The sequence below is a fragment of the Janthinobacterium sp. 64 genome, from assembly GCF_002813325.1.
GTDB lineage: Bacteria > Pseudomonadota > Gammaproteobacteria > Burkholderiales > Burkholderiaceae_D > Janthinobacterium.
On sequence record NZ_PHUG01000001.1, the window covers coordinates 2,736,917 to 2,965,472 of the forward strand.

Here is a 228,556-nt window from a genome sequence, read left to right on the forward strand (position 1 = left end):
GCCGCCCCGCGTCACTTCCGCCTTGCGGTAGCCTTCGGAACCGTTCGGCACGATGGACCAGGCATTGATGGCCTGCCCCAGCTTGCGCAGCTGCGCGTCGGGCATGTCGGCGATGCGCGCATCCGCTGCCAGGCCGTTGACGGCCAGCAAGCAGTCAGCCAGGCGCTGCGGCAGCCATTGCGCAACGATATTGCCCAGCTGCTTCTTCAGGGTACCCTTGCCTTCGATCAAGGTCTGCGCCACGTCCACTTCCGGCAGCAGGTTGATGACGATGGGCTCGCCCGGCAGCCAGTAGCTGGAAATCTGCAGAATCGCCGGACCCGACAGGCCGCGATGCGTGAACAGCAAATCCTCGCGGAAACGCGCACCCGTTGCCTTGCGGCCTTTCAGGCTACCCGTCTCCACATCCACTTCCAGCGCGATGCCGGACAATTCCGCGAACGGCGCCCAGCTGGCTGCATCGAACGTCAGCGGCACCAGGGCCGGGCGCGGCTCGACCATCATCAAGTTGAATTGCTTGGCAATGCGGTAGGCAAAATCCGTGGCGCCGATCTTCGGGATCGACAGGCCGCCCGTGGCGATGACGATGCTGGCCGTCTCGATGTCGCCGCCATCGGTCTGCAGCACGAAGCCGCCGCCATCTTGCTGGACAACATTGTCGATCTTGCACGGCATGCGCCAGTGCACGCCGCCAGCGGCGCACTCGTCCTTGAGCATGTCGATGATCTGCTCGGCCGATTCATTGCAGAATTGCTGGCCCTTGTGCTTCTCGTGGTAGCCGATCCGGTATTTTTTCACCAGCGCGAGGAAATCCTGCGGCGTGTAGCGCGACAGCGCGCTTTTGCAGAAATGCGGATTCTCCGAGAGGAAATTTTGCGGGGTGGCGTTAATATTGGTGAAATTACACCGTCCACCACCGGAGATGCGGATCTTTTCGGCCAGCTTGGCCGCGTGATCGATCAACACCACGCGCTTGCCTTGCTGGGCGGCAACCGCCGCACACATCATGCCGGCCGCGCCCGCGCCGATCACTGCCACATCAAATTGTTTTGCCATAAGAATTCCGCTCACCGCTGATTACAAAGACGCCATTGTAAACTGCGGCGACGCGGCTAGCGCGGCCGTGCTGCAATCTGCCGCGATGCCATCAGGCATTGCTCCACCTGCCCGGCGATCGACGGCGGCACGGGCACCTCGCCGCGCAACACGGCGGCAATCCAGGCTGCCGTGGTGGTTGCGTCGCGCTCGGCCGGCAAATGCGGCAACTCTTCCACCAGCAATTGCTTTTCTACCAGCACCGTGCGCTCAGCGCCATGGAACCAGTCGATCTGCTGCGCCTTGTTGGCATTGGCCACCGTCTCGCCTTCCGTGCCGCGCATCAGGAAGGCATCGCCGCGCGCGGGATCAGAGGCCGTCAGGAAATACTCACCGAGCATTTCCAGGTATTCGGGATGCGTGTACGACACCAGGCGCAGGGCCGGGCCGGCGAACGGCTGCATGATCTTCACCAGCGTATGCGTGGAATTGCGCACGCCCAGTACGCGCCGCAGCGACAGCATCCAAGATAAGCGCGGCGCCAGCGATGCTATGGGCAGGAAGGCGGCTTGCCCGCGCGCCATGGCGGCTTCGGCTTGCGCATGGTCCTTGGAAGCGGGCACGCCCAGCGCGGCCAGTACTTCGGCCGTCGTGATGCGGCCCGGGTCGCTCGTCACGCCATGCACGAGCACGGGGGCGCCCGCGCGCGCCAGCAGCAGCGCCAGCAAGGCCGTCAAGTTCGCCATTTTGCGCGCCCCGTTGTAGCTGGGAATGATGATCGGTGCGTACTCGCCGGCCAGCGCGGCCAGCGGAGCGAACGAGGCTTCGGCAGCGTCGAGGAAACCGGCGATCTCGTCCACGGACTCACCCTTGATACGCATCGATAACAAAATGCCGCCCAGCTCCAGGTCCGACACGCGGCCCTCAAGCATGGCGCGGTACAGGGCGCAGGCATCCATGCGCGTCATGCTGCGCGCGCCGTTCTTGCCGCGTCCTATTTCTTTGATGAAACGTGCAGCGGGGAATGGCTCACCGGCCACATCGGTATGGGGGATGGAAACAGTCGTCATGGCGCCAGCTTACACGGATTTCCGTCCGCATCGGGCGCCGGGCGTGGTGATTGGCGCAGATGCAACATCGCTACGCGCATGCACCCGAAAAAACCCGCGCGCGGGAAGACGGGGCCATCACAAAAACAACTGGACAATAAGCGATTTTGCCGGGCTGCCCGCCGCCAGGCCGCATTTCCGCTACACTATTGCCTCTTAAAGAACGCAATCGCGAAAGCCGAGCCAGAATCATGAATACGCCAGACATCGAAAATATCAACGTCACCTCTTTCGCGCCCATGCCGACACCGGCCGAACTGCACGCCAGACTGCCCCTGTCGGAGAGCGCCTTCGACACCGTCAGCCGCGGCCGCGAAGCGCTGCGCAACATCATCGACCGCAAGGACCAGCGCCTGTTCGTCGTCGTCGGGCCATGCTCGATCCACGACCCCGTCGCCGGCCTCGATTACGCGCGCCGCCTGAAAGCGCTGCAAGAGGAAGTCAAGGATACGATGCTGCTGGTGATGCGCGTGTATTTCGAAAAACCGCGTACCACCACGGGCTGGAAAGGCTACATCAACGACCCGTACATGGACGATTCGTTCAAGGTCAACGAAGGCATGGAAAAGGCGCGCCAGTTCCTGCTCGACGTGTGCGAACTTGGCCTGCCCACGGCCACCGAAGCGCTGGACCCGATCTCGCCGCAATACCTGGGCGACCTGATCGCCTGGACGGCCATCGGCGCGCGCACGACGGAATCGCAGACGCACCGCGAAATGTCGTCCGGCCTGTCGACGCCCGTCGGCTTCAAGAACGGCACCGATGGCGACATCAGCATCGCCGTGAACGCGATTTTGTCGTCGGCGCACCCGCACTCCTTCCTCGGCATTAACGCCGAAGGCAATGTCGCCATCGTGCGCACGCGCGGCAACGCGTACGGCCACGTGGTGCTGCGCGGCGGCGACGGCCGTCCGAACTACGATTCGGTCTCGATCGCCATCGCCGAACAGGCGCTGGCCAAGGCCAAGCTGCCGGCCAACCTGGTGGTCGACTGCTCGCACGCGAACAGCTACAAAAAGCCGGAACTGCAGCCGCTGGTGATGGGCGACGTGGTCAACCAGATCCGCCAGGGCAACCGCTCGCTGGTGGGCGTGATGATCGAATCGAACATCGTCGGCGGCAACCAGAAGATCCCGCAAGACCTGTCGCAACTGACCTACGGCTGCTCCGTCACCGACGGCTGCATCGACTGGGACACGACGGCCACCATGCTGCGCGATGCGCATGCGCACCTGCTGAACCGCCCGAAGTAAAAAGCTGGGGTCAGACCCCCTCTTGCGTTGGCGCTGAATCTGGCGTTAGCGGCATTGAGGGTCTGACCCCAAACACCTATGCCATCTGCACATGCGGCAGCACGGCGAACGATCCCGCCAGCGCCTGTTCCGCCTTGCTGGCCGGGATATTGAGTTCATTGACGTCCAGGTAGATGCGCCCGTCCAGGATGCGCACGGCGTACAGACGCGCCATGCCCTGCACGGGCGCCACCAGGCGGCCCGAATCGAGCTCGATGATCCAGCTGTTCTTCGGCCCCATCAGGTTTTTCTGCATCAGCACCCCGTGCGCCAGCGGGCCGCCCAGGCAAGGCACTGTATCGAGCAGCGCGTACACCGTGTCGTCCACCGCGCGAAACAGCGCCACGCCCGGCAAGTCCTGCCACGCCAGTCCCCGCTGCACCATGCGCGCGCCCGCCTGCGGCATGTCCTTCAGGCGGCAAATCATTTTCCATTGTTCCGGCATTGCTAGCTCCCTGAGAAAGGCACATGCCTCTCTAAGCAAGAGCGGTGCCAGTGCCGCACAGGCGCAAAGCAGCAAGAATCCCGGGCAAAACCGGCCCGCGCCGCACTGCGCAAGTGCACACTGCCGCCGAAATGGTGCGCCGGCCGCACGGTGGACTGCCCGGCTTTCCTTTACAATGGCGGATTACTCCTCCCTATTTAGCACCTTCATGATTGTTCTTGGCGTCGAATCCTCCTGTGACGAAACCGGCCTGGCCTTGTACGACACGCAGCGCGGCCTGCTGTCGCACGCCCTCTATTCGCAAGTGGCCATGCACGAGCAATATGGCGGCGTCGTGCCGGAACTGGCGTCGCGCGACCATATCCGCCGCGCCATCCCGCTGCTCGATGAAACGCTGGCGAAGGCCGGCATCACCCTGCCCGAGATCGATGCCATCGCCTACACGCAAGGCCCGGGCTTGGCCGGCGCGCTGCTGGTGGGGTCCTCCGTTGCCTGCAGCCTTGGCCTGGCCATCAACAAGCCGGTGCTGGGCATCCACCACCTGGAAGGCCATCTGCTGTCGCCGTTACTGGCGTCCGAGCCGCCGGAATTCCCCTTCATCGCGCTGCTGGTGTCGGGCGGCCACACGCAGCTGATGCGCGTCGACGGCGTGGGCCAGTACACGATGCTGGGCGAAACCTTGGATGATGCGGCCGGCGAAGCGTTCGACAAGTCGGCCAAGCTGCTGGGACTCGGTTATCCGGGCGGCCCCGCCATTTCGCGCCTGGCCGAATTCGGCGACCCGCTGGCGTATAAACTGCCACGCCCGATGCTGCACTCGAAGGATTTCAACTTCAGCTTTTCCGGCCTGAAGACGGCCGTGCTGACGGTGGTGAAGAACCATGAAGAAAAAGTCATCGCGAACATCTGCGAACAGGACAAGGCGAATATCGCGCGCGGCTTCGTCGACGCCATCGTCGACGTGCTGACGGCCAAATGCGTGGCTGCCCTCAAGCACACGGGCTTGAAACGCCTGGTGATCGCCGGCGGCGTGGGCGCCAACGCGCAGCTGCGCGCTTCGCTCAATGCGGCCGCCGCCAAGAAACGTTTCAAGGTGTATTACCCGGAGCTGGAATTCTGTACCGACAACGGCGCCATGATCGCCTTTGCCGGCGCCATGCGCCTGCAAATCAATCCCGAAGCCGCCAAGCACGATTACTCGTTCAACGTGCGCCCGCGCTGGCCGCTGGACGAGATCCGCGAAGTTTAATCGTTTGGGGACAGTCCCGTCGGGCCTGTCCCCTGCCGTTTGTCGCCTTTTCTCCAGCGCCTACTTCGCCAGCAAAAAATTCCGCCCCGCAGCCACGCTACCCTCTTCCACCGTTTCATCCTTCAATGCCACGCCCGACAGCTGCCTTGTAAAGGCCTGCGACAGCAGATAATGCAGCCGGTACGCCGCCTGCGCATACGCCAGCCCCTCGGGGCGCACGTTCGAAATGCAGTTGCGGCGCTCGTCCAGCAAGCCCACTTTGGGCGCCCACGTCAGGTACAGGCCCAGGCTGTCCGGGGAACTCAAGCCCGGCCGCTCGCCGATCAGCATCAGCACAGCGCGCGCTTTCACCAACTCTCCCACCTCGTCACCGATGGCTACCCGTCCCTGCGCCACGATGTGCAGCGGCGACAGCGTCCACGCTTCCCGCGCCAGCCGCTCGCGCAAGGCGGCCAGGAACGGCGCCGCGTGGCGCTGCACGGCAAGCGCCGACAGGCCGTCGGCCGCCACCAGGGCCAGGTCGATTCCCTTGCTACCTCCGGCCAGCCGCGCGCGTGAAACGTCGTCGAGCCGGCGCCCCAGATCGGGCCGCTGCAGATAGTCGGCGCGCGTGGCGGCGGCGCTGTGCAGCGGCACGCAGTCTTGCCCTTGCGCTGCCAAGTCGCGTGCCAGGGCTTCGCCATCGAGCGCCAGATGCACGGCGTCGCGCGCCTGCGCGTGGGCCAGCTGGAACGCCAGCTGCGCGCTGGTCGGCACGCTGACGCCGCGCCGTCCCAATGCGATGCGCGCCGCCGTATGCGCGCGCAGGGCCAGCCACGGGCTTTTCTCGTCCATATGTCCTCCTAGTCGTCCAGGCGCAGCAGGGCCGCCTGGAAGGCAGGCGCCAGCGCTTCGCTCAAACGGCCCTGCGCATCGGTGATCCGCATGCGCGCCAGCCAGGCCGCAAATTCCGGCGCCGGACGCAGGCCCAGCACGCGGCGCGCATACAGGGCGTCGTGGAACGAGGTGCTCTGGTAGCCGAGCATGATGTCGTCCGCGCCAGGCACGCCCATGATGAAATTGCAGCCGGCCACGCCCAGCATGGTCAGCAAGGCATCCATGTCATCCTGGTCCGCTTCCGCGTGGTTGGTGTAGCACACGTCGCAGCCCATGGGCAGCCCCAGCAGCTTGGCGCAGAAATGGTCTTCCAGCCCCGCGCGCATGATCTGCTTGCCGTCGTACAGGTACTCGGGGCCGATGAAACCGACGACGGAATTGAGCAGCAGCGGCTGATACGCGCGCGCCACCGCATACGCGCGCGCCTCGCACGTCTGCTGGTCCATGCCGTGGTGGGCACCGGCCGACAGCGCGCTGCCCTGCCCCGTTTCGAAATACATGACGTTGTTGCCCACCGTGCCGCGCCCCTGCGACAGGGCCGCCGCCTGCCCCTCGGCCAGCAGGGACAAGTCGATGCCAAAGCTGCGGTTGGCCGCCTGCGTGCCCGCCACCGACTGGAACACCAGGTCCACGGGAGCGCCGCGGCGGATCGCCTCGATGGTATTGGTGATGTGTGTGAGCACGCACGACTGGGTGGGAATTTCATACTGCTCGATGACGGCGTCGAGCAGGTGCAGCAGCGAGACCACCTGCGCCACATTGTCGGTGGCGGGATTGATGCCGATCACGGCGTCGCCGCTGCCAAGCAGCAGGCCATCGAGTATCGAGGCGGCAATGCCCGTGGCGTCGTCCGTCGGATGGTTCGGCTGCAGCCGCGTGGATAAACGGTTTTCCAGGCCCAGGGTATTGCGGAAGGCCGTGACGACTTTACATTTTCGGGCCACCAGCACCAGGTCTTGCAGGCGCATGATTTTCGAGACGGCGGCCGCCATTTCCGGCGTGATGCCGGCGGCGACGCGCGCCAGCGTTGGCGTATCCGTCGCGTCATCGAGCAGCCAGTCGCGAAAGTCGCCCACGCACAGGTGAGAAATCGGCGCAAACGCGGCACGCTCGTGGGAGTCAAAAATCAGGCGCGTGACTTCATCGTCTTCGTACGGCACCAGCGCCTCATTGAGGAACAGCGGCAGTGGCACCTCGGCCAGCGCCAGCTGCGCCGCCACCCGCTCGCGCGCGCTGGCGGCCGCCACGCCGGCCAGCACGTCGCCCGACCGCAGCGGCGTGGCCTTGGCCAGCAGCTCTTTCAGGGTGGCGAACTGGTAAACATGGCTGTCTATCGTATGGCTGAAACGGGGCATGGTTCGGTTCCTCCGATGCCCCATTCTACGCCAGGCTACAAACTGCGCAGCGCCCCTTCCAGCTGCGGATAGCGGAAGACAAAACCGTCGGCCAGCAAACGGTGCGGGGCGACCCTTTGACCTTCCACCAGCAAGTCGGCCTGCTCGCCCAGCAAGGCGCGCATGAGGAAGGCCGGCGTGGGCATGATGCTGGGGCGGTGCAGCACGGCACCCGCCACCTGGGCAAAGCGGCGCTGCGCTATGGCTTCGGGTGCGCAGAAGTTATAGGCGCCGCTCACCGCGCCCTGTTCGCTGCGGCGCGCCACATGGGCGATGCCGCGGATCACGTCGCGCACGTGCACCCACGAAATCCACTGCTTGCCGCTGCCCAGCGGGCCGCCCGCGCCGAAGCGGATCGGCAAGAGCATCTGCGGCAGCGAACCCTGGTGGCCGAAGACGAGGCCGAAGCGCATGCAGCCCACCTGCACACCAAATTGCTCCGCCTGGCGCGCGGCCGCTTCCCATTCCTGGCACAGCTGCGACATGAAGATGGCTTGCGGCGCGCTCTCCTCCGTCAATTCCGTCGGATCGCCCTGCGGCTGCACGCCGTAGTAACCGATGGCCGATGCCGACAGCAGCACTCTTGGCTTGTGCTGCGCGCGGGTCATCCACGCCACCAGTTCCTGCGTCAGCGCCACTCTGCTGCGGCGCAAGGCGGCCTTGCGCGCGTCCGTCCATCGATGCCCGACGATGCGCGCGCCGGCCAGGTTGACCACCATGTCGATGTGCTGCGCATCCGCTAATTCGTCGAACGACTGGATGCAACGCACCTGGCCATTAAAAGTCCACGCGGCCTGTTTCGGCTGGCGCGTCAGCACCGTCACCGCATGGCCGTCGGCCAGCAAGGCGCTGACCAGCTGCTGGCCGATGAAACCCGTGGCGCCCGTCACCAGCACGGACTGCGGCGTGCTGGCAAAGCGCAGATGTTCTTCTTGCTCTGCCGTCTCCTGCACTTGGCGCCTTCCCAGCTGCCAAACGGCATACGCGTCGCGCAGGCCGGACAAGCCCACGCCCATGCCGCACAGGGCCAGGAAGACGCTGAGCCAGCCATACGGCTGCCACACGAGAGCCGTCGGCAAGCTGGCCCACTCGCTGCTGTTCAGGGCCAGCAAGGCGATGAAGGCGCCCGCGTTAATTGCCAGCACCGTGTGCGTGACACGCTCCGTGGCGGGCAAGAGGCGCGTCTGGTCTTCCACGACGAAGTCCCACAAGGTCAGCACGATTTCCACGCCAAACACGATCACCAGCACCCAGGCCCAGGCGCCATGCCACTCCCACGCGGCCAGGCCGACGAACAGCAGACTGTAGATCAGGGCACGCGTGGCATGGATCGTCAATTCCAGGCGCGCCGAGGCCTTTTGCGGCAGCGCTTCCGTGATTTCATGGTGGTAGATGGTGTCGAAGGCGCCCAGGCAGCCTTGCGCCGCCATCAGTTGCAGGGCCAGCAAATGCGTATTCATGGTGTCTCCTTGTGTAGGGCGGGCGCGGCGGATTCGCGGAATACGCCGGCCTGGGTAAACGTGGTGCCAAACAGCGCGTGGCGAATTTCGATGCGGATGTTGAACTGCTGCGGCGTCTCGTTGCGGTGGCAAAGAAAGGTTTTTCCGGGCGTGAGTACGCCGGGCAGCGGCAGGCGCCAGCCGAACAGATCCCAAAAATAGCCGTCGCTGGTGAAGTGCAGATTGCCATCCTCGACGTGCAACAGCAGCTTCATGCCCAGGCCCATGCCCACGTATTCGAGCACTTCACCCTTTGCGCTTTCGGCCATGTAGGAGGTGAAGCGGATCGGCGCGCGGCCATGCAGGCGGTAGGTGCGCTGCTTGAAGATGAAGGGGCATCCAGGGCGCGAATAGACTTCGATATCCACGGGGAAGTCGTGATCGTCGTACGGAATCAGGGCGCCATCGATGAAGGGGCGCGTGAGCCAGCCGAGGAGTTTTCCGAGGCGAGAGCTGGTGAGTTCACTGAGTTCTCCCCGGTAGTACAAAGGCTGGCCCGGCGCGGGATTTTTCTCGAAGCGGCGGCGGATGTCCGGGTGCAGGGTTTCCCAGTCGGCACCCATGACCTTTTTGAACAGTTCTCCTTCCGAGGGGCCGCTCATGATTTTGCACGCTTGCCAGGTTTGTCGTCCGGGCTGAGGAACTTGGCCACCTTGCCGCCCATCGACAGCATGCGCTGCAGAGTCGCCGGCGGCAGGTTTTTATAGTCGCTGTAGGTGCTGCTGAGCATTTCCAGGAAGGCCAGCACTTCACCCATGCGCGCCAGCGTTTCCGGCGGTATCGCCGCATCGTGTTCGCCCTCGATCGCGCATTCGCGCAGCACCGTCAGGGTGGGATCGATCTCACGCCGCTTGCGCTCTTCCATGATGACGCGGAAGATTTCCCACACATCCTGCAGGGCGACGAAATGATCGCGCCGGTCCCCCATCACGTGCGTGATGCGCGCCAGGCCCCAGCTTTGCAATTCTTTGAGGCTGTTGCTGACGTTCGACCTAGCCACGTTCAGGCTGGCCGCGATGTCTTCCGCCGTCAGCGGTTCGTTGGCCAGGAACAGCAGCGCGTGGATTTGCGCCACGGTGCGGTTGACGCCCCAGCGGGTACCCATTTCCCCCCAATGGAGAATGTACTTTTGCGTGGTCGGACTCAGTTCCATGATTTTCTCTTATTTCTGTCGTTACAGAAATGTAAGACGAAACAGAAATAGAGTCAAGCGCGACTCGTCAGGACTGTGCGGGAGGCTGCCCCATGGCGCGCAGGAAGGCTTGCTGCGAAGCGTGCAACTGGCCATAACCAAGTTCGCGGTACACAAGGCCGTGGCGCGGGGCCAGTTCAGCCAGGATGCGCGCCAGCGCCGGATAGTGGCGGTGGTTCCAGGTGGGGAACAGATGGTGCGTCAGGTGCAGGTTCAAGCCGCCCAGCCAGTAACCGAGCCAACGCAAACGGCGCGGTTTTGGCGTCCAGTCGCAGGCCGTATAAAAGGTGTGCTGATACCAGTCGTGCGGCAAGGTGCCGTCTGGCCCCGGCTGGAAAAACTCCACTTCGGCCCAGTGCGTGCCGAGGATCAGCGCCACCAGCGCGCACGAAGCGATCATCTGTCCCACGAAATACGCGCCCAGCACCACGTTCCAGGCTATGCCATGCTGCTGCAGCACCCACATGGGCAGCGCCAGCACCAGCGCCACGTGGCCCAGCTTCCAGCCGAGGAACGACAGCCAGCCGCGCCAGCCCTGCAGCCGGCTGTGCGCGGCCACGGGCGTCTTGCCGAAGCGGTCCAGCCAGTCGCCATACCAGTTCAGGTACGGCAGCGACAGGGCCGCCACCACGGGCCAGTACAGGTATTGATAGCGGTACTGGGGCGACCAGCGTTGGAACGGCGTCTGGCGCAGGAAGGGGTTCGGTTCCGTGTCGAGGTCATAGCCCTCCACGTTCGCATACGTATGGTGAAAATGCACGTGGCGGATGGTCCAGAAATCCGTGTCCACGCCCACGGGCAAGCCCACCAGGCGGATCAGGATGCGATTCAGGCGTCCCTGGCGAAAGACGGCGCTGTGGGCCGCGTCGTGCAGGGTATTCATGGCCAGCGCCATGGCCGCGACCAGGCAGGCCACATAGCTGGCGACAAACGGCCAGGTGCCGTCGGCGCTCAAGGCCAGCGCATACAGCCCCGCCGTCAGCGCGGCCAGGAACACGGCTTTCGCATGCAGGCGCGCGTCGCCGAAGCGGTGCCGTCCTTCGCTGGCGAGATAGGCGTCGGCACGCGCGCGCAGTTCGCGGCGGAAGGCGGAATCGCGCGCGGGCTGGAAGCGCAGCGGCGGCAAGGAAGGCACAGGCTGCGTCACGCGCGCGTCCCCGCTGCGGCAGGCCACCACAGGCGGCGCGCACCGTCGAGGCCATGCGCCAGCAGCGCGGCCAAAAACACCATGCCCCATGCATCGCGCGCGCCATACCAGCCCAGGTACAGGGCCGGCATGGCCAGGGCGATGGCCACCCAGGCGATGGCGCCCCAGCGGCGCGCATCGGACAAGCCGCCCAGCGCCAGCGTACCGCTAAAAATCAAGGCGAACAGGATCGCCTGCTGCGCGCCGGCCAGCACCGCTTCGTGGTTGACGTAATAAATCACCAGGCCAAACAGGATCACGCCGCCGATGCCGATGAACAGCTCGGGCACGTGGAAGGTGCCACGCGACTGCCAGTGCGGAAAGCGCGCGCGCAGCCAGGTAAATAATTTTCCGTTGCTGGCCAACAGCGGGTTGTGCGTGGGTGTCATGCCCTTCACGCCATAGCGCATTTCCACGCCATCGAGTTCCGGCTGGAAGCTGCCGAACAACCGGTCCCACAACAGCAGGGTGCCGCCGAAATTGCGGTTGATGTAGCGTTTATCGGTGCCGTGGTGCACGCGGTGGTGCGACGGCGTGATCATGAAACGATCGAGGATGCCGGACTTGTTCACCAGCGCATTGTGGTTGTAGAGCTGCACCGTGTAATGCAGCGACGAGACGACGAGGAAGATTTCCAGCGGCACGCCCAGCACGGCCAGGATGGCGATGAAGGGGAAATTCGTCAGCGAGGAATACCAGGAATTGCGCACACCCAGCGACAGGTTGAAATGCTCGCCCTGGTGGTGCACCACGTGCACGGCCCACAGCAAAGGGATTTTATGGTGCAGCCGGTGCATCCAGTAAAAGCACAGGTCCCAGGCAAAAAACGCGAAGATCCATTGCGCCGCCACGGGCCACTGGTCGACGATGTGCAGGTTCACATGGCGCAGCAGCAGGGCGAAGGCCGCCACTTCCACGCCACGGAACACCCACATCAGGATATGGCCGGAATTGAGGTTGAAAATGACGTCTTTCCACGGCACCGGCGTCTTGCGCACCCATTTGAGTATCAGCAATTCGGCCAGCACGAAGGCCAGCATGATCAGGAACGACAGGGCAAATGGATTCATCATGGTGCGGTTTTGATGGAAACGGCGCGGCGGGCAGCCAAGGATACCTGCATTTTCGCCAGCATGCCGCCAGCGATGCCGACAGCCAGGCCGGCGGCCAGGTCGATGCTCACGTGCCGGCGCAGCGCGATGATGGCATAACAGATGGCCACGCCCAGCACCACGGCCAGCGTGGAGCGCAGCAGCTGGCGTTTGTCGCACAAGGCCCACACGCACAGCAAGGTCAGGGCGCCATGCAGCGACGGCAGGCAGTTTTGCGTGGAGTCCGCCGCCTGCAACATGCGCAGCGCCTGCGTGCTCCAGGCATTCCCGTCACCCACGGGCGGATACGCGAGCGTGGTCGGATACAGCAGGAAGACCACGCCGCACGCCAGCGCGGAGAGCGCCATGGCGCGCGCCAGCCAGCGCACGCGCGCCGCATCGGCCGCCAGGTAGGCGTAGGGGATCAGGATGAAGAAGGACAGGTACAGCCAGATGGCGGCGTCCGTGTAGGGGATGGCGCGGTCGATGGCCGTTTCCGGCAGCAGCACGCCCTGCCCTTGCAGCACATCGCTGGAAAAATACACGAGGCCGACGCTGCCCCAGCCGGCCAGCAGATGCAGCAGGCGGCTGCGTACGGTCATGGAAGAAGGATTCATGCGGTGGCAAGACGCCGGATGCGGCGCCGTTTCATGGTGGGGTCAAAGGGAGGCAGTTCGCCGCTCGTCGTCCAGGCCAGGCCGTCGATGGCCACGCCCAGGCCCTGCAGCACCGTTGCCAGGTGCGCGCGCAGGGCGGCCAGGCCGACATCGTCGAGCGCCGCATGCAGCTGCAAGGCGCTGTCGCCCAACTGCGCCAAGCGGTAATCGGCGTCCGCCGGCAAGGCTTGCGCAAACGCGCGCGTCAGCACGTCGGCAAACACGGCGACGGGGGTGCCGCCACGTGCAGAGGGAAGCAGCAGCATGTCGTCGCAGCGTCCTTCGATGCCATCGATGGCGCGCGTGGCGCGGCCGCACGGGCATGGCGTGGCGCGCGCGATCAGGATGTCGTCCAGGCGGTAGCGCACGATGGGTTGCGTGATGCGCGTAAAGTCGGTAATCACGGGCACAAAACGACGCTGTTCCGCATCGAGCCATTGCGGCTCGATGTGCACGTATTCCTCGTTCAGGTGCAGCACGCCGTGCTCGCAGCTGCTGGCAAGAAAACCCTCGGTGGCCTGGTAGATTTCATGCACGGCGCCAAACGCCTGCACGATCAGCGCGCGGTCCTGCGCTTCCAGCACTTCGGCCACCGAGATGACTTTTTTCGGCGCCAGCGCCAGGCTGCCGTCGATGACGCGCAAGGCCAGTTGGCGCAGCACCTGGGCTGGCGCGACGATCACAGTTGGCTGATAGCGCGCCAGCTGCGCGCACAGCGAATCGAACGGTTCGAACAGGTCGTAAAACGCAAAGGTCAGCCACGGCGAGCGCACGGCCGTGTACAGATTGCTGTTCGCGCGCAGGAACAGCGCGACCTTTTCACCGGAAAACAAGCCGTCGGGCAGCGCCTTGGCCAGCATCACGCCCGCCCATTGGGCCTTTTCGCGGGGGCTGACGGTAAACACGGCGCGCTTCGACGAGGTGCCCGACGATAGCCCCACGGTGATCTCGCCCACGGCGGGCGTGAAGTCGCGGCTATGCTCGGCCGCCATGGCCGCCTCCATCGCCTGCGCCAAAGTCACCCCTTGCGTGTTCATGGCGTCGAAATGCTCGAGCATCAGCGCCTTGTTCATCGTCGGCCACTGCGCCAGGGGCAGCTTGCGGTACGGCGCAAAATACGTGCTGCGCACGCACAGCACCTCGATGAAACGCGCCAGTTGCCGTTGCTGGTAGACGGCCAGCTGCGCGCGGTCCGTAAAGCGCAGGCGGCGCGTGCGCCAGTACGACAGCAACAGCCAGACAATGCGCTTCACGGGCGGCCCGCCACGGCAATGTAGTCGAGAGTGTCTTCATGCGTGATGCGGATCTGCGCATTGCCCGACTGGTGCAGCTGGTGCAGCCGGTTCAAGGTGGCGTAGTACGGCGCGCGCTTGTGCTGGATGATGAAGGACAGTTCCGACGGCCCGCGCAGTTGCTGGAAGCTTTCCGGCACCCAGGCCGCGTCCGACGCCAGCAGGGTCCAGCCGCCACCCTGCAGCACGAAGGCGCCCAGATGGCCGATGGCGTGGCCCGGCAAGTCGACGATGTAGATCTCTCCCGTGCCGCTGACGTCGCGCCCGTGTGTGAATGGCAGCAGGGCCGACGGCAAGGCCGTTTCGGGCACGCTTTCCACGAAATCGAGGCGGTCGGCGATATCGTTCGGCAGCAGTTCGGGCACGAAGGCCTGGCGCACGGCGGCCACGCCGGACAATCCCCGCACGGCGTCCCAGCCCACTTGTGACGCCATCAGCCGCGCGCCGGGAAAATCGCGCAGGCCGGCGATATGGTCGGCGTGGAAGTGCGACAGCAGCAAGGTGTGGATGTCGCCGGGCGATACGCCCTGCGCGCGCAACTGGCCCTGCAGCGACTCGTTCTCGTCGAAAAAAATCGGCGTCACCCACGCATACAGGCGGTACACGCCTTTCGACGTGGCGGCGCGGAAGTGTTCGGCGTAACCGGTATCCCACAGATACAGGCCCGCGCGCGTCTCGATCAGGTAGGCGCGCGAGGGGAAGCAGCGGCTGGCCAGCCCGCTGCCTTTCAAGACCATGCAGGAAGGATGCGTGCAGTGGCCGACGCGAAACGCGGTGATGCTAGCCATTGCGCTCCTTGCCCACCTTGTGCGCCGCCGCTTCCTGGCGCATCCACTGCGCCGTCAGGGCGATGCCGTCCTGCAGGCTGACGATGGGACGGTAGCCGAGCACCTTGCGCGCCTTGGCGTTATCGAGCGTCATGTCGAAACTGAGCGCGCCGATGCTGTAGGGCGTGAGCGCCGGTTCGCGGCGCGTAAAGCGCGAGGCGAACTGCATCAGGCGCGCGACTACCGCCAGCACGCGGTAAGGCACGCTGACGATTTCGAACGGCTGCTGCAGATGGTCGCAGAACAGGGTGCGCAAAATGTCGCACAGGCGCGCCGGTTCGCCATTCGTGATGTTGAAGGCGGCGCCGGAAGCGATGGTCTTGTGCACGGTGGCCAGCCACATCGCGTGCACGACGTTGTCGACATAAGTGATGTCGATGCTGGCCGCGCCGCCGTTGGGCAGCGGCAGCTTGCCGCCGCGATGTTCCAGCACGCGCGCCAGGCGCGGGATCAGCACCTGGTCGTGCGGGCCGAAGATGGCGCGCGGGCGCAGGATCACGCACGTCATGCCGCGCTGGCGGTCGACGCACTCCTGCACCAGCTTTTCCGCCATCGCCTTGCTGCGCGCATAGGCGTTGACGAAAGCGTCGGGGCGGAAGGTTTCCGGCACCTCGTAGCGGTTGCGGTAATCGAAATAGATGGCTGGCGTGGAGATGTGCACGAAGCGCGCCACGTGCAGGCTGGCGGCCGCGCGCAGCAGCTGCGCCGTGGCCGTGACGTTGGCGGCGATGAAGTCGCACTCGGCGCCCCATGGCGAGGACAGCGCGGCGCAGTGCCAGACGGCGTCCATGCCGCGCACCAGTTCGTCGACCTGGCGCGGCGAGGCTTGCGCCAGGTCGAGCGCGACGAATTGCGCACCCATGCGCTCGAGTTCGCGGCCCACGGCGGCGTTGCGTCCCGTGGCGCGCACTTCCACGCCCTGCGCCAGCAGGATGCGCACGGCATTGCGCCCCAAGCCCCCCGTCGCTCCCGTGACCAGTATCCGCCTCATCACACCACCTTACAGGTCAAGTATCATGCCGCCGATGGTCAGGCCTGCGGCCGTGCCCATCATCAGCAAACGCTGGCCGGCCACGGCCCGCCCCGTCATCACCGCCTCATGCAGGGCGGTGGGCAGGGAGGCAGCCACCTGGTTGCCATGCGTTTCAAAGATCTTGATGATTTTAGCATCGGGGACGTCGAGGATGCGCGCCGCATGCGCGAGTCCCAGCGGACTGGCCTGGTGCGGCACGACCACGTCGACTTTTTCCAGTCCCGCGCCCGATTCCTGCATCAGTTCCGCGAGGAAATCCGGCATCACCTTGACGGCCAGGCGGAATACGGCCTTGCCATCCATGCGGAACAGGTAGTCGCCCGGTTCGCAGCCGTTGCGCGGATTGCGCTCGGTGCCGCCGCCGCGGATTTCGCAGTAGCGCCGCCCTTCCGGATACGTGCCCATCTTGTAGGCGCGGATGCCGGCGCTGCCGTCACCGCGCTCGACGATGACGGCGGCGGCGCCGTCGCCAAAGATCATCGACGCTTCCGGCTCGCTCCAGTCGACCCCGCGCGAGGCCAGGTCGGACGAGACGATGGCGATGCGCCGGTAAGCACCGCCGGCCAGCATGGACGCGGCCACGCGGAAGGCGGCCATGAAACTGAGGCAGCTGGCATTGACGTCGAAGCTTTGCGTGCCGGGCGGCAAGCTCGCATGTTCGGCCACGAAGCAGGCCGTGTTCGGCAACGCCTGCTCGGGCACGCCGTTGGCGCAGATCAGCAAGTCGATGTCGGACGGACGCAGGCTGGCGTTCTTCAGCGCGTCGAGCAGGGCGGCGGCGCCCAGCTGGCTTTGCGATTCATCGGGCGCGGCGACAAAGCGCGACAGCACGCCGCTCTTGCGCAAGGTGTAGCCGGGCGGATGGCCCAGTGTCAGGTCCAGGCTGGCGGAAGTCACACTATGCGACGGCACGGCTTTGCCCGTCGCGATCAGGCGAACTGGAATCATGTTGGCCTTAACAAAGTAAATATGGTTATGAATTAATCACGTGCCAGCGGCGGCAATGCGACACCGCAGTTCTTGCAAAAGTTGGCATCGTCATCGAGCCCTTCTTTCAGGCACGTGGGACAGGTACGCGTGGTGACCAGCTTGGAACTGCGCTGCACCGTCATTTCGGCGCTGATAATGCCGGTAGGCACTGCCAGGATGCCCCAGCCGAGCAGCATCATCAGCGAAGCGATGGTGCGCCCGATGTCGGTCTTCGGCGTGATATCGCCGAAACCCACCGTGGTCATGGTGCTGATGGCCCAGTAAATCGACGTGGGGATGCTGCTGTAACCGTTCTCCGGCCCTTCCACGACGTACATCACAGTACCCAACAGAAAGACCACCATCATGACAAAAGACAAGAAAATGAGGATCTTGCGCCGGCTGGCCAGCAAGGCCCGCCCCAGCACCGTGTATTCATGCACATACGACGTGAGCTTGAGGATACGGAACATGCGCAGCAGGCGCAAAATACGCACGTCGATCAGCACGTGCGCGCCCGGCAGCAGCAAGCCGATGTAGGTCGGCACGATGGCCAGCAAGTCGATGACGCCGAAAAAACTCTTGGCGTAGCGCACCGGATGCTGCAGGCACGCCAGGCGGGCAAAATATTCGATGGTAAATAGAATGGTGAAAAACCATTCGAGCGCCGTCAGCCAGGTGCCATAGCGCTCGGCCATGGAAGCGACACTGCTGAGCACCACCACCGTCACGCTGATCAGGATGGCGGCGATCAGCAGCAAATCAAAAGCGCGGCCCGTGCGCGTTTCCGCCTCGAAAATGACGGTGTACACCTGCTCGCGCCAGCCCCGCTCGGGCTTGCCAAATTTTTGCTGCGTTTCCTGCGCCGCCAGCTGCTGCGGCGTCAACGGTGCCGCTGCGCTCTTCGTCGCGGCTTTCATGTGGGTAGTGTGCTCATATACTATTATTGTATAGATAATTTACAAAGCACGGCGACACGCACGATTGCCTGACAACAACACTACGACAGCTTCTTCGCCAGCAGCACGGCATTGCGCCGCTCGCGCTCGGCTTGCACGATGTCCGTCGTGCGCGCTTCCGACAGGCCCACCGTGTGCAGCACGGTGGCCGTCAGCTGCAGCGCGGACTCCAGCGCCTCGGGCACGACCAGGGTGGCGCCCGCCTGTATCAGGGCCACGGCATGCGCCTCATCGCGCGCCCGCGCATACACGGGCAGCTGCGGATATTCGCGGCGGATCGATTTCACGGCATGCAGCACGGAGGCCGCATGGTCCATGGTCAGCACCACGGCGGCGGCCCGGTCCGCATTGACTTTTTGCAGCAATTCCGCGCGCGACGCATCGCCGAAATACACGGGGAAACCGCGCGGATGCAGGGTCGTCACCAGCCGCGCATCATTTTCAATCGCCACATACGCAATATCCTGCTCCGTCAGCACCTTGGCCAGCAATTGCCCCACGCGGCCGAAACCGGCGATGATGACGGTGCTGCCCTGCGGCGGCGGCGCGCCGTGCGCCAGGTCGGCCAGCTGATGGTGGTGGCGCTTTTCCCACCAGTTGCCGAACGCGCGCGCCGCCTTGGCCAGCGCCGGCGTGGCGAACAGGCTCAGGCCCACCACCAGCATGACGAACTGCGCCACCTGCGGGCCGATCAGCTTGGTACCGAGCGCATACGCGACAACGATGAAGGCGAACTCGCCGCCCTGCCCCAGCAGCACGCCCGTTTCCACGGCGCGTCCCCAGTGAAAGCCGCCAATGCGGAAAATCACACTGATGACGAGGGTTTTCACCGCAAACAGGCTCAGCACTGCCAGCGGAATCAACACGGGCGACTTGAGGATTTCGCGCACGTCGATCTGCATGCCCACGGACATGAAGAACAGGCCCATCAGCAAGCCCTTGAACGGCTCGATCGTCACTTCCACTTCGTGGCGAAATTCCGTCTCCGCCAGCAGCAAGCCGGCCAGCAAGGCACCCAGCGCCATCGACAGGCCCGCCAGATACGTCAGGCCCGCGATGCCCAGGGTGCTGAGCAGAGTTAATGCCATGAAGACGTCGGGCTGGCGTTTCTTGACGAAAAACTGAAACAGCGGGCGTATCACGCGGCGTCCCAGCAGATAAATCAGCAGGATGGCGCCGGCCGATTTCACGGCCGCAAAGCTGAGCAGATACGCCAGGTCGTCGCTGCGCCCGCTGGCGAACACGTCGATCAGGATGAACAGCGGCACCACCATCAGATCCTGGAACATCAAAATGGAAAAGCCCGCCTGGCCGGCCGGCGTCTGCAGCGAGCGCTGGTCGGTCAGCAGCTGCATCACCACGGCCGTGGACGACAGCGACAGCACCAGGCCCAGCACGATGGACGCTTCCAGCGACAGGCCAAAGTAATACGCGACGCCGCCGATCAGGCAAGCGCTGACGGCCACCTGTCCCACGCCCGCGCCGAATACCCAGCGCCGCAGCGCCCACAGCCGTTCCGTCGACAGTTCCAGGCCGATCATGAACATCAAAAACATCACGCCCAGCTCGGCCAGGCCGCTCACCTGCTCGGCACGCACGAACGAAAAATACGTCAGCCACGTGAAGTCGCCGGCCCACAGGCCGAAGCCGAACGGGCCGAACAGGGCGCCCACGGCCAGGAAGCCGAGCACCTGGTTGACTCTCAGGCGTTGCAATAGCGGGATAAAAATCCCGGCCAGGGCGAGAAACAGCAGGGTTTCCCGCAAATACGGTAAGGCGTGTTGCTCTTCCAAAATAATCCTAACTAAATATCATTCTTGCTGAATTGGTAGTGTCGCATGCTGGGCCCTGGCGAAGCAGGGCCACACGCGATATTTTTTGCCTAAAAGCAACACATCCGTTCGCTATTTCGGCGGCGCCAGCATGTCGGCACGGGGGCGGTCCCAGCCCGGCACGTAGGCGGGACACGGCCGGTTGCGGAACTGCTGCAGTTCCACGCTCGTGAAATTGGGCAGCATGCCGGGATTGAAACGCACGTCCGTCAGCTTGTCTGCATGCAACCTGGGCATGCGCGCAAAGCGGAACCAGGCGTCGACATAGCAATTGTCTTCCTGCAAGGCGCGCAAGGCGGCCAGGCTGCCCGCCGCCTGGGCCGACACGGCGATGCCGGGCGCCAGTTGCCGCCCTTGCTTGCTGGTTTCGGCCAGCCCGGCCGGGCAGGCGGCGGGCGCCAGCGACTCGGGCAGCAGGCTCAGGGTACCGCGCCGCAAGGTATACACGTCCGTCTTGCTGTCGAGCGAGACGTAGATCCAGCACAGCGGGTTGCTGGGAAACGCCGTCATCGACACGTCCCACACGCGCGTGCCGGGATCGAGCCGCTGCACGGCCGCCTCGATGCGACTGCGGCCGAGGGCCGACGCCACGCCCTGCGTGCCGATGAAGGTGGCGGCCAGCGCGAAGGCCAGCAGCAGCGGTCCGCGTCCCCGTTCGCCGGCCCGCCCCTGCAGCACGGCCAGGATCACGCCCAGCCCCAGCAGCACGGCCAGCGAGACGGGCGCCAGATAGGTTTTATAGGTGAAGAAACACAGGGCTGCCGCCAGCCCCGCCAGCAGCACGCTTTTGACGATGCCATAGCGCAAGGACATGATCACGGGCACGCCCAGCAGCACCCAGAACATGGGCTCGACAATGAAGACCATGTCGCCATACAGCCAGCGGCTGTCGAATGGATAAAACGGGTGCAAGCCATAGGAATTGAGGAAATCCATGCCCATGTGCAAGCAGAATCCCAGCAGCAGACAGGCCGCCAGGCCGATGCGGGCGGGCACGCTCTCCTTGAGCAGCCTGCGCGCGCCGGGCCACAGCAGCCACAGCAGTGCCAGCAAGAGCAGCGCCTGCGGCAAGGCCAGCAGCAAGGTGTGCGTGTGGCCACGGTGGTGCAACATGTAGCCGAACGGGCGCGGCAACAGTTTGGTCAGCACCAGGTCCAGGTCGGGCGCGTTGCTGGCAAACCAGGCCGAAAACAGAAACAGCGCACGCCGGGTGCGCTGTGCGGGTGCCTGCGGCTCGGGCGGCAGGCTGCGGTGTACCAGTTCGCCGACCCCGAGGCCGATGACCGAATGCGTAATATTATCCATCGGGCAATTTTACAGGATGCGGCCATCCCAAGAGCAAAGGCTGGGGTCGTACCCTCAGGGTACGACCCCGGATTCTGCCATTGGGTTTGTTCAATCAAGCGGTTACAGTGCCTGTAAATCTTTCCCGCGCATGCCCACCAGCAAGGCGCGGCCATCGGGCAGCACGCGAAACTCGCCATAGCGGGCCTTTTCCCAGCGCGCCGCCTCGCCTTCCTTGAAGAACCAGGCATCGCTGACCAGCACCCAGTTGCCATCCTTCGGTGTCAGTTCGAGCAGGAATTCGCCGGGCGCCAGCGCCTCTTGGGTGTACGGACGCAGCAGTTCGGCCACGCCGCGCGCATCGCGCCTGGCCACGACGAAAGGCCGGCTTGGCGCCCTGTCCACGCTGGCCAGAGTGGACAGCACGCCGAGGCCCTGGAAATTGAGGCGCATGTAGTCTCCCTGCATCAGCGAGCGGGGATCGACGGGCGCCAGTTCCACGAAGATAGGCTCACCCTTGGCGATCAGCTGCTCTTTCTGCCAGATGCCGCCATTGGCGACCAGCAGCACCAGCAGCAAGCCCCCCAGCACGCCCAGGCGCACGGCGCGATGTTCGGCCGCCACGCCCGATGGCTTGCTTTCCACCAGATGCAGCACGGCGCCGCGCGTAGCCAGCCACGACAGCGCGCACAGCACGGCGCCGGCCACGGCCAGCAGCGCCGCCTTGCTGGCCAGCGGCCAGGCCAGCTGATAATAAAAGCTGCCGATGATCCACGCCGCCGCCAGCGCGGCCGCCACGGCCACGCGCGTGCGCCCGCTCGTCACGCAATACGCGAGGATCAGCAGCACGGGACCGAGCGCCGGCATGAACCACGCCAGCACGACCAGCACCAGCGCCACGCCGATGGCGGGCAACTGGCGCAAGGCCGGCCAGCGCCATCCCGTCCAGGCAGCGGCGGCCGTGGCCAGCACGAGCGACACGCCATTCAACGCTTGCGCATACCAGGCAATACCCTGGTGCCGGGTGACTTCGCGCGCCACGTCGCCGACAACAGCGCCGCCCAGCGCACCGCCCAGCATGAAAGTCATGCCGGACCAGAAGACCAGTCCCAGCAAGATGGCCAATACCCACCCCGTCGACAGCGATTCCAGGAAGGCGGCGACGGGCGCGCCGCGGCCATCGTTGAAGGCCTGCTTCTGCAGCCAGTGCGCGCCCAGCCAGATGGCCAGGGCCAGCATCCAGGCAAAATACAGCTCCGTGGGGTCGTTCTCGAAAATCCAGTCGCGCGTGCTATCGATGATGCCCAGCCCCAGCAAGCCGCAGGCGACCAGGCCCAGCAACACGCGCAGCCAGTCGCGCGGCAAGGCGGCGGCCACCATCAGGCAGGCCAGGCACAGCAGCAGCGACGCCGTCTGCGTGGAATAGTCGCGGTACAGGGCATAGCCGAGCAAGCCGCCGCCCACCAGCAGGCAGGGCACGGCCAGCTGCTCGACGAACAGCGCCACGCCGCGCGCGCGGATCAGCAGCACAGACACCAGCAGCACGATGGCGGCCACGACATACGCGCCGGGACCGTGGCGCACGATGCTTTCCAGGCCCACGCCCAGCGCGATCATCAGGGGAATGGCAGCCAGCCAGGCGCCGAACGCCGTCATCAGCACCAGCGGCCACGGCCGGACATCCTGCACGGGACGGGTAGCGTTGGGCGGCAACAGGCCGGCGCGCGTGGCGTCGTCGATCAGGGTGGCGAGCGCATCGGCTCGCTGACTATTCATCTTGCTCATGCCGCCTCCTGGCGCGTGCGCCACAAAATGCCTTGCACGGTCAGCGCCAGCAGCACGGCAGCGACCAATCCCAGCATGATCAGCTTGCCCACATCACTACCGCCGCCACCATTGAACAGCACGTATCCCAGCCCCCACACCAGCAGGGTGTTCAGGCCCAGCGCGACGGCGCTCAGGCCGAACACGTCAAACAAGCTGCGCGTGGCCAGCAGGACGCCGGCGACGGCCAGCAAGCCCAGCCCGGCCCAGTACGGCGACTCGACTTCGCTGCCGAACAGGGCGCTGACGGCCGTGCCCGTGATGAGGATGGTGGCCAGCACCAGGCCCAGGCGCAAGGCCCAGCTGCCCGCGCCCGTCCAGCGCGCCAGCAGGGGCGAGACAAACGCGCAGGCCAGCAGCACGGCCAGCCAGCCGCTGACGAAAATGGACAAGTCGGCCGAACTGATGCGCCAGCTGTGGTGCGCATGCGCCTGCATCCACAAGGCGGCGGCCGTCGAAACAATCAGCATCCACGGCGTCCACAGCACGTCGCTGCGCGCGACAAAACACAGGGGCAAGGCCAGCACGGCCCACAGGGCGAACAGCTGCCACGGATCGGCGCCCGTCTGGTACGTCTGGCCGAAATACGCGAACAGGCCGCCGATGGCCAGCAAGGCCAGCAGTAACAAAGGGACTCTCGCCTTGGGTACGGCAAACGCGCCCACGCAGGCGGCGGCCAACATGCCTTGCAGCAGAGCAAAGCGGCCCATGCGACCGAAGTCTTCCCAGTTGGCGGCCACCCAGCAGATCAATCCCATGCCCAGCAAGGCGGCGCCCAGCACGGCCACGCCGCGCGGCAGCCAGTAGGCCAGGCGCGCCGGTTCGCGCTGGAAGCCGGCCACTTCCTGCAACTGCCGGGTTTGTTGGGCATCGAGCGCATGGGCCGAGGCGAGTTGGTACACGGCGAGGCGTAAATCCATCGTCTGCTTTCGTTGTCAGGAAATAGGGGGAGTCAGGTCAGCGCTCGACGCTCACGCCGCGCCAGAAGGCGACATGGCCGGCAATTTGCTTGGCGGCATCCTTGGGCTGGGGGTAATACCAAGCGGCGTTGGCATTGGTCTGGCCATCGACGACAAGGTCGTAATAGCTGGCCGTGCCCTTCCACGGGCAGATGCTGGTGTGGCTGCTGGGACGCAGGTACTCCTGCGTCACCGCCGCCAAAGGAAAATATATATTGTTTTCAACGACTTGCACCTGCGCATCGGTGGCTTGCGCAATGACGGCGCCATTCCAGCTGGCTGTTGGCATTTGACTATCCTCCCTCTGCGCCGAGTGTAGCGCAAAAAGTCCGCCATGGCGCGCGCCATTGGCGCCCCGCTCAGCCGCCGTTGATGATCTGGCGCAAGGCTTGCTCGAACACTTCGGGCGGCTGGCCGCCGGAAATCAGGTGGCGCTCGTTGATGATGACGGCGGGCACCGAGTTGATGCCATTCTGCTGGTAGAACTGCTCCTGCGCGCGCACCTCGTCCGCATAGGCGTTCGATGCCAGCACTTCGGCCGCTTTGACGGTGTCGAGACCCACATCGCCCGCCACTTTCAGCAGCACCTCGTGCGAAGACGGATTCTGGCCCTGCGTGAAATACGCATCGAACAACGCCATCTTGAGTGCCTTCTGACGCCCTTCGAGCCCGGCCCAGTGCAGCAGCCGGTGCGCATCGAACGTGTTGTAGATGCGGCCGCGCTTGTCCATGGCGAAGGTAAAGCCCAGCTGTTCTCCGCGCGCGCGGATCGCTTCGCGCGACTGCGCCATCTGTTCCGGGGTGGAACCGTATTTGCGGGCGATGTGTTCGCCGATATCCTCGCCTTCGGGCGGCATATTGGCGTTCAGCTCGAAAGGCTGGAAGTGGATGTCGGCCTGGACGGTGTCTTGCAGCTTGTCCAGCGCCTGCTCCAGCGATTTCAGGCCGACCACGCACCAGGGGCAGGAAACGTCGGAGACGAAATCGATACGGACGGGCACGGGTGTGACGGGGGAAGTGGAAACAGTCATGGTGGGCAGCCTTTGCGCGAGTCGGTGGCGGCCGCACCGCGCGGCGCCGCAAGCACAGCATATGCGTGCGGCGCGCGGGAAATCAAGCGCTTACTTCTTCTTGACGGGCGCCTTGGCTGCATCCTTCTTGCCGCCGATCTTGCTTTCCTTGCCAGATAGCAGGTTCGCGATGTTCTGGCTGTGGCGGTAAGCCAGCAGCACGCTCATGACGATGACGGACAGCAAGATCGGATCGACGCCGAACAGCAAGCCATAGTAAAACGGCGCGAACAGGGCCGCCACCAAGGCCGCCAGCGAGGAATAGCGAAACGCGTAGGCGATGATCAGCCAGGTCGCCAGGGTCGCCAGGCCCAGCCATGGATTGATGCCCAGCAGCACGCCGAGGGCCGTGGCCACGCCCTTGCCGCCGACGAAGCGGAAGAACACGGGCCACAGATGGCCGAGGAAGACGGCGATGGCGACCAGGGCCACGGCCGTGTCGCCCACGCCCAGCGCCGTAGCAAAATGGTCGGCCAGAAACACGGCCAGCCAGCCCTTGGCGCCATCGCCCAGCAGGGTCATGATGGCCGCGCCCTTGTTACCGCTGCGCAGCACGTTGGTGGCGCCCGGATTTTTCGAGCCATAGGTGCGCGGATCGGCAATGCCGTAGACCTTGCTCATCACCACGGCGAACGATATCGAGCCGAGCAAGTAAGCGGCCACTGTCATTGCCACGGTTGTGATTACTGGATTCATTTCTTCCCTTTATTGTGTTTATTACACCAGCATCGAGGCTGGCGCAGCAGAATATACACCATGCTCCCTGCCCCGCAACAGGCTTTGGACGATTTCCTTAATCCTGCAGCGCGCACTGCACCGGCTTGGCTTTCAATAAGTCCACGAGCACCTGCGGCGCCAGCGAGACGAGAAAACCGCGCCGCCCGCCATTGATATAGATGCGTTCGAGCGCCAGGATCGATTGCTCCACGTACACGGGCATCGCTTTTTTGGTGCCGAACGGCGAGGTGCCGCCGATCATGTAGCCGGAATGGCGCTGCGCCACGTCGGGCTTGCACGGCTCGACGGACTTGCAGCCGATGGCGCGCGCCAGGTTCTTGGTCGACACCTTGCAATCGCCATGCATGAGCACGATCAGCGGCTTGGCCGCCTCGTCCTGCATCACCAGGGTCTTGATCACCGCATGTTCGGGCACACCGAGCTCGCGCGCCGAAACGCTGGTGCCGCCGTGTTCCTCGTAGGGATACGGGTGTTCTTCGAAGGAAACGTGATGCTTGCGCAGCAGCTGCGTCGCCTGGGTTTCGGAAATATGCTCTTTTTTAGCCATGCGTGATACGCTGATCGTTCAGTGAGGAGTGCTAATTATGCAGCAAGAAATCCGCTTTGCCACATTCAATGTCTGCAACCTTGCCCCCGCCGGGGCGAAATTGTATGACAACCTGGAACCGTTGAGCCCGGCGCAATACGACGCCAAGGCGGAATGGACGGCGCGGCAGATCGACTTGCTCGACGCCGACGTGATCGCTTTCCAGGAAATTTTCTCGCAAGCGGCCCTGCGCGACGTGCTGTCGCGCACGCGCCATTACCGCGCAGCCACCGTGGCCGGCTACGATGCGATGGATGCTAGCGGGCGCATGCTGCCCACGGTGGCGCTCGTGTCGCGCCTGCCGCTGGCCGGCGCTGGTGTTGCCTGGGCGAATTTCCCCGCCGGCGTGAGCGTGTCCGCCGACGACAACGCCTGCCGCTTTGCCCGCGCCCCGCTGCACGTGCAGGTCATCTTGCCTGGCGGACAACTCACCGACGTCGTCGTCGTGCATTTGAAATCGCGCCGGCCCGATTACCGCCATGGCGACGGCTACGATGCGGCCAGCTACGCGCTGGCCAACCTGCGCTCGCTGCAGCGGCGCGGCGCGGAAGCGGTGGCCCTGCGCGTGCTGGCAAGCGAACTGGGCCACAGCAGCCGTCCGCGCATCGTGCTCGGTGACTTCAACGACATCGCCAATGCCGTCACCACGGCCATCGTCATGGGCGCGGGCGCACCGTGCGAACCCGGCATGGAAATGCGAGAACGCCTGTACGACGCCAACGCCATCGCCCTGCGCCAGGATGCGGCGCGCCACGCGGGCTACACGAATATCCACGACAGCGCCTACATGACGATCGACCACATCCTCGTGTCCGAGCATTTTCATCCCGCCTCGCCGCGCGCCATCGGCGTGCTGCAGGAAGTCACTTATCTCAACGATCATTTGCTGCTGGGCTTGCCGTACGCATCCGACCATGGCCAGGTGCTGGCGCGCATCAAGCTGCTGGGAAACATTGACTAGTTCAATAGCTAATGCAGTAACTTCGCCAGCACGCTGCCCGCAACTTGCGCGCTGGCATAGCGCCCCTGGTATTGCTGGCAGCCCTGCCCCCGCAGATAGGCCAGCTGCTGCGCCGTTTCCACGCCTTCGGCGATCACCGTCAATTGCAACTCGCGCGCCATGGCGATGATGGTGGCGGCGACCGCCGTGTCGGACTCGCCCGCCGCGTCGTCCGCCACGGCGGGCAGGAACGACGGGTCGATCTTGAGTTTATCCACCGGGTAATGGCGCAGATTGGCCAGGCGCGAATAGCCGGTGCCGAAGTCGTCGATGGCCAGCCTGGCGCCCAGCGCGCGCAGCTGCGCCAGCACGCCGGCCAGGCGCGCGCCGCCCTTCATCAGCAAGGACTCCGTCACTTCCAGTTCCAGGCTGGCGGCGGGCAAACCCGACACGGCCAGCGCTTCTTGCACGCTGAGCAATAAATTATTGTGCAGGCATTGCGCCGGCGACAGGTTCACGGCCACTCTCCAGGCCTGGCCCGCATCGTGCCAGGCGCGCGCGCGCCGGCACGCTTGCTGCAGCACCCAGTTGCCAATCGATACCATCAAGCCACACTCCTCGGCCACGGCGATGAAGCGCTCGGGCGGCAGCACGCCCAGTTGCGGATGGCGCCAGCGCAACAGCGCTTCGGCGCCGACGATTTGTCCGCTGGCAACGTCGAGCGCGGGCTGGAACTCCAGCACGAATTCATCGCGGCCCAGCGCGGCGCGCAAGCCCTGCTCCAGGCTGGCCCGCTCGACGATTTGCGCATTCATCTCGGCATTGAAAAACTGGAAATTGTTACGCCCGCTTTCCTTGGCGTGGTACATGGCGATGTCGGCGTTGTGCACGAGGGTCTCGATGCCGTCGCCATCGCTGGGAAAGATGGCCACGCCGATCGAGGTGGACACATGCAATTCGTATTCGCCCAGCTGATAGGGCTGCGTGACGGCATGCAGCAGGCTGGACGCCACGTGGGCAACCTGGTCGATGCCGCCCACCTCGGACAGGATGATGACGAACTCGTCGCCGCCATGCCGGCTGACGGTATCGACGCCGCGCACGCAGCGCACCAGGCGCCGCGCCACTTCCTTGAGCAGCAAATCGCCCACGTGGTGGCCCATGCTGTCGTTGATATGCTTGAAGTGGTCGAGGTCCAGGTACAACACGGCCAGCATATTCAGCTTGCGCCGCGCGGCCGCCAGCGCCAGCGACAGCCGGTCCAGCAGCAGCACCCGGTTCGGCAAGTCGGTCAGAAAATCGTGCTCGGCCAGATGGCGCGTGTGCTCCTCGTTTTTCTTGCGCTCGCTGATGTCGCTGAGGATGGCCAGGTAATTGCTCAATTGTCCTTGCGAGTCGCGGATGGCCGTCAGCGACAGCCAGGCCGGGTAGCGCCCGCCCGCCTTGCGCTGGCCCATGATGTCGCCTTGCCAATAGCCGTTGGCATCGACTTCATCCCACACGTGCTCGAAAAACGCGGGCGCATCCGGCTCCACGCCGTGCAGGACGAAAGGCTTGCCCAGCATGTCGTCCCGGCTATAGCCGCTGATCTCGCTGTACGCGGGATTCATGCTGACGACGCGCTGCTGCGGGTCCATCACGACGATGGCCACACTGGCGTGCTCGATGACCTGTATCGACAGGTACAGGTCCCGCTCGGCCAGTTTGCGCGAGGAGATATCGCGGATCACGGCGTAAAACAGATAGGTGTGGTCGAGCGTGACGGAAGTAAGCAGCACTTCGCCCCAGAACAGCTGGCCCGTGCACGTCTGGTAGCGCCAGTCGTAGCGGCAGTTGCCGTCGGCATGGGCTTGCGCCGCCAGCTGCGTGCCGCGCAACGACGACAATGCGCCATCGGGCTGGCGCAGCGGCGAAAAGTCGCTGAGGCGCCGCCCCAGCAGACGTTGCCGGTCTTCGCATTGAAACAGGGCAATGGCGGCCGGATTCGCCTCGGCGATATGCTCGTCGCGCAGCAGCAGGATGGCATCGGCCGATTTCTGGTACAGCTGGCGGAAATTGTCGCCCATCAGCAGCAAGGCGCCCTGCGCGGCGCCATCCTGGCCGCTGGCCGTGATATCGACATCGATGCACACCACTTGCCGCACACGTCCGGACTGGATGACGGGAAACACGGTGGAACAGATGCAGCGCGGCGCAGCCCCGTCGGCGCCATGCTTCCACAGGCGCGTGCTGCGCGCCTTGCCGCTCTCCCACACGGCCGCCACTTCGCCCGCCGCCTCCTCGGCCACGCTGGCGGCATCCGGCAGCGAAGCGGCCACCCTGGCCCATGGCTGGCCCAGCGCCAGCTCGGCCGCCACGCCGTACAGGCGCGCCGCACCCAAGCTCCAGTAGCGCACGATGCCGTCGCGGTCGATGCCACGCACGGACAGACCCGGCGCCTGTTCGACGGCGGCAACAATGATGGACAGCAAATCGAGCGCCTTGCCGGCCGGCCCCGCCTGCGGTTCGGCCGCGGCAAGCAGGCGCCCCGGCGACGGCGCGGCTCCGGCAATCCGATCAGACATCAGGTCCCCCGGTGGCGCGGCCGCGCGGCAACCGGCGGGCATATGGCCTGTCCGGTGGCGCAACCATCCCGACCATTCTTGCGCGCTTGCGAATCGGCTTCTTGAGGAGGCGCAAGCATCGTGACGTGCACGGCGGGCATGCTTGCCGTGGTCTCCGGTCGCCGTTTTTTGCATTCCAGCCCCGATTTTGTGCAATCTGTCGCACGGGTATGGCGGCCGGACTTGAATCTTCCTAAAGTGGCAACATGCGCATCGCCGTGAACGGCCGCAGCGGCAGGCGTGCTGCCTGCGGCCGCCACGGCGATGCGCTACCCGAATTCCCTCCCGGCCAGCGACAGGCCGGGTCCGCACCGAGACCTGGCGCCGAGCCCCTGCGCCGCTCCTGAAAAAAACCTATGAAAAACGAGACCCTGCCCCCCGCCTCTCCCCTTGCCGCCACGCGCCGCCGGCGCTGGCGCACCCCCGTGCTGATCCTGATCGTGCTGGGTCTGGCCGGGGGCGGATGGACCGTCATGCAATCGAAGCAGCAAGCCGCCAAGGCGGCCGAACAGCAAGCGAGCAAGAAGAAGGAACAGGAAAAAACGCCCGTGCATGAACTGGCGCAGGGCGACGTGGCGGCGATTGCCGCGCGCGCGCTGGCCATCAGCCTGCCCCTGTCCGGTTCGCTGGCGCCCGTGACCCAGGCCACCATCAAGGCCAAGGTTTCCGGCGTGATCGAGGCAACCACCTTGCAGGAAGGCCAGCAAGTGGCCAACGGGCAAATCCTCGTGCGTCTGGACGCGGCCGACCTGCGCGCCCGCCTGACGCAGCAGCAAGCCATGCTCGACGAAGCGCAGGCGCGATTGTCCATGGCGGCCAAGAATGAGGCGAACAGCCAGGCCCTGCTCAAGCAAAAATACATTTCGCAAACGGCCTACGACACGACGCAAAACTCGGTCGACCTGGCGCGCGCCAATGTGAAGTCCGCCGCCGCGATGGTCGACATCGCCCGCATCGCGCTGGCCGACACCGTGATCCGCGCGCCGATGGCAGGCATCGTCAGCAAGCGCCACCTGCAGGCCGGCGAAAAAGTCTCGCCCGACATGCCCGTCTACACCATCGTCAACCTGGCCCAGCTGACCCTGGAAGCGCCCGTGCCCAGCGCGGACATCCCCCGCATCAAGCTGGGCCAGGACGTGCATTTCAAGGTCGACGGCTTCGGCGCGCGCGACTTCGCCGGCAAGGTCACGCGCATCAACCCGACCACCGAGAGCGGCTCGCGCGCCATGCTCGTCTACATCGCCGTCGACAATGGCGATGGCGCGCTGCGCGGCGGCATGTTCGCCAAGGGCAGCATCGTCACCGAGCGCTCAAGCGTGGCGCCGCTGGTGCCCCTGACGGCCGTGCGCAATGAAAAGCAGGGCCCCGTCGTGTATGCGCTGGTGAACAACAAGGTCGTCGCCCAGCCCGTCACCCTGGGACTGCGCAACGAGGACGAAGGCTATGCGGAAGTGACGTCGGGCCTGGTGCCGGGCGCCAAAGTCATCGTCGCCAAGCTCGATGGCGTGAAACCGGGACACAGCGTGACCTTTGCCGCGCCAGCCACCTCCCCCACCGCGCCAGCCACACCGGCGGCCGTGCTGGCACGGAAGGATTAAGCCATGTGGATGACCAAAGTCAGCATACAAAACCCCGTCTTCGCCACCATGGTCATGGTGGCGCTGGTGGTGCTGGGCATCTTCTCCTACCGGGGCCTGGGCGTGGAGAGCATGCCCAGCGTGCAGTTCCCGTTCGCCGCCATTGAAGTGAATTACCCGGGCGCCTCGCCGGAAGCCGTGGAAAACGACATCACGCGTCCCATCGAAGACGCCGTCAACACCGTCAGCGGCATCAAGACCATCCGCGCCAACTCGTGGGAAGGACGCGCCGGCGTCTACCTGGAATTCGAGCTGTCGACGAATATGGACAAGGCCATGCAGGACTTGCGCGACAAGGTGGCCCTGGTGCGCCCGCGCTTCCCGAAAGAAGCCAAGGACCCGTTCATCGCGCGCGCCGAGGGCGACAACGAGCGCCCCATCGCCACCATCGTGCTGACCTCCACCGGACATGACCTGCGCTCGCTGTCGACCATGACGGAACAAGTCATCAGCAAGCGATTCCAGGGCGTGGCCGGCGTGGGACAAGTCAAGCTGCGCGGCTTGCGCGCGCGCCAGATCCTCATCAGCATGAAGCCGATCGAGCTCAATGCCCAGGGCATCGGCGTCGATGAAGTGATCCGCGCCATCCAGGCCACAAATACCAATCTGCCGGCCGGCTCGATCAGCCATGGCGCGGCCGAGCAGCTGGTGCGCGTGGAAGGCAAGATCAAGGATGCGCGCGAGTTCGGCAAGATCATCGTCGCGCGCCGCGCCATCGGTCCCGTCTACCTGGACCAGGTGGCCACCGTCGTCGACGGCGAACAGGAAGAACTGTCGATCTCGCGCATGAACGGCCAGCAGGCCGTCACCATGGAAATCACCAAGGTGCAGGACGCCAACGTGGTCGAAGTGGGCACCGGCATCCTGAAAGTGGCGGCCGACCTGCAAAAGACCCTGCCGCCCGATATCAAGCTGCGCGTGCTCGACGACGAATCGGAGCGCGTGCAAAGCCAGCTCAATAACGTCAAGCGCACCATCATCGAAGGCGCCGTGCTGACCATGGTGATCGTCTTCCTGTTCCTGCACTCGTGGCGCTCGACCATCATCACGGGATTGACCCTGCCGATCTCCGTGCTGGCCAGCTTCATCGCCATGAAGGCGTTTGGTTTTACGCTGAACTTTTTGACCCTGATGGCGCTGTCCCTGTGCATCGGCCTGTTGATCGATGACGCCATCGTGGTGCGCGAAAACATCGTGCGCCACCTGGGCATGGGCAAGAACCACTACAAGGCGGCCAACGACGGCACCAATGAAATCGGCCTGGCCGTGATGGCCACCACGTTCGCCATCGTCGCCGTGTTCGTGCCCGTCGCCTTCATGGACGGCATCATCGGCCGCTTCTTCCTGCAGTTCGGCATCACCGTGGCCGTCGCCGTGCTCGTGTCGCTGTTCGTCAGTTTTACCCTTGACCCCATGCTGTCGTCCGTCTGGCGCGACCCCGTCAAGGACCGTTTCAAGTACGTGCCGTGGCTGGGCCGCTTCATGGCCTGGATCGAGACGGGCATCGACCGCCTGCACGTCTGGTATGGCAAGGTGCTGAAAGTGGCCCTGCGCTGGCGCAAGACTACCCTGGCCACGGCCGTGGCCCTGTTCGCGGGCAGCCTGATGCTCGTGCCGATGATCGGCGGCGAGATGTTCCCCGAGACGGACCAGGGCTGGGTCAACCTGCGCTTCAAGACGCCCGTCGGCTCCAGCCTCGAATACACGGATAGCAAGGTGCGCCAGATCGAAACGGCCCTGAAGGAATTCCCCGAAATCGACAGCCTGGTGGCCAATATCGGCACGCCCGATGGACGCAACGCGGCCGAGGTGAACCTGAAGCTGACGGACATCAAGACGCACAAGCGCCGCTCGCAGCAGGAACTGGAAAAGCTGATCCGCGAACGCCTGGCGCCGATTGCCGGCATCACCCTGTCGGTCGGCAACCGCCCCATCTTCATCGCCATCCTGGGCACGGATGAAGGCAAGCTCGATGCAGTAGCGCACCGCCTGATGGACAAGATGCGCACCATCAAGGGCCTGGCCGACATGGAGTACAGCCAGGAAGGCGCCAATCCGTCGACCACGGTGAAGATCAATAACGAACTGGCCAGCGACCTGGGATTGTCGGTGCAGCAGATCGGCAATGCCCTGCGCCCGTTCGTGGCGGGCGACACGGTCAGCCACTGGTTGGCCAGCGACGGACAAAACTATGACGTCAACGTGCAGCTGCCCAAGTCGGGCCGCCAGAAAGTGGCCGACCTGGCCGACCTGTCGCTGGCGTCCAGCAAGCTTGACGCGAATGGCAAACCCGTCATGATTCCGCTGCGCCAGGTGGTCGACTTCGTGCCGTCATCGAGCCCGCAAGTGCTCAAGCGCCAGGCCTTGCAGCGCCGCGTCGCCATCTATGCGGGTGTGCAGGGCCGCCCTGCCGGCGACGTCGACGCCGACGTGCAGAAAGCCATCAAGTCCATCGACCTGCCGCCGGGCGTGCGCTTCGACGTGGCCGGCAATGCACAGCAGATGGCCGAAACCATGGGCGGCGCGATGATGGCGCTGGGGATCGCCGTGATCTTCATCTACCTGGTGCTGGCGTCGCAATTCGGCAGCTTCTTGCAGCCGATCGCCATCATGGTGTCCCTGCCGCTCTCCTTGATCGGCGTGCTGGCCGCCCTCCTCATCACGGGCAGCACCCTGAACATCTTCTCCGTGATCGGCTTCATCATGCTCATGGGTTTAGTTACCAAGAATGCGATCTTGCTGGTCGACTTCACCAACCAGCGCCAGCGCGAAGGCCTGGGTCAGTTCGAGGCGCTGATGGAAGCAGGGCAAGTGCGCTTGCGCCCCATCCTGATGACGACCCTGGCGATGGTCTTCGGCATGCTGCCGATGGCCATCGGCATGGGCGACGGCGGCGAATCGCAGGCGCCGATGGGCCGCGCCGTCATCGGCGGCGTCATCACCTCGACCCTCTTGACCCTGGTGGTGGTGCCCGTCGCCTACACCTATTTAGATAGCCTGGGCAAGCGCGCCGCGCGCTTCTTTGGCGGCGGCGAGCATGCGCACACCGATGCCGACGACGCCAAGGCACACGCCCATTGATTCACCGGTCGCCTTCACCGTCCCCGCATTGGCGGGGACGACGCGGCGGCTTCCTGAAGAGAGCTTCAGTTGACCAAAGCGGCCCCACTGGCTAGACTGTCCCCGTTATCAATGATATGGAGTGACTCGTGGGTGCTTGTTCCAGTGACAGTAGTCGATTGACCATCGGCGATCGGCCTTAGGCAAGACGCGCGCATTCCGCCCGCCTGGCCCTCGGCAAGGTGTGGTTTTACCAGCGGCAGTACTCTCTCGCCGCCACTTCCCCCTCATCGTTCCACCGTTGTCGTCTGCTGCCCCCTTTCGGGGCGAATTGTCTTCGCCTTGTGCACTCGCCTGTTCCTCCCCAGCCGGGAGAAACTGATGGTGGTATTTGACTTTGCGCTGCGCGTTGCCGCGGCATTGACCCTGGGCGCCATGATCGGCGCCGAACGCCAGCTGCGCCAGCGCATGGCGGGCCTGCGCACGAACGCGCTCGTGTCCGTCGGCGCCTCGCTGTTCGTGATGGTTTCCGTGCTCGAAGGCGATAGCGCCGGCCACATGCGCATCGCCGCGCAGGTGGTGTCGGGCATTGGATTCCTTGGCGCCGGCGTCATCATGCGCGAAGGCATGACGGTGCGCGGCCTGAACACGGCCGCCACCCTGTGGTGCTCGGCCGCCATCGGCATCCTGTGCGGCCTGGGCTTCGCGCTGGAAGCGGCCATCGGCACGGGCTTCGTGCTGATCGCCAACCTGGTGCTGCGCCACCTGGCGCAGCGCATCAACGCGCACGGCAGCGAAGCGGGCATCGAGACGGAAAGCATCTACCGCGTCACGGCCGTGTGCGAGGCGGAGCAGGAAGTCCAGGTGCGCAACCTCATGCTGCGCATGATCAGCGGCATGCCGGCGCTGATGCTGCAATCCTTGCACAGCGAGGATGCGGCGCACGCGGGGCGCATCGAAGTGCGCGCCGACCTGCTCACGCCCTTGTCCAGCCTGGGATTGCTGGAGCAGATCGTCAGCCAGGTCAGCCTGGAAGGCAGCGTCTCGGCCGTGCGCTGGGCGCTGGTCAACAACGCGGAATTTGTCGCCGAACGGGGAGTGTGATGATGAAAAAATTCTTTCACTGGTTTGCCAAGAGTGGCCCAATCGTGGCCACCTACCGCCTGACCGTCACCTGCCCCGCCGCGCAAGCGGACCACGTCGCGCGCCTGCTGCTGGCCGAATTGAAAGGCGCAGGCCTGGCGCCGTCGCAGATGCTGCGCAGCTGGGACGAAGCCAGGCAGGTGGTGCGCCTGATCGCCACGGTGCTGTGCCAGGCCGTGCAGCGCGCCGTGCTGGTGCGCTTCGTCAACCGCGCGGGCGCCTGGCCGCAGGTGCGGCAAGTGCGCTGGGAAGGCGTGGCGCCCTCAATCTGAGGCCGGCAGGCGCATGAGGAACAGGGCGCCGCCTTGCGGACGGTTCTGCGCATCGATGCTGCCGCCATACGCATGTACGATGGCTTGCGACAGGGCCAGTCCCAGGCCGAAACCGGGCGCCTCGCCAGCGCGCGCCTTGGCGCCCCGGTAAAAACGCTCGAACAGATGCGGCAAGTCTTCCACGCCGATGCCCGGTCCCGCATCCGCCACGCCCACAAACGCATGGTCGCCCTCGCGCGACACCTGCACCGTGATCACGCTGTCGGGCGGCGAAAACTTCACGGCGTTATCGAGCAGATTGGCCAGCACCAGATCCACCGGGCCGGCCGCCACCCGCGCGTGCACGGCCACACTGTCATCAACAACGATGCGGATGCCGCGCTGCGCCGCCGCCTTTTCCAGGCGCTGCGCGGCCGCCCGCACGAGGGGGTTAAGTGCTATGGTTTCCACGGCATTGCGCTCCTGGCCCACGTCCAGGCGCGTGAGCATCAAGAGTTCTTCCACCAGGGTCGTCAGGCGCTGCACTTCATCGAGGCAGGACGCCAGCGCATCGACATACTCGGGCGACTCGCGCGGGCGGCGCAGGGTGATTTCGATTTCCGTGCGCAGGCGCGACAGCGGCGAGCGCAATTCGTGCGAGGCGTCTGCCGTGAAGCGGCGCTGCGCATCGTAGCCGTGTTCGAGCCGGTCCAGCATGGCGTTCAGGGTATCGACCAGGCGGCCGATTTCATCGTGCGTGCCGGGATGGGGCAGGCGCTGGTGCAGACTGGCTTCGCCGATCGAATGCGCCTGGTCCACCACGTCGTCGATGGCGCCCAGCACGCGGCGCGTGAGCATTTCGCCGGCCAACCCCACGGCCGCCAGCAAGGCCAGCGCCATGGCGCCAAACAGCACGGTGGCCGCAGCCAGCACGTGATTGGCGTCGTCGAGCGAACCGGCCACCTGCACGGCCAGGCCCGCGCCGGACGCGGGCACGGGAATCGACACCATGCGCAGCGGCTCTTCGCCGAACTTGGGCAGCGTCTCGAAGACGGTCTCGCCGGCCGCCAGGCGCGCCAGCAAGGCCGGCGGCGCCGGCAGCTGCGCCGCCTCCAGATTGCGGCTGCGCGCCAGCACGCGGCCTTCGCCATCGATGATCTGCACCAGGCGGTCGAGCCGTGTCAACGACGGCTGCGCCAGTCCCGGCGCCACCTCGTGCACCTGCACGGGCTGGCGCGGCGCGGCAGGCAGCATGGCCATTTCCGTCTCGGCCAGTGCCAGCAGGGCCGCATCGAGCTGGCCATGCACGGCGCGCGACAGGCCCCAGTAGCCGGCCAGCGCCGTGCAGGCAACGATGGCGAGGATGACGGCCAGGTGCACCAGCAGCAGTCGCTTGCGAAAGCTAGCCACCGTCGTTGTCCGCCAGGCGGAAACCGCGTCCGCGCACCGTGTGGATCAAGGGCGGCAAGCCCGGGGCATCCACTTTTCCCCGCAGGTTGCGCACGTGGACGTCGATCAGGTTGTCGATGCCGATCAGGTCCGCCTGCCAGATCTGCTCGGCCAGGCGCGCGCGGCTGACCACTTCGCCCGCCTGGCGCAGCAGGATCAACAGAATCGCATATTCCTTGGGTGTCAGCACCAGCGGCGCGCCGGCCCGCGTGGCCTGGTGGCTGACGGGATCGAGCGTCAAATCAGCCAGCGCCAGCACCAGCGGGCGGCTGATGTCGGAGCGGCGCAGCAAGGCGCGGATGCGCGCCAGCAGTTCCTCGAATTCGAACGGCTTTGTGAGGTAATCGTCGGCGCCCGTGTTCAGGCCCGCCACCCGGTCGGCCGTGGCGTCGCGCGCCGTGAGCATCAGCACGGGCGTCTGGATGCCGCGCGCGCGCAAGTCGCGGCAGAAATCGATGCCCTGCTTGCCCGGCAACATCCAGTCGAGCACGATCGCGTCGTAGTCGACGGCGTAGCTTTCATCCTCGCCCTCTTCCGCGCTATGCGCCACGTCGACAACAAAACCTTCTTCCTGCAAGCCGCGGGCCAGCAGGCGCGCCGCCTTGCGGTCGTCTTCCACCAGGAGGATTCTCATGCCTGCCTTTCGCGTCGCACCGTGTTTTCCATGCTTTGCATTTTACCGCGCTCCACCGTGCGCGCACCGAACCTGAAGAATGATTCAGGCGTTCTTGGGCGCTTCTTCAGGAGCACATTGCTATGCTTTCCCGGCGCTGTAGTGACACTGTGACGCTGCTTGCACTCCCCTCTGACCGCCCGCCTGGGCACGGCATCCACGCATGCCCCCATCACCATCAATAACAAGGAAACACGGGATGAACACGACCACCCGCAACGCCCTGGGCGCCAGCTGCGCCCTCGCTCTCGCCTGCTCGGCCCTGGCCGGCTGCGCCAAGCCGACGCCGGCGGCCACGCCGCCCGCCCAATCGACGCACCTGGACGACGGCAGTATCGCCGTCGACAAAATGTCGCCGCTGCGCCAGCGCCTGCAGATCGCCGCCGTACAGGAACAGGAGATCGCCACGCAAACGGAGGCGCCGGGCAGCATCGAGGCGATGCCGGAAAAGCTGGTGAAAATCACGCCGCCCCTGGCAGGGCGCATCACGCGCCTGCAGCGCGCCCTGGGCGACAGCGTGAAGGCGGGCGAGCCGCTGTTCACGCTCGACTCGGCGGAACTGAGCGCCGCCTACGCGGACGACAGCAAAACGAAATCCGCCCTGCTGCAAGCGCGTCAGGAACTGCAGCGCCAGAAAACCCTGTTCGAGGCGGAGATCGCCGCGCGCAAGGAGTACGAAGCGGCCCAGGCAGCCTTTGCGCAGGCCGGCAGCGATGCCCAGGCCAGCGCCGACAAGCTGGCCCAGTACGGCGCCGGCGCGCGCGACACACGCGGCACACGCCGCGACTATGTCTTGCGTTCGCCCATCGCCGGCACCGTGATCGCCATGGAAGGCGCCCAGGGCGGCTACTGGAACGACATCAACGCGCCCGTCATGACGGTGGCAGATCTCTCCACCGTGTGGCTGTCGGCCAACGTGGCCGAAAGGGACCTGGCGCAGGTGGCCGTGGGCCAGGCGACCCGCATCAGCGTTGACGCCTGGCCCGGCAAGGCTTTCGAAGGCAAGGTCGCGTATGTGGGCGCCGTGCTCGATCCCGAGACGCGCACGGTGAAGGTGCGCGTGGCCATCGACAACCGCGCCGGCATTTTCAAGCCGGGCATGTTCGCCCACGCCGGTTTCGCCGGCGCCACGCGGCGCGGCCTGATGGTGCCCGCGGCGGCGCTGCTGCAAAGCGGCCTGGTGACGCGCGTGATGGTCGAACGCAGTCCGCTGCGTTTCGAGGCGCGCGAGGTGCAGGTGGGCGCCAGCCGGGGCGACCAGGTGGAAATCGTCTCCGGCTTGCGCGCGGGCGAACGTATCGTCGTCAAGGAAGGAGTGCTGCTCAATGGTTGATCGTTTCATCGCCACCTGCTGCCAGCGGCGCGGCATCGTCTGGCTGGTTCTGTTGTGCGTGACCCTGTACGGCGTGTATTGCTGGAAGCAGCTGCCCATCGAAGCCTATCCCGACATCGCCGACGTCACCTCGCAGATCGTCACGCAGGTGCCGGGCCTGGGCGCCGAGGAAATCGAGCAGCAGATCACGATACCGCTGGAGCGCGCCCTGCTCGGTACTCCGGGCATGCACGTGCTGCGCACGCGCAGCCTGTTCGCGCTGTCCTTGATCACCGTGGTGTTCGAAGATGGCAGCGACGGCTACTTCACGCGCGAGCGGCTGCAGGAGCGCCTGGCCAGCGTGAACCTGCCCTACGACGCCAAGCCGGGCCTCGATCCGTATACGTCGCCCACGGGCGAAATCTACCGCTACACGCTGGAATCGACAACGCGCTCCCTGCGCGAACTGTCCGAGCTGCAGTTCTGGACGGTCATCCCGCGCCTGCAGCAGGTGCGAGGCGTGGCCGATGTGAGCAATTTCGGCGGCCTGACGACGCAGTTCATGCTGGAACTCGATCCCGCAAAACTCGACAGCTACGGCTTCTCGCTGGCGCAGGTCAAGGACGCCATCAACGCCAACAACATCAGCGGCGGCGGCAGCGTGATCGACCGCGGCCAGCAATCGTACGTGGTGCGCGGCGTGGGCTTGCTCCATTCGCTGGACGACATGGGCAACGTCGTCGTCAGCAGCAAGGACGGCGTGCCCGTGCTGGTAAAAGACCTGGGCAAGCTCGCTTACGGCAACGTGGAGCGGCGCGGCATCCTCGGCAAGGATGACAACCCCGACACCATCGAAGGCATCACCCTGCTGCTGAAGGATTTCAACCCGTCCGATGCGCTGGCGGGCATTCATGCGGCCGTGGACGATCTGAATAACAATCTGCTGCCGAAAGACGTCAAGGTGGTCGCCTATCTGGACCGCAGCTCGCTGATCGATGCCACCTTGCACACGGTCAGTTATACCTTGGGCGAAGGCATGCTGCTCGTCGCCCTGGTGCTGCTGCTGTTTTTGGGCAGCCCGCGCGCGGCTGCCATCGTGGCGCTGACGATTCCGCTGGCGCTGCTGATCGCCTTCATCTTCATGCACCATTTTAAAATTCCCGCCAATTTGCTGTCCCTGGGGGCGATCGACTTCGGCATCCTCGTCGACGGCTCCGTGGTGGTGCTGGAAAACATGCTGCGCCGCCGTGAACGGGATCAGGAGCGGCCCCTCACCATCGATGACGCAATCGAGGCGACCCTGCAGGTGGCGCGCCCCATCATGTTCGGCATGGCCGTCATCATCGCCGCCTACCTGCCCCTGTTCGCCTTCCAGCGCATCGAATACAAGCTGTTCTCGCCGATGGCGTATGCGGTGGGCGCAGCGCTCGTGGGCGCGCTGGTGGTGGCGCTGGTGCTGATTCCGGGCCTGGCCTGGCTGGCCTTGCGCAAGCCGCGCCGCACTTTCCATAACCGCGCGCTGGACAAGCTGGCGGGCGCGTATGGCCGCTTCCTGGAACGCATGGTGGGCAGGAAACGCTGGGTGGCGATGGTGTGCGCAGGATCGCTCGCTGCGCTTGCCATCCTGGGTGCCAGCATCGGGCGCGACTTTTTACCGTACCTCGATGAGGGTTCCTTGTGGCTGCAAGTGCAGATGCCGCCCGGGATCACGCTGGACAAGGCGTCGGAGATGGCCAGTGAACTGCGCCGTGCCGCGCTGGAGTTCCCGGAAGTATCGACCATCGTCACGCAGACGGGGCGCAACGACGACGGCACCGATTACTGGACGCCGTCGCACATCGAGGCCAGCGTGGGACTGCATCCGTACAAAAGCTGGAAGTCCGGCATGAGCAAGCAGCAGCTGATCGCCAAAATGAGCGAGCGCTTCGCGCGCATGCCCGGTGTCACGGTGGCTTTCATGCAGCCGATGATCGACGGCGTGCAGGATAAATTGTCTGGCGCGCACAGCGACCTGACGGTGAAGATATTCGGCGACGACCTCGACGAAGTGCGCGCCATCGCCGGCAAGGTGGCCAATGTCCTGAAAACCGTCCCTGGCGCCTCCGACGTGGCCGTGGACGTGGAGCCACCGCTGCCCAACCTGAAGGTGGAACTGGACCGCGCCAAAGCGGCCCGCTACGGCATCAATGCGGCCGACGTGGCCGACCTGATTGCCACCGGCATCGGCGGCGCGCCCATCGGCCAGGTCTACGTGGGCGAGAAAAGCTACGACATCGCCGTGCGCTTCCCGCCCGCCACGCGCTCCAGCCCGGACGCCATCGCCAGCCTGATGCTCACCGCCGCCAACGGCGCCAAGGTGCCGCTGGCGCAGGTGGCCACCATCAGCACCACCTCGGGCGAGAGCGTGATCGTGCGCGAGATGGGACGGCGCCACATCATCGTGCGCCTGAACGCCCGCGGGCGTGACCTGGCCGGCTTCCTGGCCGAAGCGCGTCCGCTGGTGGCGCAAACCGTGGCAGGCGAGCACCAGCGCATCGGCGTCGAATGGGGCGGCCAGTTCGAGAACCTGCAGCGCGCGCAAAGCCGCCTGGCCATCATCTTGCCGATGACCCTGGCCGGCATGTTCCTGCTGCTGTTCGGCCAGTTCCGCAACTTGCGCCAGCCTGCGCTGGTCTTGCTGGCCGTGCCGCTAGCCATGCTCGGTGGCCTGGCCGCGCTGCACCTGCGCGGCATGACCTTGAACGTGTCGAGCGCCGTCGGCTTCATCGCCCTGTTCGGCGTGGCCGTGCTGAACGCCGTGCTGATGCTGGCGCAGATCAACCGCTTGCGCAGTGAAGAAGGCAAGAGCCTGCGCGACGCCGTGCTGGGTGGCGCGCGCGACCGCATGCGCCCCGTGCTGATGACGGCCACCGTGGCCGCCCTGGGCCTGACGCCGGCCATGCTGGCAACAGGCCTGGGCAGCGACGTGCAGCGTCCGCTGGCCACCGTGGTGGTGGGCGGCCTGGTGACGGCAACGGCACTGACCTTGCTGCTGTTGCCGGCCCTGTATTACCTGATCGAGGCGTATGTACAACAACGCCGGATCGATACCGAAGGAGAAACCCATGACACGTTTTAATCTGCTGCTGGCAGCCTGGCTGATCGCCCCCTGCGCCTTCGCCGCGCCCTTGAGCTTTGACACCTATCTATCCGCCGTGGAAACGCACAGCCTGGAGCTGCAAGCGCAGAACGAGAGCGTCGGCTCGGCCAAGGCCGGCATCGGCATCGCCGGCTTGCGCCCCGACCCCGAGTTCACGCTGGGCGCCACGCGAGAGACCGTGCACAGCGTCGAGCACCGTCCCGTCACGTGGAACCCGGCCATCAGCATGGCCATCGAGACGGGCGGCAAGCGCGCCGCGCGCATCAAGGCGGCGCACAGCAACGTCACGCTGGCCGAGGAAACGGTGGCCGGCTTCAAAAGCGAACTGTACGCCACGGCGGCGGCGGCCTACACGGAAGCGTGCCGCACGCGCGACGTCGTGACGCGCAAGGAGCACACCATGGCGGCCCTGTCGACAGTGGTGGAAGCGAACGTGGTGCGGCGCAAGGCAGGCGACGTGGGCGGCATCGAGCTGCTGCAGTCGCGCGTGGAACGCGACCAGTTCCAGGCCGAACTGACGCAGGCGCGCAGCGAGGCGGACAGCGCCATGTTGAATTTGTCGCCGCCCTTGGGGCGCCAGCTCGATGCGCTGTTTCCCGACGCGCAGCTGGCCTGCGACTTCACCGCCTTTGCGGGCGGCGACACCGGCACCCTCGTGCCGCAGGCGATGCGCGAACGCAGCGATGTGCGCATCGCCCGCGCCACCTTGGACCATCTGCGCGATGGCGCGGCGCTGGTGCGCGCCAACCGCGCCGTCGACCCGACCGTCACCGTGGGCCTGGCCGCCGCGCGCGGCTACCATGACGGCATCGATACTGGCGGCAATCCCGTCGAAGGCGCGGCCCGCTCGCGTGCGCTGTCCATCTCGCTGGCCATCCCCATCCCCCTGTCGCGGCGCGACAAGGGCGACGTGGTGCAAGCCGAGGCCGGCGTGACGCAGGCGATGCTGGCCCTGCGCCAGGCCGAGTTGAAAGCGGAAACGGACGTGCGCGCGGCGCAGCTGCATCTGCGCACGGCGCAGGAGCGGCTGACGCGCTACCGCGACGGCGTGCTGCTCGATGCGCAAAAGGTCGTTGACGGCATCGGCCTGTCCTACGTCAAAGGCAGTGCCTCGCTGCTGGAATGGCTGGCCGCGCAGCGTTCGGCCGATGAGGCGTATCAGGGCTATGTGCAGGCGCGCGCCGATGTGGCCATCGCCAGCACACAGCTGCAACTGGCGATCGGCCAGCGGCCGCGCTTATAGCGGGAGGGGGAGAAGGGAGAACGAAGAGACGCCGGCGCGGCAATGCCGCACCGGTCATCAGGGACGGGCAATTACTGCGGCTGGGCGGGTGCGTCGCCTTCGGCGGCCGGATCAGCGTCAACGTCGGCGTCGTCCGCTTCCGGCTCATCGCCGTCGCTGCCATCGGCAGCCTTGGGATTGTTTTTCGCTTCCAGCTTGCGCCTGGCTTTTTCCTCGGCTTTCTTCTTCTTTTCCAGCTCTTTTTGCCGTTTTTCGTATTGGAAATTTGTCTTGGCCATTTACTACCTCTTTAGTTTTTAGATGTTACAGATAAGCACATAAGGCACATTATGACGTAATTGGACCAAACACCAAATGTTTAGCCTCGCGGATGATGCTGCGCATGCAGCAGTTTCAGCCGTTCGCGGGCCACATGCGTGTAAATCTGCGTGGTGGAGATATCGGAGTGCCCCAGTAACAATTGCACAACACGCAAGTCCGCGCCATGGTTCAGCAAATGCGTGGCGAACGCGTGGCGCAGCGTGTGCGGCGACAGCGGCGCCGTGATGCCGGCGCTCAGCGCATGCTTCTTGATGATGACCCAGAACATTTGCCGCGTCATGGCGCCGCCGCGCCGCGTGACGAACAGCGCATCGTCCATCTGCCCGTCGAGGATGATGCCGCGCGCTTCCTTCAGGTAGCGCTCTATCCACAGCCGCGCCTGTTCGCCAAACGGCACCAGCCGCGTCTTGCTGCCCTTGCCCGTGATGCGCAGCACGCCATCGTTGAGGCTCAGCTCGACGGATTTCAAGTCCACCAGTTCCGACACGCGCAAGCCGCTCGCATACATGAGTTCGAGCATGGTGCGCTCGCGCAGGCCCAGCGGCGTGCTCACGTCGGGCGCCGCCAGCAGCGCTTCCACCTGCGCTTCGCTCAGCGTGTGCACGAAGCGCGCGGGCTGCCTGGCCGAGACCATCTTCAGGCACGGATCAGCCGCGATATGCTTGTGCCGCAAGGCCCGCTGGTAAAAACGCTTGAGCACGGACAGGCGCCGGTTCGACGACGTGGCCTTGCTCTCGTCGTGGCGGGCGGCGAAATACGCTTCGATATCGGCCGCGGATACCTCGTACAGGCCCTCGCGCCCGGGCCGCGCCACTTCCAGCCAGCGCGCAAACAGGCGCATGTCGCGCCGGTAGGCGTCGAGCGAGTTTTTCGACAGGCCGTCTTCCAGCCACAGGCTGTCGCAGAATTCATCGATCAGGGTGGCGTTATCAGGCGCCAGCAAGCTGTTCATCATAGGTAAGCTGCCACGCCTTCATGCGCCAGCAGCCAGCGCTTCACGCCCAGGTGGAATCCCGTCGCATCGTCGTGATGGGCAAAGCCGCCCAGGCCGCCTGCGGCCGTGACCCGGTGGCAGGGGATCACCACGGGAAACCAGTTGGCGCCGCAAGCCTGGCCCACGGCGCGCGGCGCCGAGCCGATCAGGCGCGCCACGTCGCCATAGGTGCGCACCTGGCCGCGCGCAATGCCGCTGATCGCCGCCCATACGCGTTGCTGGTAGGCGCTGCCCAATTCGGCCAGCGGCAGGTCGAAGACATAATCGGGGTCAAGGAAATACCGGGCCAGTTGCTGGCAGGCCCGTTCGGAGACGGCATCCTGCGCGTCTTTTTCGGCGAAGTGCGGTGGCAGGTAGACCAGTTCGCGCAACTGGCCGTCCTGCGCGCGCACGCCCATGGCGCCGAACGGCGCGGCCACGATGGCGCTGAACAGTTCACTGCCCTGTTGTTTTTTCATCTGCTGATCATTGTTCAAGTGTGGCAAATATGCAACCTGCCGGCGCGGGAAACGGCGCCACGGGAATTATGCACCGTCTTTGGGCATGCCGGCGGACGTTTCCCATGCACGAAAAAAAAGCGCACCAGCCGGTGCGCTTCAAATATTGCTTCACGTTCCCGGTCGTTTGGGTCCGCCGGTGCCGACTTGTGGCGGCAAACAGCGATGACTCAACAACTTCTGTGAAACGTGTGTCTCCTCAATATATCCCCGGTATCAATACCGTTTTTATAGACTACTCCCCCACCAACCTTGTTACCAATTCTGTCTTTCAGCCTTGCTACCGGAGCGTATAAGCAACTACGTTTTTCCCCTTAAGGCTGCCCATCATAGCGCATTTATTCGGCCGGATCGACTTTTTTTGCACCATGACGGGGACAACTGTTTTAGTTGTAAATTAAATTTGGCAGCCACAGCGAAATTTGTGGTACGTAGGTAATCAAGCCCAGGAAGGCCAGCATCGTCAGCAGCCACGGCATCACGGCCACGGTCAGCTCCGAAATGCCCATCTTGGTGATGCCGGACGCCACGTACAGGTTCAGGCCCACAGGCGGATGGCACATGCCCACTTCCATGTTGACCACGATCAGGATGCCGAAGTGCACAGGATCGATGCCCAGCTTCATGGCGACGGGGAACAGAATCGGCGCCATGATCAGCACGATCGACGACGGTTCCATGACGTTACCCGCCACCAACAGCAGCACGTTGACCACCAGCAAGAAGCTGATCACACCCAGGCCCTTGCCCGTGATCCACTCGGCCATCGCTTGCGGAATGTTTTCGCTGGTCATCAGGAACGAAAACAGCACGGCGTTGGTGATGATGTACAACAACATCGCCGACATGGCGGCCGAATCGAGCAAGACCTTGCCCACTTGCTTGATCTTCAAGTCCTTGTAGACGAAGACGGCGATGATGAAGGCGTACACGGCAGCCATGGCGGCCGCTTCCGTGGGTGTAAACGCGCCCGAATAGATGCCGCCCATGACGATGACGATCAAGAGCAAGCCCCAGGCGCTCTTCTTGAACGTGACGAAGCGCTCGCCCCAGCTGGCTTTTTTCATGCGCGGGTAGTTGTGCTTGCGCGCCAAAAACCACGTCGTCAGGCCCAGCAGCATGGCCAGCATCATGCCGGGAATCACGCCCGCCATGAACAATTTACCAACGGACGTGTTCGTGCTGACGGAATACATCACCATCACGATCGATGGCGGGATCAAAATGCCCAGCGCGCCCGAGGTGGTGATGACGCCGGCGCCGAAACCGCGCGGATAGCCCTGCTTGACCATGGCTGGCAGGATGATGGAGCCGATGGCCACCACGGTGGCGGGGCTGGAGCCGGAAACGGCCGCAAACAGCGCGCACGCCATCACGCCAGCCAGCGCCAGGCCGCCATGCCAGTGGCCGACCATGGAGCTGGCGAAGTTGATCATGCGCCGCGCCACCCCGCCATGCGTGAGGAAGTTGCCGGCCAAAATGAAGAAGGGGATGGCCATGATCTCGAACTTCTCGATGCCCGTGAAAATCTTCAGGGCTACCGATTCGATGGGCACGCTGGTCATGGTGAACAGGAACGTCAGCACCGTCAGGCCCAGCGAAATGGAAATCGGCATGCCGGTCAACATCAGCGCCAGCAGCAATACAAAAATAATCAGCGCGTTCATGCCTTGGCTCCTTTTTCTTCCGCCGTCAGTTCATCTTCCAGGCCCTCGACGTGCGAGTGGTCGTGTTTCGGCAAGGCGCCCGTCTTGATGAAATGCACCATCACCTGCAGGAAGCGGAAGCACATCAGGTAGGAACCGAGCGGCACGGCCAGGTAGACCAGCCACATCGGCACTTCCATGTCGGCCGAGGTCTGGTCCGTGTGGCCGATCGACCACACGAAGCTGGCGCCCAAGGTCCCCACGATGCCCGTAAACAGGGCGCCGGCACCAAGGCCGAAGACGATGAAACGGTCGCGCCAACGCGGGTTCATGCGGTTGATCAGCACGTCGACGCCCACGTGGATGCCCGTGCGCACGCCATACGCGGCGCCGAACTTGGCCATCCAGACGAACATGTAGATACACAGTTCCTGGGCCCAGCTGGTATTGATTTGAATCAGGAAGTCTTGCAGGCCGGGGATGGGCAAGCCTGCCAGGTAGCGGTGCACGACCGCGACGAAAATGATGAAGGTGGCCGCGCCCATCAGGGACGCGATCAGCCACTCTTCCAGGTGATCCAGAAATTTCATGGTGGACTTTCAAAGAATGCGGGTACACAGACTCCCGCGCAGGACGCGCAGGAGTCATTCGAGCCAGTGGCAGGGATGCCCTGCCTGGCGCGCCAGGCGGCGCGCTACGGCATGCTGCTTACTTCGCGCTTTCCTTGTTGATGGCCGAGATCAGGTCCTTGCCGATGCGCCCTTCCATGGCCTTCTGCACGGGCGCCAGCGCGCGGCGCCATTCGGCCTGTTCCTGCACCGTCAGCGTGTAGATCTGCGTCTTGCCCGCTTTCTTGATGGCGTCGAGGGCCTGGTCGTTGTCGCGCTGGGCGATGGCTTTTTCAAACGTGGTCGCCTCGCGCATGGCTTTTTCCAGCTGGCCGCGTATATCGGGCGGCAAGCCATCCCAGAATTTCTTGTTGACGATGACGGCATAGCCCAGGTAGCCGTGGTTCGACACGGTTACGTGCTTTTGCACTTCATGCATCTTTTGCGTGTACATATTCGATGGCGGATTTTCCGTGCCGTCGACCACGCCCGTCTGCAGCGCCTGATACACTTCCGAGAAGGCCAGCACTTGCGGATTGGCGCCCAGCGCGCGCATTTGCGCGTCGAGTACCTTGGACGACTGGATGCGCATTTTCAGGCCCTTGAAGTCGGCCGGGTTGTGCAGCGGCTTGTTGGCCGACATCACCTTGAAGCCGTTGTCCCAGTAGGCCAGGCCCGTGATACCCTTGGGTTCCAGCTTTTTCAGCAGACTCTTGCCGATTTCGCCTTCGGTGACGTTGTACAGCGCCGTCTTGGTGGGGAAAATGTAGGGCAGGTCGAACGCTTCGAATTCTTTCACGCCCAGCGGGCCGAACTTGGCCAGCGACGGCGCCAGCATCTGCACGGCGCCCAGCTGCAGCGCTTCGAGTTCTTCCTTGTCCTTGTACAGCTGGCTGTTCGGGTACAGTTCGACCTTGACCTTGCCGTTCGTGGCTTTCTCGGCCAGCTGCTTGAAGCGTTCGGCGGCCTGGCCTTTCGGCGTGTCGGTGGCCACGACGTGGCTGAACTTGATGACGATCGGGGCTTGCGCGTAAGCGTGGACGCCGGCGGTGGCGCCGATGGCCGCGCACAGCGCGACGAACATGGTTTTCATCTGCATTATTGTCTCCTGAGTGGTTTTTGAAAAACTTTATTATTTGTCTACTTGAATATTGTGCCAAAGAAACTGCCGCCGCTATTGTGGTTAACCACAATAGCCAGCTCCCGACAAGCCGCTACCCTGCCAGCCATGCCGACTCCCCCCACCCTTGCGCGCCGCTTCAAGCTATCGAGCCCGATGCGCTGGCTGCTGCCCGTCATCCTGCTGCTGCTGTTCCTCTCCATCCTGTTCTGGCTGCCGTGGCAGGCGCGCCAGATGGAAAGCAACGAACGCCAGGAGCAGCTGATCGCCGATACGCTATGGGTAGAGCAGACCATCCGCTTCCAGCTGGCGCGCAACGAGGAAAGCCTGTTCAACCTGGGCGTGGACATCGCCAGCGGCTCCCTATCGGCGGAAAAAGTGCACGAACGGCTGCAGCAGATGTTGCGCAATGGCCGCGAATTGCAGCGCGTGCTGTGGCTCGACACCAACGGCAAGGTGCTGGCCACCAGCGACAACAGCTTGCCGCACGCGCTGTCATTTGCGCCCGCCTCGCTGACGGCGGCCGACAATGCGCGCCGTCTGCACCGGGGCCAATACGCCCAGCCTTCGCAGCAGACGGGTTTTCCCGACGTGCCGCCGGGTGCCATGCTGATGGATTACCACCAGCCCCTGTTCGACGGCCAGCGCTATGTCGGCAGCCTGGTGGCCACCTACCAGATCAGCAGCCTGCTCGATGAAATGGTGCCGTGGTGGTTCGCCCAGGATAACCAGATTTCGCTGATCGACCGCGACGACAAGGTGCTGGCGCGGCGCGCCGCCGCCGGTCCCGGCCACGGCGTGTACACGCACAAGCGCGCGCTCGACGTGCCCGGCGCCAGCATCACCCTGTTTACCGACAGCGTGAAAAGCCAGCCGAAATTGCTGCCCAATCTGCTGGTCGGCTCCGTCATCGCCCTGTCGCTGGGCTTGCTGTGGAGCTTGCTGGCCCTGTGGCGGCATATTTCGCGCCGCCTGGTGGCCGAAGGCGCGCTGCGCCAGCAGATGCTGTTTCGCACGGCGATGGAAAACTCGCTGGTGACGGGCATGCGCGCGCGCGACCTGGAAGGCAGAGTCACCTACGTCAATCCCGCGTTTTGCCAGATCGTCGGCTATCCGCCCGAGGAAATCCTGGGCCGCTTGCCGCCCATGCCCTACTGGGTGCCCGAGGCGCTGGAAGAATACCAGCAGCGCTTCGTCAAGGCCCTGGCCGGCAATCCCACGCCGCAGTTCGAAACCTATTTCCAGCGCCCCGACGGCACGCGCGTGGCCGTGCTGATCTTCGAGGCGCCCTTGGTGGACAAGAACGGCCAGCAGACGGGCTGGATGGGTTCCGTGCTCGATATCTCGGACCGCAAGCGGGTCGAGGAACTGAATCGCCAGCAGCAGGAAAAGCTGCAAACGAGCTCGCGCCTGGCCACCATGGGCGAGCTGGCCTCGATGCTCGCGCACGAATTGAATCAGCCGCTGGCGGCCATTTCCAGCTACACGACGGGCGCCCTGAATTTGATCCGCCGCGCCATCGACCACGACGCCCCCGTCGATCCGGGTACCTTGAAGCCGGCGCTGGAACAGGCCAGCGCGCAGGCGCAGCGGGCCGGCCAGATCATCCGCAGCGTGCACGATTTCGTGCGCAAGAGCGAGCCGCAGCGCCAGGATATCGCCATCCGCACGCTGATCGACGGCATCCGCGCGCTGATCGACCTGCAGGCGCGCAAATACTATGTCACCATCCAGGAAGAGCTGCCGCCGGACCTGCCGCTGCTGCGCGCCGATCCCGTGATGATCGAGCAAGTGCTGCTGAACCTGACGCGCAACGCCATCGAGGCCATGCAGGACGCGGCGCCGGGACGGCGTATCATGCGCCTGCGGGCCAGCCACGACGCGCAGCAAGGCATGGTGACGGTCGACGTGATCGACCATGGCCATGGCATTCCCCAGGACGTGGCCGAGCGGCTGTTTTCGCCGTTTTTCTCGACCAAGTCCGAAGGCATGGGAATGGGCCTGAACATCTGCCGCACCGCCATCGAATTTCACGGCGGCGCGCTGACCTTCGGCGCCAACCCCGCCGGCGGTACCATCTTTACCTTCAGCGTGCCGGCCGCGCCAAGCGCGCCGCACTAACGAATAACTAATAACGCATAACGACAAGCCGGAGACCCCATGCTACACATCATCGACGACGAAGAGGTCGTACGCGACTCGCTGTCCTGGCTGGCCGCCTCGCGCAGCATCGAGGCGCGCAGCTACGCCAGCGCCCAGCAATTTCTCGATAGCCTCGATGGCAGCTTCGACGCCGCCGGCGACTGCGTGCTGCTCGACGTGCGCATGCCCGACATGAACGGCATCGCCATGTTCGACCAGCTGGTCAAGCGCGACCTGACGGCGCGCCTGCCCGTGATTTTCCTCACCGGCCACGGCGACGTGCCGATGGCCGTCGACAGTCTGAAACGGGGCGCCTTCGACTTCTTTGAAAAGCCGTTCAACGACAACGACCTGATGGACCGCGTGCAGCAAGGCCTGGCCAACTCGCGCCAGGCGGGCGAACTGGCCGCCGTGCACGCGCGCCTGGCCACCCTGTCGACGCGCGAGCGCGAAGTGCTGGACCTGATTTTGGCGGGCAAGATGAACAAGGTGGTGGCCGACAAGCTGGGCATCAGCATGCGCACCGTGGAAGTCCACCGCGCGCATATCTTCGACAAGATGCAGGTCAAGACGGCGGTGGAGCTGGCGGGGTTGTTGAAGTAAAAAGCGTCCTGTACGCTTAACGCGTCAGCATGATAGTCGAGACCTTGCTGTCGGCCACGGTGACTTCCATCGGGATCGTACCGCCTTGCTTGCTTTCGACCGAGGGGAATGTGCCGGGATAGTACGCCAACCAGCTCACGTTGGTGGTGACGTAATAGGTGCCATCGGGGACTTCCGTGAATTCGAACCGGCCTTCGCTGTCGGTCATGGCCGTACGGTCATAGTCACAGAACTTCAGACTGACGGTGCTGACTACCTGGCATTTATACAGCGACGCCGGCAACATCGCCAGCTTGCGCGCATATTCCGTCTTCGGACGCAAGGTGACCGTGTCGCCACCAGCTTCCTTGAATTCGCCGCCTTTGGTCTTCATGAAGGCCTGTCCCTTGACGCCGCCACTGCCGGTTTTACTCAAGGCATCATATTCCGCCTGCTGGAATTCCGGCATGACAACAAGCGAACGCGGCGTCGAGCATCCCATCAACAACACGGCCAGCACGCTCAAAGACAGTAATTTCAACATTTTCCCCTTGGATATTATTTCTATAGAAAAATAATTATATGCAATAGGAAAGTTAAAAACCAGACAATCATCGCATGCGCGAAGCGGGCCTCCGGCTGGCGCGGCACATCAGGCGCAGGTCGGCTTAGCGCGCAGCGCGTAAGCCGACACCACCACCATCACTCGTCGTGGTGTTCATGATGCTCGGCCGCCCCATGCTTCCAGTAACTGGCCACATGCAGATGCTGCTTCGGCACCCCGGCATCGATAAAATGCCCGCGCAAGCCCTGCACCTGCGCATGCTCGCACGCCACCCACACGTAGCCGTCGCCGTCTGACGGCAGCGTGACCTGACGCAGCGCTTCCAGCAGCAGCGGCCCCTTGCGGCCATTGCGCGCCACCCAGCACAGGTCCAGCTGCGCCGCGCACTCGAGCGCGACCCGTTCGCCGTCGTCGACGACCTCGATCACGGCAATGGCGCGCGCCGTGGCCGGCAGCTGCTCCAGGCGGCGGGCGATGGCCGGCAAGGCCGTCTGGTCGCCCACCAGCACATACCAGTCGAAGTCGAGCGGCACCAGCATGGAGCCGCGCGGTCCGCCCACGCCCAGGGTCTGGCCAGGCGCGGCTTGCGCCGCCCAGCTGGCCGCGGGGCCGTCGCCATGCAGCACGAAGTCGATGTCCAGCTCGCGCCGCGCGGCGTCGTAGCGGCGCGGCGTGTAGTTGCGGGCGATGGGGCGCGCGCCTTCCCCATACTGGATGGGATTCGGTCCATTGCCCAGCACGGGGAACACGGGGGTAGTCTGCCCCGGGGCGGGGAAGAACAGTTTCACGTGGTCGTCGTGCGCCGGCGAGACAAAGCCGTCCAGGTCGTCGCCCGCCAGCGTGATGCGGCGCATGTGCGGCGTGATCTGCTCGGTGCGCACGACGGTGAGCACGCGCAGTGTCAAGTCATGCCGCACGCGCTCGATGGCGTGCGGACGTGGTGCTGTAGTTGATGCAGTAGTCATTGCATATCCTTGTAAAGTGGGCTCAGTGGCCGTCGACGATGGCGTTCGCCGCCTGTTCCAGCACGGCGGAGACGCGCTCGGCTTCGGCGTCGCTCCAGCTGCTCTTGTTCAGCAACAGCGCATGCTTGAGCGTGTGCATGGCCTGGTGCACGCGCTCGGGCAAGGCGTTGCGCGCCTGGACGCGGGCGAACATGTCGAGGCGGGCCAGGATGCCATCCACCTGGGCGCGGTTCTCGTCCAGATACGCGCGGCCCAGGTCCGTGATCGTGTAGAGCTTCTTGCCGCTGGCGCTTTCGGACGACGTCACATGGTCCTGCTCTTCCAGCAAGGTCAGGGTCGGATACACGGCGCCCGGGCTGGGGGCGTAGGCGCCGCCGCAACGCTCTTCGATGGCCTTGATGATTTCATAGCCGTGGCGGGGGCTGATTTCGATCAGCGCCAGCACGATCAGCGGCAAGTCGCCGCGGCCGAAGACGCGCTCGGCCCGTTCGCCTCGTCCGCCGCGCCCGCCAGGACCACCGCCCATGCCGCCCATGCCGTCGCCGCGCTCGTCGAAGCCGCGCGGGCCGCGGCCGTGCATGAAGTAGTCACCGCGGTGCTCATGGCGGTGGTCGTGCTGGCCGCAATGGCCGTGATGATGGTGATGGCCATGCTGGCCGTGTTCTGTGTAATGTGAGTTTCTCATGTTTTCTCTTTAAAGATATATCGTTAGTAGGTATCGCCATTTTATAACGATATATCGATAAGTCAAGGAGAAATTTGTTATGCTCTTCTTTTCACCATCCACACGCCGATGCCATGCCTGACAAATCCGCCCTTGAGAAAATGTATGTGAAAAATGCCAGTACCCTGGCCGTGCTCAATGACGGCGGCGAACATGGAGAATTGCTGGCGCAGTTGCCGGCGGAGCGGCGGGTGCGGGAAGGTGAAAATGCCGACTGGATCCTGCTGTACGCACGCAGCCGCGCGGAACTGGAGCGGTTCCTGCCGGTGGCGCAAGCGCGCCTGGCGCCCGGCGGCGCCGTCTGGGTGGCGTACCGCAAGGGCGGCGCGAAGGCCGGCAGCGACATCCACCGCGACGATATCCGCAATTTTGCGCAAACAATAGGGCTCGACAGCGTGGCGATGGTCGCCATCGACGCCGCCTGGTCGGCGCTGCGCCTGAAGCAGGTGTAGCCGAAGTCTAGGTCACGCCGTGCAGCGCCAGCGCCCATTCGACGTGCTCGCGCACGATGGCCGACGGGTGCTCGCGGCGCGACAGCAGGGCCGCCACGATGTCGGCCTGGCCCTTCGCCTTGGCGGCCGCATTGCCCATGCCGACGGCCAGGTTGCGCAGCCAGCGTTCGTGGCCGATGCGGCGAATCGCGCTGCCTTCCATGCGACGGTTGAATTCCTCTTCCGTCCAGGCGAACAGTTCCACCATGCCGGCGCTGCCCAGGCTGTGGCGCTCGTCGAAGTCGGGCACGACGGCGCGCTGGGCGAACTTGTTCCACGGGCAGACGGTCTGGCAATCGTCGCAGCCGTACACCTTGTTGCCGATCAAAGGACGCATCTCGACGGGAATGGCGCCCTTCAATTCGATGGTCAGGTAAGAGATGCAGCGGCGCGCGTCAAGCTGGTACGGCCCCAGGATGGCTTGCGTCGGGCACACCGTGATGCACGCCGAGCACTGGCCGCAGCGCGGCGTTTCCGGCGGGTCGATGGGCAACGGCACGTCGATGAGGATCTCGCCGAGGAAAAAGAAGGAGCCGCCCTGGCGGTTGATCAGCAAGGTGTGCTTGCCGCGCCAGCCCAGGCCCCCCTTTTGCGCCAGCGCCACTTCCATCACGGGCGCCGAATCGCTGAAGACGCGGTAGCCGAAGTCGCCGATCTCGCCGCGGATAAGCTCGGCCAGCTGCTGCAGGCGCGAACGCATCACCTTGTGATAGTCGCGGCCGCGCGCATACACGGAAATGACGGCCGCCGACGGATCGGCGTCGCGCGCCGCCTCGTGCGCACGCCAGTCGGGACCCAGCGCCGGCGGCAGATAATTCATGCGTGCGCTGATGGCGCGCACCGTGCCCGGCACCAGTTCGGCCGGGCGCGCGCGCTTCATGCCGTGGCTGGCCATGTACTCCATTTCGCCGTGATACCCTGCGTCGAGCCAGGCTTGCAAGGGCGCTTCCATGTGCGACAGGTCGACGTCGGCGATGCGCACCTCGGCAAAACCCAGCTCGCGCCCCCATTCTTTGATGGTGCGCGCCAGGACGGCGAGATCGGTGATGGTGGCGGACATAGGGGACTTTACGGAAAACGGCAGGCGCGCGGGCGGTTACAATGACAGCAGCCTCCATTTTATGCGATACCGAAGATCATGACCGAACACTTCAAAGCCCACCTCCACGATGAAGCCGGCACCGCCGCGCTGGGCGCCGCGCTGGCGCGCGCGCTGGCGCCGGGCCTGGCGATCTACCTGCACGGCGACCTCGGTGCCGGCAAGACGGCCCTCACGCGCGCCCTGTTGCACGCGGCCGGCCATGCGGGCCACGTGAAAAGCCCCACCTACACCTTGTCCGAACCGTACACGGTGCAGCTCGATGGCCAGAGCGTCAACGTGATCCACTTCGACCTGTACCGCATGGGCAGCGCCGAGGAATTTCTCGACGCGGGCTTTCGCGAAGACTTCGATGGCCGCAACATCTGCATCGTCGAATGGCCGGAGAAAGCCGAACCGGTGCTGCCGCCGGCCGACCTGAATATTTATTTGAACGTTGCGGGTACAGGACGTGATGTAGAATTGCAAGCGTCTTCTGAATTGGGTCTGTCATGCCTTCACCGTCTCAAATTCGCCCCGAACCTTTGATCTCCTCGCCCATCACCCGGCGCACGGTACTCAAGGCCGGCGGCACCCTGCTGTTGTCCGTGTTCGCGCCCATGTCGGCGATGGCGGCGCAAATTCTCGCCGTGCGCGTCTGGCCGGCCGAGGACTACACGCGCGTCACCCTGGAAAACGACAGCATCCTGAAGGCGACCCACTTCATCGTCAAGGACCCGGAACGGCTGGTGGTCGACATCGAAGGACTGGAGCTCAATCCCACCTTGAAGGGCCTGGTGGCGAAGATCCAGTCGAACGACCCGTACATCAAGCAGGTGCGCGTGGGCCAGAACCGGCCCAACGTGGTGCGCCTGGTGTTCGACCTGAAAGAGGAAGTCACGCCGCAGCTGTTTACCCTGCCGCCGGCCGGCTCCTACAACCACCGTTTGATCTTCGACCTGTATCCCGTGCGCGAGCCGGACCTGATCGCGCAGATGATCGAAAAGGGCGACTGGTCGAGCGACCCGGCCAAGCCACCGATGGCCGGCACGCATACGCCGCCGCCCGCGCTGCCCCTGCCCGACAGCGGCAAGCCACCCGTGGCCGTCGCGCCGCCGGTAGCGTCCATCGTGCCGCCCGTGCCCGACCTCCGCCCGGAACAGCGCCCCGAAGCACGCCCGCTGCCGGGCCAGAAAGTGGTGCGCATGATTACCATTGCGCTCGATCCCGGCCACGGCGGCGAAGACCCGGGCGCCATGGGCAGCCGGGGCAGCCGCGAAAAAGACGTGGTGCTGGCCATCGCCAAGCGCCTCAAGACCAAGCTGGAACTGCAGCCCAACATGCGCGTCATGCTCACGCGCGACGCCGATTTCTTCGTCCCGCTGGGCATGCGCGTGGAAAAGGCACGCAAGGTGCAGGCCGACCTGTTCGTCTCGATCCACGCCGACGCGTTCATCCAGCCGACGGCGCGCGGCTCGTCCGTCTTTGTGCTGTCCGAAAAGGGCGCCACTTCGACGGCCGCGCGCTGGCTGGCCAACAAGGAAAACCAGGCCGACCTGATCGGCGGCGTGAACGTGAAAAACCACGACAAGCAGCTGGCCAGCGTGCTGCTCGACCTGTCGACGACGGCGCAGATCAATGACAGCATGAAGCTGGGCAAGGCCGTGCTGCGCGAAATCGGCGGCATCAACCGCCTGCACAAGGGTTCCGTCGAACAGGCCGGCTTCGCCGTGCTGAAAGCCCCGGACATCCCTTCCATCCTGATCGAGACGGCCTTCATTTCGAATCCGGAAGAGGAAGCCAAGCTGACCGACAATGGCTACCAGGACCAGATGGCCGACGCCATCGTCACGGGCATCAAGAATTACTTTGCGAAGAATCCGCCGCTGGCGAAAAGCCGTCTGACCTGACATGAAAGCCTAGCATGAGCGAGAGTATCTTTGGCCAGCTGCCGGCCGTGACCATCCGCGCCGCCGACGGCGCGCAAGCGACCGTCACCCTGTACGGCGGCCACCTGGTGTCATGGCGGACCAGCGATGGCCACGAACGCCTGTTCTGCAGCCGCGATTCCGCCCTCGACGGCAGCCGCGCCATCCGTGGCGGCGTGCCCGTGATCTTCCCCCAGTTCGGCGCGCGCGGCACGGGCATGCGCCACGGCTTTGCGCGCGTGGCGACGTGGCAGCTGGAATCGACGGGCGAGGCCGATGGCGCCGCATGGGCGCAATTTGTCCTGACCCAGGCTGACCTGCCGGACGCGATCGCCGCCAGCTGGCCGTGGGCCTTCGCCCTGCGCCTGCGCGTGGCGGTGCAAGGCCAGTCGCTGGAACTGCAACTGTCCGTGCACAACACGGGCGAGCAGGCGTTCCCGTTCTCGGCCGCCCTGCATACGTATTTTGCGATTGATGATCTGAGCGAGGCGCGCGTCAAAGGCTTGCAGCGCGTGCGCTATTCGGACGAAACGCCGCAGGACGCCCTGCAAACGGAAGAGGCATTGCAATTCGCGGGCAAGCTCGACCGCATCTACTACCAGCTGCCGGGCGCCTTGACCCTGCAATCTGGCAGCCACACCCTGCGCCTGGAGCAGCAGGGCTTTACGGATGCCGTCGTGTGGAACCCGGGCGCGCAAGACGCGGCCGCCCTGCCCGACCTGGCCGACGACGAATACCAGCGCTTCATCTGCATCGAGCCGGCCCTGATCCAGCCCGACCTGCTGGCTGCCGGCGCCGAATGGACCGGCCGCCAGCGCCTTGAATTTATTTAATTCGATTCTTTGATGATGCGTCCGCTGGCCGGCTGAATCGGACGCGCATTTAGCGGATACAAGCGGCTGAACAGTGCCATCTGCGCCGGCGACGCCTGCACCGGCTGCTTCATCACCAGCCACAGCACGCCTTCGCTGCACGGCGGCGAAGTCAGCGACCCCATATACGTGTAGTAATCGCGCCGCGCCGGCAGCATCTCGGCCGGATCGAGCAGGATGGTCGGCTGCATGGTCTCGAATTTTTCCAGCGGCAGGTTATTCCACACCGTCTGGATGGTCGCTTGCGGCGCACCGCGTTCCAGCAGCAGCGCCAGCACGGCCAGCCGGCCTTCCGCATCGCGGTGCACCAGGTGCACCACCATCTCAAACGCCTTGCCATTGATGCGCTCTTCGGACGGGCGGTGGAAATGGAATTGCTGCAACTCGAACATGCGGTTCTGCACCGTGATGTAATTGCCGCCGCTCACGCCCACCTGCACCGTGTGGCCATTGTCGACCACACTGAACGACGACGGGCGGTAGTCAAAGCTGATCTGTTCGAGTTCCACCTTCATGCCGTCGCGGATATCGATCGGCGACTGGCGGCTGCCATTGCCGCACTTGGCCCAGTCGACATTGATCTTGCTCCAGTTGGCAGGTCCGCTTTCCCCCTCGTACGACCAGTGCGTGCCGCGCGCCACGGGAGGTGGCGGCGGCGGCGCCGCTTTCACCACGGCGGCGCGCCTGGCGCGGGCGGCGGCGCGGGCCGCCTGGGTGGCGCGCATTTCCGCCAGGCGCGCGGCGATCCGTTCGGACAGGTCGACTTCGGCCGCTTCTTCCTTCTCGCGCGCCGTGGGCGCGACGACGACGGGCGCCTTGACCTCCTTCTTGCCCTCCTTGCCCTTCACCGATTCGGTCAGGGTTTTCATGGCGGCCGCGCGCGCCGACGCCGACATCGGCGCGGATGCACTGGCGCTCGCCGCAGCGGGGGCATCTTTGGCGCTTGCCATGGCCGCCATCGCGGCAAGGCTGCAAGCTAACAGGGCGCTCAAATGTCGCATGGAAATCCAGAAAGTAAGAATACCCTCTGGTTTACGGCTGGTAAGCAACAAAACTTGAATCAGCGGGGGAGTAAAACAGAAACGAGGCAGAGAAAAACGGGATCCGGGGCCGGCTGCGGACTGTGCCGCAGCGCGCTTGCCCCGTATCCATGCGGCCTTACGCCGACTTGCCGACCATGCGCTTGTAGAGTTTCCACATGCCGCCCAGTACCACCGGCACCACGGCGGCGCCGACACCGATCAGCACGATCAAGGTCAGGTGGTCGCGGATCCACGGAATATTGCCGAAGAAGTAGCCCGCCGTCACCAGACCGACCACCCATAACAGGGCGCCCGTCACGTTGTACATCTGGAAGCGCGCATGCGTCATGTCGGAAATGCCGGCCACGAACGGGGCGAAGGTGCGCACCACCGGCACGAAACGGGCCAGGATGATGGTCTTGCCGCCGTGCTTTTCAAAGAATTCATGCGTGCGGCGCATGGCATCCTTGTTGATCCAGCGGTAATCGTGGGTAAACACCCTTTGCCCGATGGCCTCGCCTATCCAGTAATTGAGCGTGTTGCCCGTAACGGCGGCCGTCACCAGCAAGGCAATCAGCAAGCCCAGGTGCATCTGTCCCGTCGCGCAAAACGCGCCGGCGATAAACAGCAAGGTATCCCCAGGGAAGAAGAACAGCACCACGAGGCCTGTTTCGCAAAAAATAATGGCAAACAGCACTGCATACACGAGGGTACCGTACTGCTCGATCAAGAGACCCAGCGTCTTGTCGACATGCACGATCATGTCGAGGAATTGCACAAAATCCATATATTTTTCCCTAAAGGTAGCGGCGGAATCATACACCACCGGGCCGGCGCAACGGCAGTCCCCGGCCCGATATTTCAGGATTAATTATGTGCCGCCCTTGCGCGTGTGGCAATTTAAGTGAAGGTTAAGGAAACGCCGCCTCGGCAGGCCACGATCAGTATTGCTATCTGCCATGTTTTTCCAACGAAATATTGCCATTCCGGTATACACTTTCTGACCGGTGCAATCCGCGCCGACCAGGAGAAAACATGTATCGACACCCATTGAGCGGCCTGACCATGGCCACCGTACTGGGCCTTGCACAGCTGGCTGCCCACGCGGCGCCCGTCCAGATCAAGGCGCCCGCCGAACTGCCCGCCAGGGCGACCCTGGCCGACGTGATCAAGGCTTCGCAGCCGTCCGACTGGCGCCCGCTGGACCCGGACAACACCCTGTACCTGGACATTCCCGCCGGCCGCGTGGTGATCGAACTGGCGCCCGACTTCGCACCGAAGCACGTGGCCAACATCAAGGCCCTGGTCGCCGAACAGTATTACGACGGCCTGGCCATCACGCGCGCGCAGGACAACTGGGTGGCGCAGTGGGGCGATCCGAACGAGAAACATCCCAAGCCGATCCAGCATGCGCAGCGCACCCTGCCCGGCGAATTCACGGTGCCCCTGAAAAACGTCAAGAGCTTCACGCGCCTGCCGGACCTTGACGGCTATGCGCCGCAAGTGGGCCATTCGAACGGTTTCCCGTCGGCGCGCGATCCGAAAACGGGCACGGCCTGGCTCACGCATTGCTATGCCACCGTGGGCGTGGGCCGCGACAGCGCCAGTGACAGCGGCGGCGGCACGGAGCTGTACGCCGTCATCGGCCAGTCGCCGCGCCACCTGGACCGCGACATCACGGTCGTCGGCAGGGTCGTCTCCGGCATGCCATTGCTGTCGACCCTGCCGCGCGGCACGGCGCCCATGGGCTTTTATGACAGCCCCGAGAAAAACGTGCCGATCAAGGCCGTCCGCCTGGCCGCCAGCGTACCCCCCGAGCAGCGCGCGAACCTGGAAGTGATGCGCACCGACAGCGCCGCCTACCAGGCCGTGCTGGAAGCCCAGCGCCACCGCGGCGGCCCGTGGAGCAAGGTCACGGCCGGCCACGTCGACCTGTGCAATGCGCCGATACCGGTGCGGGAGGTGGGGAAGTAGGCCAACTTTTAGCCCAAGAACAAGGGCTGGGGTCAGACCCGACGGGTCTGACCCCGGTATAATGACCGCATGAACGCTCCCATTACGCCCCACCGCCCGATCCAGGCCTTGCCTGACCAGTTGATTTCGCAAATCGCCGCTGGCGAGGTGGTCGAGCGGCCGTCGGCTGTCGTCAAGGAACTGCTGGAAAACGCGCTCGACTCGGGCGCCACGCAGATCACGGTGCGCCTGGAAGAAGGGGGCGTGAAACGCATCGCGATTACCGACAACGGGCGCGGCATCGACAAGGATCAGCTACCGCTGGCCCTGGCGCGCCACGCCACCTCGAAGATCGCCTCGCTGCACGACCTGGAAAACGTGGGCACGCTGGGTTTTCGCGGCGAGGCGCTGGCCTCGATCGCCTCGGTGGCCGCCGTCACCGTGACGTCGCGCACAGCCGATGCTGCCCATGCGTGGGAAATCGTCGGCTCGCACAATGGCAGCGTCTCGCCATCGTCGGGCGCGCACGGCACCACGGTCGACGTGCAAGACCTGTATTTCAACACGCCCGCGCGGCGCAAATTCCTCAAATCCGAGCAGACGGAATACGGCCACTGTGCCGAAGTCGTGCGCCGCATCGCCCTGGCGCGCCCCGACGTGTCGTTCTCGCTGTCGCACAACGGGCGCACCATCGACCAGTGGAATATCAGCGAACTGGCCAAGCGCAGCGCCCACATCCTGGGCAATGACTTCGCCGAAGCGCGCCTGGCGCTGGACGAATCGGCCGGCAGCCTGCGCATCCACGGCTTTGCCGGCTTGCCGACGGCATCGAAGGCGCGCGCCGATGGCCAGTTCTTTTATGTGAACGGGCGCTTCGTGCGCGACAAGCTGCTGGTGCACGCCGTGCGCATGGCCTACCAGGACGTGCTGCACGGCGACCGTTTCCCCTCGTACGTGCTGGCGCTCGACCTCGACCCGGCCCTGGTCGACGTCAACGTGCACCCGTCGAAGATCGAAGTGCGCTTCCGCGACAGCCGCTCCGTGCATCAGTTCGTTTTCCACGCGGTGCAGCGCGCGCTGGCGCAGACGTCGGCCACGGCGTTTGGCAGCGTGCCGGCGCCCCTGCCGGCCGCCTCCAGCCTGGGCGGCGATACGGCGGGCGCGGGTTTGGGGGGCCCCGGCATCTGGCGCCGCGAACAGACGCAAACGTCGTTCGGCGCGCAATTTACGAATACCTTTGCGCCAGCGGCACCCGGCGCGGCGCGTCCCTTCTTTGCCGACGCGCCAGGTGTGGGGCAAGATACGGCGGCCTACGGCGCCCTGTTCGGCGGCGCTGCCGCAACGTCCCCCATCACGCAGGTGGAACCATACATCGCCTCGCCCGAAGCGATGGCGCGCGAAGAATATCCGCTGGGCTTTGCCCTGGCCCAGCTGCACGGCATTTATATATTGGCGCAAAACACCAAGGGCCTGGTGCTGGTCGACATGCACGCCGCGCACGAGCGCATCCTTTACGAACAGCTGAAAAACGCGCTGCAGGCGCAGGTCTCGGGCCAGGACATGCAAGTGCAGTCGCTCTTGATCCCCGTGACGTTCTATGCGGATGCCATCGAAGTGTCGACGGCGAATGAAAACCAGGACACGTTAAAAGCGCTGGGTTTTGATATCGCCGCCCTGTCGCCCACGACGCTGGCCGTGCGCTCCGTGCCGACCCTGCTGAAAAACGCGGACGCGCAAACCCTGGCGCGCGACGTGCTGCGCGACGTGCGCGAATACGGCGGCTCGCGCGTCCTGATCGAGCGCCAGAACGAATTGCTGGGCACCCTCGCCTGCCACACGGCCGTGCGCGCCAACCGCATCCTGTCGGTGCAGGAAATGAACGCCCTGCTGCGCCAGATGGAGAGCACGGAACGCGCCGACCAGTGCAACCATGGCCGGCCCACGTGGGTGCAGGTCGAGATCAACGCGCTGGATAAACTGTTCCTGCGCGGCCAATAATTTCAACCCCCGGTATTTTGACGTTGGGGTTTGCATCACACAAAACACAGACCACCATGACAATCCCCCCACACCTCCCCCTGGCCGTCGCCATCATGGGCCCCACGGCCAGCGGCAAGACGGCCAGTGCGCTGGCCATCGCGCAAGCGATTCCGTCCGAGATCATTTCCGTCGATTCCGCCCTCGTCTACCGCGGCATGGATATCGGCACGGCCAAGCCGTCAAAGGAAGAACTGGCCCAGGTACCGCATCATCTGATCGACATCATCGACCCGCTCGACGCGTATTCCGTGGCGCAGTTCCGCAACGATACGCTGCGCCTGGTGAGCGAGATCACGGCGCGCGGCAAGCTGCCGCTGCTGGTCGGCGGCACCATGCTGTATTTTAAAGGCCTGGCCGATGGCCTCGACGATTTGCCCGGCGCCGACCCTGCCTTGCGCGCCCAGCTGGAAGAAGATGCGGCCGCCATCGGCTGGCCCGCCATGCATGCGCGCCTGGCGCTGCAAGACCCTGTCACGGCCGCGCGTCTGGCGCCGCAGGACGCGCAGCGCATCGGCCGCGCGCTGGAAATCATCGCCCTGTCCGGCCAGCCCATGTCGGCCCTGCTGGCGCGGCGCGAAAAGACCGTGCTGCCATTTCAATTGCAATCGTTCGCGCTGGAACCGTCGGACCGCGCCGTGCTGCACGCGCGCATCGCCACGCGCTTCGACCTGATGCTGAAAAACGACGCCCTGCTCGATGAAGTGGATGGGTTGCGCCGGCGCGGCGACCTGCACCCGGGCTTGCCCTCGATGCGCTGCGTCGGTTACCGCCAGGCCTGGGAATACCTCGATGGCCACATCGACCGCGCCGCCTTGCGCGAGACGGGCATCATCGCCACGCGCCAGCTGGCCAAGCGCCAACTCACCTGGTTGCGCTCGATGCCCGAACGCATCGTCATCGATTGCCTGGGCCCTGATCCGGCCGCAGCCATGCTGGCACAAATCCAGCCATTGCTAAAGTAAGCACCACCGATGCGCACGCAGAAAAATCCACAGATTTTTTTGCGCCGGCATTGACAAGGAAATGGGAAGACTGGATAATGCTCGGCTGTTGGGTGATATAGCTCAGTTGGTTAGAGCACAGCATTCATAATGCTGGGGTCGGTGGTTCAAGTCCACCTATCACCACCAAAGAACATCGATCAGGTTTTTTACTGGTCAAAACCAGCATCCGGTCTGACCGGTCTGTTTGGTGATATAGCTCAGTTGGTTAGAGCACAGCATTCATAATGCTGGGGTCGGTGGTTCAAGTCCACCTATCACCACCAAGAATTTGCAGTATTGATAAACCCGCCCCTGCCCCGTGCAGCGGCGGGTTTTTTCATTTCCGGCAGCACCACGCATGCGGCCTGCGCGCAACACCTGCCCCATCCGCATGCAATCGGGGATTGTGGCAAGTCGCTTCTGCCGCTTACAATGAGAATAATTCTCATTTATATTAATACCTCTCATGTCCGCCATCCAGCCCAGCCTGCAGCAGCAAGTGCACACGCTCTACAGCGAGCATCACGGCTGGCTGGTCGGCTGGCTGCGCAAGAAACTCAGTTGCCCGCATGGCGCGGCCGACGTGGCGCAAGATACCTTTTTACGCATCATCGCCTCGCGCGACGCGCTGTTCGGCATGCGCGAGCCGCGCGCCTATCTGTCGACGACGGCAAAGCGCTTGCTGCTCGACCGCGCGCGCCGGCAGATACTCGAACGCAGCTATCTGGCGGAACTGGCCCTGCTGGCCGACAGCCTGCCCGGCGCACCGTCGCCCGACGAGATCCTGATGGCCGTGCAGGCGCTCGGGCAGATCGCCACGGCGCTGGACGGATTGTCCAGCAAGGCGCGCGACGCCTTCTTGCTGCACTACCTGGAAGAGCAGTCGCAGGCCGCCGTCGCCGCGCAACTGAACGTCTCCACGCGCATGGTGCAAAAATACCTGGTGCAAGCCTTGCTGGCCTGCCGCCACGCCTGCCCGGCCATGGCGGCATGAGCGGCACGCGCGCCGATAGCGCCGCCGAACAGGCCGCCCGCTGGATCGTGCGCCTGAGTGCCGACGACCCGGCCGAGCGCGACACCGCGCGGGCCGGCTTCGCTGCCTGGAAGGCGGCCGACCCGCGGCACGCGAGCGCGGCCGCCGGCATGGAAAACCTGCTGCGCCAATTGAGCGCCGTGCGCGAACCGGCCGGCGGCGACCATCGCCCCGCGCGCGCCGCCCTGGCCGCCGTCGCGCCGAATCGCCCCCGCCAGCGTCTGCGCCAGCTGGCCGCAGCCAGCGCCGTGGCCGTACTGATGCTGACCGGTGCGCTGGCTCTCGGCGAGCGCCCCGCCTATTTGCTGGCCGACCTGCGCAGCCCCACCGGGCAATGGTCCACGCATACCCTGGCCGATGGCAGCCGCCTCACCCTGGCCGGCAACAGCGCCGTCAACGTGCATTTCAATGGGGGCGAGCGGCATGTGGAGCTGGTGCGTGGCGACATCCTCGTCGACGTGGCCAAGGATGCGCAGCGCCCCTTCTTCGTCGACAGCGGCCCGGCGGCGATCCGCGCGCTGGGCACGCGTTTTGCCGTGCGCAGGGACGATGGCGCCACCATCCTGAGCATGCTGGAATCCACAGTGCTGGCGCGGGTGCCGCAACATCCGGCCGTCGTGGTGCAGGCGGGCCAGCGCACGCGCATCACGGACGATGGCGTCGGGCCGCTGACCAGCATCGATGCGGCCAGCGTGCAGCAAGCCTGGCGCGCGCGCCAGCTGGTGGTCGACGACTTGCCGCTGGCCGAGGTGCTCGACGAACTGGCGCGCCACCGCCCAGGCCAGCTGCACTACGACCGCGCACAGATCGGGGGCATCCGCGTGGCCGCCGTGCTGCCGCTGGACGACACGGACAAGGCGCTGCAGCTACTCATCGACAATTTCCCGCAGCTGCGCATCCGCATGCTGACGCGCTATCTGGTGATGGTGGACGCTCCGGCCAAAAAGTAAATATTTTTTGCGTTCGCGGTTCCACTTTGCGCATCTCGTGCGTCAAGGCAGCTGAGATCAATCAAAAAAGGCTGTCACCATGTCCGCTCGTATCGTTACCGTTTCCTCACCGCGCGCGCTGCGCACGCGGCTGCATCCATTCGCCTTGGCCGCCCTGCTGCTGGCCGGCGCCGGCCTGCACACCCAGGCCATCGCCCAGGCCACGCCGGCGGTCGCCAGCTACGCCATCCCCGCCGGCCCGCTGGCCGGCGCGCTGAACCGCTATGCGCAGCAGGCCGGCGTGTCCATCGTCATCGACGCGGCCAGGGTGCAGGGGCTGCAAACGGCCGGCCTGCAGGGCAGCTACGCCATCGACGACGGCTTTGCCGTGCTGCTGCGCGGCAGCGGCTACGCCATCGGCAAGACGGCCACCGGCTATGTGCTGGTGGCCGCGCCTGCAGTCGCCGCGCCCACGGCGGCGGCAAGCGCCGCTTCGGCAGCCGAGCGCACCATGCCCTCGATTACCATCGTCGGCCAGGCCGAGCAAGGCGCCACCACGGAAGGCAGCGGCTCCTACACGGCGCGCAAAATCACCCTCGGCAAGGGCGAGCAGTCGATGAAGGACATGCCGCAATCGGTCAGCGTGCTGACGCGCCAGCGCCTGGACGACCAGGGCATCACGGACTTGCGCGAAGCCGTCAATAACGTCACCGGCGTGGTCGGCGTGCATGGCGTGGGGCCGGGCGTGGTCATCACGGCGCGCGGCTTCCAGATCGACCAGTGGCAGTACGATGGCGTGCCGATCGACCGCAACACCTATGCATTGGGTAACTGGGGCCAGGAAAACATGGTCATCTACGACCGCCTGGAAGTGCTGCGCGGGGCATCGAGCCTGCTCGAAGGCACGGGCAGCCCGGGCGGCTCCGTCAACCTGGTGCGCAAGCGCCCGCTGGCCACGCGCCAGGTCGTGCTCACGGGCCGCGCCGGCTCATGGGACCATTATGGCGCCCAGCTCGACGTCAGCACGCCGCTGAATGCGGACGGCAGCCTGCGCGGACGCGCCATCGTCGATGAAGACGACAGCCACTCCTTCATCGACCAGGTGTGGAGCAGGAACCGCACCATGTATGCGGCACTCGACTACGACCTCAGTCCCGCCACCACCGTGGGCCTGGCCGTGAGCAACGTCAACGGGCGAGGCCGCCCGATGTTCATCGGCCTGGCGCGCTACGCCGACGGCAGCGAGCTGGGATTGCCACGTTCGACCTTTACGGGCGCCGACTGGAACCGCAGCAAGGTGGAACAGACCACCGTCAACCTGGACCTGGAACACCACTTCAACAGCCAGTGGACCTTCAAGACGGCCGCGCTGGGCGTCGATGAACGCACCAATTCGACCCACCAGCGCATGGCCGGCACCATCAAGGCCAATGGCAGCGGTTCCATGTACGGCGACTTCTCCACCGATTTCAAGAACCAGAAGCGCGGCATCGACGCCTTTGTCCGCGGCAAATTCGATGGCCTGGGCATCGCGCAGGAAGTCGTCGTGGGCGCAAGCTATGTGAAGTTCCATTCCGACGACCGCTATGCGCGCGCCTGGACGCAAGGCGCGCAGATCTTCAACATCGACCATCACCGCCCGTGGCAGGACTTCGACACCATCGCCGCGCGCGGCGTGAGCTCCAACAGCACCTACGACATGCGCCAGAAAGGCCTGTACGGCACCTGGAACGGCCAGCTGACCAGTCATCTGAAAGCCCTGCTGGGCGGGCGTTTCAGCTGGTATGACTTCGTGTATGCCCCCCAGGGTGGCACGGCAGACACCACCCGTGTCACGGCCAAGTTCACGCCATCGGCAGCCCTGATGTATGCGCTAACGCCGCAATGGTCCACCTACGCCAGCTATGCGGGCGTGTTCCAGCCGCAGACGAACCGCAACGCGGCGGGCCAGATCCTCAAGCCGATCACGGGCGACAGCTACGAAGCGGGCGTCAAGGGCGAACTGCTGGACGGTAAAGTCAACACCTCGCTGGCCGTCTTCCGCTACGAGCACAAGGACCGCGCCGTCAACGATTACGCGGCCGGTTTCGCCTGCGACGGCTGGTACTGCTCGCGTGCCTCGGGCAAGGTGCGCAGCCAGGGCCTGGAAGCGGAAGTGGCGGGCGAAGTGGCGCGCGGCCTGCAGCTGTCGGCCGGCTATGCCTATACGACGACGACCTACCTTGATGATCCCGACAACAAGGGCGAGGTCTTCTCGACCTGGACGCCGAAGCACATGCTGCGCCTGTGGTCCGGCTATACCCTGCCAGGCGAGTGGAACAAGTTCAGCGTCGGCGCCGGCGTGAACATGCAAAGCCATACGCTGGACTTCGGCCGCTCGTTCGACGTGGCCGGTTTCTCGCTGTGGAACGCGCGCCTGGCCTGGCAAGCCACGCCGCAGCTGTCGCTGGCCGTCAACGTCAACAACCTGTTCGACAAGCGCTATGTGATCCCGTCCTATAACGACACGGGCGGCAATAACCACTTTGGCGACCCGCGCAACGTGCAACTCACCCTGAAGTACACGCCGAAGTGGTAAGTAGGTCTGTCGGCCAGGATGATGGCGTGGTGAAGGCGCCATAAAAAAAACCCGGAAGCTGGCATCGAGCTTCCGGGTTTTTTTACATAAGGGCATGGGTGCGGGCGTTTATTCCCACGCTTCCTTGCCCGCGCGTGGCTTGCCCACCATCAGCAGCGCGCCCAGGGTCAGTACGGCTGCCAGCGACAGGTAATAGCCCACGTATTGCAAGCCATGGTTGGTGGCCAGCCAGGTGGCGATGTACGGTGCCAGCGAGGCGCCCAGAATGCCCGCCAGGTTGAACGTCAGCGAAGCGCCCGTGTAGCGCACTTCGGGCGGGAACAGCTCGGACAGCATGGTGCCCAGCGGTCCGTAGGTCATGCCCATCAGGCCCAGGCCGACGGCCATGAAGAGCGTCACTTCCCACGTCACGCCGGAGCCGAACATCGGCGCGAGCACCAGGCCGAAGATGGCGATGGCGACGGAAACCCAGATCATGGTGGCGCGGCGGCCGCGGCGGTCGGCCAGCACGGCCGAAAATGGAATCGTCAGCGCAAAGAACAGCACGGCAAACAGCTGCACGACGAGGAATTCCTTGCGCGTGAAGCCCAGCTTGGTCGTGCCCCAGCTCAAGGCAAACACCGTCATCAGGTAGAACAGCACGAAGGTGGCCAGGGCGATGATGGTGCCCAGGAACAGCATGCGGCCATGCTGGCGGAACACGGTGGCGACGGGCAGTTTGACGACTTCGTTCTTCTCGATGACTTTCTGGAAGTCCGGCGTTTCCGTGATCTTCAGACGCACGTACAGGCCGACGATGACCAGCAGCGCGCTGGCCAGGAAGGGGATGCGCCAGCCATAGCTGAAGAATTGCTCATCGGTCAGGGTTTCGCTGAGCAACAGGAAGATGCCGCCCGACAGGAAGAAACCGATCGGCGCGCCCAGCTGCGGGAACATGCCGTACCAGGCGCGTTTGCCCGGTGGCGCATTTTCCGTGGCCAGCAGCACCGCGCCGCCCCATTCTCCGCCCAGACCCAGGCCCTGGCCGAAACGGCACAGCGCCAGCAGCAACGGCGCCAGGGTACCGATGGCGGCATACGTCGGCAGCAAGCCGATGATGACGGTGGAGATACCCATGGTCAGCAAGGCGGCCACGAGAGTGGCCTTGCGGCCGATGCGGTCGCCGAAGTGACCGAACACGGCCGAACCGATGGGGCGGGCGAAGAAGGCGATGGCAAACGTGGCCAGGGACTGCAGCACGGCGGCCGACGGATCGCCGGCGGGGAAAAACAGTTTCGGGAACACCAGCACGGCAGCGGTGGCGTAGATATAAAAGTCGAAGAACTCGATGGTCGTGCCGATCAGGCTGGCGAACAGCACCGTGCCGGGGGAATTTTTCTTGGGGGGGGTGCTCGGGGGCTTGCTCATTTACTGCGCTCCTTGGGGAGGGTGTCTAAAGGCCATTCTCTGGATGTTTTTTCAGGCAGCAGCACAGCACGTTGTCTAGGCGCGCGGTTCACCTATCATAGCTGTGCGCGGGCGTATTTGCTGCGAATTTGCTATTAAATTCGCAAACAAATTCCACGCCGCAACAGGCCGTTGTTAACGGCAGACATCGGTGTACCAACACGCGCTATCGCGCCGTGATCAGTGCTGATTTAGAGAAACAACGGTCGTGCGCCATCCGGTTACCCGGGGCACGGCAGGAAAGGCGTCAGGGGATGGGCGACGTGTATCAGGCCCGGCGTATCGCCAGGCATTCCGTACCAGACCCGCGCGTCGGCATCGCGGCATCGGTCATTTGTGGTGAATCCTTGCCTGCGGCCCCTCCGGGTGGAGCAGGCCGGCGATGATCGCGCCTGCATCACTGAGGATGCGGTTGATCTTGCTGTAAGCGACTTATCATACGCGTAGTGCTGCAGTGCGGCAAGAAAGTTGTGGACAACTGCCGGGGTCAGTCGCTTCGCGATCGGAGCGCATCCCATTGGGACGCACTCCCCCGGCGGGTCTGACCCCAAGTTATGCCGCAATCAGGGCAAACGCCCTGGAGATGTCCGCACTGTCAAGCGGGCGCACGAGGCGCGCCACTTCCTGGCCATCTTTCAAAAAGATCAGGGTCGGCCACAGCTTGACCCGGAAGTGGCGCCCCAGCGCGCGGCCGGGGCCGTCTTCGACGCGCAGGTGCAGCACCCCGGGGTGCTGCGCAAACGCTGCAGCCAGCGGCGCCTGGGTGGCGCGGCAATGGCCGCACCAGCCCGTGCCAAATTCCAGCAGGGCCGGCCCCGCCAGGGCGTCGATCTCGGCGCGCGTGGGTTGTGCTACAGCATACGTGTCGTGCATCATGCCAGTCTCCTTGAGAACTCAGACCACTTTCACGCGCAAAGTGCCCAGGCCATCGATGGCGCCCAGCAGCTCGTCGCCGCGCTGCACGGCCGCCACGCCGGCCGGCGTGCCCGTGTAGATCAGGTCGCCCGGCTGCAAAGTGAAATAGGTCGACAGGTCGGCGATGGTTTCGGCCACGTTCCAGATCAGCATGTCGATCGTGCTGGCCTGGCGCAACTCGCCATTCACGTGCAGGGTGATGGCGGCATGGCTGACGTCGCCTGCCAGCGCAGCCGGAGTGATGGGGCCGATGGGCGCCGAGTGCTCGAAGGCCTTGCCCGTCTCCCACGGACGGCCCAGTTTTTTTGCCGCGCCCTGCACGTCGCGTCGCGTCATGTCCAGGCCAAGCGCATACCCCCAGACATGGCTCAGCGCGTCGGCCACGCCGATATCGCTGCCGCCCTTGCCGATGGCCACCACCAGTTCCATCTCGTGCTGGAAATCCTGCGTTTGCGCCGGATACGGCAACTCGCCCGTCGTGCCAGCTGCCACGGGCAGCACGGCGTCGTGTGGCTTCATGAAGAAAAACGGCGCCTCGCGGCCCGTGTGGCCCATTTCCTTGGCGTGCTCGACATAGTTGCGGCCCACGCAATAGATACGGTGAACCGGGAACGTATCAACGCTGCCGGTAACGGGAACGCTGGGCTGGATGGCTGCGGGAATGACATACGACATGAAGACTCCTGATCGGCACGATAAAAAGGCGGTGATGAAAAAGGGGACACCGCAGTGTCCCCCATTTTACGGTAACTTTATTTCAGCAGGATCAGACCCGTTCCAGCACCAGCGCAATACCCTGGCCCACGCCGATGCACATGGTACAGAGCGCATAGCGTCCGCCCGTGCGGTGCAACTGGTTGACGGCCGTCATGGCCAGACGCGCACCCGAGGCGCCCAGCGGATGACCGAGGGCAATCGCGCCGCCATTCGGGTTGACGCGGATGTCGTCATCCTGCAAGCCCAGCTGGCGCAGCACGGCCAGGCCCTGGGCGGCAAACGCTTCGTTCAGTTCGATGACGTCGAAGTCGGCCAGGGTCAAACCCGTCATGGCCAGCACTTTCAGGGTGGCGGGCGCGGGGCCGATGCCCATGATGCGCGGCGCCACGCCGGCCGTCGCCATGGCCACCACGCGGGCGCGCGGCGTCAGGCCAAAACGGGCCGCGTTCGCTTCGTCGGCCAGCAGCAGCGCCGCCGCGCCATCGTTGACGCCGGATGCGTTGCCGGCCGTGATCGTGCCATCGGCGCGCACGACGGGTTTCAATTTGGCCAGGGTCTCCAGCGTGGTGGCGCGTGGATGCTCGTCACGGGAAACGACGATGGGCTCGCCCTTCTTTTGGGCGATGCTGACGGGACAGATTTCACTGTCGAACACGCCCGCCTGCTGCGCCGCCAGCGCCTTGACCTGGCTGGCCAGCGCGAACGCGTCCTGGTCCGCGCGGCTGATACCAAAGTCGGACGCCACGTTTTCCGCCGTTTCCGGCATAGAATCGACACCGTACTGCGCCTTCATCAAGGGGTTGATGAAGCGCCAGCCGATGGTCGTGTCTTCCATTTTCATGCCGCGCGAAAAAGCGCTGTCGGCCTTGCCCATAACGAATGGCGCGCGGCTCATGCTTTCCACGCCTCCAGCGATCAGCAAGCCCGCTTCGCCGCTCTTGATGAAGCGCGCGGCGCTGCCGATGGCGTCCAGGCCCGAGCCGCACAGGCGGTTCAGGGTGGCGCCCGGCACGCTGTCGGGCAAGCCGGCCAGCAAGGCGGCCATGCGCGCCACGTTGCGGTTGTCCTCGCCCGCCTGGTTGGCGCAGCCGTACAGCACGTCGGTGATGGCCGTCCAGTCCACATTGGGGTTGCGCGCCATCAAGGCACGAATGGGCACGGCGCCCAGGTCGTCGGCGCGCACGCCAGCGAGTCCGCCGCCATAGCGGCCAAACGGCGTGCGCTGCGCGTCGCAAATGTATGCGTGGGTCATGTTCTTTCCTCCAAGAAAGTGGTTTGATGTTGAATTAACGTCCGTCCGTCAGCGGCACGGCCGTCAACGCTTGCAGCTGTTCAAAACTCAAGCCATCGGCCAGTTCGACCACCACGGCGCCGTTTGGCCCCAGGTCGAGCACGGCCAGGTCGCTGTAGATGCGGCTGACACACCCGATGCCCGTCAGCGGATAGCTGCACGCCTGCACCAGCTTGCTTTCCCCCGTCTTGGTCAGCAATTCCATCATGACCCAGGTTTTTTTTGCGCCGATGGCCAGGTCCATGGCCCCGCCCACGGCGGGAATGGCGTCCGGCGCGCCCGTGTGCCAGTTGGCCAGGTCGCCCGTGGCGGAGACTTGAAACGCGCCCAGCACGCAGATGTCGAGGTGGCCGCCGCGCATCATGGCGAAGCTGTCGGCATGGTGGAAATAGCTGCCGCCGGGCAGCAAGGTGACGGGCTGCTTGCCTGCATTGATCAGGTCATAGTCTTCCTCGCCCGGTGCGGGCGCGGGGCCCATGCCGATCACGCCGTTTTCGCTGTGCAGGATGATCTCCGCGCCAGCCGGCAAGTGGTTCGCCACCAGGGTCGGCAAGCCGATGCCGAGGTTGACGACACTGCCGTCATGGATGTCGGCCGCCACCCTGGCCGCCATTTGATCTCGATTCCATTTATTCATTTGATACTCCTCAGGCAGCTTTGAAGCCGGCGGGGCCGGTGGCCGTGCGCGGCACTTGCACGAGGCGCTGCACGAACAGGCCCGGCGTGATGACGTGCTCGGGATCGATGCTGCCCAAGTCAAGCACCTCGTGCACGGAAGCAATGCTGACTTTCGCGGCCATGGCCATGATGGGGCCGAAGTTGCGCGCCGTCTTGCGGTAAGTCAGGTTGCCCCAGCGGTCGCCCTGCTCCGCCTTGATCAGCGCGAAATCGGCGTGGATCGGCGACTCGAACACATACATGCGGCCGTCGATCTCGCGCGTTTCCTTGCCCTTGGCCAAGTCCGTGCCATAGCCCGTGGGCGTGAAAAAGCCGCCGATGCCGGCGCCGGCGGCGCGGATGCGCTCGGCCAGATTGCCCTGCGGCACCAGTTCCAGCTCCAGCTTGCCCGCGCGGTACAGCGCGTCGAAGACGTGCGAATCGGCCTGGCGCGGGAACGAGCAGATGATCTTGCGCACTTGCCCGTTTTTCAGCAGTGCCGCCAGGCCCGAATCGCCATTGCCCGCATTGTTGTTGACGATGACGAGGTCGCGCGCGCCGTGGGCGATCAAGCCGTCGATCAGCTCGGCCGGCTGGCCCGCGCCGCCAAAGCCGCCAATCATGACGGTGGCGCCATCGTGGATATCGGCCAGCGCATCAAGCACGCTGGAACGCAGTTTGTCGATCATTGCTGTCTCCTTCAATCAAATTCATTCGCAATTTGTTCGTATAACGAACAAATATTCGTATTTAGAACTTATTCGTGAGAATATGCCTGATCGGCGCGCTTGTCAATTTGCCGTTTTCACCAGCGCCATGGCTATAATTGCCACCTTGCCCCATTGGAATCGCCATGACCGCACGCAGCAGCACCTCCCTTGCTACCGAAGACACCGTCGATGCCGACGGCGCGCCCCGCCCTGGCGACAGCTATGTGCAATCGTTCGCGCGCGGCCTGGCCGTACTGCGCAGCTTTGGCGCAGAGGCGCCGCAACAGACCCTGAGCGAAGTGGCGGAACGGGCGCAGCTGACGCGCGCGGGCGCGCGGCGCATCCTGCACACCTTGTTGCATCTCGGTTATGTGGAAGCGGACGGGCGGCTGTTCCGTCTGACGCCCAAGGTGCTCGACCTCGGTTACGCCTATCTGTCGTCCTTGCCCGTGTGGACACAGGCGCAGCCGCTGCTGGAAGAATTGATGCAGACCTTGCGCCAGTCTTGCTCGGCCACCGTGCTCGACGGCGACGACATCGTGTATGTCGTGCGCCTGTCCGCGCACCGCACCATGTCGATCAACCTGGGCATCGGCAGCCGCTTGCCCGCGTACTGCACTTCGATGGGCAGAGTGTTGCTATCGGGCCTGGCGCCCGAGGTGCTGCGCGAACGGCTGTCAAAGATGGCGCTGCTGAAAATCACGCCGGCGACCAAGGTCGATATCGATGTCTTGATGGAAGAGATTGCGCAAGTGCGGCGCCAGGGCTGGTGCCTTGTGCAGGAAGAGCTGGAGCAAGGCTTGATCGCCCTGGCCGCGCCCGTGTTCGACCGGGCCGGCAAGGTGGTGGCGGCGATCAATGTCAGCGGCCAGACGGCAGGGCCGTCCGTGGCGCATCTGCTGGAACACAGCTTGCCGAAACTGCTCGATACGGCAAACAGGGTCAGCGCCCTGGTGCGGGTACAGCAGTAGCGTTTACTGCTTAAATTTGGCGCACAGGTCCGGGCGCGGTTGCGCCGGCATCGTTTGCGTCAGGTCGAACGTGCCCTTGAAACCGCTGCCGCCCTGCTCCAGGTAGCCGATGCTGCGCACGTTCAGTTGCGGGTCGGCCAGCCTCAGCCAGCGGGGCACGCCGATATCCTTGCGCACATGGTCATTGCCGGCGATCAGCACCACGTCGCGCGGTGCCTGGTCGCGGATCAGCTTGGCCATCCAGATATCGCGCGCCACCTGGGCGCTGACGACACCGTTGATCATCATGTCGGGCAGCATATTGCAGCGGGCCGCCTGCACTTCCTTCTGCTGCCCTTCCAGAATATCGGCCGGCACGGGCGTAGCCAGGTAGGTGGCCACCATGGCGGGCGGCATCGACCACTGGATGCCGTCGCGTACGATGCGCGAGGCATCGGCGGGCGACAGATTGCCGGCGACCAGGGTCAGCTGGTAGCTGATGACGAGGTCCAGCACGGGGCGGTACAAGCTCCAGTCCCAGCGTGGCTGTTCCATCACGCGGATGATGCAATCGGGGTCGGCGCAATCGCGCGCGGCGCGCGTCAGCAAGGCCTGGTTTTCGCGGTCAAATTGCTCCATGACGATCACGGGACGCCAGCCCGCCGCCAGGCGGCGCTGCAACTCGGCGACGCGCAGGCGCTGGCCTTGCGCATTGTCATGCACTTCCCCCAGCAGCAGCACTTGTGGATTGGGCAAGGCGTCGGCCACGGGTGCGGGAGCGTGTGGTACTTCCTTCTTCAGCAAGCTGCCGCAGGCGGCCAATGCCAGCACGCTGCACAGCAGGGCGGCGCGCGCGCCGGCGCGGAAAATCACGGTTGTCATGTAAGCGGTATCCAGAGTGGCGATGCGCCAGATTGTACCGTCTCAGGCCGGCGCGGGCAGCTTGCGGCGCTCCAGCACTTCAAACACGACCATGCCGGCCAGCATGGCGCCCACAAATATCCACGCCTTCGGCTGGCCCGCCAGCAGGGAGACAAGAGCGGGACCGGGACAGAAACCGGCGATGCCCCAGCCCGCGCCAAAGGCCAGGCTGCCCAGCAGCAAGCGCCGGTCGATGCGCCGCGACGCCGGCAATTGCATGGGTTCGCCCAACAGCGACCTGGTGCGCCGCCGCGCCAGCCAGAAGGCGGGCAGGGCCACGCCGATGGCGCCGCCCATCACCAGCGCCAAGGACGGATCCCAGGCGCCGGCCAGGTCGAGAAACCCGAGCACCTTGGCCGGGTTGCTCATGCCGGAGACGATCAGGCCCAAGCCAAAGACGAGGCCGCTCAACAGGGAAAGAATCAGTTTGTTCATACGTTTGCTCATACCTGGCGCAACAGATAGACGGTGAGGAAGCCGGCCGCCATGAAGGCGATGGTGGCCGCCAGCGAACGCGGTGACAGGCGCGACAGGCCGCACACGCCGTGGCCGCTGGTGCAGCCGGCGCCATAGCGCACGCCCACGCCCACCAGCAGGCCCGCGACGATCAAGGCGGGCGTGCCGGCGTCGATCTGCACGGGCGGCAACGCTTGCCACAAGCGGTACAGCAGGGGCGTGCCGATCAGGCCGGCAAGAAAGGCGATGCGCCAGCCCAGATCGCCGCTGCGCGGGCGCAGCAAGCCGCCAAGGATGCCGCTGATGCCGGCGATGCGCCCATTGAACAAAATCAAGAGCGCCGCCGCCAGGCCGATCAGCATGCCGCCCGCCAGCGAAGCCCACGGCGTAAAGTGTTGCCACGCAATAGTCATGGCAACCTCAGTCCGCTTCGTCGTTGAACGGCGGACGCGGCGCGCAGAACTGCGCGTACAGCACTTGCAGCACGGCCAGCACGGGCGCGCTGGCGACGCGATAATAAATCTGCTTGCCATCGCGCCGCGTGGCCACCAGCATCTCTTCGCGCAGCACGCCCAGTTGCTGCGACAGGGTCGGCTGGACTATGCCCACTTTTTGTTCGAGGTCGCTGACGCAATGTTCGCCCTGCGATAGCTGGCACAGCAGCATCAAACGGTCGGCATTGCCCATGGCCTTGAGCAGCGAACTGGCCTTGTAGGCCGAGCCGCGCATGGCGTCGAGGTTGTATTGTGTTTCTTGTGTTGCAACTGTCTCCATCTTGCCCTCCCACAGGCGGTCATATTGAACATCATGCGATAAACAATATACTAATCAATATATTGTTTTCCTGCTGGCGATTCGCACAAAAAAACAACAGTGTTTTTCAGCGATAGCGTGCTCATGCCAAGTGTGCGGCAGCGATAGCCATGACGCTATCAAAATGATAAATATTCGTAATTTAAAGCAAATATACGTAGCAAAATTGCCACGACTTGTGCTGTAATAAGATCTCATCAGAAAAATTGTGATACGCCTCCGTGCAGGCGCATTATCCGTCCAGACGCAGGCCGGTTTCGGCCACGCCGCGCGGTGAACCAGGGAGTCAACGATGAAGATCTTTCAGCCGCTATGCGCGGTCGTGCTGGCACTGTCGGCGTATGCCGGCAATGTGGCCGCCAGCGCCCCTGCCGTGAGCGACGACAGTCTCGCTTTCAACAACACTGCGGACAATCCCGCCTGGGAAACACCGGACTTGCCGTATGCACGCCTGCTGACGCAGCACACGACGCTCAATGCGCCCCCGCGCTGGTTCAACGCTGGTACGCGCCAAAGCGCACTGGCGCCCCCCACCGCCACCGCCGCTCCTGCCGTACAACAGCCGAACGTGCCGCCGCCCGTGCCCGAAGCGAGCATGGTCTCGATGTTGCTGGTGGGACTGGGTTTGCTGGCCTTGAGCATGCACGGTGAAAAACAGGAAAAATTCGATGGCTGAGGCCATTCCGGCGGCCGATGCCGTTGCGTCAAAAAAATTCCGCCTTGCGCGGAATTTTTTTTACTTGTCCAGCAAGCGGCACACCCGTTCGATATTGCCCACTGCAATACCCGACTTCAGGGCGCGCGCGATGCAGCCCGCCTTGTCCGGCCCCGAGGCGGACATGAGCACGAAGGCCGTGCCCAACGCGCTGACGGCGAGCAGCAAGATCAGCACGCCCTTGACGATATCCCAGTTCATGGCGTCTCGATGGCAGGCATCAGTGCTCCTTGGCCAAGGTGGCTGCCGCCTCGGGCCCGTTCAGCAATGCATGTAATTTTTGCATGGTGGCCCAGTTGCGCGAGGTGACGGCATCGCCCAGCAGTACACCGAGCGACGCCACCACCTTGCTGGCCAGCACGCCATCGGGACACCAGGCATACGCGGCCCATCGCCCCAGCGCCAGCGCTTCCGGCTGCCACGGCCGCTGCACGAGCGGCGCCAGGCGCTGCACGTCGGCCGGATTGTTCAGCACCAAGGTCAGCAGACGGGCCGCATCGGCCGCCGGCGCCAGGGTGTTTTGTTCGATCAGTTCGGCAAACTGGCCAGCCGACAGCACCGTCACCCGGGCCGCGACGCCCAGTTTCAGCACCAGCGCTTCCTCGATGCGGGCAGCGGCCTCGGCCGGCGCCACCGCGCCCCCGTCATACACGACATTGCCGCTGTTGAGTACCGTGCGTACCTGCGCAAAACCCAGGTCGCCCAGCAGCTTGCGCAGGTCGGCCATGGCCACGCGCTTGGCGCGGCCCACATTGATCCCGCGCAAAAGCGCCACGTGCTGACTGTTTTCTGGCTGTGTCATGTCTCTTCTCCTTGCCTATGCCGGGCTGCTGGTGCTGTCCGGCATTGGCGTCACCGTGGGCAGGCGCAGCAGGAATGTTGCGCCCTGTCCCAGCGTGCTGCTGACCGTGATGGTGCCGCCAAACTGCTTGGCAATCAAGTTGAACACGATATTCAAGCCCAGGCCCGTGCCGCCCTGTCCCCGCCGCGTGGTGACAAACGGGTCAAACACGCGGTCGAGCATGTCGGGCGCGATGCCGCGGCCGTTATCGCGCACCTGCATGGCGATCCACTCGCCGTCGCGGCGCACGCCGATCTCGATGTTGCCGGCCGTATCCGCATCGAAGGCGTGCTCGACACAGTTCAAGACCAGGTTGGTCAGCACCTGCGCCAGCGCACCCGGATAGCTGTCGAGCATGATGTCGGGCGGGCAATCGATATGGATGCTGATGCGCGTCTTTTTCAGGGTCGGCTGCAGGCTCGATATCACTTCCCCGATATAGTCGCGCAATTCGAACAAGCGGCGCGCCTCGCTGACCTGGTCGACGGCGATCTGCTTGAAGCTGTGGATCAGGTGCGCGGCCCGATAGGCATTGTTCATGATCAGCCGCGCGCTCTCGCCGGCCGTTTCCAGGTAGCGCACGATATCGGTTTTCTTCACGCTGCCGCCGGCCACCGCTGCGCTGATGTGATCGGTGGCTTCCTTCAGCACCGAGGCGCTGGTCAGCGCGATGCCGACCGGGGTGTTGATTTCATGCGCCACGCCGGCCACCAGGCTGCCCAGCGAGGCCAGACGTTCCGACTGCAGCAACGATTCCTGCGCGCGGCGCAGCTCGTCCATCGCCTGCGCCGTTTCCTGCTGCGAGCGGCGCGCCATGTCTTCCGCCTCGCGGCTGCCCTCGATGATGGACTTGAGCTTGCGCTGCACGGCATTGAAGCCGCGGATCACGTCGCCCAGTTCGTCGCGCCGGTTTTCCGGCAGTTCTTCGACCTCGTCGCTGCCGCGCGTGGCCAGGTCGATCAAGCCGTCGCGCAACTGTTTCAAGGGACCAAAGACGATGCGCAGGCTCAGCGCCAGGGCACCCACCAGGATGATGTCAAGCAGGAATACTTCCAGCACCTTGCGCCGCACTTCGCCGCGCAGGGCCGCATCGATCTGCGCGCGGCTGAAATTGACGATGACCTTGCCGACGATCACCGGCTTGCCGCCCGTGGCCGCCGCCACGGCGTCGCGGAACACCAGCGGCGCCTCGACGGGTGTGCCGCCCATGGCCACGTCGGCAGTCAACGGCACCAGGGTGCCGGCCGCGTCGCGCACTTCACCGGCGAACAGGCCCACGGAAGCGTCGTAGACGCGGATGCCGACCAGTTCCGGCGGCAGCATTTCGGCCGCGACAATACTGTCGACCTTGGATTTGTCGAGATCCCACAGGGCCGAAGGCAAGCTGGTCTGCAAGCGCGTGAGCACGCCGCTGCGCAGGCGCGCGCTGCCCGATTCAAGTTCCTGGCTCAGTGTATATTGGGTATAGCTGCCAGAAATGCCCAGCACCAAGGTGACGATCACGACAAAAAGCAGGGTCAGCCGGACTTGGATACTCACCATCGATCAACACTCCCCGGGCCAGGCCAGCCGCCGGCCCGCGGCGCGGGCACAGATACGTCTGCAATGCAACAGCCTGAAGCAAATGTACGGTATGACATGCTTATTGGCAAGATTTACAGCACCCCCGTTTTCGACAGGGGCCTTGATACAGGTTGAGACATTGCGTCATGGCAATGGTAATATCCCTCAATCATCTAAGGAGTCGTCATGGCGGTCATGCATCAACATCTACCCCTGGAACAAGTGCGTCCTGGCATGGTCTTGTCGGATGTCTTGCTCGACGCGCATGGACAAGTGCTGTTGCCGCAAGGCGCGGTACTGACGGAAAACATGCTGACCCTGATGCCGCGCCACGGCATCGCCATGCTGCCGATCCAGGCACCGCCCCCTTCGCCAGAGGAAGTGGCCGCGCAGCAGGCGGCCGACAGCGAACGGCTGGCCTACCTGTTCCGCAAGCATGATCCGGAAGATCCCCTGGACGTGGCCACCACCTTGCTGCGCAACTATGTCACGCAATACCGCCTGGGCACGGGAGAGCCGGCATGAGCACCCAGCTGACGCTCGACGATATCGTCGCCCACCTCGATGACCTGCCTTCCTTGCCTGCCGTCGTCATGGAACTGCTCAACAGCATAGACCAGGACGACGTCGATATTTCCGTGCTGGCGAAAAAAGTGTCGTACGACCAGGCACTGACGGCGAAAACCCTGCGCCTGGCCAACTCTTCGCAATATGGCTTGCAGGTCAAGGCCACCACCATCCAGCAGGCGATCACCTACCTGGGTTTCCAGACCACGCGCAGCCTGATCACCTCGGCCGCCATCACGGGCTGCTTCCCGGAAGGGCGCTGCCCCGGCTTCGACGACAAGGCCTTCTGGCGCCATTCGGTAGCGACGGCCGGCTGCGCCAAGGTGCTGGCGCGGCAGATCCGCTTCAACCAGGATTACGCCTTCACGGCCGGCTTGCTGCATAACATCGGCCGCCTGGTGCTGGTCAGCAGCTTTCCCGCACACTACGCGCAAGTCATCGCGCACCAGGCGGCGCACGATTGCAGCCTGCTCGAAGCGGAGCAGACCGTGCTGGGCGTGGATCACGTGCAGGCGGGCGTGGCGCTGGCCGACCACTGGAATTTTTCCGACACCATGCGCCTGGCGCTGGCCAACTACCTGCAGCCGGAAACGCCGGGGGCAGGTTTCCTGGCAGCACTGATCCACGTGGCCAATGCGATTGTGTGCGCGCTCGACCTGGCGCAGGCGGGCGACGACATGGTGCCGCGCGTCTCGCCGGTGGCCTGGGATGCGCTGGGCCTGAGCGAAGAAACGTATCTGCAACTGTTCCGCGAAACGGAGCTGCGCTACGACGAAATCACTTCGGCACTGCTGAGCTAAACGCCGCGCCACATGCCAACGGCTCTCGCCGCGAAGCGAAAGCCGTTATGGGTATTACGGTACGTCCATGCTGCCCGGTCCACACCTGCCTGTTGCCGCCAGCAGTGACGCAAGCGGCACAGTCAGCGTGCAACCGCCACATCAGTGCGCGTAATTTGATTCTTGCGCATCGCCGCGGTCTTCCGCTTTTGGACGGCCCTGGGCGTCGGACAGACGATATTTGGTGCGGCGGTCGCCCATCAAATCGCGCAGGTCACGGATGCTCATGCCCGTCACTTCGTGCATGCGGATCAGCAGCGAGGCGCCGACCGGCAAGCGGTGGTGGCGGATCTTGCTGATGACCGGTGGCGCCACTTCGAGCAAGCGCGACAGGGCTGCGTCGTTTTTCAGCTGCATCTTGCTCAGCAGAATATCCAGCAGGTGATTCGGGTTGTAACTCTCTTGCGATGCTAATGCATGATGTGCCATGATTTTTCCTCGTCTGGTGAATGTTGAAAGAATGCCGATACGAACTTAAGGCTGGCTTAGAGTGTTTAAATAAACGTCTTTCCATCGGACTCAGCCTCCCCTCCGCCTTCCCTCCTTGTCGCACTGCCTGCACAGGACTCGCACAGCCAACGTGCGCAGCTTGCCGCGTGAGTAAATGCACTGCAATCCGCTGAAATGAATTGCATATAAAGCAATATACTAGTTCAAACAGGCCGCATCTGCGCCTCGCGCAAACTTCCTGATTGTTAAATATCAATCAAGCTGCTAGTTGGCTTGCCAACGATGCTATTTCAACACATTAGGATGCCAGCGGGCGCACACAAGGCTTTGCAGCAACTTGTTACAAATCAATGGTGTCGCACGGCAATAAATGCTTTACGGCATCGCCGTGCCGGGTGCCGTATTCACGCGGCAATCTTGTCGGCATGCTCAGCACAACATGGCCCGTCCCGGCGATTTACGCTAAACTATGGCCTGAACTTGCAGCGAGCCTGCCAGCGGGCAGCCAGAGGCGCCCGGCCGGTGATCCACCGCCTCCCGCCCCGAGCGGCACACGGCGCAAGCCCCCTGCCCGGCTTATTTGCCGCCGCACTTGTTTGCCTCACCTATTTGCTGCCACCTTTACCGATAAGCATCCGACTCCATGCAGAAAAAAGTATTCATTAAAACCTTCGGCTGCCAGATGAACGAGTACGACTCGGACAAGATGGCCGACGTGCTGGGCGCTTCCGACGGCCTGGTGCGCACGGACACGCCGGAAGACGCCGATGTGATCCTGCTCAATACCTGCTCCGTGCGCGAAAAGGCGCAGGAAAAAGTGTTTTCCGACCTGGGCCGCCTGCGCGAGCTGAAACTGGCCAAGCCGCACCTCTTGATCGGCGTGGGCGGCTGCGTGGCGTCGCAGGAAGGCGACGCCATCGTCAAGCGCGCGCCGTATGTCGACATGGTCTTTGGCCCGCAAACCCTGCACCGCCTGCCGCAGATGATCGAACTGCGCCGCGCCAGCGGCGATGCGCAAGTCGACATCAGCTTCCCGGAAATCGAAAAGTTCGACCACATGCCGCCGGCCAAGGTGGACGGCGCGTCGGCGTTTGTTTCCATCATGGAAGGCTGCAGCAAATATTGCAGCTACTGCGTCGTGCCCTACACGCGCGGCGAGGAAGTGTCGCGCCGCTTCGAGGACGTGCTGACGGAAGTGGCGGGCCTGGCCGCCCAGGGCGTCAAGGAAATCACCCTGCTGGGGCAAAACGTGAACGCCTACCGTGGCGTGATGGAAGGCGGAGACATTGCCGACTTCGCCCTGCTGCTCGAATACGTGGCCGACATTCCCGGCATCGCGCGCATGCGCTTCGTCACCAGCCACCCGAAGGAATTCACACAGCGCCTGATCGACGCCTATGCGAAGATCCCGCAACTGGTCGACCACCTGTATCTGCCGGCGCAGCACGGTTCCGACAAGATCCTCGGCGCCATGAAACGCGGCTACACGGGCCTCGAATACAAGTCCATCATCCGCCGCATCCGCGCCGTGCGCCCGAACATGGCCATTTCGTCCGACTTCATCGTGGGTTTTCCCGGCGAGACCCAGGCCGACTTCGACGCCATGATGAAGCTGATCGCCGACGTGGGCTTCGACAACAGCTACAGCTTCATCTTCAGCAAGCGCCCCGGCACGCCGGCCGCCAGCCTGGCAGACGATACGCCGCATGAAGTCAAGCTGGCCCGGCTGCAGCAGCTGCAGGCGGCCATCGACGCCAACACGCGCAAATACAGCCTGGCCATGGTGGGCAGCGTGCAAACCATCCTCGTCGAAGGCCGCTCAAAAAAGGACACCATTGATCGTGAACTGCAAGGCCGCACGGAGAACAACCGCGTCGTCAATTTCGACGCCGGCCCGGACGGCTTGCAACTGGTCGGCCAGCTGGTCGACGTGCGCATCACCGAAAGCCATTCCTACACCTTGCGCGGCGAACTCGTCGCCAGCGCCCCTGCATTGAAAAGAGCCAGTTGAAAACCAAAGCCCCGATACAGCCGCATTACTTCATCCCCGAGCCGCTCGACAACACGCGCCTGGCGCACCTGTGCGGGCCGCTCGATGAAAACCTGCGCCAGATTTCCGCCGCCCTCGACGTGACGATCTTCCGCCGCGGCGAGAAATTCATCGTCGGCGGCAGCAATGCCGAACGGGCCGTGGAAATCCTCGACCAGTTCTACGCCATCGCCAACAAGGTCGTGCCGCTGGAAGAAGTGCAGCTGGCCCTGGTGGAGCAGCGCGCGGGACTGTCCGCCGCCTCGGAACACCACGCCAACGCACCCGCCAGCACCTTCGTCGAGCCGGACATCGCCAGCCCCGTGCTGAAAACGCGGCGCTCCGACCTGCGCGGGCGCACACCGCACCAGATCGCCTACCTGCGCGACATCCTCGAACACGACATCAGCTTCGGCGTGGGTCCGGCCGGCACGGGCAAAACCTATCTGGCCGTCGCCTGCGCCGTCGACGCGCTCGAACGCGATGCCGTCAAGCGCATCATTTTGACGCGCCCCGCCGTCGAAGCGGGCGAGCGCCTGGGCTTTTTGCCGGGCGACCTGGCGCAAAAGGTCGACCCGTACCTGCGTCCCCTGTACGACGCGCTGTACGATTTGCTCGGTTTTGACCGCACGCAAAAGCTGTTTGAAAAACAGGTGATCGAGATCGCCCCGCTGGCCTACATGCGCGGACGCACCCTGAACCACGCCTTCGTCATCCTCGATGAAGCGCAAAACACCACCGTCGAACAGATGAAGATGTTTTTGACCCGCATCGGCTTTGGCAGCAAGGCCGTGGTGACGGGCGACGTGACGCAGGTCGACCTGCACAAGAGCCAGACGAGCGGTCTGATCGACGCCGTGCACGTCTTGAAAGACGTGCGCGGCATCGGCTTCACGCAATTTAACAGCACCGACGTGGTGCGCCACCCGCTCGTCGCGCGCATCGTCGACGCGTATGAAACGGCGCAGGCGGCCAACGCCGACGCCGCCCACCTGCCCTCCTTATTGAAACCAGCTGCCGCCAAAAATGTCCGAAAAAAATAAACTGTCCTTGTCCGTGCAATACCCGGACACCCGCCTGGCAACCCTGATCACGCGCCCGAAAGTGCGCCGCTGGGTCAAGGCGGCCCTGTTCGCCCCAGCAGAATTGACGATCCGCTTCGTCGACGCGGAAGAAGGCCGTACCTTGAACCGCGACTACCGCGAAAAGGACTACGCCACCAACGTGCTGACGTTTGCCTACAACGAAGGCGAAGAACTGGCCGGGGACGAGCCGACGCGCGCCGACATCATCCTGTGCACGGACGTGCTGGAAAAGGAAGCGGCGGAACAGAAGAAAAGCGTGGAAGAGCACACGGCCCATCTGATCGTGCACGGCGTGCTGCATGCGCAGGGCTACGACCACATGGATGACGAGGAAGCGGCCGAGATGGAGGGCCTGGAGACGGAGATCCTCGCAACACTCGGCATCACCGACCCGTACAAGGAGTAAGCACATGGGAACCTGGGCACTGGACGCCTTCGGCAACGACTACGCCATGGATTGGGCGCAGGATCTGCACGAATACAAAACCCTGGAACTGGTCGAGACCACGCTCGACAACGTCATCGACAGCCAGCAAGCGGAACTGGAAGCGCCGTTCGCCGCCGAGGCGCTGGCCGCGCTGGAAGTGATCGCGCGCCTGCAAGGCAAGCCGGGAGAAAACGACCCGGCCACGGCGGAAGTGGACGCATGGGTGGCCGCCTGCAAGAAGAAGGTCACGCCGCCGCTGCTGGAAAAGGCGCGCCTGGCCTTCGAGCGCATCATGGCCGAGTCGTCGGAACTGCGCCAGCTGTGGCAAGACAGCGAGCATTTTACGGACTGGCAGGCGGACGTGGCGGCCCTGCGCGCCCGTGTGCTGGGCCAGGACGCCTGAAACGTCGGGCAACGGCGCACTTCAACGTATTAAATTTGCATCAAAAGCGGGGAAATCCGGTATTGCCCCACTTTTGGTGTATCCTATATCCCTTCGCAACAACGGCTCACGCCTCCTATGCCCGAGCATCCTAGTGGCGTCAGAACTGACGTCAAGCCCCACCGGTCACTGTTTGAACGCCTGACCGCACTCATTTCCCCCGAGCCAGAGAACCGTGCAGAATTGCTCGAAGTTCTACACGATGCGCATGAACGCAAGCTGATCGACGCCGACGCCCTGTCGATGATCGAAGGCGTGTTCCAGGTATCGGATCTCTGTGCGCGCGACATCATGATTCCCCGTTCGCAAATGGATGTCATCGACATCAGCAAGCCGATCGAGGAATGGATGCCGGAAGTCCTGTCCACCGCCCACTCGCGCTTCCCCGCGATCGAAGGCGAGCGCGACAAGGTCATCGGCATCCTGCTGGCGAAAGACTTGCTGCGTTACTACGCAGAAGAAACTTTCGACGTACGCGACATGCTGCGCCCCGCCATCTTCATCCCCGAATCGAAACGCCTGAATGTGCTGCTGCGCGATTTCCGCGCCAACCACAATCACATGGCCATCGTCGTCGATGAATACAGCGGCGTCGCCGGCCTGATCACCATCGAAGACGTGCTGGAACAGATCGTCGGCGACATCGAGGACGAATACGACTTCGACGAAGCCGAGGACAACATCCTCTCGCTCAAGGAAGGCCAGTTCGGCCCCCGCTGGCGCGTCAAGGCGCTGACCGAGATCGAACAGTTCAACGAGGAAGTGGGCAGCCACCTGGTGGACGACGACGTCGACACCATCGGCGGCCTCGTCTCGAAGTACCTGGGCCGCATGGCGCACAAGGGCGATATTTTCGACCTGGGCAATCTGCGCTTCGAGGTGCTGCGCGCCGATGCGCGCCAGGTGCACGTGCTGCTCGTCGAGCGCCTGCCCAACGTGCCGGAACTGGAACTCTGACATGCGCGTGCTGTAAATGCGTTTCAGACGCGTCGATCCCAACGCCCCCGCCAAACCGCCCCGCAGCACGTGGGCGCGCATGCTGACTGCCGCCATCGCCGGCGCCGTCGCCGTGCTGGCGTTCGCCCCTTTCGGCTACTGGCCGCTGCAAATCCTCAGCCTGGGCGTGCTGTTCTACCAGGTGCTGCGCGCATCGAACGTCAAGGCCGGCGCGCTGATCGGCTGGGCCTATGGCTTCGGCTGGTGCGCGGCCGGCACGCACTGGCTGTATATCTCGATGCACCGCTATGGCGACATGGCCGCGCCGATCGCCGCCATCGCCGTGGCCCTGCTGGCCCTCTTGATGGCCATTTACGTGGCCCTGGCCATGGGCGCGGCCGCCTGGCTGCGCCAGCGCTGGGTGCTGTCCCTGCCCGCCATGACCCTGCTGGTGCTGCCCGCCACCTGGACCTTGTTCGAATGGACGCGCGGCTGGCTGTTTACGGGCTTTCCGTGGCTGGCCACCGGCTACGCCCACAATGCCAGCCCGCTGGGCGGCTTTGCACCCATCGTCGGCGCGTATGGCCTGGGCTGGCTGGCGGCGCTGTCGGCCGGCGCCCTGCTGCTGCTAGTCCATCCACAGCGCCGCACGCGCTGGAGCGCGCTGGGCGGCGTCATCGCGCTGTACGCGGCCGGCGTTGGCTTGCAATACGTGAACTGGACCCACCCTGTCGGACGCGCGATCACGGTGCGCCTGTTGCAGGGCAATGTGCCGCAACAGCAGAAATTCGACCCCGGCTTCGTGCTGGGTGCCCTGCAGATGTACCAGAGCGCCATCACCAGTGCGCCGGCCGACCTGATCGCCACGCCGGAAACGGCCGTCACCGTGCTGCCGCACCAGCTGCCGCCCGGTTATCTGGAGAATCTGGCGACGTATTCGCAGCAGACGGGCAGCACGATTTTGCTCGGCATGCCCGTGCTCGACGAGCAGCAGCGCTTCTACAATGCGGCCGTGGGCATCACGCCCAACGCCACGCCGGGACCGTATTACCAGTACCGCAAGCACCATCTGGTGCCGTTCGGCGAATTCGTGCCGCCCGGCCTGCACTGGTTTGTCGCCATGATGGCCATCCCGCTGGGTGACATGGGCCGCGGCGCGGAGGTGCAGGCGCCGCTGCAGGTACGCGACCAGCTGGTGCTGCCCAATATCTGCTACGAAGACCTGTTTGGCGAGGAAATCGCGGGACAACTGGCCAGCGCCCACCGCAATGGCAAGCAGTCGGCCTCGGTGCTGCTCAATATCTCGAACCTGGCCTGGTTTGGCGACTCGATCGCCATCCCGCAGCATCTGCAGATTTCGCAGATGCGCAGCCTGGAAACGGGCCGCCCGATGCTGCGCTCGACGAACACGGGCGCCACCGCCGTCATCGACGGCAAGGGCGTGGTGCAAAGCCTGCTGCCGCCGGAACAGCAAGCGACCCTGGCGGCCAAGGTGCAAGGCATGGGCGGCATGACGCCATACATTCTGTATGGCAATAAACTGGTGCTGGCCCTGGCCGCGCTGGCCTTGCTGACGGCCTTCCTGCTGTCGCGCGCCGCGCGCCGTGGCCGCGCCGCGCAGCAATAAGCGGCCGATATTGCCCGAAGAGTCACAGTGGGCCCGTAAAAACCGCTAAAATTAGCAAAATCCCGGCCCGGACGCTAGCCCAACAGCGTGCGGGCTTCAAGCAAACCTTAACAAAGCGCAGCCTCCCGCGCGGCGAACTCATACGATGCTCACATTTCAACAAATTATCCTGACCTTGCAAACCTATTGGGACAAGCAAGGTTGCGCCCTGCTCCAGCCTTACGACATGGAAGTCGGCGCCGGCACGTTCCACACCGGCACCTTCCTGCGCGCGATCGGCCCGGAACCGTGGCGCGCCGCGTATGTGCAGCCGTCGCGCCGCCCGAAAGATGGCCGCTATGGCGAAAACCCGAACCGCATGCAGCACTACTACCAGTATCAGGTGGTGCTCAAGCCCGCGCCGGAAAACATCCTCGACCTGTATCTGGGTTCGCTGGCCGCCCTGGGCCTGGACTTGCAGCAGAATGACGTGCGCTTCGTCGAAGACGACTGGGAAAGCCCGACCCTGGGCGCCTGGGGCCTGGGCTGGGAAGTCTGGCTGAACGGCATGGAAGTGACCCAATTTACCTACTTCCAGCAAGTGGGCGGCCTCGATTGCAAGCCCGTGCTGGGCGAGATCACCTACGGCATCGAACGCCTGGCCATGTATCTGCAGGGCGTGGAAAACGTGTACGACCTGGTCTGGACAGAGTGGGAAGAAAACGGGATTACCAAAAAGCTGACCTACGGCGACGTCTTCCACCAGAACGAGGTGGAGCAATCGACCTACAACTTCGAGCACGCGAATACGGACCTGCTGTTCGAACAGTTCGGCAACTACGAAGCGGAAGCGAAGCGTTTGATCGAGCTGCAACTGACCCTGCCCGCCTACGAGAAGATCATGAAGGCGTCGCACAGCTTCAATATGCTCGATGCGCGCGGCGCCATCTCGGTGACGGAACGCGCCGCCTACATCGGCCGCGTGCGCACCCTGTCGCGCCTGGTGGCGCAAGCGTATTACGACTCGCGCGAGCGCCTCGGTTTCCCGATGCTGCCCGCCGCAGACCAACCCGCCGCCGCTTGATCGCCTAGCTCATACACCGCCGTACCAGACAAGAACACCATGAACCAAACACTGCTCATCGAACTGCTGACCGAAGAACTGCCGCCGAAAGCGCTGGCCAAACTGGGCGCCGCCTTCACCGCCGGCATCGTCAACGGCCTCAAAGCGCGCGACTTCCTCGAAGCCGACAGCGTCGCCACCAGCTACGCCTCGCCGCGCCGCCTGGCCGTCTCCATCACCAATGTGCGCGAAGTCTCGCCCGATAAATCCATCCGTGAAAAAGTCTTGCCCGTCTCCGTGGCGCTGGACGCGAACGGCAACGGCACGCCGCCGCTGGCCAAGAAACTGGCCGCGCTGGGTTTCCCCGACCTGACGGTAGCGGACCTGGAACGCGCCGTCGACGGCAAGGCCGAAAGCTTCTTCTACACCTACACGGCGCCAGGCAGCCAGCTCGCTGCCGGCGCGCAAGCGGCATTGACGGAGTCTTGCGCCAAGCTGCCGATTCCAAAACTGATGAGCTATCAGCGCCCGGACGGCACCACCGTGCAATTCGTGCGCCCGGCCCACAGCCTGATCGCCCTGCACGGCATCAACGTGCTGCCTCTGACCCTGCTGGGCCTGACGGCCGGCCGCACCACCCTGGGCCACCGTTTCCTCACCGATGGCGAACCGATCACCATCGCGCACGCGGAAAACTATGCGCCGTCGCTGATCCTCAACGCCAGCGTCATCGCCAGCAACGAGGAACGCAAGGAACGCATCCGCGCCCAGCTGCTGGACAAGGCCGGCGCCGACCAGGTCTTGATGCCCGAAGCGCTGCTCGATGAAGTCACCGCCCTGGTCGAATGGCCGGTCGTGTATGAATGCCACTTCGAGGAAGAATTCCTGGCCGTGCCGCAGGAATGCCTGATCCTCACCATGCAGACGAACCAGAAATACTTCGCCCTGACGGACAGCGAAGGCAAGCTGCGCTCGCGCTTCCTGATCGTCTCGAACATCGAGACGGACACGCCCGAGCACATCATCGGCGGCAACGAGCGCGTCGTGCGCCCGCGCCTGTCCGACGCCAAGTTCTTCTTCGAGCAGGACAAGAAGAAGACGCTGGCATCGCGTTTGCCGCTGCTGGCCAACGTCGTCTACCACAACAAGCTGGGCACGCAAGCTGCGCGCACAGAAAGAGTAAAAGCATTAGCCGGCGCCATCGCCGCCAAGCTGCAATATGACGTGGCCCTGGCCGAACGCGGCGCCCTGCTGGCCAAGGCCGATCTGCTGACCGACATGGTGGGCGAATTCCCCGAGCTGCAAGGCATCATGGGCACGTATTACGCGCGCCATGACGGCGAGGCGGAAGAAGTGGCGCTGGCCGCTTCCGAGCACTACCAGCCGCGCTTTGCCGGCGACGCCCTGCCGTCGACCGCCACCGGCACCGCCGTGGCCCTGGCCGACAAGCTCGAAACCCTGGTCGGCATCTGGGCCATCGGCCTGGCGCCGACGGGCGACAAAGACCCGTTCGCGCTGCGCCGCCATGCCCTGGGCGTGCTGCGCATGCTGCTGGAAAAGCGTTTGCCGTTGTCGATCCAGGGCTTGCTGGCGGATGCCGCCGCGCAGTTCGCAGCCGTTCCCGGCTTCAAGGACCCGGTCGCGGATGTCACCACCTTCATGCTCGACCGCCTGCGCGGCATCCTGCGCGAACGCGGTTTCTCGCCGAATGAAATCGAAGCCGTCGTGGCGCAAAACCCGGACCGCCTGGATGACATCGTGCAGCGCCTGGAAGCCGTGCAGGCGTTTGCCGCCCTGCCGGAAAGCGCCTCGCTGGCCGCCGCGAACAAGCGCATCACCAACATCCTGAAAAAGAACGAGGAAGCCGTGAGCCAGGTCGCCGCCGGCGGCGTCAACGTGGCGCTGCTGCAGGACGAAGCGGAGAAAAAACTCGCCGCCGCCGTCTCGCGCGTGCAGCCGGAAGTCGACGCGGCATTCGCCAAGGGCGACTTCACCAGCACCCTGCAAACCCTGGCGCAGCTGCGCGACGACGTCGACGGCTTCTTCAACGACGTGATGGTGATGGCCGAGGATGTCGCCCTGCGCAACAACCGCCTGGCCTTGCTGTCGTCCTTGCACGGCATGATGAACCGCGTGGCCGACATTTCCAAGCTGGCGGCATAATGGGCATTCCGGCGCTGAAACTGATTATTCTCGACCGCGACGGCGTCATTAATCATGACTCGCCGGACTTCATCAAATCGCCTGCCGAATGGCTGCCGATCCCCGGTTCGCTCGAAGCGATCGCCCGCCTGAACCAGGCAGGCTATCGCGTCATCGTCGCCTCGAACCAGTCGGGCATCGCGCGCGAATATTTCGACATGACGGTGCTGAACGCGATCCACCAGAAGATGCATACGCTGGCGCAGCAGGTCGGCGCCGATATCGACGCCATCTTCTTTTGCCCGCACGCGGGCGCGGACAATTGCGACTGCCGCAAGCCGAAACCGGGCATGTTCCATGAAATCTCGAAGCGCTACAACACCAGCCTGAAAGGCGTGCCCACCGTTGGCGATTCGCTGCGCGACCTGCAGGCAGGTTTCATCAGCGGCTGCGTGCCCTACCTGGTCTTGACGGGCAAGGGCGAAAAAACCAACGAAACAGGCGGCCTGCCACCCGGCACCCAGGTCTTCCCCGACCTGGCCGCCGTGGTCAGCCACCTGCTCAAGGCGCCAGCAGCATCTGCGCCCAACGTGGCATTCAGTATCTAATTTTCGGAGAACCGCATTGCGTAATATTTCCCTGTTCCTGCGATCCCTGCTGTTCATGACCATCATGATCGTGGCCACCATCGTCTGGGCCTGCGTGTGCTTTTTTGCCGCGCCGTTGAGCTACAACAAGCGCTATTGGGTCACCTCGCGCTGGAACGTGTTTATCCTGTGGTGCGCCAAGGTCATTTGCGGCATCCGCTATGAAGTCAAGGGCGCCGAGAACTTCCCCGACGCGCCGGCCATCGTGCTGTCGAAGCACCAGTCGGCCTGGGAAACCATCTTCCTGCTGCCCAGCCTTCCCCGTCCGCTCGTGTATGTGTTCAAGAAGGAGATTCTGTACATTCCGTTCTTTGGCTGGGCCATGGCGCTGCTGCGCATGATTCCCATCGACCGCAAGCAGGGCAAGCATGCGTTCAAGAGCGTCGTCGCGCATGGCAAACGCCGGCTGGCTGACGGCCAATGGATTATCATGTTCCCTGAAGGTACCCGCATCCCCGTGGGGCAGGCGGGCAAGTACAAGAGCGGTGGCACGCGCCTGGCCATTGCCACGGGCGCCGTGGTGGTGCCGATTGCGCATAACTCAGGCGAATGCTGGCCCAAGCAGTCATTCCTCAAACGCCCGGGACTGATCACCGTCTCGATAGGCAAACCGATTTCGCCGGAAGGGCAAACCCCGGACAGCATGATGCAACAGGTGGAAAATTGGATAGAATCAGAAATGCGCGTCATTTCGCCTCACGCCTACAACGCTGGCTAGACGGCATCAGCGCGGTCATCCAGGAGCCGACACTGCGCCAGCAGATGAAGACCATCAAGGTCGGCGACCAGCAACTGGATCTGTTCGCGCATGACGTCTCGACCAGCACGCCCCCGGCGGTGCGCCCTACGGCACCGCCAGCGCCGCCCGTGGCACCACCGCTAGTGGCCCCCGCGCCACCCATCGTTCGCCCCGTTCCACCGCCCCTGCCTTCTCCGCCACGCCCTGCCGATGGCCCTCCGCTGCGTCAGCTGCAGCTGGGCAGCCACCTCGTCGAATTCGCCCTGCGCCGCTCCACGCGCCGTTCCATCGGCTTCATGATCGACGATAACGGCTTGCGCGTGACCGCGCCCAAGCGCGTCACCCTGGCCGAGATCGACAACGCCATCCGCGCCAAGCAGAGCTGGATCGTCTCCAAGCTGCTGGAGCGGGGCGAGCGCAAAGTGCAGCGCCAGCAGCGCCCGCCCGTGGCCTGGGTCGATGGCGCCGTGCTGCCTTACCTCGGCGGCGACATCACCCTGCGATTGCACCAGGCGCCGCGCCACCGCGCCAGCTTCCAGCGCGAGACGAATGAACTGCACGTATGGGTCACGCCCACGGGCAGCGAACAGCAGTTGAAGGAAAAAGTGAAGGGCTGGTTCCAGCACGAAGCGCGCCAGCTGTTCGAAGCGCGCCTGGACGTATATGCGGACAAGCTGGGCGTGCAGTACGATTCGCTGTCGCTGTCGTCGGCCGGCACGCGCTGGGGCAGCTGCACCATCGAGCGCAAGATTCGCCTGAACTGGCGTTTGATCCACTTTGCCCTGCCGCTGATCGACTACGTGGTGGCGCATGAACTGTCGCACCTGCTGGAAATGAACCACAGCCCCCGCTTCTGGGCCACCGTGGAGTCGATTTATCCCGATTATGATGGCGCCAAGCAGGCGCTCAGAAAACGCTCGCAGGAGTTGCCCGTTTTGTTCCAATGAGACGGCACTACCGCCTGCGCCGTAGGCATGGGATACTGGATGTTCCATCCTGCCCATTTCGTCCATGAATATTTTCAAGATGCTGTTTGGCGCCAAGGCTGCCGCCGCGCCAGCAAGCCAACCACTGCCTGCAGCGCCCAGTGACCAGCCCTCGCTGGAAGATGAACTGAACCATTATTCCGGCTATGAACGACAGGCCGCGCTGGAACGCTGTGCCGCTCTGGACAGGACAGACCTACTGCCCTTGGTCATCGTGCGCCTCAATGACTGGGTGCCTGCCGTGCGCGATGCAGCGCGTGTCACCATGCAGCACCTATTGCCACTGGCGCCAGTCCCCCAGTTATTGCAGATACTACCGAACGTTCTGCGCCTGCGTGAAATGAGCAGGAGCGACCATGCGGACTGGCTGCAGCACTTTGAACGCACCGTACTTGAACTGCTGAGCGTGCAAGACTTGCTCGATGGCGTCTGTGGCAAGAACGTCCATGTCGCCAGGAGCTGCTTCTACATGCTGCACCAGTACGGTCTGGGCGATCGAGCACAATACATCGGTATGGCGCTCGCCACGCGCGGAGATACGGTACTGGCAACGCAAGCGCTACGGCTGTGCGCCAGCACCGCACCCGACGTACAAACGGCGCTATACCTCAAGGCGATGTCGTCGCCTTTCGGCCGGATACGTACCAGTGCGTTATTGTCGCTGACGCAAGCGCCTGGCGGCCAGGATATGCGCGCGCTGGCGTTGACAAGCCTGTTGGATGCCCAAGCGTCGGTACGCTACCTGGCCGTCGCCTGCCTTCAAACAATGGGAGAGGATGCACGCATCAGCTACCGCGCCATTCTGGCCAATCCGGCATCGAACACGCAGGCCATTCGTGTCAGCCTGCTGTCGCTGGGCAGCCTGCGCGCGCCAGAAGATCTTGAGCTGATTCGTGCCTTTACGCAGTCAACGCCGCCATCCGTGCGCCTGGCGGCCTACAACGCCTGGTTCAAGGCGGCGCCATCCGATAAAGACGAGATCGCCCTGCAAGCTGCAGGCGACGTAGCGCCAGGCATGCAGAAATTTGCCTGCCAAATGGTATCGCGTCAGGGTGCGTTCATTCCCTTCGCCACACTGCGCCCCTTGCTGGAAGCGAGGGGTGAGCATTATCTGCTACTACGCTACGCTTCCGGCAACAAGTGGCAATGGCTCGCGACCATCGCGCACCTGGCCCTGGCGCACGCACCACACGGGCCACCCCAGACGTACCTGGACCATGAACTGCTGCGTTGGATCAGGGATGCTCACCGCATTACCGGTGAGCCGAATGGTCAACAGCATGACCTTCTGTCACAAGAGTGCGCACAAGCAGCGCTGCGCGCGCTGTTGACAGTGCACGACGAGCAATACAGCACGTTGCTCACGCATGAACTGGCACTGCATCAGTTGACTCCTGCCAAGACCCCGCAGCACTAAACTATCGCAGCAAAGGTTGGATGGCAGCGATAGTGCGCGGCGTGGCGCCCCGGTGCTGCGCCGCGAAGGCCAACGCCTTTTGCCCCATCGACGCCAGCTGCGCGGGATCCTGCAGCAAGGCCGACGCCTGCGCCATCAGCGCGTCGGCGTCCGCCACCCGCGCAGCACCGCCGGCGGCAATCGCCTGCTCGGTCACGAGCGCGAAATTGAAGGTGTGCGGGCCGATCAGCACGGGTTTGCCCAGGGCCGCCGGCTCGATCAGGTTTTGTCCGCCCAGCGGCAGCAGGCTGCCGCCGACAAAGGCGCAATCGCAGGCCGCGTAATACGCAAACATCTCGCCCATCGAGTCGCCCAGCAGCACCTGCGTGCCCGCCGCCACAAGATCGTCCTGCGCCAGACCGGACCTGCGCTGCACGGCCAGGCCCTGCGCCGCGATCAGCTTTTCCACTTCGTCAAAGCGCTGCGGATGGCGCGGCACGATCAGCAGAAGCGCATTCGCCGGCAAGCTGGCGCGGATATACGCATCGAGGAGCAGATGCTCTTCGCCTCCGCGCGTGCTGGCGCACAGCAGCACGGGGCGCGGGTGGGACGATGCATCGATGGCGCTGCGCAGCGCGGCCCCCGTCGCCAGCGCCGCCGCGGGCACGACGACGTCGAACTTGATGCTGCCCGTGACGACCACGTTCCGCACGCCCAGCAGGCGCACGCGCTCGGCGTCGTCCTGCGTCTGCGCCGCCACCAGGGTGATGCCGCGCGCCGCGTCCGCAATGAGTTTGCCCAGGCGCTGCGCCTTGCCCAGCGAACGCTGCGACAAGCGCGCGTTGGCCAGCACCACCGGCACTTTGTAGCGATTGCATTGGTGGATCAGGTTCGGCCACACTTCCGTCTCCATCAGGATGCAGATGCGCGGCGCAAAGTGACGGATGAAACGGGCCGGCATGGCGCCCGTGTCGTAGGGCAGGTAGCTTTGCACGAGGCGCGCGCCATGTTTGGCAAACAAGGTTTTACCGGTCGCGCGCCCCGTCGGCGTCATGTGCGTGAGGACGATGCGGCACGCGGGCCATGCGGCCAGCAGCGCATCGATCAGCGGCTCGGCCGCGCGCGTCTCGCCAACGGAGACGGCGTGTAGCCAGAGCGTGGCTGGTGCAGGTGCCTGCTGGCGAGGGTAAAAGCCCAGGCGCTCGCCCCAGTGCTGCCGGTAGCCGGGTTCCTGGCGTCCGCGCAACCACAGCCGCGCCAGCACCAGGGGCAAGGCCAGCCACCAGGCAAGGGTATAAAGAAGTCGCATGATTGTTTAACGCTGACGTCAGGCGGGAGGATAGTCGGCCAGCAGGCGCTGTGCCGCGGCCAGCACTTCCGGCACGCCGGGCGGCGCACCCATGTCGCCCAGGTTGATGATTTTCGGCGACCAGTTGCCTTCCGTTTTCCACAGCGGCGAATCGGCATAGATTTCCACCGTCGGACGCACAAAGGCGGCGGCGATATGCGTCAGGCCCGTGTCGACGCCGACCACCAGCGCCGCGTGGCGCGCCAGCAGGGTGGCATCGCCCATCGACAGCTTCGGCAGCACGCGCGCATTCGGCAGGCCGGCCGCCAGTACTTCTGCTTCCGCCTTTTCCTTGGGAGAACCCCAGGGCAGCAAAATCGGCATCGGTGCCAGCGCATGGCCCAGGGCGATCCAGTTTTCCGGCGCCCATTTCTTGGCGTCGCGCGCGGTGCCGTGGAAATACACGCAGTATGGCGCCACGCCCATCCAGTCCGGGCGCGGCTCGCTGCCTGACACTTCCGGCAAGCCGAAATCGGCCGGCGTATCGAGCGTGTAGCCGAGTGCCGCGGCGGCCACCATGCGGCCGCGCGCTACCGCATGCGTGCGTGGATCGAGCGGAATGCTTTTCGTGTGAAAGATGCGCGAGATACCTTCGTAGCCCGAGCCCTCGCTGCCGTTGGCCAGGCCGACCTTCTGTCCGCCCGGCGCCAGGCGCGCGGCGCCCATGATGATGCCCGTCTTGAGCAAGCCCTGGGTATCGAACACATAATCGTAGCGCGTCTGGCGCAGGCTGCGGAAGAAGGCGGCGATTTCCGCGCGCGTCTCCTTCTTGCCCAGGCCCTTGCGCCAGCGCCGCAGCGCAAACGGGAAGATGGTTCCCACGCGCGGGTTCAGGCGCACCAGGCTGGTGTAGCCCTCTTCCACCACCCAGTCGATGGTCGCGTTCGGGAAATGGCGGGCGATGTCCGCCACCATCGGCAGGTTATGCAGCACGTCGCCCAGCGAAGACACGCGCACCAGCAGGATTTTCAAGGGCGCCTGTGCGCCAGGTTGACCGGCCATGCTGTCAGAACGGCAGGACGGCGTCAGGCTTGGCGGCCAGGATCACGCTCTTGAACTGGCCCTGGATGCGCGCCAGGGCTGCCGGCGTTTCCGCCTCGAAGCGCATGACGATCACCGGCGTGGTGTTGGACGAGCGGGCCAGGCCGAAGCCGTCCGCGTATTCCACGCGCAAGCCATCGATGGTGATGATCTGTTCATTGCCCGGGAAGACGGCGTCGCGGCGCAGCATGTCCATCAACGCAACGTTCTCGCCTTCCTGCAGTTTCAGGTGCAGTTCCGGCGTGCTGTCGGACTGCGGCAGGGAATTGAGCAGGGCCGAAGGATCGGCTTCACGCGTGAGGATTTCCAGCAGGCGCGCGGCCGAATACATGCCGTCGTCGAAACCGTACCAGCGGTCCTTGAAGAAGATATGGCCGCTCATTTCGCCGCCCAGCGGCGCACCCGTTTCGCGCAGCTTGGCTTTTACCAGCGAGTGGCCGGTCTTGTACATCAGCGGCACGCCGCCATGTTTGCTGATCCACGGCGCCAGGTGGCGCGTGCATTTCACGTCGTACAGGATTTGCGCGCCCGGATGGCGGGTCAGCACGTCGGCGGCAAACAGCATCATCTGGCGGTCAGGGTAGATGATCTGGCCATCCTTGGTGACCACGCCCAGGCGGTCGCCGTCGCCATCGAAGGCGATGCCGATCTCCGCATCCGTCTCGGCCAGGCAGCGGATCAGGTCTTGCAGGTTTTCCGGATGCGCCGGGTCCGGATGGTGGTTCGGGAAATTGCCATCGACGTCGCAGAACAGTTCGATGACTTCGCAGCCCATGCCGCGGAACAGGTCGCCCGCGAAGGCGCCGGCCACGCCATTGCCGCAATCGACGGCGATCTTGATCGGGCGCGCCAGCTTGACGTCGCCCAGGATGCGCTGCAGGTAGGCGGCGCGGATATCGTGCGTGGCATAGGCTCCCGGGTTGGCAACGTCCTTGGCGCTGGCGCTGCCGTCGTGGGCGACGATGCTGTGGTACAGCGCCTGGATCGCTTCGCCGTGGATCGCTTCGCCCGCCAGCACCATCTTGAAACCATTGTAGTCAGGCGGATTGTGACTGCCCGTGACCATGATGCCGGAGCGCGTGTCGAGCACATTCGTGCCGAAGTACACCATCGGCGTGGCCACCACGCCCAGGTCGATCACGTCGACGCCGGCCGCTTGCAAGCCCTGCGCCAGCGCTGCCGTCAGTTCCGGTCCCGACAGGCGGCCATCGCGGCCGATCACGACCCGCTGCTCACCCTTGGCCAGGGCGGCCTGGCCAAATGCCTGACCGATCTTGTAGGCCACGCTGGCATCGAGGGTTTTAGCAATGATGCCGCGAATATCGTAGGCCTTGAAGATCGTTCTGGACAATGGAAGCATGGTGTGGGCGCTATCAGTATAAGTAAGGGTATCGATAAGGTGCCTGGCAAGGTACAGCGCGTGGCTGGCAGCTTGCCACTGCGCCAAGAGTATACCGAATTATACGCGCAGCAGATCGATGGACTTGCCCGATTCCACCCACTGCCTGACCCACAGCGGCTGGCGACCACGGCCTGTCCATTGTTGGGCAGCATTGTCAGGATGGCGGTAACGTACCGCGACTTTGCCCGTGCGCGGGTGCAAGCCGTCGAGTATCAGCTGTTTCAGCGGAATGCCCGCTTGCTGCGCGATGGCCATGATCTGTTCGCGCGCCTTGTTCAAATCTTCACGCTCGCGGCTGTTCAATTCCTGCTTCACATTATCTTCCAGCTTGCGCAATTCCAGCATCGTCATCGTCGACAGATCCATCCTGTATATCCTTTATATTCAATTAAATAATAAAATCACGTGAAATATACTACATTGCATAAAAATCCGCGCACGGTAACGTAATTCCTCGTCGCTTGAATGACAGGCCGCGATTTATTTACCGGCTCAACATTAAGATTAAATGAAGAATATGCCGAAACCGCACGTGGAGACATGAATAAACAGGAATAAAATGACATTCCGGCTGGCATGGCACGATCATCGATTCCAACAAGTATGCCAGGCAATGATTATCGCGATAAAGCAGCGACATATTCAGCTAAGTAGGTCGTGGAAAATTATTGTGAAGTTATGGCGAACAGAACCGGATGCTCTGCAAGGCGCCCGCTGCGACGCAGTGCGAGCACTGCTAGCAGCGGGCAACACCGCAGAGCGCCGGGTATGGAAGTCAGAAATCACAATAATTTATTGCGACCTACTTAAGTAATCCTCGGGAAATTAAGAAGACGCTCACTACCAAGATATGCTTTAAGGGCAGCCATGCTTATAATGCCTGCGCGTAGTTCACTTCACCCTGGCACATATGAAAACTTACTTTATCGGCGATCTGCAAGGCTGCCATGCACAAACCGTTGAACTGATCGAACGGATCCAGGCGGCAGCCGATGGCCCCTACCGCCTGCTGTTCGCTGGCGACTTGATCAACCGCGGTCCGGCCTCGCTGGCTACGCTGCGCCACGTACACGCGCTGGCGCAGCAAGGCCTGGCCGACAGCGTCCTGGGCAACCATGACTTGCATTTGCTGGCCGTGGCCAACGGCATCCGCCCCGAGCATGCGTCCGATACGCTGGCCGAGATCCTCGACGCCCCCGACCGCGGGGAGTTGCTCGCCTGGCTGCGCCAGCGCCCGCTCGCCATGCAGCACCAGGGCCATGTACTCGTGCATGCGGGCCTGCTGCCGCAATGGAGCGCGGCCCAGGCCCTGTCCCTGAGCGGCGAAGTGTCCGCCATGCTGCGCAGCGACGAGTGGGTGGCCTTCCTGCGCACCATGTACGGCAACGAACCGGCCGCCTGGCGCGACGACCTGCAGGGCGCCGACCGGCTGCGCTGCATCGTCAACGCCATGACGCGGCTGCGTTTTTGCACGCCGGACGGCGTGATGGACTTCAAGATGAAGGAGAGCGGCAGCCCGCCACCCGGCTCCGGCCTGCTGCCGTGGTTCGACGTGCCGGGACGGCGCAGCGCGGGCGACACCATCGTCTTCGGCCACTGGTCGGCGCTGGGACTGCAGTTGCGGGAACACCTGATCGGCCTCGATAGCGGCTGCGTCTGGGGTGGAAAACTGTCGGCCGTGTGCCTGGAAGACCGCTCCTTGCTGCAGGTCGATTGCCCCGCCTTCCAGCAGCACAGCGGCAAGCGCTAAATGGCACGCATGGCGCGCATATGCTTAGTCGAAATCGGTCGTTGGCCTTGCCGCGCGCAGCCCGTATGATGCAGCTTTTGCCTGTGCGATCCCATGCATCCTGATACCGACAGACTGGCGCGCTGGCTGCTCGGCAGCCTGGAACTCGACACCGCCGTCCTGCATGTGGGCCAGTACTGCGGCCGCTGGCGCGCTTCCACGGCGGGGCGGGAACTGGGCAGCTTTCACCTGGTGCTCGACGGCCACTGCTATCTGCACCTCGATGGCGCGGCGCCGATTGCGCTCGGCCCGCGCGACGGCGTCTTCCTGCTGCGCGACTTGCCGCACTTCCTCAGCCCCCACAGCGACCCGCTGCAGGCGGTCAGCGCGCAAGCGATGCTGCCGCTGCAAGCGTCCACGGACCAGCCGGCGACGGCGCTGGCTTGCGGCTTCTTTCAATTTCGCGGCGCCCTCTCCGCGCTGATCGTCGACTCGTTTCCGCCGTATCTGCTGATACGCGGCGACGCGCACGCCTTCAGCGCCGCTGCCGCGCTGTTCGACCTGATCCTGGCGGAAGCGGGCGGCGATCCGGAACAGCCGTCACCCCTCATCGCGCGCCTGGTCGAACTGCTGTTCTTTTACCTGATCCGCCATGTGGCGCAGGGCGAGCAGGTGGCGGCCGGCCTGCTGTCGCTGCTGCACCAGCCCGCGTTTTCGCCGCTGCTCGAACGCATGCTCGACGCGCCCGCCGACGACTGGTCGATCGAGAACATGGCCAAGGCGGCGTGCATGTCGCGCGCCAGCTTCTGCAAGCATTTTGCCAGCGCCAGCGGCCACTCGCCGGCCCAGTTCCTGCTCCTGCTGCGCATGAAGATCGCCGCGCGGCGCCTGCACGACGGCGTCTCCGTCGAACGCGCGGCCGAACTGGTGGGCTACCGGTCCCACGCCGCCTTCACGCGCGCCTTCAAGCGGGTCACGGGCGAGCAGCCGGGCGCCTACCGGCGCGACCAGAGATTGCGCCAGCTAGCCAGCTGAAGTCAAGGAACACGAAATCGCAGACGAACGAACACAAAACGACGACGCTGACGTCTGTTGCGTGCACGGCATGGCCGATATAATGGCCGGGTGACTTACCAACTTAGCAAGGTACCCCATGTCCCGTCTGACGCTGCACACTCTCGATACCGCCCCGGCCGATAGCCGCCCCTTCGTGGAAAAAGCCATCGCCAACAATGGCTTCCTGCCCAACCTGATCGGCGTGCTGGCCAATGCCCCGCTGGCCCTGGAAACCTATCTGACCGTCTCCGGCATCAACGGGCGCGCCAGCTTGAGCCTGATGGAACGCGAAGTGGTGCAGATCACGGCCGCGCGCATCCACGGCTGCGATTTCTGCATCGCCGGCCATAGCGCCATCTCGCTGAAAAAAGCGGGCCAGACGCCGGACACGGTGCGCGCCCTGCAGCACGGCCAGCCGACGAACGACGCAAAACTCGACGCCGTCGCCGCCTTCGCCACGGCCGTCATCGCCACGCGCGGCGCCGTCAGCGACGCCGAATATCAAGCCTTCCTGGCCGCCGGCTACAACGAGCAGCAGGCGCTGGAAGTGGTGCTGGGCATCAGCCTGGCCACCCTGTGCAATTTCTCCAACAGCCTGGCCGGCACGCCCGTCAATCCGCAATTGACGCCCTACCTGCCTGGCGCCGTCTGACATGGGCCAGCTCAATCACTGGCTGCACACGCATGCCGACCAGCTCGACCAATCGTCGGAACTGGCTGAAGCCGTTTTGCCGGCGCTCGCTGGCGACCAGTTGCTGGCCATCGGCGTGCCGCGGGAACACGGCGGCGCGGGCGGCGACGTGCGCGACGCCATCGACGCCATCGCCAAAGTGGCCGAGCAATCGGTGACGGCCGCCTTTGTCTTCTGGGGCCAGCGCTGCTTCATCGAATTCCTGCTGCAAAGCGAGAACCGCGCGCTGGCCGAGCGCCGCTTGCCCGGCCTGCTGGCAGGCACGCAGGCAGGCGCCAGCGGTTTGTCGAACGCCATGAAATTCTTGTCCGGCATCGAGCAGCTGCAAATCACGGGCGCGCGCCACGATGACGGCCTGCTCGTCGACGGCGGCCTGGCCTGGGTGACGAACTTGCGCAAGGCGGGCTTCGTCGCGGCCGCCGCCGTGGCGCCCAACGACGGCGCGCCACCCGTCATCGTCGCCTTCGACAGCGGCACGGCAGGCGTCAAACGCAGCGACGACCTGGACCTGATCGCTCTGCGCGGCAGCAATACGGCTTCCGTCAAGCTGGCGCAGGTGCACATCCCCGCCGCGGATATCATCAGCGACAATGCGCCGGCCTGGCTGCCGCAAGTGCGCCCGTCGTTCCTCGGCATGCAGTGCGGCCTGTCGATCGGCCTGGCGCGCGCCAGCCTGGCAAAAGCGGCGCAGATTTCCGCCGGTTCGCGCAACCAACTCACGCCGCGCATCGAAGCGCTGCAAGCGACCTTGGAAGGCGCCGTCACGACCCTGCTGGCCGGCGTGCACGATGGCCGCTTCAGGACGCAGGCACCGGCCATGTTCCGCCTGCGCATACAGCTGGCCGACGTGCTGCAGCAGGCGCTGATGCTGGAACTGCAAGCCATGGGTGGCCGCGCCTATTTGAACGCCGAGCAGCAGGGCTTTGCCCGCCGCTGGCGCGAATCGTCGTTCATCCCCATCGTCACTCCCAGCCTGACGCAATTGCAGGCGGCCTTGCAGCTGTTCGACAGCCAGCAGGCGGCCAAGGCGGGAGCGTCGGCATGAGCGCGACTGATTGGGCGCTGCAGGCACAGGACCTGAGCTACGCCTATCCTGGCACAGCGCCCGTGTTCCAGCACGTCACGCTGGGCGTGCGCAAGCGCGAAATCGTCTGTCTTCTGGGCGGCAGCGGCTGCGGCAAATCGAGCCTGCTGCGCGTGCTGGCCGGCTTGCAGCCGCCATCCACGGGCGAGATCCAGTTCCTCGACGCGCCCATGCGCGAGCCGGACCCGCGCAGCGCGCTCGTCTTCCAGCAAGCGAGCCTCCTGCCCTGGCTGAACGTCACGGGCAACGCCGGCTTCGGCCTGGACTTCAAGCACCAGCCGCAGCTGACGCGCGCAGCGCATGAGGCGCGCGTGGCGCAAGCCATCGAAGCGGTCGGCTTGAAGGGCCGTGAAAAGCTGTATCCGTCCGCGCTGTCGGGCGGCATGGCGCAGCGCGTGGCCCTGGCCCGTGCTCTCGCGCGCGAACCGGAACTGCTGTTCGCCGACGAACCGTTTTCCGCCCTCGACGCCATCACCCGCGCCGAGATGCAATCCTTGCTGGTCGACGTGGTGCACCGCTGGCACACGGCCGTGCTGCTCGTCACGCACGATATCGACGAAGCGATTCTCGTGGCCGACCGCATCTTGCTGATGGGCGGCAAGCCGGGCAACATCGTGCGCGAATGGCCCGTCGCCATCGACCAGCCACGCATTGGCCACAGCGCCGACGTCATCGCCCTGAAAATGGACATCCTCGACGCCCTGCAGGCGCTGCAAAAGCAGGATCAAGCGCCTGCCTTTGCTCCCCATTAATCGACCGGAACTTTCCCATGACATTCGAAGATAAAAACAAACCCCTGCACATCTGCGCCTCGTCCGATTGCGACTGCGGCCTGACGCGGCGCGACTTCCTGCGCATGTCGGCCCTGGCCACGGCCAGCGTCGCCTCGCCCCTGCTGTTCGCCGGCGACGCCATGGCCCAGCAAGGCCCGAAAGGCGACGACCAACCCGTGAAAATCGGCTACCTGCCGATCACCGACGCCACCCCGCTGCTCGTCGCCCACGCTCGTAAAATGTTCGAAGCGGAAGGCTTGCAGGCCGAAACGCCACGCCTGTTCCGCAGCTGGGCACAGATCATCGAAGCGTTCGTCGCCGGCCAGGTCAACGTCATCCACTTGCTGTCCCCGGCCACCCTCTGGGTGCGCTACGGCGCCAAGTTCCCGGCGAAAGTCGTCGCCTGGAACCACGTCAATGGTTCCGCCCTGACGGTGGCCAACGAGATCAACAAGGTCTCCGACCTGGGCGGACGCACGGTCGCGATTCCCTTCTGGTACTCGATCCACAACATCCTGCTGCAGCAAATCCTGTCCTCGAATGGCTTGACGCCGGTCACGCGCGCGCGCAACGCGGCCATCAAGCCGAATGAAGTCAACCTGATCGTGCTGGCGCCTGCCGAAATGGTCTCGGCCCTGGCCAGCAAGTCGATTGCCGGCTACATCGTGGCAGAACCCTTCAATGCGGCGGCGGAAAACGCCGGCATCGGCAAGATCCTGCGCTTCTCGGGCGACGTGTGGAAAAACCATGCGTGCTGCGTCACTTTCCTGTCCGAGCGCGACATCAACACGCGTCCCGAATGGGCGCAAAAGGTCACCAACGCCATCGTCAAGGCGCAGCTGTGGACGCGCTCGAACCAGGTCGACACGGCCAAGCTGCTGTCGAACGTGGGCGAGCACCGCTACACGCCGCATCCGCTGCAGGTGCTGACCAAGGTGCTGGCCACCACCGATTACGCCGGCTACGAAAAGCAGGGCCTGATCGTGCACAAGAACTGGCAGCAGCGCCGCATCGACTTCCAGCCGTATCCGTTTGCTTCGTACACGGAAGAACTGGTGCGCGCCATCGGCCGCACCAAGGTCGAGGGCGATACGCGCTTCCTGGCCAACCTCGATCCGAAGTTCGCCGCGCGCGACCTGGTCGATGACCGCTTCGTGCGCAAGGCCATCACGGCAGTCGGCGGCCCGGCCGCCTTCGGCTTGCCGGCCAACCTGCTGCGCAGCGAAACCGTGGCGGTCTGACGATGGCGAGCAAGTTGTTCACGAAGTTCGGCCTGCCCCTCGTGGGGCTGGCCTGTGCCTTGCTGTTGTGGTCCATGGGCGTGACGGCGCTGGAGAAATCCACGCCGATTGCCACCGCCTTTGCGCCGCTGCCCACGGCGCTGGCGTTCCAGGAGATGGTGGGCGGTGCGGATATCTGGCTGCACGTGGTACTGAGCCTGCAACGGGTGGCGGTCGGCCTGGGACTGGCGATCATCATCGGTGTGCCGCTGGGCGTGCTGGTGGCCATGTCGAAAAGCTTTTCCGGCGCGGCCATGCCGCTGTTCCAGCTGCTGCGCATGATTTCGCCGCTGTCGTGGATGCCGATCGCCGTGATGGTGCTCGGCGTCGGTGACGCGCCCGTGTATTTTCTACTGGCGTTTGCGGCCGTCTGGCCGATTTTGCTCAATACGGCGGCCGGCGTGGCCCGGCTCGATCCGAACTGGCTGCTGCTGGCGCGCAGCCTGTCGGCCACGCGCAGCGAAATCGTCTTCAAGGTGATTTTGCCGGGCATCACGGCCGATATTCTGACGGGCGTGCGCCTCGCCATCGGCATCATCTGGATCGTGCTGGTGCCGGCGGAAATGCTGGGCGTGTCGGCCGGCCTCGGCTACTTCATCCTCGACACGCGCGACCGCCTCGCGTACTCGGAACTGATGGCCGCCATCGTGCTGATCGGGATTTTAGGGTTTATGCTCGACTACCTTGCCCGCGCCGCGCATGCGCGCTGGCTGCACGTCAAGAACTAAGCTGTTCCAGCGGCAGCGTAGCGGCTACGGCCGCCTGCGTTGCCGCTGCCAGCTCGCGCCGGTGCGCGTCCAACGTCGCCACCGGCTCTAAACAGGTCAGCCGCGCCGTAATCGGCGGACCGCTCAGAATCGCCACCATGCTTTGCGCAAAACTCATGTCGCCGATGAAGTCGACGGCGTGGTGCAAGGCCCCCTTGTCATCCACATACACGAGCGCGAACGGCTGCACCGGCACTTGCGCGTCGATGGCCGCCTCGAACAGATTGGCGTGAAACGGCAGGATCTGCCCCTGCGCGGCGGTCGTGCCTTCGGGGAAAAACGCGATGCGCTCGCCCGCCGTCAATTTATCCACCAGCCCCTGGAAAATCAGGCGCAGATCGCGCTTGCTGCCGCGTGAGATGAAGATGGTGCCGGCGCGCCCCGCCAGCCAGCCCAGGATCGGCCAGGCACGGATTTCCGCCTTGGCGACGAAACGGCAGGGGTGAACGGCATTGATGACGAAGATGTCGAGCCACGAGACGTGGTTCGCCACCACCATCGCATGCTCGAGGGCCGCCACGCTGTCGGCCGGCTGCGCCACGTGCACGCCGCAGATGTCGAGCAGTTGCGTCGACCAGCGGCGGATGCGCCGGTTGCGCCCCTCCAGGTCCAGCCAGGGAAAGAGCACGGCGCTCTTGGCCATGCCGCAGCCCAGGTGAATGGCGATGCGCGCGAGGCGGTAGGTAAGCAGAAGTTTCAAATGACACCAGATAAAGAAGCAAACCCACAGCAAATTCTGGGGTCAGACCCGGCGGGTCTGACCCCGGCAGTATGCTGGAGTTTCACTCCAGTACAAAAAATTAACGCTGAAACGCCACCCGTCCGGCAACGATGGTCGCCTTGACGATGCCGCTCAGCTCATAGCCGAGGAAAGGCGTGTGCTTGCCCTGGCTGGCCAGCGACGCCGACGACACGGTCCAGCGCGCGGCGGGATCGAAGACGCAGATGTCGGCCGCTTCGCCCACGGCCAGGCTGCCGGCCGGGATGCCGGCGACCCTGGCCGCATCCGACGTGACCTTGGCCACGGCGCGCGCCAGCGGACGCGCGCCCGCTTGCGGCTGCTCCAGTGCGTAGTCGTCGGCCCATTTCAGGGCCAGCGACAGCAGCAGTTCCAGGCCCGTGGCGCCCGGCGACGCTTCGCCGAACGGCAGCAGTTTTTCATCGTCGTCGACGGGCGTGTGGTCCGAGCACATGGCGTCCACCGTGCCATCGAACAGGCCGGCGCGGATCGCATCGCGGTCGCGCTGGCTGCGGAACGGCGGCGTGACGCGCGCGTTCGAATCGAAAAAGCCGATGTCGGCGTCCGTCAGGTGCACATGGTGCACGCCCACGTCGCAGCTGACGGGCAAGCCTTCTGCCTTGGCGGCGCGGATCAGTTCCAGGCCGGCCGCCGACGAGATGCGGCACAGGTGCACGCGCGCGCGGCTGGCGCGCATCAATTCAAAGATCGTGTGCAGGGCGATGGTTTCGGACATCACGGGCACGCCGGACAAGCCCAGGCGCGAGGCCAGCGGACCGCTGTGGGCGATGCCGCCGCGGCCGATGTGCGGATCCTGCGGGCGCAGCCAGACGGTGTAGCCGAAGGTGTTCGCGTACTGCATGGCGCGCAGCAGCACGGTGGTGTCTTCAATCGGTTCCTCCGCCTGCGCGAAGCCGATGCAGCCCGCTTCCGTCAGTTCCGCCATTTCCGTCAGCGACTTGCCCTTCAAGCCCATGGTCAGCGCGCCCAGCGGGTGCACGTGGGCCTTGTTCTGCGTCTTGGCGCGGTATTTCAGCATCTCCACCAGGCCCGGCTCATCCAACACGGGGTCCGTGTCGGGCGGGCACACCAGGCTCGTGACGCCGCCTTGCAGCGCCGCCTGCAGTTCCGATTCCAGCGTCGCCTTGTATTCGTAGCCCGGTTCGCGCAGGCGCGCGGACAGGTCGACCAGGCCGGGGGCAACCACCAGGCCGGCCGCGTCAAACGTCGTATCGGCGGCAAAGCCGGCCGGGGCGCTGCCCACGGCCAGCACTTTGCCATCGGCGATAAACAGGTCTTGCAAGCCATCGATGCCGTTGGCAGGGTCGATCAGGTGGCCGTTCTTGATATGTAGTGTCGTCATGCTCGCTTACTCGTCCTTGGGCTATCAGCCCTGATTACCAGCCAAAATACTCATCACCGCCATGCGCACGGCGATACCGAAGGTCACCTGCGGCAGGATCACCGCCTGCGGACCGTCGGCCACGGCCGAATCGATTTCCACGCCGCGGTTCATCGGGCCCGGATGCATGACGATGGCGTCCGGTTTCGCCAGCGCCAGGCGCTCGGGCGTCAGGCCATAGCTCTTGAAATATTCCTGCGCCGATGGCAGCAGCGCGCCGCTCATGCGTTCATTCTGCAGGCGCAGCATGATGATTACGTCCACGCCTTTCAAGCCTTCATCCATGTTGGTGAAGGTGCGCACGCCCATCTGTTCCAGGCCGCCCGGCAGCAAAGTGTGCGGGCCGATGGCGCGCACTTCCGGCACGCCCAGGGTGGTCAGCGCGTGGATGTCGGAACGGGCCACGCGGCTGTGCAGGATGTCGCCCACGATGGCCACCGTCAGGTTGGTGAAATCCTTCTTGTAGTGGCGGATCGTGTACATGTCGAGCAAGCCCTGGGTCGGGTGCGCGTGGCGTCCGTCGCCCGCGTTGACGACGTGGACGTGCGGCTGCTTCGTGTCGATCAGGTGCTTGGCGATCAGGTAGGGCGCGCCCGACTGCGCGTGGCGCACGACGAACATATCGGCATGCATGGCCGACAGGTTGTCGATGGTGTCGAGCAGGGACTCGCCCTTGCTGGCCGACGAGGCCTGGATATTGAGGTTGATGACGTCGGCCGACAATCTTTTTGATGCGATCTCGAAGGTGGTGCGGGTGCGCGTGGAGTTTTCAAAGAACAGATTGAAAACGCTCTTGCCGCGCATCAGCGGCACCTTTTTCACGTCGCGGTCGGAAATGCCGACGAACGAGGAAGCCGTGTCGAGGATGTGGTTGACGATAGACTTCGGCAGGCCTTCAATCGTCAGCAGATGTTGCAGTTCGCCGTGTTTATTCAGTTGCGGATTAAGCATGGTGGGTATCTAGGGTGAGCGTGAATTTTCCATCGTCGGCTTGCTTCAGGACCAGGGCCTGGCCCGCCGGCACGGCAGTGAAGGCGGCCACGAAATCGGCGGCCACCGGCAGCTGGCGCTCGCCGCGGTCGACCAGGGCGGCCAGCATGATCTTGGCCGGACGGCCATAGTCGAACAATTCATTGATGGCCGCGCGCGTGGTGCGGCCCGTGTACAGCACGTCGTCGACCAGCAGGATGGTGGCGCCGGCCACGTCAAAGCTGATTTGCGTCGGCTTGACGTCGGCATGCAGGCCTTTCTGGGCAAAGTCGTCACGGTAGAACGACACGTCGAGCACGCCCAGGCGGTCCGGCAGGTTCAGGTCGCGCGCCAGGCGTTCGGCCAGCCAGGCGCCGCCCGAATGGATGCCGACGATGGCCACGTTGGGGATGCCCGCCAGGCCGCTCTGCACCTGCTGCAGCAAGACCGCGTACAGGGCCTCGGCGTCGAGTTGGGAAGGATTCGTAGGATGCGGCATAGAGTTCTTAATCATTCAGGGAGGGAGTCTAAGGTCAGATTAATAATTCGCGTCGAAATACTGTTGCAGGATGATGGCGGCGGCGCGGTCATCGATGACTTCGCCGCGCTTGGCGGCGATGACGGCCGAGGAATAACGTTCGTCGACCAGTTCCACCGGCAGGTTGAAGCGGCCATGCACCTGGTTGGCGAAACGGCGGCAACGCGCGCTCATCTCGTGTTCGGTGCCATCCGGGTGGCTGGGCAAGCCCACCACGATGCGGCTCGCGCCCCACTCCTTGATCAGGCTATCAATGGCGGCAAACTTCGGCTCATTTGCCGTGGCCGTGATCACGCTGAGCGGCTTGGCCTGGCAAATCATGCTATTGCCGATGGCCACGCCGATGCGTTTCAAGCCGAAATCGAAGGCAAGGATGGTGTCGATGGCGTCACCGCTCATGCGTGTCCGGCTTCCGATGCCAGCATGAGAGGGTCGATACCGAGCAATTTGATGGCCGCCACGTAGCGCTGCTCGATGGGGAAGTCGAACAGGATGTCGGCCGAGGCGCCTACCGTCAGCCAGCCGTTGCGGCCGATCTCGTCTTCCAGCTGGCCCGGGCTCCAGCCCGAATAGCCGATCGACACCAGCATGCGCTCGGGACCATCGCCCTTGGCGACGGCTTCGAGCACGTCGATCGAGGTGGTAAACGCGATTTCATCGGTCACCGTCAGCGACGAGGAATAGTGCGCGCCCGGCGTATGCAGCACGAAGCCGCGGTCGTCCTGCACGGGGCCGCCGAACATGATCGGTTCATTGATGATGGGCGTGTCGCTGCCGGCCGCCAGTTTCAGGTCGATGCGGTCGAACAGCACTTCCATGGTCATGTCGGTGGGTTTGTTGATGACGACGCCCAGCACGCCGTTTTCATTGTGCTCGCAGACGTACACGACCGTGCCGCCGAAGACCGGATCTTGCATGGCCGGCATCGCGATCAGGAAATGGTTGGCCAGATTCAAGGTGGAGGAACCGGTCGCGGCCGGTTCTCCCACACCCTGCATCAAACGATGTCCTGGTAGAGTCTGGTCAATTTTACTCTTTTTCATACGCGATGCTCTCTCTGTGGGCTTGCTGGCAAGTCTCGCTTACCCCGCTATCGTACGCCTGGCGCAAGCTGCCGCGAATGCTGGGCGGCGCGCACCGTGGTGCCAGGCGTTATTCTTGTTATGTTATAAATTAATGATCAATTTGCCATGCTTGCAGGCGCATTTCAATGCCAATTGTAAAATTGATTGCACAATCGCTGTCGCACATAAACCACCACGAACATACCCGCTAGTTTACACTGAATTGCCGTCGCAGCGACGCCAAAGGCACGACGCGCGCGGCCATAAAGCTCCGTTGGCGGCAAAAAATCGCCTATCTTTGACCCTGAACACGCAAAATAATGACAATCAAGACTTCCCTGGTGTGGTTCCGGCGCGATCTGCGCGCATTTGACCATGCTGCATTGCATCACGCCCTGCGCCAGAGCCAGGCCGTGCATTGTGTCTTCGTCTACGACACGGCCATCCTGGCAGCGCTGCCGCGCCGCGACCGGCGGGTCGATTTCATCCATGCCAGCGTGGCCGAACTGGCCGGCGAGCTGCGCCAGCTCGGTGGCGACCTGATCGTGCTGCACGGGGACGCGGCCGAAGCCATCCCGCGCCTGGCCGCCGAGCTGAACGCCGACGCCGTGTTTGCCAACCACGACTACGAACCGCAAGCGATCGCCCGCGACGCCACCGTGGCCGCCGCGCTCACGCGCGACGCGCGCCTGTGGTTCAGCTTCAAGGACCAGGTCATCTTTGAAAAGGACGAAGTGCTGACGCTTTCGGCCAGGCCGTACACCGTCTACACGCCGTACAAGAATGCCTGGCTGAAGAAAATGCGCGCCGAACCCGGCTGCCTGGCGCCGCTCGACATCGAACCGCACGCGGCCAGCCTGGCGCCGCCGCGCGCCAGCACGCCGGCCGCCTTGCCCACTTTGGGCGAGCTCGGTTTCGAGGCCAGCAACCTGGCCGAACTGGCCATTCCCACCGGCATGTCGGGCGCCAGCACGCTGTTCGAGGATTTCCTGCCGCGCGTGGCCCGCTATGACGTGGCGCGCGATTTTCCTGCCATGAAGGGGCCGTCATATCTGTCCATGCATCTGCGCTTCGGCACCGTGTCGCTGCGCTACCTGGTGCGCACCATCGTCGACCTGATGGACCGGGGCGGTGGCGGCGACGGCGCACCCGTGTGGCTGGCCGAACTGATCTGGCGCGATTTCTACGCCATGATTTTGTACCAGAATCCGCATGTGGAAGGCGGCGCCTTCAAGCCGGCCTACGACGCCATCGCCTGGGAAACAGGAGCCGAGGCCGATGCCGCCTTTGCCGCCTGGTGCGAGGGACGCACCGGCTATCCGCTGGTGGACGCGGCCATGGCACAGCTGAACCAGACGGGCTATATGCACAACCGCCTGCGCATGGTCACGGCCTGCTTTTTGATCAAGGATCTGGGCATCGACTGGCGCCGCGGCGAAGCGTATTTCGCGCTGCACCTGAATGACTTCGACCTGGCATCGAACAACGGCGGCTGGCAATGGGCTTCGTCCTCCGGCTGCGACGCGCAACCCTACTTCCGCATCTTCAACCCCATCACGCAATCGGAAAAATTCGATGCCGGCGGACGCTTCATCCGCCGCTACCTGCCACAGCTGAAGGCGCTGGGCGACAAGGAAATCCACGCGCCCTGGCTGGTGCCGCGCATGCTGCTCGAACAAAAAAACATCACACTGGGACGCGATTATCCGGAACCGCTGGTGCAGCACGACGAGGCGCGCAAGGAGACCCTGGAGCGCTATGCCGTGGTGAAGGTGGTGGCGTAATCAGGTAATTGATTGGCATTACGGTGATGTCGGGTTACGCGCTGCGCGCTAACCCGACCTGCCCGACATGCGCCGTCAGTCAACAGGCGTAGGTCGGATTAGCGGGGCAAGGCCCCGCGTAATCCGACAACATTGTTGGCGTTGGCGCCGGTTACGCCACTCCACCGCTCAACAACCGCCCCACCTCCGCCAGCAACTCCTCCTCCTGGAACGGCTTGCCGAAATACGCATTGACGCCCAGCTCGAACGCGTGCGCACGGTGCTTGTCGGCGCTGCGCGAGGTAATCATGATGACGGGGATGGCGCGCGTCTTGTCGTCGCTGCGCACATTGCGCGTCAAATCAAAACCATCCATGCGCGGCATTTCCACGTCGACCAGCAGCACGGCCGGCATGGCGGCCGGTTCCAGCGCATGCAGCTGCTCCAGCGCATCGAGGCCATCCTTGGCCAGCAGCACCTGATAGCCTTCGCGCTCGAACAACCGCTGCATCACGCGGCGCACCGTCAGCGAATCGTCGACCACCATCACGCGCACGGCCGGCACGGCCAGTGCGCTGGAGGCGGCATGCTGCTCGCTGCTGGCCAGCGCGTATTGCGACAGCAGTTCCGGATGGTGTTCCAGGTGCTGCGCCAGCGCCACCGGATTGAGGATCAGCACAATGTCGCCCGTGCCCAGCACCGTGGCGCCGGCGATGCCCGGCATGCGCGCCAGTTGCGGACCCACGTGCTTGACCACGACTTCGCGGTTGCCCACCACGTCGTCGACTTGCAGCGCCAGCCTATCATTGCCATTCCGGAGCAGCAGCACGGGCGCATGACGCTGCGTAGCTTGCGCGGCCGGCGTCTCGCCCAGCATGGCCGACAGGTGGTGCAGCGCCAGCGACTGTCCGTGCGACTCGATGCGCCCGGCCGCCCGCACTTGTTCCAATTGTTCGCCTTTCAGGTGCAGCACCTGCTCCACCAGCACCGATGGCAAGGCATACGTCTTGCCGTTCGCCGCCAGCAGCACCACTTGTGTCACGGCCAGGGTCAGCGGCAAGTGAATGGTAAAACGCAGGCCCTGGCCGGCCTGCGTCAGTGTTTCCACACGCCCGCCCAGGGCCAGCGCTTCGGAGCGCACGATGTCCATGCCAAAACCGCGCCCTGCCAGTTCCGTCAGGCTGTCGGCGGTGGAAAAACCGGGTGTGAAAATCAGTTCGGCCGCCTGCGCGTCGCTCAATGGCGCGTCCGTCGCCACCAGGCCCGCGCCGTGCGCCTTGGCGCGGATGCGTTCCAGGTCCAGCCCCGCGCCATCGTCGGAAAAGGCGATCGCCACTTCATTGCCCTGCTGGCTGACCTGCACCAGCAGCTCGCCCGTCTCGCTCTTGCCCGCAGCCAGGCGCGCCTCGCGCGGCTCGACGCCGTGCACGATGGCGTTGCGCAGCAGGTGCTCAAACGGTGCGGCCATGCGTTCGAGCACGCTGCGGTCGATTTCCACGCCACCGCCGCGGATATCGAGGTTGACGCGCTTGTCGACTTCCTTGGCGCTTTGCCGCGCCACGCGGAACAGCCGTTCGGCGATGCTGGCAAACGGCACCATGCGGATCTGCATCAGGTCGCGCTGCAGCTCGCGCGTCAGGCGCGCCTGCAGCACCAGGTCGTCCGTCACCGCGTCGACGCTGAGGCTGAGGTTTTCATGGAACGAGGCCACGTCGTTGACGCTTTCGGCCATCATGCGCGTGAGTTCCTGCAGGCGTGTAAAGCGGTCGAATTCGAGCGGGTCGAATTCGCGCTCGCTGCCGACGGCCATGCGCGAGGCGATCTGCGATTCGGCCTGCATTTCCACTTCGCGCAGCTGGCGCCGCAGGCGCGCCAGGTTGTCGGAAAATTCGGATAGCGAGGCGCCCAGCACGCCCACTTCATTTTCCATTTTGGAGCGCGTGATCGACACTTCGCCGGCCTGGTTCACCAGGCGGTCGAGGATATCGGCACGCACGCGCACCAGCGCCGCCTTCGGTTCGGCGGCCGGCGTGTCTTCCATGCCCGGCAAGGGCAGCAAGGGCTGCTGCAGCTGCTCGAACAGGTGCAGCGCATGGTCATAATGGGCCAGCAATTCCTCGAAGGCCTGCGGCGTGGCCGTGCCCGCGTGCAGCATGTTTTCGATATGCGTCTCGATTTCATGCGCATGCTGGCCCAGGCGCATGGCGCCGGCCATGCGCGCGCTGCCCTTGACCGTATGCAGGGTGCGCAGCAGCATCTGCGCCTGGCCGCTGTCGTGCGGCTGCTGCTGCCAGCTGCGCAGCGCCTCGCCGATCCGCGGCAGCAGGTCTGCGCCCTCTTCCAGGAAGACGGACAATAAATCAAGGTCGAGTTCATCGCTGATGCCGGCGCTGGCCGCCAGCAGCGCGGCCGCATCGGCCGGCATGATGGCGGGCACCGGCGCTTCCGGCGCCGCGTGTTCCAGCGGCGGTGCGTGTTCAAAACCGGCGTCGAACAGGTCGTCGCTGGCGCCCGTGTCCTGCGCCGGCGCCGGCACCGGCACCGGCAATTCGGCAGCCTCCGGCTGCAGCGCGTCGGCGACGATGCTCGCATACGTCGCTTCGAACAGGGTCTCGAGCTGCGGCAGCGGGACTTCAGCGACCGGCTCGGCGGGCTGCTCCGGCGCACCGACGATGCTGGCGTAAGCGGCCGCGAACAGGGCGTCGAGCCGCTCTTCCTGGCTCTCGCCGGGCGACGCCGTCAGGGCGCGCCACAGAGTATTGAGCGCTTCGATCATGTCCGGCTGCGTGGGCGCCAGGTCGCCCAGGGCAAACGCCTGCAGCATTTGCCCGATGCGCTGCGTGGCTTGCTCCAGCACGTCGTGCTGTTCCGCGCGCAGGCCGGCCAGCGGCGGCACCACCGTTTCAATCACCGTTTCGAGCGCATGCGCCAGGTCGCGCAGGGAATGAAAGCCGACCGTGCCCGACGTCCCCGCCAGGGTATGCACGGCTTGCAGTGCCTCCGCGCTGACGGCACGCTGTTCATGGCGCCATTCGCCGAAGTCGCGCGTCAGCACGCGCAGCAATTCATCCGTCTCGGCCAGGTAGATGTTGTACAAGGGCAGGCTGATGCGCAGTTCACCCACATGCTTGAGGTGATCGTCAGGCGCTTCGTGCAGCGCGGGCGCCGTGGCCAGGGGAAGTCCGATCACATTGCCGTTGCTGGCCATGGGCGCGGCCGATGCCGGGCGAGGCTTGCGCAGTTCGAACGGTCCGCCTTCGCGCACGCGCTCGGCCGCCGCCAGCAGCATGCCGGCCTCGCGCTCGCGCCCCGCGCCGCCTTCCAGCTCGGCCACCCATTCGCTGAGCTGGTACCAGCCGTAATTCAGCAGGGTAAACAGATCATCGCTGACGGGGCGCGCCTCGGCCAGCCAGGTATTCATGACGCGCTCGATGGCGCCGGCCGCCTCGGCAAACTGCGCCAGGCCGATCATGCGGCTGCTGCCTTTCAGGGTGTGGAATGAGCGGCGCAGCATGGCCAGGTGGTCGCCGCTGGCGGCCTGCTCGCGCGGCAGGGCCAGCGTGGAGTCGACGAAGGCCAGCACTTCGCGCGCTTCGGCAATGAAGATGTCGAGCATCTCCGCGTCGACATCGGTCGCGGCCGGCGCGGCATCGACTCCGGCTGGCGCGGCCGGCGCCAAAGCCTGGTCGAGCAAGGGCACGGGCACGGCGCCGGCGGCGGCGACTTTTTCAAATGGCAGCGCGCGGAAGGTGCCGGCGGCCGCATCGAAATGGAAACGCCCGCTGGCCGCTTGCGCGTTGCGGCCCAGCATATCGACAAAAAATCCCAGCGCGCTGACATTTTGCGCGATCTCGTCGAGCGCCTCCGCATGGGCTTCCGCCTTGTCGTCGCCAGCGGCCAGCTGCCGCACGGCCGCATCGACCTGCAGCACGGCGGCGCGCGCGTCTTCCTGTCCCAGCCCGGCCAGCTGCTGCTGCAACTGTTCCAGCACGGGGGCGACGCCGTCGAGAGTTCCCGTCCCCGCCCCCGCCGCATCCGCGTAATACGCATTGAGCATCTTTTCCACTTGGCGCAGGCCCGTCTTCATGTCCTCGGCCAGCGCGGCGACGGTCTGGCCCTGCTCGATCTGGCGCGACAGCTCACCGGCCGTGACGGGCGGCGGCGCTTCGCCAGCGAGCAGCGCCTGCAGGCGCGCGGCGATGGTTTCCGCATTGCCGGCAAAATCGTCGGGCAGCCGGCGCACCTGCTCCAGTCCCGTGTCGGCAAACAGCAGCGCCATGCCGATTTCATTTTCCAGCGCCGCGCTGCGCCCGCTGGCCACGGCTTGCCGCGCCACGGCCGCGCATTCGCGCAGCAGGCTGGCCAGGGCGGGCTGCTTCAAGGTCTCCACATGCGCCGCCACCTCTTGCAGCGACTCGTCAAAGTCCGTGCTCAGTGCCGGATCGAGATCGGCCTGCGCCAGACGGCTCCAGCTGGCGCGCGCCTGCGCCAGGGCAGTGCGTGCGCCGTGCAAGGCTTCCTGGTCGACCTGGCCGTAGCGCCGCGTTTCCACGTCGGCGGGCAGCATGCCTTCCAGCGCGAAGGCGGCACGCAGCTGGCGTGCCTCAGATGTGGGCTCGGCGGCGGCGGCGATGAAGTACAGGGCGTCGCGCAGCATCGCTTCGGGCAGGCTGGCCGTGCCCTGTGCCAGGCGGCGCAATTGCAGGTTGATCAGCCCAAACAGCTGCTTGACGTTGCGCGTGCCCATGCCCTCGCCGCTGGCCGCCAGTCCCGCAAACGCCTGCATGGCGAACCAGAAGGTGCGTGCCGGCGCTTCCTGCTGCGCATCGGCCACCAGGGTCAGGGTGGCGTGCAAATCGCCCGCATGCTGGCGCCGCGCGGCGTCATCCTGCGCCTTCAGGAACGGTAGCAAAGACTTTTCAAAGCGGCCGCGCCAGGCCGGGTAATCGGCCGCCGGGGGCGCGTCCGCCAGCGCGATGGCATGCCCTTCCAGCATCGACGCAGGCGGAAAAAACAGGTCGGCCGGGTGGATGCGCTCGGCGCCCAGCATGCTTTGCAGGTCGCGGTAATAGGGGAACAAACGCACCGGCTGCGGCGGCGTGCCGGCCACCAGGTCTTCCAGGTATTCGCTCAAGGCCTGATACAGTCCGGCGACGACTTGCGCATGGTCGAGCGTGTATTCGAGGCTGCCGTCGCGAAAACGCGCCAGCGCCTGTTCCGCGCCATCCGTCAGCAGGCTGGCGCCGGCCACGTCCACCATCACCAGCGCGCCATGCGCCTGGTGCAGGTGCGAGCGTGCATGCTGCAGTGCCGTGGCGCGTTCCTCGCGCTGGCGGCCACCGGCTTCAAACAGCGCCGTTTTCGAGCGGCCCAGCGCTTCGCGGATTTCCACCATCACCCACGACAAGGGCTCGCTGTCGAACGGCTTGGACTGCTGCGGACTATCTGGTGTGCTCATGCATGCCTCGGTAAGGAAATCGCCTGGACTGGCGCGGCGTTCAGGCGGCGACGCGGAAGCGCGACACCGAGTTTTTCAGTTCCTGCGCCAGCATCGACAACTTGTGGATCGACTGCGCTGTTTGCTGCGTGCCATCCTGGGTTTGCTCCGTCACGCTCAGGATATGCTGGATATTCAGGGCCACGCCGCTGGCCGAACCGGCCTGCGTGCCGGTGGCGAACGAGATGCCCTGGATCAGTTCAGCCAGGTGTTTCGACACCTGGCTGATGTCGTTCAAGGCAGCGCCGGCCGCGTCGGACAGGTGTGCGCCCTCGACCACGCCCTGCGTGGATTTCTCCATCGCCCGCGTCGCATCCTGGGTATCGGCCTGAATGGTGCGCACCAGCGCGCCGATCTGCTTGGCGGCGGCGGCCGAGCGTTCGGCCAGGCGCTGCACTTCCTCGGCGACGACGGAAAAGCCGCGCCCCGCCTCGCCGGCCGATGCAGCCTGAATGGCGGCGTTCAGCGCCAGCACGTTGGTCTGCTCGGTGATGTCGGAAATGAGCTCGGTGATTTCGCCGATTTCCTGCGACGATTCGCCCAGGCGCTTGATGCGCTTGGAGGTATCCTGGATTTGCTCGCGGATTTCATGCATGCCCTTGATGGCGTTTTCCACCGCCGTCGAACCCTGCTGCGCCGCCGCCACCGACTGGCGCGCCACGTCGGCCGAGACACTGGCCGACTTCGACACGTCGGTAATCGCATTGGCCATCTTGACCACGGTGGCGCTGACGTCCTGGATTTCGCGCGACTGCTGCTGCGACGCGATCAGCAGCTTGCTGGAGATGCTTTGCGCCTGCGTCGAGGCGCGGTTGACCTGTTCGGCCGTCGCCGTCACCCTGCCCACCAGGCCGCGCAATTCCTCGACCGTATAGTTGACGGAATCGGCGATGGCGCCCGTGATGTCTTCCGACACGGTAGCCTGCACCGTCAGGTCGCCGTCGGCGACCTTCTGCAATTCGTTCATCAGGCGCAGGATGGCCGCCTGGTTCTGCTCATTCCTGGCCTTCGCCTCTTCCTCTTTTTCCTGCGACTGCAGGCGCCGGATTTCCGCTTCCTGGCGCCGCCGCTCGGCGTCGCGCGTGCGGTTGACGGAGTCCTGCAGCAGCACCCTGCCGATGCCGGCCGCCGCGATCAGGGTCAGCAACACGCCGCCGACCATCATCCAGAAGGCCATGCCCAGCGTTTCCTGGTTCACGTGGTACATCTGCTGCAGCAGGGTCAGACGCTGGCGCAAATCTTCGTTCTCGTTGAAGATCAGCTGTTCGGCGCTTTTCGCCGAACTGAATTTATCCAGACGGTCGAGTATCGACGACACCAGCTTCTGGTAATTATCAAAACTGGCTTTCAGCGCCACCAGCCGGTCGCGCAGTTCGGCGTCGCGCGTGGGCGCCAGTTGCAGCGCCACGCTGCCGTTGAGCAGGCCTTCGACGGCGGTGCGGAAATACGTCGTGTCGCGCCCCAGCGAAAATGCCGTTTCCGAGCTGATGCTGCCCGACGACAGGAACTCGCTGGCACTGCGGCTCATGCGCTGGCTCAGCATCATCAGGCGGCCGATGACGGCCAGATCGCGCGCGTTGCCGCCGCGCTGCACCTTCAGGGCCGCGATTTCCTCGGTCTGCGCCAGCAGTGCCGGCGACAGCGCGTTCAATTGCTGCAAGGTCTTGTCGAATTCACCGAGCTCCGTTTTCAGGCGCAGGATGGTGCTGGCCGCGCGGTCGCTGCTGGCCCACTTCTTGCGCGCGTCGGCTACCGCCGCCAGCAGGCCGGAACGCGACTCGCCGATATCGCGGCCGTGATACGTCCCGCCGCGCAGCATCAGGCGGAAATCCTGGTTCAGTTCATTGCGGCTTTCCTCGAGCTGGCGGAACGCTTCCGGATTGCCTTGCACGGCGTTCGGCGCGGCCTTGCCGATGCGCTGCGAATGCATCAGCGCGTCGCTGGCCAGTTGCGTCTGCGCCGAGGCGATGTTGCCGCTGCGCGTGTTGAGGCCGACGAACAGCAGGCTGGCGGCCAGGCTCAGGGCCATCACCGTCGAGAGAATGCTCAGCTGCTTTTGCAGCGGCAAATGGCCGATCAGCGGCAGTTTCCAGTCCCCGGCCGGGGCGCTGGCCAGCGACTTGCGCCGTCCCAGCGCGTCGCGCAGGCGCAGCGGCAGGTCGGCCGCCGCTTCGGGCATGCCGGCCGCCAGGATGGGGGAATGGGCGCCCATCAGCAAATGTCCTTGTGCTCGGCCAAGCCGCCAAAACCGGCGTCGAGGAAGCGTTCCGATTGCGCCAGCTGCGCCAGGTCCAGGCGCAGCCACTGCTGCCCTTCGCTGTCGCGCAGCGTTTGCGCGGCCCACGACGGGAGCACACCCCGCGCCGCATCGGGCACGGAAACGGCCTGCATCGCGCGCAGCTGGCGCAAGCCCAGCACGCGCTCGACCAGCAGGGCGCAATTGAGGCCCAGGCGCGGAGAAAAAGTGATGATGCGGCAGTGACTGCCCGGCGCGCAAGCCGGTTCGCCCATGTAGCGGGCCAGGTCGACGACCGCCGTCAGGCGTCCGCGCAGGGCCGCCAGGCCCAGGTACCAGTCCTGCGCCAGCGGCACGCCCTGGATCTGCACCCCGGCAGCGATGACGATTTCACCGAGCTGCGTCAGGTCGAGCAGGCACGGCTGGCCACCGAGCATCACGCCCAATTCCTTGCGCGCCGCCAGCGCGCCGCTGCGCGCGGCCTGTATCCGCTCGATCAATTGCAGCTGATACTGGCGCAAGCGCCCCTGCCGCGCGCCCGTCTCGAACGATGGCATGGCGGCAGCGGCAGGCGCAAAAGCCGCGGTGGACACGCCGTTACCTGGCATCGTGTGCATGCTCAGGAAAGCGCGGCGATCTTGGCCAGCAGCTCGGCTTCGACCACCGGCTTGACCAGGTAATCGCGCGCGCCCTGGCGCAAGCCCCAGATGCGGTCCGTTTCCTGGCTCTTGCTGGAGCAGATAATCACCGGCACGTCCTGCAGTTCGGGATCGCGGGCAATGGCGCGCGTGATCTGGAAGCCATTCGCACCGGGCATCACCACGTCCATCAGGATCAGGTCGGGCCTGGCCTGCTTCAGTTGCGCCAGTGCGTCGGCGCCGTCCTGCGCCGTCAACACGGCATAACCGGCACGCACCAGCATCTCGCTCAGGTAGTAGCGTTCTGTCGGCGAGTCATCGACGATCAGAATTGTGTGTATGGCCATCTGCTTCCTTGCTGCGTTGTCAATCAATAAATCACTACTCAAAATGCCTGGCCAGGTGCAGCCGCACGGCCTCCAGCAGCGCCTCGCGCGCCAGCGGCTTGGCCAGGCAGGCACTGGCGCCTGCCATGGCGCCGCGCGCGCGGTCGAACAAGCCCTCCTTCGACGACAGCATCAGCACCGGCGTGGCGTGATGCGCCGCACTGGCCTTGATCAGCGCACAGGTGCGGTAGCCGTCCAGGCGCGGCATCACGATGTCGCACACGATCAGCGCCGGCAGGCAATCGGCGATCTTGGCCAGGGCCTCGAAGCCGTTTTCCGCCACCACCACGCGATAACCGGCCTCGCCGAGGATCTTCGCGGCCGCGCTGCGTATCGTCGCGCTGTCGTCGATGACGAGGATCGTGGCGCTGGCGCCCGCGGCATCGGACGGTGCCTCGGGCAAAAAGGGTCGCGTCATGTGATTATTCGACAATCTTTCATACCATAGCACAGGCATGCCGCGATTTCAGGGGCGGCAGCGGCGTGCTTGCGCATCATGCTTGCGCATCATGCTTGATTAAATGGCCACCATCTCGAAATCATCCTTGCGCGCGCCGCATTCAGGACAGGTCCAGTTCATCGGAACATCGGCCCAACGCGTGCCGGGAGCGATGTCTTCGTCGGGCAGACCGGCCGCTTCATCATAAACCCAGCCGCAAATAAGACACATCCACGTTTGGAATTGCTGCGTTGTTTCGTTGCTACTCACGTTCTGCCACCCTTCAATCAAGTAAAATGCTGAATTAGGTATCTTAATCTACCCGCCGTGCAAAACCAAACTTCTCCCCTCATATTAAGCTTCGGCGTGTCCGATCCGGTCGGCGCGATCGGCATCCAGGCCGACCTGGCCACCTTTTCAGCCTTCGGCTGCCATGGCCTGTCGGTCACCACGGGCCTGTTGATCAGCGATACGGCGCGCGTGGAAGACGTGCAGGCGGTTGATCCGGACTGGGTTTCCGACCAGGCGCGCGTGCTGCTCGAAGACATGTCCGTGGCCGCCATCAAGATCGGCGCGCTGGGCAGCGTGGAAAACGTCACGGCCATCGCCGAAATCGTCTCCGACTATCCGAACGTGCCGCTGATCCTCGATCCCTTCATTTCGGCGCTGCCGGAACAGGGCATGGACGACGAAGACATCCTCACGGCCGTGCGCCAGCTGCTGATCCCGCAAACGACCTTGCTGGTGCTCTCGCCGGTGGAACTGGAGCGCCTGGCCGAGACCTGGCGCGACGCCGACCCGGACGACACGCTGCAAAACGATGTCGACTACCTGGTGGCGCTGGGCTGCGAATACGTGCTCGTCACCGGCATGCCGGCCGACGCCAGCAAGTCCGGCACGGGTGAAGGCAAGCTGCGCGCCAATACCCTGTTCGGCGAGGACGGCGTGGTGCGCCACGACGTATGGCAGCACCTGCCGGGCATCTTCAACGGCGCCGGCAGCACCCTGTCGGCCGCGGCCACCGCCCTGCTGGCCCTGGCGGAAAACGAAGACGATGTGCCGCAGGTGGTCGTGGCGGCGCAGGAATTTACCACCGGCGCGCTGGCCCACGCGCAGCGCCACGGCATGGGCAAGCTGGTGCCGAACCGGCTGTTCCGGCAGCAGCGCCAGCGCGGCGGCCAATAAGACCAGACGACACAGACAACGATCCACTTTCAAGGCACGATTATCATGACGACGACTTCACAGAACGACATCCTGTTTGCCCGCGCACAAAAAACCACGCCAGGCGGCGTCAATTCGCCCGTGCGCGCCTTCCGCTCCGTGGGCGGCACGCCGCGCTTCATCACGCGCGCCGAAGGCCCGTACTTCTGGGACGCGGACGGCAAGCGCTATATCGACTACATCGGCTCCTGGGGCCCGGCCATCGTTGGCCACGCCCACCCGGAAGTGGTGAAAGCGGTGCAGGATGCGGCCGCGCTGGGCCTGTCGTTCGGCGCGCCGACCGAAGGCGAAGTGCTGATGGCCGAGGAAATCACGCGCCTGGTGCCGTCGATCGAGCAGGTGCGCCTGGTGTCGTCGGGCACGGAAGCGACCATGAGCGCCCTGCGCCTGGCGCGCGGCGCCACGGGACGCGACAAGATCGTCAAGTTCGAAGGCTGCTACCACGGCCACGCCGATTCGCTGCTGGTGAAAGCGGGCAGCGGCCTGCTCACCTTCGGCAACCCGACCTCGGCCGGCGTGCCGGAAGACTTCGTGAAACACACGCTGGTGCTCGACTATAACAACGTGGAGCAGCTGAAAGACGCCTTCGACAGCTTCGGCGCCGAGATCGCCTGCGTCATCGTCGAACCGGTGGCCGGCAACATGAACCTGGTGAAAGCCACGCCGGAGTTCCTGCAAGCGATGCGCGCGCTGTGCACGCAGCACGGCGCCCTGCTCATTTTCGATGAAGTCATGTGCGGCTTGCGCGTGGCCCTGGGCGGCGCGCAGGCGCTGTACGGCATCAAGCCGGATCTGACCGCGCTGGGCAAGGTGATCGGCGGCGGCATGCCGGTGGCGGCCTTCGGCGGCAGCGCGGCGCTGATGCACCACATGGCGCCGCTGGGCGCCGTCTACCAGGCCGGTACCTTGTCCGGCAACCCGGTCGCCGTGGCAGCCGGCATGGCCACCTTGAAACTGATCCAGCAGCCGGGCTTCTACGAGCAGCTGGGCGCCACGGCCAAGCGCCTGGCCGAAGGCCTGACCGCCGCCGCAAAAGAGGCCGGCGTGGTCTTCTGCGCCGACTACATCGGCGGCATGTTCGGCATCTATTTCAGCGCCACCCCGCCGACCAGCTACGCGGAAATGATGGCGGGCGACCGCAGCAAGTTCAACGCCTTCTTCCACGCCATGCTCGACGAAGGCGTGTACTTCGCGCCCGCCGCTTTCGAAGCGGGCTTCGTCTCGGCGCAGCACGATGATGCCGTCATCGACGCCACCATCGCCGCCGCGCGCAAGGTGTTTGCCAAACTGGCATAAGCGTTTTACACGGTCGCGGTGTCCATCACCGCGGCCACCAGCGCCGGCAGCCTGGCCATGTCGCTGAACACGACATGCGCGCCAGCCGCCTTCAGGCGCGCTTCCTGGCCGGCGGCGATATGCCCGCCGCCGATGAATCCCAAAACCGTCATGCCCGCCGCCACGGCGGCCGTCACGCCCGTGACGCTGTCTTCCAGCACCAGGCACTGGCCTGGCGGCACGCCAAAGGCGGCGGCCGCCGCCAGGTAGACGCCCGGATGCGGCTTGGCGTGACCCACCAGGTCCGGCGTAAACACGCGTTGATCGAACAGAGGCGCCATGCCAGTGCGCTCAAGCGCCGACAGCACGCGCGCGCTGACGCTGTTCGAGGCCACGGCCTTGGGCAGGGGAATGGCGGCCAGCGCCTGCGCCACGCCGGGCACGGCGCGCAATTGCGCATCGCAGGCCGCGTCGACGGCATTGCCGATGGCCATGATCTCGTCGGCCGGCAATTGCGGCAAGCCCAGTTCCTTGTAGATATCCTGCATCAGCGGCACCAGGCGCTGGCCCAGACGCGGCTCGATCAAGCCTTGCAGGGTGACGCCCTCGGGCAGGTTCGGCAGGCGCGGCCCCAGCAATTCCAGCAGCGCTTGCAGGGCCACGGCTTCACTGTCGATCAGCACGCCATCGCAGTCGCTGATCAGATGGGTAAAGCGCGGTGGGGTGGTGGCGGTATCAGGCATGGACTCTCCAGAAGACAACGGTGACGGGAAATGCGGCGGCCAGCCGGCCAAGGCCGGCATCGTAACGATCATAGGTGGAACAGGCGGACGCCACCACGCAGAAAACGTCTGAATGACGATACTTTTCTGCACAGCAGGCGGCAGGCATCAAACGGCAAATACGCAATACCAATTCAATACCACGCAATACCAGTGATTATCGCCGATTTTTGAAATTGCTGCGCTCGCCTTGAAATCCGGGACGCGGAAGCGCCCCGGCGATGCGGCTTATTTCAGCCAGCCGCGGTGGCGGAAGTACAGGAAGGGCGCGATGGCGCTGGTGATCATCAAGCCCCAGGCCCAGGGATAGCCGAACGACCATTCCAGTTCCGGCATCAGCTTGAAGTTCATGCCGTACACGCTGGCGATCAGCGTTGGCGGCAGGAAGGCCACGCTGGCCACCGAGAAGATCTTGATGATCTTGTTCTGGTTGATGTTGATGAAACCGACGGTGGCATCCATCAGGAAGTTGATCTTGTCGAACAGGAACGAGGTGTGGCCGTCGAGCGATTCGATGTCGCGCAAGATCTGCCGCGCTTCCTCGAACTGCTCGGAATTGAGCAAGCGGCCACGCATCAGAAAGCTCACGGCGCGGCGCGTGTCCATCATGTTGCGGCGGATACGGCCATTCAAATCTTCCTCGTGGGCAATCGCGTTCAGCGCTTCAGCCGCGTGCGCATCGGTAAATTCCTTTTGCAGCACACGCGTGCTGACTTCTTCCAGGTTCTGGTAGATGCCTTCGAGCACGTCGGCCGAATACTCGGCATCGGTGGCGTACAGGTCGAGCAGCACGTCCATGTAATCGGCAATCGAGCCGGGCCGCGAACGGGCGCGCATGCGCACCAGGCGGAACACGGGCAGGTCGTCCGTATGCATGGAAAACAAAATCTTGCGGGCAAGAATGAAAGCGACCGTGATGACGCGCGACGGGCCGTCGTCTTCTTCGCGCAGGAAGTCCGTGCGCAGGTGCAAGTCGCCGTTTTCCGCTTCGTAATAGCGGGCCGACGCTTCGATATCCTTGACTTCGTCTTCGCCCGGCAGGGTGACGTTGTAGATGGCCTTGACCCAGGCCCGTTCATCATCGGTGGGATCGGTCAGGTCGACCCACACCGGTTCGGCATTTTCGAGGTCTGCGCGGCTGTCGATCGGCACCTGGTTGAGCCGGCCATTCTGTAATACAAAGACATTGATCATGCGCGCTCTCAGCCGGATGTGGGGTTATCGTGATGTGCTGGCGCTGGCGCCAAAAATGAAAACAGCGCAAGTGTACCCGCAAAGGCCTTTTCACGACCACCCCCGGCACGGCTTTTTCACGGAAAAAGTGCGGCGTTGCACCAAGCGGGGCCGATTAAGATGCTGCGCCGCAATAGTGCCAATCAGGCAGCTTTGATTTTATGCAAAGAAAGCCCGCTACCCTCAAGGCAATTCCGCCGCTCCCATGCGGCGCAGGATGACACTGGTACGCCGGTTCAGGTAGCCCGTATCGCGGTGACGGTCATAAAAGCGGGGGTTCGGCAGCATCACGGCCAGTTTCGCCGCCTGACCCGCGCTCAGGCCTGCCGCGCTGACCTTGTAATAGTGGCGCGCGGCCGCTTCGGCGCCAAAGGTGCCTGTGCCAAACTCCACCACGTTCAGATAAATCTCGAAAATGCGCTGCTTTTCCATCAGGTTTTCCAGCATGTACGTGATGATCAGTTCCTGGCCCTTGCGCACATAGCTGCGCGAACCGGACAGGAACAGATTCTTCGCCAACTGCTGCGTGATGGTGGAGCCGCCCGCCACGACCTTCTGCTTCTTGCTGTTTTTTTCATATGCCTTTTGCAAGGCTTCCCAGTCCACGCCTTCGTGCTCGGAGAAATTCGCGTCCTCCGAGGCGATGATGGCCCGTTTCAGATTGTTCGAGATGCGCTCGTACGGCACCCACGTCTGCTTGATCGTGGCCTTGGGATTCTTGTCCTGCAAGACGGACAACTGTTCGCGCATGAAAGCCGTGCTGGACGGGTTATGGTCGACCCACCACCAGATTTGCAGGAAGAAATACAGTTGCACGACGATGAAGGCCAGGATGGGCACGATGAACAGCCACTTGATCCAGCCGTAGCGGCTGCCGCTGCCCCCCTTGCGCTGGCCCTTCTTGCCGGCGCTCACAGGCTGCCCCGCAATTGCGCCAGCAAGTCCTGCGTCTGCGGCCGCACGCCGCGCCACACATCAAACGCTTCGGCCGCCTGCTCCACCAGCATGCCCAAGCCGTCGCGCACCTGCGCGCCATGCTGCGCGGCAAAGTCCATGAAGACGGTGGGCTGGGCGCCATACATCATGTCCAGCGCCAGGGTATGGCTGCCGAAGATACCAGGCGGCACGGGCGGCAAGTCGCCCGCCAGGCTGGCCGAAGTGGCATTGATGACGATATCGAAGACGCCATCAGGCTGCGCGAAACCGCCGGCGCGCAGCTGGGCAGCGTGACTTGCCGCACCGGCAAACTGCGCCACCAGCGCCTCGGCCGTGGCCACGGTGCGGTTGGCAATGAAAATTTCCTGCGGTCCGTGTTCCAGCAAGGGCAGCACGACGCCGCGCGCCGCGCCGCCCGCACCCAGCAGCAGGACGCGCTTGCCGGCAATGCTCACGCCCGCGTTGCGCACGATGTCGGCCACCAGGCCCGCGCCATCGGTATTGTCGCCAAGAATGGTGTCGCCATCGAAACGCAGGGTATTGACGGCGCCGGCCGCCTTAGCCCGCGGCGTCAGCACGGTGGCCAGCGCGCACGCATCGAGTTTAAAAGGCACGGTCACGTTCGCGCCCTTGCCGCCCTCGGCGGCAAACGTGCGGGCCGCCAGGGCAAAGCCATCGAGCGGCGCCAGCCTACGCTCATAGACCAAGGCTTGTCCTGTCTGCAGGGCAAACGCGGCGTGGATCAAGGGGGACTTGCTGTGGGCGATGGGGTTGCCGAAGACACAATATTGATCGGGATTGATGTTTTGCTTGCTCAATTGCTGCCGCCAGTCAGGTTAGCTTCCATTTTTTCTTCGCGCGTAAATTTGAAACGGGTGATGACGACCCACAGGTCATCCTTATCACTTGACAACATATTCGGTGGGAAACGGCCGAACGGCGCTGCGCGGCGCACGATGGCCAGGGCGGCAGCGTCCAGCGCCGGGTTGCCCGAACTTTTTTCCACGCGGGCGCCGCCTTCCTTCTGGTAAATCGTGCCGTCCTGGAAGATAGGGATGTAGACGACCAGTTCGCCATACATCTTGCGGCCATCCTTTTGCGGGAAATTCAGCGTGCCGATTTCCTCGATGCGCTTTTGCAGGGTCTTGTAATACATGGCATAGCCGACCTCCTGCGTGCTGGGCGTAATGAACGTCTTGCGTGGACGTTTGTTCTGGTCTTCCACGGTCTGGCTGATCTCGGCCGCCATGCGGGCGATGGCCTTGCTGCTTTCCATCAAGTCCGAACCGGAGGCCAGGGGATTGGGCTTGTCCTTTTCCGTGACAGGCGCGGCGCTGTAGGGCGTCGGCCTGGCCGCCTGCGTCAGCAATTCCTGCTGTTTTTGTTCCAGTTCGGCGATGCGCCGGGCGCTGGCCTTGACGCTGTCGCCCTCTTCCACCTTGCGCATGTCGGGCAAGGGCGACTTGGCGCGGCCCTTGTCGGCCTGCCCACCGCCATCGAGGTTGGCTTGCGCCAGGGCATCGGCCTTCAGCGGTTTGTTCGCATGCTTGGCGTTGACCAGGATCACTTCCAGGCCGGGGTCGGTGGCCACGGCCCGCTGCGGTGCGGGGGCGACAAAATGCATCGCCAGCAAGGCGCCGTGCGCCAGCAGCGAGACCGCCACAGCGACCATCAGAAAACGATACTCTCGGAAAGACTTCACGCGCAACCCAGTTCCTTACAACACAAGATACAAGATGGCTGAATTCTACGTCAAAGGGCGGCGCCGGCAACAGTTTTCAGCACCGCCTTGATGGCGTGAGGAATGCCTTACTTGACCTCGGGCTCGCTGACCACGTCTTCGCTGGCCAGTTCCGCCACTTCCGCATCGGCGTCGCTGACCTGGTTGGCCGCTTCCGGCGCTGCTTCCTGCGCGTCTTCGTCACCCGCGTCTTCTTCATAGTCGAGCTCGGCATCGGCCGCCGCATCGGGCACGGCAGCAATTTCCAGCAGGCGCGCTTCGATGCTCAGGTCGACTTCATCCCAGCGCAGCAAGTCCAGTTTGACCTGGGCGCCGCGCGCCACCGATGGCATGCCCGGCAGCTTGATGACCAGCGGAATGTCGACCAGGCGCAAAATCTCGTCTTTCAGCACGACGGCGTCGACCTGGCGCGCGTTTTCCTGGTGCAGCCAGCGCAAGCACCAGTAACGTTCCATGTTCGACTGGAAATCGCCATACGCGGCATACGCGGCGTCGAACGCCGAGACGATGGCGAACAAATTCGCATCGCGCGGCTTGAACGGGGCCACCAGCGGCGCCGTCACGCCATGCTCGGCGCAGGCGATGATTTGCCACTGGTTCACCAGGTCCGTGTAGCGGCGCAGGGGCGAAGTGCTCCACGCGTATTGATCGACGCCCAGGCCCTGGTGCGGCGCCGCATGGGTGACCATGCGCACCTGCATCTTTGCCGCCCAACTATTGCCGCTGCCGCCGCCCTGGCTGCGGTAGATGCCGGGCACGCCATGGTCGTGCAACATCTTGCCCCAGGTACTGTTGGCAAAAATCATCAATTCGGCGACGATCTTGTCGAGCGGCGCGCCACGCTTGCGGCGCGCCACGGTGACGATGTCATTTTCCACATAGAAGTTGAAATCGACACGGTTGTTCTGTTCCGGCTTCAGGCCAAACGCTTCGCGCTTCTTCATGCGGCCCTGCTCCAGCTGCTGCGCCCATTGCCACAGCACGGCAAAATCGGCCTTGTGCGGATACTCGCCTTCACCGCTGGCCAGGGTTTCCTCGTTGACCAGATCGTCTAACTGGTTATGCCGCAAATTGCTGGCAATCGGCACCAGTTCGGCGCGCGTCTGCGTGCTGACCACGGCCCAGTCGGCTTTCGGGTCCAAGGTCGCGTACAGCGACAGGGCCGGGCACGTCGTGCCTTCCGCCAGCGTAAACGCGTTGACGATTTCGTCCGGCAGCATGGTGATCTTGTCGCCTGGCATGTAGACGGTCGACATGCGCTGGCGCGCCATCTTGTCGATCACGTCTTCCGGGCGGATGCCCAGGCCCGGCGCGGCGATGTGTATACCTACTTTCACGGTGCCATCGGGCAAAGGCTGCACGGAGAAGGCATCGTCGATCTCGGTGGTGGTCACGTCGTCGATCGAGAAGGCGGCCACGTCGGCCAGCGGCAGCTTGGCCGTCACGGACGGCACGGGCACGTTCGGGAAGCCGGCGCCTTTCGGGAAATTTTCAAACAGGAACTTCGACAGGTGCAAGTCTTTCGGCGAAGCAATACCGCCGACGGCCAGCATCAGCCGCGGCGGCGTCGTGTGCAATTGCGTGCAGGCCGCTTCGAGCGCCTTGTATTCAATCGTGTTCTTGTCCGGCTTGAACAGCAGTTGCAGCACCATGGGCTGCATGGAGGCGGGCAAGCGGTTCTGCTTCAGCTCTTCCACATAGCCTGCCTGCACCAGCGCCTGCTGCTTTTTCTTTTCGATACCGGCCAGGGCCGCCTTCAGCGACGCTTCCGGCGCCGCCTTGTAGCGGCCACGGCCTTTCTTGTAGAAATACACGGGCGCCGAATGCAGGGCCAGGATCAGGCCGGCCGCTTCCGGCGGCAACGGTGCGTGGCCGAAATACTCGGCGCCCAGCTCGGCAAAGCCGAACTCGTCTTCGCCCGCCACTTCCCACAGGAAATCGAGGTCGATCTCGGCGGCAATGCTCTTGGCCTGTTCCAGCAGCTCGGCCGGGGCCGGCTTTTCATACTGCAGCAGCACATCCTTGACCTTGACCTTGGTGCGCTTGCCGCTGGCCATTTCCACTTGATACGCTTCACCCGCTTGCGACAGGACCGTGCCGACCTTGAAATCGCCGGATTCTTCAAAAAATAGATTCATTGTTATGCTTTGTTTATTATTAATGTGTCGGTTGCAACGGTGCGAGTGAGCTCAAACACCGCCGGCAGAAATACTTCCGTTACCAGCAGTAATCCCTGGTGACGCTGATACAGGCAGCGGCGGGCAAAAAACAGTGCCTTGTCGCTGGCACGCTGCCCTTCCCGCGCCAGCGCCGCCTGCGCCCGCTGCACCAGCGGGTGGCCGGCGCGCAAGCGGGCAAATTCCAGTGTGCCGCGCCGTACCATGCGGTCGCCAAACAGGGTCGTGCCCAGCGAACGCTCACCCAGCGCGGAAAACAAGGGCCAGTCCGTGGCCGTCGCCTGCATGGGCACGACGGTATGGCCAAACACGGCCGGCCTGTCATCACAACGCAACAGCACTTCGCGTTCCCATACCCGGCCCGCGCGGTGCAAACCGATGATGGCGGCCTCGTCACTCAAGCAGCGCGCTGTTTCCTGATGCAAACATTGCACGCGGAACGCCTGGCTATGCGCTTTCAGCTTGGCCGTCAGCGACCCGCCGCCCGTGAGCCAGTGGCGCAGGGTGGGTGGCGCATTGACGGCGTTCACATGCGCATGCCATTGCGCCTGGCGCAGCGAACCCGGCCTCACTGGGCGGCGTCCGCATCGATGCCGCAAAAGGCCAGCACGGGCGCCACATAATCGGCAAATTCGCTGATGCCATGGTCGCTGCCGTCGATGAGCAACTGCCGCGCCCCCTGATAATGCGCCAGCATGTCGCGGTAGTCGAGTACTTCATCACCGGTGGCGGCAATCAGGAAATAACGTTGCGGCTCAGTAATTTTCTCTACGGCAAATGCGCGCAGCTCATCGATGTACTCGCGCTTGAACTCGAATGGCTGGTCCGAATGGAACTCGGTCGTCACGCCCACATGCTGTTCCAGGTCGATCAAGGGCACGATGGCGGGGTTGAGCAAGACGGCGCGGCAACCGAACTGCTCGGCCAGCCAGGTGGCGTAATAGCCGCCCAGCGAGGAGCCGATTATCGTCAGCTCGGCCGGCGCCACATCCTTGACCAGCGACAGGGCGAGCTCGATGGCCAGCTTGGGCGAAGCCGGCAATTGCGGACACAGCCACTGTGCCTCGCGGCCCAGCGCCTGCATCTGCGCGGCCAGCAGGCGCGACTTCATCGACAGGGGCGACGAGCGGAATCCATGCAGGTACAGAATCATCGGCCCAGGGCCTCCAGCAATTTCTGGTGCACGCCGCCAAAGCCGCCGTTGCTCATGACCACGATCTGGTCGCCAGGACGGGCGGCAGCCGCCACGGCCGCCACCAGGGTATCGATGTCTTCATAGGCGCTGGCAATCTCGCCCAGCGGCGCCAGCGCGTCGCCCAGGCTCCAGCCCAGCGCTTGCTGGCTACCGAAACCGAAGACCAGGTCGGCATCCTTCAAGCTGCCCGGCAGCGCATCTTTCATGGCGCCCAGCTTCATGGTGTTCGAGCGCGGTTCCAGCACGGCCAGGATGCGGGTGCCGCTGCCTACCTTCTGGCGCAAGCCGCCCACGGTGGTGGCAATGGCCGTCGGGTGATGCGCGAAATCGTCGTACACGGTAATGGCGTTGACCACGCCGCGCACTTCCATGCGCCGCTTGACGCTCTCGAACGTGGCCAGCGAGGCGCAGGCCTGGGCAATCGGTACGCCCACATGGCGCGCGGCGGCGATGGCGGCCAGCGCATTGCTGCGGTTGTGCTTGCCCGTCAGGGCCCACGCCACGTGGCCTTCCTGCTGGCCATTGAAGAACACGTCGAAGCTGCCATCGGCCTGCTCTTGCAGCTGCCAGTTGGCATCCTGGCCAAAACTTTCCTTTTCACTCCAGCAACCGCGCGCCAGCACGCGCTGCAGCGACGCCTCATCGCCATTGAAGACGAGGCGGCCGATGCCGGGCACGGTGCGCACCAGATGGTGGAATTGCGTCTCGATCGCGTGCAGATCGGGGAAGATGTCGGCGTGATCGTATTCCAGGTTATTCATGATGGCCGTCTTCGCGTGGTAATGCACGAACTTGCTGCGCTTGTCGAAGAAGGCCGTATCGTATTCATCGGCTTCGATGACGAAGAAGTCCGACTCGGCGCTCTTGCCGTCGATCGTGCCGGACAGGCGCGCGGAAATGCCAAAATTCATCGGCACGCCGCCGATCAGGAAGCCCGGTGCGTAGCCCGCGTCTTCGAGTATCCAGGCCAGCATGGCTGATGTTGTCGTCTTGCCATGCGTGCCGGCCACGGCCAGCACCCACTTGTTGCGCAAGATGTGTTCGCCGATCCACTGCGGGCCGGACACGTACGGCAGGCTGCGGTTGAGGATTTCTTCCACCAGCGGGTTGCCGCGCGAGACGACATTGCCAATCACATACAAATCCGGGTTCAGCTTGGTTTGTTCGGGATCAAAGCCCTGGATCAGTTCGATTCCCTGCGATTCCAGCTGGGTGCTCATCGGCGGATACACGTTGGCATCGCAACCGGTGACTTTATGGCCGGCTTCCTTGGCCAGCACGGCCAGGCCGCCCATGAAGGTACCGCAAATGCCGAGAATATGAATATGCATGTGATCAGTGCGAAAGGTGCACGCTAAGTAAGTAAGACGGTGAGATAAAAAAGAGCAAGTGTGGGATTTTACCTGACGCCATGACTTTTTCCGCTTCGGAGTATCATCTCGCTCATGACGAACGATGCATTTGACGATAGCGCGCAGCTGCGCCTGGAAATCGCCGCCGCTGCCGCGCGCCTGGTGGCGCAGGATGGCGCCGACTATGGCAGTGCCAAGCGCAAGGCGGCGCGGCAAGTCCTGGGCGACGCGCCGAACCGGGCCAATATCCTGCCCGACAACGACATGATCGAAGAGCAGGTGCGGCAATACAATGCCCTGTTCCTGGCCGACAGCCAGCCGGCGCGCCTGTTCCAGTTGCGCACGATCGCGCTGCAAGTGATGGAAGCGTTGCAACAATTTCATCCCCTGCTCAGCGGCCCCGTGCTCAATGGCACGGCCGGTCCCCACGACGAGATTTATCTGCAGCTGTTTGCCGAGAGCGCCAAGGATATCCACATCTTCCTGCTGAATAAAAATGTCGTGCTCGACATGTCGGAAAGCCCGCATTTCAAGGGAGCGCGTTATGATGCGGTCGAGACAGCCAGTTTCCTGTGGAAAAATGAAGGCGTGCACGCAGCCATGTATGAGCTCGACGACATGCGCGGCGCACTGAAAGCCAAGGCGGACGGCAAGGTGCTGCGCACCGATATCGCCGGGCTGCGCAGCCTGCTGGCCGCCAGCCTCGCCGATGGCGCGCCGGCTGCCGACTAACATTGATATAGATAAAGATATGACAAAAAAGAATTGGATCGCCTGCGCCATCGTGGCGCTGATGTTTGGCGGCATGGGCGCCTACGTGGGCATGCATAAAGAGAAAGCGGGACCGCTGACGACCACCATCGCGCCCGGCGCGACCGGCCCCGTCAACGAACTGTATGCGCTGTCCCTGCCGGACGCGGCGGGCGCCACGCAAGCCTTGTCGCAATGGAAAGGAAAAAACCTGCTGGTGAATTTCTGGGCGCCGTGGTGCCCACCTTGCGTGGAAGAAATGCCGGAGTTATCCGAAGTGCAAGGCCACTATGCGGCGAAAAACCTGCAAGTGATCGGTATCGGTATCGATTCGGCCAGCAATATTGCCACTTTTGCCAGCAAGGTCAAGATCGCCTATCCCGTGTATGTGTCCGGTCTGAGCGGCACCGACCTGTCGCGTCATTTTGGCAATGCCAGCGGCGGTTTGCCCTTTACGGTGCTGATCGGCGCCGATGGCGAAGTCAAAAAGACCTATCTGGGCCGCTTGAAATTTGATCAGTTGCGCGCCGATCTGGATAAATTGTAAATTCGGAGCGTGCTTTTTTCTCTTGCCAATGCGTATCTTTGGCGGCAAAATGCGGAACTTTCGCTAAAACGGTCTTCCATACATGGCAAAAAACCTCCTTCTGCTCAACGGTCCCAACCTGAATTTGCTGGGAACGCGCGAGCCTGAGGTCTACGGCGCCAGCACCTTGGCCGATATCGAGCAGGCAGCAATGGCGCAAGCCATGGCGGCCGGTGCCGACCTGATTTGCTTTCAAAGCAACCATGAAGGCGCATTGATCGACCGCATCCATGCCGCGCGAGCGGAAGGGATCGATGCCATCGTCATCAATCCGGGCGGCCTGACCCATACCAGCGTTGCCTTGCGCGATGCGCTGGCCGGGGTCGCCATCCCGTTCGTGGAAGTCCATATCTCGAATATTTATCAACGCGAAACGTTTCGACATCACTCATTTCTCAGCGCGATCGCGCAGGGGACGATCTGCGGGCTAGGTATCGATGGATATCGGTTTGCCATCGACTTTGCGCTTAAAAAACGTTAATCTACGCGATCTGCACGCATTTAGCGCGGCGATAGGTTCTGGACATCACCGCATCACTCATAAAACAAACTACATTCCTAGGGGTTTTACATGGATCTACGAAAACTCAAGACCTTGATCGACCTGGTCGCCGAATCGGATATCGCAGAGCTGGAAGTGACCGAAGGCGAAAGCAAGGTTCGCATCGTCAAATCGTCGGCCATGCCGCAAAACCAGATGGTCATGATGCAGCCGCAAGGCATGCAAGCCCACTACCAGCCAGCCGCGCCTGCCGCGCCTGCGCCAGCGGCCGCCGTCGTTGCCGCCGAGCCTACGGGCTATGTGGTCAAGTCGCCGATGGTCGGCACCTTCTACCGCTCCTCCGCTCCTGGCAGCGCCGCCTATGTTGAAGTGGGCTCGGCCGTCAAGGAAGGTGATACCCTGTGCATCATCGAAGCGATGAAGCTGCTCAATGAAATCGACTCCGACAAAGCCGGCGTCGTGACCCAGATCCTGGTCGAAAACGGCCAGCCGGTCGAATTCGGTCAACCCTTGTTTGTGATCGGCTAAAACCCAGTCCACACGGCCGGCGACGGCCGTTTGCAGTTTTAGCCCCTCACACTTGTTGTTTCGCCGGCTCGCCGGCTCTCACAGACATACGCGAACCTACCATGTTTGAAAAAATCCTGATTGCCAACCGTGGTGAAATTGCCCTCCGTATTCAGCGCGCCTGCCGCGAAATGGGCATTAAAACGGTTGTAGTCCACTCCGAAGCCGACAAGGACGCAAAATACGTCAAGCTGGCCGACGAATCCGTTTGTATCGGCCCGGCACAGTCGGCCCTGAGCTACCTGAACATGCCCGCCATCATCAGCGCCGCTGAAGTGACGGATGCACAAGCGATTCACCCAGGCTATGGCTTCCTGTCGGAAAACGCCGACTTTGCCGAACGCGTCGAGAAATCGGGCTTCGTCTTCATCGGCCCGCGCTCCGAATCGATCCGTTTGATGGGCGACAAAGTGTCGGCCAAGCAAACCATGATCAAGGCCGGCGTGCCTTGCGTGCCCGGCTCGGAAGGTGCATTGCCGGACGATCCGAAAGCGATCGTGCAAATTGCCCGCAAGGTCGGCTATCCGGTCATCATCAAGGCCGCCGGCGGCGGTGGCGGACGCGGCATGCGCGTGGTGCACACGGAAGCTGCCCTGATCAACGCCGTGTCGATGACCAAGACGGAAGCCGGCACGGCTTTCGGCAACCCTGAAGTGTATATGGAGAAGTACCTGGAAAATCCGCGCCACGTGGAAATCCAGATCCTCGCCGACGAACACAAGAACGCCGTCTGGCTGGGCGAGCGCGACTGCTCCATGCAGCGCCGCCACCAGAAAGTGATCGAAGAAGCTCCAGCGCCGGGCATCCCGCGCAAACTGATCGAGAAAATCGGCGACCGTTGCGCCGAAGCTTGCCGCAAGATCGGCTACCGCGGCGCCGGCACGTTTGAATTCCTGTACGAAAACGGCGAGTTCTATTTCATTGAAATGAATACCCGCGTGCAAGTGGAACATCCCGTCACCGAGATGATCACCGGCATCGATATCGTGCAAGAACAGATCCGCATCGCCGCTGGCGAAAAACTGCGTTTCCGCCAGCGCGACGTCTTGCTGTCGGGCCACGCCATCGAGTGCCGCATCAATGCCGAAGATCCGTTCAAGTTCACGCCATCGCCAGGCAAGATCGTCTCGTGGCATGCACCGGGCGGCCCTGGTATCCGCGTCGACTCGCACGCCTACGCCGGTTACTACGTGCCGCCGCACTACGACTCGATGATCGGCAAAGTGATCGCTTACGGCGCCACGCGCGAGCAAGCAATCCGCCGCATGCAGATCGCCCTGTCCGAAATGGTGGTCGAAGGCATCAACACGAATATCGCCCTGCACCGCGAACTGATGATCGACGCGCGCTTCATCGAAGGCGGCACCAACATTCACTATCTGGAACAGAAACTGGCCGACATGCCGGATCTGGGCAAGAACCTGAATGGCGGCAGCCCCAGCATCGCCAAGAAGTCCGAAATCAAGGCGGACGCATGAGCTGGACAGAAATCGTCATCGAAATCGCCCGTGACAACGCCGAGGCCATGTCCGACGCCTTGATGGAAGCGGGCGCCCTGTCGGTCTCGGTGGAAGACGCCGATGAAGGCACGGATGCCGAGCAGCCCCTGTTTGGCGAGCCCGGCATGGAACCGAAGGAAGCGGCGTGGGAACGCAGCCGCGTGGTGGCGCTGACCGACGTCGACGCCGACCAGGCCGCCATCGTGGCCGCCGCAGCGCAAGCTGTCGGCATGACGGAAGTTCCCGCCTTTACCATGCGCCCCGTGGAAGAGCAGGACTGGGTGCGCCTGACGCAGTCGCAATTCGCCCCGATTCACATCGGCAAGAATATCTGGGTCGTGCCCAGCTGGCACGAGGCACCGGATCCAGACGGCCTGATCCTGGAACTGGACCCGGGCCTGGCTTTCGGCACGGGCAGCCATCCGACCACGCGTCTGTGCATGGAGTGGCTGGAAGCGAACCCCGCCCCTGGCAAAACCGTGCTCGACTACGGTTGCGGTTCCGGCATCCTGGCCATGGTGGCCAAGAAACTCGGTGCGCAAACCGTGGTCGGCGTCGATATCGACCCGCAAGCGATCGAATCGGCTGGCTTGAATGCCGAACGCAACCAGTGCGACATCGAATATTTCTTGCCAGACACGTTTGCCACCTCGGCACACGCCACGGCCAAGTTTGACATCGTCGTCGCCAACATCCTGTCGAGCCCATTGAAGGTAATGGCACCGATGCTGTCGGGCAGAGTCGCCGCCGGTGGCGCGCTGATCCTGTCCGGCGTGCTGGCACGCCAGGCCGAAGAAGTGGCTGCTGCATATGCACCGTTCATCGAACTGGGTGTGTGGGCCGAGCAAGATGGCTGGGTGGCCCTGCATGGCCGCCTGGGCAGTACGCAAGCGCCTGCGCCCCGCGCGGAAGGTGCATAAGCACAGCAATGGCCCTCGCCACCAAATGCCCCCACTGCAACACGATATTTCGGGTCGCTGCTGACCAGTTGAAGTTACGTGGGGGCATCGTACGCTGTGGCACGTGCAGGGAAGTCTTTGACGGCAATGCCGCGCTGGTCGATCCAGCCGCGGCATCGCCGTTTTTAACGTCCGCTCCCGGCGCTGCCGCCCCGCTGCCGACCAATGATCCGGCCGACCACAGCCTGCCGTCCGCCACGGACGACGAACCCATCTATTCTCTCGACTTCGACACCTCGTTCGACCCGTTCGGCATCTTGCCGGCAACGGCGCAGCTCAAGGAAGACGACGGCGAGCACATTGAACTGGACCTCGACGTCAGCCTGCCCGACGAGGCGCTGGATGACGCGCCGCCCGAACTAGCAATAGAAGCACCGGCAGAGCTGCCTGAACTACCATTACCCCGCCCAATGGCGCCCTTCAAGCGCCGCCAGGTCGATGACACGCCCGCCTTCGCCACGTATCTGCGCGACAGCCGCCGCGAACCGGACCTGAAAACGGTGGCCGCCCCGGCGCTGCCTGCCATCGACAAAGTCAGCCTGGACAAGCCCGTGCCCGCGCGCCGGGAACCGACGCTGGCCGACCACTCGTTCGACGCGCTGCCTGCCGCCCCCGTTGCGCCGGCGCCAGCCGAAGAACAGGACGACCCCGTCCTGCCGCCGGCCGACGACGAACCGGCCTTTGTGACCCTGGGCCGGCGCCGCGAACAGAGCGGCAAGGCCTTGCGCGTCGCCATGGCAGCCGGCTCGGTAGTGCTGTTGCTTTTATTATTCCTGCAAGTAATGACCACCTTCCGCAATCCGCTGGCGGCGCAGTTTCCGCAGTTGAAGCCGACCCTGGTCACGCTGTGCAAGTTCAGTGGCTGCCAGGTCGACTTGCCGGCGCAGATCGAAGCGCTGTCCATCGAACAAGGCGAATTGCAAACCCTCAAGGAACAAACCTTTTCCTACGTCTCGCTGCTGCGCAACCAGAGCCGCAGCGTGCAAGCCTGGCCCAGCATCGAACTGATACTCAACGATGCCAACGACAAGCCGCTCTTGCGCCGTGTCATCGCGCCGCGCGACTATCTGCCGGCCAACATCGATTTGAGCCAGGGCTTTGCGCCGCGCTCGGAACAAACCATCAAACTGTACTTTGCATTAGACCAGCTCACGGCGTCTGGTTACCATATCGCCATCTTTTACCCTTAACCGACACTATCATGACCAAAACATCGCTGATCTGCGGCTCGCTCGCCACCGACACCATCATGCAATTCCCCGGCCGCTTCGGCGAATCGCTGCTGGCCGACCAGTTGCACAAGGTGAACGTGTCCTTCCTCGTGCCCACCATGCGCACGGAGTTCGGCGGTTGCTCGGGCAACATCGCCTACAGCCTGAAAATGCTGGGCGGCGACCCGCGCATCGTCGGCGTCATGGGCCAGGACAGCGCCGCCTACCTGGAGCGCCTGCAAAAGCTGGGCATTTCCACCGCCAATATCCTGATCAAGGCCGACAGCTACAACGCGCAGTGCTTCGTCACGGCCGATGCGGACAATAACCAGATCAATGCCTTCCACCCGGGTGCCATGTCGTTTGCACATGAAAACCCGATCGCCAATGCGGGCCCGGCCAAGGTCGCCATCATTTCGCCGGACGGCGATCAGGGCATGCTCAAGCACGCCGCCGACCTGGCCGAGCTGGGCATCCCCTTCATGTTCGACCCGGGCCAGCAGTTGCCACGTTTCAATGGCGAACAGTTGATCGACTTCATCAACAAAGCCACGTATGTGTCGGCCAACGATTATGAAATGGAAATGTTGATGGAACGTACGGGCTTGACCCTGCCGGACATCGCCAGCCGCCTGGATGCGCTGATCGTCACGCGTGGCGAAAAAGGGTCGGAGATCTATACGGACGGCAAGCGCATCGACATTCCCGTCGTGGCCGCCAAGGAAGTGCTGGACCCGACCGGTTGCGGCGACGCCTACCGTGCAGGCTTGCTGTTCGGCATCACCAACGACCTGGGCTGGGAAACCAGCGGCCGCCTGGCCAGCTTGCTGGGCGCAATTAAAATCGCCACGCAGGGCGCGCAAAACCATGTGTTTACGCCAGAAAGCATCGCCGAGCAGTTCGAAGCGGCGTTCGGTTACCGCTATTAATATGTAGGTCGTAGGTCGGATTAACGGGGCGCAGCCACGCGTAATCCGACAACATCATTGCATGACGGGTAACGTCGGGTTACGCTACGCTAACCCGACCTACGCCACCACATCACCATCATCGCAGCACAATAATCATCCCCACCAGCACTTGCGCGATCTGCAGCAGGATCAGCGCCACCAGCAGCGACAAGTCCAGGCTGCCGACCAGCGGCACGACCTTGCGGAGCGGACGCAGCAGCGGCTCGTTCAGGGCCCGTACAAACGGCGCCAGCGGCGCATGCGGGTTGACCCAGCTAAAGATGGCTTCGATGATCAGCAGAGCCATGAAACCGTAGAGTATCCATTGCAGGAAGCGTTGCAGCGACTTGAGCAGCACCACTTCGACGGAATGGTTGGACATAAACAGGACCGAACTGGCCAGCAGCACGATCAGGAAGGCGCCGATCAGGCTGGCCCAGTCATACCCGCCCACGCCCGGCACCACGCGGCGCAGGGGGCGCACCAGCCAGTCGGACAATTGAAACGTGAATTGCGCCACCGATGAAGGGGGCCGCACGCGCACCGCCTGCATCCAGAAGCGCAGCAGCAATACGCCGCCCAGCAAGGTGGCAATGGTATCAACGATCAATGTAAGGATAACGATCAGCACGACTAATTCTCCAAAAAAAAACCGCTGTGTGATTGAGTCACACAGCGGCGTGTTGCCTCATCCAGGCACCCGTATCGTCGGAATTACGATGGGCGGGTGCTGGTTGGGAATGGCCAGGCTGCAGCCGGTGCCAACACGGTTTTTGCTACAGGTGCGATAGGTGCCGATGGCTTGGCGACAGGCGCTGCCTTCTTCGGTGCGGCCTTTTTAGGCGCAGCCTTCTTGGCGGCTGGCTTGGCGACCACGGCGGCTGGTGCCGCTGGAGCTGCTGCTGCCACGACTGGCGCTGCGGCTGGCTTGGCGGCAGGTTTCGCTGCGGCTTTCGCTGCTGGCTTCGCTGCTACCTTGGCCGCTGGCTTGGCGGCAGGTTTCGCTGCAACCTTGGCGGCAGGTTTCGCTGCTGCTTTGGCGACCGGTTTGGCGGCTACTTTAGCTACTGGCTTGGCGGCAACTTTCGCTACCGGCTTGGCTGCTACCTTGGCCGCTGGCTTGGCTGCTACCTTGGCTGCTACCTTGGCTGCCGGCTTCGCTGCTGCTTTGGCCGCTGGCTTGGCTGCTGCCTTGGCGACGACTTTTTTCGCTGCTGGCTTGGCTGCTGGCTTCGCTGCTGCTTTGGCGGCAGGTTTCGCTGCGGCTTTCGCGGCTGGCTTGGCTGCTGCTTTGGCTACCGGCTTGGCAACGGCTTTTTTCGCTGCTGCCTTGGCGGCTGGCTTGGCTGCCGCTTTTGCTGCGGGCTTCGCTGCTACCTTGGCCGCTGGCTTGGCTGCCGCTTTTGCTGCTGGCTTCGCTGCTGCTTTGGCGGCCGGCTTGGCTGCTGCCTTGGCAACGACTTTTTTCGCTGCAGGCTTGGCTGCTGCCTTGGCGGCCGGTTTGGCGGCAGGTTTCGCTGCGGCTTTTTTCACTGCTGGTTTTGCTGCGGCTTTGGCTGCTGGTTTTGCTGCGGCTTTTGCTGCTGGCTTGGCAACGGCTTTTTTCGCCACTGGCTTCGCTGCTGCCTTGGCGGCAGGTTTCGCTGCTACTTTCGCCGCTGGCTTGGCTGCTGCCTTGGCCGCTGGTTTCGCTGCGGCTTTGGCGACTGGCTTGGCTGCCACTTTTGCTGCCGGCTTGGCAGCCACTTTTGCTGCAGGCTTGGCTGCGGCTTTGGCGACTGGTTTGGCAGCTGGTTTGGCGGCTGGTTTCGCTGCGGCTTTGGCAGCTGGTTTAGCGGCAACCGTCTTGGCTGCGGCTGCCGGCTTCTTCGCGGCAGGAGCAGCCTTGGCGGCTGGTTTCTTTACTTCTGATTTCTTAGCGGCTGTTGCCATTTGTCTCTCCTTCATCTGAGATGAGAAATTTAAGCTACAAGATTTAAACCCGTCCGACCCACCACAGGGATAGGCCAGGCGAATTATTCATCGGCACAAACGGTCGTTTGCGCTAATGAATTCGGCACCAGCTGAACTGCTGCAACTCCTCACGTTTGCAGCACTTCAGCCATCGTCGGTGCCACCCTGCTTTATCTCGCAGCTGGTGGCAAAGTCTGAATTCGGTCATTCGTTTTCGATGCCGTGCGTTTTTTCGCTCCTCGCATCGCGCTCGCCACAACACCCATGCGTCAAATAAAAAACCGCCATGCCTGAAAAAATTCGGGCACGGCGGCAGACGAAAACGGTGTGGTTTTGTGCATATCCGTGTAAATCTGTATCCCTGTTTTGCGAGCTTTTTTTGCTACCGCGCTGGTTAAAAAACCCCGCATTCTAACGCTCGCATTTGCAATCTCATAAAGTACACGAAAACCTTGTCAATGCGCAACCGGCACGACACGTTTTCGCGGCCTTTTTTGCACGATACGCGTGCTATCGTACATTCGCGCGGCAAATGCCGCTGCCGGCGTCTCCTGAAATGATTTTTTGGACCCGCCATGCGGCCATTCGCGGCAGGCGAAAATCCTGGCGCAAGCCTCTTCGCAGCGCTGCATGAAGCATGCATTTTTCCACCGCCATGCACGCGAAAAAAAAGCGCCGTCACGATGACGGCGCTTCCTGGCGTAGCCTGAAAAAGGATTACTCCCAGTTCAGCGCACCACCCGTTTGGTACTCGGTCACGCGCGTCTCGAAGAAGTTGCGTTCCTTTTTCATGTCGATCATTTCGCTCATCCACGGGAATGGATTTTCTTCCTGGGCGAACAGCGGCTCGAGGCCGATCTGCTGCGCGCGGCGGTTGGCGATGAAGCGCAGATAGCCCTTGAACATCGGCGCGTTCAGACCCAGCACGCCGCGTGGCATGGTGTCTTCCGCGTACGCGTATTCCAGCTCCACGGCTTGCATGAACAGCACTTTGATCTCTTCGCGGAATTCGGCCGTCCACAGCTGGGGGTTTTCCATCTTGATCGTGTTGATCAAGTCGATGCCGAAGTTGCAGTGCATCGATTCGTCGCGCAGGATGTACTGGTACTGCTCGGCCGCACCCATCATCTTGTTCTGGCGGCCCAGCGCCAGGATCTGCGTGAAGCCGACGTAGAAGAACAGGCCTTCCATCAGGCAGGCGAATACGATCAGCGATTTGAGCAGCTTCTGGTCGTTTTCCACCGTGCCGGTGACGAACGCGGGGTCGGTCAGGGTGTTGATGAACGGGATCAGGAATTCATCCTTGTCGCGGATCGACTTGACTTCGTTGTAGGCGTTGAAGATCTCGCCTTCGTCCAGGCCCAGCGATTCGACGATGTACTGGTAGGCGTGCGTGTGGATCGCTTCTTCGAACGCCTGGCGCAGCAGGTACTGGCGGCATTCCGGCGCCGTGATGTGGCGTCGTAAAGGGAGACTGCCCAGCGCGATGTTGGTGGCGGCCTGCGGGCCGGTGGTCTCGAAGAAGCCCTCTAGCTCCTGGACACTGGCAATGTGAATGCTACTCACCACATCATCGTTACCCAACAAGCAAAAAAAATGCGCCGTAAAAATTACGGCGCATTAGGATTATCGAAGTCTATTCGACTGTGACAGTAATGAAGCGGCTAAGGCTTTGGTATCGTCGCTGTACTTACTGCTTTGCAGCACATGCGATGCCTTTGTCTCCATCGCTTTTCCTGTCTGATACGCACCTTGTACCTGAGACAATGCGGAACCAGCCAAACTCTTAGCCACGGCAGAGGCATTGGGATTTTTCAATGTCTCTGCTGCCTGTGAAGCGATTCCCGATGAGGTTTTTTTACTATTGAATGTCATGATGAAACCTTTTAAGTCGATATGAAGAGATACGTAAGAGTGAGTCAAACTCACAAATTCGTTCGGTACTCCTGTAAAACTCAAGTTATTTTTACATCAATGAAACTGTCCTAATTCCCTAACGAGGACGGTAAAAACCGTCCTCGTTAATCCACTATCGCAAACGTGGAGACCGGCAGTGTTCACACACAATTTCAAGCTTTCCAAAGCGGAAGCGCCAGTATTGCGTCACATGCACGGACTTGGGATAGGCACAGGTTTTCATGTGTCGTTCCTTTCATCGCATACCTCGATGATGAACTTGAGCCTTGCCATATCGGCTTTCGAAGTTTAAACTTCGGCTTCTAGTACATAGAAATAGCATCAAGAGAAAGCCAGAGGTTGTTGTTTGGCTCTCTTTTCCCTAAAGCCCCGTGAGTTGCACCTCATGGGGCTTTTTCATTTCCTCATCTAATTATTCCCAGTTCAGCGCACCACCCGTTTGGTACTCGGTCACGCGCGTCTCGAAGAAGTTGCGTTCCTTTTTCATGTCGATCATTTCGCTCATCCACGGGAATGGATTTTCTTCCTGGGCGAACAGCGGCTCGAGGCCGATCTGCTGCGCGCGGCGGTTGGCGATGAAGCGCAGATAGCCCTTGAACATCGGTGCGTTCAGACCCAGCACGCCGCGTGGCATGGTGTCTTCCGCGTACGCGTATTCCAGCTCCACGGCTTGCATGAACAGCACTTTGATCTCTTCGCGGAATTCGGCCGTCCACAGCTGCGGGTTTTCCATCTTGATCGTGTTGATCAAGTCGATGCCGAAGTTGCAGTGCATCGATTCGTCGCGCAGGATGTACTGGTACTGCTCGGCCGCGCCCATCATCTTGTTCTGGCGGCCCAGCGCCAGGATCTGCGTGAAGCCGACGTAGAAGAACAGGCCTTCCATCAGGCAGGCAAACACGATCAGCGATTTGAGCAGCTTCTGGTCGTTTTCCACCGTGCCGGTGACGAACGCGGGGTCGGTCAGGGTATTGATGAACGGGATCAGGAATTCATCCTTGTCGCGGATCGACTTGACTTCGTTGTAGGCGTTGAAGATCTCGCCTTCGTCCAGGCCCAGCGATTCGACGATGTACTGGTAGGCGTGCGTGTGGATCGCTTCCTCGAACGCCTGGCGCAGCAGGTACTGGCGGCACTCGGGCGCCGTGATGTGGCGGTAGGTACCCAGCACGATGTTGTTGGCGGCCAGCGAGTCGGCCGTCACGAAGAAGCCCAGGTTGCGCTTGACCAGGCGGCGCTCGTCGTCCGTCAGGCCGTTCGGGTTTTTCCACAGCTCGATATCGCGCTGCATGTTCACTTCCTGCGGCATCCAGTGGTTGGCGCAGCCGGCCAGGTATTTGTCCCACGCCCACTTGTACTTGAACGGCACCAGCTGGTTGACGTCCGTCTTGCCGTTGATGATGCGCTTGTCGTCGGCATTCACGCGGCGCGCCACTTGCTCGGCGTTCGCTTCGGACGGCTCGGCACCGGCTGGCAGGTTCAATTCGGTATTTCCCAATGGCGCTTGCTGCGCCGGACGCGGCACAGCTGCCGACGTGGTTTCATCATCCCAGGACAACGACATAATCTTCTTCCTTTCCATGCCGGCGAGCCGGCGATCCGCAACAGGCCCGTTGTATCGGACAATGCGGACATTGACAACATTGAATCAGCCCAGACGCTCCGGGCTGACAACTAAAATTTTACTGGCAGGCTTCGCATTCCTCAAAGCCGTCATCACCTGGGCGCAGGTAGCAGGCTTCGCCATCGGCGTCGTCCGCTGCAGCTGCCACCACGGGTGCCACCACGGCGGCAGCGGCTGCCGCCACGACCGCTGCCTGTGCGCTCTGGGCGCTGGCCGACATGCCGCCATCGACTGCCACGGCGTTCAGGGCACCCGTCTTGGAGGTCGATTTCTCCATGTGGGTAGCGGCGATGGTACGCAGGTAGTAGGTGGTTTTCAGGCCACGCAGCCATGCCAGCTTGTAGGTCTCGTCGAGCTTCTTGCCCGATGCGCCAGCCATGTAGATGTTCAGCGACTGGGCCTGGTCGATCCACTTCTGGCGACGCGAAGCCGCTTCCACCAGCCAGCTTGGCGACACTTCAAAGGCGGTGGCGTAGATGTCGCGCAAGTCTTGCGGGATGCGGTCGATCTTCACCAGCGAGCCGTCGAAGTACTTCAGGTCGGAGATCATGACTTCATCCCACAGGTCGCGCGCCTTCAGGTCGCGCACCAGGTAGCCGTTGATCTCGGTGAATTCACCCGACAGGTTCGATTTCACGTACAGGTTCTGGAACGTCGGCTCGATACAGGCCGATACGCCGATGATGTTCGAAATCGTCGCCGTCGGGGCGATCGCCACGCAGTTCGAGTTGCGCATGCCGAACTTGGCGATGCGTTCGCGCACCGGGGTCCAGTCCATGGCCGACGAGGAATCGACTTCCAGGTAGCCGCCACGCTCTTCGGCCAGCAGTTTGACCGAGTCTTGCGGCAGGATGCCACGGTCCCACAGCGAACCGGCATACGATTCATAGCGGCCACGTTCTTCAGCCAGTTCCGTCGACGCCAGGTAGGCGTAGTAGCAGACCGCTTCCATCGAGGTGTCGGCAAAGCTGACGGCGGCGTCCGAGGCGAACGGAATGCGCATCATGTGCAGGCAGTCCTGGAAGCCCATCACGCCCATGCCGACCGGACGGTGGCGCATGTTCGAATTGCGCGCCTTCTCGACGGCGTAGTAATTGATGTCGATGACGTTGTCGAGCATGCGCATGGCGGTGCGCACGGTCTTGGCCAGCTTGACGTGATCGAGCTTGCCTTCCTTCATGTGCGCCGGCATGTTCACGGAACCGAGGTTGCAGACGGCGATTTCGTCAGGGCCCGTGTTCAGCGTGATTTCCGTGCACAGGTTCGAGCTGTGGACGACGCCGACGTGCGACTGCGGGCTGCGGATGTTGCAAGGATCCTTGAACGTGATCCATGGGTGGCCCGTTTCAAACAGCATCGACAGCATCTTGCGCCACAGGTCCAGCGCGGCGATCTTCTTGAACGAGCGGATTTCGCCGGCGGCGGCCTTGGCTTCGTAGCCCAGGTAAGCTTTTTCAAAGGCCTTGCCGACCAGGTCGTGCAAATCTGGTGTTTCGGATGGCGAGAACAGGGTCCACTCGCCTTTTTCCATGACGCGCTTCATGAACATGTCGGGAATCCAGTTCGCCGTGTTCATGTCGTGCGTGCGGCGGCGGTCGTCGCCCGTGTTCTTGCGCAGGTCGAGGAATTCCTCGATGTCCATGTGCCAGGTTTCCAGGTAGGCGCACACGGCGCCCTTGCGCTTGCCGCCCTGGTTGACTGCCACGGCCGTGTCGTTGACCACTTTCAGGAACGGCACCACGCCTTGCGACTTGCCGTTGGTGCCCTTGATGTGGGCGCCCAGGGCGCGCACTGGCGTCCAGTCGTTACCCAGGCCGCCGGCGTACTTGGCCAGCAGCGCGTTGTCCTTGATGGCGTCGTAGATGCCTTCCAGGTCGTCCGAGACGGTGCTCAGGTAGCACGACGACAGCTGCGAGCGCAGGGTGCCGGAGTTGAACAGGGTCGGCGTCGAGCTCATGAAGTCGAACGAGGACAGCAGATTGTAGAACTCGATGGTGCGCGCTTCGCGGTCCGCTTCGTTCAGCGACAGGCCCATGGCCACGCGCATGTAGAACGCCTGCGGCATTTCGATGCGCACGTCATGGATGTGCAGGAAGTAGCGGTCATACAGCGTTTGCAGGCCGATGTAGCCGAATTGCAAGTCGCGGTCGGCAACGATGGCCTTGGCCAGGCGTTCCAGGTCGAAACTGGCAAGTACCGGGTTCAGCAGGTCGTTGGCGATGCCCTTGGCGATGTATTGCGGGAAATACGTCAGGTACTCGGCGGCAGCGGCCGCTTGCGGCACTTCCTTGCCGAACACTTCCTTGCGCACCGTGTGCAGCAGGATGCGGGCCGTGACCTGGCTGTAGGCCGGATCTTTTTCCATCAGCGCGCGCGCCGCCAGGATGGCCGACTTGTGCAACTCTTCGACGGGCACGCCGTCGTACAGGTTCTTCACCGTTTCCGCCAGGATGGCATCAGCATCGACGTGCTTTTCCAGGCCGGCGCAGGCGGCGTTGATCAGGTCGCGCACTTCCTGCATGTCCAGCAGGCGGCGCACGCCGTTGTCAGTGACGTTCAGTTGGGGGGCGGTCACTTGCGCGGAAGCGCCCAGCGCCTCCTTCTGCAGGCGGCGCTCTTCCATGTGCTTGGCACGGTACAACACGTAGGCACGCGCCACGTCGTGCTCGCCCGAACGCATCAGCGACAGTTCCACCTGGTCTTGCACGTCTTCGATATGGAAGGTGCCGCCACCCGGATGGCGGCGCACCAGCGCGGCGACGACGCCGTCGGTCAGTTGCTCCACCAGTTCGCGGACGCGTGCCGAAGCGGCACCCTGGCCGCCGTTAACGGCCAAAAACGCCTTGGTCATGGCGATGGCGATCTTCGAAGGCTCAAATGCCACCACCGCGCCGTTGCGGCGGATGATGCGATAGTCGCCCAATGCCGCGCCCGTGCTCGCCACGCTGTTGGCCGCGCCTGGCGCTGGCGATACTGGCGTTGGATGGATGGAAATATCTTGTGGTGATTGCATTGAAGCTCCCGTTGTCAGCTAAAGTCAGCCTGCAGTTTTGCTGCCGCGTGTGTTGTTGAATAGAACGCCCGATGGTCAGGGTTTCTTCAGGTATTTGTTGCTAAATAGTAAATAATATACAGCCAAAAATCAGACGGCCAACCTGTACAGCCCGGCTAGCGCGAAACACGATCAAGGGTGATGAAACGCCAGTTCCCGTTGCCATATCAACAAACAGGGTAGCTTTGATAATAATGCTGAAAACGTCTGTGATGGCACTACATATAGTCTTTAAATCCAAGTTATGCACTAATTGTAGTGCCCATCGAAAGGCGATGCAATAGTTTTCCGGCATCCGCCAGCGTAATTTTTTGTATTTTCATATACGATTTCGGTTGACTTTTCAGGGTACGGATGGAAAGCCCAATCCCCGCGTAGTAAGCGCTAACGCAGGCTGCCCGCGCATAGTTTCCAGCCAGCATTTTTGATAAAAACACCAGTCAAAAAACGGTCCCGGATCCGTCTTCCTCCCCGGCGCAATGTGCTCGTGGCCGCGCACCTGGGACAGCCCGTAGCGCGCCACCAGTGCCGCCGTCAGCGCCGCCAGCACATGGTATTGCCGCTGCTGGAAGGGCACATCGTCCGCGCCTTCCATTTCGACACCGACCGAATAGCCATTGCACTGCGGGCGTCCTTCGAACATGGACGCGCCCGCATGCCAGGCACGTTGATCAGTAGAAACATATTGCAACAGCGCACCATCACGCCGCACAAAAAAATGCGCCGACACCTGCAAGCCACGCAGGTCGGCGAAAGAAGGATCGGCATTATAGTCTACCCGGCCGGTAAACAAGTCCGACACATGCGGTCCGCCGAAGTGGCCGCCCGGCAAGCTGATGTTATGGATCACCAGCAAATCGACTTGCGCACCGTCCGGGCGCGCATCGTGGTATTGGGAGTCATAGCGCAGCGCGCCGTCGCACCAGCCGTCTTCATCTATCGTCCATGCTGTCATCAAGGTAGCGCTTCCTGTATCGTCAATTTCTGCATGCGGTAACGCAGCTGGCGCACGCTCAGGCCCAGCTGGCGCGCCGCCCGTGCGCGGTGATAGCGCGCCTGCACCAGCGCCAGCATGATCATGTCGCGCTCGGCCTGGCGTAAATACATGTCCAGCGGCAAGACGGGCGGCAGGCCATATGCTGCCATGCCGGGCAGGCATAGTTGCCGCTCAGGCAAGTCCGGCAAGGCCGGCGCCCGCAGCGGCATGCTGCCCGCCGCGGACGGCAAGGCCAGCGCGTCGAGCGCGATCACGCCGCCGTCGGCAAAGGCCAGTGCCCGCTCCAGCAGGTTTTCCAGTTCGCGCACATTGCCGGGAAACGCATACGCGGCCAAAGCCGCCAGCACGGGCGGCGCCAGGCTCACGGCCTGGCGTGGCGCCAGACGCGCCAGGATCACCTCACATAATACCTGCAGATCGCCGCGCCGCTCGCGCAGCGGCGGCAGCGCCAGCTCGATCACATGGAGGCGGTAAAACAGATCCTGGCGAAACGTGCCGGCGGCCACGCCGCGCGCCAGGCCCTGCTGGCTGGCGCACAGGATGCGCACGTCGACGGCCTCGTCAGTACTACCACCCAGCTTGCGCACGCGCCGCTCCTGCAGCACGCGCAACAGCTTGACCTGCATGGCCAGCGGCAGATCGTCGACTTCATCGAGCAGCAAACTGCCGCCATGGGCCGCCTGGAACAATCCCTGGCGCTCATGCGCCCCCGTATAGGCGCCCTGGCGGCAGCCGAAAAATTCGGCCTCCATCAACGCTTCGGGAATCGCGCCGCAGTTGACGGCAATAAAAGGGAAGCTGGCGCGCGCACCCTGCGCATGGATGGCGCGCGCCGCCAATTCCTTGCCCGTGCCCGATTCGCCGCGGATGGCCACCGGCGCGCCACAGCGGGCGATGCGGCCGATCTGCGCACGCAGCGCCTGCATGGGCAGGGAGTTGCCGCTCAGTTGAGGCGCCGGCGGCATATCGGCGACAGGATGCTGGCTGGGACTGGGACGGGGGCTTGGACTTGACATGGGGAGCGCGCCTTTCCGCAATGGCGGCGACGAACCGCCTCATGCAGATGCTACGCCGGACGGATGCCGGACGACGTTACGATACGGCTGAGCAACGCGCGCGCACCTGCGGGCCCGCCCTTACACCGTGGCGTGCGCGTGGCTGCAGTAGTCGTGGCCCTTGGCCTGCACGTTTTCGGAAGCGGGGTAGTACACGCCGCAATGGGCGCAGCACAGCATCAGCTCGGCATCGGGCAATTCCTGCGGCCGCACCGGTGGCGTAAACGGATTCGGCCGCTGTTGCTGCTGCGCGCGGGCGCGTTGCTGCATGCCACGGATCTTGCTGCGGATCGCAAACAGCACCAGGAACACCAGCGCCAGCCAGAATAAAACACGTGTCATGCGTATCCTCGGTGTAAAACCACTTCCAGTACAAAACGGCTGCCGACATAGGCCAGCAACAAGGTGGCGAAACCGGCCAGGGTAAAACTCAGGGCCGTCTTGCCGCGCCAGCCGCGAAAGCGCCGGCCTGCCAGCAGCGAGGCAAACAGCAGCCACGACAGCATGGTAAACACCGACTTGTGATCCCAGGTCAAGGCCTTGCCAAATAATTGTTCGGAAAACACGATGCCTGACAGCACGGTCAGGCTGAGCAAAATAAAACCCAGGCCGATCATGCGAAACAGCAACTTTTCCATCGTCAGCAAGGCCGGCAACTGGTCCAGCGCCGTGCCGATGAAGCCGCGGCTTTCGCTGCGCGTATGCAGGCGCGATTCCTGCAGCGCCATCAGCACGGCGTGAAAGGCGGCAATCGTCAGGGTGCTATAGGCGAGCACGGCCACGGCAATATGCCAGCCGAAGACGGCCGACTTGCCTTCCATGCTGACCTGGCTGCCAGGAAAGGCCCAGGCCAGGCCGATGGCGAGGACGGCGCTGGGCATGACCATGCGGCGCAGTCCATCCAGGCTGAAATTGCGGTTCTCTATCCAGTAGGCGCCCACCGATACCCACAGCGCGGCCGACAGCATGGCGGAAAAGCCGAAGCGCAAGGTGCCCGGCGCCATCAGGTCGAACCACAGGGTGGCGGCGTGCGCCAGCCAGGCGACGCCGGTCAGGCCGGCAATGAGCCGGGCGCGGGACGAGGGAAGCACCGCGCACGCCGCATACAACAGGGCGGCGATAAGAAAGAAATAGATCTGCATAGTTTAAGTTTACACCATAGCCGACAAGCGCGATTCAAGCGACAGCCAGGGTGACAGGCATTCCGCCGCCAGCCAATGCTGCAAGCCTGCCATGATATCGCGCCTGAGGCGCAACGGGGTAGCGCACCCTCAAGATTTTGGCAATCTTTCGCACCGCCTGTCTATATATATGTGTGCCGCAAAAAATGATGGCCCGCTCAAGCGGGCCATCGGGCACTGCCAATCTCCCGTTTACTTCACATTCAGGCTCTTTTTCGCCTGTTCCAGCAAGTCCGTCTTGACCCAGTCCTTGGCCACGGGCGGCTTCGTCATGCGGCCCACGCCCGTTTTCACCATCACGTCCGTGGTCACCTGGATATGCTCGGGCGAGATGTCGTACGAATACGGCGAATTGCTGATCGCGTCGTCGAAGTCATCCTTCGTGATCTGGCCGCGGAACACGACTTCGCGCACATACTTTTCCGCCGTCGCCTTGTTGTCGATAAAGGTCTTGGTCGCTTCAACGAAGCAGCGCATGAATTTTTCCGCCACCGGACGGCGTTCTTTGTAGAACTTTTCCGTCATCACCATGGTACGCACGGGCTCGCCGATCGGCGTGTCGTACGGTTTCAGGATTTCCGTACCAAAACCTTTGTTGATCGCCTGCGACGATTGCGGTTCCGACTGCATCATGGCGTCGATATTCTTGCCCATCAGCGCCTGGTTCAAGTCGGCGTAGGCCAGGAACACCAGTTGCACATCCTTGCCTTTGGTGTCGGAATACGTCAGGCCCGCCTGCGCCAGCTCGGCCAGCAGCAGCACTTCCTGGATGCCGCCGCGCGTCACGCCCACGCGCTTGCCCTTCAGATCCTTCACATTGGCAATCTTTTGACCGGCGCCCCCCACCAGACGCGCGCCGCCCTTGGCAAAGCCGGCCACCACATAGATGGGCGCACCGCCGGCACGGCCGGAAATGGCCGCTTCGGACGCCGTCGCGCCCACGTCCAGCTCGCCGGCGATAATCGCCTGCATCACATCGAGGCCCTTGGCGAAGATATGCTCTTCAACCTTGATGCCGCACTTGGGCGCGATTTCCTTGATATACGACACGGCGCCGTAGTGGGCAAATTTTAAATTACCCAGGCGCACGACTTCCTGCGCCTGCGCCTGGACGGCGCCCATGCCGAACGCCAGCATCAGGGCGGCGGCGATACCGGTCTTCAAAGTTGATTTTTTCTGCATCGGGTTCTCCTGTGGTGGTGGGTGTGTGCCCGCAAGGGCACGCGAAACACTGCTTTTATTATCAGGAGATAGTACCGCGTGTTAAGTAACCCTCGGGGAAAATTTATTGGGGGTTACTTAAAGCCAGGGCAACATTTTTTTGCCGGCAGCCACGCTGCCGGCGTTGTTATTACTGCCTGTTATTACTGCCCCGCCAGCGCCACCACCGGATCGAGTCCCGACGCCTTGCGCGCCGGCATGAAGCCAAACACCAGCCCCGTCACCACGGCGCAGGCAAAAGCACCGGCGATGGCGCTGAGCGAAAAGATCACCGGCACGTCCCACACCAGCAGCAGGCCGGCCACCGTCACGCCAACCACGATGCCGGCCACGCCGCCCACCACCGACACCAGCACGGCTTCGGTGAGGAACTGGCGCAGGATGTCGCGCCGGCGCGCGCCCGTCGCCATGCGGATGCCGATTTCGCGCGTGCGCTCGCGCACCGTCATCAGCATCACGTTCATGACGCCGATGCCGCCCACCACCAGCGAGACGGCCGCGATCAGGCTGAGCATCATGGTCATGTTGTCCTGCGTCTTGGCTTCCGCGGCAATCGACGCGGCCGCGTTGCTGATGCCATAGTCGCGGATGCGGTGGCGCTCGAACATGGTGGCGTCGACTGCCGCCTCCACCTCCGTCACGCGCTTGACGTCGGCCACCGCCATGACCGTGTACGTCGGCTCGCGCTGGCCGAAGACGCGGATGCCGGCCGTGGAAAACGGCAGCAGCAGCACGTCGTCTTCATCCTTCTCGCCCGTCAGCGCACCCTTCGCGCTCATCACGCCGATCACCTGGAACGGCACGTTGCCGATCAGGATATTCTGCCCCACGGGGTTGGCCACGTCGGGCATCAGCTTTTCCGCCAGGTGCGCGCCCAGCACGGCCACGGTGGCCATTTCGCGCTCGTCTTCCTCGGTAAAAAAGCCCCCCTTGGCCACGGGCCAGGTCTGGATCTGCGGCAGGGCCGGCCCCGTGCCGCGCACATACGTCTGCACGTCGAGGTTACCGTGACGTATCACCTTGTTGCCCGTGACATTCGGCAGCACATGGGTGATGCCCGGCACGTCTTTCAACGCATCGAGGTCGGCCAGGGTGATGCTGCGCCCGGGGATGCGCGAGCTTTCGCCGCGCGACGCCATGTACAGCAAGTTCGAGCCGAAGGCGCCCAATTGGGCCATCACCTGCTGGCGCGTGCCCAGGCCGATGGCCAGCATGACGATGACCGAGGCGACGCCGATGACGATGCCAAGCAAGGTCAAGCCCGTGCGGAAGCGGTTGATCCACAGCACGCGCCAGGCGGCGCGCGCCGCGTCGAGCAATTCCGTGCCCAGCGACGCGCCCGTGTCGTGGGCGGCGCGCGACATGTCCAGCGGCGGCAGGGCCGTCGACGTGGCGGCAATGGCGATCGCGCCCGAGTCTGCGACGATTTCGCCATCGCTGATCTCGATCACGCGGCGCGCCTGGGCCGCCACCTTGCGGTCATGCGTAATGAGGATGATGGTGTGGCCCGCGTCGGCCAGTTCGCCCAGCAAGGCCATGACTTCGGCGCCGCTGCTGCTATCCAATGCCCCCGTCGGTTCATCGGCAAGGATGATGCGCCCGCCATTCATCAGCGCGCGCGCGATCGACACACGCTGCTGCTGCCCGCCCGACAACTGGTTCGGCCGGTGGTCGAGCCGTTCTCCCAGTCCCAGGCGCTTGAGCAGCGCTTCCGAGCGCGCATGGCGGGCGGCAGCCGGCATGCCCGCGTACAGGGCCGGCACTTCCACGTTTTCGCGCGCCGATTCGGTGGCGATCAGGTGATAGCCCTGAAAGACGAAGCCGAACGCTTCGCGCCGCAGCCACGCCAGTTCATCGGGATTCAGGCTGGCCACGTCCTGGCCGGCGAAGCGGTAAGTGCCGTCGCTGGGCCGGTCCAGGCATCCAAGAAGATGCATCAGGGTCGATTTGCCGGAACCGGAGGCGCCGACGATGGCGACGAATTCGCCGGCGCCAATAGCCAAGGTCAGGCCGCGCAGCACTTCCACGGCCGGCGCGCCGTCATGGCCGCCGTAGCGCTTGCGGATGCCGGCAAGTTCAATCAAAGGCGCCGGCCGGCCAGCTTCTCCTGCTTGCCCCAGCGACCTGGCCTCGCTCATGGCGCTCACAGCTGGAACCTGCTGGCGCCACTGCCGGCCGGCTGTTCGCCCGTGACCAGCAGCTCGCCTTCACGCAAGCCTTGCAGCACTTCCGCGCTGAGGCGGTTGCGCACGCCCACGGTGACGGCGCGCGTATCGACCTTGCCGTCGGCATCCATCACGCGGGCCGTGAACTGCCCCGGTTTGGCGCCTTCTTCCGTCGATGGTTTCAGGGCCGGCAAGGGCACGGCCAGCACATTGTTCGCCGCCGCCGTGACGAATACCACCTGCGCCGTCATCTGCGGCATCAGTTCGCCATCGGCGTTATCGACGTCGAACAACACTGTATACAAGATCACCTTGCTGGTCGACGGCGCCAGGGCCGTGCCGGCGGCGGAACCGCCTGGCACCGGCGGGGCCGGCAGCACTTGGCGCACCTTGCCGCTCCAGCGCCGCTGGTCGCCGCCCAGCGTGGTGAAATACACGGGCATGTCCGGGCGCACGCGGCGCACGTCCGCTTCCGACACTTCCGTCCATACCGTCATGGCCGACAGGTCGGCGATGCGCAGGATGTTCGGCGTCTGGTACGTGGCGTTCAGGGTTTGCCCCTCTTTTGCGTCCAGTCCCACCACCTTGCCAGCCATGGGCGCGTAGATGCGGGTGTAACCAAGGCGCGCTTCGTCCGCCTTCAGGCTGGCCTGGGTCTGGGCTATCTGCGCCTTCAGGTGGTCGATCTTGGCGCTGGCCGAGGCCAGGGTGGCTTCGGCCGTTTCCAGGTCGGCCAAAGGCGTGGAATCGAACTTGGCCATCTGTTTCTGGCGGCCATGCTGCTGGCCCGCCAGGCGGTGCTGCGCCTGCTGGTCGGCCAGCTGCGCGCGCAAGCCCGCCAGCGCGGCGCGGCCCGCATCGACCGTGGCCTGCTGCACGCTGGGGTCGATCTCGGCGAGCAACTGGCCTTTTTCCACGGCGCTGCCCGGCTGCACGTGCAAACGCGTGATCTGGCCCGACACCTGCGCGCCCACGTCGACATAGGTTTGCGGCTGCAGGGTGCCGATGGCCGTGACGCTGGCCTCGATGTTGCCGCGCTTGACGGGCGCCGTGTCGAACACGGTGGCCGGGCCGCGCGTGGCCCACAGTGCGCCGGCGCCGAACAGCGCCAGCAAGACCGCGCCGCCCAGGATGCGGGCGCGGCGGGTAGGCAGGCGGGCCGCCATCAGGAGGCCGCCTTCAATACATTCAAAACATCAATCGGTGTCGCCAGGCGTGAAAAATGCATCGGTCTATCCTTGAAAATGGCGGTGAACATCACCGCAGGAACGTCACAAGACCTGCCAGCGCGGCGACGGCTGCCAGCAGGGAACTACGAAACAGCAAGCGGGGGGCATACGGCAGCAGCAGGGCCACCAGCAGCGCGCCGGCCGATATGAAACCGAGCCAGGCGACCACGCCAACGGTGGCGCTCCAGCCGGCCACGCAAGGCCAGATGGCCAGCGCCAGCAACAGCGCGCCGGCCAGTTGCAGCACGCGCCGCACGTTCGGCGCCGCGTCCCGGCCCCAGACCTGGCCATGGTGGCGGTCCATCGCCAGCGACAGGCTGGCCATGCCCGCATACGACAGGCCCAGCGCGCACAGGATGGTATCGATCATGACTGTCCTTCCGTAGTGATGTGCAGGCTGGCCGTGGGCGCAGCGTTTTCCCTGGCCGCAGGCTTCCTGACCGGCTTTTCCTTGCGCTTGTGGACTTTCCACGCGCCCCAGGCGGCCAGCAGGCCGAAGGCCATGCTGCCCAGTTCCACGCCAGCGCTTTCCCAGTCGCCGCGCGCGACCTGCGCCACCAGGTTGTCGCCCGTGCTCAGGACATTCAGCACCGGCAGCAGCAGGCACAGAGCCGCCAGCAAGCCCAGTTGCTCGATCCACGCGCGCTTTTCCGCGCGCAGGCAGGCATGCACCAGCATCACAAACCACACGCCGAAGAAGGCGCGCACTTCCCAGCCTGCCCGGTGCTCGATGCCGACGGGGATCAGCCGGTTGGCCCACAGGAAGCCGACGCAGGCGATGGACAGGCCGGCAATCGTCGCCACGTTCAGGCAGGCGATGACGCGGTACACGCGCTGCGTGTAGACGCCGAACTCGCCGCCGGACTTCTGGCGGCGCTTGACCATGAACAGGATCGCGCCCGTGCCCATCATGGCCGTGCCGGCCAGGCCGCAGAAGAAGTACAGCCAGCGCATGGGCGTGCCGCCGAAGCCCACCATGTGCAGGTTCGACATGACGGCGCGCGTCAGGCCCGCGCCGCCCGTATCGGACTCGCCGGGCCGGCGCAAGGCGACCTGCTCGCCCGTGGCCAGCGCATAGCAGGCCCGGCCCGTGTTGGCGCTGATGCGTTCCATCGTATCCGTCTCTTCATTCCAGCCGTACATGCACACGCGCATGGACGCGTCGTTCGGGTTGTCCAGCACCACGGCGCGGATGTCCTGGCCGATGGCCTGTTCGGCGCGCAGCGCAAACGATTCCAGCGCGGGAATGGCCAGCGGCTGGCCCGTTTTCACGGGTTTACCCACATCGTTCCAGTCGGCCAAAAAGGCCTTCTTGGGATTGTCCATGCCGTATTGCGCCACCACGGGGGCAGGCACATAGTCGTCGCTGAAGAAGGCCAGGCCCGTGTAGGCGATCATGAACTGGAACGGCAAGGTCAGCACGGCCACCGCGTTGTGCGCGTCAAGCCACGAGCGCTGGCCCTTGGCCGGGCGGAAGGTGAAGAAATCCTTGAAGATGCGCTTGTGCGTGATGACGCCGCTCACCAGCGCCACCAGCATGATCATGGTGGTGATGGCGACGATCCATACGCCGATGCGTCCCGCGTGCAGCTCGTAGTGGAAATCGACGAAATGGTGGCCGCCGATGGTCTCGCGCTGCGTTGCCTCGCGCGCATGTTCGATGACGGCGCCCGTCAGCGGATCGAGGTCCGCCGAGCCATAGCCGCCGGCGGGCTGGAACCAGTAGGCGGACAGGCCGTGGCCGGGACGCTGCACCGGCCAGATTTCCCACATGTCCGCCTTCGGATGCTCTTTCGCCATGAAGTCGAGCGCCAGTTCCAGGCGGTGCCCACGGTCCGTGACCTTCGGCAGCGGCGGATCGTTGGCATGCGCCGCCTCTTCGAGCGCGTGTTCGGGCGTCATCCAGTGGCCGATCGGGTCGTCGAAGACGGCCAGGGTGCCGGTCAGGAAAATGGCGAACAGCAGCCAGGAAATCCACAGCCCGCTCCACGTATGCAGCCAGGCCATGGCCTGGCGCAAGCCGCCCTGTTGTGGCGTCTTGACTACTTTGTCTACCTTGACGGCGTTCATGCGGCACCTCGCGACAGCAGCAGGCCAAGGCCGCCGCATAGAATTGCCGGCAGCAGCATGCCCAGCCAGGCGCGGCGCAGGTCTTGCACGGCAAAGACCCAGACCACGGCGCAGGTGTAGACGACAAAGGCGCTCAGGGTGGCCGTCAGCACGGCTTCGGCGCGCGACAGCGGCAGCACGGCCGCCAGCAGCACGGCCACGCCGGACGTCAGTGCATAGCCGCCAAAGACGGCGGCCAGCACGCGCGAGAACAACAGCATATTGGCGGATTTCATCGTTGCGGCACCCCAGACAACTGCTGTTGCGCCGGGTGGCAGACCATATACATCAGATGCATCACACTGCGTCCTTCCATCAAAGTTGATTATGGCGGCGGCACGCAGCGGTATGAAACCGCGCAACGTGGCGCCTTGAATGGGTACTGGAAATTACGTCTCTCAACTACAGGTGCCGCGAGAATCGAAAACGGGCAGTCCGATTGAAAAATATTGTTATCGAGGCCGGCTACGCGGCCGGCTCCACCGTCACCCAGTAACGCGTGCGGCTACGCACCTGCACCGGCAAGGAATTGGGCAGCATGTTCAGGATGCGCTGGGTATCGGCCAGCGGGAACACGCCCGACAGGCGCAGCTGGGCCACTGCCGGTGCGCAGTCGATCACGCCCGGGCGGTAGCGGGCCAGGTCGGCCAGGAAGTCGCCCAGGGTCACGTCGTCGACGATCAGCTGCCCGCGCGACCAGGCGTCGGCATATGCATCGATGGCGTGCGGCGCGTCTGGCGCATGGCGGGAAAACGCCACGCCGCGCCCGGCCGCCAGCAGCAAGGGCGCGCCAGCGCTGTCGCGCGGGCGGATTTCAACGGCGCTTTCAAACACTTCCACGGTGCTGACGCCATCCTGCTGGCGCACGACAAAGCGCGTGCCCAGCGCGCGCACCAGGCCTTCGCGCGTGGCCACCACCAGCGGCGCGGCGCTGCCGGCACCGTGGCCGCTGGTGACGAGGATCTCGCCGGCCAGCAATTCGATCAGGCGGCGATTGTCATCGAAACGCACGTTCACGGCCGATCCCGTATTCAGGCTGAGCACACTGCCATCGTCCAGCACCACCTCGCGCCGCTCGCCCGTGGCCGTGCGGTAGTCGGCGCGCAGGGCGCGCGCGCCATCCCAGGCATCCGTCTGTGCGGCCAGCAAGCCGCCGCCGGCCGCCACGCCCAGCCACGCCAGCAACTGGCGCCGCTTGCCGTTGACGGCTTGCTGCTGCGTGCCGGCCAGCGCCTGCGCGGCCGCACTGCGGTGCAAGCCGTTGAAGCGCTGCGATACGGCTTCGATATGCCGCCAGGCCCGTTCGTGTTCCGGGTCGGCCTCGCGCCAGCGCTGCCATGCGGCCTGCTGCGCCGCGTCCATCTCGCCCGACATCAGCATGGTCAGCCACTCGGCCGCCTGCTGCTGCACCGCGTCGCTGATGGCCGCCGGGGCCGCGGGTACTGCCACCGTGCTCATGCCGGCAGCGAGAAAAACACCTGGCGATTGGCACGCGTCAGGTACTGCTTGACCGAGCTGGCCGACACGTTCAGGCGCGCGGCGATCTCCGCATAGCTGAGGCCTTCGAGTTGCGCCAGCAAGAACGCCGTGCGCACGGGCGCTGGCAAGCCATCGAGGGCGGCATCGATTTCCTGCAGCGCTTCGAGTGCCAGCAGCCGTTCTTCCGGCGCGGGCGCCGCCTCGGGCGGCAGGCAAGCGAGCGCCTGCAGATACGCGTCTTCCAGCACTTGCCGGCGGTAGCGGTGCGCCACCAGGCGCCGCGCGATGGTGGCGAGAAACGGCCGCGCCTCGCGGATCTGCGGCGCCGTGCCATTACTCAGCACACTGACAAAGGTGTCTTGCGCCAGGTCCGCCGCTTCGCCCGCATTGCCCAGCTTATGCCGCAGCCAGCCCTGCAGCCAGCCGTGATGGCTGCTGTAGAGCGCGTGCAGGTGTTGTTGCTGGGCAAAATCGGCGGCCGACATGGCATCCCTTTCGGCTCAGGCGTGCGGTACCCGAGAATGTAAATAAGAATTATTCTCATTTTAACCGTGTTTTTAACTTTCATGCAATCGTGGCGTTGGCAGAAATACCAACTAATTCAAATGCCGGCCAACCGCCAGGCGCTGCAGCGCAGGACCGCCAGGCACCCGCGATGGGGTAAAATGACGCCCATCGTCCGGCTTGCGCCGCCCACTCCCAAGCTTTTCATTGCAGGTTCATCATGCTAGATAATCTCACCCAACGGCTTGCCAAAGTCGTCAAGACCATGCGCGGCGAGGCGCGCCTGACCGAAGCGAACACCGCCGACATGCTGCGCGAAGTGCGCCTGGCGCTGCTCGAAGCCGACGTCGCCCTGCCCGCCGTGCGCGAATTCATCGCCAAAGTCAAAGAAAAAGCCATGGGCGAGGATGTCATTTCCTCGCTCACGCCAGGCCAGGCCCTGGTCGGCGTGGTGCAGCGCGAGCTGGCTGCCCTGATGGGCGCCGACCTGGGACCCGAAGCGTCGCAGATCAGCTTTGCGCAGCAGCCGCCCGCCATCATCCTGATGGCCGGTTTGCAAGGTGTGGGCAAGACCACCACCGTCGGCAAGCTGGCGAAGTACCTGAAGGAAGAAAAGAAGAAGAAAGTACTGACCGTTTCGGCCGACGTGTACCGCCCTGCCGCAATCGCCCAGCTGCAATCGGTTACCGCCCAGGTGGGCGCCGACTTCTTCCCGTCCGCCAGCACCGACAAACCGGTCGATATCGCCCTGGCCGCGCTGGACTGGGCGAAAAAGCATTACCACGACGTGCTGATCATCGATACGGCAGGCCGCCTCGGTATCGACGAAGAGATGATGCGCGAAATCGCCGCCGTCCACGGCGCCGTGAAACCGATCGAAACCCTGTTTGTCGTCGACGCCATGCTGGGCCAGGACGCCATCAACACGGCCAAGGCCTTCAACGATGCGCTGCCGCTGACCGGTATCGTGCTGACCAAGCTCGATGGCGATGCGCGCGGCGGTGCGGCCCTGTCCGTGCGCCACATCACGGGCAAACCGATCAAGTTTGCCGGTGTCTCGGAAAAACTCGACGGCCTGGAAGCGTTCGACCCGACCCGCATGGCCAACCGCATCCTGGGCATGGGCGACATCCTCGCGCTGGTGGAAGAAGCGCGCAAGGGCGTCGACAGCAAGGCGGCGGCCGACCTGGCGCAAAAGATCAAGGTCGGCGGCAAGTTCGACATGAACGACTTCAAGGCGCAACTGGGCCAGATGAAGAAAATGGGCGGCATGGCCAACCTGATGGACAAGCTGCCGGCCCAGTTCCAGCAGGCGGCAGGCGGCAAGAACATGGATCAAGCCGATAAGCAGGTGCGCCGCATGTGCGGCATCATCGACTCGATGACGCCGCAGGAGCGCGCCAAGCCTGAACTGATCAAGGCCACGCGCAAGCGCCGCATCGCCGCCGGCGCCGGCGTGCAAGTGCAGGAAGTGAACCGCATGCTGACGCAATTCGAGCAAATGCAGACGATGATGAAGAAATTGTCGGGCGGCGGGATGATGAAGATGATGCGATCCATGAAGGGCATGATGCCTGGGATGAGGTAAGGCTTCAACATCCCCGCTTGCGGGGATGTTGAAGGCCTTCGAGATGCCGCAGGATCATCGCTTTAAAACCCGAAAAACATCGTTCTAAATAATGCCGGATTGCATTTTCATGTGTCCGGCATCACTCTTCCCTCCCCCCGCAGCGCCCCTCCCCGCATAGCCAGCAACCATGCCATTTACGGGCAAAAACGCGCTTCCGCGCTCCCAAGCGGTGCGCCCGGGCGACAGCATTGCTATTTCCCTGCTTTTTCCTCGTGAAAACGTGAAAAACACTTGCATACAAGGTAAATCCACACCAATATTAGCCGTGCGATTAATTGCGCAATTTCCCATGTGTTTGTTAAGGAGGCTCGAAGATGGCAACAGCCAAAAAAACCCCAGTAGCAGCGCCAGCCAAAGCAGCAGCAGCCAAGCCTGCAGCCGCAAAAAAAGCAGCACCCGCAGCCAAAGCAGCAGCTAAACCAGCAGCGGTGAAGAAAGCGGCAGCACCGGCAACACCACGCAAGCCAAACGCAGCATTCATGAAAGCAATGACGCCATCGAAAGAGTTGGCCGCCGTTGTTGGCGCAGCACCACTGCCGCGCACTGAAGTGACCAAAAAGGTATGGGATTACATCAAAAAACTCGATCTGCAAGATCCGGCCAACCGCCGCATGATCAATGCGGACGACAAGCTGAAAGCAGTTTTCGGCGGCAAAGCCCAAGTCTCCATGTTTGAAATGACGAAACTGATCTCCGATCATTTGAAATAATCAGATACGCACAGGGCGTTTCGCGCCGTGTGAGTGCCCCGCCGCTTTACTGCGAGCGGGGCATTTTTTTGGCTGCCATTTGCCGGGGTCTGACCCCAGCCCTCATTTGAATTCCCACTGCCGCCAAGCCGCCCGCACCGCATTCGGATACTCGGCCCGCCCCCGGCTGCCGTTATACCGCCCCAGCGCCAGGTACAAATCCCCGCGCTCCATATCCAGGTACATGCGCAAGATCGCGCAGCCGTAGCGCAGATTCGTCTGCATGTGAAACAGCTTGCTGCGGTCATGGTCGCCGATGACACCCGTCCAGAACGGCATCACCTGCATGTAGCCGCGCGCGCCAGCCAGCGAGACGGCATATTTGCGGTAGCTTGACTCCACCTGGATCAGTCCCAGCACCAGGGCAGGTTCCAGCCCCGCGCGGCGCGCTTCATACCATACCGTTTCCAGAAACTCCGTGCGCAGCTGGGCGTCCGGCAGCTTGCGCTGCAGGCGCGACGACATCTGCGCCAGCCATTGCTGGTAGCGCTGCAAGTCGACGGGGGTGGCAAATTTGGGTTGCGGCGGGCGTTCGTCGCGGATCGCGTGCGACAGGGCCAGACGGACGGAGTCGGCCAGCGCCTCCTCCTTCTGGTTGCCGGCCTGCGCCGGAGAGACGCAGGCCAGGCAGGCGGCCAGCGCGAGCGCGCCAGCCGTCTTGCTTACAGATAAACGCTTCACTGCGCCATTTGGCCCTGGATGAAGGCGACGATCTCGTCCGGCGCCACGCCAGTCGCTTCCGCGTCGCGGCGGCCCTGGTATTCCAGTTTGCCTTCTTTCAGGCCCCGTTCGCCGATGACGATGCGGTGCGGCACGCCAATCAGTTCCCAGTCAGCAAACATGGCGCCAGGGCGCAAGCCGCGGTCGTCGACGATGACGTCCACGCCAGCGCCTTGCAGGGCCGCGTACAGCTTCTCCGTCTCTTCCTTGACCAGTTCGCTGCGGTCCATGCCCATCGGGCACAGCACGACTTCAAACGGCGCGATCGACGCGGGCCAGATGATGCCCTTGTCATCGAAGTTCTGTTCGATGGCGGCGCCCAGGATGCGCGTCACGCCGATGCCGTAGCAACCCATCTGCAGCGGCGCAGGCTTGCCGTTCTCGTCGAGGAAGGTGGCTTTCATGCTTTCCGAGTACGCCGTACCCAGCTGGAACACGTGGCCTACTTCGATGCCGCGCTCAATGGCCAACGCGCCCTGGCCGTCCGGCGACGCGTCGCCGGCGACGACGTTGCGCAAGTCGGCCACGATGGCTGGCTCGGCCACGTCGCGGCCCCAGTTGGCGCCCGTGTAATGGAAACCAGCCTCATTCGCGCCGCAGACGAAGTCGCTCATGTGGGCGACCGTGCGGTCCGCCACCACGGTGACGGGGGCGCGGGTGCCGATCGGACCCAGGTAGCCGGGAATCGTGCCGTAGACTTCCAGGATTTCCGCTTCCGTCGAGAAACGGTGACCGGCCAGGCCTGCAACCTTGCCCACCTTGATCTCGTTCAATTCATGGTCGCCGCGCAGCAGCAGCATGAAATGCTGTTGCGTGACTTTGTCATCCTTGTCCGTCGTATCGACCGTCAGGGCGATGGTTTTCACGGTGCGCGACAGCTCGATACCCAGCAAGGCCGCCACGGTTTCGCACTTGACGGTGTCCGGCGTGGCCGTTTTCGTCAGCGCCTGGGCTGCGGCCGGGCGCTCGCCCGCTGGCGGCAGCGCTTCGGCCGCTTCCATGTTGGCCGCGTAGTCGGACGTCGGGCAGTACACGAGCGCGTCTTCACCCGTGTGGGCGATGACGTGGAATTCATGCGAACCGGAACCGCCGATGGCGCCGTTGTCGGCGGCCACGGCGCGGAATTTCAGGCCGAAGCGCGTGAAGATGCGCGTGTAGGCGTCAAACATGACCTTGTACGACGCTTGCATGCCGGCCAGGTCGCGGTCGAACGAGTAGGCGTCCTTCATCGTGAATTCGCGGCCCCGCATCAGGCCGAAGCGGGGGCGGCGCTCGTCGCGGAACTTGGTCTGGATATGATAAAAGTTCAACGGCAGCTGGCGGTAGGACTTGATTTCCGTGCGCACGACGTCGGTGATGACTTCTTCCGACGTCGGCTGGATCGCGTATTCGCGGCCGTGGCGGTCTTTCACGCGCATCAGTTCGTCGCCCATCTTGGTCCAGCGGCCCGTCTCTTGCCACAGTTCGGCCGGCTGCACGAGCGGCATCAGCAGTTCGATACCGGCGGCTTTGTTCATCTCGTCACGGATGATGGCTTCCACCTTGCGGATCACGCGCAAGCCCATCGGCATGTAGGTATAGATGCCGGAACCGAGGCGTTTGATCATGCCTGCACGCATCATCAATTGGTGGCTGACGATTTCCGCGTCAGAAGGTGCATCTTTAAGTGTGGAAATAAAAAAACGGGAGGCGCGCATAACGGTGAATTCTTTTTAAAAAGAGAGGGTTATAATCAACCTAATTTTAAAGGATTAGCTGGCTGATGCGTCCATACTTTACACAAATGCGCTCAATTGGTGCGATTCCGGCGCTTTTCGCACCCCGAAAAGGTCACCGGCTTGCGAAGTTGTGGGTAATTATGTAAAAAAGGACGCTCGGTCGCAGAAAGTTTGAGGTGCATTATGCTCGACCGTGAAGGGTTTCGGCCCAACGTCGGCATCATCCTGCTAAACGCCCAGAACGAGGTGTGGTGGGGCAAGCGGGTGCGCGAGCACTCATGGCAGTTTCCACAAGGCGGTATCAAATATGGCGAAACACCGGAACAAGCCATGTTTCGCGAACTTGAAGAGGAAATCGGACTCAGACAGGAACACGTCAAAATTGTCGGCCGCACCCGCGACTGGCTGCGCTATGAAGTGCCAGACCACTTCATCAAACGCGAGATTCGCGGCCATTACCGTGGCCAGAAGCAGATTTGGTTTCTGCTGAGAATGTGCGCGCGCGATAACGACGTCAATCTGCGCCTGACCGACCATCCCGAGTTCGACGCCTGGCGCTGGCATGAATACTGGGTCCCGCTCGATGTCGTCATTGAATTTAAACGCGATGTATACCAGCGCGCCTTGCAGGAGCTGTCCCGCTTCCTGACCTGGCCCGTGCATGGCAACGCACAGCAAGCGCAACGCCACACCTCGCGCTACCTGCGCCAGCCCCATGCGCCACGCCCGCAGGACGGCGCGGCACTGGCCAAGCCTTGCGACGGCATCGCCGCCGAAGGGTGTACGCCGGAGCTGATCGTGCCGGGCAAGGGGTAGTCCACCGCAATGAACGCACTTCCCACGCAAAAGGGGCAGCCTGACCAGGCTGCCCCTTTTTTCATGCCGGCAGGAAATTCTCCTGCCGGTCTGCTGACTTAGTTTGCCGCAGGCGCCGGTGCCGGCGCTGGTGCCACATCCAGCGTGATCGCTTTCAGGCCCAGGATATTGCTGCTGTAGTGGCGAATCTTGTTGGCCAGGGCCGGATCGTTGTTCAGCTTTTGGCCGTACGACGGCACCATTTCCAGCATCTTCGCTTGCCATTCCGGCGTGGCCAGACGGCTCTTGAATGCCGTTTGCAGCACCTTGATCATGATCGGCGGCGCGGTCGAAGCGCCTGGCGAGGCGCCCAGCAGGGCAACGATGCTGCCATCGGCGGCGCCGACGACTTCCGTGCCGAACTGCAGCAAGCCGCCTTTGACCGGGTCATCCTTGACGATCTGCACGCGCTGGCCAGCGTTTTGCAAGGTCCAGTCTTCCATCTTGGCGTTCGGCAAATATTCGCGCAGGGTTTTCAAACGGTCTTCCGGCGTGTTCATGACCTGTTCCACCAGGTATTTGGTCAGCGGAATATTGTCGTAGCCAGCTTGCAGCATCGGTTTCACATTGCCCGTGCCGATAGAGGCAGGCAAGTCGATCCACGAACCGTTTTTCAGGAACTTGGTCGAGAAGGTGGCAAACGGGCCAAACAGCAGCGCTTTCTTGCCATCGATGATGCGCGTATCGAGATGCGGCACGGACATCGGCGGCGAACCGACGGATGCCTTGCCGTAGACCTTGGCCGCATGCGCCGCCACCAGTTCCGGATTCGTGGTGACCAGCCATTGGCCGCCCACCGGCACGCCGCCGTAGCCCTTGGCTTCCGGGATGCCCGATTTTTCCAGCAGCGGCAGCGAACCGCCGCCGGCGCCGATGAAGACGAACTTGGCGCGCACAATTTTTTCCTTGCCGGCGGCCAGGTCTTTTACCGTCACGTTCCACACGCCATCAGCGCCGCGCTGGATGTCTTCCACCTGGTGGCGCAGGTGCAGGACCATGCCATGGCTGTCCGTCAGATACTTCACGAGACCGCGCGTGAGGTTGCCGAAATTGACGTCGGTACCGATGTCCATGCGCGTCGCCGCCACTTTCTGGCCCTGGTCGCGCCCTTGCATGACGAGCGGCGCCCATTGCGCGATCTGCGCCTGGTCTTCCGAGAACAGCATGCCCTTGAACAGGTTTTCCTTTTGCAGCGCGGCATAGCGCTTCTTCAAAAAGGCAATATTGTCGTCACCCCAGACAAAGGCCATGTGCGGCACGTTGTTGATGAAGGTTTGCGGCGCGCCCAGGTGCTTGTTGGCGACCTGATAAGCCCAGAATTGCTTGGAAATTTCGAATTGCTCGTTGATGGCGACGGCTTTCTTGGTCTCGATGCTGCCATCGGCCGCTTCCGGCGTGTAGTTCAGTTCGGCAAACGCCGAGTGGCCCGTGCCTGCGTTGTTCATCGCGTCCGAACTTTCGGCGGCCACGGAATCGAGGCGTTCGACCATTTCCATCGTCAGCGACGGATCGAGTTCCTTGAGCATGCTGCCCAGGGTGGCGCTCATGGTGCCGGCGCCGATCAGCAGCACGTCGACCGGTTTTTCGGACGAGGCCGGAGGGGTCTTGTCACATGCCGCCAGGATCAGGCACGACATCAAAAGTAATAGCGATTTACGCATGGGTAACTCCGTTATGAATACTGAAGGATGATTCTTGCGCGCCACCGTGGCGGCACCATCGCTGTATGAAATGAAAACAGTTGGCCAGCCGGAACGCCAGGGCGGCCGGACAGCGCAATGTCGATGGTGATAGGCATGCTGCCGCGCTCCGGGATACGCCAGGAGCGAGATCTGGTGGCAAAGGTGCGGGCAATGGAAGCACGCAATGGCAACAAAATCGCCATCGTGTCCAGAGCAAATATCAAGAGCGGCGATTTTATCACCGTTATTTGGCGCCGCCTGACCGTGGCGGTAGTGGATAATACTTACTGCAGGGTATTAAATTGCGTTGACTATCGGCTCACGAAAGCGGGCGCCAGACGGCAAAAAGGGCATCGCCGATGCCCTTTTTTTATGTACGCGGTACAATGCCGGCTGCCCTTTAGCCATATCATCCAGCCATGTTCAACCCCTCTTCCGACGACGTGCGCCGCTTCTTTTGCGACACCTTGCGCAAGCACCGCGCCCATGACATCCTCACGCCGATGGAAGCCATCGCGCTCGACTGGATCCTCGAACATCCCGAGTATGAAAACGAGCTCTCCGATGTGGAAGCGGCGCTGGCGCGCGATTACTCCGTCGAAGGCGGGCAAGCCAATCCTTTCCTGCACCTGTCCATGCATCTGTCGATCACGGAACAAGTGCAGGTGGACCAGCCGCGCGGCATCCGCCCGGCCGTGCAGCAACTCACGCAGCGCCTCGATTCGGCCCATGCCGCCCAGCACGAAGTGATGGAATGCCTGGGCCAGATGATCTGGGCTTCGCAGCGCTCGGGCTTGCCGCCCGATACGGAAGCGTATATCGACTGCGTGCGGCGCCGCTGATCAGGTAGTATCATGTTGCCAAGAAACTCAGCCACTGAAGGATATCTTGGCCCATCACACCATTCTCGTACTCGGCGGTTACGGTTTTTTCGGCACGCGCATTTGCCAGGCGCTAGCTGGCAACCAGGATATCCATCTGCTGGTGGCCGGGCGCGACGCCGCCAGGGCCTGGGCACTGGCGGCGCAATTGGGCTTGCCGCCGCGGCACGCACTGGCGCTCGATGCCGAGGCACCTGATCTGGCGCGGCGCCTGACCGAACTGGGCGTCGATACGCTGATCCATACCGCCGGCCCGTTCCAGGGCCAGGATTACCGCGTCGCCCGTGCGGCGATCAAGGCCGGCGCCAACTATATCGACCTGGCCGACGGCCGCGATTTTGTCGCCGGCATCGCCAGCCTAGACGACCTGGCGCGCCAGCGCGGCGTGTTCATCACCAGCGGCGCCAGCTCGCTGCCAGCGCTGTCCTCGGCCGTGGTGGACCGCTACCTGCCGCGCTTTCGCCAGCTCACATCGATCCGCCACGGCATCGCCTCCGGCGCCCGCGCGCCGGGCATCGCCACCATGTCGGGCATCTTCTCGTACTGCGGCAAACCGTTCCAGCGCCTGGTTGCCGGCAGCCAGCAGACCACGCACGGCTGGCTCGACCTGAAGCGCCACCGTTTTGCCGCGCCCGTGGGACGGCGCTTGCTGGGCAGCTGTGACGTGCCAGACCTGGCGCTGTTCCCGCAACGCTATCCGAACCTCGACACCGTCACTTTTCACGCCGGTTTTGCCGGTGCGCCCGGCCATCTGTTCGTCTGGGCCGCCGCGCAACTGGTGCGCCTGGGCCTGTTGCGCAGCCTGCTGCCGCTGGTCAGGCCATTGCACGCCATCAGCCAATGGGTGGAACCGCTGGTCAGCGACAAAGGCGCGATGTTCGTGACGCTGCAAGGCACGGGACTCGATGGCCTGCCGTTGACGCTGACCTGGCAATTGCTGGCGGCGCAAAACCACGGTCCGCATATCCCGTGCGGCGCGTCGATCGCGCTGGCGAACCGGTTGGCCAGCGCCAGCAGCGGTGGCGCGCCGCTACCGCACGGCGCGATGCCCTGCGTCGGCCTGCTCACGGTGGAAAATTACCTGGCCGCGCTGCAAGACCATGATGTGACCGAGGTACCGGCATGAGCTGGTACCTGTTCGTCAAATGGCTGCACATCCTCAGCGCCACCATCCTGTTTGGCACCGGCATCGGCATCGCTTTCTTCAAGTGGATCAACGACCGGCGCGGCGAGGTGCGTGCGATCCGCCTGTCGGCCGAAAAGACCGTGCTGGCCGACTGGCTGTTCACCACGCCGGCCGTCATTATCCAGCCGCTGTCCGGACTGGCCCTGGCGCACCTGGCCGGCTATCCGATCCTGTCCGGCTGGATCCTCGCCTCGATGCTGCTGTATGCGCTGGCCGGCGCCTGCTGGCTACCCGTGGTATGGCTGCAGATCCGCATGCGCAGCCTGGCCCGCCTGGCTGACGACACGGGCACACCGCTGCCGCGCCTGTACTGGTTCTATGCGCGCTGCTGGTTCTGGCTCGGCGTGCCCGCATTTGCCGCGCTCATGCTGGTCTACTGGCTGATGGTTGCCAAGCCCGCGCCATGACGCCAGCCAAGCTGCAAGGGCTGTACTGGGCCATGCGCCTCGGCATGGCCTTTATCTGGCTATGGACGGCGTTTGTGTCCTGGTATTTGTATCCGCATGCCGAATCGCTCGCATGGCTGCGCCGCAGCGGCATCACGGTGTATACGGAACACGTGTTTGCCGCCTCCTGCCTGGCCGACCTGGCCATGGGCATCGCCACGCTGTTCCATGCCAGGCCGTTGCTATGGTGGACGCAGTGCGCGCTGGTGGCCGGCTATACACTGGTGATCGCCGTCTTCCTGCCGGAATTCCTGATACACCCTTTCGGGCCGCTAACGAAAAATATCCCGCTGGTCGCCGGCCTCGTCTTCCTGGCCCTATATGAAAAAAGCCGTGGCTAGCACGGCTTCGGGAGATCGACCAACAACACTCGGCGGCGCAGCAAGCGATCAGGCTGGCCGTACCGCCTGTGGCAGCGCGGGTGCCTTCGCCTTGCCCAGCAACCCCAGCACCACCTGCAGCGCCATGGCAATGGCGCCGACGATGAACACCACGTCGCCGAAGGTACGCACCCAGCGCAGGTTCTGCAACAGCGGCTGCTGCATAAATGCCTCGCTACGCGCATACCACAGGCCTTCCGTCACGCTGGCGTGGAACTGGATGATGCCAATCGGCAGCAAGCTGGTAAAGAGCATCAGCACCAGGCCCGCGTTCAGGCCCCAAAACGCCGTCTTCATCAACGCCGGGCTGAAGCGGTAATCGGGCCGCAAATAGCGCAGCACCAGCAAGGTAAAGCCCAGCGCCAGGAAACCGTACACGCCGAACAGCGCCGCATGCGCATGCGTCGCGGTGGTGTTGAGTCCCTGGATGTAATACAGCGCCACGGGCGGGTTGATCATGAAGCCGAAGACACCGGCGCCCAGCATGTTCCAGAAGGCGACGGCGACAAAGCACATCATCGGCCAGCGCAACTGCTCCATCCACGGCGCGCGCGCTTTCAGGCGCCAGTTCTCCCAGGCCTCGTGGCCCAGCACGATCAGCGGCACCACTTCGAGCGCGCTGAAACTGGCGCCGATGGCCATCACGGGCGTGGTGGTGCCGGCAAAGTACAGATGGTGGAAGGTGCCGGGTATGCCGCCCAGCATGAACAGCGAGGCCGACGCCAGGCTGGCCGTCGTGGCCATGCGCACCGACACCAGGCCCAGAGTCGAGAAGATGAAGGCCAGCGCCGTCGTGGCGAATACTTCAAAGAAGCCTTCCACCCACAGATGCACCACCCACCAGCGCCAGTATTCCATCACCGACAGGTGCGTGCGTTCGCCGTAGAACAGGCCGGCGCCGTAGAACAGGCCGATGGCGCCGACGGACGCGGTCAGCAGCGCCAGCAGATTCCTGTCGCCGCCCGGCTGGCGCAGGGCCGGCACGACGCCGCGCAGCATCAGCACGAGCCACAGCAAGATGCCGACGAATTTGCCGATCTGCCACAAGCGTCCCAGGTCCACATATTCATAGCCCTGGTGGCCGAGCCAGAAATTCCACTCGGGCGGCATCACTTGCGCGATGGCCAGGTAGTTGCCGATAAACGAGCCGACGACGACGGCGACCAAGGCCCAGAACAGCACGTCGACACCAAGGCGCTGCCACTTCGGATCCTTGCCGCCGTTGATCAGGGGCGCGAGGAACAGGCCGGCGGCCAGGAAGCCCGTGGCGATCCAGAACAGCGCGGCCTGGATATGCCAGGTGCGCGTGAGCGCATACGGGAACCAGCGCGACACGTCGATGCCGTAGAACTGCTGTCCTTCCACCGTGTAGTGCGCCGTAAAGCCGCCGATGAAGACCTGGAAGATGAACAGCGCCACCACCAGGAACAGATATTTCCCCAGTCCCCGCTGCGAGGGCGTGAGCGCAAACGTCGTCAAGGGATCGCGCGCGCCGGGCGTCGGCAGCGCTTCATCATGGTCGCGCAAAAAGGCCCAGCCCCAGACGAGGAAGCCCACGCCGGCCAGCAGCACCACCACGCTGGCAACGGACCAGACGAGGTTTTCGCCGCTGGGCTGGTTGCCGATCAGCGGTTCGTGCGGCCAGTTGTTCGTATAGGTCACTTTCTGGCCCGGACGCTCGGTGGCGGCGGCCCACGCCGTCCAGAAGAAGAACTGCGTCATCTGCGCGCGCCGCTCGGCGCTGGGCAGGGTGTTTTCCTTCATGGCGAAATGCTCGCGGCTTTTTTGCAGCGCCGGTGCGTCGGAGAACAGCTGGTCGTAATAGTGCGCCGTGTTGGCAATGGCTTGCACGCGGCGCGCCGACAGGCGCAGTACTTGTTCTTCATCGACCCGGTTGGCGCGGTATTCCATCTTGAGCGCTTCGCGCAGCGCCGCCTGCGCGGGGCCGTCGAGCGCCGCGTAGGCCTTGCCATGCTGCTCTTGCGCGGCCAGTTCCAGCCAGGCCGTCAATTCGCGGTGCAGCCAGTCGGCCGTCCAGTCGGGCGCCTGGTAGGCGCCGTGGCCCCAGATGGAACCGAGCTGCATGCCGCCCACCGATTGCCAGGCCGTCTGGCCGTCGAGGATGCCCTCGCGGTCGAACAGCTGCCGGCCATCTTGCGCCAGCACTTGTGCGGGAATCGGCGGCGCTTGCCGGTACACTTCCGTGCCGTAGTAGCCGAGCAGCGAAAACGTCACGATCAGTACACCGATCAGGGTGAACCAGAGTTTTTTATAGGGACCCATGGGTCTTTCCTTTGTCAGTGCACCACGGCCGGCGCAAAGCGCTCGAACAGGATATTGTTTTCAGTATGGATATGCGCCATCAGATCCTCGCGGAAGGTGCGCAAGCCCGTGTACAGCGCGCGCCAGGTGGTGCAGGCGCCGGCCGGCGCAGTGATGTCGTTCGTCATCGCCTCCATCGCGCGCAGGGCCACGCCATGGTCGTCGTGCTCCATGCGCATCACGTTGATGGGCGCGCCGGCGCGCGGGCCCTGGCCGCGCACGATCATGGGGAACAGCACGTCCTCTTCCTTGCGCATATGGCTTTCCAGCTCCTGCGCCATGGCCGACAGGTGTTCCGCCAGCCCGTGCGGACAGTCGGCGCGGTCGCCATGCACCTGCTCGACCTTGCGGGCCAGGCGTATCAGCTCGGGCAGCTGCTCGCGGTGCACGGCGTGGTAGCGCGCCAAAATATGTTCCACCAGCTCGGTGGCCGATGCTTCCTGCCAGTCACGCTCGCCGCTGGCGTCAGTCCGTCCTGCCAGCACTTGCAGTTCCTTGACGATGGGCGCCGTGTCCACGCCGGCCGCTTCGGCCGCCGCGCGCAGGGTCTTGTTGCCGCCGCAGCAGAAATCCAGGCGGTGCGCATCGAACAGGCGCGTGGCGCCAGGGATGCGGCGGGCCAGCTGGCCCAGGGATTGTTCGATCAGTTCCATAGATGCTCCTTGATGATGAATGTGGTGGTGTTATTGAACGGCGCCAGCGTGATACACGCCGGGCACGGGGTCGCCGGTCACTTCCAGCACGCCCACGGCGCCCTTGCCGGCGCGCGACAGCGCATGGTCGACCAGCAGATAGCTGCCAGGGTGCTGTACCTTGAGTTCGACGATGGTCGCGCCGCCCGGTGCCACCAAGGTGGTCTGCACGTCGTGTTTCGGGCTGCTGATCGAGCCTTCGCTGTACACCTTGTCGAAGATCTCGCCGATGATGTGGAACGATGAAATCTTGTTCGGGCCACCCACGCCAAAATAGATGCGCACCGTCTCGCCGACTTTCGCCTGCAGTTTGTGCGTCTTGCTCAGGGCGCCTACTTCGCCATTGAAGACGTAGTAATCGGGCAGCTCATTGGCCATTTTTTCCAGGTTCGCTTCCTGGTGCACGGGCGCGCCGTGCGGCCGGCCCGTGTACATCTCGCCCTGCATCACGTAATACTCGCGGTCGACTTTCGACAGGCCGCCTTCCGGTTCGACCAGGATCATGCCGTACATGCCGGCCGCGATATGCTGTGGCACCAGCGGCGTGGCGCAGTGGTACACGAACAGGCCCGGATTGAGTGCTTTGAAGGTGACGGTTTTTTCCTGGCCCGGCGCCACCTGCGTGTGCTGTCCGCCGCCATGGCCGCCTGTCACGGCGTGCAGGTCGATCGAGTGGATCATCTTGCTGTCCTTGGCGTTGAACAGGGTCAGTTCAACCGTGTCGCCCACCTTCGCGCGCAGCATCGGGCCGGGCACTTGCCGGTTGAAGGTCCAGTAGGTAAAAGTGGTGCCGTCATCGAGCTTGCCCGGCAATTCCACCGTCTCCATGCGGTATTTCAGGGTTTGCGGCGCGCGCGCGCCGATGGCCGCCGGTACCTGCGCCGGGTTGGCCGCCACGTTGACGGCCGAGGGATCGGGGCCACGCATCGGCGACGGTGCGGGCGTGTACAGGGCCAGCGCGGCGGCCTGGCTCGATTCGCTGGCAGCCTTCGGCGCCGCCGTCTCGGCCAGCGACGTGCCGGTCACTTCCAGCTTGCCTTCCATGCCGATCTGGCGGTGGCCGGGGATCGAGCAGTAATAGGTGAACGTGCCGGCGCGCGTGACCTTGAAGCGCACGGTGGTGCTGCCGCTATTGGCGCTGAATTTACTTGAGGCCACGTTGAGTTCCGGGATCAGCAGATCGTGCTCGGCGCCTTCGCCGCTTTTCAGCACCAGTTCCACCGTGTCGCCCACCTTGGCCGCCAGCACGGGGTTGACCTGTCCCTTGGCGTCGATGAACACCATCTTGCCGTCGACGATATTGGTTTGCAGTTCATAGCGCTTGACCGCGGCGGCGGCCGAGGGTTGGCTGACTGCGGCGGCGCTGGCCGGCAGGCTCGCCTGGGCTTGCACGGACAGGGGCATGGCCAGGACACAGACGGCGGCGGCAATGGCGCGGAGGGAGGGAGTCGTTTTCATCAAGCTTTCCTTGGTCTTGTATGCCGGTTCGGCACCCTTACCTAGGCAATCCGTGTGCCAGGAAAAACTTGTTTTAAATCAACGATTTGAAAAATGCAGGGTCGGTATGACCCTGTTTAAGTGTGGTTCGTTGTACCCTGAATGGTACTTATGACCACCACCGCCATCCACCTGCTGTTACTCACCGACCTGGTCGCCGACCTGCCCGTGGCCGTGCGCCTGCAGCGCCTGGTGGGCAGCCTGCGCGCGCACTTCGGCTGCGAGGCCGTGGCCTTGCTGAAAATCGATGGCGAGCACCTGCACCCCGTGGCGATGGCCGGCCTGGCCAGCGATGCGCTGGGACGCCGCTTCGCCGTTGCCGACCATCCGCGCCTGGCCGCCATCCTGCAGCGGCGCGGCGTGCTGTGCTTCCATCACGACAGCTCCCTGCCCGATCCCTACGATGGCCTGATCGCCGAGCGGGCCGGCGAGCCGCTGCCCGTGCACGACTGCATGGGCATGGCGCTGGACCTGGAAGGCGAACGCTGGGGCGTGATCACGCTCGACGCGCTGCAGGTGGGCACCTTCGACGCGCGGGCGCAGCGCGACCTGGGCGAGCTGGCCTGCGCCATCGAGGCGGCCGTGCGCGTGACCCGCCTGGAGACGGAAATCCGCGCCCTGCGCCTGTCGGGCGGCGCCATGCTGGCCGATGCGCAGGCGCCGCGCGAGGAACATGACTTCGTCGGCCAGAGCAGCGCCATCACGCAGCTGCTGCACGAATTACAGGTGGTCGCCGATTCCGAACTGCCCGTGCTGCTGCTGGGAGAAACGGGCGTGGGCAAGGAACTGTGCGCGCACCGCTTGCACCGCCTGTCGCGCCGCGCGGGCAAGCCCCTGATCCACGTCAATTGCGCGGCCTTGCCCGAGTCCCTGGCCGAAAGCGAATTGTTCGGCCATGTGCGCGGTGCGTTTTCCGGCGCCGTCAGCGACCGGCCTGGCCGATTTGAGGCGGCCGAAGGGGGCACGCTGTTTCTCGATGAAGTGGGGGAATTGCCATTGTCGATACAAGCCAAGCTGCTGCGCACCTTGCAAAATGGCGAAATCCAGCGCCTGGGCGCGGACCGGCCGCGCCGGGTCAACGTGCGCGTGATCGCCGCCACCAACCGCAGCCTGCGCGAGCATGTGCGCGACGGCACGTTCCGCGCCGACCTGTATCACCGTTTATCCGTGTATCCCGTGCCGATTCCGCCGCTGCGCGAGCGGGGCAATGACGTGCTGCTGCTGGCCGGTGGTTTCCTGGAACTGAACCGCGCGCGCCTGGGCCTGCGCAGCCTGCGCCTGTCCGCCGCGGCGGAAAACGCGCTCTGCCACTACCGCTGGCCGGGCAACGTGCGCGAACTGGAACATGTGATCAGCCGGGCCGCGCTGAAAGCGGTGATCCGCGGCGCGAACCGCAAGGACATCGTGACCCTGGAAACGGATATGCTCGACCTCGATGCGCTGGAAGCGCCGGCCGGCACGGACGCGCTGCCGCCAGTGCCAGGCGCGTGCGGCACGCCGGCGGCACCGCCGCTGTCCATGCATCAGATCGTGGAAGCGAGCCAGCGCCAGGCCATCCGGCAAGCGCTGGCCCTGCATCAGGATAACTGGGCCGCTGCGGCGCGCCAGCTGGGACTCGACGCCAGCAATTTGCATAAGCTGGCGCGCCGCGTCGGACTGAAGAACACCTAACCAAACCTACTGCGCGTCGGTTTTGTCAGGTGTCAGAACAACCAATCAATCCGGCGCTATAACTCAGCGGTGGGTCACCAGGGTGGTCGGCAGGCTGTGGAAGTAGGCGGCCAGGTCCTTGATGTCCTGGTTGCTCAGCGCTTTCACCTGGCCCGTCATGATGGCGTTGTTGCGGCCATTGGCCTTGTCGCCCCGCTTATACGCGGTCAAGGCGTGTTCCAGGTAATCCTTGTGCTGGCCCGCCAGTTTCGGGTACGACGGGTCGCTGGGCGAGCCGTAATCCTTGCCGTGGCAGTTGGCACAGCTGTATTTTTCGGCCAGGGCTTTACCGGTATTGATATTGCCGGCGGCGCTGGCGGAAAACGAGACGGTGGCGCAAACGAAGGCGGCGAGTAGTGTTTTCATCTGGCTGATCCTCAGTTCGGCTTGGCTTGTTGCGCATAATACGCGGCGACATCGGCGATATCCTGGTCCGACAGGCTGCTGGCGATACCCTTCATGCTGGGGTGCTTGCGATCGCCCTTCTTGTAGGCTTGCAGCGCATTTTCGATATATTTTGCCGGCTGGCCGCCGATCATCGGCACCTGGAACACTTCAGGGAAGGTCGCCTTGTAACCGGGGATGCCGTGGCAACCGATACACATTTCCACCTTGGCAGGGGCTGCCTTGGCGTTTCCTACAATGTCAGCCGCTGTGACGGCATTTGCTATGCCGGCAAGCACGAGAAGTGCAAATATTTTTTTCATAGTGGCAATGTGAACAAAGGTAATCGGAGAAACGCCAGAGCTGGTTTTTTTTGATTTTATGTGTTGACAATTAAGGTTGCCAATTAATCTGCTGCTTGCCGATTCTAGCCAAGATATTCTTGCAAGTCCACCTATAAAACCCGCATTGTAGGCGGGCAGGCACAGCCCGTCCGCGTGACGCCGGGCCGCAGTTCTGTTTATACTCACCGTTTCCCCACTTTGGCAGACCGCTCATGCAAGCACCGCACACCCAGCAAGGCCAACGCTTCGAAGGTTCCGACAGCTATGTCGCCACCGCCGACCTGAAACTGGCCGTGAATGCGGCGCTGACCCTGCAGCGTCCGCTGCTGATCAAGGGTGAACCGGGCACGGGCAAGACCATGCTGGCCGAGGAAGTGGCGGCCGCGCTGAACATGCCGCTGATGCAATGGCATATCAAATCGACCACCAAGGCGCAGCAGGGCCTGTACGAATACGACGCCGTGTCGCGCCTGCGCGATTCACAGCTGGGCGACGAGCGCGTGCGCGACATCCAGAACTACATCGTCAAGGGCGTGCTGTGGCAGGCCTTCACGGCGCCCGAACCGGTGGTGCTGCTGATCGACGAGATCGACAAGGCCGACATCGAATTCCCGAACGACCTGCTGCGCGAACTCGACCGCATGGAATTCTATGTGTATGAAACGCGCGAAATGGTCACGGCGCGCCACCGTCCGCTCGTCATCATCACCTCGAACAACGAGAAGGAATTGCCGGACGCCTTCTTGCGCCGCTGCTTCTTCCATTACATCAAATTCCCGGACAAGGACACGATGGAGCAGATCGTCGCCGTCCACTACCCGCACCTGAAACAGGAATTGCTGGCGCAGGCGCTGCAAACCTTCTATGAAGTGCGCGACGTGCCGGGCCTGAAGAAAAAACCGTCGACATCGGAATTTCTCGACTGGCTCAAGCTCCTGCTGGCCGAAGACATCCCGGTCGAAGCGCTGCGCAGCAAGGACAGCAAGGCCGTCGTGCCGCCACTGCACGGCGCGCTGCTGAAAAACGAGCAGGACGTGCACCTGTTCGAGCGCCTGATGTTCATGTCGCGCACCAACCGCTAAGGAGCGCCGGTGAACGACATCAGCCCCGACAAAGTCTTCGTCCCCCTGGAACTGCACGGCATCCGTCTCGAAGCGCTGGCGCCGCACCATGCAGCCGGCTTGCGCGCGGCGGCCATGGATGGCGAACTGTGGAATCTGCGCGTCACTTCCGTGCCCGAGCCGGAGCAGGTGGACCAGTACATTTTCAAGGGCATCGAGATGCGCCCCACGCGCTTCGCCTTTGCCGTCATCGATGTGGCCAGTGGCGAGGTGCTGGGCACCACCAGCTACCACGACGTGGTGCCGGAGGTAAAACGCCTGGAAATCGGCTACACCTGGTATGCGCAGCGCTGCCAGCGCAGCCACGTCAACACTACCTGCAAATTGCTGCTGCTGACGCACGCCTTCGACACGCTCGGCTGCGCGCTGGTGGGCCTGCGCACCGATAATTTCAACCACGCCTCGCAGGCGGCCATCGAACGCCTGGGCGCGAAAAAGGATGGCGTGCTGCGCCACCATGCACTGCGCCGCGACGGCACCGTGCGCGACACGGTCATGTACAGCATCACGCGCGGCGAATGGCCGGAAATTGCCGCCCATTTGCGCTACAAGCTGGCGCAGCGCCCCATCGCCGCGCTGCCCCGCGCGGGGGAACCCGCGCCATGCTGATCGACTTCTTCTTCACGCTCAAGGATGCGAAGATTCCCGTCTCGATCAAGGAATTTCTGACCCTTCTTGAGGCGCTGCAAAAGAACGTCATCGGCGCCTCGATGGACGATTTCTATTATCTTTCGCGCCTGACCCTGGTCAAGGATGAAGCGCATTTCGACAAGTTCGACCGCGCGTTTGCGCAGTACTTCAAGGGCGTCAACGCGGCCTTCGACACGAACGCGGCGATACCGCTCGACTGGCTGCTGAAACGCATGCAGCGCGAACTGTCCGACGAGCAGAAGGCGCAGCTGGAAAAATTCGGCTACGACAAGCTGATGGACCGCCTCAATGAACTGCTGAAGGAACAGAAGGAGCGCCACGAGGGCGGCAGCAAGTGGATCGGCACGGGTGGCACATCGCCGTTCGGCAATGGCGGCACGAATCCGGAAGGCATCCGCATCGGCGGCACGGGCGGCAACCGCACGGCCGTGAAAGTGTGGGAAGCGCGCAGCTACAAGGATTACGACGGCGAGCGCGAACTGGGCACGCGCAACATCAAGGTGGCCTTGCGCCGCCTGCGCAAATTCGCACGCGAAGGCGCGGAAGACGAACTGGCGCTGGACGCCACCATCGCCGCCACGGCCAACAACGCCGGTTATCTCGACATCAGGATGCGGCCCGAGCGCAAGAACCGCATCAAGGTGCTGATGCTGTTCGACGTGGGCGGCAGCATGGACGACCATATCGAGCGCACCGAGGAACTGTTTTCGGCGGCGAAGACGGAATTCAAGAACATGGAGTTCTTTTACTTCCATAACTGTGTCTACGACTATTTGTGGAAGAACAACCGGCGCCGCAACGCCGAACGTTTTCCCACCTGGGACGTGCTGCGCAAATACCCGCCCGACACCAAGCTGATTTTCGTCGGCGACGCCACCATGAGCCCCTATGAAATCCTGCAGCCGGGCGGCAGCGTCGAATACAACAACGAGGAAGCGGGATCGACGTGGCTGGCGCGCTTTACCCAGGCGTTCCCGAAATTCATCTGGCTCAATCCCGAGGCGGAGGGATTGTGGCAGTACCGCCAGTCGATCGGCGTGATGCGGCAATTGATGAACAACCGCATGTTCCCCCTGTCGATCGACGGGCTGGAACGGGGCATGCGTCTGCTTAGTAAATAAAAGCACGCAACAAAAAGTCCATGGCGGCTGGCCGCCGCCATGTCGTACACTGCGGTACGAAACTACCGTGCGGAGCATCTCCGCTGCGGGCGGGTACCATACGCTGACACCAGCCCTGCCCCATTCTGCTGCATCCTGTGCGCGGCCGCCATGGCCGCGACACTGTTCGATTGCGCACATCGTGCGCGCCGTCTGCTCCGGTAGAATCGGCGTATCGCTCTGCGCAAACCATGCACCATCGCTGCACCACGACCTTGCCGCGCCAGCCTCCGTGCTGCCGGCCGGTGCCAGCGCCATTTTCAAAGGAATGAGCATGCAAAGTCTGATCTCGATCGCCGCCGACCTGTCCTGGCCGTTCGCCATCACCCTGGCCTGGGTGGTGGGCGAATTCGGTCACCGCTGGACGGGCCTGCCGCGCATCAGTTTTTACGGCGTGATCGGTTTCGTCCTCGCGCAAACGCAGGTAGGCGTGCTGCCGCAGACGGACGCCGGCCCCATGCTGGTGCTGGCCGACGTGGCCTTCGGCCTGATCCTGTTCGAGGTCGGCTACCGCATCAACCTGCGCTGGCTGAAGAACAACCCGTGGATCGCCGTCACGGGCCTGGTCGAATCCCTGCTGACCTTTGCCGTCGTCTACTTCATCGGCATCGAATTCGGCAGCACCTCGATGACGGCGCTGCTGCTGGCATCACTGGCCATGTCCACCTCGCCAGCCACCATCATGCGCGTCATCAACGAGGAACGCAGCTCGGGCCAGGTCACGGAACGCATCGTCCACCTCACGGCCTTGAATTGCGTGCTGGCCGTCTTCACGTTCAACATCATCGTCGGCTTCTGGATGTTCCAGAGCTCCACAGATTTGATCGAGGCGAGCAGCAGCAGCGCCGCCGTGCTGGCCGCCTCGGTGGCCGCCGGTACCGTCTTCGGCATCGTCGTGCCGGCCATGCTGCGCCGCCTGGGCAACATGGCGCAGGACGCCACCGTGGCGTTCGCGCTGTCGGTGATGCTGCTCGTGGCCCTGACCTACACCACCAGCCTGTCGCCGCTCTTGGCCACGCTCACGTTCGGCCTGGTGGCACGCCACCGCCGTGTCGCCTTCAGCCAGGCGCAGCGTAATTTCGGCGCCATGGGCGAGCTGCTGACGGTGCTGCTGTTCGTGTATGCCGCCTCGACCCTGGAATGGGCCAGCGTGACGGCCGGCGCGGGCCTGGCCTTGGCCGTCGTCGGCGGACGCTTGCTGACGAAAGTCGCCGGCGTGGCCGCGTTCTCGCACGTCAGCGGCATTTCCTGGCGCAAGGGCGTGCTGACGGGCGTGGCACTGACGCCCGTCTCCGTCTTCATCATCCTGCTGCTCGAACACGCGCGCCAGCACGGCGTGAACTTCGGCGACGAATTGAACGCCCTGGCCGCCATCACCCTGGGCCTGGAACTGGTCGGCCCGGTGCTGGTGCAGCGCGTGCTGATGCTGGCCAAAGAAACCCACGAAATCAAGGAGCGCTAAATGCCGCTGGAACCCTTTGGCCAATCGGCCGCGCTGACCTTCGGCGTCGAACTCGAACTGCAACTGGTGAACCTGTCGGACTATGACTTGACGGCCGCCAGCCCAGACCTGCTGCATCTGCTGAATAAAAAACCGTTCCCCGGCAACGTCACGCCGGAAATCACCGAGAGCATGATCGAGATTAACTCGAGCGTGCACACGCATCACGGTCCCCTGCTGGAGCAATTGCAGGAAATCCGCGACACCTTGATCACGGCCGGCGACAAGCTCAATATCGGCATCGCCGGCGGCGGCACGCACCCGTTCCAGCAATGGTCGTCGCAAAAGATCTTTTCCAAGCCCCGCTTCCAGGAGATTTCGGAACTGTACGGCTACCTGGCCAAGCAATTCACCATCTTCGGCCAGCACGTGCACATCGGCTGCGCCTCGGGCGACGACGCCATGTTCCTGCTGCATTCGCTGAACCGCTACATCCCCCACTTCATCGCCCTGTCAGCGTCGTCCCCCTATGTGCAGGGGCGCGATACCCTGTTCGATTCGGCCCGCCTGAATTCCGTGTTCGCGTTTCCCATGAGCGGGCGCGCGCCGTTCACCTTGAGCTGGGAGCAGTTCTCCAACGAGTACTTCGCCAAGATGGAGAACACGGGCATCATCAAGAGCATGAAGGATTTTTACTGGGATATCCGCCCCAAGCCGGAATTCGGCACCATCGAACTGCGCGTGTGCGACACGCCACTGACGGTGGAGCGGGCCGCCGCGCTGGCCGCCTACCTGCAGGCGCTGTGCCGCTACCTGCTCGAACGCCGCGAAACCCCGCCGGTGGAAGACGATTACCTCGTGTATAACTACAACCGCTTCCAGGCTTGCCGCTTCGGCCTCGATGGCGCCATCACGCATCCGAAAACCTACGAAACGATGTCGCTGCGCGAAGACATCATGACGACGCTGCGCAAGATGGAACCGCACGCCGAGGCGCTGGGCAGCACGCCGGCCCTGAAGCACCTGTCGGACGTGGCCAAGCAATGGAGCGACGCGCAATACCTGCGCAAGCAGCGCAATGTGCAGGGCAGCGCCGAAGGCATGGTCGATTCGGCGATCCGCTGCTTCCGGGGCGAACCGATGAACTATTGAGGATGCCTGGCCAAACCTGCTGCGCGTCGGTATAGGCGGCCTGCGATGCTCACCGTACCTTCGTACGGTTGCGCTTCTTAGCCACCTCTCCCTTCCGCTCGCGACGGTTTTGCCAGTCATCGTGATTTTTACCCCAACAACGCAACCCAAAAAACCACACCCCGCCTGCCCGTCATTTACAGCCACCTCCCCCGCTTGTTACAATAAGTGAGAATGATTCTTATTATTGTTTAAAAACACCAGCCCACCCGGGCGGGTCATGCAAGGGGAACGCGATGCCGCTGGCAGAGCCGCTACAACGCCAGGACATCGCGACACTGTATGCCGACCACCACGGCTGGCTGCAGGGCTGGCTGCGCAAGAAACTCGGCAGCACGGCCAGCGCGGCCGATGTGGCGCAGGATACCTTCATGCGCCTGCTCGACCGCGAAGACGCCGTCGCCGCGCGCGAACCGCGCGCCTTTCTCGCCACCGTCGCGCAGCGTGTGCTGTTCAACCATTACCGCCGCCAGAAACTGGAACAGGCGTATTTCGACGTGCTGGCGCAGCTGCCGCCCCTGCATGCGCCATCACCCGAGGAACGGGCGCTGCTGCTGGCCACCGTGTCTGAACTGGACCGCATGCTCGACGGCTTGCCGCCCCCCGTCAAGCGGGCTTTCTTGCTACGCCAGCTCGACGAGCTGCCGCAGGAAGATATCGCGCGCCAGCTCGGCATCTCGCTGGCGACGGTAAAACGCCATCTGCAGCGCGCCGGCAGCGCCACGCAGGCGTGGCAGCAGCTGCAAATGCAGCATGAACATCTGCCGCCTGCGGCGCACGCGAGCCTGCTGCGCGCCTGCGTGCAAGCGAATGCGCCGCGCCGCCATGCCGTCAAGACGCTGGTCCTGCTGCTGGCCTGCGGCGCCTCGCTGCATGCGTTCGAACGCCGCAGCCCATGGCGCGGCTGGATGGCCGACTACCGCACGGCCGTCAACCAGCGCCGCGTCGTGACCCTCGCTGACGGCACGCAGCTCACGCTCAACACCAGCAGCGCCGTCAATATCGTTTACGACGGCGCACAGCGCCGCATTCAACTGCTGGCCGGCGAGATCTTCATCGCCACCGGCAAGGATGCGGTACAACGGCCCTTCTTCGTCGACACGCCGCACGGCAGCCTGCAGGCGCTGGGCACGCGCTTCACCGTGCGCCTGCACGAAGGCTATGCCAGCGCCGGCGTGCTCGAAGGCGCCGTCGCCGTGCTGGCCGGCGATGGCGCACAGCGCCTGGTGCTGCGTCCCGGCGAAGGCGCCCATTTCGACGGCACGGGCGCGCACCGCCAGGCACTGGCGCCGTATGGCGGCGCGTGGCTCAATGGCATGCTGGTGGCGCGCGACATGCGCCTGGCCGATTTCCTCGCCGAGCTGTCGCGCTACAGCGACCCTCCGCTGGGCTGTACGCCCGCCGTCGCCAGCCTGCGCGTGTCCGGTTCCTACCCGCTGACCGATGTCGGCGCCATCCTCGACGCCGTCAGCGCCAGCCTGCAACTGCGGCGCAATACCGTCACGCGCTTCTGGGGGCATCAGGTGGTGCGCATCGACCTGGCGGCCCACTGAAAAATATTTTCTGCAAAGTGAGCTGTTTCGCCGTGCTCGCGTGACTTGGTAGATAGACATTCCCCATCTTGCGCAATCACGAAAGGTTTTATTCCATGCACCACGCTTCGCGTTCCCTCCTTACCCGCACCGTCCTGGCCTGCGCCCTGTCGCAGATCGGCATGGCCCTGGCCCTGCCAGCATCAGCCCAGGCGCAAAGCCGGCAAGTGCGCACCTACAGCATTCCGGCCGGCGCGCTCGGTGACGTGCTGACGCGTTTCGGCAGCGACAGCGCCATTTTATTATCGTTCTCCAGCGAGTCCACGCAAGGTTTGCGCAGCGCCGGGCTGCAAGGCAGCTATGGCCTGCAAGAGGGCTTCCGCGTGCTGCTGGCCGGCAGCGGCCTGCAAGCCGTGCCGCAATCAAATGGCGGCTACCTGCTGCAAAAAATCCCCGCCAGCGCCAGCGCACCCACGGCGGACAGCCGTGGCGTGGCCATCATGAGCGGCGTCACCGTGGTGGCGGCGGCCGAGCGCAACGCCGCCACCAGCGGCACGGCCAGCTATACGGGCGGCCCTGCCAGCGGCGCCACGGGCCTGGCCCTGACGCAGCGCGAAACACCGCAATCGCTGACCATCGTCACGCGCCAGCAGATGGATGACCAGAACAGCAACGCCGTTTCCGACGTCATGAAAAACGTCAATGGCGTGAGCGTGCAAAACTATGACAGCGACCGCTGGAGCTTCCAGGCGCGCGGCTTTTCCGTCACCAATTTCCAGTACGATGGCGTGTCGGCCATCTATGACGGCGTCTACGACTGGGGCACGACCAACAGCGACATGGCCATCTATGACCGCATCGAAGTGCTGAAGGGCGCGACGGGCTTGATGAGCGGCTCGGGCGACCCGTCGGCCACCGTCAACATGGTGCGCAAGCGCCCCACCGCCCACTTCGAAGGCTCGGCCACCGTCGGCGCGGGATCGTGGGACAACTACCGCGCCGAAGCCGATATCTCCGGTCCCCTGAACGACAGCCGCACGCTGCGCGCCCGCCTGGTGGGCGCCTACCAGGACAAGCACTCCTACCTGGACCGCTACACGCAGCAAAAATCCGTCGCCTACGGCATCATCGAGGCGGACCTGACCCAAGTCACCCTGCTGACGGCCGGCTTCACGCACCAGGATTACAAGCCGCGCGGCTCGACCTGGACGGGTTTCCCCGTGCTGTTCTCCGACGGCACCCGCACGGATTTCCCCACTTCGTGGAATCCGGCCACGGACTGGAGCCGCCGCGACATGCAGAACACCACGCTGTTTGCGTCGCTCGAACACAGCTTCGCCAACGAGTGGAAAGTAACATTGAGCGCCAACCAGCTGCGCAGCAAGCATGACAGCGTGCTCGGTTCGGCCAGCGGCGGCAATCCCAACCCTGTCACCGGCGCAGGCGCGTTTTACTACATGGGAAAATACAAGGGCGAGCGCCGCCAGAGCACCGTCAACGTGGACGCCAGCGGGCCATTCACTGCCTTCGGCCGCCGGCATGAAGCGATGTTCGGCTATTCCAGTTCGACGGCAAAGCAGGATGGCCCCGTCTACGAATCGGTCTACCCGCCCGTGGAAGGCAGTTACTTTGACTGGCGCGGCCAGTACGCGGAACCGGCGTTCAAGCGCCTCGGGAACGACAACGACAGCACGCGCCAGAGCGGCCTGTATGGCGCCGTGCGCCTGCGTCCCGTTGACGCGCTGTCGGTCATCGTCGGGGCGCGCGTGAGCAACTACAAGCAGGAGCAGGACCGCAGCTTCTTCGATCCCAAGACCGCGCGCATCACCTCGCGCATCGAGGAAAATAAGGTCATCACGCCGTATGCGGGCGTCGTGTATGACCTCGACAAAACGTACTCCGTGTTCGGCAGCTACACCAGCATCTTCGCGCCGCAGAGCAACCGCGACGTGAACCGCAACTTTCTGTCGCCCGTGCGCGGCAAGGGTGTGGAAGCGGGCGTGAAGGCAGAATATTTGGATGGCAAGGTCAATGCCAGCACGTCCCTGTTCCAGATCCGTCAAAGCAACGTGGCCAGCTCCGTGGGCCAAGTCAACGGCGAAGAAGCGTATACAGCCATCGACGGCGTGACCAGCCGCGGCGTGGAAATGGAGGTGACGGGCGACGTGATGAAGGATGTGAAGCTGAGCGCCGGCTACACCTACACCCACGTGCGCGACGCGGATGGCAAGGACGTCTTTTCCACCATGCTGCAAACCACGCAGCCTGCCCACCTGCTGCGCGTACAGGGCACGTGGCGCCTGCCGGCCAGCCTGGACAAGCTGAGCGTCGGTGGCGGCATCAACTGGCAAAGCAGCTACTACGGCAATATCTGGAATCCCGCCATCGAGGACGATTCACGCATCAAGCAGGGCAGCTATGCGCTGGTCAACCTGATGGCGCGCTACGAGATCAGCAAGAACGTCACGGCCAGCGTCAACGTGAACAACCTGCTCGACAAGAAGTACTTCACGGGCCTGGGCCTGTTCCAGACGGGCTTTTACGGCGAACCGCGCAATGTGATGTTCACCGTGCGCACGAAGTTCTGACTAACTGCCGTACAGCGCCAGCGCCCAGGCTGGCGGGCGCAAGTCCAGCGCCAGCGACAGGTAAGCAGGGTCGAAACGCGCCGCCAGCAGATACACATTGGCGGCGCCCTTCGGTTCCCAGTTCCCCGTAAAACCCTTTTCGCCGGCCGCCACGCGCTTGCGGTCGAAGGGCACGGCGCTTTTTGCAAATTCCTCGTGCGTCTTTTTGCCCTGCGCATACGGCGCCAGCCAGGCCAGCGCTTCGGCCAGGCGCCGCGCTTCCGGCGCGCCATACCAGTCGTCGCCATGCGCCTGCGCCATCAGGGCCGTCGTCAGCAGCGGCTCCAGGCTGTAGGTGGTGTAGTGCAGGGCGTCGCGCTGCTCGAAGTCGAAGGGCACGCCGCCGGCGCCGATATTGCGCGGCACGTGCGCCAGGAAGCGCTCCTTCGCGCGCGCGATCAGCAAGGCGTCGCCCGTCACATACGCGGCGGCCGTACCGATCTTGATGCGGTGGCTATGCCAGTTGTTGCGCGCCGTGGACGGGCCGCCCACCTTGATGGGATCACTCAGATACCCTTGCGCCAGGGTGCGGCAAAACGCCTGTACCTGTTCGCGCTCGACGCCGTTCAAGCGCTCCTGCACCAGGTCAAAGCCCATCAGCAGGCTGGCCAGCTCCGTCTCGTCGACGGGGCTGAACGATGGCTGATAAGTACCGCTCCAGGCCAGCAGCAACTGGCGCGCTGCCTCGAAATGCGCCAGCTCGCCCGACAGCCGCCAGGCCAGCGCCTGCAAGCGCGCCTGGCGCCAGTCTTCCTGCGCCTGCTGGCTGGTCTCGCGCCCGCCCTCTCCCTTCAGCAAGCCACCCGTGCGCACTTCGGCCATCAGGTGCACGGGCCGCGCCGCATCCTTGCGCGCCGCCTTGATCACCTGCTCGGCAATGGCCGGCGCCACCCGCGCCTTGAGCGTGCGGGCGCGCGCGGCAGACGTCAGCGCAAACGGCAGCGCCCCCTCATGCGGGCACGGCGCCGCGCGCAAGCCCGCCAGGGGCAGCGCCAGCAGGCCGGCCAGCACAGTGCGCCGGCGCATCCGGTGCGTACTCAAAACCGCGTCTCCCGCGCCGCGCGCAAAAAGTTATCGAGGATGGGCGTGCAATCGAGCAGTTCGACGCCGCCCGCCGAATGGAATTCCGGGTGCCACTGCAAGCCCATGACGAAGCGCGCCCGCTGATAGCGGATGGCTTCGACGATATTGTCGCCTTGCGAATATGCTTCCACGGTGACGTCGCGTCCCAGGTCCTTGACCGACTGGTGGTGGATGGAATTGACGAGCGCCTCGCCCGTCTTCGGAAACATGCCCGCCAGGGACGAGCCTTTCGGGAAGACGATGGTGTGGCGGTGGCGGTCATACAGGTCGTTGACGTGGGAAGTCGCGCCTTCCACGTCCGAGGCGATGTCCTGATACAGCGTGCCGCCAAAGCCCACGTTGATCAGTTGGCAGCCGCGGCATATACCCAGCACGGGTTTGCCCGCATCGACGAATTCGTGCAGCAGTTCCAGTTCGTACAGGTCGCGCGCGCGGTCGCCGTTCCATTCCGGCCGCGTGGCCGCCTCGGAATACGTCTGCGGCGAGACGTCGGCGCCGCCCTGCAGCACCAGCCCATCGAGGTGGCGCGCATAGTGGCGCAGGGTGATGTTGCTCGGGTGTAGCTGGCCGCTGGTATTGACCGTCGGGATCATGAACACCAGCACGTCGCGCGACATGACCCACTGCGCGATCGACTCTTCCAGGTATTGCAGGTTCTTGCTGCGCAGGCCAGTGGCGCCCGGCTCGGGGTGAAAAATGCGCGCCGAGATGCCGATGCGCAGGGTGCGCCGCATGAAATCGCGACTGGCCTTGTCGCGCATGGAGCGGTAGCGCGACGAGATCACGCGCCAGGCCAGCGCAAGCGGCGTGTCGTTATCCTTCAGGTAGCGGGGGGCGGCGTCGCGCGCGCGGTGCTCGTCATCGGGTGCCCGGCGACCCACGCGGTCGGGCCGCGCCGGTGCTGGCTCTGGTGGCGCTGGGTCGGTGGACGGGGGAAGCAGGGGATCTTTTTCGTCTGACATGGCGGGGCTGACTGAAAGCGGAGAACGGTTTCAATATAACCCCCTGCCTCCGAAAGCACGATTCAATTTTGTAACAAAAGCATACCCGCGGGGCATCCGCGCAACACGCCGTCGGCAAACGCATACGCCCCGTTTACGCCGGTGGCCCCGCTTTTTAGAGAATCTTTACGCCCCCGCTGCTAATCTTGAACGTACCTCAACCACCGCTGCAAAGACACCATGGAACCCCATTCACGCCTGCAAACGCATCAAGCGCATCAAGCACATCACGCACTGCCCCACCGCCATCCCCGCCTGCCCACTTTCCTCATGCATATCACGGTCGACAAGTCTTGCCTGGCCGAGCTGCGCCAGCTGGTCGTCAAAACGTGCGGCGGCATGCTGTCGTTCATGCGCGTCGAGGCGGTCGACCATGCCGAACGCATGAAGGTCTGGCTGTGCGTGACGGAGCCTGCCCTGCGCCTGACCATGGATGCCGTCATGCGCCTGTTGCCAGCGGCGGAATTTGGCCGCATCAGCCAGGGGAAATCACTATGAACCAGTATGCCTGCGAGCAGGCGATGTCTTCGTCGCGCATCACCGCGCACTTCCAGGGTATCTGGGTGCCGATGGTCACGCCCTTCCTTGATGGCGATGGCGACATCGACTTCGACGCGGCCCAGCAGCTGGCCAGCGAGCTGGCCGCCAGCGGCATCGATGGTCTGGTGGTGTGCGGCACCACGGGCGAAGCGGCCATGCTGAGCGCCGCCGAACACACCATGCTGTTAGATAGCGTGCTCGAAGCCGTCGGCCCCCGCTTTCCCGTCGTGATGGGGATAGGCGGTAGCGATACGCGCCAGGTCACCGCCACGGTGCAACGCTACAACGACCACCCGCTGGCCGGCTTGCTGGTCTCCGCTCCCGCCTATGTGCGCCCTTCGCAGGACGGCATCGTGCGCCACTTCCAGGCCATCGCCGCCGCCACCGACCAGTCCATCGTGCTGTACAACGTGCCGGCCCGCACGGGGGTCAATATCGAACCGCAGACGGCGGCGCTGCTGGCGTCCGACTCGCACTTCGTCGCCATCAAGGAAGCGGGCGGCAAGCTGCAGCAGCTGGGCGAACTGCTGCTCGACACGCGCCTGGACGTGCTGTGCGGCGACGACGCGCTGCTGCTGGCCAGCCTGTCCATGGGCGGCCACGGCGCCATGTCGGCCGCCGCCCAGATACGCCCCGACCTGTATGCGCAGCTGTATCACCTGGTCAGGCAGGGCCGCCACGGCGCCGCCGGCGCCCTGTTCAAGGTCATGCTGCCCGTCATCCGCCTGCTGTTTGCCGAACCCAATCCTGGCCCCGTGAAGGCGGCGCTGGCCATGCAGGGCAAGGTGCGCGACGAGCTGCGCCTGCCGATGACGCCGATGTCGTCCGCCGGCCAGCACAAGCTGGCCGAAGCACTCGCCCCCCTGATGGAACTGCCCGTATGGACAGCCGGCGACAGGGACGCGCCGCGCGAAGGCTGTCTGCTGCAGCTGGTCTCCCCTGCCAACATCATGCCAGCCGTGCGCCAAGATGATCATCGCCATCACGGATGAACGCGGGGGGATGGAGAAATCCATCCTGGCCGGGAGGCTGGCCGCTTCGCGCGCGCTGGCCGGACGCAAGGTATTGCTGCTCGATGCCGATCCGCGCCAGGGCGCCATGGCGCAGGCCAGGAACATGCACGACGGCGCCATGCATGGCAGCCTGACGCGGCCGCGCCTGATGGCGCGCGCCATCAGCGCCAAGGGCTTGCAGCCGGAGCTGGAACACCTGGTGCACTGCTACCACGACATCGTCATCGACAGCGAAGGCCGCGACTCCATGGGCAGCCGTTCGGCCCTGATCGCCGCGCGCGTACTGGTGGTGCCGCTCGACGGTGTCGTGGACGGCGCCGCGCAGGCGGGCCTGGCGCGCCGCATCGCGCACGCGCGCAGCGTCAATCCGGACCTGCGCGTCCTGCTGGCAACGGATACGCAAACGGCCCCCGCCCATGCCCTGGCCAAGCAGATTCCGGCCGCCCGCGTGGTCAGCCTGGGACAGTTGTATTGCGCCGTCTTTAACCTGCCCACTTAGAGTACCTAACATAACCTACTGCGCGTCGCGATTTGCGGCCTCCGATGCTCACTGTGCATTTGCACAGCTGCGCGTCTCGGCCGCAACTCACTGCCGCTCGCTACGGTTCTGTTAGCCGCTCTTAAGCACGCAAAAAAGGCGGCGCATGCGCCGCCTCTCCTCACATCTGCGTCAATTAAAACGTCTTGCTGACCGTCAGCTGCAGCGCCGTCTTGCCCATGAATTTGCCATTCACGGGCGACGCATAGGCAGACTTGTCCGCGTTCGTGCCGATCACGGCCAGCGCGCCCGTCACCATGCCGAAGTCGCGCGTAACGCCCACTTTCCAGTCCGTGTAGCTGGCCGCATCATTGTTCTTGACCTTCTGGTGACCCGCATGCAGGTTGCCGGTCCAGCCGTTCGTCAGGTCGATATTCGCGCCGATATCGAGGTAGCCGCTGTTCTTGCTGTTGACGATGCCGAACAGGTTGGAGACGGCGTGCGAATACTTGATATAAGCGGGGCCGTACGACAGCTGGCCGTAGACTTCCTGCGTGTCCGCGTTGGCCAGGCCTGCGATATGCTTCAAGCCGTTGTCCGCATACACATACGCGAGCACGCCCACGTCATAGCCAATGGCGTCGTTCAACTGGCCGCGCTTGCCCGCATACAGGTCCACTTCCACGTCGCCGCTGCCGCCCGCATCCTTGGTCCACTTGATGGTGGACGCCCAGGCGCCCGCATACAGGCCCGTCGGATTGTTGACGTAATCGACGCCGCCCTGCAGCGCAGGTTTCAAGCGCGTCTGCGAAATGCCGCGATAACGGTAGTCGGACACGCCGGCCACGTTGAAACTGACTTCGTTGTCGGGCTTGGCCTCGTCCGCGTGGGCCAGGCTGCCCGTAAAGGCGGTCGCGACGGCAAGTGCAAGTAGCATTTTGTTCATGGTTTTTTCTTCTTCATGGGTGGTATGGGCCTTTGCCAACATGGCGCAGCTGGCCCGCCGCTGCAAAAATTCGCTGCAAAAATTTTAGGTAAAGCGTCCCCCCGGCGCGCGCGGCGCCTGTTTTCAAACAGGGGAAAGAAAGCTATTTAAAGGGGCAAGAGCAATCGGTAGCCGACGGCCGTTTCCGTCAGCAGGTACTGCGGCTGGGCCGGATCGGCTTCCAGCTTCTGGCGCAGATGCCCCATATAGATGCGCAGGTAATGGCCGTTTTCGCTGTTCGACGGCCCCCACACTTCGCGCAGCAACTGCGGATTGGTGACCACCCTGCCCGCGTTTTTTACCAGCACCGAGAGCAGGCGAAATTCCGTCGGCGTCATGTGCACCAGTTGCTTGTTGCGCGTCACCAGCCGGTCCTTCAAGTCAACGCGCACGTCGCCAAACTGCACCACGCCATCGTCGCTGGCGGCGGGCTGGCGCTGGCGACGCAAGGTGGCGCGCACGCGGGCCAGCAGTTCGCCCACGCCGAACGGCTTGGTCAGATAATCGTCGGCGCCCGCGTCCAGCGCGCGGATCTTGTCCTCTTCGTCGACCCGCGCCGACAGCACGATGATGGGCACGGCCGACCATTTGCGGATGTCGGCGATGAAGTCGATGCCGTCGCCGTCGGGCAGGCCCAGGTCCAGCACGATCAGGTCGGGCCGGCGCGTGCCCGCATCGATCAAGCCCCGCTGCATGGTGGCGGACTCGAAAATCTGCCAGCCCTCGTCTTCCAGCGCGGCGCGCACGAAGCGGCGGATTTGCGGTTCATCCTCGACCAGCAAGGCGGTGGCGGAAGGTTCGTTCATGATGGTTTTCCTGTTTCGTAGTCGTTGGCGTCATCGAGTTCGATCTCTGGCGGCGCAGGCGGCGAGCCCAGCGGCAGGCTGAAGACGATGGCCGCGCCCTGTCCCGGCGCGTGCGGCTGCGCGTGGATGGTGCCGCCGTGGGCTTCGACGATGGCGCGGCAAATGGCCAGCCCCAGTCCGACGCCCGGCTTGTTCGATTCGCGTTCGCCGCGCGTAAATTTTTCAAAGATGGCTTCTTCGCGGCCGGGCGGCAAGCCCGGGCCATCGTCAGACACCCTCACCTGCAGGAACTGGCCGTGCACCCCGGCCGCGACCGTGATGGTGCTGCCGGGCGGCGTGTACTTGGCCGCGTTTTCCAGCAGGTTGCACAGCACGCGCTCGACCAGCACGGCGTCGTAGCGCACCAGCGGCAAGTCCGGCGCCAGCTGCGTCTGCACGGCATGCTGCAGCAATTGCGGGCCGCTGGCGCGCAGCGCGCTGCCCACCACTTCTTCCAGCGCCTGCCATTGCAGGTTCAGGCGCACCTGGCCGCTCTCGATGCGCGCCATGTCCAGCAAGTTCGCCACCAGGGCGCTCATGCGCACGGTTTCGGACTGCAGCGAACGCGCCATGTCCAGCTGCGCGGGCGACAAGGCAGGCCGCGACAGGGCCAGCGATTCGGCCAGGCCCACCAGCGACGTCAAAGGCGTGCGCAAGTCGTGCGACAGCGCCGCCAGCAGCGAATTGCGCAGCCGCTCGGACTCCATCTGCAGCAGCGCGCCCTGGGCCACGTCGATGTAGTGCACGCGTTCGAGCGCGATGGCCGCCAGCGCAGCAAAGGTATCGAGGTGCTGGCGCTGTTCCGGCACCAGCAGCCAGCGCCCGTGCTGGGCAGCTTCCAGCGGCAACAGCGCCAGCACGCCCCGCGTGCGCATCGGCGCAATCAGCGGCAGGTAGAAAATGGGTGAAGCCGGCAAGGTATCGGTGCCCGTCCCCGCCGCCTGCGCATGGTCAAAGGCCCACTGTGCGATGCCGATATCGAGCGGCTCGCCGCCGTTCGGGGCCTGCAAGCTGCCCTCGTCATCGGGCAGCAGCAGGGTAGCGCGTGCGCGGAAAGCCCGTTCGATGGTGCTTTTTGTGATGTCGAAAATCTGTTCCGTCTGCAGCACGCCGGACAATTCCCGCGAAAACTCGTACAGGGCGCGGGCGCGCGCTTCGCGGTGCGAGGCCACGCGGGCCTGGAAGCGCAGGCCGGCCGTCAGGTGGCCCGTGATCAGGCCCACGGCCAGCATCACGCCAAAGGTGATCACGTACTGGAAATCGCCCACGGCAAACGAAAAGCGCGGCGGCACGAAGACGAAATCGAAGCTGGCCACACCCACCAGGCTGGCCAGCGCCGCCGGCCCGCGCCCCAGGCGCACGGCCACCAGCACCACCGTCAGCAAGGACAGCATGGCGATATTGGCCAGGTCAAGATAAGGCTGCAAGGGGACCAAGGCGAGGGCCGTGGCCAGGCTGACGCCGGCGGCCAATATGTAACGCCAGTGGCGCGAGGACCGGCGCGGCGCGGGCGCATCGTCATCCGCCGCGCGCCGGGGCGCCGCATCGGCTGGCGGCAAGCCAACCTCGATCAAGTCGATATCGGGCGCCAGGCTGGCCATGCGCGCCGCTGGCGGCGCCTGCCACAGGCGCGCCAGCGCACGGCCATGGCCGCGGCCACGGCCACGGCCCACGATGACTTTCGAGATATTCGCATTGCGCGCATAGTCGACCACGGCGCCGGCGATGTCGGCCGACGGCACAATGGCCGTGCGCGCGCCCAGGTCCTGCGCCAGTTTCAAGGTTTTCAGGATGCGCTCGCGCTGGCCCGCCGGCAGACGCTGCAAACGCGGCGTTTCCACGTACAGCGCATGCCATTCCGCATTCAACTGGCTGGCCAGGCGCGCCGTGCTGCGGATCACATGCTCGCCGCCCGCGTGCGGTCCCACGCAGGCCAGCAGCGCGGCGCCCGTCTTCCACACGGGATTGATCGATTTCTCGACGCGGTAGGCTTGCACGTCGTCCTGCACCCGGTCCGCCGTACGACGCAAGGCCAGTTCGCGCAAGGCGATCAGGTTACCCTTGCGGAAAAAATGCTGCGATGCCCGCTCGGCCTGCAGCGGCTGATACACCTTGCCCTGCTTGAGGCGGCGCAGCAGTTCATCGGCGGGGATATCGACCAGCACCACTTCATCGGCGCGGTCGAACACCGTGTCGGGCAGGGTTTCGGCCACGCGCACGCCCGTTATCCCGCCCACCACGTCATTGAGGCTTTCCAGGTGCTGCACGTTGACGGTCGACAGCACGTCGATGCCGGCCGCCAGCAATTCCTCGACATCCTGCCAACGCTTCGGATGGCGCGAACCGGCCACGTTCGAGTGGGCCAGTTCATCCATCAGTATCAGCGGCGGCGCGCGCCGCAGCGCTTCATCGAGGTCGAACTCGAACAGGGTCTTGCCCCGGTACTCGATGGCTTTCAGGGGCAGCACGGGCAAGCCGTCAAGCTGGGCCGCCGTATCCAGGCGCCCATGCGTCTCCACCACGCCCACCAGCAAGTCCTGGCCATCAGCCAGCAGTTTGCGGGCGGCAGCCAGCATCGCATAGGTCTTGCCGACGCCGGCCGAGGCGCCGAAATAAATGCGCAGCCGGCCGCGCGCGGCTTTCTTTTCCTGCGCCTGCACTTGCGCCAGCAGGGCATCAGGGTCGGGGCGTTGGCTGTCGTTGGGGAGCATGTTGTATTTTAATCTTCTTGCGTAATGCTATCTTGTTATTTTGCCGTGGCGTCAAGCGGCGGCGTAAGCATGTAGGTCGGATTAGCGCTTGCGCGTAATCCGACAACATTGTTGGCCCGGACAGTGGTGATGTCGGCTTACGCTGCGCTAAGCCGACCTACGCCGACCTACGCCGACCTGCGCATCTTCGCCAGCTTACTTTGCCATGGCATCGAGCGCCAGATTCAGTTCCAGCACATTCACGCGCGGTTCGCCGAAAAAGCCGATATACGCAGTTTTCTGCACCTTGGCGATGGCGTTTTCCACCTGAGCCAGCGGCATGGCGCGCACGCGGGCCACGCGCGGCGCCTGGTACAGGGCTGCCGCCAGGCTGATTTCCGGGTCCAGGCCGCTGCTCGATGCCGTCACCAGGTCGACGGGAATGGCGCGCGTATTGCCGGGATCAGCTTCCTTCAGGGCGGCGATGCGCGCCTTGACGGCGTCCACCAGGGCGGGATTGCTCGGTCCCTGGTTCGAGCCGCCAGAACCGGCGCCGTTATTGGCCATCGGCGCGGTGGCCGATGGACGGCCCCAGAAATACTTGGGCGAGGTGAAGGACTGGCCGATCAGCATCGAGCCGACGGGCTTGCCACCACGCTCGACGATGCTGCCGTTGACTTCATCGCTGAAAGCCAGCTGCCCGATGCCGGCCGTGGCAAACGGATAGACCACGCCGCAGATCACGGTCAGCGCGGCAAACAGGACCAGGGCGGGACGTACGATAGTGCTCATGATGGTTCCTTTAGACTAAATTGAGTGCGGACAGCAGCATGTCGATCAGCTTGATGCCGATGAAGGGCAGGACGATGCCGCCCAGGCCGTAGATCAGCAGATTGCGGCGCAACAGGCTGGCCGCGCCGATGGCCCGGTATTGCACGCCTTTGAGCGCCAGCGGAATCAGCACGACGATGATCAGGGCATTGAAGATCACGGCCGACATGATGGCCGACGCGGGGCTGGACAAATGCATGATGTCGAGCGCCTTCAATTGCGGATAGGTGCCCACGAACGCGGCCGGGATGATGGCGAAGTACTTGGCGATGTCGTTCGAAATCGAGAACGTCGTCAGCGAACCGCGCGTCATCAGCATCTGCTTGCCGATTTCAACGATTTCCAGCAGCTTGGTCGGATTCGAATCGAGGTCGACCATATTGCCCGCCTCTTTCGCCGCCTGCGTGCCCGAATTCATGGCCACGGCCACGTCGGCCTGCGCCAGCGCCGGCGCGTCATTGGTGCCGTCGCCCGTCATCGCCACCAGGCGGCCTTCGGACTGGTAGCTGCGGATCAGTTTCAGCTTGTCTTCCGGCGTCGCTTCGGCAAGGAAATCGTCCACGCCCGCTTCGGCGGCAATCGCGGCGGCCGTCAGCTTGTTGTCGCCCGTGATCATGACGGTCTTGATGCCCATGCGGCGCAATTCCGCAAAACGCTCCTTGATGCCGCCCTTGACGATATCCTTCAGTTCCACGACACCCATGACGCGGCCATCGTCGACCACCACCAGCGGCGTGCTGCCACGGCGCGCGATGTCGTCGACGGCGCGCGCCACCTCGGCCGGATATGGCTGGCCCAGCGCTTCCACATACTTTTTCATGGAATCGGCCGCGCCCTTGCGCAGCTGGCGCACCTGCTGCTCGCCCGGAATATCCACGCCGCTCATGCGCGTTTGCGCCGTGAAGGGCACGAAGGTGGCGTGCAGGCTGGCCATCTCGCGTTCGCGGATGTTGAACTTCTGCTTGGCCAGCACGACGATGCTGCGACCTTCCGGCGTTTCATCGGCCAGCGAAGCCAGTTGCGCCGCGTCGGCCAGCTGCTGCTCCGTCACGCCGGGCGCCGGCACAAAGGTCGAGGCCTGGCGGTTGCCCAGGGTGATGGTGCCCGTTTTATCGAGCAGCAGCACGTCCACATCGCCGGCCGCTTCCACGGCGCGCCCCGACGTGGCGATCACATTGGCCTGCATCATGCGGCTCATGCCGGCTACGCCGATGGCGGACAACAAACCGCCGATGGTGGTCGGAATCAGACACACGAGCAGCGCGATCAGCACCGTGATCGTCACCGGCGTGCCAGTGCCGGCCGCCGCCACGGAAAACAGCGAATACGGCAGCAGGGTCACGGTGACGATCAGGAACACGATCGACAGCGCCACGAGCAAAATCGTCAGGGCGATTTCATTCGGCGTCTTCTGGCGCTTGGCGCCTTCGACCATGGCGATCATGCGGTCGATGAACGCTTCGCCCGGGTTGACGGAAACGCGCACCAGCAGCCAGTCCGACAGCACGCGGGTGCCGCCCGTCACAGCCGAAAAATCGCCGCCCGATTCGCGGATCACGGGTGCCGATTCGCCCGTGATGGCGCTTTCGTCGACGGAAGCTACGCCGGCCGTCACTTCACCGTCGGCGGGAATGACGTCACCCGCCTCGACCAGCACCGTCATGCCCTTGCGCAGATCGGTGGCCGGCGTGGGCAGCCAGGAGGTGCCGTACTTCGGCGTTTGCATTTTCTTTGCCATCACCGTCTGCTTGAGGGCGCGCAGCGAGGCCGCCTGGGCCTTGCTGCGGCCTTCGGCCAGCGCTTCGGCGAAGTTCGCGAACAGCACGGTAAACCATAGCCACACGGCGACGGCGAGGATGAAGCCGAACGGCGCTTCACCCTGGCCACCGCTGATCCCGGCCTGGGTCGCCAGCAGGCTCGTGATGATGCTGCCGACGTAGACGACGAACATCACGGGGCTGCGCCACTGCGTGCGGGGGTCGAGTTTTTTGAACGCATCGACGACGGCGGGGCCGATCAGTGCGGAATCGAACAAAGTCAGGCTTGTGCGTGACATGGTAGCCTCTTATTTGATGAAAAGTTGCAGGTGTTCGACGATCGGGCCCAGGGCCAGCGCGGGAACGTAATTCAATACGCCAACCAGCACGACGACGCCGATCAGCAAGCCGATGAACATGGGGCCGTGCGTGGGCATGGTGCCGGCGTTGGCCGACAGGCGCTGCTTAGCCGCCAGCGAACCGGCCACCGCCAGCACGGGCACGATCACGCCGAAGCGGCCGAACCACATGGCGATCGCCAGCATCACGTTGTAGAACGGCGTGTTGGCGGACAGGCCGGCAAACGCGCTGCCGTTGTTGTTGGCCGCCGACGTGAAGGCATACAGGATCTCCGAGAAGCCGTGCGCGCCCGGATTGGCCACGCCGATCTTGCCCGGTTCGACCATCACGGCAATCGCCGTACCCGTCAATACCAGCGCTGGCGTAATCAGGATGGCCAGCGACACCATCTTCATTTCATAGGCCTGGATTTTCTTGCCCAGGTATTCAGGCGTGCGGCCTATCATCAGGCCGGCGATGAAGACGGCCAGGATCGCAAACATCAGCATGCCGTACAGGCCCGTGCCCACGCCGCCGAAGATCACTTCGCCGAATTGCATCAGCAGCAGCGGCACCATGCCGCCCAGCGGCATGTAGGAGTCGTGCATGGAATTGACGGCGCCGCACGATGCCCCCGTCGTCACCGCTGCGAACAGGGTCGAGGAGCTGATGCCGAAGCGCGTTTCCTTGCCTTCCATATTGCCGCCCGATTGCAGGCTGCTGGCCTGTTGGTCCACGCCCAAGGCTTGCAAGGCGGGATTGGCTTGCTGCTCGGCGCTCATCACGCCGACCGTCATGACGACGAAGATCAGGCTCATCGCGGCCAGCACTGCCCAGCCCTGGCGCAGGTCGCCCACCATGCGGCCAAAGGTGAAGCACAGGCCGGCGGGAATGATGAAAATGGCCAGCATCTGCAGAAAGTTCGACAGCACGGTCGGGTTTTCATACGGGTGCGAGGAATTGGCATTGAAGAAGCCGCCGCCATTCGTGCCCAGCAGCTTGATCGATTCCTGCGACGCGACGGGGCCCATGGCGATCGTCTGCGTGGTCGCCACTTGCGCTTCCATCACGGGTTTACCGCCCGTATCGAGCACGGGCTGGCCGTCGGCCGTCAGCTTCGGCGTTTCATACGCCACGTGGTCGAGCAGGGTCACTTCCTTGTAAGCGGAAAAATTCTGGATCATGCCTTCGCCCATGAAGACGACGGACAGGGCCAGGGAGAGCGGCAGCAGGATGTACAGGGTCGAGCGCACCAGGTCGACCCAGAAATTGCCGATCGATTTGCCCGAGCGCGAGGCGAAGCCGCGCACCAGCGCGAAGATCACGGCGATGCCGGTGGCCGCCGAGAAGAAGTTCTGGCATGCCATGCCCAGCATCTGGGTCAAATAGCTCATGGTCTGTTCGCCGCCGTAGCCCTGCCAGTTGGTATTGGCGACGAAGCTGACGGTGGTATTGAACGAGGAATCGGGGCTGACGGCGCCCAGGCCCTGTGGATTCAACGGTAAAAAACCCTGCAGGCGCTGCAAGCCGTAGACGAAGACGGCGCCCACGGTGTTAAACACGATCAGGGCGATGGCATAGCTTTTCCAGCCCATGGCCTTGTCGGCAGGCAGGCCGGACCAGCGGTACAGCAGGTTTTCCAGCTTTTGCAGCCAGCCCAGGCCGCGCACGGGGCCGTCGCCGGCCACCTTGGCCATGTACAGGCCCAGCGGATAGCCGGCGGCCAGCAGCACTGCCAGGAAGGCCACCAGCAGCAATATCGATTGCGTCGTCATCACAGTTCCTCCGCCTTCAGCAGCGCCACCAGCAGGTACACGAGCAGGCCAGCCGAGACCACGGCGCCCAGCACATAAAACGCGTTCATTTGACGCTCCCTAATTTGTCGCAGGCGACGGCAAAGCCGGCCGCCACAACGAAAAAAACGGCAATCAAGCCGAGATACACGAGATCCATTCCCACCCTCATTCAGGTTTGTTTTGATAGTGAGCAGATTAGCCAAAAGGGTCTAAAAAATTCGTAAAGACTGGGGAGGTGCTTGTAAACAAGATGTAAAAACGGCGGCTTTGCCGCATAAAATCCATCACAATTGGCGTAAAACCACGCCTGAGGCGCACTGTTGTTGCCCTGGAGTAGCGCTATTGCTCGCTGGACAAGATAGAATGCGCGAGCGTCCGCACAAGGACGCCTAGCCTGCCGCACTGCCCTCTGCCAGTGACGCTGGACGGAATATACTGTATATTTATACAGTTATCGCCGCCGTTGTCACTGCGCACCGCAGTGCCCCGGCCTGGCGTTCCAACCACTGTCTTTACTTAGCTTGAACACGTATGGCCACTAAAAAACCAGCATCCGACTACAGCGAATCATCCATCCGTGTCCTGAAAGGACTGGAACCCGTCAAGCAGCGCCCGGGGATGTACACCCGCACTGAAAATCCGCTGCACATCATTCAGGAAGTGATCGACAATGCCTCCGACGAGGCGCTGGGCGGTCATTGCACGCATATCGCCGTCACGCAAAATACGGATGGCAGCATCACCGTCGAAGACAATGGCCGCGGCATTCCCGTCGGCATCCACCCTGAAGAAGGCGTGCCGACGGTGGAAATCGTGTTTACACGGCTGCACGCGGGCGGCAAGTTCGACAAGGGTTCGGGCGGCGCCTACGCGTTCTCGGGCGGCTTGCACGGCGTCGGCGTGTCCGTCACCAATGCGCTGTCGACGCGCCTGGAAATCACCGTCTGGCGCAAGGAAAGCGACGGCAACGGCCTGCATCACATGGTGTTTGCGAATGGCGACGTGATCGAGCCCTTGACTTCGCGCCCTGCCCCGCGCGACGGCAAGAAGTCGGGCACGCGCGTCACGGCCTGGCCTGACGCGAAATATTTTGATTCGCCCAACATCTCGCAAACGGAGCTGCAGCGCCTGCTGCGCTCGAAAGCCGTGCTGCTGCCGGGCGTCACCGTCACCCTCACCAACGCGAAAACGGGCGACACGCAAACGTGGCAGTACGCGGAAGGCTTGCGCGGCTACCTGACCGAAACGCTGGCGCAGGTATCGAATGGCGAAACCCTGATTCCCCTGTTCGAAGGCGCGCAGTACGCTGGCCCGGACTCGGAAGGCTTTGCCGAAGGCGAAGGCGCGGCCTGGGTGGTGGCATGGACGGAAGAAGGCGCCATCGTGCGCGAATCGTACGTCAACCTGATTCCCACCTCGAATGGCGGCACGCACGAATCGGGCTTGCGCGACGGCCTGTTCGGCGCCGTGAAAAACTTCGTCGAAATGCACTCGCTGCTGCCCAAAGGCGTCAAATTGCTGCCCGAAGACGTATTCGCGCGCGCCTCGTTCGTGCTGTCGGCGAAAGTGCTGGACCCGCAATTCCAGGGCCAGATCAAGGAACGCCTGAACTCGCGCGACGCCGTGCGCCTCGTCTCGACCTTCACCAAGCCGCCGCTGGAACTGTGGCTGAACCAGCACGTCGATTACGGCAAGAAGCTGGCCGACCTGGTGATCAAGCAGGCGCAGTCGCGCCAGCGTTCGCTGCAAAAAGTGGAAAAGAAAAAATCCTCGGGCGTGGCCGTGTTGCCCGGCAAGCTGACCGACTGCGAATCGTCGGACATCGCGCGCAATGAACTGTTCCTCGTCGAGGGCGACTCGGCGGGCGGTTCGGCCAAGATGGGCCGCGACAAGGAATTCCAGGCGATCCTGCCCCTGCGCGGCAAGGTCTTGAACTCGTGGGAAACGGACCGCGACCGCCTGTTTGCCAATAACGAAATCCACGATATTGCGGTCGCCATCGGCGTCGATCCGCACAGCGTGGGCGACTCGCCCGACCTGTCCGGCCTGCGCTACGGCAAGATCTGCATCCTGTCCGACGCGGACGTGGACGGCTCGCACATCCAGGTACTGCTGCTGACCTTGTTCTTCAAGCACTTCCCCGTCCTGATCAACAAGGGCCACATCTGCATCGCCCGCCCGCCGTTGTACCGCGTGGACGCGCCGGCGCGCGGCAAGAAGCCGATGCAGAAGATCTACGCGCTCGACGACGGCGAACTGGTGGCCATCGAAGACAAGCTGCGCAAGGAAGGCGTGAAACAGGGCGCCTGGTCGATCTCGCGCTTCAAGGGTCTGGGCGAAATGAACGCCGAGCAGCTGTGGGAAACGACGATGAACCCGGACACGCGCCGCCTGCTGCCCGTCACGCTCGGTGAAGTCGACCACATGGCCTCGGCCTCGCGCTTCAATATGTTGATGGGCAAGGGCGAAGCGGCCGGACGCCGCGCCTGGATCGAAGAACACGGCAATGAGGCGGAGGCGGATATCTGATGATCATCGGCATCGACCTTGGAACCACCAACAGCCTGGTCGCCATCTGGCGCGACGGCAAGGCTTCCATCATCCCGAATGCGCTCGGTGAACACCTGACGCCGTCGTGCGTGAGCATCGATGACGACGGCACCGTGCTGGTGGGCCGCGCCGCGCGCGAGCGCCTGCAGACGCACCCGCAGCTGACGGCGGCCGTCTTCAAGCGCTACATGGGCAGCGAAAAGAAGATCACCCTCGGCACGCAGCAGTTCCGCCCGGAAGAGCTGTCGTCGATGGTGCTGCGCGCGCTGAAGGAAGATGCCGAAGCCTTCCTCGGCCACAAGGTCGAGGAAGCCATCATCACCGTGCCCGCGTATTTCAGCGATGCGCAGCGCAAGGCCACGCGCATCGCCGGCCAGCTGGCGGGCTTGCGCGTGGAGCGCCTGCTCAACGAGCCGACGGCCGCCGCGCTGGCCTACGGCATCCGCGACAAGGAACAGGAAAGCAAATTTCTCGTCTTCGACCTGGGCGGCGGCACGTTCGACGTGTCGATCCTCGAACTGTTCGAAGGCGTGATGGAAGTGCGCGCCTCGGCCGGAGACAATTTTCTGGGCGGCGAAGACTTCGTCACCGTGCTGGTCGACGCTTTCATGGAAGGCTGCGGCTTGCGCGACGCCGTCGGCAGCCGCCTGCTCGACCCGCGCCAGCAACAGCTGCTGCGCGATGAAGCCGAGCGCGTCAAGCGTTTGCTGTCGGAGCAGCCGTCCGTGCGCATGGCCACGCGCTACCAGGACAGGGAATACAGCTGGGAGATCGGCGAAGACAAACTGGCGCAGCTGTGCGAGCCCCTGCTGGCCCGCTTGCGCCTGCCCGTGGAACGGGCGCTGCGCGACGCCACCATCCGCGCCGCGGAATTGAATGAAGTGGTGCTGGCCGGCGGCGCCACGCGCATGCCGCTGGTGCGCAAACTCGTCTCGCGCATGTTCGGCCGCTTCCCCGCCATCCACCTGGACCCGGACGAAGCCGTGGCGCTGGGCGCCGCCGTGCAGGCGGGCCTGAAGATGCGCGACGCGGCCCTGGACGAAGTGGTCATGACGGACGTGGCGCCGTATTCGCTGGGCATTTCGATCTCGCGCCAGATCGGCGCGAACCAGTATGAAGGCGGGCATTACCTGCCCATCATCGAGCGCAATTCCGTGGTGCCCGTCTCGCGCACGGAAAACATCACCACCATCCACGACAACCAGAAGGAAATCAACGTGGCGATCTTCCAGGGCGAGTCGCGCCTGGTGGCCGACAATGTTTTCCTTGGCAAGATCAGCTTCCCGATCCCCGCGAAAAAGGCGGGCGAGATCGGCATCGACGTGCGCTTCACCTACGACGTCAGCGGCGTGCTGGAAGCGGAAGTGACGGTGCTGGCCACGCAGGAACGCCACAAGATGATCATCAGCGATAACGCTGGCGTGATGACGCCGGAGCAGATCGAGCAGCGCTTTGCGGAACTGGCCGACCTGAAGATCCACCCGCGCGAACAGATGGAAAACCGCACCCTGGTCACGCGCGCCGACCGCCTGTACGAACAGTCGCTGGGCGACGTGCGCCAGTACCTGGCGGCGCACACGGCCAACTTCCAGGCCGCGCTGGAAACGCAGGACCCGAACACCATCCGCAAGGCACGCCAGGCGCTCGACGAGGTGTTGCGCCAGGTCGAGAGCGAGAGTTTCCTGTAGATGGACGGCGGCATGCACAACGGACAGCGCAGCCTGTGGGCCATCCTCGGCACGGAGCCGACCGGCGACGAGCGCGCCCTCAAGCGCGCGTATGCGAAGCGCCTGAAGGTGACGCGTCCCGAAGACGATCCGGCCGCCTTCCAGGAGCTGCGCGAAGCGTATGAGTACGCGCTGCGCCATGCGCACCTGTTTGCCAAGGAGCTGCCGGAAGCGCAAGCGGCCGAGGCCGAAGCGGCAGCGATGGCAGCGCCGCCCATGGAGCCGGCCGAGCTGTGGGGCGTCGTCGACCAACCCGCGCAGGAAGCGCAGGAGCCGCCTGCGGAACTGTGGGGCGTCATAGCCCAGGAGCCCGCAGCACCGCCGGAACTATGGGGCGTGGTCGCCATCGATCCCGTCCAGGAAGGCGCCAGCCTGTGGCAGGCATTCCTGGAACAGTCGCGGCGCCGCGACGCGGCCGCCCTGCTGGCCGGCTTCCTCGAACGCGAAGAATTGCTCAACCTCGACGTGCGCGAGGAATTCGAGCTGTGCGCGCTGCGCTACTGCGCCAGCGCCGGCTATGACCTGTCGCTGCGCCATGCCTTGTTCGAGCAGCTGGGCTGGGACCGCGACTTTTCCTACCTGGCGCGCAGCCATGGGGACCTGGTGCGCAGCGCCGTGCAGCGCTACCGGGCCGACCGCTCGTTCGCGCATTTCAGCGACAACCGCGACAGCTACCCGGGCCTCGATTGCATCATGTCGCAGCAGCCGCCATCGGCCTATGCGCGCCAGATGCTGGACAAAAAATTCAACCTGCAGCTGCGCGAGCTGCTGCAGACGATACGCTGGCAGCATGGCGAAATGCTGGCCTATAAACTCGATACGGATCTGTTCGAGCAATGGGAACAGGCGGTTTTTTCGCGCCGCTATTTCAAGCAAACGGCCTTCGCATCGGCGGGCCTGGGCTTCGTGCTGCACATCATCCTCTCCAGCCTGTTCAAGGTCGCCGACATCAGCCTCGGTGACATGGGCGCGTATGCCAGCCTGCTGGGTTGCCAGGCGCTGGCCTTTGCCGTGCTGGCCATGCACGCGCTGCGCTGGCCCGCGCCCCTGTTCGCGCGGCTGCACGCGCTGCAGGAAGGGCTGCAGGAGCGCCTGCCCGTGCTGCGGCAGCGTCACGGACTGCTGCAGCTGGCCTGGATCGTGCCCTTTGTGCTGCTGGCGCTATTGCTGTTCCTGCCCGAGCGCAGCGATACGCTGCGCATCGCCACCTCGGTGGGCTTGTGCGCCTCGGCGCTGCTGGCATATGCCATGAACCGCCAACTGCTCAACGGCATGCTGCTTGCCGCCGCGCTGGGCCTGGCGCTGGTCGCCGCCTTGTTCATGAACGGCATAGGCTCTGCGGCACTCGTCATCGCCAATGGCATGCCCATGATGTTTTGCCTGTTACTGCTTGCCTTGCGCAGCGCCGCTGGCCTGTATGAGGAATGCGGCTTGCCCGTGGCGCGTTTGCCGCGCCTGCGCGTGGCATGGCTGATCGGCTGCGCCGGCCTGCTGCTGCCCCTGTATCTGCAACTGCTGCCAGCCGTGCCGCTCGGTGCCGCGCTGTATGCCTGGTCATGCGCAGGTCTGCTGATTTCGCCCAGCGATTTGCGCTGGAGGACGGTCTGGCCGCTGGTGCTGGTGCCCTCCCTTGGCAGCTTTTTGCTGGCCGGCCAGGCCGCGTCCGTGCGCTCCATGTCGATGATGCATAACGGCGTCGAGCTGGCCCTGATCGTGCTGTACTTCACCCTGCGCTGCATCTATCTGCGCTACGGCGCCGCCTTATCCCGACCCGGGCTGTCATAATCAGCCCCACGAATTCAACCGCAACCACTTAACACCGAAACAAGCGCCATGTCCACACAAACCAATTTATTTGACGATGCCCAGCCTGAGCCGACCGAGCCGGATGAACCGGTATTCGACGGCGAAGCGCTGACTCTGTCCACCTTTGCCGAGCGCGCCTATCTCGATTACGCCATCTCCGTCGTCAAGGGCCGCGCCCTGCCCGACGTGTGCGACGGCCAGAAGCCGGTGCAGCGCCGCATCCTGTATGCGATGAATGAGCTGGGCCTCAATTCCACGGCGAAGCCCCGCAAATCGGCGGCCGTGGTCGGCGACGTGCTCGGTAAGTTGCATCCGCACGGCGACCAGTCCGTGTACGACGCGCTGGTGCGCATGGCGCAGGATTTTTCCTTGCGCTACCCGCTGATCGATGGCCAGGGCAACTTCGGCTCGCGCGATGGCGACGGCGCCGCGGCCATGCGTTACACGGAAGCGCGTCTGACGCCGATCGCCAAGCTGCTGATGGATGAAATCGGCATGGGCACGGTGGATTTCCAGCCCAACTACGACGGTTCGACGGAAGAGCCGAAGCTGCTGCCGGCGCGCCTGCCGATGGTGCTGCTGAACGGCGCCTCCGGCATCGCCGTGGGCCTGGCAACAGAGATCCCGTCGCACAATCTGGCCGAAGTGGCAAAAGCGGCCGTCGCCATGATCCGCGATCCGAAGATGACGCACGCCGAGCTGATGGCCATCATTCCCGGCCCCGACTTCCCCGGCGGCGGCCAGATCATCACGCCGCCATCGCAGATCGCCGACATGTACGCGAGCGGGCGTGGCAGCATGAAGGTGCGCGCGCGCTGGAAAATCGAAGAGCTGGCGCGCGGCCAGTGGCAAGCCGTCGTGACGGAACTGCCGCCGGGCACCTCGTCGCAAAAGGTGCTGGAAGAAATCGAGGAGCTGACGAATCCGAAGATCAAGCTGGGCAAGAAGGCGCTGTCGCCGGACCAGGTGGCCCTGAAGGCGCTGATCCTCAATTCGCTCGACACCATCCGCGACGAATCGGGCCGTGCCGCGCCCGTGCGCCTCGTGTTCGAACCGAAGTCGAAGAACCAGGACCAGACGGAATTCATGCTGATGCTGCTGGCGCACACGTCGCTGGAATCGTCGACCTCGATCAATCTGGTGATGATCGGCGGCGACGGCCGCCCGCGCCAGAAAGGCCTGGGCGACATCCTGCGCGAGTGGATCGATTTCCGCTTCGAGACCGTCACGCGCCGCACCGGCTACAAACTGGGCAAGGTCAAGGACCGCATCCATATTCTGGAAGGACGCGAAGCGATCCTGCTCAATATCGACAAGGTGATCCAGATCATCCGCAATTCGGATGAACCGAAGGCAGCCCTGATCGACGCGTTCAAGCTGTCCGAGCGCCAGGCCGACGATATCCTGGAAATCCGCTTGCGCCAGCTGGCGCGCCTGGAAACGATCAAGATCCAGCAGGAACTGGCTGAACTGCGCAAGGAAGAAAAGTCGCTGCAGGACCTGCTCGACAATCCGGGTTCGATGAAGCGCGCCATCATCCGCGAAATCGAAGCGGACGCCAAGCAGTTCGGCGACGCGCGCCGCACCCTGATCGAGGAAGCGCAAAAAGCCGTGGCCGAACAGAAGGTGGTCGATGAACCGGTCACCGTCATCATTTCGGAAAAAGGCTGGGTGCGCGCGCGTACCGGCATCGGCCACGATGCGGCGCAGTTCACCTTCAAGGCGGGCGACAGCCTGCATGGCGCGTTCGAGTGCCGCACGGTCGACACCCTGCTGGGCTTTGGCAACAACGGCAAGATTTACTCGGTTCCCGTCTCCGCGCTGCCCAACGCGCGCGGCGACGGCGTGCCGATCACGACCTTGTGCGACCTGAGCGGCGGCACGCCAGGCAACGCCGTGCGCATCCTGCACTACTTTGCGGGCAATGGCGCGACCAATTTGCTGCTGGCGTCGAGCGCCGGCTACGGCTTCATCGCCAAGGCGGGCGACATGAGCAGCCGCCTGAAAGGCGGCAAGGCCTTCATCACACTGGACGACGGCGACGTGCCGCTCGAACCGAAAGTCATCCCCGAGGCGGCCAGTGCCCTGGCCTGCCTGACGGAAGGCGCGCGCCTGCTGGTGTTCGGCCTCGATGAAATGAAAACCCTGTCCAAGGGCGGCACCGGCGTCAAGCTGATCGACCTCGATGCGAAAGACAAGCTGCTGGCCGTGCAGCCGATCACGCAGCGCGGCGTGGTGGTCTCGGGCATCGGCCGGGCCTCGAAACCGCAGGATGCGTCGCTGGGCGCCACGGCCCTGGCCGAGCATTTCGGCAAGCGCGCGAAGAAGGGCAAGGCGCTGGCGGCCAAGCTGAAACCGGTGTCGATGGCGGCCATCGGCTAAGCACCATCGATTCATACGAAAAGACAGGTTCGCCTGTCTTTTTTTTCGCCCATCGAATCTAGCGGCGGCAGAGAAAAATAATTTTACAAATACGTCCCCCGTTCCCGTTACTCCTGCAGGCACGCCACCGGCATGCCGCCAACTGACAGGAGAGCAAGGATGACAAACACCGTTTCAGGCAGGGCGCCATGCAGCGATTGACCCCGGCGGAGCGGCTGGTGGCGGCCATGGCGGCCGAAGGCTTGGCGTATAAAAGCATCGCCAGGGAACTGGGCAAGTCGCCGGCCACCGTGCGCAACCAGTTGCATGCGATTTACCAGAAACTGGGCGTGGGCAACCGCACGGCGCTCGCCTACAAGCTGCGCGACCAGCCTTAGCGCCGCGCCAGGCGCAGCACGTCGGGTGTCGCTTCGACGATGTCGATCACGTCCTGCGCGCCTGCGCCATCACCGAGCGCATAGCGGCCCATGCCCAAGGGTACGAGCCGGGTCACGGGGCCGGCGCGGGGACGGTCGTCGGGGCCGGGCGCCATCGACGTCAAGGTTGCCGCCCCTTGCGCCATGACGCCGGCCGGCGCGCCGAATTCCAGCACCTTGCGCCCCTTGCGGCTGGGAGGAAAGGCAAACGTAGCCGTGGGCCGGTACACCTCGATACCGTCCGCATCTTCCTCGAACGAGTGCGTCCAGCTGCCGCTGGGCAGTGCCGTTGTCATGCCGTGCATGGCGATCCCTCCCTCAGAAACACGATACCACGCCGCCCAGGCTTTCATAAGCGCTCACGGACGGCGACCAGGCCGTGCCGTTCCACGCCTTGTGGAACAGGGCGCCGTTCGTGCCCGTGACAAAGACATCGAGGCGGTTGGTTGCCCAGGCCGTGGCGCGCGGCCGCGAGGTGCACACGCCGCCCAGGTTTTCAAAGCCCGCCAGGGAAGGCGACCAGGCGGATCCATTCCAGGCCTTGTGATACAGGGCGCTGTCCGTGCCGATGACGAACAGGTCGAGCCGGTTCGGTCCCCACGACACGGCTTCCACCTCGCCCACGCAGATGCCGCCCAGGCGTTCGAAACCATCGTTGGAAGGCCCCCATTTCGCGCCATCCCACCACTTGTGGTACAGGGCGCCATCGGTACCCGTGACGAAAACGTCGAGGCGGTTCGGCCCCCATGCCACGGCATTCGGCGACGAGGTGCAGATGCCGCCCAGCCGTTCATATCCCGTCTGCGACGGTCCCCAGGCCGTGCCGTTCCACCACTTGTGGTACAGGGCCCGGTCCGTGCCGACGACGAACACGTCGAGGCGGTTCGGTCCCCACGCCACCGCTTCCGGCTGGCCCAGGCACAGACCGCCCATGGCTTCATAGCCCGTCAAGGATGGCCCCCAGGCGGACCCGTTCCACCACTTGTGATACAGGCCGCGGTCCGTGCCGACGACAAACACATCGAGACGGTTCGGTCCCCAGGCCACGGCGCGCGGGTCGCCCACGCACAAGCCGCCCATCGCTTCATAGCCCGTCAGCGACGGTCCCCACGCCGTGCCGTTCCACCATTTGTGGAACAAGCCGCTGTCGGTGCCCGTGACGAATACGTCGAGCCGGTTCGGCGCCCACGAGACCACTTGCGGCGCGCTGGTACAGATGCCGCCCTGCCCCTCGTAGCCGGTGACGGACGGCGCCCAGGCCGTGCCATTCCAGGCCTTGTGATACAGCGCGCGGTCCGTGCCAACGACGAAGACATCGAGGCGGTTCGCGCCCCAGGCCACGACGGGAGAGGAGCTCTGGCGCGGCGTGGCGCCCGTGCCGCCCGTCCCGCTGCCGATGCTGGCGCGCGGACCATCGAGGCAAGCCTGCATGCGCGCCACCTGGCCCGCCGTAAACATGAACATGGCGGGATCGTCGACGTAATCCATGTAGTTCATGAACATGTCGCCATTCGGTCCGTTATTGCACGACACCTGGGGAAACGAGGGCTGGCCCGTGTTCGGCCCGCCCTGGTTCGGCGTATCGGCGACATTGTCCGTGCCCGAGCAACCGGTGCCGTCGTCGCCCCAGATATGGTTCAGATTCAGCCAGTGGCCAATTTCATGCGTGGCCGTGCGTCCCAGGTGGAACGGTGGCGCCGCCGTGCCCGTCGTGCCGAAGGCCGATTGCAGGATCACCACGCCGTCGGTGGCGGCCGGGCCGCCGGGGAACTGCGCGTAGCCGAGCAAGCCGCCACCGAGCTGGCACACCCAGATATTGAGGTAGGTATCGGCCGGCCAGGCATCCATGCCGCCCGTCGCCTGCGACTTGACGGCATCGTCCGCGCCAAACGAGGCCACCGCCGTCTGGCGCCGCTCGATGCCGCTGGTGGCCGCACCGTTCGGATCGGTGGTGGCCAGCGCGAACTCCACGCGCGCATCGGACGTCAGCGGCAGGAATGGTGCCGGCGTGCTGTTCACATCCGGGTTGACGCGCCGGAAATCGCGGTTCAGCACGTCGATCTGACTGGCGATCTGCGCATCCGAAATATTCTGCGCGGCCGTATTCCACACCACGTGCACCACCACCGGTATCTGCGTCACGCCGGCACGGCCCGCAATGCTGGCGTCGCCCTCGTAGAGTCCGGCCAGGTTTTCGATATCGGCGCGCACGTTCGCATACGACGGGTCTTCGGTCAGCAGGCGGCGATGGACGTCCATCGTGGCGCAGGTGCGCACTTGCGGCGTGCCGCCGCCCTGCCCCCCATCACCGCCATTGCCACCGCTATCGCCACCATCGCCGCCCATGCCGCCACCGCCAACCTGCATGCAACTGGCGCCCGCCATGCCCTGCGGCGCCTGCTGCATGCCGCCGCCCGGCATGTCGCCAGCATCCGCAGCGGCAGCACCCTGGGTGAGCGCCGCCTGGCCCGCATATGACACGCCCAGACGCTGCCCCGGCATGGCGTCGCCGCCCGCCGCATCAGCGCCGGCCTGCATATCGCCTTCGACCGGCATCGCCTGCATGGCGGACATGGCTGGTGCGCCTTGCGCCGAACCGGTGGCCGGCGTTTTTTTCGTTTTAGCGGTGCTCATGATGTCTCCCTTCGTCTGTTTGCCAGTTCACTATGGCACGGCGAAAAGAGGAGCATTTGCGCCAGATCAAGACTGGCAAGCGGTGCCAGGGAAAAGTGGCGGACGAAAAAAAAGACAGCCGAAGCTGTCTTTGGGGCTTGCAGGCCGAGGCCCGCAAACGGGGAATTACTTGGCGGCGGCGGCCTTGACTTCAGCGTCGGCCTTGGCCTTGGCTTCTTCCGTCTTGGTGGCGGCGATGGCTTTATCGGCGTTCGCTTCCACTTTTTCCTTGGCGACCTTGGCGTTGGCTTTCACGGCCGTCTTGGTGGCTTTCGCATCGGCCTTGGCATCGGTTTTATCGGCCTTGGCTTCCGCTTTCAGCTTGTCTTCCGCATCGGCGTTGACGACTTTGTCATGGGCCTTGGCCTTGGTTTTGTTGGCCTTGTGATGGGCGTCGGCTTTCTTTTCGTCGGCCTTCATTTCAGCCTTGGCGACGTTGGCGTCAGCCTTGGCATCGACTTTGGCTTCCGAAGCGGCAGCCTTGTTGACGTCTTTTTGCGCGGAAGCCTGGGCTTTCACGACAGCTTCGGTAGCCGGCGCGGTTTGAGCGAAGGCGGCGGTAGCAAACAGGGTGGCGATCAGGGCGGCGAGTAATTTGTTCATGATGAGACCTTTCAATATGGTTTAATTTTATTCTTACTAAAGGCGGGCAAAATGTTCCAAATTTGCCAGGCATCGGGCTGTGGTTGTCAGCAGCTCGATGGCATGACTTCATAGTAAAGATAAGGGGCAAACCACACAGTGCGTTAGCGCACTCAACGGGAAATATGTGCAATTCGGCAAATTTCCCATCGAGTGCGATTGTATGCGTCAGATCCTCATGCGCTCACGGCCAGCGCCGCATGGCGGGCAGCCACCCACTCCTCGTTGGCCGGCTCCACGCCCACCACGATGCGGCTGGCATCGGTGGAAATACGGCTGGCGTTGCGCGCATTGGCCTGCGCATCGAGCACGGGGCCGATGAAACCCAGTTCGGCGCAGATGCGCTGGCGCAGTTCGGCGCTGTGCTCGCCGATACCGGCCGTAAACACCAGCATATCCAGCCCACCCAGCACGGCCGTCAGGGCGCCGATCTCACGCACGATGCGGCGGATATACAGGGCCAGCGCGGCGCGTATGCGCTCGCCCGTGGCATCCTGCCGGTCCTGCTGCGCCAGCAGCACCGGCGGATCGGCCGACACGCCCGACACGCCCAGCAAGCCCGATTCGTGGTACAGCACATGCGCCACTTTTTCCAGCGACAGTTTTTCGATTTCCATCAGGTAGATCACGGCGCCCGGATCGAGCGAACCGCAGCGCGTGCCCATCATCAGGCCATCGAGCGCGGAAAAGCCCATGGTGGTGGCCACGCTGTGCAGGTTCTCCATGGCGCACAGGCTGGCGCCGCTGCCCAGGTGAGCGACGATGACCTTGCCGCGCGCGACGGCGCCAAAACGCTGCTCCAGCACCAGCGACTGGTATTCGTACGACAGGCCGTGGAAGCCGTAGCGGCGCAAGCCCCGTTCCCATGCATCGTACGGCAGGGCCAGCATCTGCTCGACCTGCGGCACCGTGTGGTGGAAGGCCGTGTCGAAGCACGCCACCTGGGCGATGTCGGGCCGCGATTCGAGCAGCACCTCGATCGCCTCCAGCGCGAATGGCTGGTGCAGGGGCGCCAGCGGCACATAACTTTTCAGGTCTGCCAGCACTTTGAAATCGATGCGCACGGGGGCGAAATACTTGCTGCCGCCATGCACCACGCGATGCGCCACGGCGCGCAGCGGGCGCCCGGCCAGCTGCGCCACGACTTGCGCGCGGATGTATTCGAGGGCCGCGTGATGGGGCTGCTCCGCATCGAGCTGCAAGGCGATTGCCGGCAGCCCGCCGGCGCGGTAGGTGGCGTTTTCACGGCCGATGCCTTCGACCTTGCCGCTCCATTGCGCCTGCTGCGGCAGCACGCCGCCCGCTTGCTCGAACAGGGCGAACTTGATGCTCGACGAGCCGCAATTGAGCACCAGGATCAGGGCGCCGTCGGCATGTTGGACTGACGCGTTCATGGTGGCGTGCTCCGGTAATGGTTGGCCAGCATCACGGCGATGGCGCACGAGGCGATGCGGCTGGCGCGCGAATCGGCGCGGCTGGTGAGGATGACGGGGATTTTCGCGCCCAGCACGATGCCGGCGCTGTCCGCGTCGCCCATGTATTCGAGCTGCTTGGCCAGCATGTTGCCGCTTTCCAGGTCGGGCACGAGCAAAATGTCGGCGCGGCCCGCCACCTCGGAGACGATGCCCTTGACGGTGGCGGCGGCGATCGACACGGCGTTGTCGAAGGCCAGCGGGCCGTCGAGGATCGCGCCCGTGATTTGCCCACGGTCGGCCATCTTGCACAGGGCGGCCGCGTCCAGCGTGGCCGGCATGTCCGCGTTCACCGTTTCCACGGCGGCCAGGATGGCCACGCGCGGGCAGGCCACGCCGATCACGTGCGCCAGGTCAATGGCGTTGCGCACGATGTCGGCCTTCATGGCCAGGTTCGGCGCGATATTGATGGCCGCATCCGTGATGATGAAAGGACGCGGATAGGCGGGCGTCTGCATCAGGAAGCAGTGGCTGATGCGGCGCTTGGTGCGCAGGCCGGCGCTGGCGGCCAGCACGGCCGACATCAGTTCGTCCGTGTGCAGGCTGCCCTTCATCAGCGCCTCGACTTCGCCCTTGCCCGCCAGTTCGGCGCCGCGCGCGGCCGCCGCATGGCTATGCTCGACATCCTCGATGGCGATGCCTTCCAGGCTCAGGCCAGCCTCCAACGCCACCGCTTCCAGGCGCGCGCGCGGCGCCACCAGCACGGGCGTGATCAGGCCGGCCGCATAGGCGTCCAGCGCGCCCGCCAGGCTCAGTTCATCGCACGGGTGGATCACGGCCACCCGGATCGGTCCCAAGGTGCGCGCCTGCTCCAGCAGGCGCCGCGTGCCGTCGCCGTTATGCAGGCGTACTTCGGGCAAGGTGGCGCGCTTGCGTTCGATCTGTTCGGCGGGCGCGATCACCTGCGCTTCGCCGTCGAGCACCACGGCGCCATGCTGGTTGACGCAGCGGCAGGCCAGGGTCACGTGGCGGTTGCGCGGCTCGCGCGCGGTGACGGTGACGCTGATGACCAGCGTATCGCCCACGCGCACGGGCTGCAGGAAACGCAGGGTCTGGCCCGTGTAGACGGTGCCGGCGCCGGGCAGGCGCGTGCCCAGCACGGCGGAAATGAGGGCCGCGCCCCACATGCCGTGGGCAATCACGCCCTCGTAACGGGTGGCGGCGGCAAATTCCGTATCGAGGTGCTGCGGGTTGTCATCGCCCGACATCACTGCGAACAGGGCGATGTCGTCCATGCTCAGGGTGCGCGTGATGCTGGCAGTGTCGCCGATGGCGATCTGGTCGAAGGTGCGGTTGCGCACGATATGCAAATCATCGTTTTGGGTGGTAGTCATCATGGTCTTCTAGGCAGATGTTGTGTTTTTGGCGGGTTTGGCCTGGATAGCAGGCTGGGACGCAGTTTGAGATGCATGCGCGGCCGGCGGCAGCGCCTTCGTTTGATCCTTGATCGCACGCTCGAATACCTCCAGCATCTGCTGCAGGCTCGCTTCCTCGTCCGGCGTCGGCGCTTCGGGCACTTGCAGCACTTGCTGCAGCCATTCGCCCAGCGCGCCGATGGCATCCGGTTCGGCACGCGACAGCAATTCCGGCAGGGCGGCGATGGCGGCATCGAAATCATGCAGCATCAAACGCGCCTGCTGGCGCACGATGCCGCGGAATTCCTCCATGTTGACATCCTGCCGGTATTGCGGCTTGATCAGTTTGAGCGCCAGGTTGACCCTGCGCTCGTCGGCGATCATGCGGAAGCGGTAGATGTAGAACAGCGCGCGCACGGCCGCTTCCACCAGGCCCCCATGCTGCATGTCCTCGTCCATCTTGCGCGTTTCGCAGCGCACGTATTCGCCATGCTCGGGCGAGATACCGGGATGCGGGCGCGGCGGCGAGGTGTCGCCGATGGCTTGCCCCGTCAGCGCCTGCACCAGGGGTGAACCGTACACCAGGTCGAAGGTCGTTTCCTGCACCGTATCGCGCCAGTCGCGCCAACCGTTCAAGCCGGCCGTGATGGCGTCGGAGAAGGCTTCCTGCATGGCCAGCAGCGGGTTGTCCGGTGCCACAGGCTGGCGCTGGGCGCGCACTTTTTCCGCCTCCTTGGCCACCAGCTTGGCCAGCGGATTGTGGTCCGTCCAGCGCTCGTACGAGACGCGCAGCGGATGCGTGAGCTGCAGGAAGCGCGCCGACTGCGGCGTGACCATGGCGCGCACCCACGGCTGCGCAAACGTGCGGTACAAAGCCAGGTTCACTTCGGACACGCGCGCGGCGGCGGCGAACTTGCGGTCGTTTTCCACGCTCGGCTGCACGATGGCGCGCACGTCGTCGATGCCGCGGTGCTCGACCTGCAGCACGTAGTCGCCGCTGGCCAGGTCCGCGTTCGGCGTATCGGGCGTCTTGTCGACGATCCGCGCTTCGTAAATGCCGGCCGGCAGCAGGTTGATCAGGTCGATATTGCTGGCGAATTTCTGGTGTTCCTTGTGTCCCACCTTGGACGAGACGAAAATGCCCAGGTGGCCGATGCTGTCATGGACGGCGTAGACGATGGTCTGGTCGTGCAGCAGCACATCGTTGTCGTCGCGGTACAGGTCCGTGATCCAGCCCAGCGCCTGCGGCGGCGGCGTGATGTTGTCGCCGTTCGAGCAGAATACGACGATGGGCGAGCGGATATTGCGCAAGTCCAGGCGCACGCCATCGGAGGTGATCAGCTCGGCCGTGGCCAGGCGGTTGCCGATGAACAGATTGTCGACGATGTACTGCATTTCGACGTCGTTGAGGAACACGTGACCGCCCCAGTACTTTTCAAATTCAAGATAGCGCGGCGCTTCCGTATCGATGTTCGCGTACAGGTTGTACTGCTTGCCCCACAGGGTGTTGGCCGGGTTCAGCTTCTCGAAATTCTGCACCAGGCTGGCGCCGTCGAAACGGCCCTTGCCCAGGTCGCCCGCCAGGGCCGTGGCCCAGCTGCCGCCCATCAGGCCACCCGCGTAGCGCATCGGATTGCGGCCGTGCCAGCCGGCCCAGTACGACACGGGCGCGCCGGCCACGATGATGGGGCCGAACAAGTCCGGGCGCATGGCCGCCGTCATGAGGATCTGCCAGCCCGCCTGGCAATTGCCGATGACGACGGGTTTACCTTCGCTGAGCGGATGCAGGGCGATGACTTTTTCCAGGAAGGCCGCCTCGGCGTGCATCACGTCTTCCACCGTCTGTCCCGGCACGGGATCGGGCAGGAAGCCGATGAAGTAGCACGGGTGGCCGGCGCGCAGGGCCACGCCGATTTCGCTCTCGGCTTTGAAGCCGCCGATGCCGGGACCGTGTCCCGCGCGCGGATCGACGACGACGAAGGGCCGCTTCGATGGATCAGGTTCGGGCGCATCGGGCGTCAATATGCACGCCAGGCCGTAGTTGACGGGACGCGCCAGCTCCAGGCCGGACATCACCAGTTCGGCGGGGAAGTCCAGCACGTTCGGCACTTCCTCGGCCAGATGCTCCTGGTACTGGTTGCCGCGCCGGCGCATCACGTCCGCGTACAGCACGATGCGCTGCCACGAGTCGCGCGCATAGTCGCCCAGCACGCCCAGCGGCGGCAAGCCGCCGGTGGAGAAAAATGGAGCAGTTTCGATCTTCATGGCTATCCTTTTCATGCAAACAAACGCCGGAACATTCCGGCGCGGGGGGCTACGCCATCTGGCTGATGGTCTTGCGAAAGCGCGCCAGCGCGAAGCTAAACAGGGCCGTGCCGATGGCCAGCAGGGCCAGGAACGGTTTCCACACCACGTCGATGCCGGCGCCCCGGTACAGGATCGCCTGGCTCAATTCGACGAAATGCGTGGTCGGAGCGATCAGCATGATGTTCTGCACCAGTTCGGGCATGCTTTCGCGCGGCGTGCTGCCGCCCGAGAGCATCTGCAGCGGCAGCAGCACGAGGATCAGCAGCATGCCGAACTGCGGCATGCTGCGCGCCACGGTGGCCAGGAAAATGCCCATCGAGGTAGTGGCAAATAAGTGCAGGGCCGCGCCGCACAGGAACAGCGCGATCGAGCCTTCGATGGGCACGTGCAGCATGCCGCGCACCACCAGGTTCAGCGACAGGGCGGCGGCCAGCAGCACCACCAGGCCCATCGACCATACCTTGCCCAGCATGATTTCGGCCGGCGTCACGGGCATCACCAGCAAGTGCTCGATGGTGCCGTGTTCGCGCTCGCGTATCAGCGCTGCCCCCGTCAAAATGATCGACAGCATCGTCACCTGGTTGATGAGTTCCATCAGCGAGCCAAACCACGCCTGGCTCAGCGAAGGATTGAAGCGCGCGCGCATCACCAGCTCCACCGGCGAGACCGTCGTGCCGCGATAGCGTTTGGCGAATTCGGCTATTTCGCCGGCGACGATCTGCTGGATGTAGCCGCTGCCGCTGAAGGCCTGGCTCATGCGCGTGGCGTCCACGTTCAGCTGCAATTCCGCCTGGCGTGCGCCCAGCACGTCGGCCTGCAGCTTGGGCGGGATCGTCAGCACGAAGGTGTACAGGCCTGCGTCCAAGCCCGCATCGACCTGGCTCTGGTTGATCATGGCCGGCGGCGTGAACTGCGGCGGAAAGAAGGCCGAGGCGATGCGCCCGGACAGCGGCGAGCCATCCTCGTCGACGATGGCGATCGACGCCATGTGCAGGGTTTCCGGCTTGGCCGTGGCGGCCACGTAGATCGCCAAAGTAAACGTGTAGAGGATCAGGATCAGCATCATCGGATCGCGGATCAGGCTCCAGATTTCCTTCACGCCCAGGCGGTAGATATTTTCAAGGTGCCGCATATCAGCTCTCCTGTTTCTTCAGCAGCGCCACCGTCACGCCGAGGATCACGGGGATGGCGATGATCAATGGCCAGAACGAGGCGTGCAGGTCGCCGAATCCCAGCGCCTTGTTGAACACGCCGCGGCTGATATTGAGCATGTGCGTGGCCGGGTACATCAGGCCGATGGCCTTGCCCACGCCTTCCATCGAGGAGACGGGATTGAGCAGGCCGGAAAACTGGATGGCCGGAATCATGGTGCCGATCATGGTCACGAACAGGGCCGCGATCTGGCTGCGTGTAAACGTCGAGGCGAACAGGCCGATGCCGGTGGCGCAGATATTGAAGATGAACGTGGCGCCGATCAGGGTCAGCAAGCTGCCCTTGATCGGCACGCCAAAGGCGGTGACCGCCAGCAGCGCCATGAGAGCGAAGTTGAACATCGCCAGCATGACGTACGGCACCTGCTTGCCAAGCAAGAATTCCAGGCGCGTGACGGGCGTCACGTACAAGTTGATGATGGAACCGAGTTCCTTTTCACGCACCACCGACAGCGCCGCCAGCATGGCCGGCAGCATCAGCAGCAGCAGGGGAATCACGGCCGGCACCATGGCCGGCAGGCTTTTCACGTCGGGGTTGTAGCGGTAGCGGGTCTGGATGGCGACGGGGTTGCTCATCGTGATGCCATAACGGTGCAAGGCCTGGTCGGCAAGCCACAGCTGATGCATGCCCTGCACGTAGCCCTGCACGGTTTCGGCGCGCATCGGCATGGCGCCGTCGATCCAGGCGCCCACCTGTGCCGGCGCGCCGCGCTGCACGTCGCGCGCAAAGCCGGGCGGAATCTCGATGGCCAGCGACAGTTCGCCGCTGCGCATGCGCTTGTCGATATCGGCATAGTCGCGCAGCGGCGCTCGCTCGACGAAGTAGCGCGAACCGGCCAGGTTGTTCGTGTAATTCTGGCTCAACGTCGTCTGGTCGTGATCGAGCACCGCATAACTGAGGTCTTCCACATCGAGGCTGATGCCGAAGCCGATGACGAACAGCAGCAGCACGGAGCCGCCCAGCGCCAGGGTCAGGCGCACGGGATCGCGGCGCAATTCCAGCGTTTCGCGCCACATGTAGCTGAGCATGCGCCCAAGACTGAAACGGCTGCGCTGCTGCTTCTGCTGCGGCGCCTGCACTGCCGCCTTTTGGCCCGGCGCCTCGCTTTCCTGCGCTTCGGCTGCTGCCGTGCCGCCGCCCGCCTCTTCCAGGTAGGCGATGAAGGCCGCTTCCAGCGAGGGCGCGCCCTTCTTGCGTACCAGTTCGGCCGGCGCATCGCTGACCAGCACTTTACCCGCATGCATCAGCGAGATGCGGTCGCAGCGCTCGGCCTCGTTCATGAAGTGGGTGGAGATGAAGATGGTGACGCGGTCACGCCGCGCCAGCTCGATCATGAGGCGCCAGAAATTGTCGCGCGCGATCGGGTCGACGCCGGACGTGGGCTCGTCGAGGATCAGCATTTCCGGCTTGTGCACCATGGCCACGGCCAAGGACAGCCGCTGGCGTATGCCCAGCGGCAGGCTGTCAGGCAAATCGTCCATCACCGCGCGCAAGTCGAAGCGCTGCGCCATCTCGTCGATGCGGGCAGCGATTTGCGCTTCCGGCACGTGGAACAGGCGCGCGTGCAGCACCAGGTTCTGGCGCACCGTCAGTTCGCTATACAGCGAGAATGCCTGCGACATGTAGCCGACCCTGCGGCGCGTGTCGATATCGCTGGAATCGACTTCCTTGCCGAACAGCCAGGCCTTGCCTTCCGTTGCCGGCAGCAGGCCCGTGAGCATCTTCATCGTGGTCGACTTGCCGCAGCCGTTCGAACCGAGAAAGCCGAAGATCTCGCCACGGCCGATGCGGAAATTCACATGGTCGACGGCTGTAAAGTCGCCGAAGCGCATGGTCAGGTCTTGCGCCTCGATGGCGACGTCCTGCGCGCTGGCAGCATCGAGCGGCGTGATCACCACAGGCTGGTGGCCCGCGCGCTTGGCTTCCGGCAGCAGCTTGATGAAGGCCGCCTCCAGATTGTCGCTTTGCGTGCGCGCCAGCAGTTCGGCCGGCGTGCCCGTATCGAGCACCTTGCCGTCATCCATGGCCACCAGCCAGTCGAAGCGCTGCGCCTCGTCCATGTAGGCGGTGGCGACCATCACGCTCATTTGCGGGCGCTGCACGCGGATGCCGGCGATCAGGTCCCAGAACTGGGCGCGCGCCAGCGGATCGACGCCGGTGGTCGGTTCATCGAGAATGAGCAGGTCGGGATCGTGGATCAGCGCGCAGCACAGGCCCAGCTTCTGCTTCATGCCGCCCGACAGCTTGCCCGCCGGACGCGCGAGGAACGATTGCAAGCCCGTGCTGCGGGTCAGCTGGTCGATGCGGCGCCGGCGTTCGGCCGCATCGTGGCCGAACAGGCGCGCGAAAAACTGCAGGTTTTCCTCGACCGACAGGGTCGGATACAGATTCTTGCCCAGGCCTTGCGGCATGTAGGCGATGCGCGGACAGACGTCGTCGCGATGGCGCGCATCGCGCATGTCGCCTCCCAGCGCCATCACTGTGCCCTGCTGCACGGCGCGCGCGCCGGCCACCAGCGACAGCAGGCTCGATTTGCCCACGCCATCGGGCCCGATCAAGCCCACCATGCGGCCGGCCGGCACGTCGAGGTCGATGCCGTCCAGCGCCACCGTCTTGCCGTAATGCTGGCTGACGCCTTTGATGCTGACGACTGGGGAAGTGGAAGCCACGGTCACTGCGGGACCTTCGCCGTCAATTCAGCGGGCCATGGCTGCTTCGCATCGAGACGCACCCAGGCCACGCCGGGCAAGCCCACCTTGACCAGCGCCAGGTGCTTTTGCAGCAGCTCGCGGCTGATCTGCGCTTTCACGCGGAACATCAGCTTCTGGCGTTCGCTGGCCGTTTCTACGGTCTTCGGCGTGAACTGCGCGCTGGCGGCGACGAACGAGATCGTCGCGGGAATCACATAGTTCGGCGCCGCATCGAGGATGATGCGTACTTCGCCGCCCAGCGCCACCTTGCCGGCCGCCGTCTCGGGCAGGAAGAAGGTCATGTAGACGTCCGACAGGTCGACCAGGTTGAGCACCTTGCCGCCGCCGGCCAGCACTTCGCCCTGCTGCGCCACCAGGTATTGCACGCGGCCGTCGCGCGGCGCCGCCAGCTGGCCATCGGCCAGGTCGGCATCGATGCGCGCGGTGGTCGCTTCGGCGGCCGTCACGGCGGAACGCGAACCGACCACCTGCGCTTTTGCCGCGTCGATGGCCGCCTGCGCCGCCGTCACTTGCGCCTTGGCCGCATTCAAGGCGGCGGCCACGCTGCGCACGCGGGCGCGGTCGTCGTCGAGTTCCTGCACCGAGGAAGCGCCTTCTTTCGACAGGGTTTCGGAACGGGCCAGGCGGCGTTTGGCCGCATCGAGTTCGCTTTCGCGCTGCGCCACCAGGGCCAGCGCGGCCGCCTTGTCGCTCTCGCGCACAGCCACCTGCGCCTGCGCACCGACCACCGCGTCGGACGCCTGCTGCTGGCGCGCGCGCGCCTCGTCGCGCTGCGCCGTCAGCGAGTCCACCTGCATGCTGGCCAGCGGCTGGCCCGCCTTGACGAAGTCGCCCTCGCGCACGAGGATCTCCTTGACCCGCCCCGCCAGCTTGGTGGCGACGTCGATTTCGGTCGCTTCGATGCGGCCATTGCCGCTGACAAAACCTTCGCCAGGGCCGGTGGGACGCATTTTTTGCCAGGCCACATAGCCCAGCACGAGAACGGCCACGACCAGCGCCGCGGGGATGAGTTTTTTCTTCAGTTGAGCATTCATGGTATCGGGGCGATCAAATTAGTGGGTGGAAGCGGCGGCGGAGGCGACGGGTGCGCCGCCGCCCAGGGCCGCATACAGGCTGACCTGGCTCGATAGCAGCGCGCGGCGCGTCTGCACCAGCTGCTGCTCGACCGTCAGCAAGTCGCGCTGCGCATCGAGCACTTCCAGGTAGGGCGCGGCGCCATTGTCATAGCGCAGCTTGGCCAGGCGCGCCCGTTCGCTCTGCGCGGCCAGCGTGGTCTTGCCGATGTCGACCTGCAGCGCCAGCCAGCGCCGGTTCGACAGCGCGTCGGCCACTTCGCGGAAGGCACCCTGCACGCTCTTTTCATAGTTGGCCACGGCCACGTCGCGGCGCACTTCGGCCAGATCCATGTTGGCGCGCAAACGGCCCGCATCAAAGATCGGCAGCACCAGGCGCGGCGCAAAATTCCAGGCACCGCTGCCAGAATCGAACAGGCCGCTCAATTCCGCGCTGGCCGTGCCGTAGGCCGCCGTCAGCGAAATGGTGGGGAAGAACGCGGCGCGCGCGGCGCCGATATTGGCTTGCGCGGCGCGCAGCTGATGCTCGGCCGCGATCAGGTCGGGACGCTGCGTGAGTAAAGCCGAGGGCAGGCCAGCATGCAATGGCTGCAGCACGCTGGCGTCGTCGAAGCGGCGCACCTCACCAGCCACCGGCGTCAGGTCGACGGGGCCGCCCACCAACTGGGCCAGCGCGTGCGCCTGCACGGCGCGCGCCTGCTCCAGCTGCGCCGACAGCGAGAGGGCCTGGCTGAGCAGGGTTTCCACCTGCGTCAGGTCCAGCTTGGAAATCGACCCGACTTCAAAGCGGCGCGTGAAGATGCGCAGCGACTCGGCGCGGCTGTCGACCGTGGCGCGCGCCAGTTCCACGCGCTCATCGAGTTCGCGCAAGCCCAGGTAGCCATTGGCCACCTGCGCCACCAGGGCCACGCCGACGGCGCGGCGCGCCTCGTCGCTGGCCAGCAGGGTTTGCAGCGCGCTATCTTTCAGGCTGCGCACCCTGCCCCAGAAATCGAGCTCCCAGGCGCTCACGTTCAAGCCCGTTTGGTACTGCGCGCTCGTCATGGCGCGGCCCGTCGGACTCAGGTCGCCGGGCACGCGCGCGCGGCTGCCGGAGGCGCCCAGCGCAATGGTGGGGAATTGTTCCGCGCGCACGATGCCATACGCGGCGCGGGCCTCTTCCACGCGCAGGGCGGCGATGCGCATATCGCGGTTGCCGGCCAGCGCCTGCGCAATGAGCGCCTGCAGGCGCGCGTCGGCAAAGTAGCTTTGCCAGGCGACGTCGGGCGCGCTTGCGCCGGCGGGATCGGTTTCCGGATACTGCGCCGCCACGGGCAGCGGCGGTGGCGCATACGGCGGCGCCATCGAAGCGCAGCCGGTCAGGGCCAGCGTGGCGGCCAGCGCGGCCAGCATGGCGCGGTGTGGCAAAGTAAAGACAGCCTTGGTCATCATCTTCCAGTCAATTCAGAATGTTGTAGCCGCCGTCGACATACAAGGTGCCGCCCGTGATGGCGCGCGCGCCGTCGCCGGCGAGGAAGGCGCACAGCGCGCCCACGTCCTCGATGGTGGCCAGGCAGCGCATGGGCGAGCGTTCGATGGCGTCGGCCATCAGGCGGTCGAAATGGGCAATGCCGGAAGCGGCCCGCGTCTCCAGGGGCCCCGGCGAGATGGCATTGACGCGGATGCCTTGCGGGCCCAGTTCCGCGGCCAGGTAGCGCACCGATGCTTCCAGCGCCGCCTTCACGGGCCCCATCAGGCCATAGTCGGCGATGACTTCCTCGGCGCCCAGGTAACTCATGGTGGTCAAGCTGCCGCCGTCCGGCATCAGCGGTTCGGCCAGTTTCGCCATGCGCATGAAGGAGTGGCAGGAGACATCCATCGCCTGCGCGAAGCCGTCAGCCGAACTGTCCGTGACGCGGCCATGCAAGTCTTGTTTGGGCGCGTAGGCGATGGAATGGACGACGAAATCGAGCCGCCCCCACTGCTGCTCGATCTGCGCAAACAGCGCTTCGAGCTGGCCCGGCACGGCCACGTCGAGCGGCGCCATGATGGCCGCCTGCACTTGCTGCGCCAGCGGTTCCACATGCGGACGCGCCTTGTCATTGAGCCAGGTCACGGCCAGTTCGGCGCCGGCCGCGCGCAGGGCGCTGGCGCAGCCCCAGGCGATGCTTTGCGCGTTGGCGATGCCGACCACCAGCCCGCGTTTTCCCTGCAATGGCAGGAATGGCGGCACGGACGCCGTCATGGTTTATTCGGACGCAAGGCGGGCCAGGGCGTGGCCGCGTTCACGCAGCGCACCGCGCCGGCGCGCATGGCGGCAGCGCAAGTGGCCAGGGTGACGCCGCCGGCGCGCGCATACGGCAAGGCAATGGGAGTGTGGGGGTGTAAGGTACTGCGCGCGTCAGGCGCGGGGATCTGCATCTTCATGAATCGGGCTTCCGTCACTGAAATTCGAGGCCGGCACCAGTGCATTCTCGGGGAACTGGTACGGGGCGAAATTACTCTACAGCATTTAGAAGCGTGATTCGTGATGAGTTCGATCCGCATTCCATGACGCTTTGAGCTAGGTCAACTATAAGTGCGATTGCGGCAATGCAGCATTGATGTAAATCAAATTTTACCTCAATATTAACTAAATGAAATATTTTTCAGGCAAGCGTGCGAGCATGCATATTTGATAATACTACTGGGCTTGCAGGAAGAAAATAGACGTTGCCAGCACAGATGGGCATTGCTTGAAAAACAAGCAATGCAGGGCAAGGGCGGATGACAGACGCTGCGGGAGAGATGGAATGGGGACCATGCTATTGCGTTGCAACATGGCCCACCATGCCTTGCGGAACTGCGCGAAACGGCCTTATTGGCGCAGCGCCGCTGCCGGACGCGAATACAGGTCGATGATGGTGCTGATGCCATCCTGGCATACGGAGCAGAAGGTCTCGCTGCGGTCGAACATGATGCATTGCATCTCGGGCCGGTAGTAGCCGGACGACTCGTAGTTCGCGCCTTCGAAGGCGCCCACCGCATGGCGCTGCGGCGCCTTCGAGAACAGCTGCTGCGTGTACGCCAGGTCGGCCTTGAACAAGTCGCTCATCTCGCTTTCCGGGCGGTTGGCCGCGCGCAGGGCGGCGCGCTGCTTCTGGTATTCGCGCGCATGGCTGTCGTACGCATCCTTCGGCCATGGCGTCGGCAGCGGCGTGCCTGCCTTGACGTGCTGCTTCCATTTCAGCCTGGCCGGATCGCGCAGCGCCGTGGCGTTCGGCTCCCACGGCTCCTGCCGCTCGCCATTCGACTGATAGGCCACGGGCGAGGTGTAGTACTCGTCGGCCAGGCCGGCGAAATGGTGGCCGAATTCATGCACGAACAGGTAGTTGGCCCAGTCGTTGTTGGCTGCGGCCGTGCTGAACTGGCCGAAGATGCCGCCACCGCCGTAGGTGTCG

206 protein-coding genes, 2 tRNA genes and 1 pseudogene (2 of these 209 cut by a window edge) are annotated in these 228,556 nt (G+C 64.0%); 83 read left to right on the top strand and 126 right to left on the bottom strand.

Annotated elements, in window-relative coordinates; translation table 11 throughout:
- Positions 1-1,056 carry the 5' portion of an NAD(P)/FAD-dependent oxidoreductase gene (locus CLU91_RS12010; RefSeq protein ID WP_100874343.1) on the bottom strand. It extends 159 nt beyond the left edge of the window, so the window shows 1,056 of its 1,215 coding nt (coding positions 1-1,056); the start codon lies at positions 1,054-1,056; its stop codon lies off the left edge, out of view.
- A 56-nt stretch (positions 1,057-1,112) separates the two neighbouring features.
- Positions 1,113-2,105: a DNA-binding protein YbiB gene (ybiB, locus tag CLU91_RS12015; protein ID WP_100874344.1), complete on the bottom strand. Its 993-nt coding sequence runs from the start codon at positions 2,103-2,105 to the stop codon at positions 1,113-1,115.
- A gap of 230 nt (positions 2,106-2,335) precedes the next feature.
- On the opposite strand from ybiB, the gene CLU91_RS12020 reads away from it, so the two are divergent.
- Positions 2,336-3,397 carry a 3-deoxy-7-phosphoheptulonate synthase gene (locus CLU91_RS12020; RefSeq protein WP_100874345.1) on the top strand — a complete coding sequence of 354 codons (1,062 nt, stop codon included), beginning with the start codon at positions 2,336-2,338 and terminating at the stop codon, positions 3,395-3,397.
- Between the two features lie 76 nt (positions 3,398-3,473).
- On the opposite strand, the gene CLU91_RS12025 is transcribed toward CLU91_RS12020, so the two are convergent.
- Complete coding sequence (locus CLU91_RS12025) at positions 3,474-3,881, bottom strand: nitrite reductase (NAD(P)H) small subunit (protein WP_100874346.1); 408 nt, start codon at positions 3,879-3,881, stop codon at positions 3,474-3,476.
- A gap of 208 nt (positions 3,882-4,089) precedes the next feature.
- On the opposite strand from CLU91_RS12025, the gene tsaD reads away from it, so the two are divergent.
- Positions 4,090-5,130 carry a tRNA (adenosine(37)-N6)-threonylcarbamoyltransferase complex transferase subunit TsaD gene (gene tsaD, locus CLU91_RS12030; RefSeq protein ID WP_100874347.1) on the top strand — a complete coding sequence of 347 codons (1,041 nt, stop codon included), beginning with the start codon at positions 4,090-4,092 and terminating at the stop codon, positions 5,128-5,130.
- Positions 5,131-5,190: 60 nt separating this feature from the next.
- Here tsaD and eutC read toward each other — a convergent pair whose 3' ends face one another.
- The 21 genes from eutC to ybaK form a co-directional block, all read right to left on the bottom strand.
- Positions 5,191-5,964, bottom strand: a complete 774-nt coding sequence (gene eutC, locus CLU91_RS12035; protein WP_100874348.1) for an ethanolamine ammonia-lyase subunit EutC — start codon at positions 5,962-5,964, stop codon at positions 5,191-5,193.
- Between the two features lie 8 nt (positions 5,965-5,972).
- Positions 5,973-7,361, bottom strand: a complete 1,389-nt coding sequence (locus CLU91_RS12040) for an ethanolamine ammonia-lyase subunit EutB (RefSeq protein ID WP_100874349.1) — start codon at positions 7,359-7,361, stop codon at positions 5,973-5,975.
- Positions 7,362-7,396: 35 nt separating this feature from the next.
- Positions 7,397-8,860, bottom strand: coding sequence for a TIGR01777 family oxidoreductase (locus CLU91_RS12045; protein WP_100874350.1), 1,464 nt, complete (start codon positions 8,858-8,860; stop codon positions 7,397-7,399).
- Entirely contained in the window at positions 8,857-9,501 is a 645-nt protein-coding gene (locus tag CLU91_RS12050; RefSeq protein ID WP_198521315.1) for a DUF4166 domain-containing protein, read from the bottom strand. The genes CLU91_RS12045 and CLU91_RS12050 overlap by 4 nt, the downstream gene beginning before the upstream one ends.
- Positions 9,498-10,052: a GbsR/MarR family transcriptional regulator gene (locus CLU91_RS12055; RefSeq protein WP_100874351.1), complete on the bottom strand. Its 555-nt coding sequence runs from the start codon at positions 10,050-10,052 to the stop codon at positions 9,498-9,500. Before CLU91_RS12055 ends, CLU91_RS12050 begins: the two co-directional genes overlap by 4 nt.
- Positions 10,053-10,119: 67 nt before the next feature.
- Positions 10,120-11,238 (bottom strand): fatty acid desaturase family protein, encoded by a 1,119-nt coding sequence (locus CLU91_RS12060; protein WP_232730719.1) that lies wholly within the window; start codon positions 11,236-11,238, stop codon positions 10,120-10,122.
- Complete coding sequence (locus tag CLU91_RS12065; RefSeq protein WP_100874353.1) at positions 11,235-12,350, bottom strand: sterol desaturase family protein; 1,116 nt, start codon at positions 12,348-12,350, stop codon at positions 11,235-11,237. The genes CLU91_RS12060 and CLU91_RS12065 overlap by 4 nt, the downstream gene beginning before the upstream one ends.
- The gene (locus tag CLU91_RS12070; protein ID WP_232730720.1) at positions 12,347-12,970 is read right to left on the bottom strand and encodes a phosphatase PAP2 family protein; all 624 of its coding nucleotides are present in this window, start codon (positions 12,968-12,970) and stop codon (positions 12,347-12,349) included. Before CLU91_RS12070 ends, CLU91_RS12065 begins: the two co-directional genes overlap by 4 nt.
- A gap of 11 nt (positions 12,971-12,981) precedes the next feature.
- Positions 12,982-14,277 carry a F390 synthetase-related protein gene (locus tag CLU91_RS12075; RefSeq protein WP_100874355.1) on the bottom strand — a complete coding sequence of 432 codons (1,296 nt, stop codon included), beginning with the start codon at positions 14,275-14,277 and terminating at the stop codon, positions 12,982-12,984.
- On the bottom strand, positions 14,274-15,104 hold the full coding sequence (locus CLU91_RS12080; RefSeq protein WP_100874356.1) for an MBL fold metallo-hydrolase: 831 nt from the start codon (positions 15,102-15,104) through the stop codon (positions 14,274-14,276). The genes CLU91_RS12075 and CLU91_RS12080 overlap by 4 nt, the downstream gene beginning before the upstream one ends.
- A complete protein-coding gene (locus CLU91_RS12085) occupies positions 15,097-16,134 on the bottom strand; it encodes an NAD-dependent epimerase/dehydratase family protein (protein WP_100874357.1) in 1,038 nt (345 codons plus the stop codon). Before CLU91_RS12085 ends, CLU91_RS12080 begins: the two co-directional genes overlap by 8 nt.
- Before the next feature lie 9 nt (positions 16,135-16,143).
- Positions 16,144-17,124, bottom strand: a complete 981-nt coding sequence (locus tag CLU91_RS12090) for a 3-oxoacyl-[acyl-carrier-protein] synthase III C-terminal domain-containing protein (RefSeq protein WP_100874358.1) — start codon at positions 17,122-17,124, stop codon at positions 16,144-16,146.
- Positions 17,125-17,156: 32 nt separating this feature from the next.
- Positions 17,157-18,065: an ion transporter gene (locus tag CLU91_RS12095; RefSeq protein WP_100874359.1), complete on the bottom strand. Its 909-nt coding sequence runs from the start codon at positions 18,063-18,065 to the stop codon at positions 17,157-17,159.
- A gap of 80 nt (positions 18,066-18,145) precedes the next feature.
- Entirely contained in the window at positions 18,146-19,897 is a 1,752-nt protein-coding gene (locus CLU91_RS12100) for a cation:proton antiporter domain-containing protein (RefSeq protein ID WP_099401512.1), read from the bottom strand.
- 111 nt (positions 19,898-20,008) lie between these two features.
- Positions 20,009-21,241, bottom strand: coding sequence for a metal-dependent hydrolase (locus CLU91_RS12105; RefSeq protein WP_100874360.1), 1,233 nt, complete (start codon positions 21,239-21,241; stop codon positions 20,009-20,011).
- A gap of 102 nt (positions 21,242-21,343) precedes the next feature.
- Complete coding sequence (locus tag CLU91_RS12110; RefSeq protein ID WP_100874361.1) at positions 21,344-23,005, bottom strand: GDYXXLXY domain-containing protein; 1,662 nt, start codon at positions 23,003-23,005, stop codon at positions 21,344-21,346.
- Positions 23,002-23,964: a DUF2157 domain-containing protein gene (locus CLU91_RS12115; protein WP_100874362.1), complete on the bottom strand. Its 963-nt coding sequence runs from the start codon at positions 23,962-23,964 to the stop codon at positions 23,002-23,004. The genes CLU91_RS12110 and CLU91_RS12115 overlap by 4 nt, the downstream gene beginning before the upstream one ends.
- 37 nt (positions 23,965-24,001) lie before the next feature.
- Positions 24,002-24,292: a DUF427 domain-containing protein gene (locus CLU91_RS12120; protein WP_100874363.1), complete on the bottom strand. Its 291-nt coding sequence runs from the start codon at positions 24,290-24,292 to the stop codon at positions 24,002-24,004.
- 70 nt (positions 24,293-24,362) lie between these two features.
- Positions 24,363-25,034 carry a DsbA family oxidoreductase gene (locus tag CLU91_RS12125; RefSeq protein WP_100874364.1) on the bottom strand — a complete coding sequence of 224 codons (672 nt, stop codon included), beginning with the start codon at positions 25,032-25,034 and terminating at the stop codon, positions 24,363-24,365.
- 90 nt (positions 25,035-25,124) lie between these two features.
- Positions 25,125-25,769, bottom strand: coding sequence for a glycerol-3-phosphate 1-O-acyltransferase PlsY (gene plsY / locus CLU91_RS12130; RefSeq protein WP_232730721.1), 645 nt, complete (start codon positions 25,767-25,769; stop codon positions 25,125-25,127).
- Between the two features lie 97 nt (positions 25,770-25,866).
- Positions 25,867-26,358: a Cys-tRNA(Pro) deacylase gene (gene ybaK, locus CLU91_RS12135; RefSeq protein WP_100874366.1), complete on the bottom strand. Its 492-nt coding sequence runs from the start codon at positions 26,356-26,358 to the stop codon at positions 25,867-25,869.
- A 37-nt stretch (positions 26,359-26,395) separates the two neighbouring features.
- Here ybaK and CLU91_RS12140 point away from each other — a divergent pair, with 37 nt between their 5' ends.
- Positions 26,396-27,358, top strand: coding sequence for an endonuclease/exonuclease/phosphatase family protein (locus CLU91_RS12140; protein ID WP_100874367.1), 963 nt, complete (start codon positions 26,396-26,398; stop codon positions 27,356-27,358).
- Positions 27,359-27,366: 8 nt separating this feature from the next.
- Here the strand turns inward: CLU91_RS12140 and CLU91_RS12145 are convergent, their stop codons facing one another.
- Positions 27,367-29,901, bottom strand: coding sequence for a sensor domain-containing protein (locus tag CLU91_RS12145; protein WP_100876702.1), 2,535 nt, complete (start codon positions 29,899-29,901; stop codon positions 27,367-27,369).
- A 395-nt stretch (positions 29,902-30,296) separates the two neighbouring features.
- Here CLU91_RS12145 and CLU91_RS12150 point away from each other — a divergent pair, with 395 nt between their 5' ends.
- From CLU91_RS12150 to CLU91_RS12165, 4 genes are all read left to right on the top strand, one after another.
- The gene (locus CLU91_RS12150) at positions 30,297-31,538 is read left to right on the top strand and encodes an efflux RND transporter periplasmic adaptor subunit (RefSeq protein ID WP_100874368.1); all 1,242 of its coding nucleotides are present in this window, start codon (positions 30,297-30,299) and stop codon (positions 31,536-31,538) included.
- 3 nt (positions 31,539-31,541) lie between these two features.
- Positions 31,542-34,658, top strand: coding sequence for an efflux RND transporter permease subunit (locus CLU91_RS12155; RefSeq protein ID WP_100874369.1), 3,117 nt, complete (start codon positions 31,542-31,544; stop codon positions 34,656-34,658).
- Positions 34,659-35,021: 363 nt separating this feature from the next.
- A complete protein-coding gene (locus tag CLU91_RS12160; RefSeq protein ID WP_198521463.1) occupies positions 35,022-35,741 on the top strand; it encodes an MgtC/SapB family protein in 720 nt (239 codons plus the stop codon).
- Positions 35,741-36,052: a hypothetical protein gene (locus CLU91_RS12165; protein ID WP_100874370.1), complete on the top strand. Its 312-nt coding sequence runs from the start codon at positions 35,741-35,743 to the stop codon at positions 36,050-36,052. The genes CLU91_RS12160 and CLU91_RS12165 overlap by 1 nt, the downstream gene beginning before the upstream one ends.
- Here the strand turns inward: CLU91_RS12165 and CLU91_RS12170 are convergent.
- Positions 36,044-37,441: a sensor histidine kinase gene (locus CLU91_RS12170; protein ID WP_100874371.1), complete on the bottom strand. Its 1,398-nt coding sequence runs from the start codon at positions 37,439-37,441 to the stop codon at positions 36,044-36,046. The genes CLU91_RS12165 and CLU91_RS12170 overlap by 9 nt on opposite strands.
- A complete protein-coding gene (locus CLU91_RS12175; protein ID WP_100874372.1) occupies positions 37,434-38,114 on the bottom strand; it encodes a response regulator transcription factor in 681 nt (226 codons plus the stop codon). Before CLU91_RS12175 ends, CLU91_RS12170 begins: the two co-directional genes overlap by 8 nt.
- Positions 38,115-38,352: 238 nt before the next feature.
- Here CLU91_RS12175 and CLU91_RS12180 point away from each other — a divergent pair, with 238 nt between their 5' ends.
- The 3 genes from CLU91_RS12180 to CLU91_RS12190 are packed head-to-tail and all read left to right on the top strand — an operon-like array spanning position 38,353 to position 43,847.
- A complete protein-coding gene (locus CLU91_RS12180; protein ID WP_100874373.1) occupies positions 38,353-39,486 on the top strand; it encodes an efflux RND transporter periplasmic adaptor subunit in 1,134 nt (377 codons plus the stop codon).
- Positions 39,479-42,583 (top strand): efflux RND transporter permease subunit, encoded by a 3,105-nt coding sequence (locus CLU91_RS12185; RefSeq protein WP_100874374.1) that lies wholly within the window; start codon positions 39,479-39,481, stop codon positions 42,581-42,583. Before CLU91_RS12180 ends, CLU91_RS12185 begins: the two co-directional genes overlap by 8 nt.
- Positions 42,570-43,847, top strand: a complete 1,278-nt coding sequence (locus CLU91_RS12190; protein WP_100874375.1) for a TolC family protein — start codon at positions 42,570-42,572, stop codon at positions 43,845-43,847. The genes CLU91_RS12185 and CLU91_RS12190 overlap by 14 nt, the downstream gene beginning before the upstream one ends.
- Positions 43,848-43,918: 71 nt before the next feature.
- On the opposite strand, the gene CLU91_RS12195 is transcribed toward CLU91_RS12190, so the two are convergent.
- The 6 genes from CLU91_RS12195 to CLU91_RS12220 all read right to left on the bottom strand — a co-directional run bounded on the left by CLU91_RS12195 (position 43,919) and on the right by CLU91_RS12220 (position 49,006).
- On the bottom strand, positions 43,919-44,125 hold the full coding sequence (locus tag CLU91_RS12195) for a hypothetical protein (protein ID WP_100874376.1): 207 nt from the start codon (positions 44,123-44,125) through the stop codon (positions 43,919-43,921).
- A gap of 80 nt (positions 44,126-44,205) precedes the next feature.
- The gene (xerD, locus tag CLU91_RS12200; protein WP_442906480.1) at positions 44,206-45,123 is read right to left on the bottom strand and encodes a site-specific tyrosine recombinase XerD; all 918 of its coding nucleotides are present in this window, start codon (positions 45,121-45,123) and stop codon (positions 44,206-44,208) included.
- Positions 45,120-45,620, bottom strand: a complete 501-nt coding sequence (locus CLU91_RS12205; RefSeq protein WP_100876704.1) for a methylated-DNA--[protein]-cysteine S-methyltransferase — start codon at positions 45,618-45,620, stop codon at positions 45,120-45,122. The genes xerD and CLU91_RS12205 overlap by 4 nt, the downstream gene beginning before the upstream one ends.
- 425 nt (positions 45,621-46,045) lie before the next feature.
- The gene (locus tag CLU91_RS12210; RefSeq protein ID WP_100874377.1) at positions 46,046-47,326 is read right to left on the bottom strand and encodes a TRAP transporter large permease; all 1,281 of its coding nucleotides are present in this window, start codon (positions 47,324-47,326) and stop codon (positions 46,046-46,048) included.
- The gene (locus CLU91_RS12215) at positions 47,323-47,895 is read right to left on the bottom strand and encodes a TRAP transporter small permease (RefSeq protein WP_099666604.1); all 573 of its coding nucleotides are present in this window, start codon (positions 47,893-47,895) and stop codon (positions 47,323-47,325) included. The genes CLU91_RS12210 and CLU91_RS12215 overlap by 4 nt, the downstream gene beginning before the upstream one ends.
- Positions 47,896-48,013: 118 nt before the next feature.
- Entirely contained in the window at positions 48,014-49,006 is a 993-nt protein-coding gene (locus CLU91_RS12220; RefSeq protein ID WP_442906602.1) for a TRAP transporter substrate-binding protein, read from the bottom strand.
- A gap of 135 nt (positions 49,007-49,141) precedes the next feature.
- On the opposite strand from CLU91_RS12220, the gene CLU91_RS12225 reads away from it, so the two are divergent.
- On the top strand, positions 49,142-51,154 hold the full coding sequence (locus CLU91_RS12225; RefSeq protein ID WP_232730722.1) for a sensor histidine kinase: 2,013 nt from the start codon (positions 49,142-49,144) through the stop codon (positions 51,152-51,154).
- Between the two features lie 39 nt (positions 51,155-51,193).
- A complete protein-coding gene (locus CLU91_RS12230) occupies positions 51,194-51,778 on the top strand; it encodes a response regulator transcription factor (RefSeq protein ID WP_072455109.1) in 585 nt (194 codons plus the stop codon).
- Positions 51,779-51,794: 16 nt separating this feature from the next.
- Here CLU91_RS12230 and CLU91_RS12235 read toward each other — a convergent pair whose 3' ends face one another.
- From CLU91_RS12235 to CLU91_RS12245, 3 genes are all read right to left on the bottom strand, one after another.
- Positions 51,795-52,301, bottom strand: coding sequence for a carboxypeptidase-like regulatory domain-containing protein (locus CLU91_RS12235; protein WP_157814684.1), 507 nt, complete (start codon positions 52,299-52,301; stop codon positions 51,795-51,797).
- A 158-nt stretch (positions 52,302-52,459) separates the two neighbouring features.
- Positions 52,460-53,287, bottom strand: coding sequence for a siderophore-interacting protein (locus CLU91_RS12240; protein WP_100874381.1), 828 nt, complete (start codon positions 53,285-53,287; stop codon positions 52,460-52,462).
- Positions 53,288-53,309: 22 nt separating this feature from the next.
- On the bottom strand, positions 53,310-53,972 hold the full coding sequence (locus tag CLU91_RS12245; protein WP_100874382.1) for a PadR family transcriptional regulator: 663 nt from the start codon (positions 53,970-53,972) through the stop codon (positions 53,310-53,312).
- 113 nt (positions 53,973-54,085) lie between these two features.
- Between CLU91_RS12245 and CLU91_RS12250 the strand changes: the two genes are divergently transcribed.
- The gene (locus CLU91_RS12250; protein ID WP_100874383.1) at positions 54,086-54,463 is read left to right on the top strand and encodes a DUF3052 family protein; all 378 of its coding nucleotides are present in this window, start codon (positions 54,086-54,088) and stop codon (positions 54,461-54,463) included.
- Between the two features lie 7 nt (positions 54,464-54,470).
- On the opposite strand, the gene queG is transcribed toward CLU91_RS12250, so the two are convergent.
- Positions 54,471-55,562, bottom strand: a complete 1,092-nt coding sequence (gene queG, locus CLU91_RS12255; protein WP_100874384.1) for a tRNA epoxyqueuosine(34) reductase QueG — start codon at positions 55,560-55,562, stop codon at positions 54,471-54,473.
- A gap of 78 nt (positions 55,563-55,640) precedes the next feature.
- On the opposite strand from queG, the gene tsaE reads away from it, so the two are divergent.
- Genes tsaE through CLU91_RS12270 form a run of 3 tightly spaced genes read left to right on the top strand, consistent with a single transcriptional unit; the run spans position 55,641 to position 58,341 of the window.
- Positions 55,641-56,129 (top strand): tRNA (adenosine(37)-N6)-threonylcarbamoyltransferase complex ATPase subunit type 1 TsaE, encoded by a 489-nt coding sequence (tsaE, locus tag CLU91_RS12260; RefSeq protein ID WP_034780043.1) that lies wholly within the window; start codon positions 55,641-55,643, stop codon positions 56,127-56,129.
- The gene (locus tag CLU91_RS12265) at positions 56,093-57,490 is read left to right on the top strand and encodes an N-acetylmuramoyl-L-alanine amidase (RefSeq protein ID WP_100874385.1); all 1,398 of its coding nucleotides are present in this window, start codon (positions 56,093-56,095) and stop codon (positions 57,488-57,490) included. The genes tsaE and CLU91_RS12265 overlap by 37 nt, the downstream gene beginning before the upstream one ends.
- A 14-nt stretch (positions 57,491-57,504) precedes the next feature.
- On the top strand, positions 57,505-58,341 hold the full coding sequence (locus CLU91_RS12270; RefSeq protein ID WP_100874386.1) for a D-hexose-6-phosphate mutarotase: 837 nt from the start codon (positions 57,505-57,507) through the stop codon (positions 58,339-58,341).
- Here CLU91_RS12270 and CLU91_RS12275 read toward each other — a convergent pair.
- A complete protein-coding gene (locus CLU91_RS12275; RefSeq protein ID WP_232730723.1) occupies positions 58,338-59,330 on the bottom strand; it encodes a carbonic anhydrase in 993 nt (330 codons plus the stop codon). The genes CLU91_RS12270 and CLU91_RS12275 overlap by 4 nt on opposite strands.
- 208 nt (positions 59,331-59,538) lie before the next feature.
- Entirely contained in the window at positions 59,539-60,189 is a 651-nt protein-coding gene (locus CLU91_RS12280; protein ID WP_071075583.1) for a VTT domain-containing protein, read from the bottom strand.
- 248 nt (positions 60,190-60,437) lie between these two features.
- Here CLU91_RS12280 and CLU91_RS12285 point away from each other — a divergent pair, with 248 nt between their 5' ends.
- From CLU91_RS12285 to CLU91_RS12320, 8 genes are all read left to right on the top strand, one after another.
- Positions 60,438-61,376, top strand: a complete 939-nt coding sequence (locus CLU91_RS12285; RefSeq protein ID WP_100874387.1) for a peptidylprolyl isomerase — start codon at positions 60,438-60,440, stop codon at positions 61,374-61,376.
- A gap of 69 nt (positions 61,377-61,445) precedes the next feature.
- Positions 61,446-63,353, top strand: a complete 1,908-nt coding sequence (gene mutL / locus CLU91_RS12290; RefSeq protein ID WP_100874388.1) for a DNA mismatch repair endonuclease MutL — start codon at positions 61,446-61,448, stop codon at positions 63,351-63,353.
- A 56-nt stretch (positions 63,354-63,409) separates the two neighbouring features.
- Entirely contained in the window at positions 63,410-64,357 is a 948-nt protein-coding gene (gene miaA / locus CLU91_RS12295) for a tRNA (adenosine(37)-N6)-dimethylallyltransferase MiaA (RefSeq protein WP_100874389.1), read from the top strand.
- A 91-nt stretch (positions 64,358-64,448) separates the two neighbouring features.
- A tRNA-Met gene (locus CLU91_RS12300) sits at positions 64,449-64,525 on the top strand.
- Positions 64,526-64,585: 60 nt separating this feature from the next.
- Positions 64,586-64,662 (top strand) — tRNA-Met (locus CLU91_RS12305).
- A gap of 182 nt (positions 64,663-64,844) precedes the next feature.
- Positions 64,845-65,372, top strand: coding sequence for a sigma-70 family RNA polymerase sigma factor (locus CLU91_RS12310; RefSeq protein ID WP_100874390.1), 528 nt, complete (start codon positions 64,845-64,847; stop codon positions 65,370-65,372).
- Entirely contained in the window at positions 65,369-66,361 is a 993-nt protein-coding gene (locus CLU91_RS12315; protein WP_100874391.1) for a FecR family protein, read from the top strand. The genes CLU91_RS12310 and CLU91_RS12315 overlap by 4 nt, the downstream gene beginning before the upstream one ends.
- 79 nt (positions 66,362-66,440) lie before the next feature.
- Complete coding sequence (locus CLU91_RS12320; RefSeq protein ID WP_100874392.1) at positions 66,441-68,918, top strand: TonB-dependent siderophore receptor; 2,478 nt, start codon at positions 66,441-66,443, stop codon at positions 68,916-68,918.
- Between the two features lie 108 nt (positions 68,919-69,026).
- Here CLU91_RS12320 and CLU91_RS12325 read toward each other — a convergent pair whose 3' ends face one another.
- From CLU91_RS12325 to CLU91_RS12350, 6 genes are all read right to left on the bottom strand, one after another.
- Positions 69,027-70,325, bottom strand: a complete 1,299-nt coding sequence (locus tag CLU91_RS12325) for an MFS transporter (protein ID WP_099762209.1) — start codon at positions 70,323-70,325, stop codon at positions 69,027-69,029.
- A 591-nt stretch (positions 70,326-70,916) separates the two neighbouring features.
- Entirely contained in the window at positions 70,917-71,240 is a 324-nt protein-coding gene (locus CLU91_RS12330) for a thioredoxin family protein (RefSeq protein ID WP_100874393.1), read from the bottom strand.
- Positions 71,241-71,258: 18 nt separating this feature from the next.
- Positions 71,259-71,954 carry a fumarylacetoacetate hydrolase family protein gene (locus tag CLU91_RS12335; RefSeq protein ID WP_100874394.1) on the bottom strand — a complete coding sequence of 232 codons (696 nt, stop codon included), beginning with the start codon at positions 71,952-71,954 and terminating at the stop codon, positions 71,259-71,261.
- Between the two features lie 91 nt (positions 71,955-72,045).
- Positions 72,046-73,248 carry a 3-oxoadipyl-CoA thiolase gene (gene pcaF, locus CLU91_RS12340; protein ID WP_100874395.1) on the bottom strand — a complete coding sequence of 401 codons (1,203 nt, stop codon included), beginning with the start codon at positions 73,246-73,248 and terminating at the stop codon, positions 72,046-72,048.
- A 34-nt stretch (positions 73,249-73,282) separates the two neighbouring features.
- Positions 73,283-73,924 (bottom strand): 3-oxoacid CoA-transferase subunit B, encoded by a 642-nt coding sequence (locus CLU91_RS12345; protein WP_100874396.1) that lies wholly within the window; start codon positions 73,922-73,924, stop codon positions 73,283-73,285.
- 10 nt (positions 73,925-73,934) lie between these two features.
- Positions 73,935-74,633, bottom strand: a complete 699-nt coding sequence (locus tag CLU91_RS12350; protein ID WP_100874397.1) for a 3-oxoacid CoA-transferase subunit A — start codon at positions 74,631-74,633, stop codon at positions 73,935-73,937.
- Between the two features lie 164 nt (positions 74,634-74,797).
- On the opposite strand from CLU91_RS12350, the gene CLU91_RS12355 reads away from it, so the two are divergent.
- Positions 74,798-75,625 carry an IclR family transcriptional regulator domain-containing protein gene (locus CLU91_RS12355; protein ID WP_100874398.1) on the top strand — a complete coding sequence of 276 codons (828 nt, stop codon included), beginning with the start codon at positions 74,798-74,800 and terminating at the stop codon, positions 75,623-75,625.
- 3 nt (positions 75,626-75,628) lie between these two features.
- Here the strand turns inward: CLU91_RS12355 and CLU91_RS12360 are convergent, their stop codons facing one another.
- From CLU91_RS12360 to CLU91_RS12375, 4 genes are read right to left on the bottom strand one after another with little or no spacing between them, the layout of a single operon-like run.
- Complete coding sequence (locus tag CLU91_RS12360) at positions 75,629-76,486, bottom strand: ChaN family lipoprotein (RefSeq protein ID WP_100874399.1); 858 nt, start codon at positions 76,484-76,486, stop codon at positions 75,629-75,631.
- Between the two features lie 42 nt (positions 76,487-76,528).
- A complete protein-coding gene (locus CLU91_RS12365; RefSeq protein WP_100874400.1) occupies positions 76,529-76,960 on the bottom strand; it encodes a YeeE/YedE family protein in 432 nt (143 codons plus the stop codon).
- 8 nt (positions 76,961-76,968) lie between these two features.
- Positions 76,969-77,394: a YeeE/YedE family protein gene (locus CLU91_RS12370; RefSeq protein ID WP_100874401.1), complete on the bottom strand. Its 426-nt coding sequence runs from the start codon at positions 77,392-77,394 to the stop codon at positions 76,969-76,971.
- A gap of 7 nt (positions 77,395-77,401) precedes the next feature.
- Positions 77,402-77,755: an ArsR/SmtB family transcription factor gene (locus CLU91_RS12375; protein ID WP_100874402.1), complete on the bottom strand. Its 354-nt coding sequence runs from the start codon at positions 77,753-77,755 to the stop codon at positions 77,402-77,404.
- Between the two features lie 331 nt (positions 77,756-78,086).
- On the opposite strand from CLU91_RS12375, the gene CLU91_RS12380 reads away from it, so the two are divergent.
- Positions 78,087-78,470 carry a hypothetical protein gene (locus CLU91_RS12380; protein ID WP_100874403.1) on the top strand — a complete coding sequence of 128 codons (384 nt, stop codon included), beginning with the start codon at positions 78,087-78,089 and terminating at the stop codon, positions 78,468-78,470.
- A gap of 60 nt (positions 78,471-78,530) precedes the next feature.
- Here the strand turns inward: CLU91_RS12380 and CLU91_RS12385 are convergent, their stop codons facing one another.
- Genes CLU91_RS12385 through CLU91_RS12395 form a run of 3 tightly spaced genes read right to left on the bottom strand, consistent with a single transcriptional unit; the run spans position 78,531 to position 80,892 of the window.
- A complete protein-coding gene (locus CLU91_RS12385; RefSeq protein ID WP_100874404.1) occupies positions 78,531-78,710 on the bottom strand; it encodes a hypothetical protein in 180 nt (59 codons plus the stop codon).
- A 19-nt stretch (positions 78,711-78,729) separates the two neighbouring features.
- The gene (locus tag CLU91_RS12390; protein WP_100874405.1) at positions 78,730-79,311 is read right to left on the bottom strand and encodes a DUF1697 domain-containing protein; all 582 of its coding nucleotides are present in this window, start codon (positions 79,309-79,311) and stop codon (positions 78,730-78,732) included.
- A gap of 15 nt (positions 79,312-79,326) precedes the next feature.
- Positions 79,327-80,892 (bottom strand): sensor histidine kinase, encoded by a 1,566-nt coding sequence (locus tag CLU91_RS12395; protein WP_100874406.1) that lies wholly within the window; start codon positions 80,890-80,892, stop codon positions 79,327-79,329.
- A 216-nt stretch (positions 80,893-81,108) separates the two neighbouring features.
- On the opposite strand from CLU91_RS12395, the gene CLU91_RS12400 reads away from it, so the two are divergent.
- Positions 81,109-81,438, top strand: coding sequence for a hypothetical protein (locus tag CLU91_RS12400; RefSeq protein WP_332870890.1), 330 nt, complete (start codon positions 81,109-81,111; stop codon positions 81,436-81,438).
- Complete coding sequence (locus CLU91_RS12405) at positions 81,435-82,280, top strand: HDOD domain-containing protein (protein ID WP_100874407.1); 846 nt, start codon at positions 81,435-81,437, stop codon at positions 82,278-82,280. The genes CLU91_RS12400 and CLU91_RS12405 overlap by 4 nt, the downstream gene beginning before the upstream one ends.
- Before the next feature lie 141 nt (positions 82,281-82,421).
- Here the strand turns inward: CLU91_RS12405 and CLU91_RS12410 are convergent, their stop codons facing one another.
- The gene (locus CLU91_RS12410; RefSeq protein WP_034746769.1) at positions 82,422-82,748 is read right to left on the bottom strand and encodes a hypothetical protein; all 327 of its coding nucleotides are present in this window, start codon (positions 82,746-82,748) and stop codon (positions 82,422-82,424) included.
- Between the two features lie 664 nt (positions 82,749-83,412).
- Between CLU91_RS12410 and miaB the strand changes: the two genes are divergently transcribed.
- From miaB to CLU91_RS12470, 12 genes are all read left to right on the top strand, one after another.
- Positions 83,413-84,780 (top strand): tRNA (N6-isopentenyl adenosine(37)-C2)-methylthiotransferase MiaB, encoded by a 1,368-nt coding sequence (gene miaB / locus CLU91_RS12415; RefSeq protein WP_100874408.1) that lies wholly within the window; start codon positions 83,413-83,415, stop codon positions 84,778-84,780.
- Entirely contained in the window at positions 84,777-85,841 is a 1,065-nt protein-coding gene (locus tag CLU91_RS12420) for a PhoH family protein (protein WP_100874409.1), read from the top strand. The genes miaB and CLU91_RS12420 overlap by 4 nt, the downstream gene beginning before the upstream one ends.
- Complete coding sequence (gene ybeY, locus CLU91_RS12425; RefSeq protein WP_100874410.1) at positions 85,825-86,289, top strand: rRNA maturation RNase YbeY; 465 nt, start codon at positions 85,825-85,827, stop codon at positions 86,287-86,289. The genes CLU91_RS12420 and ybeY overlap by 17 nt, the downstream gene beginning before the upstream one ends.
- 4 nt (positions 86,290-86,293) lie before the next feature.
- On the top strand, positions 86,294-86,713 hold the full coding sequence (locus CLU91_RS12430; RefSeq protein ID WP_100874411.1) for a DUF4259 domain-containing protein: 420 nt from the start codon (positions 86,294-86,296) through the stop codon (positions 86,711-86,713).
- A 117-nt stretch (positions 86,714-86,830) separates the two neighbouring features.
- Positions 86,831-87,709, top strand: a complete 879-nt coding sequence (locus tag CLU91_RS12435; protein WP_034746750.1) for an HlyC/CorC family transporter — start codon at positions 86,831-86,833, stop codon at positions 87,707-87,709.
- A gap of 16 nt (positions 87,710-87,725) precedes the next feature.
- Positions 87,726-89,315: an apolipoprotein N-acyltransferase gene (gene lnt / locus CLU91_RS12440; RefSeq protein ID WP_232730725.1), complete on the top strand. Its 1,590-nt coding sequence runs from the start codon at positions 87,726-87,728 to the stop codon at positions 89,313-89,315.
- Between the two features lie 145 nt (positions 89,316-89,460).
- Positions 89,461-90,378 (top strand): glycine--tRNA ligase subunit alpha, encoded by a 918-nt coding sequence (glyQ, locus tag CLU91_RS12445; protein WP_096237792.1) that lies wholly within the window; start codon positions 89,461-89,463, stop codon positions 90,376-90,378.
- Between the two features lie 39 nt (positions 90,379-90,417).
- Positions 90,418-92,520: a glycine--tRNA ligase subunit beta gene (gene glyS, locus CLU91_RS12450; RefSeq protein ID WP_100874412.1), complete on the top strand. Its 2,103-nt coding sequence runs from the start codon at positions 90,418-90,420 to the stop codon at positions 92,518-92,520.
- On the top strand, positions 92,520-93,107 hold the full coding sequence (gmhB, locus tag CLU91_RS12455; RefSeq protein ID WP_100874413.1) for a D-glycero-beta-D-manno-heptose 1,7-bisphosphate 7-phosphatase: 588 nt from the start codon (positions 92,520-92,522) through the stop codon (positions 93,105-93,107). The genes glyS and gmhB overlap by 1 nt, the downstream gene beginning before the upstream one ends.
- 16 nt (positions 93,108-93,123) lie before the next feature.
- A complete protein-coding gene (locus tag CLU91_RS12460; RefSeq protein WP_100874414.1) occupies positions 93,124-93,864 on the top strand; it encodes a lysophospholipid acyltransferase family protein in 741 nt (246 codons plus the stop codon).
- 44 nt (positions 93,865-93,908) lie between these two features.
- The gene (locus CLU91_RS12465; protein WP_100874415.1) at positions 93,909-94,832 is read left to right on the top strand and encodes a M48 family metallopeptidase; all 924 of its coding nucleotides are present in this window, start codon (positions 93,909-93,911) and stop codon (positions 94,830-94,832) included.
- Positions 94,833-94,896: 64 nt separating this feature from the next.
- A complete protein-coding gene (locus CLU91_RS12470; RefSeq protein WP_157814685.1) occupies positions 94,897-96,288 on the top strand; it encodes a hypothetical protein in 1,392 nt (463 codons plus the stop codon).
- A 1-nt stretch (position 96,289) separates the two neighbouring features.
- On the opposite strand, the gene waaA is transcribed toward CLU91_RS12470, so the two are convergent.
- The 4 genes from waaA to CLU91_RS12490 form a co-directional block, all read right to left on the bottom strand.
- Positions 96,290-97,576, bottom strand: a complete 1,287-nt coding sequence (gene waaA, locus CLU91_RS12475) for a lipid IV(A) 3-deoxy-D-manno-octulosonic acid transferase (RefSeq protein ID WP_100874417.1) — start codon at positions 97,574-97,576, stop codon at positions 96,290-96,292.
- Positions 97,577-97,594: 18 nt separating this feature from the next.
- Positions 97,595-98,617 carry a lipopolysaccharide heptosyltransferase I gene (gene waaC / locus CLU91_RS12480; RefSeq protein WP_100874418.1) on the bottom strand — a complete coding sequence of 341 codons (1,023 nt, stop codon included), beginning with the start codon at positions 98,615-98,617 and terminating at the stop codon, positions 97,595-97,597.
- Positions 98,618-98,621: 4 nt separating this feature from the next.
- Positions 98,622-100,016 (bottom strand): phosphomannomutase/phosphoglucomutase, encoded by a 1,395-nt coding sequence (locus CLU91_RS12485; RefSeq protein ID WP_100874419.1) that lies wholly within the window; start codon positions 100,014-100,016, stop codon positions 98,622-98,624.
- A gap of 99 nt (positions 100,017-100,115) precedes the next feature.
- Positions 100,116-100,424, bottom strand: a complete 309-nt coding sequence (locus CLU91_RS12490; protein WP_100874420.1) for an H-NS histone family protein — start codon at positions 100,422-100,424, stop codon at positions 100,116-100,118.
- Positions 100,425-100,968: 544 nt separating this feature from the next.
- On the opposite strand from CLU91_RS12490, the gene CLU91_RS12495 reads away from it, so the two are divergent.
- The 7 genes from CLU91_RS12495 (at position 100,969) to CLU91_RS12525 (ending at position 107,399) form a co-directional block, all read left to right on the top strand.
- Entirely contained in the window at positions 100,969-101,808 is an 840-nt protein-coding gene (locus CLU91_RS12495) for a symmetrical bis(5'-nucleosyl)-tetraphosphatase (RefSeq protein WP_100874421.1), read from the top strand.
- Between the two features lie 93 nt (positions 101,809-101,901).
- The gene (locus tag CLU91_RS12500; RefSeq protein WP_100874422.1) at positions 101,902-102,822 is read left to right on the top strand and encodes an AraC family transcriptional regulator; all 921 of its coding nucleotides are present in this window, start codon (positions 101,902-101,904) and stop codon (positions 102,820-102,822) included.
- Between the two features lie 118 nt (positions 102,823-102,940).
- Entirely contained in the window at positions 102,941-103,495 is a 555-nt protein-coding gene (locus CLU91_RS12505) for a carboxymuconolactone decarboxylase family protein (protein WP_099401571.1), read from the top strand.
- Between the two features lies 1 nt (position 103,496).
- Positions 103,497-104,579 carry an acyl-CoA dehydrogenase family protein gene (locus CLU91_RS12510; RefSeq protein ID WP_100874423.1) on the top strand — a complete coding sequence of 361 codons (1,083 nt, stop codon included), beginning with the start codon at positions 103,497-103,499 and terminating at the stop codon, positions 104,577-104,579.
- Positions 104,576-105,370 (top strand): ABC transporter ATP-binding protein, encoded by a 795-nt coding sequence (locus CLU91_RS12515; protein ID WP_100874424.1) that lies wholly within the window; start codon positions 104,576-104,578, stop codon positions 105,368-105,370. The genes CLU91_RS12510 and CLU91_RS12515 overlap by 4 nt, the downstream gene beginning before the upstream one ends.
- Before the next feature lie 17 nt (positions 105,371-105,387).
- The gene (locus tag CLU91_RS12520; protein ID WP_100874425.1) at positions 105,388-106,632 is read left to right on the top strand and encodes an ABC transporter substrate-binding protein; all 1,245 of its coding nucleotides are present in this window, start codon (positions 105,388-105,390) and stop codon (positions 106,630-106,632) included.
- 2 nt (positions 106,633-106,634) lie between these two features.
- Positions 106,635-107,399, top strand: coding sequence for an ABC transporter permease (locus CLU91_RS12525; RefSeq protein ID WP_100874426.1), 765 nt, complete (start codon positions 106,635-106,637; stop codon positions 107,397-107,399).
- On the opposite strand, the gene CLU91_RS12530 is transcribed toward CLU91_RS12525, so the two are convergent.
- The 6 genes from CLU91_RS12530 to CLU91_RS12555 all read right to left on the bottom strand — a co-directional run bounded on the left by CLU91_RS12530 (position 107,389) and on the right by CLU91_RS12555 (position 112,084).
- On the bottom strand, positions 107,389-108,138 hold the full coding sequence (locus CLU91_RS12530; RefSeq protein ID WP_100874427.1) for a lysophospholipid acyltransferase family protein: 750 nt from the start codon (positions 108,136-108,138) through the stop codon (positions 107,389-107,391). The genes CLU91_RS12525 and CLU91_RS12530 overlap by 11 nt on opposite strands.
- Before the next feature lie 100 nt (positions 108,139-108,238).
- A complete protein-coding gene (locus CLU91_RS12535; protein ID WP_100874428.1) occupies positions 108,239-109,540 on the bottom strand; it encodes a dihydroorotase in 1,302 nt (433 codons plus the stop codon).
- Positions 109,541-109,564: 24 nt separating this feature from the next.
- The gene (locus tag CLU91_RS12540; protein ID WP_034746695.1) at positions 109,565-110,530 is read right to left on the bottom strand and encodes an aspartate carbamoyltransferase catalytic subunit; all 966 of its coding nucleotides are present in this window, start codon (positions 110,528-110,530) and stop codon (positions 109,565-109,567) included.
- On the bottom strand, positions 110,523-111,047 hold the full coding sequence (pyrR, locus tag CLU91_RS12545) for a bifunctional pyr operon transcriptional regulator/uracil phosphoribosyltransferase PyrR (protein ID WP_100874429.1): 525 nt from the start codon (positions 111,045-111,047) through the stop codon (positions 110,523-110,525). The genes CLU91_RS12540 and pyrR overlap by 8 nt, the downstream gene beginning before the upstream one ends.
- Positions 111,048-111,086: 39 nt before the next feature.
- Positions 111,087-111,485 carry a Holliday junction resolvase RuvX gene (ruvX, locus tag CLU91_RS12550; protein WP_232730726.1) on the bottom strand — a complete coding sequence of 133 codons (399 nt, stop codon included), beginning with the start codon at positions 111,483-111,485 and terminating at the stop codon, positions 111,087-111,089.
- Positions 111,482-112,084 carry a YqgE/AlgH family protein gene (locus CLU91_RS12555; RefSeq protein WP_099762174.1) on the bottom strand — a complete coding sequence of 201 codons (603 nt, stop codon included), beginning with the start codon at positions 112,082-112,084 and terminating at the stop codon, positions 111,482-111,484. The genes ruvX and CLU91_RS12555 overlap by 4 nt, the downstream gene beginning before the upstream one ends.
- A gap of 386 nt (positions 112,085-112,470) precedes the next feature.
- Here CLU91_RS12555 and CLU91_RS12560 point away from each other — a divergent pair, with 386 nt between their 5' ends.
- Positions 112,471-113,934, top strand: coding sequence for a cryptochrome/photolyase family protein (locus CLU91_RS12560; protein WP_100874430.1), 1,464 nt, complete (start codon positions 112,471-112,473; stop codon positions 113,932-113,934).
- A gap of 151 nt (positions 113,935-114,085) precedes the next feature.
- Here the strand turns inward: CLU91_RS12560 and CLU91_RS12565 are convergent, their stop codons facing one another.
- From CLU91_RS12565 to CLU91_RS12590, 6 genes are all read right to left on the bottom strand, one after another.
- On the bottom strand, positions 114,086-119,371 hold the full coding sequence (locus CLU91_RS12565) for a hybrid sensor histidine kinase/response regulator (RefSeq protein ID WP_100874431.1): 5,286 nt from the start codon (positions 119,369-119,371) through the stop codon (positions 114,086-114,088).
- A 40-nt stretch (positions 119,372-119,411) separates the two neighbouring features.
- Positions 119,412-121,622: a methyl-accepting chemotaxis protein gene (locus tag CLU91_RS12570; protein ID WP_100874432.1), complete on the bottom strand. Its 2,211-nt coding sequence runs from the start codon at positions 121,620-121,622 to the stop codon at positions 119,412-119,414.
- The gene (locus CLU91_RS12575; RefSeq protein WP_332870891.1) at positions 121,622-122,239 is read right to left on the bottom strand and encodes a chemotaxis protein CheW; all 618 of its coding nucleotides are present in this window, start codon (positions 122,237-122,239) and stop codon (positions 121,622-121,624) included. Before CLU91_RS12575 ends, CLU91_RS12570 begins: the two co-directional genes overlap by 1 nt.
- Before the next feature lie 26 nt (positions 122,240-122,265).
- On the bottom strand, positions 122,266-122,631 hold the full coding sequence (locus CLU91_RS12580) for a response regulator transcription factor (protein ID WP_034746677.1): 366 nt from the start codon (positions 122,629-122,631) through the stop codon (positions 122,266-122,268).
- Positions 122,632-122,665: 34 nt separating this feature from the next.
- Positions 122,666-123,088, bottom strand: a complete 423-nt coding sequence (locus CLU91_RS12585) for a response regulator (protein WP_100874434.1) — start codon at positions 123,086-123,088, stop codon at positions 122,666-122,668.
- 99 nt (positions 123,089-123,187) lie between these two features.
- Positions 123,188-123,340: a rubredoxin gene (locus tag CLU91_RS12590; protein ID WP_038488910.1), complete on the bottom strand. Its 153-nt coding sequence runs from the start codon at positions 123,338-123,340 to the stop codon at positions 123,188-123,190.
- A gap of 96 nt (positions 123,341-123,436) precedes the next feature.
- Between CLU91_RS12590 and thiD the strand changes: the two genes are divergently transcribed.
- Entirely contained in the window at positions 123,437-124,294 is an 858-nt protein-coding gene (thiD, locus tag CLU91_RS12595) for a bifunctional hydroxymethylpyrimidine kinase/phosphomethylpyrimidine kinase (protein WP_100874435.1), read from the top strand.
- A 45-nt stretch (positions 124,295-124,339) separates the two neighbouring features.
- A complete protein-coding gene (gene hemL / locus CLU91_RS12600) occupies positions 124,340-125,629 on the top strand; it encodes a glutamate-1-semialdehyde 2,1-aminomutase (protein ID WP_100874436.1) in 1,290 nt (429 codons plus the stop codon).
- 5 nt (positions 125,630-125,634) lie between these two features.
- Here hemL and CLU91_RS12605 read toward each other — a convergent pair whose 3' ends face one another.
- The 9 genes from CLU91_RS12605 to mpl form a co-directional block, all read right to left on the bottom strand.
- Positions 125,635-126,351, bottom strand: a complete 717-nt coding sequence (locus CLU91_RS12605) for an HAD family hydrolase (RefSeq protein ID WP_100874437.1) — start codon at positions 126,349-126,351, stop codon at positions 125,635-125,637.
- A 267-nt stretch (positions 126,352-126,618) separates the two neighbouring features.
- Complete coding sequence (gene corA, locus CLU91_RS12610; RefSeq protein WP_034746658.1) at positions 126,619-127,584, bottom strand: magnesium/cobalt transporter CorA; 966 nt, start codon at positions 127,582-127,584, stop codon at positions 126,619-126,621.
- 222 nt (positions 127,585-127,806) lie between these two features.
- On the bottom strand, positions 127,807-128,553 hold the full coding sequence (mtgA, locus tag CLU91_RS12615) for a monofunctional biosynthetic peptidoglycan transglycosylase (RefSeq protein ID WP_442906603.1): 747 nt from the start codon (positions 128,551-128,553) through the stop codon (positions 127,807-127,809).
- Positions 128,535-129,377: a shikimate dehydrogenase gene (gene aroE, locus CLU91_RS12620; protein WP_100874439.1), complete on the bottom strand. Its 843-nt coding sequence runs from the start codon at positions 129,375-129,377 to the stop codon at positions 128,535-128,537. The genes mtgA and aroE overlap by 19 nt, the downstream gene beginning before the upstream one ends.
- Positions 129,374-130,231: an energy transducer TonB family protein gene (locus CLU91_RS12625; RefSeq protein ID WP_100874440.1), complete on the bottom strand. Its 858-nt coding sequence runs from the start codon at positions 130,229-130,231 to the stop codon at positions 129,374-129,376. Before CLU91_RS12625 ends, aroE begins: the two co-directional genes overlap by 4 nt.
- A gap of 137 nt (positions 130,232-130,368) precedes the next feature.
- Positions 130,369-132,438 (bottom strand): ribonuclease catalytic domain-containing protein, encoded by a 2,070-nt coding sequence (locus tag CLU91_RS12630; protein ID WP_100874441.1) that lies wholly within the window; start codon positions 132,436-132,438, stop codon positions 130,369-130,371.
- Between the two features lie 2 nt (positions 132,439-132,440).
- Positions 132,441-133,049, bottom strand: coding sequence for a chorismate--pyruvate lyase family protein (locus CLU91_RS12635; protein ID WP_100874442.1), 609 nt, complete (start codon positions 133,047-133,049; stop codon positions 132,441-132,443).
- Positions 133,046-133,630 (bottom strand): YqiA/YcfP family alpha/beta fold hydrolase, encoded by a 585-nt coding sequence (locus CLU91_RS12640; RefSeq protein ID WP_100874443.1) that lies wholly within the window; start codon positions 133,628-133,630, stop codon positions 133,046-133,048. Before CLU91_RS12640 ends, CLU91_RS12635 begins: the two co-directional genes overlap by 4 nt.
- Positions 133,627-135,003 carry a UDP-N-acetylmuramate:L-alanyl-gamma-D-glutamyl-meso-diaminopimelate ligase gene (mpl, locus tag CLU91_RS12645; protein WP_100874444.1) on the bottom strand — a complete coding sequence of 459 codons (1,377 nt, stop codon included), beginning with the start codon at positions 135,001-135,003 and terminating at the stop codon, positions 133,627-133,629. The genes CLU91_RS12640 and mpl overlap by 4 nt, the downstream gene beginning before the upstream one ends.
- Before the next feature lie 114 nt (positions 135,004-135,117).
- Here mpl and CLU91_RS12650 point away from each other — a divergent pair, with 114 nt between their 5' ends.
- The 8 genes from CLU91_RS12650 to CLU91_RS12685 all read left to right on the top strand — a co-directional run bounded on the left by CLU91_RS12650 (position 135,118) and on the right by CLU91_RS12685 (position 142,027).
- Positions 135,118-135,756 (top strand): hypothetical protein, encoded by a 639-nt coding sequence (locus CLU91_RS12650; RefSeq protein WP_100874445.1) that lies wholly within the window; start codon positions 135,118-135,120, stop codon positions 135,754-135,756.
- Between the two features lie 19 nt (positions 135,757-135,775).
- Entirely contained in the window at positions 135,776-136,321 is a 546-nt protein-coding gene (locus CLU91_RS12655; protein ID WP_100874446.1) for a TlpA family protein disulfide reductase, read from the top strand.
- 82 nt (positions 136,322-136,403) lie between these two features.
- Positions 136,404-136,841 carry a type II 3-dehydroquinate dehydratase gene (gene aroQ / locus CLU91_RS12660; protein WP_100874447.1) on the top strand — a complete coding sequence of 146 codons (438 nt, stop codon included), beginning with the start codon at positions 136,404-136,406 and terminating at the stop codon, positions 136,839-136,841.
- Positions 136,842-136,931: 90 nt separating this feature from the next.
- On the top strand, positions 136,932-137,390 hold the full coding sequence (gene accB, locus CLU91_RS12665; RefSeq protein ID WP_096237829.1) for an acetyl-CoA carboxylase biotin carboxyl carrier protein: 459 nt from the start codon (positions 136,932-136,934) through the stop codon (positions 137,388-137,390).
- A 101-nt stretch (positions 137,391-137,491) separates the two neighbouring features.
- Positions 137,492-138,907, top strand: a complete 1,416-nt coding sequence (gene accC, locus CLU91_RS12670; RefSeq protein WP_096237830.1) for an acetyl-CoA carboxylase biotin carboxylase subunit — start codon at positions 137,492-137,494, stop codon at positions 138,905-138,907.
- Entirely contained in the window at positions 138,904-139,848 is a 945-nt protein-coding gene (prmA, locus tag CLU91_RS12675; protein WP_100874448.1) for a 50S ribosomal protein L11 methyltransferase, read from the top strand. Before accC ends, prmA begins: the two co-directional genes overlap by 4 nt.
- Positions 139,849-139,856: 8 nt before the next feature.
- Entirely contained in the window at positions 139,857-141,077 is a 1,221-nt protein-coding gene (locus CLU91_RS12680; RefSeq protein ID WP_100876708.1) for a DUF3426 domain-containing protein, read from the top strand.
- Positions 141,078-141,088: 11 nt separating this feature from the next.
- Positions 141,089-142,027, top strand: coding sequence for a carbohydrate kinase family protein (locus tag CLU91_RS12685; protein WP_071075517.1), 939 nt, complete (start codon positions 141,089-141,091; stop codon positions 142,025-142,027).
- A 118-nt stretch (positions 142,028-142,145) separates the two neighbouring features.
- On the opposite strand, the gene CLU91_RS12690 is transcribed toward CLU91_RS12685, so the two are convergent.
- Positions 142,146-142,679 (bottom strand): YggT family protein, encoded by a 534-nt coding sequence (locus CLU91_RS12690; protein ID WP_232730728.1) that lies wholly within the window; start codon positions 142,677-142,679, stop codon positions 142,146-142,148.
- Positions 142,680-142,762: 83 nt separating this feature from the next.
- Entirely contained in the window at positions 142,763-143,581 is an 819-nt protein-coding gene (locus CLU91_RS12695) for a hypothetical protein (protein WP_198521317.1), read from the bottom strand.
- On the opposite strand from CLU91_RS12695, the gene CLU91_RS28260 reads away from it, so the two are divergent.
- Positions 143,550-143,999 (top strand): hypothetical protein, encoded by a 450-nt coding sequence (locus tag CLU91_RS28260; protein WP_198521318.1) that lies wholly within the window; start codon positions 143,550-143,552, stop codon positions 143,997-143,999. The genes CLU91_RS12695 and CLU91_RS28260 overlap by 32 nt on opposite strands.
- 719 nt (positions 144,000-144,718) lie before the next feature.
- On the opposite strand, the gene CLU91_RS12700 is transcribed toward CLU91_RS28260, so the two are convergent.
- From CLU91_RS12700 to CLU91_RS12775, 16 genes are all read right to left on the bottom strand, one after another.
- Positions 144,719-145,558 carry a ribonucleotide-diphosphate reductase subunit beta gene (locus CLU91_RS12700; protein WP_269800652.1) on the bottom strand — a complete coding sequence of 280 codons (840 nt, stop codon included), beginning with the start codon at positions 145,556-145,558 and terminating at the stop codon, positions 144,719-144,721.
- A 69-nt stretch (positions 145,559-145,627) separates the two neighbouring features.
- The gene (locus CLU91_RS12705; protein ID WP_232730729.1) at positions 145,628-145,960 is read right to left on the bottom strand and encodes a hypothetical protein; all 333 of its coding nucleotides are present in this window, start codon (positions 145,958-145,960) and stop codon (positions 145,628-145,630) included.
- A gap of 370 nt (positions 145,961-146,330) precedes the next feature.
- On the bottom strand, positions 146,331-147,482 hold the full coding sequence (locus CLU91_RS12710; RefSeq protein ID WP_100874451.1) for a ribonucleotide-diphosphate reductase subunit beta: 1,152 nt from the start codon (positions 147,480-147,482) through the stop codon (positions 146,331-146,333).
- A 118-nt stretch (positions 147,483-147,600) separates the two neighbouring features.
- Entirely contained in the window at positions 147,601-150,555 is a 2,955-nt protein-coding gene (locus CLU91_RS12715; RefSeq protein WP_100874452.1) for a ribonucleoside-diphosphate reductase subunit alpha, read from the bottom strand.
- 382 nt (positions 150,556-150,937) lie between these two features.
- Positions 150,938-151,549 (bottom strand): 1,6-anhydro-N-acetylmuramyl-L-alanine amidase AmpD, encoded by a 612-nt coding sequence (gene ampD, locus CLU91_RS12720; protein WP_100874453.1) that lies wholly within the window; start codon positions 151,547-151,549, stop codon positions 150,938-150,940.
- Positions 151,549-152,607: a sigma 54-interacting transcriptional regulator gene (locus CLU91_RS12725; protein WP_100874454.1), complete on the bottom strand. Its 1,059-nt coding sequence runs from the start codon at positions 152,605-152,607 to the stop codon at positions 151,549-151,551. Before CLU91_RS12725 ends, ampD begins: the two co-directional genes overlap by 1 nt.
- A gap of 120 nt (positions 152,608-152,727) precedes the next feature.
- Entirely contained in the window at positions 152,728-152,988 is a 261-nt protein-coding gene (locus tag CLU91_RS12730) for a PP0621 family protein (RefSeq protein ID WP_099376528.1), read from the bottom strand.
- Complete coding sequence (locus CLU91_RS12735; protein WP_100874455.1) at positions 152,985-153,788, bottom strand: cytochrome C assembly family protein; 804 nt, start codon at positions 153,786-153,788, stop codon at positions 152,985-152,987. Before CLU91_RS12735 ends, CLU91_RS12730 begins: the two co-directional genes overlap by 4 nt.
- Before the next feature lie 231 nt (positions 153,789-154,019).
- Positions 154,020-155,009 (bottom strand): ABC transporter substrate-binding protein, encoded by a 990-nt coding sequence (locus CLU91_RS12740; protein ID WP_442906506.1) that lies wholly within the window; start codon positions 155,007-155,009, stop codon positions 154,020-154,022.
- A 182-nt stretch (positions 155,010-155,191) separates the two neighbouring features.
- Positions 155,192-157,186 (bottom strand): MacB family efflux pump subunit, encoded by a 1,995-nt coding sequence (locus tag CLU91_RS12745; protein ID WP_100874456.1) that lies wholly within the window; start codon positions 157,184-157,186, stop codon positions 155,192-155,194.
- Positions 157,187-157,191: 5 nt separating this feature from the next.
- Positions 157,192-158,379: an efflux RND transporter periplasmic adaptor subunit gene (locus tag CLU91_RS12750; protein ID WP_100874457.1), complete on the bottom strand. Its 1,188-nt coding sequence runs from the start codon at positions 158,377-158,379 to the stop codon at positions 157,192-157,194.
- 91 nt (positions 158,380-158,470) lie between these two features.
- Entirely contained in the window at positions 158,471-158,812 is a 342-nt protein-coding gene (locus CLU91_RS12755) for a DUF3325 domain-containing protein (RefSeq protein WP_100874458.1), read from the bottom strand.
- A complete protein-coding gene (locus CLU91_RS12760; protein ID WP_198521319.1) occupies positions 158,809-160,512 on the bottom strand; it encodes a PepSY-associated TM helix domain-containing protein in 1,704 nt (567 codons plus the stop codon). Before CLU91_RS12760 ends, CLU91_RS12755 begins: the two co-directional genes overlap by 4 nt.
- Entirely contained in the window at positions 160,509-160,787 is a 279-nt protein-coding gene (locus tag CLU91_RS12765; RefSeq protein ID WP_100874459.1) for a hypothetical protein, read from the bottom strand. Before CLU91_RS12765 ends, CLU91_RS12760 begins: the two co-directional genes overlap by 4 nt.
- Positions 160,788-161,016: 229 nt before the next feature.
- Positions 161,017-162,009, bottom strand: coding sequence for a FecR domain-containing protein (locus CLU91_RS12770; RefSeq protein WP_198521320.1), 993 nt, complete (start codon positions 162,007-162,009; stop codon positions 161,017-161,019).
- A complete protein-coding gene (locus CLU91_RS12775; protein ID WP_100874460.1) occupies positions 162,006-162,515 on the bottom strand; it encodes a sigma-70 family RNA polymerase sigma factor in 510 nt (169 codons plus the stop codon). The genes CLU91_RS12770 and CLU91_RS12775 overlap by 4 nt, the downstream gene beginning before the upstream one ends.
- A 239-nt stretch (positions 162,516-162,754) precedes the next feature.
- Between CLU91_RS12775 and ffh the strand changes: the two genes are divergently transcribed.
- Positions 162,755-164,122: a signal recognition particle protein gene (gene ffh / locus CLU91_RS12780; protein ID WP_099401615.1), complete on the top strand. Its 1,368-nt coding sequence runs from the start codon at positions 162,755-162,757 to the stop codon at positions 164,120-164,122.
- 356 nt (positions 164,123-164,478) lie between these two features.
- Positions 164,479-164,874 carry an SWIB/MDM2 domain-containing protein gene (locus CLU91_RS12785; RefSeq protein WP_100874461.1) on the top strand — a complete coding sequence of 132 codons (396 nt, stop codon included), beginning with the start codon at positions 164,479-164,481 and terminating at the stop codon, positions 164,872-164,874.
- A 102-nt stretch (positions 164,875-164,976) separates the two neighbouring features.
- Here CLU91_RS12785 and CLU91_RS12790 read toward each other — a convergent pair whose 3' ends face one another.
- Positions 164,977-165,594 (bottom strand): lytic transglycosylase domain-containing protein, encoded by a 618-nt coding sequence (locus CLU91_RS12790; protein WP_100874462.1) that lies wholly within the window; start codon positions 165,592-165,594, stop codon positions 164,977-164,979.
- The gene (locus CLU91_RS12795; RefSeq protein ID WP_100874463.1) at positions 165,591-167,330 is read right to left on the bottom strand and encodes a proline--tRNA ligase; all 1,740 of its coding nucleotides are present in this window, start codon (positions 167,328-167,330) and stop codon (positions 165,591-165,593) included. Before CLU91_RS12795 ends, CLU91_RS12790 begins: the two co-directional genes overlap by 4 nt.
- 204 nt (positions 167,331-167,534) lie before the next feature.
- Between CLU91_RS12795 and CLU91_RS12800 the strand changes: the two genes are divergently transcribed.
- Complete coding sequence (locus CLU91_RS12800; protein WP_100874464.1) at positions 167,535-168,167, top strand: RNA pyrophosphohydrolase; 633 nt, start codon at positions 167,535-167,537, stop codon at positions 168,165-168,167.
- Between the two features lie 98 nt (positions 168,168-168,265).
- On the opposite strand, the gene mqo is transcribed toward CLU91_RS12800, so the two are convergent.
- A complete protein-coding gene (gene mqo / locus CLU91_RS12805; protein ID WP_232730730.1) occupies positions 168,266-169,867 on the bottom strand; it encodes a malate dehydrogenase (quinone) in 1,602 nt (533 codons plus the stop codon).
- Between the two features lie 440 nt (positions 169,868-170,307).
- Here mqo and CLU91_RS12810 point away from each other — a divergent pair, with 440 nt between their 5' ends.
- From CLU91_RS12810 to CLU91_RS12825, 4 genes are read left to right on the top strand one after another with little or no spacing between them, the layout of a single operon-like run.
- A complete protein-coding gene (locus tag CLU91_RS12810; protein WP_035822173.1) occupies positions 170,308-170,730 on the top strand; it encodes a DUF1841 family protein in 423 nt (140 codons plus the stop codon).
- A gap of 46 nt (positions 170,731-170,776) precedes the next feature.
- A complete protein-coding gene (locus CLU91_RS12815) occupies positions 170,777-171,895 on the top strand; it encodes a saccharopine dehydrogenase family protein (protein ID WP_198521321.1) in 1,119 nt (372 codons plus the stop codon).
- Positions 171,892-172,362, top strand: a complete 471-nt coding sequence (locus CLU91_RS12820) for a DUF2269 family protein (protein WP_100874466.1) — start codon at positions 171,892-171,894, stop codon at positions 172,360-172,362. The genes CLU91_RS12815 and CLU91_RS12820 overlap by 4 nt, the downstream gene beginning before the upstream one ends.
- A complete protein-coding gene (locus tag CLU91_RS12825; protein WP_100874467.1) occupies positions 172,359-172,742 on the top strand; it encodes a DoxX-like family protein in 384 nt (127 codons plus the stop codon). Before CLU91_RS12820 ends, CLU91_RS12825 begins: the two co-directional genes overlap by 4 nt.
- Positions 172,743-172,790: 48 nt before the next feature.
- Here CLU91_RS12825 and CLU91_RS12830 read toward each other — a convergent pair whose 3' ends face one another.
- The 3 genes from CLU91_RS12830 to nirK are packed head-to-tail and all read right to left on the bottom strand — an operon-like array spanning position 172,791 to position 177,253.
- Positions 172,791-175,064: a nitric-oxide reductase large subunit gene (locus tag CLU91_RS12830; RefSeq protein WP_100874468.1), complete on the bottom strand. Its 2,274-nt coding sequence runs from the start codon at positions 175,062-175,064 to the stop codon at positions 172,791-172,793.
- A 14-nt stretch (positions 175,065-175,078) separates the two neighbouring features.
- Positions 175,079-175,756, bottom strand: coding sequence for an iron-sulfur cluster repair protein YtfE (ytfE, locus tag CLU91_RS12835; RefSeq protein ID WP_100874469.1), 678 nt, complete (start codon positions 175,754-175,756; stop codon positions 175,079-175,081).
- Between the two features lie 30 nt (positions 175,757-175,786).
- Positions 175,787-177,253 (bottom strand): copper-containing nitrite reductase, encoded by a 1,467-nt coding sequence (gene nirK / locus CLU91_RS12840; protein ID WP_100874470.1) that lies wholly within the window; start codon positions 177,251-177,253, stop codon positions 175,787-175,789.
- Between the two features lie 150 nt (positions 177,254-177,403).
- On the opposite strand from nirK, the gene norR reads away from it, so the two are divergent.
- Complete coding sequence (norR, locus tag CLU91_RS12845) at positions 177,404-178,963, top strand: nitric oxide reductase transcriptional regulator NorR (protein WP_100874471.1); 1,560 nt, start codon at positions 177,404-177,406, stop codon at positions 178,961-178,963.
- Positions 178,964-179,026: 63 nt separating this feature from the next.
- Here the strand turns inward: norR and CLU91_RS12850 are convergent, their stop codons facing one another.
- Together CLU91_RS12850 and CLU91_RS12855 are read right to left on the bottom strand one after the other, a co-directional pair.
- On the bottom strand, positions 179,027-179,368 hold the full coding sequence (locus CLU91_RS12850; RefSeq protein ID WP_100874472.1) for a c-type cytochrome: 342 nt from the start codon (positions 179,366-179,368) through the stop codon (positions 179,027-179,029).
- An 11-nt stretch (positions 179,369-179,379) separates the two neighbouring features.
- Positions 179,380-179,709, bottom strand: coding sequence for a c-type cytochrome (locus tag CLU91_RS12855; RefSeq protein ID WP_046684254.1), 330 nt, complete (start codon positions 179,707-179,709; stop codon positions 179,380-179,382).
- 233 nt (positions 179,710-179,942) lie between these two features.
- Here CLU91_RS12855 and CLU91_RS12860 point away from each other — a divergent pair, with 233 nt between their 5' ends.
- The 8 genes and pseudogenes from CLU91_RS12860 (at position 179,943) to CLU91_RS12890 (ending at position 189,414) form a co-directional block, all read left to right on the top strand.
- On the top strand, positions 179,943-180,812 hold the full coding sequence (locus CLU91_RS12860; RefSeq protein WP_100874473.1) for an AAA family ATPase: 870 nt from the start codon (positions 179,943-179,945) through the stop codon (positions 180,810-180,812).
- Positions 180,813-180,821: 9 nt separating this feature from the next.
- On the top strand, positions 180,822-181,460 hold the full coding sequence (locus tag CLU91_RS12865; RefSeq protein WP_100874474.1) for a GNAT family N-acetyltransferase: 639 nt from the start codon (positions 180,822-180,824) through the stop codon (positions 181,458-181,460).
- Complete coding sequence (locus CLU91_RS12870; protein WP_100874475.1) at positions 181,454-182,623, top strand: vWA domain-containing protein; 1,170 nt, start codon at positions 181,454-181,456, stop codon at positions 182,621-182,623. The genes CLU91_RS12865 and CLU91_RS12870 overlap by 7 nt, the downstream gene beginning before the upstream one ends.
- Before the next feature lie 313 nt (positions 182,624-182,936).
- Complete coding sequence (locus tag CLU91_RS12875; RefSeq protein ID WP_198521322.1) at positions 182,937-184,124, top strand: cation:proton antiporter; 1,188 nt, start codon at positions 182,937-182,939, stop codon at positions 184,122-184,124.
- Positions 184,125-185,255 carry a YbdK family carboxylate-amine ligase gene (locus CLU91_RS12880; RefSeq protein ID WP_100874477.1) on the top strand — a complete coding sequence of 377 codons (1,131 nt, stop codon included), beginning with the start codon at positions 184,125-184,127 and terminating at the stop codon, positions 185,253-185,255.
- 275 nt (positions 185,256-185,530) lie between these two features.
- Positions 185,531-186,013 (top strand): annotated as a pseudogene (locus tag CLU91_RS28490) (sigma-70 family RNA polymerase sigma factor); the annotation flags it as partial.
- 189 nt (positions 186,014-186,202) lie between these two features.
- A complete protein-coding gene (locus CLU91_RS28495) occupies positions 186,203-186,847 on the top strand; it encodes a FecR domain-containing protein (protein ID WP_232730924.1) in 645 nt (214 codons plus the stop codon).
- 95 nt (positions 186,848-186,942) lie between these two features.
- Positions 186,943-189,414: a TonB-dependent siderophore receptor gene (locus CLU91_RS12890; RefSeq protein ID WP_100874479.1), complete on the top strand. Its 2,472-nt coding sequence runs from the start codon at positions 186,943-186,945 to the stop codon at positions 189,412-189,414.
- On the opposite strand, the gene CLU91_RS12895 is transcribed toward CLU91_RS12890, so the two are convergent.
- Both CLU91_RS12895 and CLU91_RS12900 read right to left on the bottom strand, forming a co-directional pair.
- The gene (locus CLU91_RS12895; RefSeq protein WP_100874480.1) at positions 189,415-190,479 is read right to left on the bottom strand and encodes an alginate lyase family protein; all 1,065 of its coding nucleotides are present in this window, start codon (positions 190,477-190,479) and stop codon (positions 189,415-189,417) included.
- Positions 190,480-190,490: 11 nt separating this feature from the next.
- The gene (locus CLU91_RS12900; protein ID WP_198521323.1) at positions 190,491-191,498 is read right to left on the bottom strand and encodes a gamma-glutamyl-gamma-aminobutyrate hydrolase family protein; all 1,008 of its coding nucleotides are present in this window, start codon (positions 191,496-191,498) and stop codon (positions 190,491-190,493) included.
- Between the two features lie 219 nt (positions 191,499-191,717).
- Here CLU91_RS12900 and CLU91_RS12905 point away from each other — a divergent pair, with 219 nt between their 5' ends.
- From CLU91_RS12905 to CLU91_RS12915, 3 genes are read left to right on the top strand one after another with little or no spacing between them, the layout of a single operon-like run.
- Positions 191,718-192,035, top strand: coding sequence for a hypothetical protein (locus tag CLU91_RS12905; protein ID WP_232730731.1), 318 nt, complete (start codon positions 191,718-191,720; stop codon positions 192,033-192,035).
- A complete protein-coding gene (gene dapA, locus CLU91_RS12910; protein WP_100874481.1) occupies positions 192,032-193,069 on the top strand; it encodes a 4-hydroxy-tetrahydrodipicolinate synthase in 1,038 nt (345 codons plus the stop codon). The genes CLU91_RS12905 and dapA overlap by 4 nt, the downstream gene beginning before the upstream one ends.
- A 10-nt stretch (positions 193,070-193,079) precedes the next feature.
- Complete coding sequence (locus CLU91_RS12915; protein ID WP_232730732.1) at positions 193,080-193,589, top strand: cobyrinic acid ac-diamide synthase; 510 nt, start codon at positions 193,080-193,082, stop codon at positions 193,587-193,589.
- Between the two features lie 175 nt (positions 193,590-193,764).
- On the opposite strand, the gene CLU91_RS12920 is transcribed toward CLU91_RS12915, so the two are convergent.
- From CLU91_RS12920 to kdpF, 7 genes are all read right to left on the bottom strand, one after another.
- Positions 193,765-194,514 carry a TorF family putative porin gene (locus CLU91_RS12920; protein ID WP_100876714.1) on the bottom strand — a complete coding sequence of 250 codons (750 nt, stop codon included), beginning with the start codon at positions 194,512-194,514 and terminating at the stop codon, positions 193,765-193,767.
- Positions 194,515-194,660: 146 nt separating this feature from the next.
- Complete coding sequence (gene kdpE, locus CLU91_RS12925; protein WP_071075474.1) at positions 194,661-195,359, bottom strand: two-component system response regulator KdpE; 699 nt, start codon at positions 195,357-195,359, stop codon at positions 194,661-194,663.
- Positions 195,356-198,109 (bottom strand): DUF4118 domain-containing protein, encoded by a 2,754-nt coding sequence (locus CLU91_RS12930; protein ID WP_100874483.1) that lies wholly within the window; start codon positions 198,107-198,109, stop codon positions 195,356-195,358. Before CLU91_RS12930 ends, kdpE begins: the two co-directional genes overlap by 4 nt.
- Before the next feature lie 195 nt (positions 198,110-198,304).
- Complete coding sequence (gene kdpC / locus CLU91_RS12935) at positions 198,305-198,880, bottom strand: potassium-transporting ATPase subunit KdpC (RefSeq protein ID WP_100874484.1); 576 nt, start codon at positions 198,878-198,880, stop codon at positions 198,305-198,307.
- Positions 198,881-198,890: 10 nt separating this feature from the next.
- Entirely contained in the window at positions 198,891-200,975 is a 2,085-nt protein-coding gene (gene kdpB, locus CLU91_RS12940) for a potassium-transporting ATPase subunit KdpB (RefSeq protein ID WP_100874485.1), read from the bottom strand.
- 9 nt (positions 200,976-200,984) lie between these two features.
- Entirely contained in the window at positions 200,985-202,790 is a 1,806-nt protein-coding gene (kdpA, locus tag CLU91_RS12945) for a potassium-transporting ATPase subunit KdpA (protein WP_100874486.1), read from the bottom strand.
- Positions 202,790-202,879: a K(+)-transporting ATPase subunit F gene (kdpF, locus tag CLU91_RS12950; RefSeq protein ID WP_034746483.1), complete on the bottom strand. Its 90-nt coding sequence runs from the start codon at positions 202,877-202,879 to the stop codon at positions 202,790-202,792. Before kdpF ends, kdpA begins: the two co-directional genes overlap by 1 nt.
- Before the next feature lie 463 nt (positions 202,880-203,342).
- Between kdpF and CLU91_RS12955 the strand changes: the two genes are divergently transcribed.
- The 5 genes from CLU91_RS12955 (at position 203,343) to CLU91_RS12975 (ending at position 211,653) form a co-directional block, all read left to right on the top strand.
- The gene (locus CLU91_RS12955) at positions 203,343-205,340 is read left to right on the top strand and encodes a DNA topoisomerase IV subunit B (protein ID WP_100874487.1); all 1,998 of its coding nucleotides are present in this window, start codon (positions 203,343-203,345) and stop codon (positions 205,338-205,340) included.
- On the top strand, positions 205,340-207,049 hold the full coding sequence (locus CLU91_RS12960) for a molecular chaperone HscC (RefSeq protein WP_100874488.1): 1,710 nt from the start codon (positions 205,340-205,342) through the stop codon (positions 207,047-207,049). The genes CLU91_RS12955 and CLU91_RS12960 overlap by 1 nt, the downstream gene beginning before the upstream one ends.
- A gap of 12 nt (positions 207,050-207,061) precedes the next feature.
- Positions 207,062-208,873 (top strand): J domain-containing protein, encoded by a 1,812-nt coding sequence (locus CLU91_RS12965; protein ID WP_157814686.1) that lies wholly within the window; start codon positions 207,062-207,064, stop codon positions 208,871-208,873.
- A 48-nt stretch (positions 208,874-208,921) separates the two neighbouring features.
- A complete protein-coding gene (parC, locus tag CLU91_RS12970; protein ID WP_100874490.1) occupies positions 208,922-211,276 on the top strand; it encodes a DNA topoisomerase IV subunit A in 2,355 nt (784 codons plus the stop codon).
- Between the two features lie 188 nt (positions 211,277-211,464).
- Positions 211,465-211,653, top strand: coding sequence for a helix-turn-helix domain-containing protein (locus CLU91_RS12975; protein WP_100874491.1), 189 nt, complete (start codon positions 211,465-211,467; stop codon positions 211,651-211,653).
- On the opposite strand, the gene CLU91_RS12980 is transcribed toward CLU91_RS12975, so the two are convergent.
- The 13 genes from CLU91_RS12980 to CLU91_RS13045 form a co-directional block, all read right to left on the bottom strand.
- A complete protein-coding gene (locus CLU91_RS12980) occupies positions 211,650-211,997 on the bottom strand; it encodes a hypothetical protein (protein ID WP_157814687.1) in 348 nt (115 codons plus the stop codon). The two genes, CLU91_RS12975 and CLU91_RS12980, sit on opposite strands and share 4 nt — an antisense overlap.
- Positions 211,998-212,010: 13 nt before the next feature.
- The gene (locus CLU91_RS27855; RefSeq protein ID WP_269800635.1) at positions 212,011-214,326 is read right to left on the bottom strand and encodes a M43 family zinc metalloprotease; all 2,316 of its coding nucleotides are present in this window, start codon (positions 214,324-214,326) and stop codon (positions 212,011-212,013) included.
- A 165-nt stretch (positions 214,327-214,491) separates the two neighbouring features.
- Positions 214,492-214,968, bottom strand: a complete 477-nt coding sequence (locus CLU91_RS12995) for a hypothetical protein (RefSeq protein ID WP_100874494.1) — start codon at positions 214,966-214,968, stop codon at positions 214,492-214,494.
- A gap of 215 nt (positions 214,969-215,183) precedes the next feature.
- The gene (locus CLU91_RS13000) at positions 215,184-216,401 is read right to left on the bottom strand and encodes an acetate/propionate family kinase (RefSeq protein WP_100874495.1); all 1,218 of its coding nucleotides are present in this window, start codon (positions 216,399-216,401) and stop codon (positions 215,184-215,186) included.
- On the bottom strand, positions 216,398-217,813 hold the full coding sequence (locus CLU91_RS13005) for a bifunctional enoyl-CoA hydratase/phosphate acetyltransferase (RefSeq protein ID WP_100876715.1): 1,416 nt from the start codon (positions 217,811-217,813) through the stop codon (positions 216,398-216,400). The genes CLU91_RS13000 and CLU91_RS13005 overlap by 4 nt, the downstream gene beginning before the upstream one ends.
- Before the next feature lie 9 nt (positions 217,814-217,822).
- Complete coding sequence (locus tag CLU91_RS13010) at positions 217,823-220,099, bottom strand: DUF3141 domain-containing protein (protein WP_100874496.1); 2,277 nt, start codon at positions 220,097-220,099, stop codon at positions 217,823-217,825.
- 49 nt (positions 220,100-220,148) lie between these two features.
- Complete coding sequence (locus CLU91_RS13015; protein ID WP_100874497.1) at positions 220,149-221,273, bottom strand: ABC transporter permease; 1,125 nt, start codon at positions 221,271-221,273, stop codon at positions 220,149-220,151.
- Position 221,274: 1 nt separating this feature from the next.
- Positions 221,275-224,022 (bottom strand): ribosome-associated ATPase/putative transporter RbbA, encoded by a 2,748-nt coding sequence (rbbA, locus tag CLU91_RS13020; protein ID WP_269800636.1) that lies wholly within the window; start codon positions 224,020-224,022, stop codon positions 221,275-221,277.
- A gap of 2 nt (positions 224,023-224,024) precedes the next feature.
- Positions 224,025-225,098, bottom strand: coding sequence for an HlyD family secretion protein (locus CLU91_RS13025; protein ID WP_100874499.1), 1,074 nt, complete (start codon positions 225,096-225,098; stop codon positions 224,025-224,027).
- Positions 225,099-225,116: 18 nt separating this feature from the next.
- Complete coding sequence (locus CLU91_RS13030) at positions 225,117-226,565, bottom strand: efflux transporter outer membrane subunit (protein ID WP_100876716.1); 1,449 nt, start codon at positions 226,563-226,565, stop codon at positions 225,117-225,119.
- A 10-nt stretch (positions 226,566-226,575) separates the two neighbouring features.
- Positions 226,576-227,361, bottom strand: a complete 786-nt coding sequence (gene fabI / locus CLU91_RS13035; RefSeq protein ID WP_100874500.1) for an enoyl-ACP reductase FabI — start codon at positions 227,359-227,361, stop codon at positions 226,576-226,578.
- A complete protein-coding gene (locus CLU91_RS13040; RefSeq protein WP_100874501.1) occupies positions 227,358-227,543 on the bottom strand; it encodes a hypothetical protein in 186 nt (61 codons plus the stop codon). Before CLU91_RS13040 ends, fabI begins: the two co-directional genes overlap by 4 nt.
- A gap of 430 nt (positions 227,544-227,973) precedes the next feature.
- On the bottom strand, positions 227,974-228,556 hold the final stretch of the coding sequence (locus CLU91_RS13045) for an IgA Peptidase M64 (RefSeq protein ID WP_100874502.1). Its footprint extends 860 nt past the window's final position; only the last 583 of its 1,443 coding nucleotides appear in the window; its start codon lies beyond the right edge, outside the window; its stop codon occupies positions 227,974-227,976.

Coding starts and splice junctions, on each gene's coding strand:
- ybiB (WP_100874344.1), bottom strand. CDS start 2,105: ATGACGACTGTTTCCATCCCCCATACCGATGTGGCCGGTGAGCCATTC.
- CLU91_RS12020 (WP_100874345.1), top strand. CDS start 2,336: ATGAATACGCCAGACATCGAAAATATCAACGTCACCTCTTTCGCGCCC.
- CLU91_RS12025 (WP_100874346.1), bottom strand. CDS start 3,881: ATGCCGGAACAATGGAAAATGATTTGCCGCCTGAAGGACATGCCGCAG.
- tsaD (WP_100874347.1), top strand. CDS start 4,090: ATGATTGTTCTTGGCGTCGAATCCTCCTGTGACGAAACCGGCCTGGCC.
- eutC (WP_100874348.1), bottom strand. CDS start 5,964: ATGGACGAGAAAAGCCCGTGGCTGGCCCTGCGCGCGCATACGGCGGCG.
- CLU91_RS12040 (WP_100874349.1), bottom strand. CDS start 7,361: ATGCCCCGTTTCAGCCATACGATAGACAGCCATGTTTACCAGTTCGCC.
- CLU91_RS12045 (WP_100874350.1), bottom strand. CDS start 8,860: ATGAATACGCATTTGCTGGCCCTGCAACTGATGGCGGCGCAAGGCTGC.
- CLU91_RS12050 (WP_198521315.1), bottom strand. CDS start 9,501: ATGAGCGGCCCCTCGGAAGGAGAACTGTTCAAAAAGGTCATGGGTGCC.
- CLU91_RS12055 (WP_100874351.1), bottom strand. CDS start 10,052: ATGGAACTGAGTCCGACCACGCAAAAGTACATTCTCCATTGGGGGGAA.
- CLU91_RS12065 (WP_100874353.1), bottom strand. CDS start 12,350: ATGATGAATCCATTTGCCCTGTCGTTCCTGATCATGCTGGCCTTCGTG.
- CLU91_RS12070 (WP_232730720.1), bottom strand. CDS start 12,970: ATGACCGTACGCAGCCGCCTGCTGCATCTGCTGGCCGGCTGGGGCAGC.
- CLU91_RS12080 (WP_100874356.1), bottom strand. CDS start 15,104: ATGGCTAGCATCACCGCGTTTCGCGTCGGCCACTGCACGCATCCTTCC.
- CLU91_RS12085 (WP_100874357.1), bottom strand. CDS start 16,134: ATGAGGCGGATACTGGTCACGGGAGCGACGGGGGGCTTGGGGCGCAAT.
- CLU91_RS12090 (WP_100874358.1), bottom strand. CDS start 17,124: ATGATTCCAGTTCGCCTGATCGCGACGGGCAAAGCCGTGCCGTCGCAT.
- CLU91_RS12095 (WP_100874359.1), bottom strand. CDS start 18,065: ATGAAAGCCGCGACGAAGAGCGCAGCGGCACCGTTGACGCCGCAGCAG.
- CLU91_RS12105 (WP_100874360.1), bottom strand. CDS start 21,241: ATGGATAATATTACGCATTCGGTCATCGGCCTCGGGGTCGGCGAACTG.
- CLU91_RS12110 (WP_100874361.1), bottom strand. CDS start 23,005: ATGAGCAAGATGAATAGTCAGCGAGCCGATGCGCTCGCCACCCTGATC.
- CLU91_RS12115 (WP_100874362.1), bottom strand. CDS start 23,964: ATGGATTTACGCCTCGCCGTGTACCAACTCGCCTCGGCCCATGCGCTC.
- CLU91_RS12120 (WP_100874363.1), bottom strand. CDS start 24,292: ATGCCAACAGCCAGCTGGAATGGCGCCGTCATTGCGCAAGCCACCGAT.
- CLU91_RS12125 (WP_100874364.1), bottom strand. CDS start 25,034: ATGACTGTTTCCACTTCCCCCGTCACACCCGTGCCCGTCCGTATCGAT.
- plsY (WP_232730721.1), bottom strand. CDS start 25,769: ATGAATCCAGTAATCACAACCGTGGCAATGACAGTGGCCGCTTACTTG.
- ybaK (WP_100874366.1), bottom strand. CDS start 26,358: ATGGCTAAAAAAGAGCATATTTCCGAAACCCAGGCGACGCAGCTGCTG.
- CLU91_RS12140 (WP_100874367.1), top strand. CDS start 26,396: ATGCAGCAAGAAATCCGCTTTGCCACATTCAATGTCTGCAACCTTGCC.
- CLU91_RS12145 (WP_100876702.1), bottom strand. CDS start 29,901: ATGTCTGATCGGATTGCCGGAGCCGCGCCGTCGCCGGGGCGCCTGCTT.
- CLU91_RS12150 (WP_100874368.1), top strand. CDS start 30,297: ATGAAAAACGAGACCCTGCCCCCCGCCTCTCCCCTTGCCGCCACGCGC.
- CLU91_RS12155 (WP_100874369.1), top strand. CDS start 31,542: ATGTGGATGACCAAAGTCAGCATACAAAACCCCGTCTTCGCCACCATG.
- CLU91_RS12165 (WP_100874370.1), top strand. CDS start 35,741: ATGATGAAAAAATTCTTTCACTGGTTTGCCAAGAGTGGCCCAATCGTG.
- CLU91_RS12175 (WP_100874372.1), bottom strand. CDS start 38,114: ATGAGAATCCTCCTGGTGGAAGACGACCGCAAGGCGGCGCGCCTGCTG.
- CLU91_RS12180 (WP_100874373.1), top strand. CDS start 38,353: ATGAACACGACCACCCGCAACGCCCTGGGCGCCAGCTGCGCCCTCGCT.
- CLU91_RS12185 (WP_100874374.1), top strand. CDS start 39,479: ATGGTTGATCGTTTCATCGCCACCTGCTGCCAGCGGCGCGGCATCGTC.
- CLU91_RS12190 (WP_100874375.1), top strand. CDS start 42,570: ATGACACGTTTTAATCTGCTGCTGGCAGCCTGGCTGATCGCCCCCTGC.
- CLU91_RS12195 (WP_100874376.1), bottom strand. CDS start 44,125: ATGGCCAAGACAAATTTCCAATACGAAAAACGGCAAAAAGAGCTGGAA.
- xerD (WP_442906480.1), bottom strand. CDS start 45,123: ATGATGAACAGCTTGCTGGCGCCTGATAACGCCACCCTGATCGATGAA.
- CLU91_RS12205 (WP_100876704.1), bottom strand. CDS start 45,620: ATGAAAAAACAACAGGGCAGTGAACTGTTCAGCGCCATCGTGGCCGCG.
- CLU91_RS12210 (WP_100874377.1), bottom strand. CDS start 47,326: ATGAACGCGCTGATTATTTTTGTATTGCTGCTGGCGCTGATGTTGACC.
- CLU91_RS12215 (WP_099666604.1), bottom strand. CDS start 47,895: ATGAAATTTCTGGATCACCTGGAAGAGTGGCTGATCGCGTCCCTGATG.
- CLU91_RS12220 (WP_442906602.1), bottom strand. CDS start 49,006: ATGAAAACCATGTTCGTCGCGCTGTGCGCGGCCATCGGCGCCACCGCC.
- CLU91_RS12225 (WP_232730722.1), top strand. CDS start 49,142: ATGCCGACTCCCCCCACCCTTGCGCGCCGCTTCAAGCTATCGAGCCCG.
- CLU91_RS12230 (WP_072455109.1), top strand. CDS start 51,194: ATGCTACACATCATCGACGACGAAGAGGTCGTACGCGACTCGCTGTCC.
- CLU91_RS12235 (WP_157814684.1), bottom strand. CDS start 52,301: ATGTTGAAATTACTGTCTTTGAGCGTGCTGGCCGTGTTGTTGATGGGA.
- CLU91_RS12240 (WP_100874381.1), bottom strand. CDS start 53,287: ATGACTACTGCATCAACTACAGCACCACGTCCGCACGCCATCGAGCGC.
- CLU91_RS12245 (WP_100874382.1), bottom strand. CDS start 53,972: ATGAGAAACTCACATTACACAGAACACGGCCAGCATGGCCATCACCAT.
- CLU91_RS12250 (WP_100874383.1), top strand. CDS start 54,086: ATGCCTGACAAATCCGCCCTTGAGAAAATGTATGTGAAAAATGCCAGT.
- queG (WP_100874384.1), bottom strand. CDS start 55,562: ATGTCCGCCACCATCACCGATCTCGCCGTCCTGGCGCGCACCATCAAA.
- tsaE (WP_034780043.1), top strand. CDS start 55,641: ATGACCGAACACTTCAAAGCCCACCTCCACGATGAAGCCGGCACCGCC.
- CLU91_RS12265 (WP_100874385.1), top strand. CDS start 56,093: ATGCCTTCACCGTCTCAAATTCGCCCCGAACCTTTGATCTCCTCGCCC.
- CLU91_RS12270 (WP_100874386.1), top strand. CDS start 57,505: ATGAGCGAGAGTATCTTTGGCCAGCTGCCGGCCGTGACCATCCGCGCC.
- CLU91_RS12275 (WP_232730723.1), bottom strand. CDS start 59,330: ATGGCAAGCGCCAAAGATGCCCCCGCTGCGGCGAGCGCCAGTGCATCC.
- CLU91_RS12280 (WP_071075583.1), bottom strand. CDS start 60,189: ATGGATTTTGTGCAATTCCTCGACATGATCGTGCATGTCGACAAGACG.
- CLU91_RS12285 (WP_100874387.1), top strand. CDS start 60,438: ATGTATCGACACCCATTGAGCGGCCTGACCATGGCCACCGTACTGGGC.
- mutL (WP_100874388.1), top strand. CDS start 61,446: ATGAACGCTCCCATTACGCCCCACCGCCCGATCCAGGCCTTGCCTGAC.
- miaA (WP_100874389.1), top strand. CDS start 63,410: ATGACAATCCCCCCACACCTCCCCCTGGCCGTCGCCATCATGGGCCCC.
- CLU91_RS12310 (WP_100874390.1), top strand. CDS start 64,845: ATGTCCGCCATCCAGCCCAGCCTGCAGCAGCAAGTGCACACGCTCTAC.
- CLU91_RS12315 (WP_100874391.1), top strand. CDS start 65,369: ATGAGCGGCACGCGCGCCGATAGCGCCGCCGAACAGGCCGCCCGCTGG.
- CLU91_RS12320 (WP_100874392.1), top strand. CDS start 66,441: ATGTCCGCTCGTATCGTTACCGTTTCCTCACCGCGCGCGCTGCGCACG.
- CLU91_RS12325 (WP_099762209.1), bottom strand. CDS start 70,325: ATGAGCAAGCCCCCGAGCACCCCCCCCAAGAAAAATTCCCCCGGCACG.
- CLU91_RS12330 (WP_100874393.1), bottom strand. CDS start 71,240: ATGATGCACGACACGTATGCTGTAGCACAACCCACGCGCGCCGAGATC.
- CLU91_RS12335 (WP_100874394.1), bottom strand. CDS start 71,954: ATGTCGTATGTCATTCCCGCAGCCATCCAGCCCAGCGTTCCCGTTACC.
- pcaF (WP_100874395.1), bottom strand. CDS start 73,248: ATGACCCACGCATACATTTGCGACGCGCAGCGCACGCCGTTTGGCCGC.
- CLU91_RS12345 (WP_100874396.1), bottom strand. CDS start 73,924: ATGAATAAATGGAATCGAGATCAAATGGCGGCCAGGGTGGCGGCCGAC.
- CLU91_RS12350 (WP_100874397.1), bottom strand. CDS start 74,633: ATGATCGACAAACTGCGTTCCAGCGTGCTTGATGCGCTGGCCGATATC.
- CLU91_RS12355 (WP_100874398.1), top strand. CDS start 74,798: ATGACCGCACGCAGCAGCACCTCCCTTGCTACCGAAGACACCGTCGAT.
- CLU91_RS12360 (WP_100874399.1), bottom strand. CDS start 76,486: ATGACAACCGTGATTTTCCGCGCCGGCGCGCGCGCCGCCCTGCTGTGC.
- CLU91_RS12365 (WP_100874400.1), bottom strand. CDS start 76,960: ATGAACAAACTGATTCTTTCCCTGTTGAGCGGCCTCGTCTTTGGCTTG.
- CLU91_RS12370 (WP_100874401.1), bottom strand. CDS start 77,394: ATGACTATTGCGTGGCAACACTTTACGCCGTGGGCTTCGCTGGCGGGC.
- CLU91_RS12375 (WP_100874402.1), bottom strand. CDS start 77,755: ATGGAGACAGTTGCAACACAAGAAACACAATACAACCTCGACGCCATG.
- CLU91_RS12380 (WP_100874403.1), top strand. CDS start 78,087: ATGAAGATCTTTCAGCCGCTATGCGCGGTCGTGCTGGCACTGTCGGCG.
- CLU91_RS12385 (WP_100874404.1), bottom strand. CDS start 78,710: ATGAACTGGGATATCGTCAAGGGCGTGCTGATCTTGCTGCTCGCCGTC.
- CLU91_RS12390 (WP_100874405.1), bottom strand. CDS start 79,311: ATGACACAGCCAGAAAACAGTCAGCACGTGGCGCTTTTGCGCGGGATC.
- CLU91_RS12395 (WP_100874406.1), bottom strand. CDS start 80,892: ATGGTGAGTATCCAAGTCCGGCTGACCCTGCTTTTTGTCGTGATCGTC.
- CLU91_RS12400 (WP_332870890.1), top strand. CDS start 81,109: ATGCATCAACATCTACCCCTGGAACAAGTGCGTCCTGGCATGGTCTTG.
- CLU91_RS12405 (WP_100874407.1), top strand. CDS start 81,435: ATGAGCACCCAGCTGACGCTCGACGATATCGTCGCCCACCTCGATGAC.
- CLU91_RS12410 (WP_034746769.1), bottom strand. CDS start 82,748: ATGGCACATCATGCATTAGCATCGCAAGAGAGTTACAACCCGAATCAC.
- miaB (WP_100874408.1), top strand. CDS start 83,413: ATGCAGAAAAAAGTATTCATTAAAACCTTCGGCTGCCAGATGAACGAG.
- ybeY (WP_100874410.1), top strand. CDS start 85,825: ATGTCCGAAAAAAATAAACTGTCCTTGTCCGTGCAATACCCGGACACC.
- CLU91_RS12430 (WP_100874411.1), top strand. CDS start 86,294: ATGGGAACCTGGGCACTGGACGCCTTCGGCAACGACTACGCCATGGAT.
- CLU91_RS12435 (WP_034746750.1), top strand. CDS start 86,831: ATGCCCGAGCATCCTAGTGGCGTCAGAACTGACGTCAAGCCCCACCGG.
- lnt (WP_232730725.1), top strand. CDS start 87,726: ATGCGTTTCAGACGCGTCGATCCCAACGCCCCCGCCAAACCGCCCCGC.
- glyQ (WP_096237792.1), top strand. CDS start 89,461: ATGCTCACATTTCAACAAATTATCCTGACCTTGCAAACCTATTGGGAC.
- glyS (WP_100874412.1), top strand. CDS start 90,418: ATGAACCAAACACTGCTCATCGAACTGCTGACCGAAGAACTGCCGCCG.
- gmhB (WP_100874413.1), top strand. CDS start 92,520: ATGGGCATTCCGGCGCTGAAACTGATTATTCTCGACCGCGACGGCGTC.
- CLU91_RS12465 (WP_100874415.1), top strand. CDS start 93,909: ATGAAGACCATCAAGGTCGGCGACCAGCAACTGGATCTGTTCGCGCAT.
- CLU91_RS12470 (WP_157814685.1), top strand. CDS start 94,897: ATGAATATTTTCAAGATGCTGTTTGGCGCCAAGGCTGCCGCCGCGCCA.
- waaA (WP_100874417.1), bottom strand. CDS start 97,576: ATGCGACTTCTTTATACCCTTGCCTGGTGGCTGGCCTTGCCCCTGGTG.
- waaC (WP_100874418.1), bottom strand. CDS start 98,617: ATGGCCGGTCAACCTGGCGCACAGGCGCCCTTGAAAATCCTGCTGGTG.
- CLU91_RS12485 (WP_100874419.1), bottom strand. CDS start 100,016: ATGCTTCCATTGTCCAGAACGATCTTCAAGGCCTACGATATTCGCGGC.
- CLU91_RS12490 (WP_100874420.1), bottom strand. CDS start 100,424: ATGGATCTGTCGACGATGACGATGCTGGAATTGCGCAAGCTGGAAGAT.
- CLU91_RS12495 (WP_100874421.1), top strand. CDS start 100,969: ATGAAAACTTACTTTATCGGCGATCTGCAAGGCTGCCATGCACAAACC.
- CLU91_RS12500 (WP_100874422.1), top strand. CDS start 101,902: ATGCATCCTGATACCGACAGACTGGCGCGCTGGCTGCTCGGCAGCCTG.
- CLU91_RS12505 (WP_099401571.1), top strand. CDS start 102,941: ATGTCCCGTCTGACGCTGCACACTCTCGATACCGCCCCGGCCGATAGC.
- CLU91_RS12510 (WP_100874423.1), top strand. CDS start 103,497: ATGGGCCAGCTCAATCACTGGCTGCACACGCATGCCGACCAGCTCGAC.
- CLU91_RS12515 (WP_100874424.1), top strand. CDS start 104,576: ATGAGCGCGACTGATTGGGCGCTGCAGGCACAGGACCTGAGCTACGCC.
- CLU91_RS12520 (WP_100874425.1), top strand. CDS start 105,388: ATGACATTCGAAGATAAAAACAAACCCCTGCACATCTGCGCCTCGTCC.
- CLU91_RS12525 (WP_100874426.1), top strand. CDS start 106,635: ATGGCGAGCAAGTTGTTCACGAAGTTCGGCCTGCCCCTCGTGGGGCTG.
- CLU91_RS12535 (WP_100874428.1), bottom strand. CDS start 109,540: ATGACGACACTACATATCAAGAACGGCCACCTGATCGACCCTGCCAAC.
- CLU91_RS12540 (WP_034746695.1), bottom strand. CDS start 110,530: ATGCTTAATCCGCAACTGAATAAACACGGCGAACTGCAACATCTGCTG.
- pyrR (WP_100874429.1), bottom strand. CDS start 111,047: ATGCCGCATCCTACGAATCCTTCCCAACTCGACGCCGAGGCCCTGTAC.
- ruvX (WP_232730726.1), bottom strand. CDS start 111,485: ATGAGCGGTGACGCCATCGACACCATCCTTGCCTTCGATTTCGGCTTG.
- CLU91_RS12555 (WP_099762174.1), bottom strand. CDS start 112,084: ATGCAGGGTGTGGGAGAACCGGCCGCGACCGGTTCCTCCACCTTGAAT.
- CLU91_RS12560 (WP_100874430.1), top strand. CDS start 112,471: ATGACAATCAAGACTTCCCTGGTGTGGTTCCGGCGCGATCTGCGCGCA.
- CLU91_RS12565 (WP_100874431.1), bottom strand. CDS start 119,371: ATGAGCACACCAGATAGTCCGCAGCAGTCCAAGCCGTTCGACAGCGAG.
- CLU91_RS12570 (WP_100874432.1), bottom strand. CDS start 121,622: ATGGGCGCCCATTCCCCCATCCTGGCGGCCGGCATGCCCGAAGCGGCG.
- CLU91_RS12580 (WP_034746677.1), bottom strand. CDS start 122,631: ATGGCCATACACACAATTCTGATCGTCGATGACTCGCCGACAGAACGC.
- CLU91_RS12585 (WP_100874434.1), bottom strand. CDS start 123,088: ATGACGCGACCCTTTTTGCCCGAGGCACCGTCCGATGCCGCGGGCGCC.
- CLU91_RS12590 (WP_038488910.1), bottom strand. CDS start 123,340: ATGTGTCTTATTTGCGGCTGGGTTTATGATGAAGCGGCCGGTCTGCCC.
- hemL (WP_100874436.1), top strand. CDS start 124,340: ATGACGACGACTTCACAGAACGACATCCTGTTTGCCCGCGCACAAAAA.
- CLU91_RS12605 (WP_100874437.1), bottom strand. CDS start 126,351: ATGCCTGATACCGCCACCACCCCACCGCGCTTTACCCATCTGATCAGC.
- corA (WP_034746658.1), bottom strand. CDS start 127,584: ATGATCAATGTCTTTGTATTACAGAATGGCCGGCTCAACCAGGTGCCG.
- CLU91_RS12625 (WP_100874440.1), bottom strand. CDS start 130,231: ATGGTCGCTGTGGCGGTCTCGCTGCTGGCGCACGGCGCCTTGCTGGCG.
- CLU91_RS12630 (WP_100874441.1), bottom strand. CDS start 132,438: ATGAATCTATTTTTTGAAGAATCCGGCGATTTCAAGGTCGGCACGGTC.
- CLU91_RS12640 (WP_100874443.1), bottom strand. CDS start 133,630: ATGATTCTGTACCTGCATGGATTCCGCTCGTCGCCCCTGTCGATGAAG.
- mpl (WP_100874444.1), bottom strand. CDS start 135,003: ATGCATATTCATATTCTCGGCATTTGCGGTACCTTCATGGGCGGCCTG.
- CLU91_RS12650 (WP_100874445.1), top strand. CDS start 135,118: ATGACGAACGATGCATTTGACGATAGCGCGCAGCTGCGCCTGGAAATC.
- CLU91_RS12655 (WP_100874446.1), top strand. CDS start 135,776: ATGACAAAAAAGAATTGGATCGCCTGCGCCATCGTGGCGCTGATGTTT.
- aroQ (WP_100874447.1), top strand. CDS start 136,404: ATGGCAAAAAACCTCCTTCTGCTCAACGGTCCCAACCTGAATTTGCTG.
- accB (WP_096237829.1), top strand. CDS start 136,932: ATGGATCTACGAAAACTCAAGACCTTGATCGACCTGGTCGCCGAATCG.
- accC (WP_096237830.1), top strand. CDS start 137,492: ATGTTTGAAAAAATCCTGATTGCCAACCGTGGTGAAATTGCCCTCCGT.
- prmA (WP_100874448.1), top strand. CDS start 138,904: ATGAGCTGGACAGAAATCGTCATCGAAATCGCCCGTGACAACGCCGAG.
- CLU91_RS12680 (WP_100876708.1), top strand. CDS start 139,857: ATGGCCCTCGCCACCAAATGCCCCCACTGCAACACGATATTTCGGGTC.
- CLU91_RS12685 (WP_071075517.1), top strand. CDS start 141,089: ATGACCAAAACATCGCTGATCTGCGGCTCGCTCGCCACCGACACCATC.
- CLU91_RS12710 (WP_100874451.1), bottom strand. CDS start 147,482: ATGTCGTTGTCCTGGGATGATGAAACCACGTCGGCAGCTGTGCCGCGT.
- CLU91_RS12715 (WP_100874452.1), bottom strand. CDS start 150,555: ATGCAATCACCACAAGATATTTCCATCCATCCAACGCCAGTATCGCCA.
- ampD (WP_100874453.1), bottom strand. CDS start 151,549: ATGACAGCATGGACGATAGATGAAGACGGCTGGTGCGACGGCGCGCTG.
- CLU91_RS12725 (WP_100874454.1), bottom strand. CDS start 152,607: ATGTCAAGTCCAAGCCCCCGTCCCAGTCCCAGCCAGCATCCTGTCGCC.
- CLU91_RS12730 (WP_099376528.1), bottom strand. CDS start 152,988: ATGACACGTGTTTTATTCTGGCTGGCGCTGGTGTTCCTGGTGCTGTTT.
- CLU91_RS12735 (WP_100874455.1), bottom strand. CDS start 153,788: ATGCAGATCTATTTCTTTCTTATCGCCGCCCTGTTGTATGCGGCGTGC.
- CLU91_RS12740 (WP_442906506.1), bottom strand. CDS start 155,009: ATGCAGAAAAAATCAACTTTGAAGACCGGTATCGCCGCCGCCCTGATG.
- CLU91_RS12745 (WP_100874456.1), bottom strand. CDS start 157,186: ATGAGCGAGGCCAGGTCGCTGGGGCAAGCAGGAGAAGCTGGCCGGCCG.
- CLU91_RS12750 (WP_100874457.1), bottom strand. CDS start 158,379: ATGGCGGCCCGCCTGCCTACCCGCCGCGCCCGCATCCTGGGCGGCGCG.
- CLU91_RS12755 (WP_100874458.1), bottom strand. CDS start 158,812: ATGATCGATACCATCCTGTGCGCGCTGGGCCTGTCGTATGCGGGCATG.
- CLU91_RS12760 (WP_198521319.1), bottom strand. CDS start 160,512: ATGAACGCCGTCAAGGTAGACAAAGTAGTCAAGACGCCACAACAGGGC.
- CLU91_RS12765 (WP_100874459.1), bottom strand. CDS start 160,787: ATGAAATCCGCCAATATGCTGTTGTTCTCGCGCGTGCTGGCCGCCGTC.
- CLU91_RS12770 (WP_198521320.1), bottom strand. CDS start 162,009: ATGAGCACGGTGGCAGTACCCGCGGCCCCGGCGGCCATCAGCGACGCG.
- CLU91_RS12775 (WP_100874460.1), bottom strand. CDS start 162,515: ATGTCGGCCGCCGATTTTGCCCAGCAACAACACCTGCACGCGCTCTAC.
- ffh (WP_099401615.1), top strand. CDS start 162,755: ATGCTAGATAATCTCACCCAACGGCTTGCCAAAGTCGTCAAGACCATG.
- CLU91_RS12785 (WP_100874461.1), top strand. CDS start 164,479: ATGGCAACAGCCAAAAAAACCCCAGTAGCAGCGCCAGCCAAAGCAGCA.
- CLU91_RS12795 (WP_100874463.1), bottom strand. CDS start 167,330: ATGCGCGCCTCCCGTTTTTTTATTTCCACACTTAAAGATGCACCTTCT.
- CLU91_RS12800 (WP_100874464.1), top strand. CDS start 167,535: ATGCTCGACCGTGAAGGGTTTCGGCCCAACGTCGGCATCATCCTGCTA.
- mqo (WP_232730730.1), bottom strand. CDS start 169,867: ATGCGTAAATCGCTATTACTTTTGATGTCGTGCCTGATCCTGGCGGCA.
- CLU91_RS12810 (WP_035822173.1), top strand. CDS start 170,308: ATGTTCAACCCCTCTTCCGACGACGTGCGCCGCTTCTTTTGCGACACC.
- CLU91_RS12820 (WP_100874466.1), top strand. CDS start 171,892: ATGAGCTGGTACCTGTTCGTCAAATGGCTGCACATCCTCAGCGCCACC.
- CLU91_RS12825 (WP_100874467.1), top strand. CDS start 172,359: ATGACGCCAGCCAAGCTGCAAGGGCTGTACTGGGCCATGCGCCTCGGC.
- CLU91_RS12830 (WP_100874468.1), bottom strand. CDS start 175,064: ATGGGTCCCTATAAAAAACTCTGGTTCACCCTGATCGGTGTACTGATC.
- ytfE (WP_100874469.1), bottom strand. CDS start 175,756: ATGGAACTGATCGAACAATCCCTGGGCCAGCTGGCCCGCCGCATCCCT.
- nirK (WP_100874470.1), bottom strand. CDS start 177,253: ATGAAAACGACTCCCTCCCTCCGCGCCATTGCCGCCGCCGTCTGTGTC.
- norR (WP_100874471.1), top strand. CDS start 177,404: ATGACCACCACCGCCATCCACCTGCTGTTACTCACCGACCTGGTCGCC.
- CLU91_RS12850 (WP_100874472.1), bottom strand. CDS start 179,368: ATGAAAACACTACTCGCCGCCTTCGTTTGCGCCACCGTCTCGTTTTCC.
- CLU91_RS12855 (WP_046684254.1), bottom strand. CDS start 179,709: ATGAAAAAAATATTTGCACTTCTCGTGCTTGCCGGCATAGCAAATGCC.
- CLU91_RS12860 (WP_100874473.1), top strand. CDS start 179,943: ATGCAAGCACCGCACACCCAGCAAGGCCAACGCTTCGAAGGTTCCGAC.
- CLU91_RS12870 (WP_100874475.1), top strand. CDS start 181,454: ATGCTGATCGACTTCTTCTTCACGCTCAAGGATGCGAAGATTCCCGTC.
- CLU91_RS12875 (WP_198521322.1), top strand. CDS start 182,937: ATGCAAAGTCTGATCTCGATCGCCGCCGACCTGTCCTGGCCGTTCGCC.
- CLU91_RS12880 (WP_100874477.1), top strand. CDS start 184,125: ATGCCGCTGGAACCCTTTGGCCAATCGGCCGCGCTGACCTTCGGCGTC.
- CLU91_RS28495 (WP_232730924.1), top strand. CDS start 186,203: ATGGCCGACTACCGCACGGCCGTCAACCAGCGCCGCGTCGTGACCCTC.
- CLU91_RS12890 (WP_100874479.1), top strand. CDS start 186,943: ATGCACCACGCTTCGCGTTCCCTCCTTACCCGCACCGTCCTGGCCTGC.
- CLU91_RS12895 (WP_100874480.1), bottom strand. CDS start 190,479: ATGCGCCGGCGCACTGTGCTGGCCGGCCTGCTGGCGCTGCCCCTGGCG.
- CLU91_RS12900 (WP_198521323.1), bottom strand. CDS start 191,498: ATGTCAGACGAAAAAGATCCCCTGCTTCCCCCGTCCACCGACCCAGCG.
- CLU91_RS12905 (WP_232730731.1), top strand. CDS start 191,718: ATGGAACCCCATTCACGCCTGCAAACGCATCAAGCGCATCAAGCACAT.
- dapA (WP_100874481.1), top strand. CDS start 192,032: ATGAACCAGTATGCCTGCGAGCAGGCGATGTCTTCGTCGCGCATCACC.
- CLU91_RS12915 (WP_232730732.1), top strand. CDS start 193,080: ATGGAGAAATCCATCCTGGCCGGGAGGCTGGCCGCTTCGCGCGCGCTG.
- CLU91_RS12920 (WP_100876714.1), bottom strand. CDS start 194,514: ATGAACAAAATGCTACTTGCACTTGCCGTCGCGACCGCCTTTACGGGC.
- kdpE (WP_071075474.1), bottom strand. CDS start 195,359: ATGAACGAACCTTCCGCCACCGCCTTGCTGGTCGAGGATGAACCGCAA.
- CLU91_RS12930 (WP_100874483.1), bottom strand. CDS start 198,109: ATGCTCCCCAACGACAGCCAACGCCCCGACCCTGATGCCCTGCTGGCG.
- kdpC (WP_100874484.1), bottom strand. CDS start 198,880: ATGAGCACTATCGTACGTCCCGCCCTGGTCCTGTTTGCCGCGCTGACC.
- kdpB (WP_100874485.1), bottom strand. CDS start 200,975: ATGTCACGCACAAGCCTGACTTTGTTCGATTCCGCACTGATCGGCCCC.
- kdpA (WP_100874486.1), bottom strand. CDS start 202,790: ATGACGACGCAATCGATATTGCTGCTGGTGGCCTTCCTGGCAGTGCTG.
- kdpF (WP_034746483.1), bottom strand. CDS start 202,879: ATGAACGCGTTTTATGTGCTGGGCGCCGTGGTCTCGGCTGGCCTGCTC.
- CLU91_RS12955 (WP_100874487.1), top strand. CDS start 203,343: ATGGCCACTAAAAAACCAGCATCCGACTACAGCGAATCATCCATCCGT.
- CLU91_RS12960 (WP_100874488.1), top strand. CDS start 205,340: ATGATCATCGGCATCGACCTTGGAACCACCAACAGCCTGGTCGCCATC.
- CLU91_RS12965 (WP_157814686.1), top strand. CDS start 207,062: ATGCACAACGGACAGCGCAGCCTGTGGGCCATCCTCGGCACGGAGCCG.
- parC (WP_100874490.1), top strand. CDS start 208,922: ATGTCCACACAAACCAATTTATTTGACGATGCCCAGCCTGAGCCGACC.
- CLU91_RS12975 (WP_100874491.1), top strand. CDS start 211,465: ATGCAGCGATTGACCCCGGCGGAGCGGCTGGTGGCGGCCATGGCGGCC.
- CLU91_RS12980 (WP_157814687.1), bottom strand. CDS start 211,997: ATGCACGGCATGACAACGGCACTGCCCAGCGGCAGCTGGACGCACTCG.
- CLU91_RS27855 (WP_269800635.1), bottom strand. CDS start 214,326: ATGAGCACCGCTAAAACGAAAAAAACGCCGGCCACCGGTTCGGCGCAA.
- CLU91_RS12995 (WP_100874494.1), bottom strand. CDS start 214,968: ATGAACAAATTACTCGCCGCCCTGATCGCCACCCTGTTTGCTACCGCC.
- CLU91_RS13000 (WP_100874495.1), bottom strand. CDS start 216,401: ATGAACGCGTCAGTCCAACATGCCGACGGCGCCCTGATCCTGGTGCTC.
- CLU91_RS13005 (WP_100876715.1), bottom strand. CDS start 217,813: ATGACTACCACCCAAAACGATGATTTGCATATCGTGCGCAACCGCACC.
- CLU91_RS13010 (WP_100874496.1), bottom strand. CDS start 220,099: ATGAAGATCGAAACTGCTCCATTTTTCTCCACCGGCGGCTTGCCGCCG.
- CLU91_RS13015 (WP_100874497.1), bottom strand. CDS start 221,273: ATGCGGCACCTTGAAAATATCTACCGCCTGGGCGTGAAGGAAATCTGG.
- CLU91_RS13025 (WP_100874499.1), bottom strand. CDS start 225,098: ATGAATGCTCAACTGAAGAAAAAACTCATCCCCGCGGCGCTGGTCGTG.
- CLU91_RS13030 (WP_100876716.1), bottom strand. CDS start 226,565: ATGACCAAGGCTGTCTTTACTTTGCCACACCGCGCCATGCTGGCCGCG.
- fabI (WP_100874500.1), bottom strand. CDS start 227,361: ATGACGGCGTCCGTGCCGCCATTCCTGCCATTGCAGGGAAAACGCGGG.
- CLU91_RS13040 (WP_100874501.1), bottom strand. CDS start 227,543: ATGAAGATGCAGATCCCCGCGCCTGACGCGCGCAGTACCTTACACCCC.